Raw genomic sequence first — 229,626 nt, 5'->3', positions numbered from 1 at the left:
TAGTTGATGAACTGCTGGTAGACGAAGGCGACGGACCTCTTGCGCACCGGGACGGAGGTGACGTCGGTCCCGTTGACCGTGACCCGGCCGGCGTCGGGCGGGAGCAGCCCGGCGACGACCCGCATGAGTGTCGTCTTTCCCGCTGCCATGGGCCCGACGAGCATGGTCATTCCGCTCGATAATTCGAGGGAGATGTCGTCGAGCCAAATCTCTCCGCGCCGCCGGAGGCGGACCCCGTCGAGAATCAGCGCCATGTACCCGGTCCTCTCCGCCGGAGCATGATCAACCGTGCGCCGACAGCGAATGCGAGGTCAGCGCGGTGATCGCGACAGTCGAGACGCCCTGCAACCCCATCTAACATGCTCCGCTTCTACCTGCAAAGGGCAAAGTTGATGTTGAATTCCGTACGCCGGGGCATGGCGCATTAACCGGGAAAGGGAAAGCCCACGTCATACGGCCCGCGCCGGAAAGGACGCGGGCCGTACGGATGCCGTCATGGACGGATTCGGGTGGACGGGTTCGGGTGGACGGGTTCGGGTGGACGGGTTCGGGGGACCGATCGCGTTACCGGCTGATGCGCACCGCGTCCGCGATGACGTAACCGGTGCCGGCGGTCCACCGGCTGACGCCCACGACGTTCTGCGTGCCCGCGTTGAGCGAGAACGAGCCGATGGTGCGCCAGGCTCCGCCGCCCGATCTCTGGTCGACGTAGACGGTCTGGTTGCCGCCGGACGCCGCCACGATGTACGGCGCCGAGCTGTTGTATCCGGCGTCCGCCGGATACCAGACCTCGATCTTGTAGGTGCCGGCGCTCGGGATGTCGGCCTGGAACCAGGCCCCGTCACTGCTGGTCACCGGGGTGGCGAAGCGGTAGTCCGCGCCGTTGCGCTGGCTGGAGTAGGAGGAGGTGCCCCAGTTGGCGCTGGCGGTGAACTGGCCCGCCGTGGCGTTGTCGATCGTGGTCGTCCACGTCGGCGGCGTGGTGCCGCCACCGGTCACGTAGTTCATGTACGTGGTCCAGTTCCAGTGCGAGCCCGGGTCGGTGTGCGTGGCTCCGGGCACCTGGTTGTGGCCGATGATGTGGGTGCGGTCCTTCGGGATGCCGTACTTGTCGCACATGTAGCGGGTCAGCGCGGCCGAGGCCCGGTACATCGCGTCGGTGAACCAGGAAGCGTCGCTGACGAAGCCCTCGTGCTCGATGCCGATGGACCGGGTGTTGTAGTTCCAGTTGCCGGCGTGCCAGGCGACGTCCTTGTCGCGCACCATCTGGGTGACGGCGCCGTTGGACGACTTGATCACGTAGTGCGCCGACACCTGGGCGCTCGGGTTCTGGAACCAGGAGATGGTGCCCGCGTACGAGCCCTGGGTGACGTGGATGACCACCCGGTCGATGGCGTAGCTCGACTCGCGGCTGGACACGGTGTAGTTGCTGGAGCTGGCCGCGACCCAGGCCGCGGGCGGATAGTCGGTGCTCTGCACCTCGGCCTGCGCGTTCAGGTCGCGGGCCTTGGCGTAGGCGCCCCGGTCGGCGGTGACCTCCTGCGCCTTGACCGTCACGCCGCGCGCCTCCAGGCCGAGGCCCAGCAGCTCGTAGACGGCGTCGGCGTACAGGCGGGCGAGTTCGGGGGAGGAGGCGTTGCCGTACTTGGCGACGGCCTGGTACCAGCGGCCGGCGTCCTTCCTGGCGGCCTCGTCGAGGCCCAGCTCGTCGGCGTAGGCGCGCAGGACCGCGGCGCCGCCGAGGATGTTGGCCTCGTCGTCGGAGCGCAGCTCGGCCACCGGCAGCTTGGTGAGCTCGGCGGCCTTCTCGAGCGTGTGCGAGGTGGGGTTGCTGACCAGGTGCATGAGGCCGTAGCCGTTGCTGGCGCTGGGCTTGCCCTCGTGGCCGTCGAGGTGGGTCTCGGCGTAGCCGAGCGCGACGAGCAGGTCGCGCGGAACGTCATGTTCGGCGGCGGCCCGGTCGAAGGCGGCGGGCAGGGGCGCCTCCTTGGCGGCCAGGGCGGGCGGGGCGCCGGTGACCAGGAGGGCCGTGAGGGCGGTGGCGACGAGAGCTGCTAATCGCGTGCGGGCGAATGCCATGGGGAGCTCCTCGTTGGGGGGCAACGGCTTGCACATTAGGTGAGTTCGCTGACAAATGTCGATAATTGACATTACTGGGGAGTTGGAAGAAACTTTTCGCCCGCGCGGACAGACTGTGAAGGCGGGTGTAGGAGTCACGGGTGTCCGGTGTGTCCCGGAAGTGAAGTTGGGCCCCCGGATCGCGTGAAAACTATTGCGCCGCGAAGGGTCGGTAGTGAAACTTCTCTTCGTGACCATGCATCGCGGGAGCCGGTCAAGGCGGCTCGTCGAGACCATCGCGGGCGCCGTCCCGCGCGTCGTCCTGGCGGCCCTCACCGCCGCACTCCTCTGCGCCGTCGCGCCCGCCCCCTCGGCCGCGGCCACCCTGACCACCCCCGCCGCCCTGTCGGCGGCCTGCGCCACCGACCCCGCGAAGCCGAAACGGCAGCTCCGCGCGATGTGGATCTCCTCCGTCGCCAACATCGACTGGCCGAGCCGCACCGGCCTCAGCGTGGCGGCCCAGCAGGCGGAGTTCCGCTCCTGGCTCGATCTTGCCGTGCAGAAGCGGATGAACGCCGTCATGGTGCAGGTCAGGCCGACGGCCGACGCGTTCTGGCCGTCCTCGTACGAGCCGTGGTCGCAGTGGCTGACCGGCACCCAGGGCGGCAACCCCGGCTACGACCCGCTCGCCTTCATGGTCAGCGAGGCCCACGCCCGCAACCTCGAACTCCACGCGTGGTTCAACCCGTACCGGATCGCCAACCACGACGACCCCAGCAAGCTGGTGGCGAGCCACCCCGCCCGGCAGCGCCCCGAATGGCGCTTCGCCTACGGCGGCAAGCTCTTCTACAACCCCGGCATCCCCGCCGTCCGCGACTTCATCGAGGACGCCATCATGGACGCCGTCACCAGGTACGACCTTGACGGCGTGCACCTCGACGACTACTTCTACCCCTATCCGGTGAGCGGTCAGGCCATCCCCGACTCCGCCACCTACGCCCAGTACGGGAGCGGCTTCGCCAACATCGGCGACTGGCGGCGCGAGAACGTCAACCTGCTCATCAAGGAGCTGGACCAGCGTATCCACGCCGCCAAGTCCTGGGTCTCCTTCGGCATCAGCCCGTTCGGCATCTGGCGCAACGCCTCCACCGACCCGCTCGGCTCGGCCACCTCGGGGCTGCAGTCCTACGACGCGATCTACGCCGACAGCAGGCGCTGGGTGAAGCAGGGCTGGGTCGACTACCTCGCGCCGCAGCTCTACTGGCACATCGGGTTCGGCACGGCCGACTACGCGGTGCTCACCGCCTGGTGGTCCGAAGTGGTGCGCGGCACCGGGGTCCAGCTGATCATCGGCCAGGCCGCCTACCGGGCGGGCGCCTCCGGGCAGGACGCCGCCTGGCAGGACCCCGCCGAGCTCAGCGACCACCTGACCGTCAACCGGGGGCATCCCGAAGTGTCCGGCGACGTCTACTTCAGCGCCAAGGACGTCAGGGCCGACCGGATCAGCTCGTTCACCACCCTGGCGAACGCCCACTACACCCGGCGGTCCCTGCTTCCGGCCCGCGGCTCGGCCGCCGCGCCGGCCGCGCCCTCGATCACCTCGGCCACCCGCGGGTCGAGCGGCGTCGCGCTCGCCTGGCAGGGCTCGGCCACCTCCTACGCGGTCTACCGCGTGGACGGCACCCCCGGCGCGGCCGATCCCTGCTTCTTCGCCGACGCCCGCAACCTCGTCGGCACCACGCGGCAGACCACCTTCACCGACACCACCGCCTCGGCCACCGCGCCCTACACCTACTACGTGACCGCGCTCAACCGGACTCACCAGGAGAGCGCGGCGAGCGCCGGCAAGGCTCCGACCGGCTCCGGCACCGGGTTCAGCGTGATCGTGGACAACGCCGGCACCGGCTTCACCGCCGGCTCGGCGTGGGGCACCTCCACCTACTCCACGCAGTTGTACGGCTCCGACTACCGCTTCGCCGACCCCGTCGCGGCCAGCGACCCCGCCTGGTTCAGGACGGCCATCCCCAGCGCGGGCAGCTACCGGGTGGAGATCTGGCATCCGGCCAACGCCGGCTACAACAGCGCCGCGCCGTACATCGTGGCGGCCAGTGGCGGCAACCAGACGATCAACGTCGACCAGCGCGCAGGCGGCGGCCAGTGGCGCTCCCTCGGCACCTTCACCCTCGCCGCGGGCACCTACGACGTGGTCGGAGTCAGCCGCTGGACCTCGGCCACCGGCTACGTCATCGCCGACGCCGTCCGCATCACCCGGCTCTGACCTCGGCCTACCTCGGCCATGAACGGCCGCCCGCCGCCGCGACTACCTCGGCAGCGAGCGGCCGTTCGCGTCGAGGTAGTCGCGCCACGAGCGTTTCGGACGCCAGCCGAGCAGGCGCGCCGCCTTCGCGCAGGAGATGCCGGAGGCGTCGGGGCGGGCGAGGGGGCGCAGCTCGATCCGGTCGCCGTACCGCTGCCGCAGCACCGTGGCGAAGTCGTGCCCGCCGGCGTTGTCCGGCGAGGCGATGTAGAGCACCTCGTGGCCCGGCAGGTCGGACTCCGCCGCCAGCACGATGGCGTCGGCCAGGTCATGGACGTCGATGTAGCTCCACAGCCCGGCGGCCTGCTCGGACGCGTCGCGGACCAGCGGGCCGAGGTTGCGCTCGTAGTTGCCCTCGTGCTGCACCCAGCTCGGCCGCAGGGACAGGCACCGGATGTCGGCGCGGCGCACGGCCGCGTCCATGAGCTGCTCGCCGAAGTGCTTCGCGATGGCGTACGGGTCCTGCGGCCGGATCGGGTGGTCCTCGTCCACCGGCGCGTAGTCGGGGAGACAGGGCCGGTCGGCGAAGAAGAAGCCCGGTACGGCCTCGCTGGAGATGTTCACGAAGCGGGGGACGCCGAACCTGTCGCGCTGTCCAACCGGAGAATGCCCGGTCGGTCAGGAAATCACCAGTCATGTCCGGTCGCTCCTGATGCGCCGCAGAGCCCGTACGGGATCGTGGATCACCCGGGGACGTAGAGGTACATCACCACCGTCCGGGGACCGCCCATCGTGAACGCGCAGGACTTCGACTGCCCGCCGCAGGGGCCCTGGCGCCATTCGGCCAGGTCGTCCGCCGCCCGCAGCGTGACCTCGGCGCCCTCGGCCACCTGCCACGAGCAGTCGTGATCGGTGTTGCCCGGCTGCTCGCAGATGCCGAGACTCTTGCCGTCGGCGGTCGCCTTCAGGTGGGCGCCGTAGCCGGTGAGCCGCACGGTCAGAGTGTGGAGGGGCGTCGCGGGCACGGGTTGCGGCTGCACCGGCTGCACGACGACGGGATGCTGCTGCTGGTCGGCCGGGGTCTGCGCTTGCTGCTGCTCCGAGGTCGCGCCCTGCTCGGAACCGGACTCCTGCCCGGAGGCTGAGTCCTGCTCGGGTGCCGTCTCCGCCTCGGGGGCCTTGGGGCCCTTTTCCTCCTCAGGCTCCGCCTCGGAATCGGTCTCGGCCTCCGGGCCCGCCTCCTGCCCGGGGGGCGTCCCCTGGTCCGGCTGGGTGAGCCGAGGGGTGTCGGTGGTGTCCTGGCCGTCCCCGTGCCGGTCGGCGCCGGCCGTCGCCTGTCGGCCGGAGGCATGGTCCTGCCGCCCGGTGCGGTCACCGCCTTCCTCGCCGCCTCCGGCGTCGTCGTCGCGCCGGGTCCGGCCCTCCTGCTGGGAGTCGTTGCCCCCCGAGGGGCCCGCCGCCCCGACGTACGGGTCGCGTGCCAGCGCGGGAACCAGTTCGGAGGCCAGCTCCAGGGTCTGCGGCCGGACCGCGAACAGGAGAGCGCCGAGCAGGAGCACCAGCGTCCACGCCGTGAGCGCCTGCCCCGTATGGGCAGGCCCACGCGGCGGCCGGGGCCCACGGGACCTCGGCACCCGGGCAGGGCGGGTGCCCGTCTCGGCGCTGACCAGTTCGAGGGCGTCGCGGATCTGGTCGACGATCTCGGGACCGAGCAGGAACGGAGCGCCGCGGAGGGTTCGGGCGAGCGGGTCCCATTCCGCCTTCGCGCAGACCGGGCAGGTGCCGAGATGCGTGACGACCGCGTTCAGGTGCGTGCGACTGATGCGGCCCGCGCGCCGGCCTTCGTGCGCGGTCTGGACGGCACTCTCCAGGCCGGGACAGGCGGACGGCTGCGCGCCGGGCCGCCCGCGCATGACGACGTGGGCGGACGCTCTGATGCGGGGCCGACCCCTGGAACGTTCCTTCCGCTCCTTGTCGGTCAGGGGCGCGAGCGGCCCGAGGACGTCGTACTCGATCACGGAACGGGCGGCCTGCTCGAACGGCTCGGGAAGCGCGGCCAGTGCCTCGTCCAGCGTCCTGGTGAAGTCGGTGTCCAGGAACGTCTCCAGCGGGTCGTCCGGAGCCGGGCGGTCGAGGACGGACAGGTCGTCTTCGCGGTATTCGGCGACCGACTTGCGATGTCGCGATTCGCGGTACTTGAGGCTGGCGTTTTTAGCAGCCTTCGCGATATATGCTGTGATGTCCTGGATTTTGTCTAGTTCGCCCGGTGTGCGGAAATGCTGGAAAAGCGTGACCATCGTTTGCTGGATGGCCTCGTCGGCGTCGTGGCGATCGACGAGGATCTCGTTGCAGATCTTGGCGATGTACGGCCGGTGGCGGCGCAGTAGTTCCTCGACCGGCCGGCCGTTCCTTTCGATGTCAGACATGCCGTCGCTCCTCCTCCTTGTCCAGGATGCTGCGAAAACGCCGCGTACGCGCACGGAAGCGAGAACCTCGCAACATTCGTTTCGCGTAAAACCAGAGAGTTGCTGTTGATATGTCGGAAATAATCGCAACGAGAATCGCGTCGATCAATGTCCCGTCGTTCATGGATTTACCTCCGGGGGCTCGGCCGAGTGGTCTTCGCCCGGCTTTCTTTGCTCCTCTAGAGGCCGGCGGCGCCATGATCGTGACGGTTTCCGGCAGGGAATTTCTCGCCGTTACGCGCGAGCGGTCGCGCCCCCGTCGGCTCGGCCGGACCGGTGCCCCCGGGCGGGCCACAGGATGTGGCGCTAGCCTTCGGTCATGTCGACGCACGAACGGGAGATAACAACCCGTACCGACCTATGTCTGCCCAACGGGCGGCTCAACCCGGACGCGGTCGGGTGGACGCGGCGCCCGCTGCACCGGGGCAACCTGCGCGGCTGGGGCCGGGCCAAGCGCTGGGAGTACTGGGGGATCGTCACCCCCTCACACGTGATCGGGCTCGTGGCGTCGTCACTCGACTACGCGGGCGTCCACGGCGTCTACGTCCTCGACCGCGCCACCGGCGTTGAGCTCTCGAAGGACGCCGTGGTGCCGCTGGCCCGAGGGGCCGTCTTCCCCGACCGCAGCGGCGAGGGCACGGCCCGTGTCAGCGGCGGCGGCGTGACCATCGACATCGTCCAGTCGCCCGGCGGCACCTCGCTGCGCGCCCTGGCGTCCGGCATCGAGCTGGACGTCGAGATCCCGTCGCCGGAGGGCCACGAGTCGCTCGGCGTGGTGGTGCCCTGGGGGCCGACCCGGTTCCAGTACACGGTCAAGGACCTCGGCCGGCCCGTACGCGGCGTGCTGCGGCTGGCGTCGGGAGAGCACCGGCTGACCGAGGCCGACTCGTTCGCGGTGCTCGACCACGGGCGCGGCAAGTGGCCCTACTCCATGACCTGGAACTGGGCCGCCGGCTGCGCGCCCGGCCTGGCGATCCAGCTCGGCGGCAAGTGGACCGACGGCACCGGCATGACCGAGAACGCGCTGTTCGTGGACGGCCGGCTGCACAAGATCGGCGAAGAGCTGACCTGGACCTACGACCGCGGCGACTGGCTGCGCCCGTGGCGGATCACCGGTGAGCGGGTCGAGGTGGAGTTCACCCCCTTCCACGACAAGATCTCGCGGACCGAGCTGGGCGTGGTGGGCAGCCAGACGCACCAGTGCTTCGGCCACTTCACCGGCCGGGCGCGCGCCGACGACGGCGGCTGGGTCGAGTTCGACGGCCTGACCGGCTGGGCCGAGGAGGCGCGCCAGCGCTGGTGATCACCTCGCCCGACCGGCCGTGCGTCAGCCGATGCCGGCCGGGTCATCCCAGGTCGGCCGCCAGTGTCCGGGCGAGGCGGAGGATTCTGCCGGTGCCTCTGCGGGCCGCGAAGGCGGTCAGGGCCGGGAGCTCGCCGCGCGCCTCCGACCAGCGGGCCACCCGGATGGCCAGGACGACCAGGTCGAGGTGCGCCTTGGTCGGGTGGGCGGTGTTCTCGGGAAGCAGAGGCGGCATCGCCGTGGTGAGGATCCGCCACACCTCGTGGTGCATGCCGTGGCGGGCCTCCGCGTCCAGCCTGTCGACGAGTGCGCGCAGGGTGATCTCATCGCTGAGCACCCTCTGGGCGAGCACGACGCCCAGGTGCTCGGCGGGAAGGTCGCCGGCGGCGGCCAGCCGGCGCAGGGCGCGCAGCGCGGGCGCCGTGTCGTTCTCGGCGTAAGGCCGGGGAAAGATCCGGTACGCCAGCAGGAGGGCGAGGGCCGATCCGGTGGGCCCGGCGGTCTCGGCCAGGTCGCGCAGGACACCGGACGGCATCCGCGCCTGCGGCGGGAGCAACTGGTGCCCGATCAGGTGGGCCGCCACGACCTCCCGGTGCGACGGCAGGACCCCGGGCCAGCGGTCCATCATGTCGCCGAGGTGCCCGTCGCAGACGTAGTTGACGTGGCGGGGCTGGTCGGCGAGCAGCTCGTCCACCAGTGGCAGGCCCGTGGGCGCGGCCTCGACCGTGGTGACCATCCAGATCCGGCTACCCAGGCCGTCGTCCGCTCCCGACGGGGTGATCCGCACGACGGGGTCGGGCAGGCCGTCGCCCGCCAGCCAGCGGGCCGCCCGGCGACCCGCGTCCGACGTGAGGCGCGCGGCGCGTGCGGCCACGGCCGGGTCGATCTCGCGGGGCAGCCTGAGCAACGCCTGCTGGAAGTCGGCGGGCAGCGGCTCGGCCCCCGCCGCCTCCAGGGTCTCCAGCCCGGCCACCAGCTCGTCCGGATCGACGTGACCGGTCGACAGGGCGGGCCGGGCGAGCAGCAGCGGCGGCAGGGTCCCGGAACGGGCGGCGGCGCGGACCTCCGCGTACCTGTGCAGGATGAACCGGTGCAGCGGCGAGGCCCGCCTGGCCCCCGGAAGCCGGTCGGGCTCGTCGTGCATGGTCGCCGGGAGCCCGCTGTCGCGGCGCAGCTGGTACATGAACGCGGCGCTCTCGGTCGGGTACGCCCGCCCCGGGTCCACCAGGTCGCCGGCGAGAACGCGCATCCAGGTGCCGTGCTCGCGCCACTCGTCGCGGAGAAGGCGCCAGTCCTCCGTCTTGGCGATCGGCGCCAGCGCCGATCGCAGCGCCTCCAGGTCGCGGGTGGCAAGGTGGACGAAGGTCGCCAGCGTTCGCTCGGCCGCCTGGGGCGCCTCGTCCAGGCACAGCTCGGCCAGCTCCCTGGCGGTGCGCGGCGGGGCGACGGCCGGGACCGGCCCGCGTGGCGCGGGCAGCCGCTGGGGGACGAACGCCTCCTCGGGGTCGGGCACGGGCTCCGGCTGCTCGACCGGCTCGCCGCCGATGGCGGCGGCCAGCCGGTTGTGCAGGTCGGGCGGCAGCGTGCCGGTGCCCTCCCGCAGGGTCTCCAGGCCGGCCTCCGTGAAGTGCCGGGCGTGCCGGACCGCGAGCCGCACCGCCTGCTCCTGTACGCTCCACGACTCGTGGCCGAAGGCCATGGCCAGGGCGGGCGACAGGTCGTCGGCCCGTTCCGGCGCGTGCCGCAACGACTCCCGCAGCCAGCTCAGCCCGGCCCGGACCAGCCCGGCCTCCGCCCGGAACAGCAGCCCCTCCAGCGCCTCCACCACGTCGGCCGGGTCGAGCGCGGGCAGCTTGCGCAGGTGCCGCAGTGACAGCTCGGCCACCGGTCCCGGCGCGGTGGGCAGCAGCCGCGCGTAGTCGATGGCGTGTGGCGCGAGCTCGGCGGGCGTGGGTTGGAGCTGCTCGTGCAGGCGGGCGAAGAACCGCAGGTCGGGGCCGTCTCCGCCGCGCAGGAAGCGGCGTCGGCAGCCGTCGAGCAGCAGGTCGCGGCTCACCCCGCCCTTGGCGGCGAGGCCGCACAGGAAGGAGAGCCACGTGCGGTCGTCGCGGAGTCGCCGCCCGACGCCCTCGGCCTCGAAGATCCGCGGCAGCAGGTGCTCGCGCAGCGGATCGTCCCGCCTCGGCTCCTCTGACACCCATCCGACGACCAGCGGGTCGTGCTCGGGCGGCGTCGCGCCCGTACGGCGGAACAGGGCCAGGGCCAGCGGGAGGTTCAGATTCCGAGGGGCGCGGCGGCGCACGGGACGCAGGCGCAGCGCCAGCCGCGTGGCCAGCTCGGCCTGCCAGGCGGCGGGACGCGCGGCGATCACCTCGATCAGCGGGTCGAACGCGGCCGTGGGATCGCCGGCGACCTCCCAGCGGTCGAAGTCGCGCCGGTTGATCCAGGTCACCACGGCCTTGGCGGAGCTGATGGTGCCCGCGCCGGCGACCCGCATCGGCTCTATCCACCCGTTGGTGTCGGGCAGGCCGTAGTCGGGCTTCGGAGCGTGATAGGTCCAGATCATGCGCCATGACTGCTCGAACTCGTGCTGGGAGATCTCGCCGCGTTCCTGCCGCCCCAGCAACTCCTCCTGCGTGGCCAGGAGCGCGCGCTCGCGTGCCGCCGCGTGGTTCGCGCGGGGCTGATGGGCCCGCTGCCGGGCCACGGCGATGTGGCCGGGCAGCTCGGCGGCCACCTCGCGCCGGGCGGGTTCGTCCAGCGCCGTCACGGTCTCGACGAGCTTGGCCAGGTCGCCGGTGTCGATGACCTCGCTCACCACGGTCCAGGTGGTGGGGTTGGATGGCATGGCTCGGTCTCCTCCGGTCGGCGCGGGAAGTCGTGATCTTGTCAGACCGCGCCGACATTTCCGGCCACCGTCCTCCCCCGCGCATACGTCAAGCCATGGCGTTTACGACGCGCACTTCGCGGCTTCGGTCTTGGCCTGCGTCTCGGACGCGCCGAAGGCCTGAATTTTGTCGAGTTTGTCCTTGCCGTCGACGTAAGCCTGGATCCCGGTCTCGTCGCCGTATTTCAGGAAGACGCCGGCCAGACAATCCAGGGCAGAGTCTGGCACGCCCTCGTAATCGGGCTCGGCCTTCAGCTTGCTGATCAGGGCCGCTTTGTCAACGCCCCCGCCCTGAGCGGCCTCCGTGGCGCCGTCGCCACTTCCGCAGGCAGAGACTCCCGAAGCCAGGGCCAGGGCGGCGAGAGTCAGCGCGGACCGACGGACAATTCTTGATAACTGCATGGCTGAACCTTCTGTAGAGACGTAAGAAAATGAACCGAGGTGCAGGCGTCAGTGACATACCGCGCATGCGGAATCGCTTATGGTGCGACAGGGATAGCCGTGACTCGACGATCGACCTATTTGTCCTCGGGGCGAAGCTCGCTGAAGATCATAGCTGGGGATCGCGAACAGTGAAGTGAATTGCCCAAATTCGGCGTCAGCTCGAATAGTAAGCATTCATGCCAGCGCATTCCGGCGCTGGATGATCGCGAAGAGTGATCGTTTCGAGGCCGGTGCCCGCGCCGACGATCCACATCTCGCGTGATCTTGCCAGGAGCCGCCGAGGTCACGGGCTTGTCAGGAACAAAAGTCGATCAGCATCGCACAAACCGACGAGACCGGGTATGTGCGGGTATGTGCGACAACGGGTTCGGCTCATTCTCTGGTTGGTCGTGATCTTCGCGGCGGGCGCGGCCGTGGTGCCGGACGCCGGCTCCGCCGGCGAGGCCGAGTGCCCGCCGAGGGACACCCGCGTCACGGCCCCGTACGCGATCAGCGGCTACTGGGTGGTGCCCCGCGCCGACCCGTGCCTGACCCGGCGCACCGTGGAGGCGATGCACGCGGTGGGCGGCGACACGATCATCACGTTCGGCCCCCGGTTCGCGCTGAGCACCGTCGACGCGGGCGGCCGGGTGCGCGCCAAGGGCGAGCCCGTTCCGGGCTTCGCCGACTGCCTGGAGAACGGGAAGCCCTGCTACCTGGCCGCCCGCGACGCGATCCCCGGCAAGACGATCCGCCGCGTCTTCACGTACGTGACCAGCGAGCGTTTCGGGTCCGGCGTGCTGCGCTGCGAGGGGTTGGACCGGCGGATCGAGAGCCGCGGACGCGTCTACTACCGGCTGCTGCTCGGCCGCTCCTGCGACGCCGGCGAGTACGACCTCGTCCTGGTCGCGACCGACGGCGACGGCCTGGGCAACCTGCTGACCGAGGCCGCGGGCTACGGCATGAAGGTTTACCCGGGGCTGCCCGCCGCCCCGCAGGACCCGGACAAGCCATGGCTGCCCGACCTCGCGCACCTGGACGTGCTCAACGCCTTCACCGGGCGGGTGCTGGCCGACTACCGGGAGAGGTACGGCACGTGGCCGTCGCTGGGCGGGGTGTACCAGTCGTTCGAGCTGGCCATGCGGGACCGGGCGCCCCGCGACGAGGTCCTCACCCTGTACGCCGCCCAGCACGCGGTGGTCGCCGCCACGCTGCCCGGCCGGACGATCACGGTCAGCCCCTACTGGGACGCGCGCAGGTTACGGGGATTCCCGCCGGACTCGGTGGGCCGGGGCTTCGCGGAGATAGCGGCCACCCGGGCCGGGGCGTCCATGGCCATCGCCATCCAGGACGGTCGCGGCGTGGGCAAGGTGCCCGTCCACGGCCCCCACGAGGCCGACAGCCAGGTGGCCGAGCGGCTGGTGCCGGTCGTGGGCAGGCTGACGAACCGGCAGGCCTACCACGGTTCCACCCGTGACTACGTCGAGGCGGCGGCCCGGCACGTGACGCCGGGGGTGGAGCTCTGGGTGAACGTGGAGGTGTTCGAGCCCACCCCGGTGGCCGGCGAGTGCGGCAGGTCCGATCCGCTGCCGTTGCGCGGCCGGGCCGCGAAGAGCCGGGTCGACCGCCAGATCATGGCGGTGGGCCGGCATGCCACCAAGATCATCGCCTACGGCTGGGACCCGTTCCTGACCTGCCGGCTCAACTGGGACACCCCCTCGCTGAGCGACGACCTCGCGGCCGGCTGGCAGGAGCCGATCATCGTGCACGCCGCCCTGGACGGAGGCGACCTCGCGGTCGAAGGCCACAACCTGCGCGGCGGCACGCTGCAGATCGCCTACCGGCAGGCGGGGGCGGGCGAGGTGCGCGTGGACGTTCCGCAGGCGGCGCACACCGCACGCGGCGGGTTGGAGTCGGCCCGCGTGCCCTTCGCTCCCGACCGGCTGGATCCCGCTCACCCCTGGATCACGGTCAAGGCGGTGAACGGCGCGGGCCGGACCAGCACGAGCGGTCACACCTTTCGCGGCTGACAGGCACGCGACCCAGCCGGTCGGGCCGGGCCCTTTCGCCCGGCCCGGCCCGACGGCGCACGCGATCCGTGCGGAGTTCGGTCAGTTCAAGGTGGATGCGTGTGGGTTCCAGTCAGGGGGCAGCGGCTCGGGGATCGGGCACGTGGACGCGACCGGGCGGAACTCTCCTCGCTCGGCCGACTCCTCGATGGTCGTCATGAGTTCCAGGACGTGCAGTGCGAGCGCCCCCGACGCCCGGTGCGGGGTCCCGGCGCGGAGCGACCGCGCCAGGTCGAGCACCCCGATGCCGCGCCCGGCCGTCGTGCCCGCGAGGGGCAGCTCACGCCAGTCGAAGTCGCGCGGGCCACGGGCCAGCAACGGGCCCTCGAAGGTGTTGGGATCGGGCAGCGACAGGGCGCCTTCGGTGCCGATGACCTCGATCATTCTGCGGTTGACCGGAGAGTCGAAGCTGAAGGTGGTGGCCGCCATCGCGGTGCCGGGGAAGTCGATCAGGGCGTTGACGTGGGTGGGCACCTCCACCGGGAAGACCGTGCCCGCCTTCGGGCCGGAGCCGACGACGCGCTCCGGGCGGGCCCGGCGGGCGCCGGCGGCCACCCGCGCGGCCGGTCCGAGCAGGGCGACCAGCGTGGTCAGGTAGTAGGGGCCCAGGTCGAACAGCGGCCCGGCGCCGCGCTGGTAGAGGAACTCCGGGCTGGGATGCCAGGACTCCGGGCCGAGCCCCTGGGTGGCGGCGGTGACCGCGACCGGGACGCCGATCAGGCCCGAGCGCACCGCGTGGATCGTCGACTGGATCCCGGCGCCGAGGAACGTGTCGGGCGCGTTGCCCACGCGCAGGCCCAGCCTGTCGGCCTCCGCCAGCACCTGGGCCGCCTCACCCAGGTCGAGCGCCAGCGGCTTCTCGCCGTACACGTGCTTGCCCGCGCGTAACGCCCGGAGCGCGACGGACGCGTGCGCGGCCGGGATCGTCAGGTTGACCACGATCTCCACCTCGGGGATCGCGAGCACGGTCTCCACCGTGCCGGACACGGGCACGCCGTGCTCCTCGGCCACCTCCGCCGCCCGCGCCGGCTCGAGGTCGGCCACACCCAGCACCCGGACGTCGGGGAACGCGCCGAGGTGACGGAGGTACTGGCCGCTGATCACACCGGCGCCGACGATGGCGACGCCCACGGGTCCGCCGCTCAAGAGACCTCCAGCGAGGCGAGGTAGGCCCGGCTGGCGGCGAGGGCGTCGAAGACGTCACCCGCGCAGCTGTCCAGCTCGACGATCCGCCAGGCGCCGGGGGCGGCGGCGAGGATCTCGGGCACCGGCATGACACCCTGCCCGACGGCCGTGTGCGGCTCCTCCTTGACGCCGGGCCCGTCCTTGACGTGCAGCGCGAGCACCCGATCGGCTAACCGGCCGAGCAGGCTGGGCACGTCCGCGCCGCCCACCGCGGCCCAGTACGTGTCGATCTCCAGGAACACCTCCGGCGCCAGCAGGTCGGCGAGGGCCTCCAGCGCGTGGCGGCCGTCGATCCTCGGCTCGATCTCCCACCAGTGGTTGTGGTAGCCGAGCCGCATCCCGTGGGCGGCGGCCTGCCCGGCCAGGCCGTTCAGCAGGTCGGCGGTCCGGGCCAGGCCGTCGCGTGAGGTGAACTCCTCGTGCGCGATGCCGCCGGGGATGATGACCAGGTCGGTGCCGATCGTGGCGATCGCGTCGAACACCGCCGCCGGCTCCTCGCCGAGTAACGCGTACGCGTGCGTGCTGGAGACGGTCAGCCCCAGGTCGTCCACCACCTGGCGGAAGCCCTTGGGGTCACTGGTCGGATCGTACGGCTCGACGGCGCCGTACCCGAGACCGGCGATCCGGCTCAGCACGCCGTCCCGGTCGGCCGCGAGCCGGTCTCTGACGGTGTAGAGCTGCACGCTCAGCGGCCTGGTCACCGGTCCACCCCGCCCCGCACGCCCAGCAGGTGCTCCAGCGCGAGCTGGTTGAGGTGGCTGAAGTGGTAGCCCCGCTCGGCCGCCGCGTCCGGGTCGAAGTCGTCGGCCGCGAGATCGGCGAGCGTCTCGCCCTCGGCCAGCGTGGGCACGGCCAGCTGGTCGACGCGCGAGGCCCGCAACGCGTCCTGAACCTCCGGGTCCGCCCGGAAGGCGCGCGCCTTCTCGCGCAGGATGAGGTAGGTGCGCATGTTCGCCGCGGCCGACACCCACACGTCGGCGGGGTCCTCGGTGCGCAGCGGTTTGTAGTCGAAGTGCCTGGGCCCGTCGTAGCCGCCGTGCTCCAGCAGGTCGACCAGGAAGAACGCGCTCTTCACGTCGCCGTGGCCGAACACCAGGTCCTGGTCGTACTTCGGGCCGTGCTGCCCGTTGAGGTCGATGTGGAACAGCTTGCCGTGCCACAGCGCCTGCGCGATGCCGTGCACGAAGTTCAGCCCGGCCATCTGCTCGTGTCCCACCTCGGGGTTGAGCCCTACCATTTCCGGGTGTTCCAGCTCGTTGATGAAGGCCAGCGCGTGCCCGATCGTGGGCAGCAGGATGTCGCCGCGCGGCTCGTTCGGCTTGGGCTCGATCGCGAACCTGATCTCGTACCCCTGGTCGAGCACGTAGCCGCTGAGCAGGTCGAGCGCCTCCTTGTACCTGGCCAGCGCCGAGCGCACGTCCTTGGCCGCGTCCGACTCGGCGCCCTCGCGCCCGCCCCAGCACACGTACGTCCGCGCGCCCAGCGACGCGGCCAGATCCAGGTTGCGCATGACCTTGCGGATCGCGTACCGCCGCACGTCGCGGTCGTTGCTGGTGAACGCGCCGTCGCGGAAGACGGGGTGGGTGAAGAGGTTCGTGGTGGCCATGGGCACCTTCAGCCCGGTCTCGCCGATCGCCTTGCGGAACACCGCGACGGCCTTCTCCCGGTCGGGCTCGACGGCGAGCAGGTCGTCGTCGTGGAACGTGACTCCGTACGCGCCGAGCTCGGCGAGGCGGTGGACGCTCTCCACCGGGTCGAGCGGCGGACGACTGGCGTCGCCGAACGGGTCGCGCGCCTGCCAGCCGACGGTCCACAGTCCGAAGGTGAAGCGGTCGTCGGGGATTGGCACGAACGCGGTCATGGTGGGACCTCCCGCAGCTTTACCATTAAGTCCACAATCTGCACATAATCCTCGGAGGCGGATGTGGCATCGTCAAGAGGCGTGCGGCACGATTCCATGCGTGCCCGCAATCTCGCCGTGGTGCTCGGCGAGATCCGCGACGCGGGCCCGCTCACGAGGGCGGCGCTCGCGGAGCGGACCGGGCTGACCAAGACCACCGTGTCCAAGCTCGTGTCCGACCTGCTCGACGCGGGCGTGGTGGCCGAGAACGGCGCCGTGCGCGACGGCGAACGCGGCCGTCCGGGCGTCGCGGTGCGCCTCAGCGGCCACCGGGTGGCCACGCTGGGCCTGGAGATCAACGTCGACTACCTCGCCGTCTGCGTCGTGGACCTCACCCTCTCGGTACGGCTGCGCCGTACGAAAGCGGCCGGCAACCGCGACTCGCGACCGGAACACATCCTCGCCGAGCTGCGCTCGCTGGCCGAGTCGGCCCTGATGGAGGCGGAGGCCGCCGGGCTGCGGGTCGCCGGCGCGGCGCTGGCGGTGCCGGGTCCGGTCGAACACGGGCTGCTGCGCAACGCCCCGCATCTCGGCTGGCGCGACGTCCGGGTGGCGGACCTGCTCGACCTGCCGTTCGAGGCGGGCAACTTCGAGGCGGACAACGAGGCCAATCTGGCGGCCCTGGGCGAGCTCTGGTTCGGCTCCGGGGTCAGGGATTTCCTCTACGTCTCGGGGGAGATCGGCATCGGCGCCGGGCTGGTGGTGGACGGCTCGGTCTTCCGCGGCACGTACGGGCTGGCCGGGGAGCTCGGCCACGTCGTCGTGGCGCCCGACGGCCCCGCCTGCCGGTGCGGCGGGCGGGGCTGCCTGGAGGTCTACGCGGGACAGGACGCGCTGCTCGGAGAGGTGGGCTCGATCCCCGAACTGGTCGCGCGGCTGGAGGCGGGCGATCCGGCGGCGCTGGCGGCCTGCGACACGGCGGGGCGGGCGCTCGGGCTGGCCCTCACCTCGGCCGTGCACCTGCTGGACCCCGGCATGGTCGTCCTGGGCGGCGTCTTCGCGCCGCTGTTTCCCTGGCTGGAGGGGCCCGCCCGGGACACCCTGTCCGCCCGGCTCGGTCAGATGCGCCGCACCCCGACCCGCCTCGCCGTCTCGGCGATCGGCGCGGACGCCGCCATTCTGGGCGCGGCGGGCCTGGTCATCCAGCGGGTCTTCGCCGACCCGGCCCGAGCGCTCGGCCTCTGACCCGACCCAGCCAAGGACGATCACCGTCTGAAGGGCGTGCACGGTCGCGGGGTGGCGGGGCGCGGACGGCTGGGGGCGGCTGGGGGCGGCTGGGGGCCACGTCAAACGCTGTGGTTCGGACGACGACAGCCCTGTCACTTCTTGCCAAGGATCACCCGTTGTGGCGAGCACCTTGATCTCGTAGCGTGGGTCAAGTCATCAAAAAAGCTCACTTTTTGGGGAAAAGTGCTCATGAAGATCCGCTCAGCCCGTGTGTTAGCCATCCTGGCCACAGCCGCCCTTTCCTCGGCCGTACTGGGGTCATCGTCCGCGGCCCAGGCCATCCCGTCATCGTGCAGCTACGGCTTCTACAACACCAACGCGGCGAGTTACGCCTCGTGCAGCGTGGGCACCGGGCAGTTCCGGGCCAAGCTCAGGTGCGACATCCCGTGGGGCATCGACACGGTCGCGCGCGGGCACTGGCTGAACGTCACAGTGCCGCCCAGCAACAGCATCGCGACCTGCCCGCCGGACGCGCGCAAAGGTTACGAGCCGGGCATCGAACGGCAGTAACGCCTGATCAGGCTCCGACCTGAGCGTCCTGCCGGGTCGGAGCCCAACCCTGGGACGGGGTGCGGGTGACGGCCGGCGGCAGAGGTCAGTCGGCGAGGGCTTCGGCCAGGATGTCCACCAGCAGGGCGGCCTGGGTCCCGTCCTCGTCCAGGTCGGGATCGTAGATGGTGATCTGCAGCCCGGCCGCTCCGGGCAGGCCGAGCAGCCCTCGGAGCAGGCTCACCAGGCCGGCGGCGTCGAGCCCGCCGGGGGTGGGCGAGTCGACGGCCGTCAGCACCGACGAGTCCAGCACGTCGGCGTCGACGTGGATCCAGAAACCGTCCAGGTCATCACGGACCAGCACCTTCCTGGCCGCCTCCAGGCCACCCAGCTCCGGGTCGGTCACGTGGGCGATGCCGGTGTCCACGAAGTCCCGTAGATCCTCCTCGTCCCGCACGCCCAGCACGATCACGTCCTCGTCGCGGACGTACGGCCGCAACCCGTCGAGGTCCGTCAGGTAGTCGTCGCCGCGCCCGGTCGCCAGTGCCAGATCCTCCCCGGCCGCCGAACCCACGTGCGGGGAGTTGCCCAGGTGCCGGAAGTCGGAGTGCGCGTCCAGGTACGCCAGGCCGTAGCGGCCCGCCCTGCGCAGCGCCAGCGCCGAGCCCAGCAGGATCGAGCAGTCACCGCCCAGCACGACCGGGAACCGTCCCGCCTCCCTGATCTCCGCGACCCGCTCCGCCAGCTTCCGCGTGTAGCGGGCGATGGCCGGGCCGTTCCTGACGCCGTCGCCCGGCCGCCAGGTGGCCACGTACCGGGGCGGCACCACGGCTCCCGCGTCGCTCGCCCCGATCCGTTCCAGCAGGCCGGCGTCCCTGAGCGCCCACGGCGCCTTGTAGCACCCGGGGGCCGCTCCCTCGGCCGGAGGCCGGAGCCCCAGGTTCGACGGTGCATCGAGTACGGCCAGTCGTCTGTCAGTGGTTACAATGCTCATAGTCCTGACGCTAGCAAGGGGGGGGCCCGATGCGCCAGCTGGCCGAAACGGGATGGGTGGCATTGGACCTGGCCAACACCTGGGACGAATACCTCGACTCGCCGGAACGCCTGCCGGACGTCGCCGCCCTCCGCCGCTTCTGTCACGAACTGATCGCGGACCAGGTGACAGGGCGGCCGAGCGGGCCGGACGCGCCCGCGCAGGATCCGGCCATGTCGGATGCGCCGGCCGGGTCCGAGACGGACGGGTCCGAGACGGACGGGTCCGAGATGGACGGGGAGGTGGGAGAGGGCGACCTGGTCGCGGTGCGGGCGGTGCGTGACCGGTTGCGAGCCGTGCTGGCGGCCGAGCCGCGCGAGCGGGCGCGCGCCCTGGCGTCGTGGGTCGCCGAGCTGCCCATACGCGCGACCGTCGAGGAGCTGGACGGCATGCCCGAGCTGCGCCTCGCTCCCGCCCGCGACGCCGGTCTCGCCGAACGGTTCGCCGTCCGCGCGATCCGCGAGCTGCTGGACCTAGCCGCCAAGGGCGACTGGGCACGGGTACGGCTCTGCGCGGCCACGCCCTGCCGCGACGCCTTCGTCGACCGCAGCCGGCCGGGGCGACGCCAGTTCTGCTCCACCCGCTGCGCCAACCGCGCCCACGCCGCCGCCTCCCGTGCCCGTCGCAGCCCCTGAAGGATCCCCCGGGGGGCAGCCCCTCCAGGCGGCGCCGTGGTCACCCGAAGCACGGCATCGTGACCTGTCCCTCGAACGCTCGCGAGGGCCACGACCCGGGCATCGAGCGAAACCGGGCTCCGACCTGCTTCGCGTCGGGTCGGAGCCCCCTGATCGCGGACCTCGCGTCACCTGTCGCCGCGGGCGGCCCGGGACAACACCTCAGTCGTGTCGATCCAGCCCACGCCGCGCGCGACCCTGACGCGCACCACGTCTCCCTCCGACAGCAGCGCCCACTGCTCCCCGGCCATCCCGTACGCCCTGAGCTCGCGGCTGGTGCCCTCGTCGATGGCGCACCAGTGGACGTACTTCGGCTGGTTCTCGTTGCCCCCGGAGCGCTGTCGGCGCAGCCGTACGATCTGGCCTTCGGCCCAGCCGTGGCCGCCGAAGAGCGCGCGGACGGCCGGGACGGCGGCCACCGCGAGACCCACGGCGAGCGCGCCGGGCCGCACCAGCCCGCTCGGCCACAGGTCGAACGCCGAGAGGACCAGCAGCCCGATCCACGTCCAGAAACCCAGGAAGAACCCCGCGATCAGGCTCCTGCCGACGACGTGCAGCGGTTTGCGGCCCCAGATGAGGCGGGCCGGGTAGCGCACGTCGACGGCGTGCCACATGCCGCCGTAGTCGGACCAGGCGCGCCGGTCGTCGGCGGGCACGCTCACCGGCAGGCTGCGCACCGCGTGCGGCGCGAGCCCGAGCGCGGCGGCGTAGGCGAGCGGGCGGCCCCAGATGGCGACGGCCGCGGCGGGCTGCTCGGCGAACCGACCGGCGGACAGATGGGCGCGGACCCCCAGCCAGTGGGCCGCCGCCTGGGCTCCCAGCTCGGTGCCGCGCTCGCGGTTGAGCCGCCGGGTCAGGGCCATCAGCCCGAGGAAGGCGACCACGCCGGCCCCGATCCCGCCCTCGTGCTCGGCGTCGGCCAGGGTGACGGCGACGGCGATGACCACGGCGGGCACGGCGGCGCCGGCCGTCAGCAGCGCGAGCTGGGCCCGGCTCCAGCGGGCCCGCGACAGACCCCGCTGCCGCGCGTCGGCGATGACCTGCTTGCGGAAGCGCTTCCACCAGCTCCCGAGGTCGCGCGCGCCTTCGGCCAGCGCGCCGGTGGCGACGACGCCGTCGCGTGAGAGCGATCGGACGTGGTCGTGGACGAGCCGCTCGTACGGGTTCAGCCCGTCGGCCTGGCGCAGCCGTACCAGGGACAGCTCGGGACCGATCTCCTCGATCTGGACGGCGCCCCTGGCCGCGAGGTCGAGCAGCGTGGCCGCCGCGGCCTCCTCGCACAGCCGCCAGCCGCCGGTGAGGAGGTCGACCACGGCGGGCGGCTCGGCGGCGAAGACGCTGGTCGGCGGCACCGGGTCGGCGTCCGGAGTGCGGGTGGCGAGCGTCAGGGCGAGCAGCAGCAGCGCCCACAGGGCCAGGGCCGCGGCGACGGCCGGCCAGAGCACCATCAGAACCGCACCCGCGCCGGCCCGCGCTCCTCACCCGGTGCCTGGAAGTACTCGCGGCTCGCGAACCCGCCGAGGCTCGCGACGAGGTTGGCCGGGACGGTCTGGATCGCGTTGTTGTAGGTGAGGACGGCGTCGTTGTAGTACTGCCGGGAGTAGGCGATCCGGTTCTCGGTGGTGGCCAGCTCCTCCTGCAGCTCGGCGAAGTTACGGCTGGCCTTGAGGTCGGGGTAGGCCTCGACGACGGCGAGCAGGCCGCGCAGCGCGCCGGTCAGCATGTGCTCAGCGTTCGCCTGCTCGGCGGGGGTGCTCGCGCTGACAGCCTGGGTACGGGCGGCGGTGACGGCGGACAGCGTCTGACGCTCGTGCCCCGCGTAGCCGCGTACGGTCTCCACCAGGTTGGGCACCAGGTCATGACGGCGCTTGAGCTGCACGTCGACCTGAGCCCAGGCGTTGTCGACGGCGTTGCGCCTGCGCACGAGGCCGTTGTAGACGGCGATGACGCCGACGAGGGCGAGCAACACGAGAGCGCTGATGACTACGACCATGATCACGACGGCCTCCACTGGGGGGTGAATGGGCCCATCTGAACAGGTCCGGCTTGCAGCCCGCTGTACGGCCCGCGCCCGGGCGGCTCGCTAGGCGACGGAGCCGTACAAGGGCTTGCCCGCCCACTCGTAGGTGACGTACACGACGCCGGCGCCGGTCATGGTCGACCCGGTGGCCTTCAGCCCGGCCGGCGTGGTGCCCTCGGCGAAGAGCCGCTTACCCTGACCGAGGACGACCGGGAAGATCAGCAGGCGATACTCGTCGACCAGCTCGGCGTCCTGCAGCGTGCGGATGAGGCCGCTGCTGCCCTGGACGAGGATCTCGCCGTCGGTGCTCCGCTTGAGCTCGGCGACCGTCTCGGCGGCCTCGCCCACCAGGACCCGCGTGTTGCGCCACTCGGCGTTCATCGGCGTCCGCGTGGTGACGTACTTGGGCATGCCGTTGATCTCGGCGCCGCCCTCCTCGTCGGGCACGCCGGGCCAGTGCGCGGCGAGGATGTCGTACGACCTGCGGCCCAGCAGCATGCCGTCGGCCCGCTCCAACTGCTCGCCCATGATCTCGCCGAACCCCTCGTCGACGTGCGGGGCCAGCCATCCGCTGTGCGGGAAGCCGTTGGAGTCGTCCTCGCCGGGGCCGCCGGGGGCCTGCATGACTCCGTCCAGCGACACGAAGGTGGAGACCACCAGTCTGCTCGCCATCTGACACTCCTTCTCTCGGTGTGACAGCGGGGTCCCGGTGATCCCGCCGCTCTCGGGTGGCTTCAGCCTGGTGGAGTCACCCTACGGAATCCTTAAGGTTTCCCTCGGCCGGTCTTTCAGCCGGACAACGGGTGTCCCCAGCCGTGGCCAGGGACGGTCTATGGGGCCCTATTTCACCGCGCATATCAGGTAAAGGCGGGCGGTGCGACGTTCCCCCCAGGCAGGGAGAGAAAGGAAGGTGTCGCCAGGAGTCCACACAGCAGGAGTCCACACAAGGGGAGCACCATGGACTATCGGGTGGGTGAGGTCTTCGGCGTGCGGGTGGCGGGACTACCGGTCGGCGAGCTGGACGCGCTGAGGTTCGCGCGCACCTGGGAACTGGTCGACCGGCTCGTCGCCGAGGGAGAGGAGCCCGGCACCGAGCTGTCACGGGTGCTGGCCGCCGAGACGGCCGGCCGCACCGAGGCGCTGCGTCTCCTGGCCTGCGACGAGGACTTCCGGCGCGGGCTGGCCGCCGCGAACCCCGCGCTCTCCGCCGAGCTGGAGGGCTGGCTCGCCCGGCCCGACGAGCCGCCCGAGCGGGCCGTGCTCGCCCGCCTGGCCAGGTACGCCGCCCGCCTCGCCACCAGGACCAGCCCGTACGCCCCCTCCACGATCAGCGGCCTCGGCCGGTGGGACGACGACGGCGACGCCCCGGTCGCGACCGCGCCCGCCGAGCTGCGCCATTGCGTCGTCCCCGAGTCCGATCTCGCCACGGTGGGACGCATCTGGGACGCGCTCGCGACGCGCCCCGGCCTGCGCGAGGCCGTGCGGGTGCGGGTCAACCCGAGCCTGCGGCAGGAGGACGGCTGGCTCTGGTTCCTGGGCAGCGGTCCCGAGGAGACGCCGGTCCGCATGCCGGCCGAGCCCATGCTGGCCGGGTTGCTGTCCTGGGTGCGCAACACGTCCGATCCCACGGTCGGCGGGCTCGAACGGGCCGCCGCCTCGCCCGGCCTGGTGGCCCGGCTCCTGGCGGCCGGGCTGCTGGAGCGGCGGCGGCCGTTCGCCGACCAGTCCCTCGATCCGCTCGCCGACCTGGCCGCCTGGGTCGAGGAGGTGCTGCCCGGCGACTCGTCGGACCGGCCCTGGCTGCCCACCGCGCTCCGCGAGGTGGAGCAGGCGCCGCACGACCGGATCGGAGACGTGACCGGCTGGCTGCTCGCCCGGCTCGGCGACCCGGCCGAGCTCGCGGTCAGGAACGTGCGGCTGGAGACCGCCGTGTCGCCCGAGCCGGTGGCCGTCTGCGGGCGTGCCGCCTGGGAGCCGGTGCTGCGCGACCTCGACACCGTGCGCCGGCTGGCCGCCGTGTTCGACCCCGACCTGCCGGTCAAGCTCGCGCTGGCCGAGCACTTCGTACGCTGCCACGGCGAACGGGCCACCGTCCCGTTCGTCCGCTTCTATCACGACGCGCACCTCGTCGACCGCGACTCCGCGCCGGCCGGTCCGGCGGTGCGCGAGCTCGCCCGGCTGCGCCGGGAGACCTGCGAGATCCTGTACGGCGGGTCGCCCGACGAGCGGGGCGCGATCGTCGCCGACCCCGACCTGGTGGACAAGATGGCGGCCGCCTGGCCCAAGCACCTCCGGCCACCCGGCTCCATCGCTTGCCACGGCCACCTTCTGCCGGGACCGGAGTTCGTGCTCGACTCCGTCACCGCCGGCTACGGCCGGGGCATCGGCCGGATCCGCCACCTGCTCGCCCTGGCCGGCGCCGACACGCCCGCCGTGCGGCCGCGGCCGGTGGCCGAGTGCCTGGGCGGCTTCGGTGCCCACCTCAACCTGCGGCCCTCCTCGGGCGTCACCGTCGACTACCCGTTCACCGTCACCGGCTGGCCGGGCCCGTCGGTGGCCGACCTGCGCGTCTCCTACGATCCGAGCAGCCTGCGCCTGCTGCTGTCCGACGGTGACGGCAATCCGGTGCGGCCCGCCCACCTGGGGCTGGCGCCCGAGGCGACGCTGCCGCCGGCCTGGTCGTTCCTGGTCCGTGTCTTCGGCGAGCCGTGCGTCGCCCTGCCCGAGCCGTGGGAGATCGGCGGGAGCGCGGAGGAGCCGCACGCCTGGCCGCGGCTGCGGGTCGGGCGGGTCGTGCTGGTCCGCGCCGGCTGGCGGATGAGCGCGGCCGACCTGCCCGTCCCGGTCGCCGGCGAGCCGGACGCCGCCTACCTGACGCGGACGGCCCGGTGGCTGGACCGGCACCGGATTCCGCGCCGTTTCTTCGCCCGCCTGGCCGGTGCCCGCCCCGGCTCATTCCGCAGGCCGTTCTACGTGGACGTGACCGACCACTTCCTGCTGCTGTCGCTGGCCAGGGCCGCCACCCGCCGGGGCGGGCCGGTCGTCCTGGAGGAGGCCCTGCCGGACCCGGCCGTCGCGCCCTCCTACGGCCCGCAGGGGCAGCGGGTGACCGAGTACACGCTGGACGTCTCGGCCCGGGACTTCTGAACCTCCGGTCGAAAGATTTCGCGAAACCACCGACAATTTCGTTGCCAGGAGCACAGGTAACCGGGGTGTTACGGGTGCGTCGCAGGAGTGAGAGGGAGTCCAAGCCGAAAGTTTCGGTACACTCCCGACCATGCCAGCGAAGAGGCGGGTGACGATCGCCCTGATAGCCGAGGAGGCCGGGGTCTCGATCCCCACGGTTTCCAAGGTCGTCAACGGCCGCCCCGAGGTCGCGCCCGCGACCCGGCACCGGATCGAGCGGCTGCTGCGCGAGCACGGTTACCAGCGGCGGGCCAGCCAGGGCGACGCCCCGGCCGGGCTGGTCGACCTGGTCTTCGCCGAGGTCGAGTCGCCCTGGGCGATGGAGATCGTGCGCGGCGCCGAGACCGTGGCGTACGAGGCGGGGGCCAGCCTGGTGATCTCCGTGCTGCACACGCACGCGGGCCCTGGCCGCGACTGGCTGGAGCGCCTGGCCGCGCGCCGCACCGACGGTGTGGTGATCGTCGCCTCACGCCTGTCGGCGGGAGTGCAGTCGCAGCTCAGCGCCCGGTCGCTGCCGTTCGTCGTGGTCGATCCGGAGGGCGAGCCGGCGGCCGGCGTCGTCTCGGTGGGCGCCACCAACTGGAACGGCGGGCTGGCCGCGACCCGCCACCTGATCGAGCTGGGCCACCGGCGGATCGGGATGATCAGCGGCCCCGCCGACATGCTCTGCGGCCAGGCCCGGATCGACGGCTACCGGGCGGCCCTGGAGACCGCCGGGATGCCGCTCGCGCCCGAGCTGATCCGGCGCGGCACCTTCCTGGTCGACTCCGGTCACGACGAGGGGCACGCGCTGCTCTCGCTCGACGACCCGCCCACGGCCATCTTCGCGGGCAGCGACCTGCAGGCGTTCGGCGTCTTCGAGGCGGCGCGGCAGCGTGGCCTGCGGGTGCCCGAGGACCTCAGCGTGGTGGGGTTCGACGATCTGCCCCTGGCCAAGTCGGCCTGGCCGCCGCTGACCACGGTGCGCCAGCCGCTACAGGAGATGGCCGCCCTCGCCACCCGTACGGTGCTGGGCATGGGACGTGGTGAGGTGCCGGAGAGCCGCCGGGTGGAGCTGGCCACGGAGCTGATCGTCCGTGAGAGCACGGCCCCACCCGGGTGAGCGGCTCAGGCGGGGGTGGAGACGCCGTCGCCGGCGGGCTTGCGGCCGAGATCCTCGGTCGGCACGTGGGCGGTCTCCTTGGCCGTCAGGACCGCGATGGCGCTGATCGCGCAGAGGATGCCGGTGAAGATCGCCACCCCGGTCCAGCCCTGCAGGCCGAGCCAGCCTGACGGCGAGACGATCCCGGCGGCCGAGGCCACCGCGAAGCCCGCGATGGCGAAGCCGATCTGGGTGCCGATCGCCATGCCCGACAGGCGCACCTTGGTGGTGAACATCTCGCCGTACAACGACGGCCAGATGCCGTTGGAGGCGCTGTAGACGACGCCGAGCGTCAGGATGCCGACCAGGAAGATCAGCGGGTAGCTCTTCGAGTTGATCGCCGCCAGGTAGACGAAGATCATGATCGGGCTGCCCACGGCGCCGATCAGGAAGACGGGCCGGCGGCCGATCCGGTCCGACAGCCGCGCCCACAGCGGGATCGTCACGAGGGCCACGCCGTTGGCGGCGACGCCGACCCAGAGCATGGTGGCCTTGTCGAGCCCGATCGCGTCGCTGGTGGCGTAGTTGAGCGCCCAGACGGTGAAGATCGTGCTGACCGTGGCGATCAGGGCCGCGCAGACGACGCGCAGCACGCTCGCCCAGTGGTCGCGGAAGAGCAGGGAGAGCGGCATCTTCGGCACGGTGCCCTCGGCCACCTCACGCTCGAAGGCGGGGGTCTCGTCCAGCTTGCGGCGGATGATCCAGCCGGCGACCGCGACGGCCACGCTGAGCCAGAACGGCACCCGCCAGCCCCAGCTGAGCAGCTGCTCCTCCGGCAGAGCCGCGACCGGGATGAACGCGAAGGTGGCCAGGATCTGGCCGAACTGCGTGCCGTTGAGCGTGAAGCTGGTGTAGTAGCCGCGCCGGTCGGCGGGGGAGTGCTCCAGCGTCATGGAGTTGGCGCTGGCCTGCTCGCCGGCCGCCGACAGGCCCTGCAGCACGCGCAGGAACACCAGCAGCGCCGGAGCCAGGCCGCCGATCTGGTCGCGGGTCGGCAGGCAGCCGATGAGGAAGGTCGAGACGCCCATCAGGACCAGCGTGAAGACCATGATCTTCTTGCGGCCGAACCTGTCGCCGACGTGCCCGAGGATGAACGCGCCGACCGGCCTGGCCGCGTAGGCCACACCGAAGCTGGCCAGCGACTGGAGGGTGGCGGTGGCGGGGTCCGACTCGTCGAAGAACACCTTCGAGAAGATCAGGGCCGCCGCGCTGCCGTAGATGAAGAAGTCGTAGTACTCCAGCGCGCTGCCGATCCAGGCGGCGAGTGCCGCCTTGCGCGGCGTGCCCTGCTGGTCGCCGGGTGATCGATCGGTCACGAGTGCTCCTTGCGGCTTCGATGGAGGTGGTCGGCTGCCCCCCGGCGCGCGTCGTGAGAGGCCGGGGCTCCCGCCACGCGAGTCCGCCTTCCAGAGATTTCCGGCGAGTTACGAACTAGATAGTTAATTGCAGATGCTGCAGTGACTCATTTCACCTGTCAAGAGCCGGACGGAGAACCGAGTGAGAACGGGGCGCGAGGTCGCCCCTTTCCTCCTGGCCCGGGATGAGATATGACTAACTCACTAGTTCGTACATTGAGGCGAGGGTGGATGACCTCCTATCTGATCGGGCTGATCGGTGCCGGCATCGGCGCCTCCCTCAGCCCTGCCCTGCACGAGCGCGAGGCACGCTTCCACGGCCTGCACTACACCTACCGGCTGATCGACCTCGCCGTCCTCGGGCTCACCGCCGACGACGTGGGAGACCTGGTCCGTACGGCCAGGCGGCTCGGCTACGACGGGCTGAACATCACCCATCCCGGCAAGCAGACCGTCATCCCGCACCTCGACGACCTGTCGGAGGACGCGGCGGTCCTCGGCGCCGTCAACACCGTCGTCTTCGACGGCGACCGGGCCATCGGGCACAACACCGACTGGACCGGCTTCGCCGAGTCCTTCGCCCGCGACCTGCCCGGCGCGCCCACCGGGGAGATCGTGCAGCTCGGCGCGGGAGGCGCGGGCGCCGCGGTGGCCCACGCCCTGCTCACACACGGAGCCGGCCGGTTGACCGTCGTCGACGCCGACCCCGGCCGGGCCGGCTCGCTGGCCGCCGAGCTGGAACGCCGGTTCGGCGCCGGCCGCGCCCGCGCCGCCGACCGCGCCGACCAGGCCGGCCTGGCCACGGCCGACGGCCTGGTGCACGCCACCCCCACCGGCATGGCCCACCACCCCGGGCTCGCGCTGCCCGCCGAGCTGCTGCACCCCGGGCTCTGGGTGGCCGACATCGTCTACCTGCCACTGGAGACCGAGCTGCTGCGGACGGCGCGGGCGATCGGCTGCCGGACCCTGAACGGCGGCGGGATGGCCATGTCCCAGGCGGCCCACTCCTTTCGCCTCTTCACCGGCAAGGAGCCCGACGCCGCCCGGATGCTGACCCACCTGACCGACCTCGTCACCACCTGACAGGAGCACGGATGCGCAAGTCCATCGCCACGGTCTCGGTGAGCGGCACGCTGGCCGAGAAACTGGACGCGATCGCGGCCGCCGGCTTCGACGGTGTGGAGATCTTCGAGAACGATCTCATCGCCAGCCCGCTGTCACCCGAGGAGGTGCGCGCGCGGGCCGCCGACCTGGGCCTGGGCATAGACCTCTACCAGCCGCTGCGTGACTTCGAGGCGGTGCCCGCCGAGGTGCTGGCCGGCAACCTGCGCCGGGCCGAGCGCAAGTTCGACCTCATGCGGCGACTCGGCGCCGACCTGCTGCTCGTCTGCTCCAGCGTCTCGCCCGACGGCATCGGCGACGACGACCTGGCCGCCGAGCACCTGCACCTGCTCGCCGACCGGGCCGCCCGGCACGGCATCCGGATCGCGTACGAGGCCCTGGCGTGGGGCCGGCACGTCAGCGACTACCTGCACGCCTGGCGCGTCGTCCAGCTCGCCGGCCACCCCAACCTCGGCACCTGCCTCGACAGCTTCCACATCCTGTCGCGGGGGTCCGACCCGATCGGCATCGAGGCGATCCCCGGCGACAAGATCTTCTTCCTCCAGCTCGCCGACGCGCCCCGGCTGGCGATGGACGTGCTGCAGTGGAGCCGCCACTACCGCTGCTTCCCCGGCCAGGGCGGCTTCGACGTGGCCGGGCTGGTGACCCACGTGCTCAAGGCCGGCTACCAGGGGCCGCTCTCGCTGGAGGTGTTCAACGACGTCTTCCGCCAGGCCGACACCGGCCGTACGGCCAAGGACGCGATGCGCTCGCTGCTCGCCCTGGAGGAGGCGGTCGGCCTGGCCCCCCAGATCCCTCCTCCTGTGATCCCCACCGGCTTCGCCTTCGCCGAGCTGACCGTCTCCGAGCCCGAGCTGACCGTCTCCGAGCCCGAGCTGACCGTCTCCGAGCCCGAGCTGACCGTCTCCGAGCCCGAGCTGACCGGCTCCGAGTCCGGGCCGGGTGACTCCGACGGCGACCGGCTGCGTGACCTGCTCGCCGCGCTCGGCTTCGCGCGCACCGGCCGGCACGCCGTCAAGCCGGTGGAGCTGTGGGAACAACGCGACGCCCGGATCCTCCTCAACGCCACCGGCACGGAGTCCGCGCCGGAGCGCGCGGCTTCGGTCCCGCCGTCCCCGCAGGAGTGCGCGGCTTCCGTCCCGCGGTCCGCGCCGGGGCCTGCGGCTGCTGCGCCGGAGTCCACGCGGGTGGTGCCCGCGCTGGCGGCCCTCGGGTTGGAGAGTCCCGATCCGGCGGGCTCGGCCGCGCGCGCCTGGTCGCTGCTCGCACCCGTGCTGCCGCGCGAGCGCGGACCGGACGAGGCGGCGCTCGACGCGATCGCCGCGCCCGACGGCAGCCGGCTCTTCTTCTGCCGCACCGATCATCCCGGCCTGCCGGACCGACCCGGCCTGTCGGACCATCCGGGGGAACGCGACCAAGCCGGTCCGCCGGGCGACGTCAGGCGCACGAGCTGGGTGGAGGACTTCGGCCCGCGTGAGCCGGTCGCCGGGCCCGTCTCGCACATCGACCACGTGGCGCTCACCCAGCCGTTGCACCACTTCGACGAGGCCGCGTTGTTCTACCGCGGCGTGCTGGGGCTGCGCCCGCTGCCGAGCCTCGAACTACCCGACCCGTACGGCCTGCTGCGCAGCAAGGCGATGGCCAGCGACGACGGCGCGGTGCGGATGGTGCTGAACATCGCGCGGGTCGGCGGGGAGCACGTGCCGTGGCAGCACATCGCGCTGGCCTGCGACGACCTCGTGACCACGGCGCGTGGGCTGCGCGACGCCCGGCCGGACCTGCTGCTGCCGATCCCGGCCAACTACTACGACGACCTGGAGGCCCGGCACGACGTGCCGCCGGAGCTGAGGGAGCTCGGGTTGTTGTACGACCGGGACGAGCACGGGGAGTTCCTGCACCTCTACACGATCACGGTGGGGCGGGTCTTCTTCGAACTGGTCCAGCGGCTGGGCGGCTACCGGGGCTACGGCGCCGGCAACGCGCCCGTGCGGCTGGCCGTACAGCATGCCGGAACTCGTGGGTGAGCCCGCGACCTTAGGATGAGGCGGACCGGTCCGACAGCTTCGTGGAGCCTCATGACCTCGCAGCCCGCCAGCCCAGCCGCGGCAGAGCGCCGGCGCGACGCCGACCGCACCAGGGCCGAGATCCTCGAGGTGGCGCAGCGGGAGTTCGCCCGGGCGGGCTACGCCGGAGCGAGGGTGGACGAGATCGCGGAGCTGACGCGCACCACCAAGCGCATGATCTACTACTACTTCGGCAGCAAGGAGCGGCTCTACATCGCGGCTCTGGAGAACGCCTACTCCGAGGTGCGCGAGGTCGAGCGGACCCTCGACGTGGAGCATCTGGCGCCCGTCGAGGCGATCCGCACGCTGGCGGAGCTGACCTTCGACCACCACGAGGCCCATCCCGACTTCATCAAGCTCGTCGCGATCGAGAACATCCACGAGGCCGAGCACATCCGCAAGTCCGAGGCGCTGGCCAACCTGGGCACCCCGGTGCTCGACGTCATCTCGCGCATCCTGGAGGCGGGCCGCCGGAGCGGCGACTTCGTCACCGAAGCCGACGCGGTCGACGTACACATCATGATCAGCGCTTTCTGCTACTTCCGGGTCGCCAACCAGCACACGTTCGGGGCGCTGTTCGGGCGCGACATGACGGCGCCCGAGCACCGGGCGCGGCTGCGCGCCATGGTCGGTGAGATGGTCGTGGCCTACCTGCGCGGCGCCGGCGCGCCCTGACGCGAGCGCGGCCTCCGGGATCCGCCGTCGCCCTGAACATCGGCCCGCTGATCTGCGGTTTCCCGTCCGGTCCGGAGGGCAGCCGATCCACCATGATGCGAAATCTTGTCAAAGGGGCCGCGAGCGGGGCGCTGGCCACGGCGATGATGAGCGCTGTGATGGTCGCCGGTGAGCGCGCCGGGCTCATGGCCGGCCAGCCGCCCAAGCACATCGTCCGGTCCTTGCTGCCGGGCAGCGAACGCAAGCGCAAACCGGGCGAGGGGGCGCTGGCCGCCGTCGCCCACTTCGGTTTCGGGATCGGCTCGGGCGCGCTGTTCGGGCTGATGGCCCGCCGTCGCCGCGCCCGGGTGCCGGCGGGCATCGCCTATGGCCTGATGATCTGGCTCGTGAGCTACGCGGGCTGGGTGCCCAAGATGACCGTCCTGCCGCCGATTCACCGCGACCGGCCCGGCCGCCCGGTCGTGATGGCCGCCGGTCACGTCGTGTACGGCACCGCCCTCGCCTGCGCGCTCAACCGCCTGGACAAGCCCGGGGAGTGACCGGTGGGCTCAGCGGGCCCACCGGCCGAGGGCGTCGTCGAGGTAGTAGGCCAGGCCGAAGTAGCCAGGGAGGCACCGACCCCGTGGCTGCGCAGTTCGGTGGCGTTCGCGGACATGTCAGTAGCGGTCGAGGCCGGGGGAGTAGGGACGGATGCCGCGAGCCTGCGGCACTTCCTGGGACAGACCCGGGTGGCCGGAGAGCAGCGTCTCCGCGGCCTCCTGGACGTTCGTGCCCTGTGCCATGGCGACGGCCACCATCGCGCCGGCCGCGTACGCGGCGGCCGCGGACGTGCCCGGCCAGTTGGCGCCGCCGCCGAAGTCCACCGGCTTGCGCTCGACGTTGGCGACCAGCGCGCCGTGCGCGTCGCGGGTGAGGAGGGAGGCCCGCTCCAGGAACAGGCCGTCGTGCGCGCCCGGCGCCATCAGGCCGATCCACGGCCCCGACTGGGAGTAGCCCGCGCGCCTGCCGTCGTCGGCCAGGGCGCCCACGGCGATCACGCCGGGCAGCGCGGCGGGGAAGATCGCGCTGTCACGCGTCGGGCTGGGGTAGGACCCGGGCCGCAGGACGTTCCCCCAGTTGCCGGCGCTGGCGACGTGCACGCAGCCCAGCCGCGACTCGGCCCGCTCCAGCACGAACGGCGGCCTGTCGTCCCAGGTCGCCCCGCCGAGCGAGGTGAGCAGGAGATCCACCTCACCGCTGAACCGGACCATCGCCTTGGCCAGCGTCCAGGAGTCGACCTCGTTGGACGCGTTGAGCGCCTGGCGGATCACCAGATCGGCGCCGGGCGCCTGCCGGGCCACGATGCCGGCCAGGTGGACGGCGTGTCCCAGTGTGGCGGGCGGGTCGGTGTGGTCGGCCGCCCCGAACAGGGAGGAGTCGGCGAGATAGTGCCCGGCGAGCTTCGGGTGGCGGTAGAGCGCGCCGTCCAGGATGCCGATCGTGAACCGGCGTCCCCGGTAGGACTCGCGCGGCTCGATGACCACCTCGGCCCTGGCGGCCAGCTGCTCCGGGTCGCCCTGGCCGCCGCCCGTGTAGGGCGTGCCCTCGGCGTACATGCGGATCTTGGCCATCCGGGGCACCCACTGCTTCGTCGCCTTGAACCTCTCACGCAGGTGGTACAGCACCCGGTCGAGGTCGCTCGGCGCCGCGCCGCGCGCGGCGGCGCCCGCCTCGGCCCGCATCCGGGCGTCGAGGTCGGGGTCGTACGGGAAGCGGTCGAGGGCGTCGAGCCTGATCCGGGTCAGCCCGAGCACGAGGTCGCCGTCGGGCTCTCCGCTGACGAACCCGTCGAGCTCGGCCAGCAGCAGCCTCTCGTCCCGGGACTCCACCACGATCTCGTGGGACAGGTATCGGTCGGTAGGGGTGGTCGCGTCCGAGTACGGCATGGGTCTCTCCTTCGATGGCTCCGTACCTGACGGAGGGCTCGGAGAGCCGCCTGATACAGACCTGACCTGAAGCGGACACGTCTAGAGGGTGATCCAGGTCGTCACCACGCTGACGCCGTCGGAGGTGCGGCACCGCAGGTGGAACGGGTGATCGGGGATCGGCCTGATGGCGAACCCGCCGACCTCGTCGGTGCGGACCGTGGTGGTCACGCCGGACAGGACCCGCACGTGGATGTCGGCCACCTGGCTCGGCACCACCTGGCCGATCAGGGCGTCGCCGGCCACTTCGAGCTCGATGGTCAGCGACCGGCAGACGAAGGTCATGGCCCGCAACGGGGCGGACTCCGACCGGGTGAGCGCCCCGGCGGGCTCGCCGTCCACCTCGGAGTCGAAGGCGAGCCGGGCGAGCTCGTCGTCGATGTCGCGCCAGGCGAACGCCGCCCGCGCCGCCTCGACGACCTCGCGGGGGACCTCCTCGGCCGCGCGCCTCGCCGCGGCGAGCTCGTCCAGGAGCCTGTCGTCGCTCCATCGGCGTTCAGACATCGCCGCCGCCTTCTCCCGGCAGGTAGCCGTTCAGGTAGGGGCTCTGGCGCAGCTTGGCCAGGCATCGGGCACGCGTGGGGCCGATCCCGCCGACCGGGGTGCCGAGCCGGTCGCCGATCTCGGCGTACGAAGGGGGCGGGTCGCGCATGAGCAGCGTGAGCAGCTTGCGGCACAGGGCCGGCAACTGGGCGAAGGCCGCGCGCAGCGCCGCCTGCCGCTCCGCCCGCTCCAGCTCGTGTTCGATCATCGTGGTGACCTCGTCGTCGGCTGCCAGGTCGACGGTCATGGGTTGCTCGGCGACCTCGCGCCTGCGTACTGCCCGCAGAACGCGGACGCATTCGCGCTGGGTGGTGACGGCGATCCAGCCGGGCAGCGCGGCGGGGGTGCGCAGCACGGCGAGGTGCTCGACCAGGCGCAGGCAGACGGTCTGGGCCACGTCGTCGGCGTCGGGGCGGCTCAGCCGGTGCCGGAGACAGATCGACCAGATCAGCGGCAGGTAGCGCTCCACGAGCTCGTTCCAGGCGTTCTGGTCGCCCTTGCGCGCGCGGGCGACCAGCGCGATGACGGTCGGATCATCACGCATCGGGCGCCTCCCATGCCTAGAGCTCGTATTGTCGGGACTTCCGGCGCGGACGGCAACAGCGCGCCCGGTCCGGCCAAGGACGGGTTGTCTCCCGGCTGATACATCACAGACGTGGGGTCGTCCGCCACACTGCGAGAGGTGAGCCGGACTCCAACCGACTCGGCCGAGGCCATGCTGCGCCTCGCCGAGGCCGACCCCGCCCAGCTGACGTCCGTCGCGGCCGGCGCGGCCCGCCGGGCCCGCGCGCGGGGGGACACCGCGCTGGAGTCGGTCGCGGAGCGGGCCATGGGGGTGGCGGCGACCCACCTGCTCGACCTGGCCACCGCGACGCGCCACCTGCGCGCCGCGATGCGGCTCGGCGAGCGGGCGGGCTCGCCGGAACTGGCCGCCGAGGCCCGGATCAGGCTCGCCTTCGTGGCCAGCCTGCGCGGCCGGCCCCACCACGCGCTGGACGAGATCGAGAGCGTGCTGCCCACCGTGCACGGCGTCCTGCGCGCCCGGGCCGAGGCCCAGCGGGCCGCGATCTTCAACCACCTCGGCCGGGGTGACGACGCGCTGGCCGGCTACCGCCTGGCCGTTCCGGGGCTGCGCCGCGCCGGGGACCGCCTCTGGCTGCAGCGGGTGCTGTCCAACCGGGGCATCGTGCACGGTTACCGGCACGAGTTCACCGCCGCCGAGACCGACCTGCGCGAGGCCGAGGAGCTGTGCACCGAGCTCGGCCTGGACCTCTCGCTGGCCATCGTCAGGCTGAACCTGGGGTGGGTCACCGCCCTGCGCGGCGACGTGCCGTCCGCCCTCGCCTATCTCGACGGGGCCGAGGAGCGCTTCCGGGCGCTCGGCACGCACCAGCTCGGCTGGCTGCTCGCCGACCGGGGTGAGCTGCTGCTCTCGGTGGGCCTGGTGTCGGAGGCCCGGCTCGCCGCGCGGGAGGCGGTCGAGCAGCTGAGGCGCAACCGCCGCGCGATCGGGCTGCCGGAGGTGCGGCTGCTCCTCGCCCGTACGGCCGGCCTGGAAGGGGACCACGACGAGTCCGTACGGGAGGCGAGGCGGGCCGTCACCGAGTTCAACCGGCAGGGCAGGCCGGAATGGGCGGCGCTGGCCAGGTTCGCGGTGCTGCGCTCGCTGGCCATGGGCGGGACCCGCGCTCCGGCGGCCACGCTGCTGGAACGGGTCGCGGTCGACCTGACCGCCGCGGGCTGGCCCGGCGCGGCCGTGGAGGCCCGGATCCTCGCGGCCCAGCTCTCCCTGCGGCGCGGCCGGCCGGAACAGGCCCGCAAGCAGCTGGAACAGGCGGCCAGGCCACGCTTTCGCGGCCCCGCCCTGCTGCGCGCCAGGGCCTGGCACGCCACCGCGCTGCTGCGGTTGAGCAGGGACAACCAGCGGGGCGCGGTGACGGCGGCCAGGGCCGGGTTGCGGGTGCTCGACGAGCACCGCGCCACCCTGGGCGCGACCGACCTGCGCGCCTACAGCGCCCAGTACCGGTTGGACCTGGCCGCGCTCGGCCTGGGCATGGCCCTGCGCGCCGGCCGGGCCGAGGCGGTGCTCGCCTGGGCCGAGGAGGGCCGGGCCAGCCACCTGCTGATGCCGCCGGTCCACCCGCCGGACGACCCCTACCTGGCCGGGGCGATGGCCGAGCTGCGCGCGGTGATGAGCGAGATCAACGAGCGGCGGCGGGCGGGGCAGGGCACCGGGCGGCTGGGTCAGCGTCAGCTCGCTCTGGAACGTGACATCCGCGACCACCGCCGCCGCCAGCCCGCGGTCGGCTCGCCGATGGGCGCCCGCCCGGTCGGGGTGTCCACGTTGGCCGGCGCGCTCGCGGACGCGGCGCTCGTCGAGTTCGCGCTGCTCGACGGTGAGCTGCACGCCGTCACGGTCGCGCGCGGCCGGCCGGCGCTGCACCGGCTCGGAGCCGCCGCGCCGGTCAGGGATCTGGTCGACCGCATCCCCTTCGCGCTGCGCCGCCTGGCCGGCCGTGCCGACGGGGTCAACCGGGTCGCGGCCGGCAGGATGCTGCGGCACGCCGCCGAGCACCTGGACCGGATGCTGTTCGGCCCGCTGTCGGGGGTCATCGGCGACCGGCCGCTCGTGGTGATCCCCACCGGTTTCCTGCAGGCGCTGCCGTGGTCGATCCTGCCCTCCTGCGCCGGGCGGCCCGTCACCGTCTCGCCCTCGGCGACGCTGTGGCACGCCGCCGCCGACGCGCCCGGCGAGAGCGGGCACGTGCTGGCCGTGGCGGGGCCGGGACTGCCGGGGGCACGGGCGGAGGCCGAGGCCGTCGCCGGCATCCACGAGGCGGCCGTGCTGGTCGGCGCCGAAGCCACCGCCGAGGCCGTGCTCACCGGCCTGGACGGCGCCCGACTGGCCCACCTGGCCGCGCACGGGCGGCTGCACGCCACCAACCCGCTGTTCTCCTCGCTGCACCTGTCGGACGGCCCGCTCACCCTCTACGACCTCGAACGGCTCCGCCGCTCGCCGCAGATCGTGGTCCTCGCGGCGTGCGACAGCGGGCGCTCCATCGTGCGCGCCGGCGACGAACTGCTCGGGCTCAGCGCCACGTTCCTCGCCCATGGCGCGCGTACGATCATCGGCTCGGTGGTCTCCGTCCCCGACGCCGAGACCGCCGAGCCCATGATCACCCTGCACCGCCTGCTGGCCGCCGGTCACTCCGCGGCGACCGCGCTGGCCGAGGCGCAGCGGGCCACCTCCGGTGAACTGCTGGCCGCTTCTGCCGGTTTCGTGTGCATCGGGGCTGACGTGCTCCTTCAGGATGACCTGGCCTCCGACGGCGCCACAGGGACCGCTGATGCGGTGGCCCTTCTGTCGGGGAGTTCGCGCCGTCACCCATCTCGGAGGGCGGCGCGCGGCGTCTGATACCTGTCCGCGGCGTGCGCCCGGTAGGGTCGCCTGGCGTGAGCACCGAGTTGGAACGGCTGGCCGCGCGGTTGAGCGAGTTCGCCCGAGTCAGAGACTGGGAGAGGTTCCACACGCCGAAGAACCTGGCGATGGCCCTGTCCGGTGAGGTCGGCGAGCTGGTGGCCGAGCTGCAGTGGCTCACCCCCGACGAGTCCGGCGACCTCGACCCCGCCACCCTGGCCAGGGTGCGCGCCGAGCTCGGCGACGTCACCGCCTACCTGGTCCGCCTGGCCGACGTGCTCGGCGTCGACCTCGTGGCGGAGGCCAACACCAGGCTCGACGTCAACGACCGCCGCTACGACCCCGAGCTCTACCACGGGTCGATGCGCAAGGCGCCCCCGCTCGACCCCTGACCATCTGGCCGAGGTGCGCCGGCGGACCGGGTGCCGCTCAGCCCGGTGCGCGCCTCGTCCGTTCACGTGGTGACCCGCTCCTCCATGGTGTGCCGCCTGAGCAACGCGACCGTGAGCACCGCGAGACCGGCGAAGATCAGCGCCCCGGTCAGCGCCACGGCGTTGAGACCCGTCGTGAAGGCGGCACGGGCGACGTCCAGCACCTCGGGCACGCCCAGGGCGGCGGTGATGCTCTCGCGGACACTCTCCGAGGGCAGCGTCTCCGGCAGGGACGCGCGGTAGACGGCGGTGCCCAGGCTGCCCAGCACGGCCACGCCCACGGCCACCCCGAACTCGCCGCCGGTCTCCGACAGCGCCGCCGCCGAACCCGCCTTCTCCGGCGGGGCCGCCGTCATGATCACGCTGTTACCCACGCTCATCGGCAGCGCGATGCCGGCCGAGGCCAGAGCCAGGCCGATCACCAGCAACCCGGTGCCGCCCGAACTGGGCACCTGGGTGTGCACGACCAGCCCGAGCGTCGCCACCACGAGCCCGATGCCCATCACGTACGCGGGACGCATCCAGCGGGTCAGCGCCGGGCCGAGCGCCAGAGCGACGATCATGGCGAAATTCTGCGGCAGCAGCCAGAGCCCCGCCCGCAGGGGTGAGAGCCCTTCCACCATCTGCAGGTACATCGTGGACATCAACGTGGTGCCCGCCATGACGATGCCGCCGAGCAGCAGGAGCGACAGCGTGGTCGCGAAGGCACGGTTGTCGAACAACCGCAGGTCCAGCAGCGGGTTCGCCAGGTTGCGCTGCCGTCGTACGAACACCACGCCGAGCACCAGGCCGACCACGACGGCGCCGAGGGGCAGCGGCTGCCAGCCGCCCCTGGCCACCTCCTTCAGCCCGTAGATGATTGGCAGGATGGTCCCCAGCGACAGGGCGACGCTGACCAGGTCGAGCCGGCCCGCCTCCGGGTCGCGATACTCGGGCAGCAACGTCCGGCCGGTGAGCAGCAGCACGACCATGAACGGCACGCCGAGCAGGAATGCCGAGCCCCACCAGAAGTGTTCCAGCAGCAGCCCGCCGACCAGCGGCCCGAGCGCCATGCCCACCATGAAGCAGCCGAACCACAGCCCGATGGCCGCGCCCATCTGCTTGGTGTCGGTGAACATGTTGCGGATCAACGCCATCGACGACGGCATCAACGTCGCCCCGGCGATCCCCAGCAGCGCCCGGGTCACGATCAGCATCTCGGCGGTCGTGGAATACGCGGCGGCCACGGAGGCCACGCCGAACGCCGCCGCCCCGATCAGCAGCAATTTCCGGCGGCCGATCCGGTCGCCCAGCGTGCCCATCGTGACCAGGAAACCGGCCAGCAGGAACGAGTAGATGTCCATGATCCACAATTGCTGCGGCGCGGTGGCCCCGAGATCTCCGCTGAGATGTGGCAGTGCCAGGTAGAGCACGCTGACGTCGAGTGAGAGCAACAGGGCGACCGAGGCCAGCACGGCCAGTCCGATCCACTCCCGTCGTCCCGCGAGGGTTGCGGTGTCCATCAAGCCTTCCCTTTTCCTTGCGGCATACGGTTGTGGGGAAACAGTGTGCGAAAGCGCTTAAGGACTTCTTCTCGTGGGCTTAAGGCGGCGCATAAAATATCGAACGTGCGTTTTGGTGTGCTCGGGCCGCTGGCCGTCTGGACCGACGCCGGGGACACCGTCACGGTCCCGGGTCTCAAGGTGCGCGCGCTCCTCGCCGACCTGCTCGTCCACGAGGGACAGGTCGTGTCCGCCGACCGGCTGGTCGACGACCTGTGGGGCGGCGAGCCGCCGGGCAACCCCGCCGCGGCGCTCCAGGTGCGCGTCTCGCAGCTACGCCGCACGCTGGAGGAGGCCGAGCCGGGCGGCAGACGCCTGGTGGTCTCCCGCGCCCCCGGCTACCTGCTCGACACCGGCGCGGTCGACGCCACCCGGTTCGCCGCGCTGCTGGCCCGCGCCGAGACCGCCGAGAGTCCGCGCGCCAGGGCCGATCTGCTGGCCGAGGCGCTCGGGCTGTGGCGAGGTCCGGCCTACGCCGACTTCGCCGACGAGGAGTTCACCCGCACCGCCATCGCCCGGTTGACCGAGCAGCGGCTGTCGGCTCTGGAACAGTACGCCGACACCCGTCTCGACCTCGGAGAGCACGGCCTGCTGGTGGGCGAGTTGGGCGATCTGGTGGCCCGCCACCCGCTCAGGGAACGCCTGCGCGCCGCGCACATGCGCGCCCTCTACCGCACCGGCCGGCAGGCCGAGGCGCTCGCCGGCTACGGCGAGCTGCGCGACCTGCTCGCCGGCGAGCTCGGCCTCGACCCCGGGCCCGAGCTCGTCGGCCTGCACCAGGCGATCCTCACGCAGGACCCCGCGCTGGGCGGCGGCGCCGAGCGGCCCGCCACCAACCTGCCCGCCGCGCTCAGCGAGCTGATCGGGCGGGATGGCGCGGTGGCCGAGGTGCGCTCGCTGCTGCGCGCCCACCGGCTCGTGACCCTCACCGGCACCGGCGGCGTGGGCAAGACGCGGCTGGCGGTGGAGGTCTCCGCCCGGTCGCTCGGCGACTTCCCGGACGGAGTGTGGCTGGTCGAGCTGGGCCCGCTCGACCCGGGCACCGGCTCCGCGGCCGAGGTCGTCATGGCGGCGCTCGACATCCGCGACGGCACAGAGCGGGCGGACCCGGCCGACTGGCTGGCCGAGGCGCTGCGGGCCCGGCGGCTGCTGCTCGTCCTGGACAACTGCGAGCACCTGGTCGAGGAGGTCGCGGCCCTGGCGGAGAGGCTCCTGCGCGCGGCTCCCGGCCTTCGCGTCGTGGCCACGAGCCGCGAGCCGCTGGCCGTGCCCGGCGAGGCTCTGTGGAGCGTTCCGCCCCTCAGCCTCCCCACGCCTTCCGAGCCCGGCCCGTCCTCCGGCGCGGAGTCCCGTACGGAGACCGGGGTGGAGTCTCGTACGGAAATCGAACGGGTGGGGCGGGCCGACGCGGTGCGGTTGTTCGTGGCACGAGCCGCCGCCTCCGCGCCCGGGTTCACGCTGGACGAGGCGAACACCGGCGCGGTCGCCGAGCTGTGCCGCCGGCTCGACGGGATCCCGCTGGCGCTGGAGCTGGCGGCGACCCGGGTGCGGGCGCTCGGCGTGCGCGGCGTGCTCGACCGGCTCGACGACCGGTTCCGGCTGCTCGCCTCCGGCCGGCGCGGCGCGCCCGAGCGCCAGCGGACACTCACGGCGGTGATCGACTGGAGCTGGCGGCTGCTGACCGAGCCCGAACGCGTGGTGCTGCGCCGCCTGGCCGTCCACGCGGGCGGCTGCACGCTGGAGGCGGCCGAGCAGGTCTGCGGCGGTGACGGGCTCGACGTGCTCGACCTGATCGCCCGGCTGGTCGACCGCTCGCTGGTGGTCGTCACCGAGAGCCCGGCGGGTGTCCGCTACCGGCTGCTGGAGTCGGTGGCCGCCTACTGCCTCGACCGCCTGTCCGACGCGGGCGAGCTGGAGCCGGTACGACACGCGCACGCCCGCCACCACCTGGCGCTGGCCCTGCGGGCGGAGCCCGCCCTCTACGGCCCCGAGCAGGGCACCTGGCTGCGGCGGCTCGACGCGGAGGCGGCCAACCTGCGAGCGGCGCTCGACACCCTGGCCCGCACACGCGACGCCGGCGACGCGCTCCGGCTGGCGAACGCGCTGAGCTGGTACTGGTTCCTGCGCGGCAGACCGGCCGACGCCCGGCGGTCGCTGGAGGCGGCGCTGGCCGTCGAAGGCGAGGCGCCCGGCCGGGCCAGGGCCGCCGCGTGGCACGCGGGGTTCGCGCTGATGCTCGACCAGAACGTCACCTGGGACACGAGCGCGGTGCGCGATCCTCGCGAGCGGGCCCGCGCCGAGCTGTTCCTGGCGCTGTCCGCCGCGGAGATGTCCGTCGAGCAGGACCTGGTGACCTCCGCGCTGACCACCTGCCGCGCCATCGGCGACGAGTGGGGCATCGCGACGGCGCTGAGCAGGCGAGCGCGCAACGCCTACACGCAGCGCGACCTGAGCGCCCTCGAACGCGACGGCGAGGAGAGCCTGCGTCTGTTCAGGAAGCTCGGCGACCGCTGGGGACAACTCCAGGCCATGGAGTGGCTGGCCGGAGAGGCCGAGATCGCGGGTGACACCGAACGAGCCGCCCGGCTGTTCACCGAGAGCCTGCGCCTGGCCGAGGAGCTGGGCCTGTGGCCCGAGGTCGCCCGGCGCACCTCCTGGCTGGGCTGGGTCGCGCTGCGGAGTGGGGCGTACGAGCGGGCGATGGAGCTGTGCGGACGCGCGCTGCGCCTTTCGATCGAGCAGGGCTACCGGGAGGGGCGGCTCATGTCCGCGATGGGGCTGGGCTGCGCCGCGCGCCGCGCCGGACGGCTCGACCTGGCCGAGACCCACCTGACGGGGCTGCTCGACGGAGTGTCGCGCGATCCGGCGGACCGGCCCGCCCTGCAGCTCCCCACGGCCCTGATCGAGCTGGGCTTCATCCGGGCGACGCGGGGCGACCCGCAGGGGGCCAGGGAGCTGCACCTGGAGGCGTACGCCGCCTCGCGGAAGATCGGTGATCCGCGTTCGATCGTGCGAGCCGTGGAGGGGCTGGCCGCCGCGCTGGCCGCGACCGGCCGCCACGACGGGGCCGCCCGGCTGCTCGGCCTGGCCGCCGAGGCCAGGCGGGCCAACCAGACTCCCGCCGGGCCGCCCGACCACACCGAGATCGACCACGCCACCGCCCTGGCCCGCGAGGCGCTGGGCGAGCAGGCGTTCGCCGAGGCGTACGAACAGGGCGGCCGCCTCAAGCTCGACGACGCCGAGGATCTGGCCTGAACCGCCCGGCGGGCCGGCGCGCGGGCACGGGTCAGGCCGCCTACACGCGGGCGCGGGCGCGGCGGCCTGGGTGGGTGGTCAGGCCGCCTACACGCGGGCGCGGCGGCCTGGGTGGGTGGTCAGGCGGCCTCGACCAGCGGGTCCGCGGCGAGGTAGCCGATGTAGTCGGGGTCATCGGGACGGGCCAGCACGTGCCGCACCCAGGCCCGCCGCTCGTGGTCGATGGCCAGCAGCTCCCACACGCACGCGGCCGGCCCGTCGGCCGGCGCCCGCACCAGCTCGGTGGTGCCGAGGCCGGCCCGCCACACCCGGTGATAGAGGATGTCGGCCTGCCACCAGCAGATGTTCACGCACAGTGCCTCGGTGCCGCGGTGCACCACGACGAACGCGATGCCGGCCCGCTCGGGGAGCTCCCGTTCGGGGAGCTCCCGCTCGGCCGCCAGCATCGCGGCCTCCACCTCGAAGTCGCCGGGCAGGTCCTGGCCGGCCGTGATGCCGATGACCTTCACGTTCCATCCGCGTGTCTCGGTCACCCCGAGGGAGCGGGTCCGGCGTGGGCGATAGGGGGTCAAATCACTGCTCCAGTACGGTCACAGGTTCAGACGGCAACCCCGCACGAGACGGAGTCGGAAAGCATTCACCTTGTTTGACGCAGGTTGTCGCGCTGAAGGTCGGTCACGAAGCATCGTCATTTTCTCAAGTCGATCTTTCTCGGGCCGATCGATCGCCGCCGCTGCCGGGAACGCGGCGTCACTCCACGTTCCTGCGGCTGGAATCCGCGTGCCGCTCGTCCCCGTCCTCGCCTAGCATCGCGTCATGCAGAATGCTCAGACCGACGCCGCCGAGATTCAGGGCTTCGCGGTGAAAGGCGGTGAGATCGAACGCAGCGCCCTCGCGCAGCCGGACCGCCTCCCGCAACCGCAGCCAACTCCGCTCGCCGATCTTGTACGAAGAGGCCTGCGCCGGCAGGCCGAGGTAGCGGTCGATCTCGAAGCGGGCCCGCTCCTCGCTCTTCGTGGAGTAGGCGCGCAGCAGGCGGTACGCCTTGTCGTAGGTCCATGAACCGCCCCCCGCCTCGCCGGGGGCCGGCAAGCCGCAGTGCATGCCGATGTCGATGACGACGCGCACAGCCCGGAAGGCCTGGCTGGCGAGCATGCCCAAACGATCTCCCGGATCGTCGAGAAAGCCCAACTCGGCCATCAGGCGCTCGGCGTACAGCGCCCATCCCTCACCATGACCGTCGACCCAGGCCAGCCGACGCCAGCGGTTGAGGTCGTGGTGCCGGTGAGCGGTCTGAGCCACCTGGAGATGATGGCCCGGCACACCCTCGTGATAGACGGTGCTCAGCTCTCGCCAGGTCGTGAATTCCGTCGCGGTCGGCGACACCCCCCACCACACGCGTCCAGGGCGGGACAGATTCTCGCTGGGCCCGGTGTAGTAGATCCCCCCGCCGGTCGGCACCACGATGCACTCCACCGCTCGAATCGGCGAGGGAATGTCGAAGTGCCCAGCCCCCAGCACGCCGACGGCCTCGTCACAGGTGTGCTGCATCCAGGCCCGCAGGGCCTCGGTGCCGTGCAGTTGGCGTGCCGGATCGGCGTCCAGAACACGCATCGCCTCCTGGATCGAACCTCCCGGCGTGATCCGCTCGGCCAACTTCTTCATCTGCTCGTCGATGCGGCGTAGTTCCCCTCGTGCCCAGGCATAGGTGTCGTCGATGTCGATGGACATGCCGAGACTTGAGCGAGCGAATCGGATATATCGCTCCTGTCCGACGCCATCCCTGTCGACGGCCTTGTCCTGCAGGTCCCCGGCCAGGGCATCGGCTACGCGGGCGTACGCGCTCCTCGCGACGCGGGCGCCTCGCTCGACCTCCTTCAGCAGGGCGGGCGTCAGCCCCTGCGTGCGCCCGGCCTGTGCCGCCAGGTCGGCGAAGAACCCGTCGTCGGCGAAGACGGCCGAGCACTGAGCGATGCCGACGTTGAGCTGACGCCGCGCGATCCCGTCACCCCGCCAGACGGCGTGGCGCAGTGAGGCGATATAGCCGTCCATCGTCACCGGCACCCGCATCAACCGGTCCGCGACAGCCACCCAATCCTGCGCCGTCTCCTTCGGCATCAGGTCGAAGACCAGCCGGATCTTCTGCAGAGGGCTGTTCACGTTGTTGAGCTGCGACTCCTCGGCGCCCGTCTCTCTCAGCTCCTCGGCTGCCCGCAGCCGCTCCCGCAGCGCCGCCACCGTGATCCGATCGACACTGTCCTTGGGGACGACGCCCTGCAGGGCTGCCAGTGTCCGGCGCCGCAATCTGGACACGTCAGCTAATCCGTCGGGCGAAAGATCCGGTAGCTCCGTCCTGTGCTCGGCCATCCCCAGCTCGGTGGCCATGATGGGATCCAGCGCAGCGTGTTGCGCGAGATAGGTCTCCGCCAGATCATCGACGGCGGTCCTCGCTCGTGCGCCGTTATCCGTCATCGCCGGCCCTTCTCTCATCCCTGGTCAGGCAGTCCATGTCAGCCGCCGTGCGGTGACGGCGTCACGCTAGGCCACCCACAGGCTCTAAGGAAGTGGGCAAACTGTTGGAAGGGCCATAATGATTCGTTATGGCCAAAGATCTGGATGTCATGTTGCTGAGGGCGTTCGTCACCACGGTCAAAGCCGGGAGCATCAGCCGTGCGGCGAGTGCCCTGAAGCACACACAGCCTGGTGTGAGCCAGCAGTTGCGCCGGCTGGAGCAGGCGATCGGCCAGCCACTGCTGCACCGCGCCTCCACCGGAGTTTCGCTGACCCGAGCCGGGGAGACCCTGCTGCCCTACGCCGAGCGCATCATCGCACTGTCCGCACAGGCCCTGCGCAGCACGAGTGAAGCCCTGACCGGCCACTGCGGCATCGGGATCCTGGAGGACCTGGCCGTCGCGCGGGTGCCGCAGCTGCTTGCGGACTTCGCTCGCCTGCATCCCGAGGTCACGCTCGAAGTCATGATCCTTTCAGGGCCTCGCATGCATGAGGCGATGACGGAAGGACGCATCGTGCTTGCCCTGACCGACGTCGGCTATCTTTCCCAGCCGCCACGATGGCTGGCACGGCACCCCCTGGTCTGGGTCAGTGGCCCGGGAATGGACCTGCACGCCGACCCGCTGCCCCTGGTGCTGTTCTCCCAGCCCTGCCGCTGGCGTTCCTCGCTCCTCCAGGCGCTGGACCAGGCGGGCCGCGCGTGGCGGGTGGCCTTCGAGAGCACCGGACTCGCCGGCGTCCAGGCGGCGGTGCGGGCCGGGCTCGGCGTCAGCGCCTTCTTGTCGGCCAACGTCGGCCCCGACCTGACGATCGTGTCGGCGCCCCACCTCCTGCCGCCGTTGCCGGACATCGAGATCGGTCTCGTACGCCGACCCGGCACACAGGGAGACCTGCTGGTCGACGCTGTGGAGACAGCGCTGCAGGCGATGATGCGCTGACCACGAGACCACGCGCCGACGATCGCACCGCCACCGACTTCGGCCGCGCACCCCGCGGTGATGGGCCGGCGGGCACAGCGCGATCAACCGGGCTGTTCCGCCGGACGGGCACGGTGCGGCGGCAGCCGGAACAGCCGAGTCAGCCGGCTCAGTTGCTCGCGGTCGCCGCTCACGTCGGCGGCTCCGCTGGCGACCGCCTCCGCCAGCGGCAACGTCAGACCGATGACCTCGACGAAAGCGTCTTCGCCGATGGTGATGACCGCATCGGGATGTTGGGCCGGACCGTTCAGTGCCTCGATCGTCCCGTCGTCGACGCGCGTGTGAAAGACCTCGTCATCGATGCGGAACTCACACACCAGGCGCACCCCGGCCGCGGCGTCGGCGTCGAAACAGGCCCGCAGGCCCAGCACGGCCCAGCCGGGGTGAAATGTCTCATCTTCCCGTCTCTCGCCCATCGCCCACTTCAGGCCCCAGCGGGCCAGTTCCAGAACCGCCGGGGCGAGCTCCTCGCCTGCCTCCGTCAGCGCGTAGGCGGAGGTGCGGGCGGGTGGCGGGAGAGTGATCTTGCGGGCGAGCCCTTCGTGTTCCAGGTGCTTGAGACGAGCTGCCAAGAGCCCGGTTCCCAGGCCGCGCAGGCTCGCCTGCAGATCACTGAACCTCTTGGGGCCGGTCAGCAGCTCGCGGATGAGAAGCAGCGTCCAGCGCTCGCCGACGAGGTCGAGGGTGCGGGCGGTCGCGCAGTACTGTCTATACGTTCGCTGCTCCACCTCTTCATTCTAAACTTCGGGCTTCCTGCTTCCGAACTGAGTCGTCTCCATGAGCAGGCGGGCGAGCTGGTAGGGGTGGGTGAGCATGACGTCGTGGGGGGCCTCCATGGCAAGCGTCCGATAGCCGACCTCCTTGCCGAAACGGTCGAAGGGATAGGTCTGCGGAGTGCAGTAAATGGCGGTCCCGGGAATCCGGTCGACCGCTCCGCTCAGGTGGGTCGTCTCGGTGAAGGTGCGCAGCGGCTGGGGCAGCAGGCGTTGCGCCAGCCACGCCACGTCGTCAGGATCGACAACGCCGAAGAGCTCAGGAGGCGGGGCCGGGATGCGGCGCCCGTCACCATGAGCTTCCGCGGCCGTGAGCACCGCGACGGTGAATTCCGTCGGCGCCAGAGTGAGCATGCCGGCCCCGTCGGCGCCCGCCCATCCGTCCACCAGGACGATGTGGTCGACGGCCTGGGGGCGCAGGTCGGCGGCCTCGCGCACGACCAGTCCCGCGTAGCTGTGCCCGACCAAGATGAGCTCGTCCCTGTCATCGGCCGCGTCGATTTCGGCGACGACGGCTTCGGCGTGATCATGTAGGCCGTGGTCGCCCGGGTCGCTGAGATCCGGGGTCAGGGTGCGAGCTCCCGCGGCGTGCAGCACCGGGACAACACGGTCCCAGGACGATGGGCCATGCCAGGCGCCGTGAACGAGAACGAACGTGGTCACTGGTATTCCTCCGTGCGTAGCAGGGGTAGAACGCGGTCGGCGAGTTCTTCCAAACCCGTCTCCTGGTCGTCGGCGGCCAGGCGGATCACGAGGTGGCGGGCTCCGGCTGCCACGTATCCCGCCAGCCATCCGGCGGCGTCGCGCGCGGTGCCGGCGAATAGGGCCTGGACCTGTTCGACCAGTTCGAGGGGTGTGTCGTAGTAGCGTTCGATGCTGGCGCGCAGGCTTTGACGTGCGCGTTCGGCATCCTCGTCGAGAGTCAAGGTGGCGTAGAAGGCGGGGGTGATCGGACGAGCCGCACTCTGCTCGACGATTTCGCGTTCCGTCGCGTACGTCGTCGGACTGGGCGAGTAGGGGAGCCACCCATCAGCAAGGCGGGACACCCGGCTCAGCGCGGGGCGACCGCTGCCGGCCAGCCAGATTTCGGGGCCGGACGGGCGAAGGGGCGCGGGCACCAGCCGGACGTCGTCAAAGCCGAAGTGCCGGCCTTCGTGGGACACCGACTCTCCGGACCAGAGCCGTCGCATGACGGTGATCGATTCCTCCATGCGGCTGATGCGCCGGGCATGGTCGACCCCGATGGCCGCGCATTGGGCCGCGGTGTCCGCGCGTGGGAAGCCGCCGCCCATGCCCGCGATCAACCGCTCTCCTGACAGCCGGTCGAGGGTGGCGAGTTGATGAGCGAGCAGAATCGGATGCCGCAACGCCGGTAGGAGAACCGCCGTTCCGAGTGCGATCCGTTCGGTGGCCGCACTCACGGCGGCCAGCAGCATCAGTGGATCGGCTCGAGGTCTGGCCAGCGGACTGTCGCCCGCCCACACCGAATCCAGGCCGAGCCGCTCGGCCCGTTGCGCCTGTCTGACGAGGGGAGCCGGATCATGCTCGCCCAGGACGGCCCGCTCGCGCGTCGGCAGCACGTAGCCGATCTTCACTGTCGCCACCTTGATCCCGATTTTCTCGATGAAGTAGCTACTTGTTTCCTGAATCTTAAGTTAGCACTTCAAAAAAAGGTAGTGAGGAGGAGTGCTCGATGCGCGTTAGCCCGTCTCGCTCGGCGAGGGACACGACCGACGCCTGTCCATCAGGTGGTCTTGGGCCGCCACCCGGCCTGGCCCGCGGCCGGACGGGTCGCGTCATTTTCTCGGCGGCTTGATGTCACAAACGGTCGTGCTGCCTCGTCTCCTATCACAGCGGACTTCAAAAACAGGTAGGTGATGAGGATGCGGGTCTTCGTGGCAGGAGGGTCCGGTGTCGTGGGACGGCGACTGGTGCCCCAGCTCGTGGCACGAGGTCACCACGTGACGGCGACCGCGACGAGTCCGGCCAAGATGGACATGCTGGAAAAGTTGGGTGCCGAGGCAGTCGTGATGGACGGACTGGACGCGGCCTCGGTGGGCGAGGCGGTGGCCATGGCAAGCCCAGACGTGATCGTGCACCAGATGACCGCCATCTCGCCGGCGCACGCCGGCAAGCCGGACATGAAGCACTTCGACCGCTGGTTCGCCCTCACCGACAGGTTGCGCGTCGAGGGCACGAATCACCTGCTGGCAGCCGCCGATGCCGCAGGTGTGGGCCACATCGTGGCGCAAAGTTACGCCAGCTGGAACGGCCTGCGTCAGGGCGGATGGGTGAAGACCGAGGAGGACCCGCTGGACCTGGGGGTGGGCACGATCATGCACCAGGGGGCGCTCGCCATCCGCCACCTGGAGGAGGCCGTCCTCAAGGCGGATGGCGCCGTGTTGCGCTACGGCGGACTGTACGGGCCGGGCGCCATCGACGATCAGGTCGAGCTTGTGCGCAAGTGGCAGTACCCCGTGGTGGGAGGCGGTGCCGGCCACAGCTCGTGGGTGCATGTGGAGGATGCCGCGAGCGCGACTGTCCTGGCTGTGGAGCAGAGGGCGAAGGGCGTGTACAACATCGTCGACGATGAGCCGGCCCCGGCCAATCAATGGCTGCCGCATCTGGCCGCGTGCGCGGGGGCCAGGCCGCCGCTGCGGATTCCCAGCTGGCTGGCTCGGCTGCTGGCCGGAGAGGCGGCCGTGACGATGATGACCGCGGGACGCGGCTTCTCCAACGCCAAGGCCAAGCGGGAGCTCGGCTGGCAGCCGCGCTACCCCTCCTGGCGGCAGGGCTTCAAGGAGGCACTGACTTGAATCGCCTGGAGGAGTTCGAACCGCTGCGATCCCTGCTGTTCTCGATCTCCTACCGGATCCTCGGCAGCGTGAGCGAGGCCGAGGACGCCGTCCAGGAGACCTGGCTGCGCTACGAGACGTCGACGACCGAACCCGTTTCGGCCAAGGCGTTCCTGTCGGCCGCGGTGACCCGGATCTCGATCGACGTGCTGCGCTCAGCCCGGGTCCGGCGGGAGGAATACGTCGGACTGTGGTTCCCCGAGCCGCTGCTCGCCGACCCCTACCAGAATCCGGAACGGGCGGCGGAGCTGGCCGACTCGATGTCCATGGCGGCGCTGCTGCTGCTGGAGCGCCTGTCTCCGCTGGAGCGGGCGGTGTTCGTGCTCCGCGAGGTGTTCGACTTCGGCTTTCCCGAGATCGCCGCGGCGATCGGCCGCTCGGAGGCGGCCTGCCGCCAGCTCGCAGTGCGTGCACGACGGCACATGGAGGCGGGCCGGTCCCGGTTCGAGGTCGACCACGAGGAACGTGAGCGACTTGCCGAGCGTTTCTTCGTCGCCTTCCGGGAAGGCGACGTCGACGGCCTGCGCGAGCTCTTGTCCGCCGATGTGTACATGGTCGGTGACAGTGGCGGCAAGGCTCCGCAGTGGAATCCCATCATCGGCCCCGAGCCCGTCGCACGCGTACTGGTCGCGATCACCTCGGCTTTCGTGGACATCGGCGGTGTCGTGCAGCCGCGCCAGATCAACGGCCAGCCAGGCGTGATTCTTCGTGACCGGGATGGAAAGATCTTCGTCACGCTCGCCGTCGAGATCCTCGACGGGCAGGTCCAGGCGATCCGGTCGATGATCAATCCGGACAAACTCCGACATCTAGGGCCAGTGGCGGATGCTTGGGCGATCGTGCGTGAAGCGAGTAGGGCGCGTCGTCTGTCCGGTGACCGGGGGAACTGACGGCGCTTGCCGACCGCACCGTTCGGAGCCGAGCGCGTCGGCCTTTCCTTTCACTGGTCACTGGCCCGGCTCGCTGGTCACTGGCCCGGCGCCTCTGTTCGCCAACCAGATTCCGCTAACCAGATTCCGCCATTCAGTTTCGCCCGTCAGTTTCGCCATTCAGGAGACCCATGAACCTGCTCGACACCGATCCGGTCGCCACGGCGTTGAAGGCCGAGCATCTGTGTGACTTCGCCATCACGTTCGCGTCGGTGCGGACCATCGCCACGCCGGCGGCGACACGGATCATCGCGGTCATCGATCACGGCACTGTCGAGGGCCCTCGGTTCCGTGGCGGGTTTCTCGCCGGAGGCGGTGACTGGATCACCTTGGGCACCGACGGAATCGCCCGGATGGACGTCCGGGCCACGATCCTCACCCACGACGGCGAACTGGTGTATGTCACCTCGACGGGCAGGGCCGGCCTGTCGGATGTCGCGATCAACCGGCTGATGGCCGGCGAGACCATCGCCTGGGATCAGATGCATGCCAGGTCGGCGCCACTCTTCGAGACCGGCGCCGATCGTTACGCATGGCTGAACGGCACCATCACGATGGCCATCAATGAGCTGTCACTGAACCACGTCAACTACCGGATCTACGCCATCCGTTGACCAAGTCCGCTGCCCGTGTGTGCTGTCCCGGAGGGGCGGTCAACTCACTACGACCCCACTCAGAGATCATCCAGTAGTGGACCACGCCAGTGATCCACTACTGGAACAGCCTCCGGCGTGAAGGTCGACCAAGGTCGACTTTCACGCCGGAGGCTGTTCTGCCGCACCGGACGCTACCAGGGCACCGGTCCGTCGTCGCTGAAGAACCCGCCGGTGGGCCCGTCCGGGCCGAGTGTGGCCAGGCTGACCACGACCGCGGCGCCCTGCGCTGGGGTGAGGTACCCGCTGTGGTCGTTGATGTCCGTGGCGACGTAACCGGGTGATACCGCGTTCACCAGAATGCCGTCCTTACGCAGTTCGTTGGCGTACTGCACGGTCAGCGCGTTCAGCGCGGACTTGGACGGCGCGTACGCCGCCGACGGCGGCAGTCCCGTCAGCGGCCCGTAGGGATTGCTGGTGATGTTCAGTGACGCGGCTCCGCTGCTGAGGTTGACGATACGCGCCGCTGACGAGCGCCGCAGCAGCGGGAGCATGGCGTTGGTCACCGCAATGACTCCGAAGACGTTGGTCTCGAACACCTGACGAACCATGTCCAGGTCGACCCCACTGGGGATCTGGTCGACGGCGTCCTGCGGTGAGACCTGCCCGGAGCCGGTGATACCGGCGTTGTTGACCAGCACGTCCAGATGGTTGAAGCGCTGCTCGATCCACGCCGCGGCGTCCTTGATGGTGACAGGGTCGGTGACGTCCAAGGTGACGGCGTGTGCGGCCCCGCCCGCCTCGCGCACCGCGTCTGCCGCATCCTCGCCACGCTGCCTGTTTCTCGCCCCGATGAGAACCGTCATGCCCAGCGCGGCAAACTGCTCGGCTGTCGCGAGCCCGATTCCCTTGTTCGCTCCGGTGATCAGGACAACTTGATGGGGGGCGGTGTGCTCGTTCACGTCCACACTCCTGTCGCTAAAGGCCCTTCCTTCTCAAGACGAGATAGCCCGGTCAATGTGTGACATCAGGGCGAAGGCACTGGGCCGTGGCCGAGGGGCTGCGCCAGGAGCCTGTTCAGGACGGCTGAGGCGAGTGCGGCGTCGAGTGCCCCGACACCGGTCAGGTCGGCGATGGTGATGGCCGTGTCGGTCCGGTGGGGAGGGGCCGCGAGCAGCTTGCCGGCGTCGATGTCGCTGTCGGGAGCGCAGGCTCCGGCGCGGACGGCGTGGGCGAAATCGCCGTGGTCGAGGCATTGGGCGTGGTCGTCGGTGGCGATGAGCTGTGCGCGGCCGAAGAGTGCCGGCGGTAGCTCGTTCTTGTGCGGCATGTCGGTGCCGATGCCGGTGACATGGGCGCCGGTGCGGACATGAGCGGCGTCCAGGACCGGGGTCGTCGCCGCCGTCGTGGTGATGATCATGTCAGCGGTGGCGGCCTCGGGCGCTGAGGCCGGCCGGGCCTTCAGGCCGTGCTCGTCGAGCTCGTCACACAAAGCTTGGGCTCTGAGAGGGTTGCGGCCGTGTACGAGGACCGTGTCGAGCGGGCGGAGGTCGGCCAGCCACGTCGCCTGGAGGCGTGCCTGGTCTCCGGTGCCGAAGACGGCGAGGGTGGTAGCGCTGGGCCGGGCCATCGCGTCGGTGATGAGCGCGCCCGCCGCGGCAGTGCGCCAGGCGGTCAGCAGACCGTGGTCGTCGAGGAGGGCGCGGATCTGTCCGGTGTGGGCGTCGAGGACGCAGACCATGCCGTGGTTGGAGGGCAGACCGCGGTCGGGATTACCGTAGAAACCAGTAGCGATCTTGATGGTGAAGTCGGGAGCGCCGGTGATCGAGCCGGCTTTGACGTGGCAGTCTCCACCGGCGTCGGGAAAGGCCATGTGCAGCGGTGGTGGCACGGTGGTGCGGCCCTCGGCGTGCGCGATCAGCGCGTCTCGGATGGTGGCGAAGACCAGTGGCGCCGTGGCGACCTGGGTGATGGCGGCGGTGTCGAAGACGGGCAGGCTCATCGGCTGGTTCGCATCCACTGGGCGAAGGCGGTCAGGCACTCCTCGGCGTCGCGCCGGCCGACGCCGATGCGGAACCGGTCGGCAGGGGTGGCAGTGAGCTCGGAGCGGTAGATGCTCGCGGGCAGCAGCAGGACGCCGGCCTCCCGCACCAGGCGGGTGCAGAATGCTTCCACGCCGTCGGCCCCGCGGTAGCGGGGATAGGCGACGCATCCGCCGTCGGGTGCGCGCCAGTCGAAGTCGTCGGCGAATTCGGCGAAGAAGGCGTCGAAGGCCGGCAGGTTGGCCGTGATGAGGTCGCGGTTACGGTCCAAGATCGAGTTGCGGGCCTTCAACGCGATGCGGGCCAGAATTTCGCTGGGTGCGGAGTTGCATATCGTGGTGTAGTGCTTCGCTCGCTCCAGGCGGGCACGCAGGTCGCGGTCGCGGCAGGTGATCCAGCCGATGCGCAGCCCGGGCAGGCCCAGGGCCTTGGAGGTGACGTTCAGGGACAGCGCGTGCTCGGACAGGTCAGCCGCCTGCGGCAGGGTGCGGGCGGGGTCACGTTCGAGGCCGCGGTAGACCTCGTCGCTGAACAGGTGGATGCCGCGCTCGTCGCACAGACGTGCCAGTGCGGCGAAGTCGGCCTCGTCGATGACCTTGCCGGTGGGATTGTTGGGAAAGTTGACCGAAATGAGGCGGGTGTTGGGGCGGATCTCCGCCACCACCTTGTCGAGGTCCAGCGCCCAGTCGCGATCGGCATCCAGAGCCACTCCGGTGACCTCGCACAGAGCGAGGGGAACGGTCTCGGCGGACTGGTAGTTCGGCGTCAGCACCACGGCATGTTCGCCGGGACCGAGCAAGACCTTCATCGCCAGGTAGAGAGCCTCTTGGGCGCCTGCGAAGCAGATGACGTCGTCGGCGTCGGCATGGTCATACGTGTCGGCGATCACGTCGCGCAGGGCCGGGTCGCCGAAGGTCTCGGTATAGCCCAGGGACAGGTGGTGGAAGGCGCTGCGGTCGGCGTCGTCGGCGAAGGTGAGCAACTCGGCGAGCGTCATGGTCTGGGCGTCGGAGGCCGTCAAGTGGTAGCGGGCGGTGAATTCCCACTGGGAGAAGTAGGTTTCGAGACGGAAGTCGGGAAGTGCGGTCATGGTGGTCACTCCTTCGCGCGTGATGCTCGCAGCTCTGCCAGCAGGCCGTAGAGGGTGGAGCGGGAAATCTTGAGGGCGCCGGCGACGACCGGTGCGGCCCGGCGCACGGCGAAGACCCGGTCCTGCTCCAGCCGGCGGAGGATGGTCAGGCGGTCCTCGCGACTCAGGCGTTCGACGGGACGGCCGGTGACGCGGACGTGGCTGCCGATCACATGCTGGATGCGCTCGAACCAGTCCTGCTCGAACAGCGGCTGAGGCCGCTGCACGGTCGGCGCGGCGAAGGTCGACAGGACGGCGGCGGCCTGTTCCAGTGGCGTGCGGTCGAGGTTGACGCACAGCACCGCCGACGGCTCGCCCTGGGCGTCGCGCAGGATCGCGCTGACCGAGGACAGCCGGCGGCCGTCAGCGAGCAGCTTCTCGTACGGTCCGTACACGTCCTTTCCCGATGGGTCGAGGTCGTCGAGTTCGCCCAACAGGGATGGATCTCCCTGGCCACGCGAGGTCATCGGATTCCAGATCGCCAGCACTCGATCTGTGCCGGGGTCATGCAGCACGACTTCGGCGTAGGGGCTGAGGAGGGCGGCGATGGCCTGGCAGACCGGGGTCCAGAGCGGCACGCGCGGGTCGTGACCCTCATTCTCGACAGCACCCATCACTGGATCATATGTCCATAATGGACAAACAGTCCAGATGGTCGATGGGTGGCCGAGCCACCCTCGCCCACCCGTCCGCGGGCGCCGTGCTTCCTGATCGACCCAGCCGTCAACGAGATCCGCCGAAGCGGCGCGCCTCGTCGTCCAGGCCACGAACGCCCCCGACCGTGTCCAGAACCGGTCTCGCTTCCGGCGCGCCCACCGAGCCAGTGCTCTACCGCGTCCGCGGCCATGCCATCCCGCGAGTCGACGAATGTATGGCGGCTTCGCCGGCCGCATGTTGTCCCGCCGAATCGGCGTGGTTTGACAGGACGCCAGGCCGATGTGATGGCCGTCCTGTCGAATATTCCTGCGCTCGGGTCACAGGTGCCGCTGCGTGTCGCACGTTTAAGAACGGTTATTTATGATCGAAAGATAAAATACAGGATCACACTCAAGGGGATGAGCCAGATAATGCCGCCTATCACGCACATGACCAGGCATCCGGTCACGACCGTGCGCCTTCTTCCGCGATCGTCCCATTCGTGGGGGCGGCCTGGATCCATGGCCTTAAGGGTACGTCAGCAGAAAATAGGGATGCGCGGCAATTGTTGGCTGAAGGTCGATAGGGAATTGCCGGATCTGAGGGGCGAATGTCGGCGATTGCGACATGAGGTGCGCGCCCCTTTGTCTGGCTGATCTCTTCTCTCCGGGCCGTCTGCCGCGTGGACCCTGCCCGGTGTCCGATGAGTTCCTCGCGCCCGCCTCGTCTGTACACCTGACGAGGAGGTGGACATGGGGGAGTTGCGCACCTGTCCGGGCGCCGCCGCGCGCCCTGCTGGCAGGCGGCCCGGTTCGGTGAACGAGAGCATCGGCCATGAGGCCACGACGACCGGAGTCGTCAACCTGGAGTTCCGGCCCTTCGGGGTGACGCCGTGACGGCCGACCCGCTGCTCGACGGGGTGAGCCTGCTCGAACGTGCCATCGGCTACGCGCTGGGGATCCTGAGCGTCATCAACCGGGACGACCTGCACCGCGCCACGCCCTGCCATGACTGGGACGTGGCGAATCTGCTGGCCCACCTGGACGACTCACTCACGACCCTGAACGAGGCTGCCACCTTCGCCCAGATCACCCTCGGTAATGGGGCCCGGACCGCCCTCCGCGCCCAGGGGAGTGGAGAACCCGGCGGTGGGGTCGGTGCCGAGCCCGGCGGCGGGACGAGCGCCGACTGGGGCGGTGAGGCCAGTGGCGAACAAGATGGTCGGCGGGCTGGTGAGGTGGGTGGCGAACGAGATGGCGGGTCCAGTGACGAACGGGGTGGTCGGTGGGGCGGTGAGGCCAGTGGGCACTCTGGTGGCCGTGGGAGCCGGGAGGGCAGCAGGAGAGGGGATCCGGTGTTGGTGCTGCGGGATCGGGCGGCCGAACTGCTCGGTGCATGGGCTCATCAGGTGCGCGATCACGTCGTGACCATCGAGGGCTGCCCGATGGCGGCGAGGACGGTGACGGAGGTCGGTGCCGTCGAGGTGGCCGTGCACGCATGGGATCTCGCCCGCGCCTGCGGACGCTCCCGCCCCATGCCGGCTCTGATGGCGGCCGCGTTGCTCGGCCGCGCCCACGCCCTTGTCACGGACGCCGACCGCCCGGAGCGCTTCGCCGAGCCGATCAACCAGCCGTGGCGAGCGTCCGCCGAAGACCGACTGCTGGCCTTCCTGGGCCGAGACCCCGGCTGGAGCCCGCCCTGCCGCTTCTGACCCCGCCCCCGCCCGCGTCCGCGACCGCCCGCGTCCGCGACCCCGCCCGCGTCCGCGACCCCGACGGCGTCCGCGACTCTGACCGCGCCGCCGAGCTCGGCGGCGACGGCCGGCCCATTGACGAAAAGGGAACACGCCGCTCATATGGACAGAAGTGCAGGATGCGCGCTTGGTCCGGCTAATGTGGAATGGAGCTGATCGCCGAAGTGGCGAGCAGCGCGGTGGCGACGACCGTTCTTCGTGCGGCCGTCGCCACCCTTCAGAGCTCCGCGAAGCCCCAAAAAGCGCCTTCACAGTGCCTTTGAAGGCGCGAGCCACCTGCAAGGGCCTCCCTCGGTGTCGCCTCCAGCCGCTCTCCGGAGCCCATTTCAGAGGCCACCCCGCAGCCGCCCACTATCGGGTCGCCGGAGGTCAGGAAGACGTGAGCGTCTCCAGCACCTGCTCCCCATATTTGGCCAGTTTGTTCTCGCCGACGCCGCTGATCCGGCCCAGGTCGGCCAGTGACGCGGGCGAGGCCGTGGCGATCTCGCGCAGCGTGGCATCGTGGAAGATCACGTAGGCGGGCACGCCCTGCTCCTTGGCCGTGGCGGCCCGCCAGGCGCGGAGCCGTTCGAACACCGGCGCCGCCTCCTCGGGCAACTCCACCACGGGCCGGGCACCGGCGCCGCTGGAGGACTTGGCGCGGGCCGGCCGCTGGGCGTCGCGGCGCAACCGCACCTGGCGCTCGCCGCGCAGCACGTCGGCGCTGGCGTCGGTGAGCACCAGCGCGCCGTAGTCGGACTCGACGGCCAGCAGCCCCTGCGCCAGCAACTGGCGCGCCACTCCGTGCCACTCGGTGTTGGTCAGCTCGGTGCCCACGCCGAACACGGTCAGCGACTCGTGGCCGAACTGGAGCACCTTGGCGGTCTTCTTACCGAGCAGGATGTCGACGATCTGGCCGACCCCGAACTTCTGCCGCCGCTCGCGGGCCAGCCGCAGCACGGTCGAGAGCACCTTCTGGGCGGCGACCGTGCCGTCCCAGGACTCGGGCGGCGACTGGCAGGTGTCGCAGTTGCCGCAGGGCTCGGAGCGTTGCTGGCCGAAGTAGTCGAGCAGCATCACCCGGCGGCACGCGACGGTCTCGCACAGGGCCAGCATCGCGTCGAGGTGGAGCACCTGCCGCCGCCGGTGGGCCTCGTCACCCTCCATGGCCAGCCGCCGGTGCTGCACGACGTCCTGCAGGCCGTAGGCCAGCCAGGCGGTGGCGGGCAGGCCGTCGCGCCCGGCCCGACCGGTCTCCTGGTAGTAGCCCTCGACCGACTTGGGCAGGTCGAGATGGGCCACGAAACGCACGTCGGGCTTGTCGATGCCCATGCCGAACGCGATCGTCGCGACCACGATCATCCCGTCCTCACGCAGGAACCTGGCCTGGTGGGCGGCGCGGGTGCGGGCGTCGAGACCGGCGTGGTAGGGGACGGCGGCGATGCCGTTGTCGACCAGGAAATCGGCGATCTTGTCGACCGAGGACCGGGACAGGCAGTAGACGATGCCCGCCTCGCCGGGGTGTTCGGTGCGCAGGAACTCCAGCAACTGCCGCTTGGGCTCGTTCTTGGACGAGATGCGGTAGTGGATGTTGGGCCGGTCGAAGCTCGCCACGAAGTGGCGGGCCTGCTCCAGGCCGAGTCGAGAGGAGATCTCGGCGTGCGTGGCCGGCGTGGCGGTCGCGGTCAGCGCGATGCGCGGCACCTCGGGCCAGCGCTCGTGCAGCTCGGACAGCGCCAGGTAGTCGGGCCGGAAGTCGTGCCCCCACGAGGAGACGCAGTGCGCCTCGTCGATGGCGAACAGCGAGATCTCGCCCTTGGCCAGCAGCCGCAGCGTCGAGTCGACCCGCAGCCGCTCGGGCGCGAGGTAGAGCAGGTCGAGCTCGCCCGCCAGGAACGCCGCCTCGACCCGCTGCCGCTCGTCGAACTCCTGGGTCGAGTTGAGGAACCCCGCCCGGACGCCAAGCGCCGTCAGCGCGTCGACCTGGTCCTGCATGAGCGCGATCAGCGGCGAGACGACCACCCCGATCCCGGGGCGCACCAGCGCCGGGATCTGGTAGCACAGCGACTTGCCGCCACCGGTCGGCATGAGCACGAGCGCGTCGCCGCCCGCCACGACGTGCTCGATGATCTCCTGCTGGCCGGCCCGGAACGAGTCGTAACCGAACACGCGCCGCAGGACCTCGATGGGGGTATCCATACGGCTACCTTACGTGTTCGCCCGCGGGCGACGGCCCTGTTCGCCCACGGCGATCGTAGGCCACCAGCGACACCGCGCCGAGCGCGCACGCCGCCGCCACCGCGCCCATCACCGCCGGATATCCGGCCACCTGGGCCAGCCCGGCCGCGAGCAGCGGGGCCAGCGCCTTGGCGACCGTGATGGGCAGAGCCAGCGCCCCGCTCAGCGACCCGTACGCGGCGGTTCCGTACCTCTCGGTGAGCAGTGCCGGGCGGGCGATCGTGCCCACGCCGAACCCCAGCCCGAACAGCACGACGGAGCCGATCGCGCCCGGCACGCCCCGCCCGGTCAGCGGCAGCAGGACCGCGGCGACGCCCTGCAGCCCGAACACCACCGCGGTGATCCGCGAGACCGGCCAGCGGGCCTGCAGGCCGGTGGTGAGCACCCGGCCCGTCACCGACAGCACGCCGAGCAGTCCCGCGACGGCGGCCGCGAAGACGGGCGGGTGACCGAGCGCGATCAGGTACGTGACGAGCAGCACCCCCATGACCGCCACGGCGCCGGTCTGCGTCAGGAACGCGGCGGCCAGCAGCCAGAACGGGCGTTCGCGCACCGCCGAGCCGACGATCTCGCCCCGGTGGGCGGAGACCGGGACCGGTCGCCCGCGTACGGCCAGGCCGTGCAGGGGGATGGTGGTCACCGCGTAGCCGACGGCCAGCACCACCAGGGCGTGCCGCCAGCCGTACCTGTCGACGAGGAAGCCGGTGAGGGGCAGGAAGATGCTGGAGGCGAAGCCCGCGACGACGGTCACCGCGAGCAGCGCTCGGGCCCGGCGGGCCGCGTCGAACCAGGCGACGATCACCGCGAACGCGGCCTCGTACAGAACCATGGCCGAGGCGACGCCGAGGGCCGCGCAGACCAGGTAGAGCTGCGCGACCGTGTGGACCTGCGACCAGGCGAGCACGGCGGCGGTGCCGAGCACCGAGCCGGCCGTCATCAGCCCGCGCCCACCATGACGGTCGAGCCACCGGCCGACGAGCGGCGCCACCAGCCCCGAGATCAGCACGGCCAGCGTGATCGCGCCGGTGAGCTGGGCCACCCCCGCGTCGAGGTCGCGGGCCATCGGGCTGATGAACACCGAGAACGCGTAATAGAGCACGCCGTATCCAGCGGTCTGGGTGATCGCGAGTGCGCCGACCAGGCGGAGGGACGCTCGCCGGCCGCTGATCACACCTGGACCACTTCCCCGCCCGTCGCCCGGGAATGCGGTGATACATGTCACGTCAGGTGGATAACGTATTGATCATGAGTTTTTCGTATGTCGTGACCGGTGGAGGACGCGGGATCGGCCGGGCGATCGTCGAGCGGCTGTCAGGCAGGGGGACGGTGGTGGCCGTCGAGCGCGACGCCGGCGCGCCGGCGTGGACCGGGCCCGGTGTCATCACGGTCGTCGGAGACGCCTCGGACGAGGCGGTCGTCGAACGCGCGGCCGACCTCGCGCAGGAGGCGGGCACGCTGGCCGGCTGGGTCAACAACGCCGCCGTCTTCCGCGACGCCTCGGTCCACACCGCCTCCACGGCCGAGATCCGCGCGCTGATCACCGCCAACCTCGACCTCGCCGTCGCCGGCTGCGCCACCGCCGTGCGCCGATTCCTGGCGGCAGGCACGCCGGGCGCGATCGTGAACGTCACCTCCCACCAGGCGCGCCGCCCGGTGCCGGGCAGCCTGCCCTACTCCACGGCCAAGGCCGCCGTCGAGGGGCTGACCAGGGCGCTCGCGGTCGAGTACGGCAAGCGGGGGATCCGGGTCAACGCCGTCGCCCCGGGTTCGGTGGCCACGGAGAGGTACGAGGAGTTCCTGGCGGCGGCGACTCCCGAGGCGGCCGGGGAGATTTCGCGGGATATGGCACGGCTGCACCCGCTCGGCCGGGTGGCGCGGGCGGAGGAGATCGCCGCGGCCGTGGCCTACCTCTTGTCGGAGGACGCCGCCTTCGTCAACGGCGTGACCCTGGCCGTGGACGGCGGCCGGTCGGTTCTCGGCCTGGATCCCGAGGCGAAGGACTGAGCAACGCGGTCATCCAGGGCTGACGCGCCGCAGGCGAGAGCCGAGCGATTTCGTGCCGACTGCCGCCCATGTTTCCGCTTTGGGCTGTTACTTGTGGGTATGAGGTTTTAACGGGTCTCTGGGCAATGGTGATCGCGATGAGTCTCTCCGAGCGGGAACGCCGCATCCTCGCTGAGATCGAGCATGCCCTTCTCGAGGACGACCCCGCACTGGCCAAGCGAGTCGCGAAGATCAACCGCGCCGGGGCGGGCGGGCACCCCGTACCGCGTCTGCGACTTTGGGTGACGGGGCGAGTCTGGCTGATCGTGGTGTGCTCACTCGCCGTCGTGGTGCTCCTGGTCGTGGCCGTGCTGGTCGCGTAACCGGCCTGACTCCCGCGAGCCGTGACCGTACGGGGTCGTGGATCGCCTCTATGAGCCGTGGCCCTCCCGGTCGCGTGAGCGGCGGTGCCTGATCACGGCCAGGTCCACGGCGGCGATGACGGTGACGACGGCCGCGATCACGGCCTCCCAGACCCAGACGTCCGCGCCGGTGATCATGGCGCGCGTGACGAAGAAGACCGTCGCCAGCACGCCGATCAACAGCGCCACCAGAGACAGTGTCCGCCGGGCGCCCAGCGGGCTGCGGGCGGTCAGCGGTTCGGTGCCCTGGCGGTCGCGTAGCCACATGTCGTCTCCCCTCAGGCCAGGCACCTCAGCCTGGCGACGAGTCGCGGGTCAAGCCCATGCCCGGCGGGCAGCCGCCCGACCGTCGCCTCGACGAACTCCGGGAAGGGCAGCGACGCGCTCTCTCCGTCGGCGTGCACCCACATCTGCTCGCCGGTCGGCTCCACCTGGACGTCGGCCCCCTGCTCCGACAGCACGAACCGGCCGACCTCGGCCCGCCAGCGCCACCTGTCATCGGCCTCCTGCGCGGAGACCGGCGCGCCGACGTCGTCGGCGTGGGTGGCGTACTCGGAGTCGTAGTGGAAGGCCTGCAGCCCGGCCGGGTAGGGCCCGGCCATCGTGTCGAGCAGGCCGTCGCGGCCGAGCAGCCGCATGCGGTGGCGCGTCTCGCCGTTCTCGGCGCGCCACTCCTCCAGCACGTCCGCCACGGGTACGGCGCGGCGCTGCCGTACAGACCACTCGTTGAAGTCGTGGAAGCCGTCGATCCCCTCACGCGCCAGCCGGGCGAGCAGGATCTGGACGTTGCCGTCGAGGCAGGCGTGGTTGTAGAGCTCCTCGCCCGCCAGGTGACCGAGGACGTCGCGGACCGACCAGCCCTCGCAGCGGGACGGCCGCCCCCAGCCCTCGTCGTCGAGACCGGAGAAGAACCGGTCGAGCCTGGCCGCCTCGGCGTCGAAGATGTCGAACGGATCGAACTCCTGCAGCGGATCCTCAGCCATAATTCGACGCTACCCCCAGAACGGCCGCTCAAGACGGCCGGGGAAACGAACGGGCCCGGCCCCCGCGAAGGGGACCGGGCCGCGCTCAGATGTGGTTACCGGTGGTGGTGCCACCGGCTGCCGTAGACCCGCACGTAGTCAGTGCGGCTCTCGGCGCTCTGGAGCTTCCGGTTGCCGGAGTAGACGGCCTTGAAGGTGCCGCTCTTGTAGGCACGCGACTTGGCCGTGAACTTGCCGCCCCACGTGGACTTGGTGGAGGCGACCCACTTCCAGCCGCTGGAGCCGTTGGCGCGGTAGAGGACCTTGACCGGCTGGCCGCGCAGGCCCTCCCAGCCGTGGTCGTCGACCTGCAGACGGCCGGAGAAGTAGATCGACTTGCCCTTGCGGACCTTGTACGGGTCAGCGCTGAAGCGCGTGATCCGCGTGTCGGCCTTGCCCCTGCGGACGTCGACGTAGAAGTACGCCGAGTCGCTCACGACGACTTTGCCGTCCTTGTCGAACCCGTTGGCCGTGGCCTTCCACTTGCCCTCGGGGTCGTACTTGTTGAACGGGACGGTGAAGCGCCAGCTCTCCAGCGCCTTGACGTCCTTGGCGCGCAGGGTGTGGAAGCCCTGCGGCTCGACGCTGAGCGTGACCTTCTCGACGTCGGAGCTGGCCGCGACCTTGAAGAAGGCCTCGGTCTCGTTGTTGCCCCTGACGACGACCGGGTTGGGCGAGATGTTCTGGATCTCGACCGTCGGCGCCTTCGTCTGCGCGGACGCGGCGGCACCTCCGGACACGAGCATGGTCCCGCCCACCAGGGCGGAGACGATTCCTAATGCGATTTTTCTCATGAGGGTGCTGATTCCTCTCCCCGTATCGCTGGAGCCGGCTCGGGATCGCGCGGCTCCTCTACTACTTTGAGGGACAAATTGAGGGAAAGGTTCGCTAAAGGTACGGCAAAAATTTTGATCACAGCACTCACCTGCGCCATTGGCAGGAAAATTTTTTGAGCCGGAGCCGACCCGCTAGAGTCTCGCCATGGCTGACGTCTACACCCTCGGCGAGGCACTGGGAGTCGTGTCCAGCGGCCGCGTCCGCCACGACGACGACGCCAGACTCGACGTCGGAGGGCCGGAGTTCACCCTGGTGATCGGCCTGGCGAGACTCGGGCACCAGGTGTGCTTCCTGGGCAAGGTCGGCGCCGACGAGCTCGGCGCCAGAGCGCTCACCGCGCTCCGAGGCGAGGGCGTCGACGTGGCGGACACCCGGGTCGTCGAGGGCGCGCGCACCGGGATGCTGCTGCGGGAGTCGCGCGTGGGCCGAGAGCCGTGCGTCAACCACTACCGCGCCGGCTCGGCCGGCTCCGCCCTGTCGCCGGGCAACGTGCCCATCGACCGGATCGCCGCCGCGAAGATCCTCCATGTGACGGGGGTCACCGCCGGGCTGGGCCGGGACACGCTCGACGCGGTCCGCGCCGCCATGAGCGCCGCGCGGAACGCCGAGGTGCTGATCTCGTTCGCCGTCCGGTACGTTCCCGAGCTCTGGCCGTCGGTACGCGAGGCCGAGGACGTGCTGAGTGAGCTGGCCTGCGACTCCCACCTGCTGTTCCTCGGCCAGGACGAGCTCGACCTGGTCAAGGCCGCGCTCACGCCCGAGCGCGAGGTCGTGGTGGACCGCGGGCCGAAGGGCGCGAGCGTGCGGGCTGACCGGATGCGTTACGACGCACCGGCCCCGCAGGTGCCCGTGGTGGATCCGGCGGGTTCGGCCGACGCGTTCGTGGCCGGCTATCTCAGCGCGATCCTCGACGGGTTGACCCCGCAGGAGCGCCTGCACCGGGGGGCACTGCTCGGCGCCGCCGCGGCGACCAGCGCGAGCGACTGGCAGGGGCTGCCCACCCGGGCCGAGCTGTGACACCCCCCGCCCGGCCCGCAGCTGTGACGCCGCCAGAGGTCAGTCCGACCAGTGGGCCAGGAGGTCGTCGAACCCGTCCCGCGTGACGGTGTGCGAGCGCAGCGGGGTGGCCGGGGCGCTCTGCCCGCCCCGCAGGCGCCGCAGCACCTCGGCCGGGGCGGGGAGCAGGCCGCCGCCGAGGTGGCGGACGTGGGTCAGCGTGGTGCGGACGCCGGGCTGGCCCGTGACGAACCGTCCGTCTCGCCATCCGGTGTCCTCGTCCCAGACCAGGGCCATGAGCTCGCCGCCGTGGGCGGCGTGACGATACAGGATGGTGGCGTCACGAGGGGCCGCGGGATCGAGCCAGCACCTCTCCAGTGTGAGGTCGCGATGGGCTCCGACTTCCGTGGCGGTCTTGCCCAGGTAGCCGTGGGGGAGATCCACCCACGGAACGACATGGTGCTCGGGGACTCTGCTGTCGCTCACCTTTGATTCCCTTCGGGTGATTCACGTGCAGTATGCACCCAAAAATGGCATAGCGACATTATTGTGGGAGCCTAATATCGAATATGGACAGCAGGAGCAATTTGTCCGATTCGCTCCGCGCTTTGTGTGCGGTCCGACAGGCGTTTTCTCCCTTCTTCGGGCGGTTTTCGTGGTGGGGGACAGCATGTGGTCATCAGGGAAAGTCGAAGGTGCCGGTGAGTCGGTCGATCGCGACGTGGGGCGGTGGGCGGCACCCGCCCCTTCGGCGACCGTCCTCACCCGGCGCCGGGCCGGTCATTCGCGGCGATGCCCGCCGGTCGAATAGCGCGCCGCGGCGGCCATATGGCTGGGGGGAGCCCCCCGGAGCCCGTCCTTGCGGCTCCCGAAGGCGGTGAGGATGACTGAGGTGAAGAAGCTTCCGACGATTAATCCTGCTAGGAGGAACATCAACATGGCGGTCATGGTGTTTTCCGGCCTTCTGGAGAGAAATGCGGTCGCAGCTTTCCTGTTATTAAAGCCCTCCTTTAATGAGTAACGCGGGGTTAGGCGCCTCGTCCCGGCTGTAGGTCCGGTAGGTTCCATCCCAACAAAAGTTTCTCCGAGGAAAGAGTCCGATAAACTCAAAATCTTGGAACAGGCCCTACCTGTTGGGTGGGGCCGCATCTAATCTCAAACTACTGTGACAAGTCCAACCTGTTGGTACAAGCCGAGGGGATCCCGATGGCCGCCCGTCCGCGCTGGCGTGAGATCGCCGAAGACCTGCACACTCGCATAACCCGAGACCACGAATGGCAGTCGGGCCAGCAATTGCCGCCGGAGATCGAATTGCGGGCGATGTACGGTGACGTCTCACGCAACACGGTGCGAGACGCCATCAAATGGTTGGTGACCCGCGGAGTCGTCGCCTCCACGCCGGGCAAGGGCACCTTCGTCGTGGATCGCATCGACCGGCTCGTCGTCACGATGTCGCCCAGCGGACCGCATACCAGCGGTGGCGAGGGCGCGGCCTACGTGGTGGACGTCAAGCTGCAGAACCGTGAGCCGACGCGCACCGACCCCGTGGTGATGACCAGAAGGGCCGCCGAGAAGGAGGCCACCGCCCTGGACCTGCCGATCGGCGCGCCCGTGGTGCTGAGGCACCAGGAAGTGAACGTCGACGGCAAACCCTGGGCGCTGCAGACGTCGTTCTATCCCAAGAGGTTCGTCGCCGAGGGCGCCGTCGACCTCGACTTCGCCGAGGACATCCCGCAGGGCGTCGTGCAGTATCTCGCTGAGACCCTCGGCCTGCGGCAGACGCGCTACGAAGACCTCATCACCGCCCGTCCGCCCGACGCCGGAGAGGTCGGTTTCTTCAACTTCACCAGCGACGCGTCGGTCTCCATCATCGAGACCAGCCGCATCGGCTTCGACCAGAACAACAAACCCATGCGTTTCACCGTCACGGTCTTCGCCGCCGACCGGAACGCACTGAAGTATCACTTCGGCACGGCTCCCGAGACCCAAGTCCCGCCCGCGCTCGAGCCCGAAATCCAACAGCAGCAGCCCGCCGTCGGCTGATTCTGAATTCCGTCACTTCGACCAGTACACAGCCCGGGCTTTCACCCCCCATTTTTTCGCCGCGGGCGTTCAGCGCATGCACTCCGGAGCCATGAACACCATCTTCTGCGTACGGCCGGCCAGACCCAGCGACGTCGCCGGCCTCATCGACCTCATCGACCAGGCAGCGGAATGGCTGCGTACCAAGGACACCACGCAGTGGGCCGAGCCCTACCCCGACCTGCTGAGCCGCAACAGACGGGTCGAGGAGGGCGTGGCCCGAGGCCACACCTGGGTCGTTTGGGACACCACCAGCCAGAGCATCGCCGCGACCGTCACCCTCGCGAAGGACGCGAGCGGCATGGTGCGTGACCTCTGGGACGGTGTGGGATGCGACGAGGGCGGACGAGCCGTCTTCGTCCACCGCCTCGTCGTCGACCGCCGCCACGCCGGCACAGGGCTGGGGGCCGAGCTCCTCGACTGGGCGGGCAACCACGCGGCGCGCCGGTGGAAGGCGAAGCGGATCCGCATAGACGTCTGGACCGACAACACCGCGCTGCACGCCTACTACAAGAGCCACCACTTCGCTTCGCTCGGAGAGTCGGAGGAGGCGAAGCGACGGGGGTATCCGTCCGCGGCCCTGTTCGAAAGGCCGATCGAGCGCGTGCCGACCCCCCGCCTCAGCCTGCCGCGCCCACTGCCTCAGCCGACTCAGCCGCCCATGCCATCCATGCCGTCCAGGTCTTCGAGTCCGTCGAGTCCGTCGAGCCCTTCGCCGGTTTCGGCCGGGTCGCCGACCAGCGCCGGCGCCTCGTCTCCGGTGGCCTCGTCCGGGCCCGCGTCGTCGTCCGGGACGGGCACCACCGGCCGGCAGTTCTGGGCGCAGCCGCCGAACCGGGCCGAGTCGATCGGGGTGAACGACGACGGCTCGACCTTGCTCAGCGCCGCCAGCATCGTGTCCTTCCAGATCGGCCCGGGGATGCTGGCGCCGACCACCGAGCCGTAGTAGCGGCCGCCGATCGTGACGCCGATCAGCTTGTGGTCCTGCGAGCCGCCCGGGTCGCCGATGCTCACCGCCCCGGCCAGATCGGGGGTGAACCCGGCGAACCACGCGGAGGCGTAGCTGTCGGTGGTGCCGGTCTTGCCCGCCGCGTCGCGGCCGATGCCCCCGACGCCACTCATCGTGCCCTGGGTGAACACGCCGGAGAGCACGTCGGCCGCCGCGTCGGCGACCGCGGGCTCGATCGCCTGCCGGCAGCTGGGCTTGATCTTGGTCGTCCTGCCGTCGCGGTCGGTGATCCGGCTGATCGCCATCGGCTCGCAGTAGGTGCCCCGGGCGGCGATCGCGGCATAGGCGTTGGCCACCGTCACCGGGTCCATCTCGTTGATGCCGAGGGTGAACGTCTCGTACTCCTGGAGCTTCTGCCCGTCGGAGCGGCGGATGCCCAGCGACTTGGCCAGGGTGACCGTCTCGCAGAGCCCGACCTGCTGCTCCAGCGTCATGAAGAAGGTGTTGACCGAGCCCCAGGTGCCGGTGCGCAGCGTCTTCCAGCCGGGCGTGCCCTCGTCGTTGGTGACCGTGTGGGTCGGGTCGCCGATGTTCTCGCCCTTGCAGTTCTTGAACGCCGAGTAGCCCGACGCGCGGTAGCCGGCGCCGACGGTGAAGCCGTCATCGACCTTCATGCCCTTCTGCAGCGCGGCGAGCAGGGTGAACGTCTTGAAGGTCGATCCGGCCTGGAAGCCCACGCCCCCACCGTGGGCGGCGTCGGCGACGAGGTTGTAGGAGATCTCGTTCTTGTTCTTGTCGGAGCCGTACTTCCTGCTGGCCGCCATCGCCTTGATGGCTCCGGTGCCCGGCTCGACCAGGGCCTCGGAGGCGACCGGCGCGTCGCTCGGGTGCACCCACTTCCGGATCGCCCTGTCCGCCGCGCTCTGCATGGCCCGGTCGAGCGTGGTCCTGATCGTCAGCCCGCCTCGGTTGAGCAGGGCGAGCCGGTCCTTGGCGGTCGGGCCGAAGTCGGGGTTGTTGAGGATCTCGTTGCGCACATAAATGCAGAAGTACGGATATTTGCTGGATTCGCAGCCACCGGGGAGCTTTGTGCCCTTATAGCCGAGCCCGGTGGCCTTCGCCTTGGCCGCCTCGGCCTGGGTGATCTTGCCCAGCTCCGCCATCCGTCCCAGCACGACGTCACGCCGGCTCCGGAGCCGTTCGCGCTGCTTGCGGCCAAGGTTGGGGTCGGTCGCGTTGGGATCCTGCACGGCGCCGGCCAGGGTCGCCGCCTGCGGCAGGGTGAGCTCGGCCGCCGTCACGCCGAAGAACCGCTTGGCCGCCGCCTCCACCCCGTAGGCGCCCGCGCCGAAGTAGGCGATGTTCAGATATTTCTCCAGGATCTCGTCCTTGGAGTACTTCTCCTCCACGGCCATCGCATGCCGCAGTTCCTTGAGCTTGCGCGCGTAGCTCGCCTCCAGCGCCTTGTTCCGCTCCTGGTCGGTGCCCGCGGAGTTGAGCAGCACCTGCTTGACGTACTGCTGGGTGATGCTCGACCCGCCCTGGCTCACCCCGCCCGCCTGGAGGTTCTTGGCGAACGCGCGGATCGTCCCCTCGATGTCGATCGCGCCGTGCTCGTAGAATCGGTAGTCCTCGATCGAGATGATCGCCGTCTTCATGACGTCGGCCACCTGGTCGAGGCCGACGACCACGCGGTACTCCTCGTAGAAGCGGGCGATCTCGGCCCCCTTGGCGTCCTGCACGATCGTGACCTCGGCCGGCGGCGGCTCGACGAGGTCGGTCGGCGTAAGGTCGACCGCGTCGGTCGCCGACTTGAGCCCGAAGCCCACACCCCCTACGGCGGGCAGCGAGATCCCCGCCACCAGCACTCCCGCCGCCACTCCCACGCCGGCCAACCGCATGATCTTGGACACGGCGCCTGATCTGTCCTCACCCCGATCTCGCATGAGCGTGAGCCAAGCAGATGTGATCGGTCGATGTCCAATATCGGTATCCATGACAGACCGATATCTACGGAAAGATGATCGCAGGTCAGGCGGTGTCCCCGGTCAGGATCGGGTGACCGAGCGCCGCCGCAGGAGCAGCCCGCCGGCTCCGGCGGCCATGATCAGCGCCGACCCGGTGAGCACGAACGCCCGCCCGTCGGGCCCCGCCTCGCCGCCGGCGCCGGTGTCGACCCCGTCCTTGGGCGTCGCGGACCTCTTGCTCGTCGGCTCGGGCGACTCCGACGTGGGCGTGGTGGTCGGCGTGGGTGAGGGCGAGTCGGAGGGAGTCGATCCGCCGCCCGCGCCGATGGTCAGCGGGTAGGTGACGAGGGTGGTCGCGTTCTTCACCTCGCACTCGATGAGGGGCGAGGTGGGCAGGTTGCCGATGTTGATGGCGGCGGGCTTCACCTGCGCGGTGCCGGCCTTCTGCGAGGTCGTCTTCATGCTCACGGCGGTCGTCGGCAGGGTGATCGTCTGGCCGGCGGTGATCGTGCCCAGCGTGCCGACGCCGGTCGCCGAGGTCAGGCCCGTCAGCCCGGAGATCGAGGCGTAGGCGTAGAGCTTGACGCCTGCCGGAAGCCCGTCCGCCGGTGCCTTGAGTTCGGCCCCCGTCTCGTACTCGCCGGACCAGCCGATCGAGAACTGCTCGCCGGCCCGGGGAGCGGTGGCCGGCAGCGTGAGCGTGACCTTGATCGTGACGTCCTGGACCGTGCCGGAGTCGCTGGTGCACGTGTAGTCGACGACTTGCGTCCCGGTGCCCGCGCCGCCCCCGTCCTCGCCGCCCTGGCCGACCGTGACCACCACGCTCTCGGTGCCGGTGGTCGTGCACGAGGTCACCGCGGAGGGGTCGCTGACCAGGCCCAGCTTCAGGCTGCCCGCCTCGGTGGACGGTTTGACCGTCACCTGGCCGCCGGTGGCGGCGGTCACCGTCACGGTGCTGGTCACCTTGGCTGCGGGCGCGCTCGTGGATCCGGCCGTGACGCTCGCGCCCGGCCCGCTGAGGTCCGCGTGCGTCCCGCCGGTCACGACCAGCTTGCCGGCCGCCAGGACCTGCGTGGCCGTGGTGGGCGCGGTCCGCAACGTCAGCGTCGGCAGGCTCCACTCGACGTCGAACGTGCCGCTCGCCGTGTCCGGCACGACGATCGGCACGGTCATCGAGGTGGTGCTGAACGGCCCGCCCGTACAGGTGAAGCTCACGCTGAGCGTCCTGTTCGCCGCCCGCGCGGGCGACGGCAGGGACAGGAACGAGCCGGCGAGGACGGCCAGCAGGCCTGCTAAGGCGGATGCCCACCCGAGGGTGGCCCGGGGCTTCGGCACTGTCCATCTCCCTACGGAGGCTGATTTGACAGAGCGCACAGACTTTCAGCCTTGGGTCACGGTTGGGTGGAGTTCGTTGGAAAACGCGGGTAAATCAGGGGGATAAAGCGCTTGTTGCGGCTGAAGGGTGCGGATACCACACCTGGGCATGAAGGGGATGAGTGGGGAGGGTGCGCGCGTGAAGGAGATCATCGAACTGATCGGTGAGGCGCTGGACTTCGTCGGCGTGCTCGTGATCGCGGTCGGCACCCTCATCGCCGGTGTCACGTTCGCCCTCCGGTACGCGCGCACCCGCCGGGCCACCGGCTTCTACCCGGCGTTCCGGCAGGGCGTGGGCCGGGCCATCCTCCTCGGGCTGGAGCTCCTCGTCGCGGCCGACATCATCCGAACCGTGGCGGTCTCGCCCACCTTCCAGAGCGTGGGCGTCCTGGCCGTCATCGTGGCGGTGCGGACGTTCCTCAGCTTCTCCCTCCAGGTCGAGCTGGAGGGCCGCCTGCCCTGGCAACCGCGCCCGGCCGCCGGGCCGCCACCCTCCGGCGGCTAGGAAAGCGGACCCGAATCGATCACCATGAAGAGGTGGCCGACATTCGCGTGGAGGTGCCCTCGTGGCCGATTTCGCCTTCGACCCGCTGACTCCCGCCTCGTTCCTGGCCAGGTCGTCGGTCGTGTTCCGGGACCGGATCGCGGTGGTCGACGGCGAGCGGGAGCTGAGCTACGCGGAGTTCGGCCGGCGGTCCGGAGCCGTCACGGGCCTGCTGGCGGGCCTCGGCGTCGCGCCGGGGGACCGGGTCGCCACCCTGTGCGCCAACAGCCACGTACAGCTCGAACTCCACCACGGCGTGCCGCTGAGCGGGGCGGTCCTCGTGGCGCTCAACTTCCGGCTGTCCGCCCAGGAGCTGACCTACATCGTCCGGCACTCCGGGGCCGGCGTCCTCGTCGCCACCACCGAGTACACCGGCAAGGCGCACGAGATCGCCCAGGCCACCGGCGTACGCCTCGTCCTGGCCGGCCAGGACGGCGACGACGAGTACGAGACGCTGCTGGCGGCCGCCGAGCCGGCGCCCGCCGAGCGGATCGACGAGCGCGGCCTGCTGGCGATCAACTACACGAGCGGCACCACCGGCCCGCCCAAGGGGGTCATGTACCACCACCGCGGCGCGTTCCTCCAGGCCCTGGCCATGGCCTTCCACGCCCGGCTCGACTCCGCGACGCGCTACCTGTGGACGCTGCCGATGTTCCACTGCAACGGCTGGTGCTTCACCTGGGCCGTGACGGCGGCGGGCGGCACCCACGTGTGCCTGCGGGCGGTCGAACCCGAGCGCATCTGGCGGCTCCTGCACGAGCAGGGCATCACCCACCTCAGCGGCGCGCCGACCGTGCTGTCCATGATCGCCAACCATCCGGGCGCCGAAGAGAAGCCGCTCGACTCGACCGTGCGGATCAGCACCGGCGGCGCCCCGCCCACCCCGACGCTGCTGGCCAGGCTGCGCGAGCTGCGCATGGACGTGACCCACCTGTACGGGCTCACGGAGACCTTCGGCCCCATCGCCGTCAACGAATGGCAGGCCCCCTGGGACGAGCGCCCCCCGGACGAGCAGGCCGCCCTCCGCGCCCGGCAGGGCGTGGCCAACGTCATCGCCGCCCCGCTGCGCGTCATCGACGACCACGGCGCCGACGTGCCCGCCGACGGGGCCACGCTCGGTGAGATCGCCGCCCGCGGCAACGACGTCATGCTCGGCTACTACCGCGACGAGGCCGCGACCGAGGCCGTGACGACGGACGGTTGGTTCCGCACCGGCGACCTGGCCGTCATGCACCCCGACGGCTACGTCGAGATCCGCGACCGCCGCAAGGACATCATCATCTCCGGCGGAGAGAACATCAGCTCCGTCGAGGTCGAGCAGGTCCTTGCCCGCCACCCCGCGGTGCTGGAGAGCGCCGTGGTCGCCACGCCCGACGATCACTGGGGCGAGGTGCCGGTCGCCTTCGTCACCCTGCGCCCCGGAGCAGCCGCCACCGCCCAGGACCTGATCGACCACGTACGCTCCGAGCTCGCCGGCTTCAAGGCCCCCAAGCGCGTCGTCTTCTCCGACCTCCCCAAGACGTCCACCGGCAAGATCCAGAAGAACGTCCTCCGGGAGCGGGCCGCCACCTGAGGCTCAGGCGGACTCGCGGACGATCAGCTCGGTGGGCAGGATGACCGGGTCGGACGGGCCACCGGTGAACAGGCCGAGGAGGAGACGCACCAGGGCGGCCGTCTGCTCCATGACCGGATGACGCATCGTGGTCAGCGGCGGCTCGGTGTACTTCGCCGCGTCGATGTCGTCGAAGCCCACCACCGCCACGTCGTCGGGCACCCGGCGCCCCGCCTGCCGGAGCGACTGGAGGGCGCCGACGGCCATCAGGTCGTTGGCCACGAAGACGGCGTCCAGAGCGGGGTCGTCGCGCAGGAGCTGGCGCATGGCGGCGGAGCCCGACTCGCGGGTGAAGTCGCCGACCGCGACGATCGAGCGGTGATCGGAGTCGCGCAGCACGTTGCGGTAGCCCGTCAGGCGGTCCTGGCCGGCGATCATGTCGAGCGGCCCGGCGATCGTGGCGATGCGGCGCCGGCCCGAGGACAGCAGGTGGCGCACCGCCGCCTCGGCGCCGCCCACGTTGTCGTTGTCGACGAACGGGATGTCGACGGGAACGGCCGGCCTGCCGTACGAGACGACGGGGACGCGCAGCCGGGACAGCGCGGTCGGGAGCGGGTCGGCGCCGTGCATCGAGATGAGCATGACGCCGTCGACGTGGCCGCCCGCGATGTAACGCTCCAGCCGCGCGTGGCTCTTGGCCGAAGACGCCAGCATCAGCACGACCTGCTTGTTGACCGCCTCCAGCTCCACGCTGGCAGAGCGGATCACCGTGGAGAACAGGGGATCCTCGGAGAACACCCGGGTCGGCGACTCGGACACGACCAGGGCGATCGAGTCGGTGCGCTGGGTGACCAGGCTGCGCGCCGCCGAGTTGGGCACGTAGCCCAGCTCGTCGATCGCGCGTTCCACGGCGTCGCGGATGTGCGGCGCGACCGTCGTCTGACCGTTGACGACCCGGGACGCCGTGGCGCGGGAGACGCCCGCCCGGGCGGCGACCGCCTCCAGGGTCGGGCGTCTCATCTCATCTCCTTGAGCACGAATGGAATCTACAGCCCGTTCCTGACGATCACCTCGCGATACCACAGCGCGCTGTCCTTGAGCACCCGCTCCTGAGTGGAGTAGTCGACGTGCACGATGCCGAACCTGCGCCGGTAGCCCTCGGCCCACTCGAAGTTGTCCAGCAGCGACCACACCAGGTAGCCGCGCAGGTCGGCGCCCGCCTCGATGGCACGGTGCACCTCACGCAGGTGACGGTCGAGGTAGGACACGCGGTCCGCGTCGTGCACCCGGCCGTTCTCGACGACGTCGTCGAAGGCCGCGCCGTTCTCGGTGACCATGAGGCCGACCTGGGGATAGTCCTGAGAGAGCCGGACCAGCAGCCTGGACAGGCCGTCCGGCACGATCGGCCAGCCCATCGCGGTGGTGGGGGCGTCGGCGGCGGCGAACCTGACGCCCTCGGAGCCCGGCCAGGCGGCGTCGGCGGGCTCGCCCGGTCCGGCCTCGACCACGCAGGGGTTGTAGTAGTTGATGCCGATCTGATCGATCGGCGCGGCGATCGTCTCCAGGTCGCCGTCCTTGATGTGGCCGGTGCCGCCGTTGCGCTCGGCGGTGCCGAGCACCTCCTCCGGGTAGCGGCCGTAGAGGGCGGGGTCCAGGAACTGCCTGGTCAGCAGCGCGTGGATGAGGTGCGTAGCTGCGGCGTCGGCCGGGGTCGCGACCGCGTCCGGGTCGTTGACCTGGGCCGGGGTGAGCACCGGCGCCGAGTTGATCACCAGCATGAGCTCCTCCGCGCCCAGCTCGCGCAGCCGCCTGGCGGCCAGGCCGTGGCCGAGGAGCAGGTGGTGGGCGGCGCGCAGGGCGCTCGCCGGGTCGCGGCGTCCCGGCGCGTGCACGCCGTTGCCGTAGCCGAGGAAGGCCGCGACCCACGGTTCGTTGAGCGTGGCCCAGTGGCCGACCCGGTCGCCGAGCCGGTCGTGCACGGCCTCCGCGTACTCGGCGAACCGGTAGGCGGTGTCGCGGTCGGTCCACCCGCCGCGCTCTTCCAGAGCTTGCGGCAGGTCCCAGTGATAAAGCGTGACGTACGGCGAGATCTCGGCTTCCAGCAGCTTGTCGACCAGCCTGTCGTAGAAGGCGAGGCCCTCGGGGTTGGCCGGGCCGGTGCCGTTCGGCTGGACGCGCGGCCAGGCGACGGAGAACCGGTAGGCCGCCAGGCGCAGCTCACGCATCAGCGCGACGTCGTCGGCGTAGCGGTGGTAGTGGTCGCAGGCCACGTCCCCGGTGTCGCCGTCCGCCACGTTCCCGGGGGAGTGGGAGAAGGTGTCCCAGATCGACTGGCCTCGCCCGTCCTCCTTGACCGCCCCCTCGATCTGGTAGGAGGCCGTTGCGGCGCCCCAGACGAAGCTCTCCGGGAAAATCATCCTTTTACCGCTCCTTGCATGATTCCACCAATGATCTGTTTGCCGAACAGGACGAAGGCGACGACGAGCGGCAGGGTGCCCACCGCCGTGCCCGCCAGGCCCAGCACGTAGTCGTTGACGTAACCGCTGGCCAGGCTCGACAGGGCCACCTGCACCGTGGGGCTGTCCGGGTTGAGCACGACCAGCGGCCAGAAGTAGTCGTTCCAGGCCGACATGAACGTGAGCATGCCGAGCACCGCCGCCGCCGGCCGGGCGGCCGGCAGCACGACGTGCCAGAACAGTCCCCAGGTCGTGCATCCGTCGACCCGGCCCGCCTCCAGCAGCTCGGTCGGCAGCGCCCGCGTCAGGTACTGCGTCATGAAGAACACGCCGAACGCGTTGACCAGGGCGGGCACGATCAGCGCGTAGTTGGTGCCGGTCCACTCCAGCTTCACCATGAGCAGGTAGAGCGGGATGATGCCGAGCTGGACCGGGACCATCATGGTCGCGACCGTGATCAGCAGCATGATGTTGCGGCCTCTGAACCTCAGCTTGGCGAACGCGAAACCGGCCAGCGTCGAGAAGAACATGACCGCGATCGAGATCGAGCCCGCCACGATGACCGAGTTGAGCAGCGCCAGCCCGAACGGCACGGTGTCGAAGACCCTCGCCACGTTGGCGAAGAAGTTGCCGCCCGGCAGGAGCGGTGGCGGCACCTCCGCCAGCGCCGAGTTGTGCCGGGAGGCCACCACCACGCTGTAGTAGAGCGGGAACGCGGAGAAGAAGGCCACCGCGGTCAGCGTCAGATACCTCAGTCTCATACCAGGCCGCCCTTCACCCGGCGCGTGATCAGGAAGTTGACGCCCGCGACGATCACCACGGCCAGGAACATCAGCCAGGACGCCGCCGAGGCGTAGCCGAAGTCGAACTTGGTGAACCCCTGCTCGTAGACGAACAGCGCCAGCGTCTGGAACTGCCGGTCGGGCCCGCCGTTGGCCGCGCCGCCCTGGGCGACGCCGGTGCTGGCGCCGAACAGCAGGGGCTCGGCGATGATCTGCATGGCGCCGATCGTCGAGACGATGACGACGAAGATCATTGTGGGCCGGATCATCGGCACGGTGATCTTGCGGAGCTGCGTGAAGTTGCTCGCCCCGTCGATCGTGGCCGCCTCGTACAGCTCCCGGGGTACGGCCTGCATGGCGGCGAGGAAGATCAGCGCGTTGTATCCGGTCCAGCGCCACATGATCATCGTTGAGAGCGCGATGTGCGAGGTCGCGGTGCCCGCCGCCCAGTCGATGGCCCCCGCGCCGAACCAGGAGAGCACCCAGTTGATCATGCCGAAGTCGCGGCCGTACAGCTGGCTGAAGATCACCACCACGGCCACCACGCTCGTCACGTTGGGCAGCAGCAGCGAGACCCGGAACAACGTCTGGAAGCGCAGCCTGCGGTTCAGCAGGTGTGCCAGCCAGATGGCCAGCACCAGCTGCGGCACGGTCGACAGCACCCCGATGGACAGCGTGTTGAACGTCGCGTTCCAGAAGTAGCCGTCGGCGAGCAGCGTGCCGAAGTTGTCCATCCCGACGAACGTGTGCTCGTCGGACAGCAGCGTCCACTCGTGCAGGCTCACCCACGCCGTGTAGACCAGCGGGAACAGCCCGAAGGCGCAGAACAGCAGGAAGAAGGGCGCGACGTAGGCGTACGGCGACACCCTCACGTCGAGGGTGTGCCGTATGCCCCGCCTGCGCCGCCGCCCGGGGACGGCGAGCGGGAGAGAACTCATTTGATCTTCTTGACGTCCTCGAGCACCTGCGCCCAGGCCTGGTCGGGGGTCTGCTTGCCCTGCTCGACCCGGCCCAGGCCGTCACCGATCACGACGCGGACCTCGGCCTCCTTGGGCCCGAGGTGCTGCGGCTTGAGCGCCTTGGCGGCCTCGGAGTAGATCTTGCCGATGGGGGCGTCACCGAAGAACGGCTTGGTGAAGTTCTGGATCGACGGGTCGTCGTAGAGCGACGGGATCGACGGGAACGTGCCCTCCTCCTTGAAGACCTTGGCCTGGTTCTCCTTGGAGGTGAGGAAGTCGATCAGCTCGGCGGCCTCCTTGGGATGCTTGCTCTGCTTGGGGATCATCAGGTGCGAGCCGCCGCTGTTGCCCGACCCACCGGGAACGGTTGCGATGTCCCACTTGCCGGACGCGTCCTTCGCCTGCTCCTGGATGAACCCGGTCATCCAGGCCGGGCAGATGATCGTGGCGAACGAGCCCTTGGCGAAGCCGGTGTTCCACGGCGGCGAGAAGGCAGCCAGCTTGGCGGTCAGCTTCTCGGAGGTGAGCTGGTTGGACAGGTCCCACGCCTTCTTCACGTCGGGGTTGGAGTCCACGATGATCTGGTCCTGGGCGTCGTACAGGCCGGTCGGCGCCTGGTTGACCATGGCCCGGAAGATCTCACCGGGGCTGTCCACGAACTTCGCCCCGGCCACGTCGGCGGCGGCGAACTTCTTGCCGGTCTCGATGTACTGCTCCCACGTCGGCCAGAGCGCTGCCACCTCGGTCCGGTCGGTCGGCAGCCCCGCCTTCTCGAACAGGTCCTTGCGGTAGCACATGGCCAGGCCCCCCACGTCGGTGCCGAGGCCCAGCACCTGACCGCCCTGCTTGCTCAGCCCCTGCTGCCACTTCCAGTCGAGGTAGTCGCCCTGCCGCTTGTCCAGCCCGTACTGCTTGAGGTCCTGGAACTTGCCGGGCTGCGCGGTGAACGTGCTGATGTAGCCCACCTCGACGGCCTCGATGTCCCCCGCACCGGCGTTGGTGGCCAGCCGCTTCACCAGGTTGTTGTGATGGTCGTTGAACTGCGTGACGTTCTCGACGATTTCGACGTTCGGGTGCGTCTTCTTGTACTCCTCGTACAGCGGCTTGAAGCCGAAGTCGCCGAAGAGGCCGATCGTGAGCTTGACCTTCTCCTGAGGCTTGGCGGCGCTGCCCGCGGTGTCGCTCCCGCCGCTTCCGCAGGCGGCCGATGCGAGGACGAGCAGGGACGCGGTGAGCAGGGGCACGGCGAGCCGGCGAATACGAGGGGTCATGGAAACCCTCCAGAGTTCAGGCTAGGGGGATGTGGAGAGAGCGCTCTCTCACGAGATTCGTAGCCCTCACGCTGCTCTGTCAACCGAAGTTGGATAACGATAGGGTCGCCGGAGAGAGCGCGTTCAGAAATCTGGCGGGCATGGGGAAGGGGCTGCGGGCGGCCGGTCCCATGGGTGCCGACGCAGATCATCGGCCTGGAGTGAAAGCCTCCACGCTGGACCGGCGCGCTCTCGCCGTCAACCGCGGACGGGTCGACCGGGGAGGGGGCGGAGTCCTGCGGAGCGGTGTGGCTTCTCGCCACTCAGCCATGTCACCAAGGCAGGCGATGTATGGCGAGCTCGTCGATCCACCATTCGGCGGACGTCCGTGACGCCTTCGCCGCCGCGTCGTAGGCTCGCTCGTAGAGCTGGTCGATCCGATCGTGGATCGATCGTGGGCGGCTGGCCCGACAGCCGGTGGCATGTCCCGTCCCTGGCCGACAGGGTCGTTCAAGAAGCGCATCACGGGACACTCAAGGACCTTCGCCCATTGAGCGCGGACGTTGAGCTTTGATGATCAGGTTGGGAGCTTGGGATGAGATTCCCAGACGATCCGACCAATCTGATGGCACTCAAGTCGTGCGCGAGTTGACGACCGGCCGGGACCGGAGTCGAACCACTATGAACCGTCCTGCGCGCCGGTACGTGGATCCGCTGCCGAATCAACGTCAGCTGATCCGCCACCTGCCTTCCTTGTTTCATCTCGTTCGTTGACGCCCAAGGCAACGGCGCCGACCATGGACCCCAGTCCTGCCAGTGCGAGGACCAGGCAGACCGCAAGGTCGCGCGGGTTGGAGGTGACGTTGAGCGCGCTGAAGCCGCTTAACGCAAAAAAACCCCACCCAGCGACCAGAGAGATTTCCCGCCCTGTCATAACGCTCCTAACAAGTCACACTAGCGGAGGCTGTGATGGCCGCCCACATAAAGCGTGGGCGGCCACGGCACACTTTACCTGAAGTTGGCTCGCACAGCTAATCCCGAGGGTTATTCCAGCCGCTGTCACAGCGTAGCGGGATCCTGCCATCCGGCTTCTTCGGATCCGCGTACGGAAGCTTCAGTTCGGCGTCGAATCCGAACTTGAAAGTCCCGATGTCGCATGTCGGAAAGCCTCCATGGCATTCCAGGAGCCCATTATCGTGTCCATCCGTCGGATAGTTGTGAGCCTCCTTGCCAGGGCGAGATTCGTCCTTTTTTTCGTGACACTGTGAGGATTCCGATGGAGAGAATCCTGGCGGATAGGAGACCGTCAATTGGCCTGCCTTGATCTTTCCGCAGAGTGTCGTGGTGAGTGAGATTGTCATTTTTTTGACGAACTGGTACGTGCCGTATTTTCGACGGAAGGAGTCGGTCATATAGACCTGAGTCCATATGCGCATCTTGGCGATGTTGAGCTCGGTCGTTCTCACTGCATGGTTCGGCTTCCAGCCGACGACACCGGACGCCCGGAAGGTCATGCCCTTGTGTGGCCTTCCCGGCATGGCGGAAAAGTGTCTACATCGGTTTCCCGCCGCCCTGATGGTCTCGCAGATTCTCGGATTCAGCGCGTAATCGGGCATGCAGTCACTCGCAGCTCCTGTCATGGCCGACGAACGCTCGCTGGAATTACAGTCCGGACCTTCCGAACCGAAGTCCGTCGAATCCTCGTGCTGGGGAAGCGGAACGATGATGATCGTCATGTTTCCGCAGCGATCAAAGACGTGTATCGAGATCGTCGGGTCGCTCGGTTCGACCTGGCCGAGGGGAGTGATCGTCGATGTGGTCGCTTTCGCTTCCGAGGATCCGGCTTCCTCGAAACGCCACGTACGGCTCACCGTGGCGGTCACGTGGACGGTGCCATTCGCGTCACCTTGCACGACAGGGTGGTCGAGCGCAACAGTGGAATCGGTTCGACTGAGGCCGATCCGCTCCAGGCTTTCACGTTCGCTGATGAGCGCTGCATTGAGCAGGGACAATTTGGCCGTGCTGGGCGCGTCCGCAGTCACTCCGGGGGCATCCCAAATTGATGTCGCCCGGCTCTCCAGGACCGCATCCTGAGCCTGGTAATAGTGCTTGACCTGGTCGATGTAGGCTTGCCTGCCAGATTCCTCGTTCGTGGCCTTCCTTTGCTGTGGGTAAGGCTCCAGGACGCAACTCGATCCGCCGTTGGGCGCAGGTGGTGGCACGGCCTTGGTGGTGAAGGTCTTGGCCTCCCACTCGCCGGACCCGTGGGCGGTCCTGGCCCGCACCTTGACGGTGTAGGTGATGTCGTTGGCTAGGCCGCTGATGCCCGCCCACGAATCTTTCACCTCCAGGTTCTCGACGACGTTGCCGCCGCTGTCGATGACCTCTACGTCGTAGCCTTCGAGCAGCGCGACGCTGCCATTGGACTCTGGCAGCCCCCAACTGGCCGTCGCGCTGGCGTCGCCGCCGGTGGCGGTGAGGTTCAGCACCTTGCCGGGTGGCCCGGCCGGCAGGTAGGCGAGCCCAACCAACGGCTGCTCGTCTGCGGCAGCGTCGCTGAAATTGACTACATCGTCCTTGTCGGAGGTGAGAAGCAGCCATTGATACTCGCTGCCGGCGATGTCCGCCTGTGGCGCGCTCAGCGGCAGTGTGTACGGCGTGGTGCTGGTGTCGGCGTCGCCGGTCAGATCGGAGCCCTTGCTGTCACCGGTTACCGTGCTTTTCAACGGAGTGGCGGTGATGATCGCGTCCGCCGGGCAGGGACCCGCCGGGCAGGTTGGGGTACCGAGTTTCAGAAGCGCTTCGGAGACAGCCGCGCCGTCGGGCAACTCGGTGAGGCGCAATCCGATGACCGCGGCGGTCTTGTCGATGCCGGTGCCGCCGATCCGCATGACGGTGTCGTCGGTGACGGTGCACGGCGAACCGGCGCATGCCGCAGGGTCGGTCTTGGCGGTCTTGACGACGATGTTGTCCTTGCCCAGTGTCAGATGCCGGATGCCCTCTGCGGGGTCATCCGGAGGTGTGCCAGGTGTGGTGAAGTGGACCGGAGCCGTCTTAGAGGTACAGACCTCGGGTTCGGAGCCGTCCGAGGAAGCGGCTCCAGTCGTGGTCGAGGCCCCAGGCTTACCGGAGGTGGTCGTGGCGAGCGAGGGGGCCGCACCACCGAGCGGGGTGTTCATGTCGGTGGTGATTTCGGCGGCGGTTTGGGCGCGGTTGTAGATGCGGACTTCGTCGATGATGCCCTTGAAGTATTCGCCGTAGGCGGTGTCGCCGCCGATGTGGAGGGCGCCGCCGTCGTCGAGGATGGGGCCGGTGACGGGTTCCTGGCCGATCTCGGCGCCGTTGAGGTAGAGCCGGGCGGTGCCGCCGTTGTAGGTGACGGCGAGGTGGCTCCAAGTGTTGTTGGTGAGCGGTGAGGTTCCGGCCACCGCGCCTGGGTCGTCGTCCTCGGTTATCAGCCAGCCGACAGGAGTCACGCCGTTGGAGGCGTACAGGCCGTAGGAGAGGTCGTCGTAGTCGGTGTGGTCCTTGGCGATGACCGCGCGCCAGCCGTCAAGGGCTGAGGGCTTCACCCAGGCCGACAAGGTCAGTGCGGTGGTCATCCGCAGGGAGGGGGAATGGTTGACGGTCACCCAACTGGAGGTGCCGTTGAACGACAGGCCCTTGCCGTTCTTGCCGTTCACCCAGGTGGTGCTGCTGGCGGTGCCGGTGTTGGTCCCTGTGGCGTCGGTGATCGTGGTGCCGGTGCCTTCGTCCATGCCGTAGGCGGCGACCAGGCCAGTCGGGGTCGGTGTGGGAGTAGGCGTCGGGGTCGGTGTTGGGGTGGGAGTAGGCGTGGGGTCCGGATCTGGATCGGGATCCGGGTCCTGCGGGGTGGTGGCGCAGGCGATCATCTGCCATTTGTAGGTGGTGCCGGGTTGCACGGTGTCGGCGGGGATCTGGAAGGAGGCCCGTTCGCCGCCGTTGACCGTGCGGGTGCCGAGTGGCGAGGATGCCACCGGTGCGGCGGTGTTGTCGTAGAGGTAGTACTTGGCGGTGACGGGTCCGCCGGAGGGGCGGTTGACCATGCCGGACAGGATGGGCTGGGCGGGGTCGGCCATGCCCGTTTCGGTGTCCGACGGGAGCACGGGGGCGTCGGAGGTGATCCGGTAGGCCGGGCTCTCGTTGCAGGAGGGCGGGTTGATGCCGGTGCGGCAGGCCTTGACCACGAACTTGAAGCTGGCCGGGTTGTCGAGGGTGAAGACCTTGTCGAGCACCTGGCCGGACGGGATGTTGTTGTGGGTGGTGGTGGTCGGCACGCCGACCATCGTGCGGATCTCCGCCGTGGTCAGCACCCGCTGGTAGACGTGGATGTCGTCCACGGCGCCGTCGAAGGTGGCGTCTTCGCCGTCGGCCAGGCCCTTGCCGATGTGGAAGGGGCCGCGGGCGTTCCAACTGACCGTGTGGTCCCGCTCGGCGGACAGTTCTCCGTCCACGTACAGCCGGATCTTGTGCTCTTCCGCGTCGTACTGGGCGGCCAGGTGGGTCCACTGGCCGATCTTGGCCAGGTTGGCGGACTGGACGACGGTCTCGTGGATCTGGTCCGGTACGTCCTGGTTGATCATGGACAGGAGCCAGCGCTGGTCGTACTCGGGGGCGTCGGAGGTGGTGTAGGACAGGGTGAAGCCGGGCCAGTTGACGCCCATCTGCGACAGGACCGCCTGGGAGGTGGTGCTGCTGTCCAGTCGCACCCAGCCGGCCGCGGTGAAGCTCTGGTTGGTGTTGAGCACCGGCTGGGCGGTGGCGGCGTGCGCGCCGCCGGTCAGCTTTACAGCCTGTCCCAGCTGGCCCGCGATGCGGCTGTGGCTGCCGGTCAGAGTGGCGTTGCGGTTGTTGCCGGAGGAGTCGGCCGCGCTGGCGCCCGAGGTCTCGTCGAACTTCCAGTGCGCGGCTTCCCCTGTCGGCGGTTGGGGCGCGGGCGCGGCCATCGTGGAGTCGTTGACCGTCACGGTGTAGTCCAGGCCCGTCGTCTCAGGCACGCGTGAGCTGTAGGACACCTTGACGTTGGTGCTGCGGGCGATCGCGTCGTTGCCGTCCATCGAGTCGATCGACTCGGCGCTCACCGTGGGGATCTCAGGGGGGAGGACCCAGTCCACGCTCAGCTTCGGGGCCGTGCTTCCGCCGAAGAACGCCGGCCAGAACGCGTAGCTCTCCGACACCCCCGAGGGTACGGGCAGTTCTTGGGTCAGTCGCAGCAGTAGGCCGTGGTTGGGCGTGCCGGAGGCCCAGGCGCGGGTCATGTCGGTGAGGTTCCAGCTCCACACCGATCCTGCGGTGTCCGGCTGCGCGCACGGATCGATCGAGGCCCGGCCCTCACCGGTGCTTTCCGGCTGATTGGTCCAGACGGTGTCTTCTTCGTCCCAGGCTTCGGTGACGCGTTGCGCGGCGACGCCCTGGAACTCCTCGCAGCCGAACACCTCGTCCCATAGTTGCAGTTGCATGGTGGCCCGGACCACCTGCTTGCCCGTGATCGGCGTCGTGTCGAAGGTCATCAACGATCGAGCGGCGTAATCGGCTTGGACCGAGTTCGGTGTGCCACAGTTGGCCACGCACTCTCGCCAGCGCTCGGCCGCGGTCACCGTGGTCTGCTGGCCCCTGGTATTGAAGGCGAGTTCTTTGGTCACTCCCAGTGTCGTGGTCGGGTCCACGGTGACGGGATACTGCGTGGCCGCGTCGGCGAGCCACTTCGAGTCCGGCTTCAGCACCAGGACCGTCGCGCCGTCCTTGGCCTCAACCGACGTGCTGATCTTGGCTTGGCGGCCACGCTGGTCAGCGGTGGGCTGATCGGCCGCCGCGTCCCACATCAACGGCGCCGGAGCCGACGCCACCTCCTTGCCCTTGCCCTTCACGGAGGACAGCGACAGGCCGCCGGACTTGGTCTTGCTCAGTTTCAGGCCGGGCGCCTGGACCGGGATGCGGAACTCCACTGGCCCAGTGGGCCGCTCGCGCAACACGATGTCGTGCCGGAAGCCCGTGGGCAGCGCCGTCACGACCAGGTCAGCCGACGGTCCCGCCGCGCCCACGTAGGTCGCCACGTTGCCCTTGATCTGAGGGCGGGGCAGTGCGGTCGGCCAGGAGAGGCCGAAGGAGCGGTTTCGGTCGAAGGTCATGGTCGCGAACGGCCCGGAGCCGCCCGCCGACACTCGTACGTTGGCCTTGGCCAGCTTGGGCTTCAACACCCCGTTCTGCTCGACCAGAGACGTGTCGATCCACGCCCACGAGCCGTCACCCTGCTTGAGCTGGGCGGGGCCGCCGTAGGACTCGGTGGTCAGATGCGCGTCCGGATAGGCCCAGGTCCGCGAGGTCTCGGTGAACGCGGCCTCGACCGCTACCGGCTTGTTGGTCCGCGCCGCTTCAGCGACTGCCGCGCGTAACGGAGCGTCGGGATCGGACGGACGAGGAAAGGTGGTTACCGCAGGAACGTTGACGCCCCTGGCGGCCTTGGGATCGGGATCGGCCACGGCCTGTGTGATCGAGCCCGCTACCAGCAGCGATGCTGTCACCGTGAGCACCGTTGCGGCAGCGAGTCCGTGCCGGGGCCTCCATCTGGAGCCCGGCTTGCTTCCTAACTCCTTCGCAGACACCTTCAATCGCGGTGAGTCGGATTGTCGGCTTGATCTTGAATCGGTTACCGTCAGTGAGCAATATGAGAAAGATCACTATAAGCCCCATGTAAATCGGCGTAACGTTTCCTGTGCGGTTTGCGATGTAAATGCCAAAATGACCGAATCTGGTAATGGTGAACACCTGATGGTTGAGGCGTCGTCGTGCATGCCCGCCGACGTCACAGGCCACCGGTCTCCGCGCTGAACATCCGGCCCACCACGCGGGCGTACTTGCGTTCCGGGCTCGGCGTCTGGGTGAGAAAGCCGGGCAGCATCCGCAGCTCCACCGCGAACGGCTCCCGCCGAGCCACATCGGCTGGGCATGGCCGCGAGGTCTTGCGCGCGGCTGATCGGGTTACTTCTTCGTGCCGTCCATGGCGGTCATCGAACGCAGGGCGCATCAATCAGCGGTTGGCTTGGAGACCAGATCCACCTGCTGCTTGACGGCGAGAACGAGTCCCCGCCGTCCATGATGTCGACGTTGCGCAGCGTGCGATGTGTCCGCCCGTCCTTCTGCACACCCGGACGTCTCGCGCCACGCGGGGTGGGTTGTGCTGAGCGGTTTGCGTACCGCACGGATGCGTTTGACCTTGCCCTCGTCGTTGCAGATCACGACAGAATCGAACGCCCTGGCGAGGAGTAGGGCACGCCCGTGACATGCCGCCGCCGGCGGCGGCACCAGCGCGTCGTACCTTCTGCCTGAAGGAGAACCCGTCCGCGGAACGGAGGCATGTGGCGCGGTGCGACGCCTCGGCGGCAGGCGTCTGACGTCCGTTTACATCAGTGGCGCTGATCTCCCGATCTGTCGAAGAGGTCATCCACCGTCTGGGTGGTGACCGCACGAGTGACCCAGGTTTCTAGTTGGGTCAGGTCGGTGCAGGCGGTAATGCGGGCCCGAACGTCGTCGGGGAGCATGAATCCACGGGTTTCCAGAAGGAGCAGCACTAGCCGGGCGGCCTCTTCTGCTTTCCCTTCGGCCTTGCCTTGGGCTTGCCCCTCTTCGAGACCGCGGCCGTAGTGTTCGCGCGCGAAGGGGCTGTAGACGGGCCAGGCGGTGGACTTCATGATCTCCTCCATGAGTCGCCGGATGTCGGGCGCGGCCATGCTGTAAGCGTATTCATAGTACTTCGGAGCGTGTTCGTCGCGGAGTTCGGTCAGTGCCATGGCGAACGCTTCGATGACCTTGCGATCACGGCCGTGGACCATGACCGACATGGCCGACAGCCCTGGCTGCTCCGCGGCCTGGTGAGGGTCGGTGATGGCGGGGATGTCGTCCGGCCCCAGCACCTGGCACTGGAGGCGGTAGCCGGTCAGGCCGGAGTCGATCGGCTGTGCGTAGTGGGCGGCAGTTGCCCGGTCGGGTGTGATGACCAGGACCGTGACGTCGCAGCCCAGCAGCAGCCATAGCGCGGCGGCGTAGCGGGTGAGCTGCCGGGGATCCTTGGCCTTGTCCTGCTGGATCTCCACGACGATGGCGTGCGCGGGCGACTGGGGTGGCCCCATGACGAGGATCAGGTCGGTCTCGATGTCGTCCGAGTGGCGGGTGTTGAACGTGCTGTCCTCCACCCGGATCAGGGGAGTGGCAGGTAGTTCCACCCCCATGAGGTCACGCAGGATCTCCACCGCCAGCTGCGGGCGGTCGCTGATCATCTGGATCAGGGCATCATGTCGGGGGGACGGCATGCCACTTATTGTGGCACGGCAATTACGTTGAGTGATGCATGGTCGATGGTCACGTTCCGGAGCCGGCCTTGATGTGTGGGACGGTTGCGGCCCGGATGTCGCTAACCGCTGAGCACTCGGCCCACCATGCGGGCGTACATCCGGCCCGGGCTGGGCGACTTGGCCAGGAAGCCGGGCAGCATCGGCAGCCCCACCGCGAACGGCTCCAGCCGCTCGTACAGCGCCTCGGCGCCCGCCGGCCGGTCGTCCGGCTTCTTCTCCAGCAGCTCGGCCAGCAGTACGCCCAACTCGCCGGGCAGCCCCGGGATGCGGGGCGGGCGCTGCTTGACCTGCTTCTCGAACACCACGTAGTCCGTGGGGCCGGTGAACAGCTGACGCCCGGTCAGCATCTCGTGCAGCACGCAACCCAGTGAATAGAGGTCGCTGCGCGGCTCGGCGACGCCGTGCTGGATCTGCTCGGGCGCCATGTACGCGGGCGTGCCGAGGATCTGGCCGATCCGGGTGAACGTGGTGACGTCGGCGTCGCGCAGCATGGCCAGGCCGAAGTCGAGCACCTTGACGCTGCCGTCGGGGCAGAGCATGAGGTTGGTCGGCTTGAGGTCGCGATGGCAGATGGACAGCGCGTGCGCGGCGGACAGCACGGCGCACGCCTGGGCGGCGATGGCGGCGGCCCACGAGACCGGCAGCGGCCCGTGCTCGCTCACCACGTCGGCCACCGTGACACCCTCGATGAACTGCATCACCTGGTAGAGCCGCTGCTCGTGGGTGCCGAAGTCGTACAGCACGGGAGCGCCCGGATGCTCCAGCCGGGCCAGGATGCGCGCCTCGCGGATGAACCGGCGCTCCAGCTCCTCGTCGGGCCCGCTGGGCAGCCGGAGGAGCTTCACCGCCACCCGGCGGTCGAGATGGCGGTCGTGGCCCGCGTAGACGGCTCCCATGCCGCCCTGCCCCAGAGGGAGGTCGTCGAGCACATAGCGGTCGCCGATGACCATGAGCCCCCTCCCGCCCCTATCGCGAAAAACCTACACCGTCAGGACTGGGGCTGCAGGTGGCCGTCGGTCAGCCCGTCGAGGCCGAGCCGGATCAGCGTCTGGCCGAGCGCGGAGGTCTCGCGAAGGGCGTCCTCCAGCACGGCCAACTGCCGGAACGCCTCGCCGTAGGCGGTCTGGTCGGCGAGCGAGAGCCGGGGCAGGCGGGTGCGCCGCGCGTCGAAGCGGCTGGAGCCGGTGGTCGCCCGCCCGCCGGCGGCGCGCAGGAAACCGGCCAGGAAGTCGGGGTCGAGCCGGCGCGCGTCGACCCGGTAGAGGGTCAGGTGCGGACCGAGCACGAAGCCGCCCTCGGTCATCACCCGCACGCTGGAGTAGGACGCCACCACGTCGCCCGGCCGGACCTCGACGAGCCCGCGCTGCGGGCCCGCGCGGCCCGACGGGGCGGTGCCGTGGGCGATGTCGTCGGCCGTCAGCACCGCGACGTCGCCGCCGTCGGCCGCCATCTTGGGCGGCGCCTGCACCGTGGTCACCAGGCCCTCCTTGATCAGGTCGCCGACCGTGGTGACCGGCTGGTCGAGCGGCTGGTCGAGCACCTTGAGGTCGGGCGGCGTGGCGGCGGCGGCCAGGAAGCGGTCGCGGGTCTCGGTGAAGGCCCGGCCCAGGTCGTCGCGGCGCTGGTGGCGGGCCGGGGTCATGTCGACCTCGTCGGCCAGCAGGTCGATGATGCGTACGGTCTGGTCGGAACGGTCCTCCAGATAGGCCCGCCAGGCCGGCTCGACCGCCGACTGGTCGGTGGTCGCGTCGAGGATGAGCACGTCGGACGGCGGCCGCTCGCCGGCGGCCGGGCGGCGCAGCAGCCACAGGTCGCTGCCCGGCAGCGCGACCACGGCGCGCAGGGCGCCGGCTCGCAGCAGGTTGGCCCGGATGCGCCTGCCCGCCTTGCGGCTCGCGGCGGCGGGCGGCATGAGCACCGCGACCAGGCCGCGCGGCCTGACGTGGGTGAGGCAGTGCTGGACCCAGGCCAGCTCGGGCTCGCCCCGGGGCGGCAGGCCGTACTCCCAGCGCGGGTCGCCGGTCAGCTCCTCGTAGCCCCAGGACCGTTCGTTGAACGGCGGGTCGCACACGACGGCGTCGGCCTTCTCGCCGGCGAAGGCGTCGTGGCGGATCGAGTCGCCCGCCTCCACCCGGGCCCTGACGCCGCGCAGCCGCAGCCGGGCGGCGGTGATGCGGGCGGAGGTGCCGCTGAGGTCCTGGCCGAGGACACTGGATGCCCGGGGCGCCAGCAGCAGCGTGCCGACGCCGCAGGCGGGGTCGAGCACCGTGCCGCCGTCTGCGTGGACCAGCCTGACCATGAGGGCGGCGGTCTCCTCGCGGGTGACCGAGAGCTGCCGGGAGTGGGCCTCCAGGTAGCGCTCGATGAGGAACTCGTACGCGGTGAGCGGGTCGTGCCGCTCGGCCAGCTCGAAGACCAGCGCGGCGAGCTCGGGGTCGAGCTCGCTGTGCCCCTCGGTCAGCAGCACTCCGACCTGGGCCACCAGCTCGCCCAGCCGCAAATCACCGGCGGCTCTCAGGCGTTGCCATACCCGATCACCCAGGGAGACCTGGTAGGACTTCCCATAGCGTCGCAGCCAGGACTCGACCTGGGGCAGCGAGAAGAGGGGTTGGTTGGCGGTGCCGCCGACGGGCAGTGGGAAGTCGTCGTGGCGGCGGCGCCAGTTGCTGACCGCGGCTCGCCCGACCCCTGCGAGCCGGGCGATGTCCCCGGCGTTCACAGTCGGGTCATGGCTCATGAAGGCCACAGTAGTTCACAAGAGTCTTCAGCGCATCTGCTTGTGAAGTCTTTCAACCAATGATTTACTGCAGGGTATGAAGCAGAACATCCGCTATGCCGCCGGATCAGATGTGGGCCGCCGCAGGGAGCAGAACGAGGATTCCGGTTATGCGAGCAGCCGGCTGCTCGTGGTGGCCGATGGGATGGGCGGGCACGCGGCCGGTGAGCTGGCGAGCTCGGCGGCCATCGCGGTCATGCGCGAGCTGGATGCCACGCTTCCCGAGGCGGGGGTCGACCTTGAGGCCGCGATCGAGGGCGCCGTGCACGAGGCGGCGCGCCGGCTGGTCGAGTTGGCCGACATCGACCCGGCGCGCAGGGGGATGGGGACCACGGTGACCGCCATGCTGTGGGACGGCTACCGGTTCGCCCTGGCTCATCTCGGTGACTCCCGCGGATACCTGCTTCGCGATGGTGCGCTTTACCAGATGACCAAGGATCACACACTTGTGCAGTCGATGGTGGACGAAGGACGGATAACAGAGGATCAGGCCGCCGTGCACCCCCGGCGGTCGATGGTGCTCCGGGTGCTGGGCAGCGAGGGCCGTGCCGAGCCCGACCTGGCGCTACGCGAGGCCGAGCCCGACGACCGCTATCTCCTGTGCTCCGACGGGCTGACGACCGTCCTCGGGCCCGAGGTCCTGCACGAGGTGCTGACCACGTTCGCCGACCCCGGAGCGGCCGTACGGCGGCTGATCGACCTGGCCAACGAGGGCGGCTCGCCCGACAACGTGACCGTGATCGTGGCCGACGTGGTGGCGCCGGGCGGGGGCGATCAGCAGGTCTACCGCGTAGGGGCCGGCGCGTAGGCAGGCGGGTGATCAGCGGCTCCGCCTGAGGTGGCGCCGGCTGCCGTCACCTCTGTCACTTCTGCCGCACAGCCGCTGTTTTCTCTCATGGTTAGCCACTTTCTGGGTGTTCGGCGCGCGATCGTAGGTCGGCTATTACAGTCCAACGTGATCTGCCGGATTTTCTGGGAGGAGTCGCCCTGGACCCGATCGCGGAAGATCTGCTGAAAGTGGTACGCCAGGAGATCGGCTACCGGGAGAAGGGCGGCCAGCACACCAAGTTCGGCAACTGGTACGCCGACCGTGTCCAGGATTCCCAGTACCGCAACGCCCCCTGGTGCGACATGTTCATCGCCTGGGCTGCGGACAAGGCCGGGGTCACCGACTACGTCGGCCAGTTCGCATGGACTCCTTCCCATGCCGCCTGGTTCATCCAGAAGGGCGCCTGGACCGCCAAACCGGAGCCGGGTGCCCTGGTCTTCTTCGACTGGAAGGGCGGCAAGAGCTACAAGGGCATCGACCACGTGGGCATCGTGGAGCGCGTCTCCGGTAACAGGATCCACACGATCGAGGCGAACGTCGACCGCGTCTGGCTCAAGCGCAAGACCCGCGAGACGGACAAAGTCGTCGGCTACGGGTTACCCCGGGTGGTCAAGGAGCGCCTCACCCAGAGTGAGATCCGGGCCACCGACCAGCCATTCGTCCCCGTGCCGCGCGTGGCGGCGCCGCAGGGGTCGCCGTTCGACATCCTGGGCACGCCGCAGGCGCTGCTGGCCGTGATGGTGCTGACCACCGTCGTGCTCTCCTTACGCCGCGCGGGTCACCGCCGTGGCACCCGCAGGGTCGCCCACCGCCGCTTCCGCTGGCCATGGAACGCGCCAGACACGCCAGACGTGCCACCGGCCAGGCGCCCCACTCCGGCCAGACCCGCCGCCCCGTTCCCGACGGCCAGGCCCGCCGCCCCGTTCCCGAGCGCCGGGCGGGGCGAGCCCGCCGGCCCGTCTCCGTCCGCCGCGCCGGTACGCCATCCCGATCCGGCGCTCTCCGGCCGCCCGGAGAGTGGCCGGAGCCGGGTCCCCGCGGGCGTGGGTCACGGGGGTGAGCGCCGTCCGACGGTGACGAGACGCCGGCCGTACGAGCCGAAGGGCTGACCGCCGCACGGGTGTTTCCCTCGCGAAGAGCAGGGGGCTTGGGAAATAGTAGGACGTCCTAGTATCTTCGAAGTGAGGCCCCTCACCAAGGAGTGATCAGGCGTGCACGTTCCGGCCCACCCTGTCCGTTTCGTGACGGCAGCGGCCCTGTTCGACGGTCATGACGCGGCGATCAACATCATGCGCCGCATCCTCCAGTCGCAGGGCGCCGAGGTCATCCACCTCGGGCACAACAGATCGGTGGACGAGATCGTCACCGCGGCCGTCCAGGAGGACGTCCAGGGCGTGGCGATCAGCTCCTACCAGGGCGGTCACGTGGAGTTCTTCTCCTACCTGGTCGAACTGCTGCGCGAACGCGGCGCGGGCCACATCAAGGTGTACGGCGGTGGCGGCGGCGTCATCGTGCGTGAGGAGATCGACCTGCTCCACTCCCGCGGCGTCACGCGCGTCTTCTCCCCTGAGGACGGCCAGCGGCTCGGCCTGCCCGGGATGATCAACAAGCTGATCGAGGAGTGCGACGTCGAGCTGAACGGCGCCCCCTCGGCCGAGGCCGTGCTCTCGGGCGACCAGGCGGCGCTGGCCAGGGCGATCACCCTGATCGAGGCCGGCCGCGCGCCGGACGGGCTGGTCGAGGGCCTGCGCTCGGCGGGGCGCCAGGCGCCCGTGCTCGGCATCACGGGCACCGGCGGGTCGGGCAAGTCGTCCCTCACCGACGAGCTGGTCCGCCGGCTGCGGATGGACAACGACGACAAGCTGCGCATCGCGATCATCGCCATCGATCCGACCCGCAGGCGCGGCGGCGGCGCGCTGCTCGGTGACCGCATCCGGATGAACAGCCTGGGCCCGCAGACCTACTTCCGCTCCCTGGCCACCAGGGGCGCCCCCAACGAGGTGCCCGCCTGCCTCGACGACGTGATCGCCGCCTGCCGCGCCGCCGGCCACGACCTGGTCGTGGTCGAGACTCCCGGCATCGGCCAGGGCGACGCCGGGATCGTGCCGCACGTCGACGTGCCCATCTACGTCATGACCCCCGAGTTCGGCGCGGCCTCCCAGCTGGAGAAGATTGACATGCTCGACTTCGCCGAGGCCGTGGTGATCAACAAGTTCGAGCGGCGCGGCGCCGAGGACGCCCTGCGCGACGTGAGCCGCCAGCTGGTGCGCAACCGCGAGGCCTTCGGCGTCTCGCCGGACGAGATGCCGGTGTTCGGCACGATCGCCTCCCGCTACAGCGACGCCGGGGTCACGGCGCTCTACCACCACCTCAAGGGCCTGCTCGTGGACAAGGGCATGCCGGCCGGTTCGGGCCTGCTCGCGCCGGTGCGCGGACGCACCTCCCTGGCGTCCGCCGCGACCGTGCCGCCCGCCCGCGCCCGCTACCTGGCAGAGATCGCCGACACGGTGCGCGGCTACCACGCCGAGACGGACGCCCAGGCCGAGGTGGCCCGCCGCCGCCGGCAGCTCACCGCCGTCCGCGACCTCCTCGCCACCGGCACACCCGGCACACCCGGCAAAGCCGCCGGAGCCGCCGAGGCCGGAGCGGTGGACGCGACGGCGGCCAGGCTGGCGGAGCTCCTGGAGCAGGCCGAGGGCGAGCTGAGCGACGAGAGCCGGGCGCTGCTCGACTCCTGGCCCGCCACCCGCGCCGCGTACACCGCCGACGAGCTGGTCGTACGGGTACGCGACCGCGAGCTGCACACGCCGCTCTGGCGGGAGACGCTGTCCGGCAACCGCGTCCCCCGAGTGGCCCTGCCCCGCTACACCGACGACGGTGAGCTGCTCAGGTTCCTGCGCCGCGAGAACCTGCCGGGCAGGTTCCCGTTCACGGCGGGCGTCTTCCCGTTCAAGCGCGACGACGAGGACCCGACCCGGATGTTCGCCGGCGAGGGCGACCCGTTCCGCACCAACCGGCGCTTCAAGCTGCTCTCCGAGGGCCAGCCCGCGACCCGGCTGTCCACGGCGTTCGACTCGGTGACGCTCTACGGGCACGATCCCGACCCGCGGCCCGACATCTACGGCAAGGTCGGCACGTCGGGGGTCTCCATCGCCACGCTCGACGACATGAAGGTGCTCTACGACGGGTTCGACCTGTCCGCGCCCAACACGTCCGTCTCGATGACGATCAACGGCCCGGCGCCGACGATCCTGGCCTTCTTCCTCAACGCCGCCCTCGACCAGGCGCGCGACGCCTTCCGGGCGGAGCACGGGCGGGAGCCGTACGAGCAGGAGGAGCGTGAGCTGCGGGTGCGGACGCTCGCCACCGTCAGGGGCACGGTGCAGGCGGACATCCTCAAGGAGGACCAGGGCCAGAACACCTGCATCTTCTCCACGGAGTTCTCGCTGCGGATGATGGCTGACATCCAGGAGTGGTTCATCGCCAACGGCGTGCGCAACTTCTACTCGGTCTCGATCTCCGGCTATCACATCGCCGAGGCCGGGGCCAACCCCATCAGCCAGCTCGCGTTCACGCTCGCCAACGGCTTCACCTACGTCGAGGCGTACCTGGCACGCGGCATGCGGATCGACGACTTCGCGCCCAACCTGTCGTTCTTCTTCTCCAACGGCATGGACCCCGAATACAGCGTGCTCGGGCGGGTGGCCCGCCGCATCTGGGCGGTCGCGATGCGCGAGAGGTACGGCGCCGCCGAGCGCTCGCAGAAGCTCAAGTACCACATCCAGACCTCGGGCCGCTCCCTGCACGCCCAGGAGATGGACTTCAACGACATCCGCACCACCCTGCAGGCCCTGATCGCCGTCTACGACAACTGCAACAGCCTGCACACCAACGCGTTCGACGAGGCGGTGACCACGCCGTCGGCCGAGTCGGTGCGCAGGGCGATGGCCATCCAGCTGATCATCAACCGCGAGTGGGGCCTGGCGCGCAACGAGAACCCGCTGCAGGGCTCGTTCATCATCGACGAGCTGACCGACCTGGTGGAGGAGGCGGTGCTGCGGGAGTTCGAGCGGCTGTCTGACCGGGGCGGCGTGCTGGGCGCCATGGAGACGGGCTACCAGCGCGGCCGGATCCAGGACGAGTCGATGCTGTACGAGACCCGCAAGCACGACGGCTCGTTGCCGATCATCGGAGTCAACACGTTCCACAACCCGCGCGGCGACGAGCCGCACCCGCGGAAGCTGGAGCTGGCCCGGGGCACCGAGGAGGAGAAGCAGTCGCAGCTCGACCGGCTGCATGCCTTCCACGAGCGCAACCGGGCCGAGGCGCCCGCCGCGCTGGCCCGGCTGCGCGAGGCGGCGATGTCCGACGGCAACGCCTTCGAGGTGCTGATGGACGCCGCCCGGTTCTGCTCGCTCGGCCAGATCACCGACGCCCTGTTCGAGGCGGGCGGCCAGTACCGCCGCAACGTCTGACGTGGGTCGGCCGGTACCGGCGCAACGTCTGACGCCGGTCGGCCGGCGACGGCGCGCGACGTGCGCCGGTCGGCCCGCGTCGGCCGCTGTGGTGCCCGCCGATAGGATCAAGATCGGGGGTATCACTGCAATCAGGAGGTTTCATGTCCGACGTCACGTTCAAGGGCAGCCCGATCACCGTGGGCGGCACCTTCCCGCAGCCTGGCGCCGCGGCGCCCGACTTCCGTCTGGTGGGCGGTGACCTCGGCGAGGTCTCGCTGGCCGACTACGGCACCTCCACCAAGGTGCTGAACATCTTCCCGAGCGTCGACACCGGTGTCTGCGCCGCGTCGGTCCGCCGCTTCAACGAGGTGGCCGCCGACCACCCCGACGCCGTGGTGCTGTGCGTCTCGGCAGACCTGCCGTTCGCGCAGAAGCGCTTCTGCGGCGCCGAGGGGCTCGACAGCGTGGTCATGCTCTCGATGATGCGCGGGCGCGAGTTCCTCACCGACTACGGCGTGGCGCAGGAGTCGGGGCCGCTGGCCGGGCTCGCCGCCCGCGCGGTCGTGGTGCTCGACGGCGACAACAAGGTGATCTACTCGGAGCTGGTGCCGGAGATCACCCAGGAGCCCGACTACGATGGCGCGCTCGCCGCGCTCAAGTAGTCACCGGGAGCCGTACGGCGGGGGCCGGGATCCGTCACGGACCCCGGCCTCCGGTGCTCGGGCGTCAGGGCTTGCGGCCCATCCCGCACAGGAGCAGCGACGACTCGGGAGAGTCGGCGAAGCCGATCGTGTCGGCCGGAGCGGGCCGCCACTGCGGCAGCCACACCAGGCCCGGCTCGGCCAGGTCCCACCCGTCGAACAGGGCCGCGACGCGCTCACGGCCGCGCGGGCTCAGCGGAGAGGTCGTACGCCGGAAGACCTCGACGATCTTCGCGGCGCCGGCGGCGCGCGCGTCGCCGGCCAGGTGGGAGATGACCAGCGCGCTGCCGGGGGCCACCGCCTCGCGGAGCGTCGCGAGGATCCGGCCGGGGTCGTCGGCGTCGCTGACGAAGTGCATGACCGCGGTGAGCAGCACCGCGACGGGCCTGCTGAAGTCAAGGGTGCGCGACACCTCGGGGCTGCGCAGGATGTCGAGCGGTTTGCACAGGTCGCCGTAGACGACGGCGGTGCCCTCACCGGCCGGCATCGCCCGGGCGTGCACCAGGACGACCGGATCGTGGTCGACGTAGACCACGCGCGCTCCGGGGGTGACCTCTCGGGCCAGCTCGTGCACGCTGCGTCGCGTGGGCAGACCGGTGCCGAGATCGAGAAACTGCGTCACACCGGCCCTGGCCAGCTCGTGAACGGCACGTTCCAGAAACGCGCGATTGGCCCGCGCGGCGGCGCGGAGCTCAGGCGCCACCCGGAGGATCTGCTCCGCGGCCTCACGGTCGGCGGGGAAGTGGTCCTTGCCTCCGAGGAGGTAGTCGTAGAGCCGGGCGACGTTGGGAGTGTGCGGATCGAAGCCCAGCGGTTCGCGCTCCAACCAGTGGCCCCCGATCAGAAGTCCACGACCTTTATCTGGGAGTCTACTGACGCGTCAGGTCAGCTGTGGAGGTGCTTCGGCACACTGGAATCGTTCCAGTCGGGTCGCCGACGACGGCCGCGGCGCGGGGGGCAGGTGTGAAGGACGACACGGGAGCCGAGGTGCGGGTGCCCGCCGAGGTGCGCCGGATCGTGTCGCTGGTGCCCTCGCTGACCGAGTCGGTGGCGGCGACCGCCCCGGAGACGCTCGTCGGCGCCACCGACTGGTGCGCCCATCCGGCGGGCCTCGACGTCACCCGGGTGCGGGGCACCAAGAACCCCGACCTGGAGACGATCAGGGCGCTGCGCCCCGACCTGGTCCTCGCCAACGCCGAGGAGAACCGCGAACCCGACATCTCGGCGCTCCGCCAGGCCGGTCTGGCCGTCTGGGTGACCCGGATCGAGACGCTGGACCAGGCGTTCACCTCGCTCGACCGGATGTTCCGCCTCGCCTGCCGCGCCGACCGTCCCGGCTGGCTCGACCTGGCCGAGGAGGCGTGGCGGGAGCCGCCGAGCGGGCCGCGGCGCACGGCGATCATCCCGATCTGGCGGCGCCCGTGGATGGTGGTGGGGCGTGACACGTTCACCGGCGACGTGCTGAGACGGCTCGGCGTGGACAACCTCTATGCGGATCACCCGGAGCGCTATCCCAAGGTGCCGCTGCCCGAGCTGGTCGGGCGGGCTCCCGACCTGGTGGTGCTGCCGGACGAGCCGTACGCCTTCGCCGCCGGCGACGGGCCCGAGGCGTTTCCCGGACTCGGGTGCGTCCTGGTCAGCGGGCGCGACCTGACCTGGTACGGGCCGTCGCTCGTCGCCGCCCGCGACCGGCTCGCGGCCTGCCTCACGCCTGGTTAGTCATGGCTCCGCCGCGCGCGTTCGGCTGAGATCCGTGGCCGGATTCAGCCGAACGCGCCGCACCGGTGAGGTCGTCCATCGATCAACGCCCACCGCGCGGGGGAGTCATGGTCGCAGAACCGTCTTTCCGGTGGTGGCGCGCGACTGCAGGGCGAGATGCGCGGCGGCGGCGTCCGCCAGGGCGAACCGCTGGCCGATGACGGGGATGAGTCGCTTGCTGGTCAGCGCTTCCATGGCGCTGAGCTCCAACTCCCTGACGCCTCCTGGGCGCTGCAGGATTCGGGCACCGACGGCGGAGGCGGCGCTGATCCCTCGAGCGAACAGGTCCTCGGCCGACAACTCAGTCAGAGAGCCCGCAGCGGAACCGAACATCACCAGGCGTCCGGCCGCCCCGAGCAGTTCCAGCGCGTCCCGGCCGATCCGGCCCCCGACTCCGTCGAGGACCAGCGTCACCGGCCTGCCCGCCAACGCCTCGCGCACAGCGCCGGGCCAGCCGGGCCGGGTGTAGTCGATGGCGTGGTCGGCGCCCAGCCCGTGGACGAGCGCCACCTTGCCGGGGCCGCCCGCGACGCCGACGACCGTCGCGCCCACGGCCGACACCGCCTGGAGCAGCAGGGTTCCGATCCCGCCGGCGGCCGCGGTGACCAGGACGACGTCGCCGGCGACCGGGCTCGCGAGTTCGAGGACGGCCATGGTCGTCCGGCCGGTGCCGACCATGGCCACGGCGGAGTCGGCGTCGACGTCGTCAGGCAGGATGTGGAGGGCCGTCGACGGGGCCAGCGCGAGCTCGGCGTACCCGCCGCCGGCCAGGCCGAGGTCGGCGACGACGCGTCGGCCGACGAGGTGGGCGTCGGCGTCGGAGCCGGTCGCGTCCACGAGTCCGGCGACCTCCCGGCCCGGGGTCATGGGCAGTCGGGGGGCGACCCGCGGCCCGCCCCCTCCTTGGCGAATCACCGTGTCCAGGAGGTGAACACCGGCCGACTCGACCCGGATCCGCACCTCGCCGTGGGCGGGATGGGGATCGGGCACCTCCTCCGGACGGAGCACCTCGGGGCCGCCGAACGCGTGTTGCCTGATCGCTCGCATCGCGCTCATCCCTCGCCGTTCAGGTTGTGCTCGGCCAGCCAGGCGAGCAGCGAAGCGGCGATGGCCCCGGGCTGATCTTCGGGGGTGTGATGGCCGGCGGGCCCGTGCGTCACGATCTCCAGGGCGGACACGTGGGCGACGCACCAGTCGATGGTCTTCTCATCCGTCATCGCGCCTGGGCCGGGTTCGAAGGCGAGCAGGAGCTTGGGCACGTCCGGGCTGTCGGCCAGCCACTCGTCGTAGGCGACGATCCTGGCCACGACGTCGGCCGGCTCTCCTTCCAGGGGCATCGCCCGCGGCCACTGCAGGAGCGGCAGCCGGCTCTGCCTGGTCGGGTAGGGGCGGCGATAGACCTCGTGATCCTCCTTGCTCAGCCCGCCGGTGATGGTGGCGGGAAGCGCCTTTTCGATGAACGAGTTCTCGTCCAGGACCATGGCCTCGCCCACGCCGGGAGAACGCATGGCCTCGAACAGCGGGCGGGCGCCGGTGGGGAAGTCCTCCCAGGACATCGGCCTGATGATGGTCTCAGTGAACGCGATGCCCCGGACCCGTCCGGGATTGCGTGCGGCCCAGTCGAAGGCCAGGGCGCCGCCCCAGTCGTGACCGACCAGCACGACCTGGTCGAGACCGAGCACGTCGAACCACGCGTCGAGGTAGCGAGCGTGATCGTGGAAGGTGTAGGCGATGTCAGGCTTGCCCGACTCGCCCATGCCGATGAGGTCGGGCGCCAGGCACCGGCCGGACTCGCTGACGGCGGGCAGGACGTGCCGCCACAGGTAGGACGAGGTGGGGTTGCCGTGAAGGAAGACCACCGGCGTCCCCGCGCCGGCCTCCCGGTAGAAGATCGTGGAATCAAGAACATGGGCGGTGGGCATGGCGGACCTCTCTGCGAAGATGGCAGACTAGACAGGTACCTGACCATATTAAAACTAGACAGGTGGCTGTCAATATGAGCCGAGATCCGTCCGCCAAGCGCCTGCGGCTCGCCCTTCTCCTGCGCCTGCTCCACCGCGAATACACCCGTGACATCGAGGTGTCCCTAGCGAAGGCGGGCTTCGGCGACATTCGATCGGGGGACGCCAAAGTGTTCCCGTTCGTCCCGCCCGAGGGGATCGCGGTGCGTGAGCTCGCCGTCCGGGCCGGCGTGCGCAAGCAGACCATGGCGCAGTCGGTCGACCAGCTCGAACGGGCCGGTTATCTGGAACGCCGCCCGAATCCGCGCGATGGCCGGTCGCGGTTGATCGTCCTCACGGAACGGGGTAGGGCGGTACGGCCGGTGGTCGCGGGCATGGGAGACAGGATCGAGCGGCGGTGGGCCGAGCTGACCAGTCCCGAGGAGTTCGAGACCCTCCACGACCTTCTGCACCGCCTGCTGGACCGCATCGGCCAGGCGGACCCCGACGCGGCCGCCCGCCTGACGTCGCTCGACGACGGTCAGCTCGACTGAACCCGACCGTGCACGGTGCGGCGAGCGTCGTGCGAACGCAGGGTGCGCGGTGGAGGGGGCGGCGCACTGGCGAGCTCCGCCAGGGCGGCGTCGACGGTGGCCGGGCTGAGCACGTGCTCCATGACGATCACCGCGGTGCCCACGATCCCGGCGCGGTCGCCCAGCGAGCTGGTCGCGATCTCCAGGTTGCGCGTGGTGTACGGCAGGCTGCGCCGGTAGACGCTCTCCCGGATGCCCGTCAGGTAGTGCTCACCGGTCTCGGCCATGTCGCCGGCGAGCACCAGGACACCGGGGTTGAGCAGGCTGACCGCGGTGGCCAGCACGATGCCCAGCGTGCGGCCGGCCTCCTGGGTGCGGGCGATGGCCGTGGGATCGCCGGCCTGGACGAGGCGCACCACGTCGCGGCTGGTCTGACCGCCCACGTCGACGGCCACCGCGTGGCCGCTGGCCAGGGAGGCGACGCAGCCGCGCGAGCCGCAGGTGCAGACCCGGTCGTCGGTCTCGCGCAGCCGTACGTGGCCGATGCTGCCCGCGGCGCCCTCCACCCCCCGGTAGATCTCGCCGTCGAGGATGACGCCCGTGCCGATGCCGGTGGAGACCTTGACCAGGACCAGCGCCCGGGTCTCGCGCCAGGTCGACCACCACTCGCCGAGCGCCATCGCGTTGGCGTCGTTCTCGACCAGGATCGGCACCTCGAAGTCGGCGCCCAGGGCCTCACGGATCGGGTAGTCGTCCCAGCCGGGCATCAGGAACGATCTGACCACCCGGCCGGAGGTGTGGTCGACCGAGCCGGGCAGGTCGACGCCGATGCCGCACACCCGGTCGTGGGGGTGTCCGGTGCGGTCGAGCAGCCGCTGGAACGCCTCGCGCACCCAGGACAGGACCGCCTTGGGGCCGCGGTCGATGCGCATCTCGGTGTGCTCCTCGGCCAGTGGCCGGGCGGCGAGGTCGGTCAGCGCGACGTGGGCGTGGCCCGCCCCCAGGTCGGCCACGAGCACCAGGCGGCCGGCGGCGTCGATGTCGAGCACCGAGGGCGGCCGTCCGCCCCCGGAGCTCGCCACGCCCGACTCGTGGATGTAGCCGGCCTCGATCAGCCGGTCGACCCGGTCGGTGATCGTCGATCGGGACAGTCCGGTGAACTCGATGAGTTCCTTGCGGGTGCGGCAGGAGCCGTCGCGGATCAACTGGAGGATCTGCCCTGCCGTCAGCATGGTCTATCCCTTCTCCGCTCCAGCGGTGAGGCCCTCCGTCAGCAGGCGTTCGCCGGCGAAGAACACGATCACGATGGGCAGTGTCAGAACCACCGATCCTGCCATGAGAACCGTGGTGGGGATCTCGATACTGCCCGCCAGCTGGGAGAGCCCCAGGGAGACCGTCCAGCTCTCCCGCCTCTCGACGAGGAAGAGCAGGGCGAACAGGAACTCGTTCCAGGCGATCATGAACGCGTAGAGGCCGGTGGCCATGAGCGCGGGCTTGGACAGCGGCAGCACGACCCGCCAGATGGTGGACAGCCGCGTGCAGCCGTCGATCGCGGCGGCCTCCTCCACGCTCTGCGGCACGGTCTCAAAGTAGTTGCGCAGCATGTATACCGTGACAGGCACCGTCTGTGCGATATAAACCAGGATCAATCCCACCAGAGAGCCACGAAGGCCCATCATCGTGAAGAGCACGAACAGGGGGATGGCCAGCACGATCGCCGGGAACAGGTAGACGGCCAGGAACAGGAAGTGCACCTGCCGCCGCCCGAAGAACCGCAGCCTGGCCACCGCGTACGCGCCGGGAATGGAGATCAGCAACGTGGCCGCCACGGTCGCGACCGCGACGATCGCGCTGTTGCGCATGAAGGTCAGGAAGCCCTGCTCGCCGAGCACGTTCGCGTACGTGTCGAGGGTGAAGGACCGCGGCCACAGCGAGCCGGGATCCAGGATGAGCTCCTGGATGTCACGGACCGACAGCATCACCATGTAGAGGAACGGGAACGCGGTGATCGCGAAAAGGAAGGCGATCACCAGCGGCTTCAGCCCGCGCAGCAGCGCCCGTTCGAACCTGTCCCGGCTCATGCCCCTAGTCACGTTCGCCTCCCCCGAAGAACCTGAGATAGACGATCAGGAAGCCCACCAGCACGACCGCGAGCACGATGGCCTGCGCGGCCGAGGCGCCGATGTCGTCGCGCGCGGTGAGGAACTCGTAGACGCGCACGCTGATCACCTCGGTGCCCGCCCCGCCGCCGGTCAGCAGGTAGACGTCGTCGAACTTGGTGAACGTGAAGACGAACCTGAGCACCGACAGCAGCGCGATGATTCGCCAGAGCTGCGGCATGATCACGTACCTGAACCGCTGCGTCGGCGTCGCCCCGTCCACCACCGCGGCCTCGTCCAGCTCGGCGGGCAGCGCCTGCAACCGGGCCAGGATGAACAGGAACGCGAACGGGAAGTAGCGCCACGCCTCGAACGCGATCACGGTGAGCAGCGCCACCGGCACCTCGACGCCGAGGAACGTGCCCTTGGCCTGGCTGAGGAAGGCGATCGGCTGGCTGAGCCAGGTGTTCACGATGCCGTACTGCGGGTTCAGCATCGTCTCCCACAGGAACGTCACGGCCACCACCGGCGCCACGTACGGGATCAGGATCGAGGCCCTGACCAGGGTCCGGCCCCTGAACCTGTCGCGCAGCGCCAGCGCGGTCACCAGCCCGATCACGATCGACAGCGCCGTGCCCGCCACCGTGTAGACCAGTGTGTTGACCAGGGCCGGCCAGAACCCCGGCTCGGACATCACGTACGAGAAGTTCTCCAGGGTGTAGTTGCCGAAGACGCCTGTCCGGCGAATGTTGATCAGCCGGGCGTCCTGGAAGGCCAGCATGATCGCCCAGGCCAGCGGCAGCACCACGACGACCAGCGTGATGACCAGGGTCGGCGAGATCAGCGCCAGCCCGGCCCGTCCCTCCTGCTCCCGGAGCGTCCGTCCCCGGGGGACCGGCGCCTGGGAGCGAGGGCGTGCGTCGAGGTCCGCCGTCACTGCCGGATCCCGCGCTTGATGGTCTCCACGTCCGTCTTGGCCTGCGCGGCGGCCGCCTGCGGGGTGAGGGAGCCGTCGACGATCGCGCTCAGCGCCTTGGGCACCGGCAGCTCGCCCATCGTGGCGCCGACCAGCTTGCCCTGCCCCTGCGGGATGCCCCAGCGGCCGAGCGTGTCGGGGCTGGCGCGCAGCGCGTCGAGGACGTCGGCCGGGTAGACGTCGGCCAGCGGCTTCTTGGTGTCGACGCCCGCGGGCAGCTCGTTCCACTTGGTCGCGAAGCCCTTACGCGTCGGGAACTTGCCCTCGGGGGCCATCCCGATCCACCGCTCGTAGCCCTCGTTCATCGCGTACGCGATGAACTTGGCGGCCGAGTCCTTGGCCGCGTCGCGGGTCACGGCCCAGGAGACGACCTCTCCGTACTGGGCGGGCGCGCTCCCGTCGGGGCCCTTCAGTGCCGTGACGACGCCGGTGTTCTTGGCCAGCCACTGCGGGTCCTCCCGGCACTGCGGGCAGCTGGGCGTCGCGTCCTTACGCAGCCCCGCCAGCTCGTCCAGGATGAACGACGACCAGATCGTCATCGCGGCCTGGCCGGAGAAGTAGGTGGCGCGGGTGGAGTCGACGTCCTGCTTGCCCTTGACCGAGTAGTCCTTCGCCAGCTTCGAGTAGAACTCGAACGCTTTCACGCACTGTGGCGAGTCGATGGCGACATTTCCAGAATCGTCGACGAGCTGGCAGCCGTTCGCCAGCGCCACGTGCTCGAAGCTCTGTGCGGTGAACGAGTCCTTGGGCGCGATGGCCAGCGTGATGCCCGCGACCCCGCCCGTGTTGAGCTTGCTCGCCGCCGCCTCCAGCGCCTCGTACGTGTCCGGTGGCTGGAGCCCCGCCTTCTCGAACAGGTCCTTGCGGTAGAGCACGAGCTGCGCCCACCCGTCGCTCGGCACGGCCAGCAACCTGCCGTCGGAGGTGTCGAGTTCGAGGGCCCGCTGGGAGAACGAGCTCCTGCCGAGCTGGTCGACGACCTTGCCGGGGGTCTCGGTGTCGAGCAGGTCGTTGGCCTCCATCTCACGCACGGCCGACAACGGCAGCGCCCCGATCACGTCGGGGAGCTCACCGGCCGCCGCGGCGGTGGTGAGAACCTGACTGAACTGGTCTTCGGCCACTCCGGTCAGCTTGACCTTGATCCCGGTCTTCTGGGTGAACTCGTCGGCGATCTGTCTCTGCACGCTCATCCGGTCGGGGAGGTTCTCCTCGGTCCAGACGGTGATCTCGTCAGCGGCGGTCTCGCTGTCGTCGCCGCACGCGGCCAGGGTGGCCGTCGCCAGGATCGCGGCGGAGAGGACGGCGGTTAACCTCTGCGGCATGTACACGCTCCTATGAACGGGAATATGCCGCCCCTTTACCCCCGCACGAGATGACGCAACGTGCGATACGCGATGCCGAGACCGGTCCGCACTTTCTCCGGGTCGCCGCTCCACACGGGATCCTCGTGCTCCACCGACACGACCCCGTCATAACCGCCGTCACGCAGAGCGCCGATCACCTGCTGCCAGGCGATCTGCCCCAGACCCGGCACGCGGAAGCGGTACCAGCCCTTCTCGCCGCTGATCGGGCCGTAGAAGCCGAAACGGTTGATCTTCTCCGGCAGGATCTCCGTATCTTTCGCCTGAACATGCGAAATTTCCGATACATACGGCATAGCAGCCGAAACCGGGTCAATTCCCAGGGCCACGAGGTGCGAGGGGTCGTAGTTGAGCTTCAGCCCGAGGGTGAACATCCACTCCCACAGCTCGGGGGAGTAGGCCAGGTTGCCCGGATAGCCGTCGGGGTGCCAGCTCTTCATCGGGCAGTTCTCGATGACCAGCTCCACGCCGTGGTCCTCGGCGTACGCGACCAGGGGCTTGAACACCCCGGCGGCGCGCTCCAGGTTGTCGCGCACGGGCAGGCCGGGGTCGCGCCCGACGAACGTGCCGACGGTGGGGCAGCCGAGCGCCGCCGCCGCGTCGACGCAACGCCGCAGGTGGGCGTTCACCTGATCCCCCTGGTGAGGGTGCAGATTGTTCTCGTAGTAGGCGATCGAGGAAAGGGTGAGTCCGGTCTCCGCGAAGATTCGCCCGACGCGATCACGTTCGGCCTCATCGAAACGATCTACTCTGATGTGATTTCGGGGGTCGGGCGAGGGCCATCCGGCCACCTCGAGTGCGTCGAAGCCTTGCTCCACAGCCCATCGCGCGATTTCGGCCAGGTCGTCATCGGGAAGACATGCTGTCAGAAACCCCAATTGCATCGGTTATCTCCTACGGAAGTCCTAGACTTACGAGCGTTCTTGGCGCGACTATAGTTTGCAAACTCGCCTTAAACCCTTGTCTTTTACTTGATCACTAAGCATAAGTGTGGGCAATGCACGTCATCAGCTTCGAAGAGCCAGGCCGTGTCCGCGTCGGCCTGGAGCCCCCCGCCGACCTCCAACCGGGCTGCGTACGGGTCCGGACGATCTATTCCGGAGTGTCGGCGGGCACCGAACTCACCGCCTACCGCGGCACCAACCCCTACCTTGATCGCAAGTGGGACACCGAGCGACGCCTGTTCGTCGACGGCCAGACCCTTGCCTACCCGCTGACCGGCTGGGGCTACCAGGAGGTCGGCGAGGTCGTCGAGGCGGCGCCCGACGTCATCGCCCCGCCCGTCGGCAGCCTCGTCTGGGGCATCTGGGGCCACCGCGCCGAGGCCGTCGTCCCGGCCGAGCGGCTGGCGGGCCACCTGCTGCCGCCCGGCGCCGACCCGCTGACCGGGGTCTTCGCCCGCGTCGGCGCCATCGCGCTCAACGCCGTCCACGCCGCCGACCCGCACCTGGGTGACCAGATCGCGATCTTCGGACAGGGCGTCATCGGCCTGCTGGCCACCCGCATGGCGGTCCTCAGCGGCGCGCGGGTGGTCGCCGCCGACGCCATCCCGGCCCGGCTGGAGCTGGCCAGGCAGTACGGCGCCGCCGAGACGTTCGACGTGGGCTCGGGATCGGTGGCCGAGTTCGTCCGCAAGCGGATCGAGGGCGCCGACACCGCCATCGAGCTGAGCGGCAGCCACCAGGGCCTGCACGAGGCGATCAGGACCGTGCGCAGAGGCGGCCGGGTGGTCGCCGCCGGCTTCTACCAGGGCGACGGCATCGGGCTCCGCCTCGGCGAGGAGTTCCACCACAACCAGGTGCAGCTCGTCTCCTCCCAGATCGGCGGCGTCGCCTCGTGGCTGGCGCATCGCTGGGACGTCGAACGCCTCCAGCGCACCTTCATGGAGCTCGTGCATCGGGGTGAGATCGAGGTTCGCGACCTGGTCAGCCACGTCGTCCCCGTCGAAGGGGCCGCCGAGGCCTTCGACCTGATCGACCGGCACCCCTCAGAGGTGCTCCAGCTCGTCTTCCGATTCGAGGAGCAACAGTGAAGCTCGCCGCCCAGGAACAACTCCTTCCCGGCCGGACGCTGCAGGAGAAGTTCGCCTTCGCCGTCGAGGCCGGCTTCGACGCCATCGAGCTGCGCGGCAAGGGCGACTTCCACTTCGCCGGCCGCCTCACCGAGCTCAAGCGGGCGCGGGCCGACGGCGTGGTCATGCCGACCGTCTGCGTGGACATGCCGCACTTCATCGGCGACTTCGACGCCGCCCGGCGCACCGACGCCATCCAGCAGCTCAGATCGCAGCTCACGGTCATCGCGGAGCTCGGCGGCATCGGCGTGATGACCCCGGCCTCGTGGGGTCAGTTCTCGCGCAGGCTCCCGCCGTTCGAACCGCCCCGCGGCCCCGAGCAGGACCGCGAGGTGCTGACCGAGGCCCTCGGCGTCCTCGGTGAGCACGCCCAGCGCAACGGCGTGCTGATCATGCTGGAGCCGCTCAACCGGTACGAGAACCACATGGTCAACACGCTCGCCGACGCGGTGTCCTACTGCTCCATGGACTCGATCCGGATCGTCGGCGACACCTACCACATGAACATCGAGGAGGACGACCCCTGCCGCTCGCTGCTGGACGCCGCCCCCTACCTCGCGCACATGCAGATCAGCGAGTCCAACCGCAACCAGCCCGGCACCGGCCACCTCGACTGGGGCGCGCAGCTGGCCGCCCTCGACGCCGCCGGCTACGACGGCTATCTGGCGCTCGAGTGCCGCCTGCGCGGTGAGCCCGAGTCCGTCCTGCCCGAGACGGCGTCCTTCATCAGGAAGTTCCTGTGATCCTGCGCGATGCCGTACGCATCCTGGTCGGCAACTGGGACGGCAGCTACACGGTTCCCTCGCGCCGGCTCTACCCGCACCAGTGGAGCTGGGACTCCGCCTTCATCGCGATCGGCAACGCCCGCTGGGCCCCGCGCCGGGCCCGCTCCGAGCTGTTGACGCTGTTCGGGGCCCAGTGGCGCGACGGCAGGGTGCCGCACATCGTGTTCAACCCCAAGGTGCCGCTGGGCGCCTACTTCCCCGGCCCGGAGTTCTGGGACGTGCGGGCGCCGTCCGGCTCGGCGACCTCCGGCATCGTGCAGCCGCCGGTGCACGCGCTGGCCGCCTGGCGGGTGCACCAGGCCGAGCCCGACCCGGCGTTCCTGCGCCGGATCTATCCCCGGCTGGTGGCGCAGCAGCAGTTCCTGCGCACCGCCAGGCGGTCGGCCGACGGGCTGATCTCGATCGTGCACCCCTGGGAGTCGGGCATGGACAACAGCCCCGCCTGGGACGCGCCGCTCGCCGCCGTGGAGGCCGAGCCGTCCGGTGTCACGCGCAGGGACCTCGACCACGTCAGCGCCCACGAGCGGCCCACCGACCGCGACTACGAGCGCTACACCGCGCTCGCCCGCGCCTACCGCGACTCCGGCTACCGCCGCCCCGGCGCGTTCTGCGTCGAGGACCCGCTGTTCAACGCCGCGTACGGAGTGGCGGAGGCGACGCTCGCCAAGATCGCGAAAGTGTGCGGCGGGGATCCCGAGCCGCACCTGCGTGAGGCCGCCGCGGTCACCGAGGCGATGGTCGAGCACCTCTACGACGACGGCCTCTTCCAGGCCCGCGACGTGCTCACCGGCTGCCCGATCCGCTCCAACAGCGCCGCCGGCCTGGTGCCGCTCATGCTGCCCGGCCTGCCACGCGAGATCGTCAACGGGCTGATCGGCACCGCGCTCGACCGCTTCGGGCTCAAGGACGGCGTGCTGCCCAGCTTCGCCCCGGCCGCGCCCGAGTTCGACGCCGCGCGCTACTGGCGCGGCCCGAGCTGGATCAACCTCACCTGGCTGGTCTGGCAGGGTCTCCGGCACCGCCGCCCCGACCTGGCCGGCCCGCTGGCCGACAGCGTGATCAGGGCCATCAGGCAGGCGGGGTTCCGCGAGTACTTCGACCCGTTCAGCCTGCTGGGCCACGGTTGCCACGACTTCAGCTGGTCAGCGGCGCTGCTCCTCGACGTGGTCGCAGAGCACGGCCTGGACGGCGTGCCGCCTGCGGGCCGCAAGGTCGGACAGCAGCCCGGGAGCCTCGGCGAAGCCGACGACATCGGTGACCACGTGCTCGCGTAGCAACGGGCCGCGCTGCCTGAGCAGGGCGATCGTCTCGTGCGAGAGCCGCTCGCGGTCCCACAGATGGGCCAGGCCGCGCGGCACCCTGCCGATCTGGGCGCAGCGCAACGTCAGCCCGTTGTGGTGGAACTCCTCGCCGAGCCGCACCTCGTCCGCGCCCTGCGTGTAGAAGGCCAGGTCGATGACCGTGCCCTGCGGCCGGAGCACCTTGAGCGCCAGGGCCAGCGCCCGCGACTGGCCCCGGCACTGGAACACCACGTCGGCGCCTCGGTCCTGCGGCCCGTGCCGCCAGCGCCGCTTCAGCTCGACCGCCGGCTCGGCGTCGAACTCCAGCACGTTCGCGCCCAGGGACTCCGCGACGCGCAGCCTGGCCGGGGTCTCGTCCACGACCACCACCTCGGCGGCGCCGGACGCGAGGGCGAACGACGCCGTCAGCAGGCCGACGACGCCCGCGCCGACCACCACGACCCGCCGCCCCCGCACGCCGTCGCCCAGCTCGCGGACGGCCGGCCCGTGCAGGTCGGCGGCGGCGTGCAGCAGGCCGTTGGCGCAGATCGGGCCCATGTGCGCGACGTAGATGCCGAGCACCGGGTCGAGGTCCTCGGGCAGCTCAACGAACCGGTCGGCCATCGGGTCGGCCACGTAGCCGGTGCGGTGCCCGTAGGCCATCGCGACCAGCGCGCCCTCCCGCACCGACCGGGTACGGGCCTCGACGACCCTGCCCACCTGCATGTAGCCGATGCCGCGCACCGGGTAGGCGATCGACGGCGTGCCGGTCATGAACAGCCCGAGCGCCGGGTCCCACGACGAGACCAGGTAGGGGTTGCTCCCCTTGACGTAGGTGAGCTCTGTGCCCGCCGAGATGCCGCTGTGCGTGGTGGCCACCCGGAACCCGCCCTCGGGCACGGTGGCCAGCCTCTCCTCGACGAGCTCGATCTCGCCGGGCGCCTCGATGCTCAGCACCTCACCCATCGAGCATCACCGGCCTCCGTTCCTTCGCCGACCGCGCCAGCGCGAGCGCGAGCCGGTGCGTCCGCAACGCCTCCCGGTACGGCACGCGCACGTCCGACTCCCTGCCCTGGACGGCGTCGACGAACGCCCGGTCCACCCGCGTCTTGGCCTGCCCGTCGTCCTGGACGTGCGTCTCACCGTCGACCATCAGCCCGGTCTCGCTGAGGTCGAGCGCGATGCCCTCGGCGTGCACCTCCAGGCCCACCCGGTGCTTGTGCCGCAGCAGGCTCGTGGTGGCCAGCAGCCCGGTCGCCCCGCCGGCGAACCGCAGCACCGCGGCCGTGGCCCGGTCCACCTGGCCGTCCACCTGGCCGCCCGCCTGCCCGTCCGCTTGGTCCTCGGCCGGTACGGCATGCACCATCGTCGCCTCGCCCACCAGCACCCGGGCCAGGTCGAGCACGTGCACCGCCTGCTCGACGATCTGGCCGCCGGACCTGCCGGGGTCCAGCCACCAGCCGACCGGGGGCACCTTGTCGAGCCAGTGACCGAGGGCGAGCCGTACCGGACGGCCGGCGAGCAGCTCCCGCGCCCGTTCGACGATGTCCAGATAGCGCCAGTGATGACCGACTGCGGACGGCAGGCCGCGGCGGTCGAGCTCGGCGGCGACGGCCTCGGCCGTGGCCAGGTCAAGTGAAAGCGGCTTCTCCACAAAAATCGGGAGATCACACGACAAAGCGTCAAATTCCGGGTTACCGTGCGCGAAGGGAGGGACGCAGACGTACACCGCGTCCAGGCCGCCCGCTTCGAGCAGCGCGGCGTGCCCGCCGTAGGCGGGACAGTCGTACCGCGAGGCCAGGGCCTTGGCCCTGAGGGGATCCGTGTCGGCGATGCCGGCGATCGTCACGTCGGCGAAGCCGGACAGGACGTCCGCATGGCGAGCGGCCACATTTCCGGCACCGATGATGCCGATACGCGTGATAGGGGACACATCCCGGCATATCCCACATAGGCGGGCAATCAAACAACATGTTCGAACCCGCAGCAAAAGGGCAGATGTCGCCGACCGTGGACAGACGAGATCGGGGCTGAGTGCATGAAAGCAGACCTGCGGAGCTTGGCCAGAGTCCAGGAATGGTATGGCCCCCATACGAGCACGGCCGCGGAGTGGCCGCTGGACGCTCTCCTCCTGGCCAAGGGCACGACGACGGTGAGCGTCGTGCTGCCGGCGCGCGACGAGGAGCGGACGGTCGGCGACATCGTCCGCGTGATCCGCCGTGACCTCGTCGAGCGAACCCCCCTGGTGAACGAGATCCTGGTCGTCGACTCCAACTCCACCGACGCGACCGCGGCGCGCGCGGCCGCCGCCGGCGCCCGGGTGGTCGCGCAGGACGCCGTGCTCTCCCAACTTCCCCCGCTCACCGGCAAGGGCGAGGCGCTGTGGAAGGGCCTGGCCGCCACCAGCGGCGACATCGTCGTCTTCGTCGACGCCGATCTGCGCGACTTCGGCGCGCACTTCGTCACCGGGCTCCTCGGCCCGCTGCTCGTGGACCCCGACATCCAGTTCGTCAAGGGCGCCTACGAGCGTCCCTTCACCGGCGCGGACGGCGTGCCGCGGCGCGGCGGCGGCGGCCGGGTCACCGAGCTGGTGGCCCGCCCCCTCCTCAACATGTTCTGGCCCGAACTGGCCGGGTTCGCGCAGCCACTCGGCGGCGAGTACGCGGGCCGCCGGGCGATCCTCGAACAGGTCCCCTTCGTCACCGAGTACGGGGTGGAGTTCGGGCTGCTCGTGGACCTGCTGGAGCTGGCCGGGCTGGACGCGCTGGCCCAGGTTGACCTCGGCACCCGCGCGCACACCCACCAGTCGACGACCGCGCTCGGCCGGATGGCCGGGCAGATCCTGCAGACCGCCTGGTCGCGGCTGGAGCGGCAGGGACGCCTCTTCGCCGCCGAGCCGCCCGCCCACACCCTGCTGCAGTTCGGGCTCGACGGGCAGGCCGACCTGGTGGACGTGGCCGTGGCCGAGCGACCTCCGCTCGCCTCGCTCGTACACGAGGAGGACGTCGCTTGACCTCCTCCCCCTCGTGAACGAAGGGGATTCCCACGGTCACCCGTGAGGGTTCCTGTTTCACCGCCGGTCGCCCGCCCGAGAGGACTCTCGTTGAGGTCTTACACCAGCTCCACAGGCGTTTCAGCTCTCCGCCGGCCCGGCGGCGAGGATGTTCTTGGCCGCGTTGACGTCCCGGTCATGGGTGGCGCCGCAGGCGCACACCCAGGTCCGTACGTGCAGCGGCATGGACGGCTGGAGTGTCCCGCAAGCCGAGCACAGCCTGGAGGAGGGGAACCAGCGGTCCACCACGACGAGCCGCCGGCCGTATCAGCGGCTCTTGTACTCCAGCATGCCGCGCAGTTCTCGCCAGGACGCGTCCGAGATGGCGCGCGCCAGCCGGTGATTCTTGACCATGTTGCGGACGGTCAGGTCTTCCACGGCGATCGTTTGGTTCTCGCGAACAAGCCGGGTGCTGACCTTGTGCAGGAAGTCGCGTCTGCGGTCGGCGATCCGCGCGTGCACGCGGGCCACCTGCAGCCGGGCCTTGGCACGGTTATTCGATCCCTTCTGTTTACGGGCCAGCGCCCGCTGAGCACGGGCCAGCCTGCGCCGGTCGGCCCGCTCATACCTTGGGTTGACGATCTTCTCCCCGGTCGACAACGCGACCAGGGCGGTGATCCCCGCATCCACACCCACCACCCGTGCGACCGGGGGCAGCGAGGACATCTTCTCCTCCACCAGGATGGACACGAACCAGCGTCCGGCCGCGTCCTTCGACACGGTCACCATGGACGGCTCCGCACCCTCCGGGAGTGGGCGCGACCACACGATGTCCAGCGGCGCGCCCATCTTCGCCAGCGTCAACCGGCCCTCACGCCAGCGGAAAGCCGAACGGGTGTACTCCGCGCTCAGACGCGACTTCTTACGGGACTTGAACACCGGATACCTGGCCCGCTTGGCGAAGAAGCCGGCGAACGCCGCCTGCAAATGGCGCAACGCCTGCTGCAACGGAACACACGACACCTCGGCGAGAAACCGCAACTCCTCAGAGCGCTTCCACGCCGTCAGCAGCGCCGACGACTCCGCATAGGAGACGCCGCGGCCCTCCAGCCGATAGGCCCGGGTCCGCTCCTCCAACGCCCTGTTGTAGACCAGGCGCACACAGCCGAACGTCCGGGCAAGCTCGGACGCCTGCTCGGCAGTCGGATAGAAGCGGTACCTGTAGGCCCGCTTCACGATCTGCGCCACGCCGCACAACCTATCGCAAGATCAGCCAAATCTCGTACATGTGTTCGATTTGATGCCATTGTTCCGGCTTTCCTCCCCGCCCTGAAGGACGGGGTCTCCAGCCTTGAGGAGATTCGATGAACGTGCTGGTGAACGCGGGACCGTGGCTTCAGGTCCCGCCGCCCGGATACGGCGGGATCGAGAACGTCGTGGCCACCCTCGTGCCTCCGCTGCGCGAACGCGGGGTGAGGGTGATCCTGGCCTCGGTCGGGTCGAGCACCCTCGAGGTGGACGAGCTGATCAGCGTCTATGACGAGGGCCGGTTCTCCGAGCTGCAGAAACCGTACAACCAGGTCATGGGGATCGCCCACGCGCACCAGGCGATGGTGGCGCGCGAGCTGGCCCGCCGCGACGACGTCGACCTGGTGCACGACCACCTCGAGGTGGTCGGCCCGGCCGTACTGGCCGCGCTGGGCGGCCCGCCCGTGCTGCACACCCTGCACTGGGACCTGCGCAAGCACGCCGCCTTCTACGAGGCGTTCCCGTCGTCGATCGCGGTCAACGGCGTCTCCGAGTCACAGCTTCGGCGCGCGCCCGACGCCCTGCGCGGGGCGTCGCTGGGCGCGATCCACCTGGCCACCCCGATGGCCGGCCGTGAGCCGCACGGGCCGCGCGGCGAGCGCTTCGTGGTGATGGGCCGGGTCTGCGGGCTCAAGGGCCAGCACGTGGCCGCCCGCATCTGCCAGAAGCTCGGCCTGCCGCTCGTCCTCGCCGGCCCGGTCAGCGGCCTCGGCAGCCAGGCCGAGCTGGAGATCGTGGCCCAGAATCCCGATCATCCGCTGCACGGCCATCCCGACGTGCGCTACCACCTGGACGTGGTGTCCGCCTATCTCGACGGCGACCTGGTGCGGTGGGTCGGCGCGGTGGAAGGCGCGGAGCGCGACGAGCTCTACGCCTCCGCGCGCGCCGCGCTGTTCCCGATCCAGTGGGACGAGCCCGGCGGCACCGCCGTCGTCGAGGCGCTGGCCCTCGGGGTGCCGCCGGTCGGGCTGCGCCGCGGCTGCCTCCCCGAGATCATCGACCACGGCCGCACCGGGTTCCTCGCCGACACCGAGGAGGAACTGGCCGAGTGGCTGCAGCGGGTGGACGAGATCGACCCCGAGGAGTGCCGCCGCGAGGCCGCCCGCCGCTTCTCGCCCTCGGTGATGGCCGAGCGCTACCTCGAGATGTACGAGACGGTCGTCGCCAGGAGCCGGCGCTAGGCGTAGCCGCGGGGCAGCACCGTGACCGGACGAGGTGAGGCCCGCAGCACCTTCATGGCCAGCTCGCCGAGGAACACCCGGTGCGGCTGCGCGTCCTCGCTGGCCGCGCACACCAGCAGCTCACCGGGCAGCCACTCCACCGTCTCCAGCGCGGCGGCCACGTCGTGCGCCTCGGCGACCTCCGTCTCCGCCTCGATGCCGGTGCTCTCCCAGGCGAGCCGTACGGCCAGGGCCAGGTCGTCGCGGAGCCGGTCGGGATCGTCGGTGCGCAGGTCGAGGGTGATGAGCCGGAGCGGGACGCCGAGCCGCAGAGCCGCCTGGGCCACCCGTTCGACCGCCTCGTCACACTGCGGCCGGTGCACGTAGGCGAGCGTGAGCCGCGAGGGCGCCCCGACCGGCTGGTAGCCGGCGGGCGCCAGCAGGACCGCCTCGGACGACAGGTGCAGCAGCCGGTCGGCGGTGCCGCCGAGCGCGATGCGCCCGTGCTGCCCGCCGCCCGCCGAGCCGACCACGATCAGGTCGGCCCTGATCCGGCTGGCCAGCACCGACAGCCCGCGCCCCGCCCCCCGGCTCTCGAACGTGAGGAAGTCGGCGGGCAGGTCGCCCAGCTCGGCCGCCGCCTGTGTGAGGCCTGCCTGCGCCTCGACCGCCTGCCCCGGGCTGCCCGGAGGGTAGATCGTCGCCACGGTGAGCTCGCCACCGGTGACCCCCGAGATGGCGGCGCCGAGCGCCAGGGCGTCGTGTCCCCCAGCGCCGGTGGTGTAGCCGACGATCACGTGCTCTCCGATCACGCCTGCCTCCCTACCCGCTCTCACCTGGGAATACGCGAACCTCCTGGCGAGTTGTAAACCTATGGAGGCGCAAGAAGTTGAAGATCACTCTTGACACTCGATTCAATGGATCTCTGGGCCCGATCACGTTGCGTGAGGCCGTCCAGCAGCTCAAGGCACACGAGCTCGCATGTACCGTAGCCCCCGATCATCTCGACGAGAAGGTCACCGTCTTCTCCTCCTGCGTGGAGCGCGGGTTCACGCCGCTCCGCAGCGAGATCATGGCGGCCTACTATGTCGCGGAGCTCGACGCGACGACCGAGGCCTTCAACCGCGGGCTCATCACCGAGGGCGAGCTCAACCAGAAGCGGCTCGACCTGGCCCGACAGGTTCTTCGCTGATCGGTCGAATGGCCGATGGCTTTCGGCCGTGAGATCGAGGCGAGTGGTGCTGATCATCCGTAAGGTCGTATTCATCGACCGTTCACGGATGGGATCCCTGTGTACCGCGACATCGCCGACTACGCTCTCAGCACGCCCGGATGGCTGCACACGCTCGCCGAGGTGGGCACCGACGCCGGGCTGTTCGTCTTCATGGCCCTTTTCGGGCTGTGCTGGTGGCGGGCGCGGCGCGCGGACGCGCGCGTTCTGGCGATCGCCATCGCCGGGCCCGCGGGCGTGGTGGGCGCGTACATCGTCAGCGAGATCCTGAAGCTCCTGATCAAGGAGGACCGGCCGTGCCGGGGCGGAGTCGCGACGATCGCGCCGTGCCCGCCCCCGACCGACTGGTCGTTCCCCAGCAACCACGCGGTGATCGCCGCCGGGGCCGCCGGCACGCTCATCCTGGCCTGGCGGGCGCTGGCCTGGGTGGTGTTGCCGCTGGCGGCCGTGATGGCGTTCTCGCGGGTCTTCGTCGGCGTGCACTACCCGCACGACGTGGCCGCCGGCTTCCTGCTCGGCCTGGTGCTCGCGCCGCTCTTCGCGCTGCTGCTCGTCGGCGCCGTCACCCCGGTGGTACGGCTCGTGCGAAGCCGTCTGTCGCCCGGATGAGCCGGTCCACGATGCCCGGCTCGGTGGCGGAGTGCCCGGCGTCGTCCACGACCTGCAGCTCCGCCTCGGGCCAGGCTCTGTGCAGGTCCCAGGCGGTGGCCATCGGCGTGCACACGTCGTAGCGGCCCTGCACGATCACCGCCGGGATGTGCCGGATCCGGTCGACGCCGCGGATGAGCTGGTCGGGTTCGAACCAGCCCAGGTGCCGGAAGTAGTGGTTCTCGATCCGGGCGAACGCCACCGCCATCCGCTCCTCACCGAACGTCTTGACCAGCTCGGGATCCGGCAGCAGCGTGACCGTGGCCCCCTCCCAGCGCGCCCAGGCCCGGGCCGCGGCCAGCCGCGCGACGGGATCCTTCCCTTCGAGCCGGGAGGCGAAGGCGGCGATGAGGTCATCGCGCTCCTCGGCCGGGATCGGTTCGACGAACGACTCCCACAGGTCGGGGAACAGGTGGGACGCCCCCTCCTGGTAGAACCACCGCAGCTCACGCGGCCGCAGCGTGAAGATCCCGCGCAGCACCAGCTCCGTCGTCCTGTCCGGATGCGCCTGCGCGTAGGCCAGCGCCAGCGCGCTGCCCCACGAGCCCCCGAACACCTGCCAGCGGCCGATCCCGAGGTGCTCGCGCAGCAGCTCCATGTCGGCGACCAGGTGCCAGGTGGTGTTGGCGGCGAGGGACGTGTCCGGGTCGCTGGCGTGGGGCAGGCTGCGCCCGCAGTTGCGCTGGTCGAACAGGACCACGTCATAGAGCTCGGGATCCCACTGCCGGCGGTGCGTGGCGGTGCACCCGCCGCCCGGCCCGCCGTGGAGCATGACGGCCGGCTTGCCGTCGGGGTTGCCGCAACGTTCCCAGTAGATCTGGTTGCCGTCGCCCACGTCCAGCAGGCCGGAGGCGTAGGGCTCGATCGGCGGATAGTGCGTTCTCATGCGCAGATCCTGCCACGCCGCGCCGCCCGCGTTGATCGGGAACGTAGGGTGGGCGGCATGCGACTGGTGGAGATCGCCGACGTCCGAGCCGCCGCCGACCGGATCACCCCGGTCGTCGTCCACACCCCGCTGGTGCCCGTGGACGGGCTCTGGATCAAGGCCGAGAGCCTGCAACGGGTGGGCTCGTTCAAGATCCGCGGCGCCTACAACGCCGTGGCCTCGCTGCGCCCCTCCGGTGTCGTCACCCACTCCTCAGGCAACCACGGCCAGGCCCTCGCCTACGCGGCCCGTGAGTTCGGGGTGCCGTGCGTGGTCGTGGTGCCCGAGGGCACACCGCGGGTCAAGGCGTCGGCCATCGAGCGCCACGGCGCCGAGCTGATCGTCGTGCCGCCCGAGCAGCGGCTCTCCGCCGCCGAGAAGCTGGTCGAGGAGCGCGGGCTGACCATGATCCCGCCGTACGACCATCCGGCCGTCATCGCCGGGCAGGGGACGATCGGGCTGGAGATCGCGACCGAGCTGCCGGACGTCGAGCTGGTGCTGGTGCCGGTCAGCGGGGGCGGGCTGGCCTCCGGCATCGCGGCCGCGATCAAGGCGTCGAGCCCCGGCGTCCAGGTGCTCGGCGTCGAGCCGGAGCTGGCCGCCGACGCCGCGGAGAGCCTGGCGGCCGGACGGCCGATCGCCTGGCAGCCGGCCAGGACGTTCCGCACGATCGCCGACGGCCTGCGGGCCGACCTGTCGCCGCTCACCTTCGCCCACCTGCGCCGGCACCTCGACGGCATCGTCACGGTCGCCGAGGACGAGATCCGGCAGGCGATGCGCCACCTCTTCGGCTCGGCCCGTCTCGTGGCCGAGCCGAGCGGCGCCGTCGCGACCGCGGCCGCCCTGTCGGGGAAGGTCCCCGCCGGGCGGCGCACCGTGGTCATCCTGTCGGGCGGCAACGTCGACGCCGACCTCTATCGCCAGGTGATCTAGACCCACTCGTGCCGGTCGAGGAACGCCCGGTCGCCGATGGCGTACTCGTGGAAGGCCCGCTGCACGTCGGCCAGGTCGCCGACCACGGCCCGCGACAGGGTGCCCTCCTTGTACTCCAGCTCGTAGCCGGGTGACACCTGGATGAAGTGCTGCCCGAAGGTGACCAGGGCGACGAACGGATTCTGCGCCGACAACGTGGCCAGCACGTCGTGCACCAACCCCAGGTCGGGATCGTGCACGATCATGCCGTCGCCAGTGTGCAGCTGCATGCCCTGGTAGACGCCGAGCGGCGCCACGTTGTGCAGCAGATCGCGCTGAGGGTCGTAGCAGACGAGCCCGTGCGCCCGGGCCACCGTGAACACCTGACCGGACATCTCATCCATGGTGTCCAGGTCCATCGTGACCAGCACGTGCCCGGGATAGACGGTGACGACTCCCGGCAACTCCTTGGCCACCGCCGGTGCCTCGCCTGCGGCCGGCTCGCTCTTCTTGACCGCCAGATACGTGGCCCGCGCCTGGTCCCTGGAGATCGGGGTGGGTTCGTCCCAGACCATCAACTCAACGCTCACCCCGCCCATCTTGCCCAACCGAAGGCAGCCTTGAAGCCCACAACCAGCCAAATCCCCCACCGCATTCGCCCTCGCCGATGAGGGCTACCTGGGCTTCTCCGAGGCGGGCACCAACTCCACCGTGCAGTGGGCGCACCGTCGTGCCTCGACCGGGACCTCGCTGAGGCACTCGGGGCATTCCTTGGTCGTGGCCGCCTTGTTCCGGTCGAACCTGCTGATCAGCCGCGTCATCGGCATCACGATCAGCCAGTAGACCACCGCCGCGATGATCAGGAACGTGATCAGGTGGTTGAGGAAGTCGCCGTACTTGAACTCACTGCCGTTGACCGTGAACGAGTAGTCGGCGAAGTCCGGCTGCCGGCCCCCGGTGACCGCCCCGATCAGCGGCGTGACCAGATCCTCGACCAGCGCCTGCACCAGCCCGCTGAACGTCGCTCCGACGATCACCGCGACGGCCAGCTCGACGATGTTCCCGCGTAATAGAAATCCCTTGAATCCGCCCATGGCGGGGGCACATAGCCGGGGTGAACTGTTCGAAACCTGAAGCAGGTGTGCAGGCTGGACGGGGCTCGTCAGACGCGGGGGGCGAGCCGTTCGAGATCGAAGAGACCTTGCTTGACGCCTTCGGTGAAGGTCTGCCATTCCTCGAAGGTGAACGTGAGGGCGGTGCTGCTCGTGTCCTCGCTACTCCGCACCCAAACCTGGCCGTCCAGCGCGGCGACTTCGACGCAACTGCCGTTGTTGCACGAGTGCCAGATCGCTGAGGTGTGGGAACTCATGCGGCATCACCCTGAAAGATCGCCATGGAGTTGTCGTCAAGCAATCCTAAACCGGCTTTTCCGGCGTGCTTGACTATTGGGATGAATGGGCCAAAAGGGGCGATACTTAGTTTGTGGTCAGTAGCCCTGGTCGTCCGCGCCTTTTATGGGACCGATGAATTTCGTCCACCCTTCGGGGGAGAAGGTCAAGGTGCCGCCGTCGATGTTCTTGGAGTCGCGCAGCCCGATGGATCCGTCGGGCAATAGCGCTACTTCAACGCAGTTGTTGAGGTCACAGCGCGAAGGCTTCTTCCAGATGATCTCAGGCAGGGGACGCGAGGTCATGGTTGCTCCATGCGGAATGATGGCCCGACGTGTCTCGAACAATGTTCGGGCGCCAGTGATCCTTTGACGTCGGTGACGTCCCAGGCACGCACATGGTACTTGACGGTGGCAATTGCCAGCGGTGCTTTTGGGGGATTCAACCCACTTGAGAAGCGAACTGTCCTTGTTGATGGGAAATGAGCGCTGATGACGCCTGCGGGTTGAGCGCTACCGCGCGAAGATGATCGACTATCTCGCGGAAGCGAGCCAGGTGCTTGGCCTTCTCCTCGAAGATGTGACCGGCGATCGTCTCCATGAACACGGTGTCGGAAAGGTGGGTGTCCTCGTCGAACTCCAGGAGCATGAACGCGCTGTCAAAGCCCATATGGGCACCCACGGTGTAGGGGATCACCTGGATCGTGACATGGGGCAGCTCGGCCATCTGGAGCAGTCGTTCCAGTTGGTCCTTCATGACGCCGGCGCCACCGATGTGGCGATGCAACGCCGACTCGTCGAGCAGCACCCAGTAGTGGGGTGGCCCGGCGCGATGGAGCAACTCCTGGCGTTTCATCCGGATCTCGATCTTCCGGGACAGCAGCGTCTCGTCGATACGGGGAACGAATCCGCGGGTCACGGCTCGGGCGTACTCCTCGGTCTGGAGGAGCCCCGGGATCGTCGTGGTCTCGTACTCGGTGATGGTCGAAGCCTCGTTCTCCAGCCCGATGAGCGGGCCGATGTCAACGCCTTCGCCCTGCTGCCACCAGCTCTGCTCGCGTGCGTCCTTGGCGAGCGCCATGAGCTGGGTCGCGTCGTCGATGCCATAGAGCTTGCACAGGTCGCGCACGTCTCGCAGACTGACCCGGCGCTGCGCTGTCTCGATGCGGCTGATCTTGGCCGGGGAACAGAGAATGTGCTCGCTCACCTCGGCGATGCTCAGGCCGGCTTCCAGGCGTAGCTCGCGTAGGCGCTTTGCCAGCTGTCGCTGCCGGAGAGTGGGATTCGCCATGATCCTCCGTTCAGCTGCCCAGCTCGGAGCTGATGTCGGCGACGCGGGCTGACCAAGATCCTACCGCGCGGCGGGCTTGCTGGAGGCATATGAGTTATGCAAACGTCACCGGCAAGCTTCATAGGCAATTGCCATTGGCATGCGGCAAAGTTGGGAATATAGGCAAATAGAGGTGTGCGAAGCGGCCTCGGCTGACCGGTGAAAGAGCCGTCCAGGGCCCGTGAGCAGGCCCTCCTCAAAGGAGGTCGGAAAGACACGAAGCTGGGCCGATGTGGCCGCATCGACCCAGCCGACGATCATCCACAGCTGTCAGAGCAAAAAGGACGATCCACGATGGATGCTAGCAACTTAGTAATCAGGCGGGAGCCTGGTGTACCTGTCCGTCGCCTGCTGGTCACGGTCCTGCGGATCCTCGACGAGTGGGCCTTCCGCGACCTCGACGCGAGAGCCCGGGCGCGGGGCTGGGAGGTGCACCGACCGGCGCCGTTGACGCGGGTCTATCGCAGCCCTCGGCTGGGGATCTGCCCCGCCTGCGCCGGGGAGGGGTTCACCTGGCAGGGGATCTGTCACACCTGTCTGGGCTCGGGAAGAGCGCGGCCGTGACGAGGTGGGCGCTGCTCGAAGAACTGCACCGGGCCACCACGCCCATCACGCGGCCGAACCCGGTGGTCGTGGGGTGGCGGTGGCGGTACGAGATCGGTGCCGCCGTCGCCCTCCCACTGGTCGGGTACGTGTTCGTGGACGGGCTGGGGCCGATGTCGCCGATCGCGGGGGTCCTCATCGGTCTGATCCTGCTCTGGCCGCCGGCCCGGTCGGAGGTGTGGGGCCGGATCCGGTGCGTGGTCACCGCGCACCGGATTCGGCACGGCTTCGTCGAGGCGTACATTGTCAGCAGGCGAGGAAGGATCCCGGTCATCCTCTGGTGCGCGCCGGCGCCGTCCGGCGAGCGCGTCTGGGTGTGGTGCCGGGCGGGCACCACAGCCACGCACATCGAGCAGGGCCGCGAGATCATCGCGGCCGCCTGCTGGGCCGCAGACGTGACGGTCCGGCCGCGCGACGGCAGCCCGCACTGGGTGTTGCTGGAAGTGACACGGCGAGGCCGCGCCGGAGCGGCCCAGCCGCCTGAGCCCAGGCCCGTACGCGGCCTGCGGTGAACGTGAGCCGCCTTCGACACCGCGCCGTCGGAGGCGGCTCACCATGTGCCGATCCATGTGCCGATCCGTGAGGCGATCCAATGGGGCGATCCAACGGGCCTGTCCAATGGTGTGCGCCGGGTGTGGCTAAGGAGCCGATCGCGGGGAAGGACCCTGAGCGGTCTGCTGGGGGAGGGGGAGCGAGTGCGGTGACGGGTCACGTCCCGACGTGCGGAAACCTTCATCCGCGTACACGGCCGAACACGCCGGGCTTGTCGGGTGCGGCGGGGGAACGGAACATGGGGAAGAAGCGCAAGGAGCCTCGATGATCGAAATCTGGCCCGGAGACCCTTATCCCCTCGGGGCGACCTATGACGGCGCGGGCACCAACTTCTCCCTCTACACGGAGGTCGCGGACCAGGTCGAGCTCTGCCTGTTCGACGAGGCCAACAGGGAGTCGCGGGTGCCGCTGACCGAGGTCGACGGCTTCATCTGGCACGGCTATCTGCCCGGCGTCGGGCCGGGGCAGAGGTACGGTTACCGGGTCCACGGGCCCTACGACCCGGCGCACGGGCTGCGGTGCAACCCGGCCAAGCTGCTGCTCGACCCGTACGCCAGGGCGATCGAGGGCGGCGTCGCCTGGAACGAGGCGGTCTACGGCTACCGGTTCGGCCAGCCCGACTCGCGCAACGACCTCGACTCGGCGCCCTTCATGCCGCGCTCCATCGTGGTCAACCCGTTCTTCGGGTGGGGGCACGACAGGCCGCCGTCCACGCCGTACCACGACACGGTGATCTACGAGGCGCATGTGCGGGGGCTGACCATCAGCCATCCCAAGATCCCGGAGCGGATCAGGGGCACCTACGCGGCACTCGGGCATCCGGAGATCGTCGACCACCTGACCAAGCTGGGGGTGACGGCGCTCGAACTGATGCCGGTGCACCAGTTCGTCACCGACGACATCCTGGAGCAGCGCGGGCTGTCCAACTACTGGGGCTACAACTCGATCGGGTTCTTCGCTCCGCACAACCGTTATTCCAGCCAGGGGCAGCGGGGCGGTCAGGTGCTGGAGTTCAAGGCGATGGTGCGCGCCCTGCACGAGGCCAACATCGAGGTCATCCTCGACGTCGTCTACAACCACACCGCCGAGGGCAACCATCTCGGCCCCACGCTGAGCTTCCGGGGCATCGACAACCCCGACTACTACCGTCTGGTCGACGACGACCCGCGCTACTACATGGACACCACGGGCACGGGCAACAGCCTGCTGATGCGTTCGCCGCACGTGCTCCAAATGATCATGGACTCGTTGCGCTACTGGGTCACCGAGATGCACGTCGACGGGTTCCGCTTCGACCTGGCCTCCACCCTGGCCCGTGAGCTGCACGAGGTCGACCGGCTGAGCGCGTTCTTCGACCTGGTGCAGCAGGACCCGGTGTTGTCCCAGGTCAAGCTGATCGCCGAGCCGTGGGACGTGGGGCCCGGCGGCTACCAGGTGGGCAACTTCCCGTCGCGGTGGACCGAGTGGAACGGGCGCTACCGCGACACGATCCGCGACCTGTGGCGGGGACAGCCGGCCACGCTGCCCGAGTTCGGCTCCCGGATCACCGGGTCGAGCGACCTCTACCAGGACGACAGCCGCCGTCCCGCGGCCTCGATCAACTTCGTCACCTGCCATGACGGTTTCACCCTGCAGGACCTGGTCTCCTACAACGACAAGCACAACGAGGCCAACAAGGAGGGCAACCGCGACGGCACCGACGACAACCGCTCCTGGAACTGCGGCGTGGAGGGGCCGGCGGACCTGCCCATCGAGTCACTGCGCGAGCAGCAGAAGCGCAACTTCCTGACCACGCTCTTCCTGTCGCAGGGTGTTCCGATGCTCTCCCACGGCGACGAGCTCGGGCGCACGCAGCGCGGTAACAACAACGGCTACTGCCAGGACAACGAGCTGACCTGGGTCGACTGGTCCGACGTCAGGGAGAACTGGCTGCTGCTGGAGTTCACCCAGAGCCTGGCCGCGTTGCGCAAGAAGCACCCGGTGTTCCGGCGCAGGAGGTTCTTCTACGGCAAACCGGTGCGCGGTCTGAGCGACATCGCCTGGCTCACCCCCTCAGGTGAGGAGATGACCGACGGCGACTGGAACGTCGGATACGCCAAGTCGCTGGCCGTGTTCCTCAACGGCGATGCCATCACCGAACCCGACAGGCGCGGCCGGCCGATCCGGGACGACTCGTTCCTGCTGCTGTTCAACGCCCACCACGACACGATCAGGTTCACCATCCCCAAGGACTACGGCGAGATGTGGCTGACAGAGATTGACACGGCGATGCCGATCAGCGTGGACATCCGGATGTGCCGGGCCGGCGAGGGAGTGGCGGTCCCGGGCCGCAGTGTGCGGGTGCTGCGTCGTGTCTAGGCCAACCTCGACCTACCGGGTCCAGCTGACGCCCGACTTCGGCTTCGCGCAGGTGGCGGAGATCGCCGGCTACCTGCGCGAACTCGGGGTCAGCCACGTCTACCTGTCGCCGATCCTGCAGGCCACGCCCGGCTCGCGGCACGGGTACGACGTGACGGACCACTCCCGGATCCGTGAGGAGTTCGGCGGCGCCGGGGGCCTCCGGGAGATGGCCGAGACGTTGGCCGCTCACGACCTGGGCATCATCGTCGACATCGTGCCCAACCACATGAACACCACCAACGCCGCGTTCTGGTCGGTGCTGAAGGACGGCCCGGCCTCGCCGTACGCCGACTGGTTCGACATCGAGTGGATCGACGGGAAGGTGGCGCTGCCGGTGCTGGGCGACAGCACCGAGCCGGTCGTCGACGGCGACGTGCTGCGCTACCACGAGCACACCTTTCCGCATCCCGGGCACTACCGGCTGGTCGACTGGCGCGAGGGGCCGGGCTACCGGCGGTTCTTCGACGTGTCGACGCTGATCGGGCTGCGGGTGGAGGACCCGGCCGTGTTCTTCGCCACCCATGAGGTGATCTTCTGGCTGCTCGACGAGGGGCTGGTCGACGGGCTGCGGATCGACCACCCCGACGGGCTGGCCGAGCCGCGCGGCTATCTGGAACGGCTGCGCGACAGGTCCGGCGGCGTCTGGACGGTCGTGGAGAAGATCCTGATCGGTGACGAGCGGCTGCCCGATGACTGGGCCTGCGACGGCACCACCGGCTACGAGGTGCTCAACCGGGTCAACGGCCTGTTCGTCGACCCGGCGGGCGAGCGGCCGCTGATCGACCTGTTCACCCGGCTGACCGGCGGGCCCGACCGCTACGCGCCGGTGATGGCCCAGGCCAAGCGCGAGGTGCTCGACCTGTTCTTCGGCGCCGAGGTGGGCCGGCTGGCCCGGGCGACCTCCGGTGACCCCGCCGCCGTCGCCGAACTGCTCGCCGCGATGCCGGTCTACCGCGCGTACGTCGTGCCCGGAGAGCCGCCGCCGCCCGAGTCGGTCGAGATCGTCGAGCGCGCCGCCGCCACGTGCTCGCCCGCCGTCCGGCCGCTCGTCCAGCAGGTCCTGTACGGTTCGCCGGAGGCCATCACCCGGTTCCAGCAGACCTGTGGGCCGGTCATGGCCAAGGGGGTCGAGGACACCGCGCTGTACCGGTGGTTCCCGCTGTCCTGCCTGAACGAGGTGGGCGGCGAGCCGGACGTGTTCGGCACCTCGGTGGCCGACTTCCACGCCTACTGCGCCGACCTGCGGCCGTACACCATGACCACGCTGTCCACGCACGACACCAAGCGGTCGGAGGATGTCCGGGCCCGGCTGTCGGTGCTGTCCGAGCTGCCGGAGGAGTGGGCGGCGGCGGTCACGGAATGGTCCGAGTCCGTACGCCTCGACCCCGACCTCGACTACCTGGCCTGGCAGAACCTGATGGCGGCGTGGCCGATCTCCGCGGAACGGTTCACCGACTACCTGCTGAAGGCGGCCCGCGAGGCCAAGACCGCCATTTCGTGGATAAATCCGGATACGTCGTACGAACAGCGGCTCCGCGACTTCGCCGAGGCGGCCGTGAAGCTCCCGATCGGTGAGTTCACCGCGCGAATCGACCGCTACGCGATGTCCAACTCGCTCGGGGCCAAGCTCGTGCAGCTGATGATGCCCGGGGTGCCCGATGTCTACCAGGGCAACGAGACGACCGACTTCTCCCTGGTCGATCCGGACAACCGGCGTCCGGTGACGTTCCCGGCGACGCCGGCGACTCGGTGGGACGAGGCCAAGCTGCTGGTCACGACCCAGGCGCTGCGGCTGCGACGCCGCCTGGACGCCGCCGCCCCGTACCTTCCGATGGAGGCGGACGGGGAGGCGGCGGAGCACGTGATCGCCTTCGCCCGCGGCGAGGACGCCGTCGCGGTCGCCACCCGGCTCCCCGTCGGTCTCGCCCGCCGCTCGGGCTGGGGCGACACCACGCTGACGCTGCCCGCCGGCTCCTGGCGCGACCTGCTCACCGGTGAGCTCCACGCCGGACAGGTCGCGCTGTCCTACCTGCTCGACCGCCACCCCGTCGCACTCCTGGAGAGACATGATCTTTGAGGTCTGGGCACCCAAGGCCACGGCTGTCGAAGTCGACGTCCTCGATGGGCGCCGGCCGATGTCCCCCCGGGAAGGCGGGTGGTGGGCGGTCGAGGTGCCCGAGGCGACCCACGGCACCCGCTACGGGTACGTGCTCGACGGGGACGGGCCGTACCCCGACCCGCGGACGAGGCGGCAGCCCGAAGGCATCTTCGGCCCCAGCGCCGTCTACGAGGACGCCCGCTTCACCTGGGCCGACGACGAGTGGACCGGCCGCGACCTGCGCGGCTCGGTGATCTACGAGATGCACGTCGGCACGTTCACCCCGGAGGGCACCTTCGAGGCGGCGATCGACCGGATCGAGCACCTCGTGGAGCTCTGCGTCGACTTCGTGGAGGTCATGCCCGTCGCGCCGGTGCCCGGCGGGCGCAACTGGGGTTACGACGGGGTCGACCTGTACGCGGTCAACGAGACGTACGGCGGGCCCGACGGGCTCAAGTCGTTCGTCGACGCCTGCCACCGCAACGGCATCGGCGTCATCCTCGACGTCGTCTACAACCACCTCGGGCCGTCGGGCAACTTCCTGCACCCGTTCGGGCCGTACTTCACCGGGTTCAGCGGGAGCTACTGGGGCGAGGCGGTCAACCTCGACGGTCCCGGCTCCGACGAGGTGCGCCGCTACTTCATCGACAACGCGCTGCAGTGGCTGCGCGACTATCACATCGACGGCCTGCGGCTCGACGCCGTCCACGCGCTGCACGACAAGCGGGCCACCCACCTGCTGGCCGAGCTGTCGGCGGAGGTCGACGCGCTGGCCTGCACGCTCGGCCGGCCGCTGTCGCTGATCGCCGAGTCCGACCTGAACGATCCGCGCATGGTCCGCTCGCTGGACGCGGGCGGCCTCGGCATGACCGCCCAGTGGAACGACGACGTGCACCACGCGCTGCACACCGCCGTGAGCGGCGAGAGCCACGGCTACTACGAGGACTTCACCGGCCTGCGGGCGCTGGCCAAGGTGCTCACCCGAGGCGTGCTGCACGACGGCGGCCACTCGACCTTCCGCGGCCGTCGCCACGGCGCGTCCTACGAGGGAGTCGCCGGGCACCGGCTGGTCGCCTGCCTGCAGAACCACGACCAGATCGGCAACCGCCCCATGGGTGACCGGCTGCCGATGACCGCGCTCAAGCTGGGCGCCGGGCTGCTGCTGACCTCGCCGTTCACGCCGATGCTGTTCATGGGCGAGGAGTGGGGGGCCGCCACGCCGTTCCTGTTCTTCTCCGATCACGTCGAGCCGCAACTGCGCGAGAGCGAGGACGAACGCCGGCGGATCGAGTTCGAGGGGTTCGGCTACACCTGGGATGCGCCCCACCCTTCGGACGAGAAGACCTTCCAGAAGTCGAAGCTCGACTGGGGCGAGCTCAAGGACGAGGACCACTGGTCGCTGCTCTGCTGGTATCGCGATCTGATCGCGCTGCGCAAGGCCCTGCCGGAGCTGTCGGACCCGCGGCTGGACCGGGTCCGGGCGGAGGTCGACCCCGACGGGAAGTGGCTGGTGATGTGGCGGGGGACGCTGGCCGTGGCGGTCAACTTCGGGACCGAGTCGGTGACCTTACCGCTTGAGGTGGGCAGCGTACTGCTGGCGTCGGACGAGCCGGTCTCGGTGAGCGCCGAGGGGCTGTGGCTGCCCGGCCAGGCGCTGGCGATCTGCCGCCCGTAGTTCTGACGCCACGTCCGGAGTCGTTCTGACGGTGCGCGCTCGCAGTCGTCCTGACGCGCTCGCGGTCGGTCTGGCACCGTGCCCGGCGTCGTGCCGAATGCCCGCGTCCGCCGTCGTCACGCCGTGGGCCACGGCCCTGGCGGGTGCGGTCCTTGAACGGTCGCGGCCATCCACAGGAGTGGCCGGGCAGCATGGCGTTGTCCACAGAACGTGGTTCGCCTTGATGAACATGCCGGGGACTTGCCGATCCTGGATGCCTCACCGAGCCCCGGAGGCGTCCATGAAGATCACACTTACCCTGCCCGGCACGCTGACCTCTGCCTTCGTCGTAGCGATGGAGGGCATGCCCGTCGCGGTCGAGTCACTGGTGCCATGGCATGTCGCCGGACACCACCGGAAGGCCGCGGTGAGCGCCTTCGGCGGGCCGGGACTGATCGTCACGCACGTCAGATCCCCGTGGAAGCCGGAGGGAGTCGACCTGACCGGCGACGAGCGTCATCTGCTGCGCCGCGCCGGGCAACACCTCCTTGTCTCGACCACCGCGCCGCCGCACACGTTCCCGACGAGTGTCCAGGTGGCCAGGGCCACGGCTCGCACCCTCGCCCGTGCGTACGACGGCCTGATCATCGACCCGCTGACCGGCATGACGGTGGCGAACTGCCCGACGTGTCCCGACGAGCCCGCCGAATTCCGGCTCGCCGACGGCTGGGTCGGCTGGGACGTCCATCCGTACGCCGCCGCCGGCACCACACCTCACCCACCCGGCGACCTGGCCGACCGCGAGGCGTATGCGCACGGTGATCAGGCCGATCGCGAGGCCAATGTGTACGGCGATCCGGCCGGTCGCGAGGCATGCTCTTCCTGTGGTCCGGATGACCTCGCGGCCGGTACGTCTTGCGATCCGGGCCGGCCTTGGGGGTGCCCTTCCGGTGAAGCGGTCCGTGGAGGCGCGTGCGGTGGTCTGCGGGTCACCTCCCGAGGCCTGAGGCGCTTCGGGCTGCCCGAGATCACACTCGACGGGGTGGCCTGCGCGCACCGGCTGTGCGCCGGCAACGTGCTCCGCATGGTCGCTCATCGCCTCGTCACCGACCACTTGGCATTCATCGCGGCGCACCCGGACGCCGCGAGGCGGGTGATCGACGACCATCTTCAGGTCGAGAGGGCTGAGGAGGTCTCCGGCGACGGCGGTCCGTCCTTCGGAGTCCGGCTCACACCCTGCGACGCCGACGCTCCCGGCCCCGGATCTGCGGGGAGTGTCAAAAGGCTCAAGGTGGGCCCCATCCACGGCACAGGCCAGATCGCCTTCCTCAGGGTGGGGCCGCCGTCGGGATCCACCGGGTCGTCTGACGACTGGCTGTGCGTCACGCGGGAGGGGGTGCATGATGCTCGGGCCTCAGTGAGACGGCCGGGCCTGACACCATCCCGGGCCTTGGCCGCCTGATGCTCCGGTGACACCGGGCAGCCGACCGAGACCTTGCCACGTGGAAGCAGGTCTCCATCCGTCGCGGGCCTCGCCTACCTGTCGACCCACGATGATCGTCACTTCGGACCTGGTGAAAGCCACGATGACGGCGCTTCCGTTTCTGCGGCGCTATGGCCGGACCGACAGAACCCCGTATCCGTAGCTGGCCGGCCACGCGGCGATGTGGCCGGGGGCAGCCAGGCACGGGGGCCGGGCTATGGCGCGGGAAGTCCGGGCCGGGGTCCGGGTCGGGGTCCGGGCTATGGCGCGGAGGTCGGGTCGGGGTCCGGGCTATGGCGCGGGGGTCCGGCTTATGGCGCGGGGGTCCGGGCTATGGTGCGGGCGACTTCGAGGGACTCGGCGACGGCCTCGGGGATGTCGAGCACCGGGAAGATGACATGGCGCACGGTGCGGGCGCGGTCGGCGATCAGGATCATCCGCTTGAGGCGGAGAGCCTGCCCGGCCCTGAACGTGGGCAGCCGCAGTGCCGCCGCCAGCCGCAGGTCCACGTCGGAGAGCAGGGCGAACGGGAGGTCCTCGGCGGCGGCGAAGGCGGCCTGCTCGTCGGGGCGCTGGGTGCTGACGCCGTGGATGGCGATGTCGTGGGCGGCGAACTCCGGCTCCCGGTCACGGAAGAGGCGGTTCTCCAGCGTGCAGCCCGCCGCACCCGGCACCTGGCCCCAGTAGGGCGGCAGGGGAGCGGGCATGCCCGGCGCCGGGAAGCCGAACAGCACGGTCGCGGCCGCGTCCGCCACCACGTCGGCATCTCCCGGCGAGGGGCCGCCAGGCAGTGGATCCGATCCGGTGGAGGACGGCGCCGGTCCGGGAACGCGGCGGGATTCCGGTCCGCGGGCGACGGCGGGCGACGGGGGTCGGTTCTCGGCTGACGAGGACGTGGCGGGGGAGGACGTGGCTGACGTGGCGGGGGAGGACGTGGCGGGGAGTGTGCCGGGAAGTGTGGCGGGGAGCAGGAAGGGGGCGGGGATGCGGGTGCCGAGCAGGGCGTGCAGGCGGGCGGCGGTCGAGCTCCGTGGTGCGGCGACCCCGGTGAGGGTGCCGTCGCCGAGGAGCCAGCGGTCCGCCCAGTCCTGCATGGTGATCAACATGGGGGCGAGCGCCCAGCCCGCGTCCGTCAGCACGTACTCGTGCCGCACCGGCCCCGTCTGGTAGGGCTCCCGCGCCAGCACCCCGTGCTCCACCAGGTGTTTGAGGCGTTCGGTGAGCACCTTGCGCGAGATGCCCAGCTCGCCGAGCAGGTCGTCGAACCGGTGGTGACCCCGCGTCACCTCCCGGAGGATGAGCAGGCTCCACCAGTCGCCGATCACGGCCGCTGCCTGGGCGATCGAGCACTGGGCGTCCTGCGCGCGTAGCTCCCTGGCCATGAAGGGACTTTACCTGATTGTCAGTCTCTGATAAAAACTGAGTCAGTTCCCAAAGGAGACTTATGGCAGTGGCATGGGCGACCCTCAGACGGTCGTGGCTGGTGACCAGGCGGGCCTACCCCTGGTCCTACTTCATCAGCACCCTCTTGCTGGGTGTCTTCACCATCGGTCTGGGCTACCTCGGCTTACGGGCCATCGCGGGCGACCAGGTGTCGGCAGAGTTCACCGGCAAGGCGGGCACCGGCGACTACCTCGGTTACATCGCGGTGGGGGCCGCGGCCTACATGTTCGTCGTGCACGGCATTCTGTGGGCCGGCAAGGCCATGCTCCAGGAGCAGCGCGAGGGCACGATGGGCGCGCTGATCGTCGCGCCGGCGCGACGCCTGCCGTACCTGCTGGGGTTCTCCGCGTTCGCGGGCACCGCCGTCGCGATCGAGGTGGCGGTCCTGCTCGGCTTCGCGGCGCTGTTCGGGGTGCGGCCGGCGACCACGGGAGCGGTGGACGCCGTGCTCGCCGTCGTAGGGCTGGCCCTGGCCGTGTTCGGGATGTCGGTGGTGCTGAGCAACGTGATGATCGTCGCGGGCGAGGCGCACATCACGCAGAACACTGTCTTCTACTCGATCGCCTTGCTGTCCGGGTTCACCTTTCCGAGGGACTACCTGCCCGAGGTGTTCCAGTGGCTGGGTGAGCTGGTGCCGGTCACGGCGGCCATGGACGTGATCCGCGGTGTCTTCACCGGTGGCACCGGCCTGCCGCTCGACCGCCTGGGCGTCGCCGTACTGATCAGTCTGCTCTACGCCGCCGCCGGGCTGCTCTCGATGCCCTGGGCGGAGCGCAGGGCCATGGAAAGGAGTTACTGATGATCGAGACCATCGGCCTGCGCAAGGAGTTCGGCGCGAAGGTCGCCGTGGACGGGCTGAACCTGACCGTCCCCGGCGGCCGGGTCACCGGACTGCTCGGCCTCAACGGCGCGGGCAAGACCACCACGATCAAGATCCTGGCCACGCTGCTCCGGCAGACGTCCGGCACGGTTACCGTGGGCGGACTCGATCCCGTCAAAGATCCACATGCCGTACGGAAGAGGATCAATCTGATCGCGGGCGGCGAGCGCATGGTCTACGCACGGATGACCGGCCGCGAGAACCTGTGGTACTTCGGCCAGCTCTACGACGTCCCCTCCAAGGTGCTCAAGACACGCATCGAGCAACTCCTCGAACTCGTCGGGCTGACGAGCGCCGCCGACATGCGGGTCGAGCGATACTCGCGGGGCATGACCCAGCGCCTGTCCATCGCTCGCGGTCTGATCAACGACCCCGACTACCTGCTGCTCGACGAACCGACGCTGGGCCTTGACGCGCCCATCGCCCGCGACCTGCGCAAGGTCGTGGCCGGACTGGCCGAGTGCGGCAAGGGAGTGCTGCTCACCAGCCACTACCTGGCTGAGGTGGAGCAGCTCTGCGCGCACGTGTACGTGATCGGCGACGGCCGCCACCTGGCTCAGGGCGCGCCCGCCGAGCTGATGGCCCAGACCGGATGCCACCGCACGGTGCGCGTCACGGTCACCGACCTCACGCCACGGATCCGGGCGGCCGCGCTGGCCTTCGACGACGCCGTACGGTTCGCGCCCGGAGGGGTCGTCGAGCTCAACCGGCCCGGTGAGGTCGCGGGAGCGCTGACCACGACGATCATGGAAGCGGGCGGTACCCTCGGCGGGCTGGAGATCGTCGAGCCGTCGCTGGAGGACGCCATCCTGGCGCTCAACGACCGGTCACCGGCGGTGGTCGCGTGATCCGGCCATCGAGGAGCGTGATGTGCGCGACCTGCGAGCTCAATCCGGCCAGCCTGTGCCCGTGCCTGATCATGCCCTGGCAGCTGACTCGATGAGGCACGCGGTGAAGATCCTGCGGGCCGAGGCGCTCAAGCAGCACCGCCGGATCTTCGGCAGCAAGCTGGTCGTCTGCTCGATGCTGCTCTGGCCGTTGCTGACGCTCGCGGGCGCTTACTACACGCTTCAGCCGCTGGCGGCCACCCCCGGCATCGCCGGCCGCTGGCCACTGGCCGCCGACCCGGAGCGGTTGCTCGCCTTCCTCGCCACCGGGGCGCTCGGGTTCACGTTCTTCTTCTCGATGGTCCAGTCGGCCTGGCACTTCTCCTTCGAGCGCCAGACCGGCACGCTGGAGCTGCTCTTCCTGTCGCCGGCCAACCGGCTGGTGCTGGTGATCGGCAACGGATTCGGCGCGCTGGTGCAGAACGCCTGGCTGTTCGCCTGTTTCGTCGCGGCCATGTTCACCTTGCTCGACGTGATCGACGTGGCTCATCCGGGGATGTACGCGGTCGTCTTCCTGGCCGTGCTGGTGCCCGCTGTCGCATGGGGGGCGTTCCTCAACAGCTTGTTGATCTTCTCCAGGGACTCGGCGTTCCTCTATACGCTGCTGGACGATCCGATGTGGTTCGCCAGCGGTGTCCGGTTACCGACGTTCGCGCTGCCGGGCTGGCTTCAGGCCGTCGGTTCGGTGCTGCCGCTCACCGGAAGTCTGATGGTCGTGCGCGGTGCGCTGCTCGACGGGCAAGGTGTGGGCGATCTCGCCGGTGAGCTGGCGGGGCTGGCCGTACTGTCTGCGGTCTTGCTGCTCGGAGCAGTCGTCGCGCTCAAAGCGGGCGAGGCGCGGGCACGACGGACCGGGCAGCTCCGACTCTTCTGACCGGTCGCCAGCCGACGCACCGGCTCCTCTGACCGGAAGGCCGGCCGACGCACCCGCTTCTCTGACCGGAAGGCCGGCCGACGCACCCGCTCCTTTGACCGGAAGGCCGGCCGAAGCCTGCGCTCTTCGGAGCGATCGCCTGCGGTCAGCGGCTGAGCACCTGACGGAGCACCCGTTCCAGGGTGGCGGCTGGATCGGGGTCTTCGCCCCGCGAGCGCCAGGCGACATATCCGTCGGGACGGACCAGCACGGCGCCGCCCTCGCCCACGCCGTACCTCTCCTGCCAGCGCCCTTCCACGTCCACGAACTCCTCGTCGATCAGGACGCGGGTGAGCTGGATGCCCAGCCGTTCCCGGGCCAGGCGCCCGGCCTCCATCCATGCCCTGCCCTGTCGCTCTGCCATCAGCACGAACCCCGACGCGAACAGGTCGACGGTCGAGATCCGCTGCCCCTCCCAGTCGAGCACCACGTGCGGGGCCCGGTTGCCGGGCCGCCCGACCGGCACGCGGGCGTCGTCCAGGATCGACCCGTCGTCATCGGGGTCGTCCAGGATGGCCGTCGAGTGATAGCGGCAGCCGAAGATGGCCCGGAGGGGATCGTCGAGTGGCTCGGGATAGTCGGCGCGCTGGGCGGGCGGCATCCGTACGCCCAGGTTGGCCAGTTGCGCGTTGGCGGTCAGCGCGCCGACCGGGCGCCGCTCGGCGTCGTAGGCGTCGAGGAAGCCGGGACCCGCCTGGCCGGAGAGCACCAGCCAGAGCCGCCAGGCGAGGTCGCACCCGTCCTGGATCGCGGTGGTGCCACCCTGCCCGCCGGTGGGCGGCATGGTGTGCGCCGCGTCGCCGGCCAGGAAGACCCGCCCCTCGCGGTAGCGGTCGGCCAGCAGGTGGGCCAGGGCGAAGGTCGTCCGATCGAGGATCCGGACCTTCAGATCGGGCACGCCGGTGGCCGTCCGGACCAGCTCGACGCAGCGTTCCATGGTGAAGTCGTCTTCGCTCTCGCCCAGGGAGGTGTCGTAGTTGACGCCCAGCACATGCGCGCCGACGCCCGTCCCGGTAAGGATCACGCCGGTGAGGACGTCGTTCCGCAGGTACCAGACCGTGACCTCGCGCTGCCGCACCAGGCCCGTCAGGTCGGCGTCGAACATGATCGAGCACATGTTGCCCAGTTCGCCCCGCCCTGTCGTGGGAATGCCCAGCTTCTGACGGATCGGGCTCCGGTAGCCGTCGGCGGCCACCACGTAGTCGGCTCGTACGGTGGTCTCGACGCCATCCGCGCTGATCACCGCGGTCACGCCGTCGGCATCCTGGTCGAGCGAGAGCAACTCGGTGCTGAACCGCACGTCGGCGCCCAGCTCCTCGGCCTTGGCCCGGAGCACCCGCTCCACCTCGGCCTGTGGCGCTCCCGACTGCTGGGCGGGCGTCGCCTCGGTGAGGAAGGCGAAGTCCGCGTCTGATTCGTCGATGATCACCTGCGGGTCGGGGTCGCTCAGGCTGGAGGCGATGGCGATGCGCGTGTTGTCGCCGATGCCCGCCCAGATCCCCCTGAGCGTCTGTTCGAGGCCGGGCACCGGCCGCAGCAGCTCGACGGCCCGGGGGCCGACGCCGAACGCCTTGGGCTGGATCGACGTGCTGGGATGCCGCTCGACCAGCATGACGGGGACTTGCCGCCAGGCCAGCAGCGCGGCCGCGCTCAGCCCCGCGTAGCCGCCGCCGACCACGAGTACGGGAACTCGCTCCTGCTTCACGTCCACCTCCAAATACGCGTAATATCGCGTTGTCGATGGACACGATATGTCGCGTTGTGGAGATGGTCAAGACATATCGCGAACGACCAGAGAGCGTGCACAGCAGGTGGTGCACACCAGGCTCGCCAGAAGCCGTTGGGGTGGATTTATAGAAAAGCTGAAGACAGTCAGATGATCTTGATGAAGTGGCGTCCGAAGAAGAGGCCGGTCCAAAGCGTTGGCGCTGCTCTGTATTTCTCTGCGGAGGTGCGAGACCTGGGAGCGAGCAGAACCCTCCGGCGGTGTGGTCTCTGACAAGACCACACCGCCGGAGGGGTTCGTACTGCTCGACGCCGAGGTGCCTTGGCGAATCAGGCGTCAGAAGATGGTGTCGAAGGCGGACCAGTTGTTGCTGAAGGCTTCGCCGGTGCCGGATTGGAAGCTGCCGGTGCCGTTGCCTCGGTAGAGGTGCAGGTCTTTGGTGGTGGTGTTGCGGGCGATGATGTCGGCTTTGCCGTCGCCGGTGAAGTCGCCGGGGCTGAAGATGGTGTCGAAGGCGGACCAGTTGTGGCCGAACGCCTCGCCGGTGCCGGATTGGAAGCTGCCGGTTCCGTTGCCTCGGTAGAGGTGCAGGTCTTTGGTGGTGGTGTTGCGGGCGATGATGTCGGCTTTGCCGTCGCCGGTGAAGTCGCCGGGGCTGAAGATGGTGTCGAAGGCGGACCAGTTGTGGCCGAACGCCTCGCCGGTGCCGGATTGGAAGCTGCCGGTTCCGTTGCCTCGGTAGAGGTGCAGGTCTTTGGTGGTGGTGTTGCGGGCGATGATGTCGGCCTTGCCGTCGCCGGAGAAGTCGCCGGGGCTGAAGATGATGTCGAAGGCGGACCAGTTGTGGCCGAACGCCTCGCCGGTTCCCGATTGGAAGCCGCCGGTTCCGTTGCCACGGTAGAGGTGCAGGTCCTTGGTCGTGGCATTACGGGCGATCACATCGGCCTTGCCGTCACCGGAGAAGTCGCCGGGGCTGAAGATGATGTCGAAGGCGGACCAGTTGTGGCCGAACGCCTCGCCGGTTCCCGATTGGAAGCCGCCGGTTCCGTTGCCACGGTAGAGGTGCAGATCCTTGGTCGTGGCATTACGGGCGATCACATCGGCTTTGCCGTCACCGCTGAAGTCACGACCCCCGCCGCCCGCAACGTACGGCCAGATGGTGTTGACGATGATCTGGGCGTCACCCGCCTGCGGCTGATAACGCTCGGGATATGCCGACACCTGTACGGCCTGACATATCTGGCCGATCTGCGCCGTCATCCAGGTGTTGTTCGGATACTTCGACAGCATCTTGTTGAGGAAGGCGTTCGTCGCCCAGGTGGGATTGAGCCGCTGCGCCACGGTGCCCCACGACGCACGCTGCTGGAACAGGCCGAGGCTGTCGTGATCGAGTTCCTCGGCGATGTTGTCGATGCTCGACTCGACGATCGTCGTCGCGATGGCGATGACCGCGGCCCGCGAGTGCAACCCCCGGTCGTGCACCGCCTCGATCACCTTTCGCGCGCAGGAGACCCGGTACGCCGACATGTATCCCCGCATCTTGGCCGTCAGCTTGCCGTTGAGCTGCGTCGCGAGCGCGGAATCGGTCGGTGTCGTGCCCGAGGAGTCACAGGCCGCGAGGGCACGGGCCGTGGAGACGTCGCCGGCCCTCCTGGTGCCATCCGGATCGGGGTCCGCCATGGCGGCGGTCGGTGCGATCAGGGAGGTGACCGCCGTGACGGCCAAGGCCAGACCGGCGAGCCGCACGGCACCCGCCCGTGAGCCAGGTTGAACAACGCGCATCGGAGTTCCTTGTCTCGAGACCATTACGGCTGAGACAGGACACTGCTGGATGGCGGTACAAAACGCCTTCAGAAACTCTGTAACGGCACTTCGTTCACCGATGCTCGGCCGCCGGCGAAGGCGAAGGCGAAGGCGAAGGCGCCGGGGAAGGCGACGGGGATGGTCAGGGCAGGTGGCGTTCCAGCGACTCGAGCTTGCTCGTCATCCCGTCGGTGACCCCCTCGCGCAGGTCGGCCTTGAGCACCAGGCTGACTCGGGGCGCCACCTCCGCCACCGCGTCGACGGCCCGCTTGACGACCGCCATCACCTCGTCCCACTCGCCTTCGACGGTGGTGAACATGGCGTCGGTCCGGTTGGGCAGACCGCTGTCGCGCACGACCTGGACGGCGCGGGCCACCGGCTCGGCGACCCCTTCGCCGACGCCCAGCGGAGTGATGGAGAATGCGACGATCATGGGTGCCCCCCTCGCGGCTCGGGGCACGGCCCATCCGCGCCCGCGGACTCGGCCGGGCGCCGCTCGCTGCCCGAGCTCGGCGGAGAGGGCGGCGCTCACCGGCGTGAATGATCCTAGCGAGCGCCCAGGAAGCGAAAAGCCACGGCACCCGCAGTGCCGTGGCTAGCGCGGAAAGTCAGACGTGCTCATGCTCCTCTTCGTCCTCGTCACTCGGGCCGTCGGAGGGCTCGACACCCAGCACGGCCTCACGTGGCTCGATCTCGTCGATGTGGTCCACCAACTGCAGCACGTGGTCGGGCTCGATCAGCCACTGCAGCGCGGACGCGCCGGTCTCGTCGGAGGTGACGAGCTCGGCCTGCTCGGCTCGCTCCTCCTCTGTGAGCTCGGCATCGGGATGCCGGATCTCGGCCAGCGCGGCGGCCTGCAGCGCATCGACATCGAGCACCTCGACGGTCAGTTCGACCGTCAGGCGTAGGAATTTCTCGTTATCGCTCATGGCGACGATGCTAGGGCAGCTTCCACTCGACAGGAGCCGCGCCCTGCTGAACGAGCAGCTCATTTGCCCTGCTGAACGGCCGGGAGCCGAAGAAGCCGTTGCGCGCCGAGAGGGGGGAGGGGTGCGCCGACTCGATGCGCGGCACCCGGCCCAGCATCGGGGCGAGGTTGCGGGCGTCGCGGCCCCACAGGATGGCGACCATCGGCTTGTCACGGGCCACCAGCGCGCGGATGGCCTGCTCGGTGACCTCTTCCCAGCCCTTGCCGCGGTGTGAGGCGGGCTTGCCGGGCATGACGGTCAGCACCCTGTTGAGCAGCAGCACGCCCTGGTCGGCCCACGGAGTCAGGTCGCCGTTGGCGGGCCGCGGCAGGCCGAGGTCGGTCTCCATCTCCTTGTAGATGTTGACCAGGCTGCCGGGCAGCGGCCGCACGTCGGCGGCGACCGAGAAGGACAGCCCGATGGGGTGCCCGGGCGTCGGGTAGGGGTCCTGCCCGACGATCAGCACCTTGACGTCGTCGAAGGGCTGGTTGAAGGCGCGCAGCACGTGAGCTCCCGCCGGGAGGTACTGCCTGCCTTCGGTGATCTCCTTGCGGAGGAACTCACCCATCTGGGAGATCCGCTCGGCGACGGGCTCCAGCGCGTGGGCCCATCCGGCTTCGACGACTTCGTTCAGGGGACGACCGGCCATGACTGTTGAGCCTATCCAGGTCTGGTACGGCCCGTGCCCGAAACCTGGACGCTGGGCCGTACCAGAATGATCACGACGGGCGCCCGTGCCCCCGCGGGTGTACGGGCGCCCGCCATCGGCGGAGCTACTTCACGGAGCCGGCCATCATGCCCTGCACGAAGTAGCGCTGGAAGGCGAAGAAGAGGACCAGCGGGATGATCAGCGACATGAAGGCGCCGGAGGACAGGATGTCCACGTTGGAGCCGAACTGCCGCATCTGAGACTGGAGCGCCTTGGTCATCGGCTGGCTGCCGGGGTTGGCGAAGACCAGCGCGATGAGCATGTCGTTCCACACCCAGAGGAACTGGAAGATGCCGAGCGACGCGATCGCCGGCTTGCCCAGCGGGAACACCACGGAGGCGAAGATCTTCCACTCCGAGGCGCCGTCCATCCGCGCGGCCTCCAGCAGCGAGGCCGGGATGCCGACGAAGAAGTTACGGAGCAGGAAGATCGCGAAGGGCAGTCCGAACGCCACGTGGAACAGGACCACGCCGGGAATCGAGCCGAAGATTCCGATGCCGCCGTAGAAGCTGGCGATCGGGATCAGCGCGATCTGGATCGGCACGATCAGCAGCCCGACCACGACGAGGAAGAGCGTGTCACGGCCCGGGAACTCCATCCACGCGAACGCGTAGGCGGCCATGGCGGCGATGCCGATCACCAGGATGGTGGTGGGCACCGTGATGGCCACGGTGTTCCAGAAGGACGCCGTGAAGCCGCTGGCCAGCAGGTTGGAGTAGTTCTCGAGGGTGAGCTCGGCCGGCTTGGTGAAGATCGTCCACCAGCCCTCGGCGCTGTTGACCTGCACGCTGCGCATCGACACGACCAGCAGGCCGAGCGTCGGCACCAGCCAGAACAACCCGAGCAGCACCATCACGACCTGGACCACGCCGCTGCCGAGGCGGTCGACGATCCGGCCGGCCAGACTTCTGGGCGGAGCCCCCGCCTCCAGGCCGACGGGCGCCGGGGCGCTTACGGTCGTCATGCGTTCTCCCTCCTGAACCGGCGGATGTTCATGATCATGAAGGGGAGCACCAGGATCAGCAGGAAGATCGCCAGGGCGCTGCCCAGGCCCTGGTTGTTCCCGCCGCCGAACGACACCCGCCACATCTCCAGCGCGACCACGTTCGCCTCTGGCTGGACGGACGACGGCGCGATGATGAAGACCAGGTCGAAGACCTTCAAGGTATTGATGATCATTGTCACGAAGACGACGAGCAGCACCGGTGACAGCAGGGGCACGGTGATCCGCCTGAACACCTGCCACTCCGTGGCACCGTCGATGCGGGCGGCCTCCAGGGCGTCACGCGGGATGGCCGCGAGCCCCGCCGCGATCAGCACCATGGCGAACCCGGCCCACACCCAGACGAACGCGCCGATGATCGCCGGTGTGATCAGTGTCGGGCCGAGCCAGGTCAGGCCGTTGTAGGAGGCCTGGAAGTTCGACGCCGGCAGTTGTACGACGTAGGACCCGGCAGGCAGCCCGGCGAAGCGGAAAAAGCCGTCTTCGGCCGTCGTGGTGCTGGCGGCCACCTTGCCGTCCTTGACCGCCTCCACGGTCATGCGGGGCAGGCCCTTCTCGCCGCCGTCGATGGCGTTGCTGGTGCCGCCGCCTCCCGCGGTGAAGTCGAACCACACCGTTCCGGACAGCGTGTCGCCGCCGGCCGGGGGCTTGGCGGGCTGGGCGTCGCTCGGCATGATCCCCGGCTTGACGCCGACGATGGGGATCAGCACGGGCTGGCCCGGCTGCGCGGCCTGCTTGGTGATGGCCCCGCCGCCCTGGGCCGTGACGGGCGATTCGTCGCCCTCACGGGGACGGGCCTCCGGGTAACCCTGGGAGGAGGAGAACGTGTCGTGCACAGTGGTCAGGACGGCGTTCGCGATGCCCTTGTCCGGGTCCTCCTCGTAGACGAGGCGGAAGATCACGCCGGCGGCCATCAGCGAGACGGCCATCGGCATGAACACGATCAGCTTGAACGCGGTCGACCACCTGATGCGCTCGGTCAGCACCGCGAAGATCAGGCCCAGCGTGGTGACCACGATGGGCGCCGCGACCACCCAGATCAGGTTGTTGCGGATCGTGGTGAGCATGCCTTCGTCGGAGAAGATGGTGGCGTAGTTGCCGAGTCCGACGAATCCGGTGCCGGTGGAGTCGAAGAGGCTCCGGTAGATCGAGTAAACGATCGGGTAGACCACCCAGACTCCCAGCAACACCGCCGCCGGGAGAAGGAAGGCGATGGCGAGCGCCGGGGAGGGGCCGAGGCGTCGTAGTTGTTTCTTGCTGCTGCGGGGGGTGTCAGCCGGTCCGGCGGGGGGCCCGCCCGAGACTCGCTCGGACGGGTCCTGCGGGCCGTTGAACCGTTCGGTCACGGCCATCCCTCTTACTTCCAGGCCTTCTTGGCTTCGGCCTCAAGCGCGGCCTGCGCGCCCTTGATGTCGCTCGGGTCGCGCAGGAAGTCCTGCAGGACCTTCCACTCGCCCTTGCCGTCGGTGCCGCCGAAGGCGCTCGGCGCGAGGTCGGACATGTCATAGCGGACGGCGTCGCCGGCCGAGACGATGGTCTGGCCGAGCGCCTTGGTCAGCGGGTCGGGGTAGTTGTCGGGGGAGACGTTCTTGTTCGGGGACAGGTAGCCGGGGAGCTTGGCCCAGATCTCGCCGCCCTCCTTGGAGGCGAGGAACTGCAGCAGCTCCATGGCGCCGGGGGAGTCCTTCATCGCCACCGCGACGTCGCCGCCGAGCACGACCGGGGAGGTGTCACCGGCCTTCGGGAACGGGAAGTACTTGGCCTCCTCGCCGACCTTGGCGCCTTCCTGGACGGCGGTGACCGCCACGAAGTCGGCCTCGATGACCATGGCCGCCTTCTTCTGGCCGTAGACCTTGCTCACGCAGGTCGGGAAGTCCGTCTGCAGCGCGCCGTCGGCGACGAACTCCTTCTTGCCCGCGATCTGCGCGATCTTCTCCAGGGCGGTGGCCACGCTGGGGTCCGTCCACGGGATCTCGTGCTTGGAGAGCTGGTCGTACTTCTCCGGGCCGGCCGTCGAGAGGTAGACGTTCTCGAACAGGTCGGTCAGGGTCCAGCCGGAGGCGCCACAGAAGGAGAAGGGCGGGGTGCCGGAGTCGGCGACGGTCTGAGCGGCCTTGAGCAGCTCGTCCCAGTTGGTCGGCGGCTGCACGCCGGCGTCCTCGAACGCCTGCGAGCGGTACCAGACCAGCGACTTGTGCGCCGCCTTGATGAGCACGCCGTACACCTCGCCGCCCGCGGAGCCGAGCTCCTTCCAGTAGGGGGTGTAGTTGGTGTCGATCTCCTTGGTGACGCCCTCGGTCAGCGGCTTGAGCGCCTTCTGGTCGGCGTACTGCTGGACCAGGCCGGGCTGGGGCAGGATCGCCACGTCGGGCGGGCTGCCGGCCTGGATGCGCGGGCCGAGGTAGGCGCCGGTGTCCTCACCGGTGGAGGCGTAGGTCACCTGCGCGCCGGTCTTGTCGGAGAAGGCCTTGAGCACCTGCTCGAAGTTGGCCTGCTCGTCACCGGTCCACTTGGCCGCCACTTCGAGCTTGACACCCTCCAACGTCTTGGCGCCACCCGCGGGGGCGGCGCTCGACGCGGTGGGCTCGCTCGTCGTCGGCGCGTTGCCGCACGCGGCGACGGCTACCGCGAGCCCGGCAAGGATGGCTGCTGCTCTGGCGTTTCGCATTACTGCCTCACTGGGTTCTGATGATCTCTTCGAGTTCGGATTTCAGCGAGACCGCCATGTCGTCGGCGGACTCGCTGTAGGGAGGGCTGAGCGCCTTGGTGACCGAGCTGGCGATGACCAGGCTCAGTTGGTTGTAGTTGGCGCTCGCCGGCCGCGGCTTGGCGGCGAGGATGCTCTCCTTGAGCACGGGCAGGTAGGGGAAGCGCTTGATCAGCTCTGGATCGTCGTAGAGCTCGGACCACACCGGAGGGAAGGAACCTTCGGTGAGGACCCGGCGCTCGTTCTCCAGGCCCGTGAAGTAACGGATGAACTCCTGTGCGGTGTGCTGGTGCTTGGAGGAGGCGCTGACGGCCAGGTTGATCCCGCCCAGCGAGCTGGAGCCGGGACCGTCGAGGCCGGGCAGTCTCGTGACCGCGAACTTGTCGCCGAGCTTGGCCTTGGCCGGGCCGTACGCGTGCGGCCAGTTGCGGACGAACGCCAGCCGGCCCTCCTGGAAGGCCAGGCGTGACTCCTCCTCCTTGTAGCTCAGGGACTCCTTGGGAATCCAGCCCTCGCGCAGCCCCTGCTGCAGGAAGGCCAGTGCCGTCGCCGCCTTGGCGGGGTCGAGGGTCACTCGCGTGCCGTCGGGGCTGACGACCTGCCCGCCCGCTGACTGCACGGCTTCGGAGAAGTTGACCGTCAACCCCTCGTAGGCGAGGAACTGTCCGGCGTACCCGTCAATATCGTGCTTTTTTCTTACTTCTTGTGCTGCCTTGCGAAGTTCCGCCCAGGTGCGAGGCGGCTTCTTGATCAGGTCGGTGCGGTAGTACAACAGGCCCGCGTTGCTCGTGTACGGCACCGCCCACAACTTGCCCTTGTAGACCGCGGTGTCCACGACGGGCGGCAGGAACCTGTCGAGCGGGAAGAGCCCGCGCTCCAGGGGGATGATCCAGCCGTTCTCCGCGAACTCCGCCGTCTGCACCACGTCAAGCCCGAGCACGTCGTAGCGACTGCTTCGAGCCTGGAGATTGGCCACCATCTGCGCGCGCTGCTCGTCGGCGGCCTCGGGCAGTTCCAGGAGCGTCACCTTCTCGGCCGGGTGGGCCTGGTTCCAGCGGTCCAGCAGGGGTTGCAGGTACGCCGTGGTGTCGCGCCCGGTGGCGAACGTGATCGGGCCTGTTCCGCCCGTCCCGGTGTCGTCACCGCCCTCGTCGCCCGTACCCGCGCAACTGGCCGCCAGTAGGACGGTCAGCACGATCGGCAGCGAGCGACGCACGCTGTTACCTCCATGTTTCAGCGATTACATACGTGTTAGGTAGATGCATTCATGTTATGCACAGAGGTAATCTGGTGGTCAACGGATTGCTTCGTAACGCTCACGTAACAGAACAGGGAGGTGAGGCGGTGCGGCCGCACCTGCTGGCGCTCCTGGCAAAAGAGCCTGCCCATGGATACGAGCTGAAACAGGCGCTCGAGCAGACCTTCGGCAGTGCCTATCCCTCTCCCAACATCGGTCAGATCTATGTGACGCTCGGCAGGCTGGAGAAGGATGGACTGGTCAGAGCCGTCGACGTCGAGCAGTCCAACCGGCCCAACAAGAAGGTCTACTACCTGACCGCCAAGGGGCGCGACGCGCTCACCGCGTGGGTCGACGAGCCCACCGAGGGCCCGAGGGTCCGCGATGAGTTCTTCATGAAGCTCGTGCTGGCCCCGCTCACCGGCATCGCCGACCGCATGGCGTTGATCAGCAGGCAGCGCCGACACTATCTTTCGCTCATGCGCGACCTCAATGACCTCCTGGTTCACATCGAGCCCGGCGATCGGGTGGCGATTCTGCTCATCGAAGGTGCCATGCTGCATCTGCAAGCCGATCTCGACTGGCTGGAGCGGTGTCAGGAGGATCTCGCATGAACCCGGTAGTGAAGACGGTCAGCCTGGTCAAGATCTACTCCGGCGGAGCCGTCCCCGTGCCGGCCGTGCGGGGGGTGGATCTGCAGGTGGAGCCGGGAGAGTTCGTCGCGATCATGGGGCCGTCGGGGTCGGGCAAGTCGACCCTCGTGCACATGCTCGGCGGTCTCGACGCCCGCACCAGCGGCGAGATCTGGCTCGACGACCAGCGCGTCGACACGCTCTCCGAGAGCGCTTGGGCGCTGCTGCGGCGCAAGAAGATCGGATTCATGTTCCAGTTCTTCAACCTGGTCGCCAACATGACGGTGGCCGACAACGTGGAGTTACCCGCGCTGCTGGCCGGCGTCTCACCCAAGGACGCCCGCGAGCGCCGCGAGCACCTGCTGGGCGCGCTCAACCTCTCCGAACGCGCGGACGCCGCTCCCGGCCAGTTGTCGGGCGGCGAGCAGCAGCGAGTCGCGCTGGCCCGCGCGCTGGCCAACCAGCCGAGCGTGCTGCTGGCCGACGAGCCCACGGGCAACCTCGACAGCCGCAACACCCGCGACGTGCTCCGCCTGCTCAGCGACGTGCACAAGGAAGGCCAGACGATCATCATGGTCACCCACGACGCCCGGGTGGCGAGCCTGGCCGACCGCCTGGTGTCCCTGTTCGACGGCGAGATCGTCGACGACGGCCGCATCGCGCGCCGGCGCACGGGCACGGCCGGCGCGGTGATCGACCTCAGATGAGCGTGGCGAGATGAGCCCTGGCGAGATGAACGGGTGAGATGAGCTGTGGCGACATGAGCACAGCGCTGGCCGGTGGCCGGTGGATCAGAGCCGACCTGCGGGCCAGGAAGGGCCAGGCGACCCTCACTGTGCTCGCCGTGGCCGGGATCGTGGCCGCCCTCATCACCGCCGTCACCCTGCTCGAAGACGGCACCAATCCATGGCGTAACCTGTCGGCGCAGACCGACGGCGCCCACGTGTGGCTCTACACCAAGGACAGTCCCCGTGCCGCGGTGGGCGAGATCGACGGCGTGGCCGACACCGCGGGGCCCTACCGCTCGGCGCCCGTCACCGTCGCTCAGGACGGCAAGAAGGAGCCCGCGGCGCTGCGCGCGATGTCCGCGGCGCGCCCGCTGGTGGCCCACCCGGTGGTGGTCGAGGGGCGCTGGCTCGACTCAGCCCAGCTCGACGGCGTGGTGGTCGAGCGGTCGTTCGCCACCTCGTTGCGGCTGAGGGTCGGTGCGCCGTTCACGATCATCGCGCTGAGCGGAGAGCGCCACACGCTGTACGTGCGCGGCATCGCCGACTCCGCCGAGCAGGGTTTCTATCCCGAGTGGACGCCCGGCCTGGCCTGGGTGCTGCCCACCATGCTGGAGCGGATCGAGCCCATGCTCGGCCGCAGTGAGTGGGTGACCGGCCTGCGCCTGGCCGACCCCGACTCGGCGCAGCTCGTCTCGCAGCGCGTGGTCGTCATGCTGGAGGACCAACTGCAGCGGGTCTACACCTGGCGCGAGGTCCGAGCCGCGATGGAGCTGGACAACCGGCTGCTCGGCACGCTGCTGGCGCTGTTCGGCGTGGTCGGCATGGTGGCCGCCGCGCTCGCGCTGGCCAACGCCGCCGGCGGGCGGGTGCTCGGTCAGTTACGCGACCTGGCCACGCTCAAGTCACTGGGATTCACCAGGGGCCAGGTCGCCCTGCTGCTCCTGGTCGAGCACGGCGCGCTCGGCCTGCTCGGCGTCGGGATCGGCACGCTGGCCGGCTGGGGGGTGACGGTGGCCTTCCTGGGCGTCTCGGCCCCGCCGATGCCCATGCTCGCCATCGTCGCCGGCACCGCGCTGGTCGTGCTGGCCGCGGTGGGCGTGCCCGCGTGGCACGGCGGACGCACCCCGCCCATCCCGGACGCCCCCACGGCGCCGCCCCGGGGCCACCTGTCCAGGATGGCCCGGCTCGCCCTCCTCGTACGCCTCCCACCCGCGCTGATCCTCGGCACCCGCGACGCCTTCACCAGGCGGTTGCCCGCGTTCCTGACCGTGTTCGGGCTGGCTGTGCCGATGATGATGATCACGATCGGCTTGGGCGTCTGGTCCACGCTCGACGGCTTCCTCAGCCATCCCGAGCAGGTCGGCCAGCACGCGTCGCTCTACGTCAAGCCAGGCAAGCTGGATCCGGCCGAGGCGAGGCGCATCGCCGTGGAGGATCCCGACGTGCGCGCCGTCTACCCGGGCACCGACGTCAACGCGCTGGCTCCCGGAGAGGCTCGTTCGGTACGGGTGCGGGCGCTCGGCACCACGGGCGAGCCCTACCCGTTCCCGGTGGTCGAGGGCCGGATGTACGGCCGGCCAGGCGAGGCGGTCGCCGGGCAGGGGCTGCTCGACCTGCTCGGCCTGAAGATCGGCGACCGGGTACGGCTGACCGTGGGCGGCTCGCCGCTGATCGTGCGCATCGTCGGCCGGACCGTCGAGCCCGACCTCGACGGCGAGGTGCTGTCCGTGGGCCTCGACAGCCTGGCGGCCAAGGACTCGGTGCCGCCCGAGCACTACGCGCTGGCGCTGCGCCCCGGAGCCGACCCCGGTGAGGTGCGGGCCAGGTTGCTGGCCGAGTCGGCCGAGAGCCTGGAGGTGCAGCGGGTGGTCAACCCCGCCGACCGGCTGGCGGTGATCCGGGTGGTGATCGTGGCACTGATCGCGGTGCTGGCGCTGATCGGCCTGGCCAACCTGCTCACGGCCAGCGCCCTGGGGCTGCGTGACCACGCGCTGGACCTGGCGGTGCTCAAGGCGATGGGGCTGACGCCGCGGCAGGTGATGGCGACGCTCGTGACCGGCACCGGGCTGCTCGTCGTGCTGGGTGTCGCGGCGGGCACGGCCGCCGGGGTCTCCATGGTGACCGGCCTGATCGACCTGCAGGGGCACACGAGCGGGGTGGGCGCCGGCATCGGCCGGGCACCCTCGGCGCTGACGCTGACGCTCGCCGTGCTGGCGGCGGTGGGCGCGGCACTGGCGGTGGCGCTCCTCCCGGCCCGCCGCGCCGCCCGCGCCCAGGTGCCTGTCACGGCCCGCTGAACCGGCCGAGGGCACCACATGCCGAAAGCGTCCGGCACGGTTTCGCCGTGCCGGACGCGCGGACGCTCAGGGCCTGAGCGCGAACCAGTAGAAGCCGTGACCCGGCAGCGTGAGCAGGTAGGGCAGCTCACCGATCACCGGGAACCGCACCCCGCCCCGCGCCTCGACCGGCGTCATGCCGGTGAACCGGCGCAGGTCGAGCTCCACCGGCTGGGGATACGTCGACAGGTTGTTGACGCAGAGCATCACGTCGTCGCCCTCCTCACGGATGTAGGTGAGGACCGCGGAGTTGGACGACCACATCTCGGTGTAGGCGCCGGTGCCGAACACCGGGTGGTTGCGGCGGATCTCCAGCATGCGGCGGGTGAAGTGGAGCAGTGAGCCGCTGTTGCGCTGCTGGGCCTCGACGTTGACCGCCTGGTAGCCGTAGATCGGGTCCATGACGGCGGGCAGGTAGAGGCGGCCGGGGTCGGCGGCCGAGAAGCCGGCGTTGCGGTCGGGGCTCCACTGCATCGGCGTGCGCACCGCGTCGCGGTCCTCGAGCCAGATGTTGTCGCCCATGCCGATCTCGTCGCCGTAGTACATGACCGGCGATCCGGGCAGGCTCAGCAGCAGGGCGGTGAACAGCTCGATCCGGTCGCGGTCGTTTTCGAGCAGGGGCGCGAGGCGGCGGCGGATGCCCAGGTAGGCGCGCATCCGGGGGTCCTTGGCGTACTCGTTGTGCATGTAGTCGCGCTCTTCCTCGGTCACCGTCTCGAGCGTGAGCTCGTCGTGGTTGCGGAGGAAGATGCCCCACTGAGCCGTGTCGGGCAGCTTGGGAGTGCGCGACATGATCTCCGAGATGGGCTCGCGCGTCTCCTTCTTGACCGCCATGTAGATGCGCGGCATCAGCGGGAAGTGGAAGGCCATGTGGCACTCGTCGCCGCCCACGGTGGGGTCGCCGAAGTACTCGACCACGTCCTCGGGCCACCCGTTGGCCTCGGCCAGGAGCACCCGGTCGGGGTAGAGCCGGTCGACCTCGGCGCGGATCTTCTTCAGGTAGGCGTGCGTCTCGGGCAGGCCGGAGCAGGCCGTGCCCTCCCGCTCGAACAGGTAGGGCACCGCGTCCAGCCGGAACCCGTCGATGCCGAGGTCGAGCCAGAACCTCAGGACCTCCAGCATCGCCTCCTGCACGGCCGGGTTGTCGTAGTTGAGGTCGGGCTGGTGGTGGAAGAAGCGATGCCAGTAGTACTGCTTGCGCACCGGGTCGTAGGTCCAGTTGGACTCCTCCGCCCCGATGAAGATGATCGGCGCGTCAGGGTAGCCGGTGGGCTCGTCGGCCCACACGTAGAAGTCGCCGTACGGCCCCTCGGGGTCGTGACGGGAGGCCTGGAACCAGGGATGCCGGTCGCTTGTGTGGTTCATCACCAGGTCGGTGATGATCCGCAGGCCCCGCTCGTGGGCGGCTTCGATCAGCTGAATGAAGTCCGCGAGATCTCCGAAGTCAGGAAGGATCTTCATGTAGTCGGAGATGTCATAGCCACCGTCGCGCAGCGGCGACTCGTACAACGGGAGCAGCCACAGGCAGTCGACGCCGAGCCACTCCAGGTAGCCCAGCTTCTCGATGAGACCGCGAAGGTCTCCGGTGCCGTCGCCGTTGGAGTCCTTGAACCCGCGGACGAGAACCTCGTAGAACACCGCCCGCTTGTACCAAGAGGGATCCTCCGAGACGAACGCCTCGGAAATCGGCTCCGGCGATGGGGATGCGTTGATCATATGTCGCTCACAGAAGGAGATGTGGGCAGGACGAAGTCACCGGTTCCCCGGCGTTTGCTATCTGGTGACCGCGCCGCCTGAGGTCGTCATCCCTGCGAACCTCATGCCCTTGACGAGACCGGATTTGTGATCCAGTGCCCGCTTGTGCGGCGCTTACGGGCCGAACACTACCAGCCCGTCGGCTTTCCGGAACCGCTATTGCTGTGCAGCCCTTAATACCCAGGAGATCACTGCGTAACCGCGTTGTTACCCGCAGTTCATTTCAGAACGGTGGAGACAGCTCATCCAGGTCGTTCTCAAAGTCATTCAGCCACAACCCGAACAACACCAACCCACGCACCCAGAAACGGTCGTTCCAGCCACGGAAACGGGTAAGCGCGTCGGGGCCGCCGCCGATCACCTCGTGCAGCTCCTCCGACAGCAGCGACGGCACCCGTTCGGCCACGGTGCTCAGCATGCGGTGCGAGTAGGCGCGCGCGGGAGCGGCGGCCGAGCGCAGCGGGACCCGCCGCAGCGGCTGCTTGACGACGTTCGTGGACGGCAGCGCGGCCACCCGTGGGTTGGCCGCGTGGAGCAGCTCACGGTAGAAGCGGCCCTGGTCCTTACGGCTCACGCCCACCGACAGCGCCGCGTCGAAGAAGTCGGGGTGGATGAACGGCGCCGCGAACGACGCCTCGGGGCCGACCAGGTTGACCGCCGAGCGGGCGATGCCGCGCACGGTGCGGGTGTGCAGGACCGACAGCGGCAGCTCGGCCCGGTGGCCGTGGAGCATCGAGGTGGCGGCGCCGAACTGCTCCCTGACGGCCTCCTCGATCCAGGCCGCCGCCCGGGGCGACAGGAACGGCCGCGACGGGGCGCCGAGGCTCAGCGAGCCGAGCACGGCCGCCGACCGCTCGGCCTGCGACGTGGCCTCCAGCGCGGCGCCGCTGACCATGAAGTTCTTCAGCAGCGGCCCGCCCGCGAGCCCGTCGACCAGCATCCGCCCCGAGCCGTGCACCTCCTGGGCGAACGGTGCGTACCAGGCGTGGTGCGGCGTCAGGTATTCGAGCCTGCGCGCCACCTCCATCGCGTCGCCGGGATAGGCGGCCGGGTCCTGCGTGATCACCCGGTGCTCGACGCCCAGCTCGCGGGTGATCGCCCTGGCGAACGCGATGTCGGTGTCGGTGCCGTCGTCGGGGCTGGTGGTCCACGACTCGACGTCGGCGCCCCTGGCCACGGCGACCGAGCAGAGCAGCCGGGAGTCGTAGCCGCCGCTGACCGGCACGAGCAGCCGCCGCCCGTCGTAGTCTTTGTAGACGTCGTGCAGGATCTCCAGCAGCTCGCCGGCCGGGGTCCACGCCTCGTAGGGCTCGCGCCGCAGCCACCGCGGCAGCCTGCGCTCCGTGGCCAGCGCCCCCCGCTCGTACGTCAGCGCGCTCGACCCCGGCAGCCGCTTGACCTGGGAGTAGGGGGTGGCGTCGCCGAGCGGGAAGGTCACCTGGATGATCGAGGCCCAGGCGGCCCAGTCGAGCTCGATCGGGACCAGCGACAGCAGCGGCTGGATCAGGGACGAGAAGTAGACCGCGTCGCCCAGGCGTACGTAATAGACGTCGACCAGGCCGAGCGCGCCGGCGTGCAGCGTGACGCGCTCGCCGTCGCCGATCAGCCCCGGTGTCTCGTAGGTCTCGGCGACCGACATCCAGTCGCCGAGCGCCGGCGGCCGGCGCTCGCCCCAGGAGAACGCGAACGCGCCGTCGGCGCGGTGGTAGGGCGGCAGCGGCGCCGAGCTGAACAGCGCGGCCTCGGCCGTCTGCAGGGCGGGACGGACCCGAGGCCCGGCTCCCGTCAGCTTGCCGAGGACGACGGAGTCGACCCGGCCGAAAGCGCCGCAGACGTAGGGCCGCACGTTGAACTGCACCGGAATCTCATCCCTTCGAGACGCTTCCTGCAGAAGAGTATCCTTTGCCGGGCTAGGAATCGGAGGTCTCGGTGAGCACTGAGCTGGAGAGCACGAGGCGCGCGCTGCGTGATGCGATCGCCCAGGCGGAGCACGCGGCCGAGCTGGCCAGGTTGCTGGAGGCCGCGCAGTCGCGGCTGGCCGGCGCCGAGAGCGACGCCGAGGAGGCCAGGGCGCTCGCCGAGCGGCTGGCCGAGACCGAGGAGCGCCTGGAGGCCGAGCGGGCCGCCGCCGAGAAGCTCCGCAAGGAGCTGGCCGAGCAGCGCTACCAGGCCGAGGTGGCCAACTGGAAGCTCTCCTCGATCAAGGTGGCCCGCTGGAACCGTCTCGGCGACGCCATCAAGAGCGGCAAGAACAACCCGGTGCGCCTGGCCAAGGGGCTCAAGGGCGCGGCCAAGCCGGTCAAGCGGCCCTCGGCGCCCAAGCGCGCTCCGGTCGCGGGCGGCCGGCGGGCCAAGGACGAGCGGCCCGGCGCCGCCTTCCAGGCCACCACCTCGATCAGGAAGCTCGACGGCGCGTCCTTTCGGCTGAAGCCGTTCCGGGTGCCCACCGGGCCCAACACGCGCCCGCACCTGACGGCCGCGGTGATCGCCGATCCGCACGCCGAGGCGCTGCTGCGCTACGAGTGGCGGCAGACGACCGGGTTCACGCCGCGCGACTTCGCCCGCGTGCTGCCCCTGGAGGTGCCCCACCTGCTCGTGGTCGAGTCGGTCACGCGGGGGCCGTGGGCCGAGGAGATCGTCGGTGAGCCGGGCGACGGGCTCAGGGCGCTGCTCGCCTGGTGCGCCGAGCGCGGCATCCGCACGGTGTTCTGGCACACGCAGGGCGACATCGCCGACTACGCCGCCGCCGCCGAGCTGTTCGAGCACCGCTTCAGCACCCATGCCGCCGAGGGCTGGCGGCGCCTGTCGTTCGGCGTCCAGCCCCGGGTGCACAACCCGCTGCCGCTGGCCGGCGGCCGGGTCGACCGGGTGCTCACGCTGGACCAGCTGCTGCCCGGCCACCTCACCTATCCCGACGTGCTGACCTCCTACCGCTGGCCCGCCGCCGTCGACTGCCCGCCCGGCACCCCGCAGTGGCGGCTGGCCGAGATCGCGGCCTGTGGCACCCCCATCGGCGACGAGCCCGACTCCCGCAGGGCGCACGCCGCCCTGCGCCGCGCCTACGCCACCGGCACGATGACCGAACGGGTCGACGACCTGCTGGAGGCGATCGGCCTGCCCAGCCACCGGGCCACGCTCGATATCTCGGTGATGCTGCCGGTGCTCGACCGGTCGCTGCTGGAGCACGCGCTGGCCCAGGTGGCGCGCCAGTCCGCGACGGTGTCGCAGCTGGTCGTGTTCGGCCCGCCGGAGTCCGAGTTGCGCGCCCGCGACGTGCTGCCCGGCGTGGACGTGGTCTTCCGCGACCTCGACCCGGGGCTGTCGGCCGGGGCGATGCTCGACCGGGGTCTCGACCTGTGCGAGTCCGACCTGGTCTCGGTGATGGACCCGCGCGACGTCTACGGCCCCCACTACCTGTCCGATCTCAGCCGGGCCTTCCTGTTCAGCACGGCCGACATCGTCGGCAAGGCCGCCTTCTACGCCCACCTGCGCAAGCCGCAGGCCACGCTGCTCAAGCAGCCCGACGCCGAATACTCCTACCTGCCGGAGGTCGCCGGGGCCACGCTGCTGGCCCGCCGGGGCGTGCTGCGCGAGCTCGGGTTCGCCGACCTGACCGAGGGGTGGGACGCCGTGCTCATGCGCCAGTGCCGCGCCGACGGGGTCAAGGTGTTCTCGGCCGACCGGTTCGGCTACGTCCGGGTCCGCGACGAGGACCGCTGGCTGCTGGGCGCGGCCCACCTGGTCGAGTACGGCTCCGCCGAGCCGCACGCGCTGATCTGACCGGTGGCCCCCGCGTCGTACACCGGGGCGGCCGGATGCCCGTAGGGTCGTCGCCATGACGGCGCGGCGGCTCGCCGGGGTGCTGGGCGAGCCCCCGGCGCCGGACGGGACATGGGAGCGGGAGGCGGTCTACGTCTCGGCCGCCGCCCTGCGCCGCCGCGTGCCGCCCGAGGCGCTGGCCGCCCGGGTCCGCGAGGTGCCCGGGGTGTCCGGGGTGGAGGCGCTGTCCAACGGGTTCCTGCGGATCGTCGTGGCGGTGCCGGGTGCGCTGGTCGAGGAGGTGGAGCCGGTCGCCGGCCTGCCTGATCCGTGGCCCGACCTCCCGCGCACCTGGGACAACCCGGGGTTCGTGGTCCGCTACGCCCGCGCCCGCGCGACGGCCGTGCGGCGCTGGGCCCGCGAGCTGGGGGTGCCGCGCGAGGGCTTCCGCCCGGACCTGCTCGACGACCCGCGCGACCGGGCCGTGCTGCGCGTCCTGGCCGAGCTCCCGAGCAGGCGCGCGAGCGTCTCGCCGGGCTGGGAGTCCTTCCTGGTACGGCTCGCGCTCGCCTACCATGACGCCCACGAGCTGGCTCCGGCCGTGCCGGCGGGGGACGAGCCGCCCGGTCCGGTGCACACGGCCCGCGTGCGGCTGGCGGGTGTGGTGCGCGAGGTGCTCGTCGGCCCGGACCGCTTGTGAATCCTCGTAAAATATCTGGTAAAACGGTTAAAAACCGTAAAAATATCCCTGCTCAGGCCGGATTCCGTCTCGATACGTGGGCAGCCGGTCCAGGAGGAACAAGGGTTCCGATAGCCTCGTTCGGGTGAGTCGATTCGCCCATCCCGCCGGAGACCGCCACGCCGAGCCGCCGGCCCACGAGCGCCCCCCGCTGGCGCCCGCCGACCTCAACCGGATCAATCCCACGATCTGGCCCCGAACGTCCGGCCGCGTCGATGGCGCGCTCGCGATCGGCGACGTCGACGTCCGCGAGCTGGTCCGCGAGCACGGCACCCCGCTGTACGTGCTCGACGAGCACGACGTGCGCTCGCGCATGCGCGACTACGCCACGGCGTTCGCCGGCTCCGAGGTCCACTACGCGGGCAAGGCGTTCCTCTGCAAGGAGGTCGTCCGCTGGCTGCACGACGAGGGCCTCGGCCTCGACGTGGCCAGCGGCGGTGAGCTGGCCGTCGCGCTCAGCGTCGGATTCCCGCCCGAGCGCATCACCCTGCACGGCAACAACAAGTCCGTCGCCGAGCTGACCAGGGCCCTGGAGGCCGGCATCGGCCACATCGTGGTCGACTCCTACGAGGAGATCGCCCGCCTCGGCTTCCTCGCCGACCGCCACGGCAAGCGGCCCAAGGTGATGGTCCGGGTCACCACCGGGGTCGAGGCGCACACCCACGAGTTCATCGCCACGGCCCACGACGACCAGAAGTTCGGCCTGTCGCTCAGCTCCGGCGCCGCCGCCGAGGCGGTCCGCCGGATCCTCGCCCTGCCGTCGCTGGAGCTCGTCGGCCTCCACTCGCACATCGGCTCGCAGATCGTCGACACGGCCGGGTTCGAGGTGGCCGCGCGCCGCCTGGCCACGCTGCTCGTGCAGATCAAGGCCGAGCACGACGTGCTGCTGCCCGAGCTCGACCTCGGCGGCGGCTACGGCATCGCCTACATCGAGGGCGACGAGGCCCCCGACATCAAGCGGATCGCCGACGGCCTGCGCGAGATCGTCGCCAAGGTCTGCACCGACGCCGGGCTGCCGGTGCCGAGGCTGACCGTCGAGCCGGGCCGCACCATCGTCGGGCCCGGCGGGGTCACCCTCTACGAGGTCGGCACCGTCAAGGACGTCGAAGGGCTGCGCACCTACGTGAGCGTCGACGGCGGCATGAGCGACAACCTGCGCACCGCCCTCTACGGCGCCGACTACACCGCCGTGCTGGCCAGCCGGGAGAGCTCGGCCGAGCCCATGCTCAGCCGCGTCGTCGGCAAGCACTGCGAGAGCGGCGACATCGTGGTCCGCGACTGCTTCCTGCCCGCCGACCTCGCTCCCGGCGACCTGATCGCCGTGGCCGCCACCGGCGCCTACTGCCGCTCGATGGCGCACAACTACAACTACCTGCCCAAGCCCGCCGTGGTCGCCGTCGCCGACGGCGAGGCTCGCGTGATCGTGCGGGGCGAGACCGAGGACGACCTGTTGAGGGGGCAGCTGTGAAACCGCTGAAGGTTGCGTTGCTGGGCTGCGGGGTCGTCGGCTCCCAGGTCATCCGCCTGATCCGCGAGCAGGGCGACGACCTGGCCGCGCGCATTGGCGCGCCGCTGGAGCTGGCCGGCGTCGCGGTGCGCCGCCTGGGCCGCAAACGCGACGTCGAGATCGACCCCGAGCTGCTGACCACCGACGCCGAGTCGCTGGTCGCCCGCGACGACGTCGACATCGTGATCGAGGTCATCGGCGGCATCGAGCCGGCCCGGTCGCTGATCGTGGCCGCCCTGTCGCGGGGCAAGTCGGTCGTCACCGCCAACAAGGCACTGCTGGCCGAGGACGGCGCGACGCTGCACGAGGCGGCCCGCGCCGGCAAGGGCGACCTCTACTTCGAGGCCAGCGTCGCCGGGGCCATCCCGCTGCTGCGGCCGCTGCGCGAGTCGCTGGCCGGAGACCACGTCCAGCGGGTGCTGGGCATCGTCAACGGCACCACCAACTACATCCTCGACAAGATGGACTCCACCGGCGCGTCGTTCACCGACGCCCTGGAGGAGGCGCAGACCCTCGGCTACGCCGAGGCCGACCCCACGGCCGACGTCGAGGGCTTCGACGCCGCCGCCAAGGCCGCGATCGTGGCCGGGCTGGCCTTCCACAGCCGGGTGACCGCCGCCGAGGTGCACCGCGAGGGCATCACCGACATCACCGCCACCGACGTGGCCTCGGCCAAGGCCATGGGCTACGTGATCAAACTGCTGGCCATCTGCGCCCGGTCCGACGACGGCCGGTCGATCGGGGTGCGCGTGCATCCGGCGATGATCCCGCGCTCCCATCCGCTGGCCGGCGTGCGCGAGGCGTACAACGCGGTGTTCGTGGAGGCGGAGTCGGCGGGGCAGCTGATGTTCTACGGCAAGGGCGCGGGCGGCGCGCCGACCGCGTCCGCCGTGCTGGGCGACCTGGTGGCGGTGGGCCGCAACCGGCTCGCGGGCACCCGCGGTCCCGAGGAGTCCACCTACGCGTCGCTGGCCGTGCACCCGATGGGCGAGACGGTCACCCGCTGCCACGTGGCGCTCGACGTGGCCGACAAGCCCGGCGTGCTGGCCACGGTGGCCGATCTGTTCGCCAAGCACGACGTCTCGATCCAGACCGTCCGCCAGGAGGGGCGCGGTGACGACGCGCAGCTCGTCATCGTCACCCACCGGGCGACCGACGCGGCGCTCACGGCCACCATGGAAGGACTGCGCGACCTCGACATCGTCCGCGCCGTGGCGAGTGTGATGCGCGTCGAGGGCGACGAGTAACCGAGCCTTCCCGGAGCCGTTCCCCGGAACCCGTACGTTCCGCCCGGGAGACGCCTTTCGCGCAGGCGTCAGGAGTGCGGGAAGGCCAAGGCGCGGATCCGGCGGACGGCCTTCCTGAGCACCGTACGTTCCTGGACGCGTGACAGCCGGACCGCCTCCCGGCGCCAGGTCTCGGCCTTGTCGCGCCACCGGGCGGTGTCCCGTTCCCTCTTGCCCACCTCCCTGCGGAGCCGGGCCAGCTCGGCGCGCAGGTCCGCCGTACGGTCGCGGAGCTGCGCGAGCTCCTTCTCCCGCCGCATGGCCAGCCGCTCGGCCTCCGGGACGGGCCGCCGGCGCGGCGGGTAGACGAGCGGTCTGCGGGTGATGTCCCACGCCGGCCCGTCCAGCCATTCGAGGCCGAACACCTCGTCGAGGACGTCGTCCAGGCGCTCTCCGGGCTCGGCCACCAGGGCGGCGCGCGCCAGGGCCGACACGCGCTCCAGCCGGGCCACCACCACCCCTTCGCCCGTCTCGTCCAGCGCCAGGCACAGGACGCCGCCGTCGTGCTCCTCCAGGTGGCCGACGAGCCGTTCCACGGAGTCACGGGCCGGGACCCAGCCAGGAGGGATCAGCAGCCGGAAGGGAGGCACGACCTCCCGCCCCGGACCGGCCGCGCGCCCGGCGTCCGGCCAGGCGGAGTCGCCCGCCAGGCGGACCCTCGGGTCGTGCTCGAACGTGGCGTGGACGAGCCTCAGGTCCAGGTCGGGGTCGCGCAGCGGGGAACGGCGGCCGGTGCCCAGAGCCGCCCACGGACCCGTGACGGTGACCCGGATGTCCGGAAGGCTGCTCGCCAGGAGGGCGTCGACCGTGGCGCGCACGTCCTCGTAGGCCCCGGCCGGGACGTAGGCGTCCACGTACGGCACGAGCCACTGGCGGCCGGGATCCGTACGAAGATAACGGCGGTACGGCACCCGGTCCGCCACGTACGGGTCGTTGTGGCGCTTGAGGGCGGCGAAGTCCCGCATGGCGGTGGGCAGCCCGAGATGCCAGGCCCGCGCCTCGGGGTCGGGCACGAAGACCACGCCCGCCTGGGTCAGCCGATAGCCCAGCTCGGTGTCCTCGGCCAGCACCAGCGAGGTGTCCAGGCCGCCGATCGAGCGCAGCAGCGCGGCGGGGTAGGACGCGCTGGCGCCCACGTGGATCCTGGTGGCCAGCGAGCTGGGCGCGGTGCGCAGGCCGTCGTGCTCGGCGATGATCTGCTCGGCCCAGTCGTGGCGGTGCGACGACAGCGGGAACAGGCCCTCCTCCGTGCCCGTCCGCACGGCCGCGCGGACCCGCTCCGGCGTGGGCCGCCGCTCGGCCGAGGTGAAGTCGATCCAGCCCAGCACCACCAGGTACGGGGCGAGGTGGTGCCAGCGGAGCTGCGCCTCGACGTGTTCGCGGTGGGGGACCATGTCGGCGTCCAGGACGAGGACGACGTCGCCGGTGGCCGCGTCGAGGCCGGTCTGGACGGCCCAGGCGCGGCCCCAGCCGCCGGGCGGGGCGGGGATCAGCCGGGTTCCGGGCGGGACGATCTCCGGCAGGCGCAGGGGAGGGGTGCTGCCGTCGTCCACGACGACGATCTCCGTGAGCTCCGCGGGGTAGCTCTGCGCCGAGAGCGCCGCCAGCGTGAGGTCCAGCGTCTCCTGCCGGTCGTGGGCCGGGATGACGACCGTCACGGTCAGGGTGGGCTGCCAGTCGCCGAGGCGGGGCGGGGTCAGCACGCCGAAGTCCTGGCGCCGGATTCGCGGCATGGACGCGGGCTGGTCGAGGGTCACGGCAGGTCGCTCCCGTCCAGCTCCATCAGCGCGCTGGGGCGGAAGCCGCGCCACTGGTCCCTGTTGCGACGCAGGAACGTACCGATCGGCTCCTGCCAGGTGTGGTTGGCGGCGGGGCCACGGCGCAGGATGTAACCGAGGCCGTGGGTGCGGTAGATCTGGCCGCCCGCGGCCTGCATGGCCTCCTGGAACTGGGTGTCGACCGAGCGGCGCAGCGGCCGGAACCCCCCGACCGCCTGGAACGCCGACCGCTCGGCCAGGATCGTGCCGCCCGCGACGAAACTGGTGATCTGCTCGGTGATCTGGCTGCGGTGCACGGTGACGTCGATCGACGACAGGTAGACGAACTCGGGCACGGTCCCCACCACCTGCGCGCCGGAGTAGGAGTGGGCGAGCAGCAGGTCGGACAGGAAGTCGGGCCCGTACCAGTCGTCGTCGTCCATCTTGAGCAGGAACGAGCCCGAGGCGCGGGCGGCCGCGTTGTTCAGCACCTGGCCGAAGATCTCGTCGTGGCCGGCCTCGTAGACGGTCAGCGGCCCGTCGAAGGCGGCGATCGCCCGGGCCACGTCGGGGTGTCCCCGGGGCAGGCCGTGCAGGGCGAGGACGACCTCGACCCGCGCTCCGCGCTGGCGGGCGACCTGGTCGAGGGCGAAGCCCACCATGTCGGTCCGGCGGGTGGCGAGCAGCACGGAGGTCAGCGGTGGCGCCTGGGCGGGCGCGCCGAGCTGCTCCCAGCGGGCGGACACGCCGTGCGTGCGCAGCGCCGCGCGGCGCAGCCGGACGCTGTGCTCCTCCCGCCGGAGATCATCGGAGAGGTCGGGATCTGTCGTCACCAACGTGATCAGTTCGGCTCCGAGAGCGCCCGCCCAGCGCGGCACGCTCTCCGCGACCAGCGGGATCCCCGCCGCGGCCAGCCCCGCGAGCACCCGCACGGCGGCCAGCGGCCCGCTGTGCGCGTGCCGCCAGTCGACCGTGAGGCCCCGGATCTGCCTCAGCCTGGACACGTCCGCGTCGGTCACCCCGCCCGACTCGGCGAACGCCGTCACCAGGCGCCCGTCCAGCACCACCGACCAGCGCCCGTCGCGCTCCTCCAGCGACGCCATGCCCCGGGACGGCGTGGTGACGAACCCCTGCGGGTTCACCAGGCGCTCGTCGACCGGCGGAACCATCGACGGGTCGCCCAGCACGTCCGGATCGGCCAGCGGCAGCGCGCCGCCGCCTGGCCGGCCCAGCCGCTCCCAACTGGCGGCGCGCGACGTCGGCCGCTCGACGGGCGTCTCGTCACCGGTCCACGCGACGGGGTCCCGCGCTTCGTACGGGCCGGTCGGGACGGGGGCGCGGGCTTCGTCCAAACCGGCCGCGACGGGGTCCCGCGCTTCGTGCGGGTCGGCCGGGACGGGGGTGCGCGGGGCCGGCTCGCCGGCTTCCAGCGTGCGCAGCACCACGTCACCGCCCGGCGCGCCGACCCGCTCGGGCACCGGTCCGCCGATCTCGGCGGGGGTCGCGTTGGGGTCGCCGGGCCGCCAGTCGGCCGAGCCGACGCCCGCGATCGCCGCCGCCGGCGCCGCGATCACGTCCAGCCGGTGCCCCGCGAAGGCGCGCGCCGTCGCCGCCACGGTACGGCCCGCCGGCGTGGGGGCCGAGAAGCGGGCGTCCACCACCCACACCCGGTCCTTGGGCCGGTGCACCCGCAGATCCGTCAGGGAGCGCCACCGGTGCGCGGGAGTCGGCGTCGGCACCGGAGCCGGATGCGAGGCCGGGGTGTCGAGCACGGCCACGACCACGCGCCGCGCCTCCGGCAGCAGCTTGTGCAGGGTGGCCGCGCGCCGCAGGTCGGCGGGCGTGCCGGCGATCACGAGGACCTCGTGCACCCGCTCCGTCACCGGCGGCGGCTCCAGCAGATCCCGATCCAGATCGACCGCGCCGAGCCCACCGACCCCGCCGAGCCCGCCGGCCGCGCCGCCCCCGCCGGGCAGCGTCTCCGCGCCGACCCCGGTCAGGAACACCCGAGCCTTCGGCAGGTCGGCCAGCAACTCGCGGATCACTCCGAACTCCTCAGGTGCCGCATCGGTTCGCGGATCACTCCGGACTCCTCAGGTGCCGCATCGGCTCGCGAGTCAACCCGTGCTCCTCAGGTGCCGCAGGAGTGAGCTGAGCCGCCGCCCCTCGGTGACAGGCTCGGCGGACAGCCGTTCCACCTCCGCCGACAGCCGCTCGACCTCCGCCCGCAACGCCTTCACCTCGTCCCGCCGCTGTGCGGCCACCGCGCGCCACTTGACCGCGTCGCCCGACGCGGTCTCGGTCTCGGCCGCGGGAACGATCCCGTACTCCTCGCCGCTCACCCAGATCGAGCCGAACATCTCGTCCACCAGGTCGTCGGCCGCTCCGGGGAAGAACGCGGCCCGGGAGAACGCCGCGGTGCGTTCCAGCCGGGCCGTCACCACGCCGTCGGCCGACTCGGCCAGGACGGCGCAGACGAGGCCCAGCAGGCCGGGCTCGGCGAGCCGTACGAGCCGGGAGAGCGTGTCGGCGCCCGGCGCCCAGCCGGGCGGGAGCGTGAGCAGGAACGGGGAGGGGGCCGCGGAGACGGGCGCGGTCTCGGCGAAGGTGACGCGCGGCTCGTGACGGTAGAGGTTGTGGATGAGGCGCAGGTCGAGCAGGGGCTCGTCGAGGCTGGCGCGGCGCCCGCCGGTCAGCCGCCCCCAGGGCCCGGCGACCGTGACGCCGATGTCGTCGAGGGTGCCCGCGAGCGCCGCGTCCACGCAGGCGCGCGTCTCCTCGTAGCCGGTGGCCGTCACGACGACCCGCACGTAGGGCACGAGCCAGTGCCGTCGTGGGTGTTTGCGCAGCCAGCGCAGGTCGGGGACGAGGTCGCCGAGGAACGACCAGTTGTGCCGGTGGACGTCCTTCTCCCGGCGCATGACCGTGGACGGGCCGAGGTGCCGGCCCCGGGCCTGGGGGTCGGGGATGAACACCGCTCCGGCCTGCGCCAGCCGGTAGCCCAGCTCGGTGTCCTCGGCCATGTCCAGGCGCGGGTCGACGCCGCCCGCCGCGCGCAGCAGGCCGGCCCGGACCGAAGTGGAGGCCCCGGTGTGCAGGAGGTACGCACTCGCGCCGGCGTCCTTGAGCATCCGGGTCGTTTCGAGCGTTCGGCGGGTGTACTCGGTCTGGACGCCCTGTTCGTCCAGGGTTTCGACGAAGCGGGTCTCACCGATCACGACCGCGTGGTCGATCAGGTGGTGCCAGCGCATGTGGGCTTCGAGGTGGTCGTCGTCCAGGATCATGTCCGCGTCGAGCCAGTGGATCACGTCACCGGTGGCGGCGAGCTGTCCGGTCTGACGGGCGGCGCCGCGGCCCCAGCCGTCCCGCACCCGTACGATCCGTGCGCCGGGCACGTCGCGGGGCTCGATCGGCGGCTCGCTGCCGTCGTCGGCCACGACCACCTCGGTCAGCTCGGCGGGGTAGGTCTGACGCGCCAGCGCGGCCATGGTGCGGCCGAGCTCCGCCTGACAGTCGTAGGCGGGGATGACCACAGAAAGGGTCAAGATCGGATTCCAGCTCCCGATCGCGGGCGGCCGGAGCGAACCATAATCGTTGTGCCTGATCTTGGTCATACCCCGCCCTTGGCCAGGGCACGGACCTCCTGGCGCAGTTCCTCCACCTCTCGCGCGCGGGTGATGGCGTTCACCCGGTCCTCGCCGAGAGAGGCGAGGATCGCGCCCAGGTCGTCGTCGCGCCGCGTGGCCGACTGCTCGACGGCGGCGGCCAGACGGTCCAGCCTCGACTCGATCCGGCCGAGCGCGGTGGTGACCTTGGCGAGCCCGGCTTCGTGCTTTTTGATCCGCTGATCCATGCGCTGCGCCTTTCCGTCGAGGCGGCGCACGATGAGCACGAGCACGGAGAGGGCGGCCAGAGCGATCAGGGACGCCGCGATGGCTCCCGCGGCGGCCCAGGTGATCAGGTCTCCGAGCAGCAGCACCACGAGAGCGGCCACGACCACGACACCGAGGATCGCGGCGACCGCTGCCAGTCGGCGGGGCGAGAGCATCCGCGCATACCTTCCATAGACATGACTAAACCGGCGTCAGGGGATATTGACACCCTAAGCAACATTCGCCACTACCGTGCCATAAGTTCCTGTGTGATAACTGGGAATTGCTTCCGCCCCGACCTGCAGCGCTTTCCGGCATGAAGGTGGACTCGCGGCCTACGTGCCAGTAAACCGGCGTAAGGTAGGCGCCGACTGAGTCCCTGCCGGTCGAGGAGCACCACACCTATGTCCGTCACCCCTTGCGGCTTCACACGCACGCCGGAGAAGGGGCTCGCCCGCCTGCACTGGAGCGAGGCCGGCTGGCAGGTCGACGGGCAGCCGCCCGACCCCGGCGCGCTCCGCCCGCTGCGCGGCCTCGAGATCGAGTGGCCCGGCGACGCGGTGCCCCTCGACGGGCTCACCCGGCTCGCCGCCGCCGGCGTGCCCCTGACCACCCCCACCGCGCCCGGCTGGGTGCCCGCCGACCTGGCCGATCTGCTCACCGACCGTTCCTGGCTCGACCACGCCGCCGACGGCACCGTGCGCTCGCTGGCCGACCTGCGGCGCGAGGAGCACAGCGTGCGCCTGCGCCGCCTCGCCCATCGTTCCGGCCACATCCCCTCGATCAGCGTCGTCATGTCGACCAGACGTCCCGAGCTGGTCGGCGCCGCCCTGACCCAGATGGCCCGCCAGCGCGACGTCGAGATCGAGGTCCTGCTCGGGCTGCACGGGGTGCCCTTCGAACGGGTACGCCAGGCCGTCGAGGACTGCCCGCTGCCCGTGGCCTGGATCGAGGCCCCCGCCGAGGTGCCGTTCGGCCAGGTGCTCAACCAGGCGGCCGCCCTGGCCAGCGGCGACTACCTGGCCAAGTGGGACGACGACGACTGGTACGGCCCCCGCCACCTCGCCGACCTGGTCATGGCGGCCGGCTACTCGGGGGCCGACATCGTGGGCACCGCCGGCGAGTTCTTCTACCTGGAGCCGCTGCACGCCACGATCAGGCGCACCAGGTTCGCCAGCGGCGCCGCCTACCCGAGCGAGGTCTGGTCCGACCACGTGGCGGGCGGCACGATCCTGCTCTCCCGGGCCAGATTCGGCGACACCGGCGGATTCCCGGCCCAGCCCCGGGCGGTCGACCGCGACTTCCTGAAGGCCGCCTCCGAGGCCGGCGCCCGCGTCTACCGCACCCACGGCCTCGGCTACGTGCTGCGGCGCACGCTCAGCGACGAGCACACCTGGCGGCTCCCGCTCGCCCACTTCCTCAAGGTGGCCACCAACCAGTGGCGGGGCTTCCGCCCGAGCCGCCTGCTGGAAGCCGCATGAGGGTCCGCGGCAACGACTACCGCGTCCTGCGGCCTCCCGAGGGGTACGACCCCACGCTGCGCGTCAGCGTGATCGTGCCCGCCTACGGTGGCCAGGACAAGCTCGACCTGGTGCTGGCCGCACTCGCCCGGCAGACCTACCCGGAGGACCTGACCGAGGTCATCGTCGTGGACAACGGCAGCGCGCCGCCGCTGCGGCTGCCCCGCGAGCGCCCGGCCGGCACCCGGCTGATCGTCTGCGAGACCCCCGGCCGGGCCGCCGCCCGCAACGCGGGCCTGGCCGCGGCCACCGGCGACGTCATCCACTGGCTCGACTCCGACGTGCTGCTCACCCCGGGCGCGGTCGAGGCGCACATGCGCTGGCACCACACCGCCCCCTACCTGGTCGTGACCGGCTACATCAGGTTCACCGAGGCCCCCGTGCCCGACGAGCTGCCCGACGACCTGGAGCGGGCCTTCGAGCCGGCCGAGCCGCACGCCTGGATCATCGACCTGGTGGAGCGGACCAACGGCCTCACCGACAACCCGCAGCGGCCGTTCAGCCTGCACGTCGGCGGCGCCACCTCGGTCAACGCCCGGCTGGTCGAGGCCGCGGGGCCGATGGACGACGAGCTCATCCTCGGCCAGGACACCGAGATGGGCTACCGGCTGGCGCAGGCCGGAGCGGTGTTCGTGCCCGAGCCCGAGGCCCGCGCCTACCATCTCGGCCCCACCATGCGGATGCGCGACAAGCAGCCCATCGACCGCGTGAGCCACGCCTTCGTGGCCGACCGCATCCCCTCCTACCGGTGGCTGCGCGCCAACCCCGGACGCCAGTGGAAGGTCCCGTACGTCACCGTCCTGCTCGACGGCACCGCCGGCTACGAGACCGTACGCGCCACGGTCGACGCCCTGCTGGCCGGGACCGTGCCGGACCTCTCGATCGTTCTGGTCGGCCCGTGGGACTCGGCCGGCCACGAGCGCCGTGCCCCGCTGACCGACCCCGGCCTCGACCTGGCGCTGATCCACGGCCACTACCGCTACGAAGGCCGGGTGCGGTTCGCGTCCACCGACGAGGCCGACCCGGCCGTCCCCTTCGTGCTGCGCCTGCCCTCCGGCTGGGTGCCCGGTGAGGACACCCTGGCCAGGCTCCTCGACCTGGCCCGCGACGAGGGCCTCGGCCTGGTCAACGTGTTGCTGCGGGAGTCGGCCGACGGCCTGCTGACGGCCCGGCTGGAGCGCGCCTCCGCCTTCGCCAGGGCCCGGATCGTGCTCCGGCCGGGGGAGTGTCTCGACGACGCGGTCGACGACGTGTCGGGCGTGTCGTGGGTGGAGGCCGAGAGCTACCCCTTCACCACCGAGCCCGCCGTCGTCCTCGGCCGTCGCGGCGCCCTGCGCGCCAGGACGGAGGCTCAGGAAGAGGCCGCGCGGCTGGCCAAGGAGGTCGAACGGCTGCGCGGCCAGGTCGCCAAGTGGCGCGACGAGGCGGCCAAGTGGCGCAAGAGCGCCGTCGAACTCCGCCGCGAGGTCGGCTCCCTGCGCCGCCAGCTCGCCGCTGCCAAGCGCGCCCAGCAGGGGTTGCGCGTCGTCCTGTCCACCACGGTGAAACGCGCGCTCGGCAAGGGGCGCCGCTGAGCCGTCAGCCGGTGCGCAGCGCCGACTTCAGCCGGCCCAGGAGGGTCCGCTCGACCGGCTCCTCCGGTGCGGCCGCCACCGGGACCGTCACGGCCGGCGTCGCCGTGGTGGCGGCGGCCGGGGCCGCCGGGGGCCAGTAGCGCTCCGGCGGCACGTGCCGTACCCCGTGGGTGGTGGCGATGACGGCGTCGAGGTCGTCGTCCGGTGCGGCGAGCAGGTGCGCGCGCCCCAGGGCGGAGGTGCGTTCGAGACGGGCGGTGCGGCCGTCGGGCAAATCCACGACGAGCACGCCCGTCAGGTCCTTCTGCACGGTCTCCACCATGCGTTCGAGCGTCACGCGGTGCAGCGGCACGTCCACCGGCCCCCGATAGCGGAACGGCGTCGGCGCGGGCGTGGGCGCGGCCTCGTCGATCAGCCTGATCCGCTCGTCGTGCGCGAACAGGTCGCGCATCAGCCGCAGCTCGAAGCACGGGTCGCCGAGCACCGAGCGCCGCCCCTCACGCAACCGCGACCACGGCCCCACCAGCGTCACCGCGACGTCCTGCAGCTTGCCGTCGAGCGCCGCCGCCACCGCCCGCCGCACGACCGCCTCGGAGGTGTCGGTCACGTCCAGCACGATCTCCACGTACGGGACCAGCCACCGCCGCCCGCGATCCTTGCGCAGGTCGCGCCGGAGCGGCACGCGGTGCGCGAGGTAGGGCTCCACGACCCGCACGGCCCGCTCCCGGTCGCGGTGCTGCGCCGGCAACCCGAGGTGTACGGCCTGCGCCTCCAGGTCGGGGACGAACACCACCCCGTGCATGGCCAGCCGGTAGGCGAACTCGGTGTCCTCGCCCCGGGCCACCGTCGGGTCGAGACCTCCCACGGCGTGGAAGACCTCCCGGGGCAGGGCGAACGTCGGCCCCGTGCACACGTGGTAGGGATTGCGGCTCCGGCGCAGCCCGTCGGTCTTGGCGATCGTCGCCTCGGTGGAGCTCGCCACCGCCCGGTCCAGGTCGAACAGCTCATCCAGCCGCCGCGCCCGGAACACCTCGTTCGCCGTGAGCGACGGCGCCTCGACGAACTTCTTCATCCCGATCGTGACCAGGTAGTCGGTCAGGTGGTGCCACCGGGCGAGCGCCTCGATGTGCTCCCGGCAGGCCACCATGTCGGCGTCGAGCCGCTGGATGATCTCGCCGTCGGCCGCTTTGGCGCCGGTGTTGACGGCGTTGGAGATGCCCCACCCGCTCTCGGTCCTGACGACGCGGGTGTTGTCGGGCCTGATCTCCGGCAGCCGGATCGGCGGCTCGCTGCCGTCGTCGACGACCAGCACCTCCAGCAGGTGGCTCGGATACGTCTGGGCGGCCAGCGCGGCCAGCGTCAGCTCCAGGTGCGGCCCGCCGTGCGCCGGAATGACCACGCTCACCGACAGGGCGGGCGACCAGGCGCCGAGCTCGGGCGGCTGCAGTGGAGAAAAGTCGTTCTGCGTCATCGCGGGACGCGCGCTCATGATGGTGACCCCCTGGCGCGACCTTATCGACAGTTGCTGAGAATTTCCTCAATTGCGGCATGTCCGACCATGGCCACGCCGCCCCGGCGGTCCGGGGCCCTCCGGCCGACCGTCCCCTCCCGGGCACCCCGTACACTTTGTGCCTGACAACGCAGGTAGGGAGTCATCATGAGCAGGTCGTGGCGTGGCCTCATCGAGGAGTACCGTGAGCGGCTTCCGGTCACCACGAAGACGCCCGTCATCACGCTGCTCGAGGGCGGCACCCCGCTGGTGCCCGCGCACCGTGTCTCGGCCCTCACCGGATGTGACGTCCACCTCAAGGTCGAGGGCGCCAACCCGACGGGCAGCTTCAAGGACCGTGGCATGACCATGGCCATCAGCAAGGCCGTCGAAGAGGGCGCCAAGGCGGTCATCTGCGCCTCCACCGGCAACACCTCGGCCTCGGCCGCCGCCTACGCGGTGCGCGCCGGGCTCACCTGCGCGGTCCTGGTGCCGCGGGGCAAGATCGCGATGGGCAAGCTGGCCCAGGCGCTCGTCCACGGAGCCACCCTGCTGCAGGTCGAGGGGTCGTTCGACGACTGCCTGGAGATGACCCGCAAGCTGTCCTCCAGCTACCCGATCGCGCTGGTCAACTCGGTCAACCCGTTCCGGCTCCAGGGCCAGAAGACCGCCGCCTTCGAGATCGTCGACACGCTGGGCGACGCGCCCGACATCCACTGCATCCCCGTGGGCAACGCGGGCAACATCTCCGCCTACTGGATGGGCTACCGCGAATACCTCACCGACGGGGTGTCGTCGAAGGCGCCCCGGATGTTCGGCTTCCAGGCCAGCGGGTCCGCGCCCATCGTCAACGGCGCCCCGGTCGCCCATCCCCACACGATCGCCACCGCCATCCGCATCGGCAACCCGGCCTCCTGGCAGCTCGCCATCGCGGCGCGTGACGAGTCGGGCGGCGACATCCAGTCGGTGACCGACCGCCAGATCGCCGCCGCGTACAAATTGCTGGCCCAGGAGGAGGGCGTGTTCGTCGAGCTCGCCTCGGCGGCCAGCGTGGCCGGTCTGCTGCAGGCGCACGCGCGGGGGCTGATCGAGCCCGGCCAGCGCATCGTCTGCACGGTCACCGGCAACGGTCTCAAGGACCCCGACTGGGCCATCGCGGGCGCCCCGGCCCCGATCACGATCCCGGTCGACGTCCAGGCCGCGGCGGGCGCGCTCAACCTCGCCTGACGCCGCGTACGTGCGCGGCGACACTCGTCCGGACAGTCATCCGGACGTTCATCCGCACGACCTGTCCGCACGACCTGTCCGCACGACCCATCCGCACGACCCATCCGCACGACCATCTGCACGACCTCGGCGTGGTTCGGCCGCGCGCGGGATCGCGGACCGAGAGGGAAGTCTGACCGATGAGCACCGTGGTGATCCACGTGCCGGCGACGTCGGCCAATCTGGGGCCCGGGTTCGACTCCCTGGGCCTGGCGCTGGGGCTGCACGACGAGGTCGAGGCGACGCTCACCGGTGAGCCGGGCGTCCGCGTGACCGTCGAGGGTGAGGGCGCCGGCGAGCTCGATCTCGGCGAGGGCCATCTGGTCGTCAAGGCCATGCGCAAGGCGTTCGACCGGATGGCAATGGCGCAGCCCGCCGGGATCCGCCTGCACTGCCGCAACCGGATCCCCCACGCCAGGGGGCTCGGCTCGTCGTCCGCGGCGATCTGCGCGGGCCTGCTCGCCGCGCGCGCCCTGGCCGGCGAGGGCGAGCTGTCGGACGACGAGGTGTTCGCGCTCGCCACCGAGATGGAGGGCCACCCCGACAACGTGGCTCCGTGCCTGGCCGGAGGGCTGACCGTCGCCTGGACCGAGCACTCGGGCGCACCGCGTATGGTGAAACTAATCCCCGATGCGCGCATCCGGCCCGTCGTGATCGTTCCGGCGACGCGACTGGCCACCGAGACCGCTCGGGGGCTTCTTCCGAAGGACGTGCCCCACAAGGACGCCTCCTTCAACGCCGGCCGGACCGCGCTGCTGATCGCGGCGTTGCTCCAGATGCCGGATCGCGAGCTACTGCTGGCCGCGACGGAAGATCGGCTCCACCAGGAATACCGCGCGCCTGCGATGCCGCGGAGTGCGGATCTGGTAGAACGTCTCCGTGCAGTGGGCGTGCCCGCGGTCGTCTCGGGGGCGGGTCCCACCGTTCTTGCGTTTTCGACACCGGATTCGCAGGATTTGATCGCGCCAGAAGTGGGTAATGACTGGCACATCCAGCAAATGGACGTCGACCCGGTTGGTGCGAACGTTCAGTTCCCCGAGACACGCTGATGACACTTAGACCTTCAGGGAATAGTCGTGTGCGCTGGTGATGTTAGGCTGATAGCCGCACCAGATGCCCCCTTGGTGGGTGCGTGCTTGTCAGCCATGCATTGCTGCATTGTGCTTCACGCCGTGAGGCGTGGGCGGCGCGGCTGTCTCCCCGGAATCCGTTACCTCCGGTTGGCCCACACCCGGTTGGCCCAAAGTGAGGCGGCGACGACGGGGGCTTGCGCGTTCGAATCACCTCGACATCTGGCTGGCGACAGCAATCTGGGGGGTGTCTTCCACGCGTCACCGTCCTGTGACGGCCTGGACGAGCCCCTCCCCAAGAGTGGCGGCCGTCCCCAGCGACGGCCGAAGATCGCAAAGTGCACCCCGACCCGGTCTGCGCCGGATCGCAAGCACCTCCGGGACGCCCGGCGGAACAAAACCGGGGCCCGACCCCTGGGAAGGACCTTTTAGTTGAGCGACACCACCGAACTCCTCTCCGACGCACCAGGCTCGCCCGCGCAGCCGGCGTCCGGCGACACCCCCACCCGCGCCGTGGCCAAGCCCCGTGCGCGTCGCTCCGGCACCGGCCTCTCCGCCAAGGTGCTGCCCGAGCTGCAGAAGATGGCCGCCGAGCTGGGCATCAGCGGCACCGGACGGATGCGGAAGAGCCAGCTCATCGCGGCCATCCAGGAGAAGCAGGGCGTCGGTTCCGGAGACAGCGCACCTGCTCCCGTGGCCGAGGCGCCGGCAGTGGCCGCGGCCACCGCCGAGGCGGCGCCCGTGACCGAGCGTCCGGCTCGTGCCCGCAGGGAACGCTCCCGCGCCAAGACCGTCGAGGAGCCCGCTGCGCAGGCCGCCGAGCCGGTCGTCACCGCGCCTGAGCCCGTGGCCGCACCGGCCGAGCCGGTCGTCGAGCAGACCTCTCAGCCCGCCGACACCGGTCACGGTGACCCGCGCGGCGACCGTGGCGAGAGCCGGCGTGAGCGCCGCAGCCGCGGCGAGCGCCGCGACCGGGGCGACCGTTCCGGCAACGACCGTGGTGAGAGCGGCCGCGATGGCGGGCGTGACAGTGCTCGTGACAGTGGCCGCGACAGCGGTCGTGACGGCGGTCGCGATGGCGGTCGTGACGGTGGCCGTGACGGTGGCCGTGACGGCTCCCGCGGCGAGGGCGGACGCTCCGACCAGCGGGTCGACTCCGGCAGCCGCTCCGACCAGCGGGGCGACCAGCGCAATGACCAGCGGGGCGACCAGCGGGGCGACGACGACGACCGCGGCGGCCGTGGTCGCCGGGGCCGCTTCAGGGAGCGCAACCGTGGCCGTGGCCGCGACCGCTTCGACAGCAGCGAGCCCGTGATCGGCGAGGACGACGTTCTCATCCCGATCGCCGGCATCCTCGACATCCTCGACAACTACGCGTTCGTCAGGACGAGCGGCTACCTGCCGGGCAGCAACGACGTCTACGTCTCGCTCGCCCAGATCCGCCGCAACGGCCTGCGCAAGGGCGACGTCATCACCGGCGCCGTCCGCCAGCCGCGCGACGGTGAGCGCCGCGAGAAGTTCAACGCCCTGGTCCGCCTCGACACCGTCAACGGCATGGACCCGGAGCAGGCCCGCAACCGGCCCGACTTCAACAAGCTCACCCCGCTCTACCCGCAGGAGCGCCTGCGCCTCGAGACCGAGCCGAACATCCTCACCACGCGGATCATCGACCTCGTCTCGCCGATCGGCAAGGGCCAGCGCGGTCTCATCGTCTCGCCGCCCAAGGCCGGCAAGACGATGGTGCTCCAGTCGATCGCCAACGCGATCACCCGCAACAACCCCGAGTGCCACCTGATGGTCGTGCTCGTGGACGAGCGGCCCGAAGAGGTCACCGACATGCAGCGGTCGGTCAAGGGCGAGGTCATCCACTCGACCTTCGACCGTCCGGCCGAGGACCACACCACGGTCGCCGAGCTCGCCATCGAGCGGGCCAAGCGCCTGGTGGAGCTGGGCCACGACGTGGTCGTCCTGCTCGACTCGATCACCCGTCTCGGCCGCGCCTACAACCTGGCGGCCCCGGCGTCCGGTCGCATCCTGTCGGGTGGTGTCGACTCCACGGCCCTCTACCCGCCCAAGCGCTTCTTCGGCGCCGCTCGCAACATCGAGAACGGCGGCTCGCTGACGATCCTCGCCACGGCCCTGGTCGAGACCGGGTCCAAGATGGACGAGGTCATCTTCGAGGAGTTCAAGGGCACCGGCAACATGGAGCTCAAGCTCAACCGCTCCCTGGCCGACAAGCGCATCTTCCCCGCGGTGGACGTCGACGCGTCCGGCACCCGTAAGGAAGAGATCCTGATGGCCAAGGACGAGCTTCAGATCGTCTGGAAGCTCCGCAGGGTCCTCCACGCGCTGGACATGCAGCAGGCTCTGGAGCTTCTCCTGGAGAAGATGAAGGAGACCAAGTCCAACGCCGAGTTCCTCCTGCAGGTCCAGAAGACCACGGTGAGCAACGACCGCGACTGACGCACCACCCGAAAGGGGCGGCCCGGGATCACCGGCCGCCCCTTTCGCATGACTCGACCCGCGAGGGAATGCATCGTGGCCTGGGATGGTTTCAGTGTCTGGCACACTGGTAGCTGACCCGTAGCGGTTCCGGTTCCCGCCCCACGCGAGAGCGTCACATGGCGACCCGGCGACCGCACCCCGAAAGGACAGCGATGAAGCGCGACATTCACCCTGACTACAACGTGACCCAGGTCACCTGCACCTGTGGCAACACGTTCACCACCCGCAGCACTGCCAAGAACGGCAGCATCCACGCCGACGTCTGCTCGGCCTGCCACCCGTTCTACACCGGCAAGCAGAAGATCCTCGACACCGGCGGCCGGGTGGCCCGCTTCGAGAAGCGCTTCGGCAAGAAGTCCGCGGGCAAGTAGCTTCACCGACGCCGGCTCGGACGCACCACGGTGCGCCGGGTCGGCGTTGTTGGTGAACGGCCCGCCCACATCCAGACAGAAGGACCCACGGTGAACCTCGACGAGTTGCTCAAGGAGTATTCCGAGCTGGAGCTGCAGCTTGCCGACCCCGCCGTGCACGCCGACCAGAACAAGGCACGCACCCTCGGCAGGCGCTACTCCCAGCTCACCCCGATCATTCACACCTACCGCGAGCTCGAGTCCGTCCGCGACGACCTGAGCGCCGCCAAGGAGCTGAGCGGCGAGGACGAGGCGTTCGCGGCCGAGGCGATCGAGCTGGAGGAGCGCGTCCCGCAGCTGGAGGAGCGCCTCAAACACCTGCTGATCCCGCGCGACCCCAATGATGACAAGGACATCATCATGGAGATCAAGGCGGGCGAGGGCGGTGAGGAGTCCGCGCTGTTCTCGGGAGATCTGCTGCGCATGTATCTCCGCTACGCCGAGCGGCTCGGCTGGAAGGCCGAGATCATCGACAGCCAGCCGTCCGACCTCGGCGGATTCAAGGACGTCACGGTCGCGATCAAGGCCAAGGGCGACGAGGGCGTGTGGTCCAGGCTCAAGTTCGAGGGCGGCGTCCACCGCGTGCAGCGGGTGCCCGTCACCGAGTCGCAGGGCCGCATCCACACCAGCGCCGCCGGCGTGCTCGTCTATCCGGAGGCCGAGGAGGTCGACGTCCAGGTCGACCCCAACGACCTGCGCATCGACGTCTACCGCTCCAGTGGCCCCGGCGGGCAGAGCGTCAACACCACCGACTCGGCGGTCCGCATCACCCACATGCCCACGGGCACCGTGGTCTCCTGCCAGAACGAGAAGAGCCAGCTGCAGAACAAGGAGTCGGCGCTGCGCATCCTGCGTGCCCGGCTGCTGGCCATCGCCCAGGAGCAGGCCGACGCCGCGGCGCAGGCCGAGCGCAAGTCGCAGGTCCGCACCGTCGACCGTTCCGAGCGGGTCCGCACGTACAACTTCCCCGAAAACCGCATCTCCGACCACCGGGTCGGCTTCAAGGCGTATAACCTCGACCAGGTCCTCGACGGTGAGCTCAACGCCGTCACCCAGGCACTCATCGACGCCGAGATGGCGGAGAAGCTCGCACAACACTCATGACATTTCTGCTGGACGAGATCGTCCTCGCCACCGCTCGGCTCGCCGAGGCAGGTGTGCCGTCGCCGCGCACCGACGCCGAGGAGATCGCGGCCTTCGTCCACGGCGTGCGCAGGGGCGAGCTCCACACGGTCAAGGATGCCGACTTCGACGCGCTGTTCTGGGAGGGCGTCGCCAGGCGCGCGGCCCGCGAACCTCTGCAGCACATCACCGGCCACGCCTACTTCCGCTATCTGGAGCTGAAGGTGGGGCCGGGCGTGTTCGTGCCGCGCCCCGAGACCGAGGTCATGGCGGGCTGGGCCATCGAGACGCTGCGCGAGATGGACGTCGCCGCCCCGCTGGTCGTCGACCTCGGCACCGGCTCCGGGGCGATCGCGCTCTCGATCGCCCAGGAGGTCGCCCTCGCCGAGGTGCACGCCGTCGAGGTCGACCCCGACGCCTACGGATGGGCCAAGCGCAACATCACGGAGCACGGCCAGGGGCGCGTCCACCTGCACCCCGAAGACCTGGCAGAGGCGTTGCCCGAGCTCAACGGCAAGGTCGACCTGGTCATCTCCAACCCGCCCTACATCCCGCCCGGCGCGATCCCCCGCGATCCCGAGGTGCGCGACTACGACCCGTCCCGGGCGCTCTACGGCACCGGCGACGACGGGCTCGGCGAGGTGCGCGCGGTCGAGCGCACCGCCCGGCGCCTGCTGCGCCCCGGCGGCTGGGTCGCCGTCGAGCACGCCGACGAACAGGGCCGGTCGGTCTACCTCACGTTCCCCGAGGACAACGGCTGGCGAGACGTACGCCTGCGCCAGGATCTGACCCGCAGGGACCGCTTCGTCACCGCACGGCTCGGCCAGGACTAGGATGCACGGCGTGGGCAAACGCTATGACTGCACCGACCTCGAGCAGCGCGCCGAGGGCCTGACCGAGGCCGCCGCCGCGGCGCGCCGCGGTGAGCTGGTCGTGCTGCCGACCGACACCGTCTACGGCATCGGCGCCGACGCCTTCACCCCCGCGGCGGTCACCGCGCTGCTCGCCGCCAAGGGGCGCGGCCGTGACATGCCGCCGCCCGTCCTCGTCGGCACCGTGCGCGCGGCCGGCGCCCTCGTCGAAGACCTGGGCCCCTACGGTCAGGACCTCATCGACGCGTTCTGGCCTGGCCCGCTCACGCTGGTGTGGAAGGCCAACCGGGCGCTCTCCTGGGACCTGGGCGACACCAAGGGCACCGTGGCCATCCGCATGCCGCTCCACCCGGTCGCCCTTGACCTGCTCAAGGAGACCGGGCCGATGGCCGTCTCCAGCGCCAACCGTTCCGGCGCGCCCGCGGCCGTCACCGCCGACGAGGCCCATGAGCAGCTGGGCGACGCGGTCGCCGTCTACCTCGACGGCGGCAAGACCACCGACCACACCCCGTCGACGATCCTCGACCTGACCTCGGCCGTGCCGCGGCTGTTGAGGCGCGGGACGATCCCCGTCGAGAAGCTGCGCGGCATCATCGGCTACGTCGCGACCGACGACTGACCGATACCGTCTGCTTATCCCGGCTGCGGTGGTGCCCGCCGGATGCCTACGGTGATTCCCGGAGCGGCCACGACGTCCGGGAGTAGCCCATGGGCAAGTTCGACGGCATGGATCCCCAACTGGTCCGCGAACTGCTGGCCGAGGTGAAGCAGGCGGCCACCCAGCTGCGCGCCACCGAGGCCCGGGTCGCGCAGGTCATGACCCGGGCGGGCCTGGCCACGCAGACCACACACCGCCCCGTCCAGGTCGCCGAGGCCGCCGACACCATGGTCAAGGACGTCAACGACCGGCTGGGGCTGCTGGAGAAGAAGGCCGACCGGCCCCGGGGCGACTCCGCCCCCACGGTGGGGGGCGACGGCAAGCCCGCCGACGAGCCCAAGGAACCACGCGACGACCGCTCCCGCGACGACAACCCCCGCACCGACCCCACCAAACCGGCTGAGGACGCTTCGAAGACCAGGGACGACGGGAAGCCGTCCGAGGATGCGAAGACGGGTGATCAGGCCAGGCGGTCGGATGACGTGCCGAAGTCCGGGGATGATGCGAAGCCGGACAAGCCGTCCGAGGACGCGAGGACGGGCGATGAGGCCAGGCGGTCGGACGATGTGCCGAAGACCGGGGATGATGCGAAGCCGGACAAGCCGTCTGAGGATGCGAAGACGGGTGATCAGGCCAGGCGGTCGGATGACGTGCCGAAGTCCGGGGATGATGCGAAGCCGGACAAGCCGTCCGAGGACGCGAGGACGGGCGATGAGGCCAGGCGGTCGGACGATGTGCCGAAGACCGGGGATGATGCGAAGCCGGACAAGCCGTCTGAGGATGCGAAGACGGGTGATCAGGCCAGGCGGTCGGATGACGTGCCGAAGACCGGGGATGATGCGAAGCCGGACAAGCCGTCTGAGGATGCGAAGACGGGTGATCAGGCCAGGCGGTCGGACGATGCGCCGAAGACCGGGGACGACGGGAAGCCGTCAGAGGACGGTTCTAAGGCGTGTGACGACGCGAAGCCGGACAAGCCGTCTGAGGACGCGAGGACGGGCGATGAGGCCAGGCGGTCGGACGATGTGCCGAAGACCGGGGACGATACGGCGGTTGGTGACGAGCCGAAGGATGACGATCGGGACAGCAGGCGGGACCGTGGCGCCGAGGCCGACGGGCAGCGCGTGGACACCCCGGCCAAGGATCATCCGGACGACTCCGACCCGCACAGACCGCAGGTCATTGAGGTCGACGGGGTCAAGGTGCTCCAGGTTCCCATCGATCCGCCCACGGCCGAGCAACTGCGCGAGCTGCTGGAGAACATCGACAACGTCCAGCCGATCGACATGCCGTCCCCGGGCGGCGACGGCCAGCCTGCTGACGCCACCAACGGCACCGGCACGCCGGACGTCGGCAAGTGGGCCAACGACGGCGACGACGTGGTCTCCGCCGAGGTTCGCCCCCTGGACATGGACGGGCTGAGGACGGTCGTCGACCACGCTCGTGACATCCAGCCGCTCGACCTGCCCGGCGTGGAGGTTCCGCCAGGGGAGTACGGCAGGGGCGAGTGGGCCGCCAGGGAAATCCGGCCGGACGGCCCAGCCGGCACGATCGCACCTGGGACCCCGGTGGACACTTCACCGGCTTCTCTCACGGACACGCCCACTGGCGTCACCGCAGCCACAGATCCGTCCGGTGGCACCACCGCAACAGCCGATCCGGGTGGCTCAGCCGGCAACGGCTGCTCGCCAGCCGACCCCGCGCCCGACCGCGATCCCGCCCCCGACGGGCGGGAGGATCGTGAGACGGGTGTTCAGCCGGATCGGGGTTCCGGCGCGGACGGCGATGGTGTGCCTGACGGGCGGGCGGATCGGGATTCCGGTGTTCAACCTGACCGGGGTTCCGATGCGAATGGCGATGGTGTGCCGGACGCGCGGGGGGATCGCGAGACGGGTGGCCAGCCCGATCGGGGGTCCGGCGCGGACGGCGATGGGGTGCCGGAGCGCGGTGGTGATGGTGGGGGAGGGACCGAGCAGGGGGAGCCGGTGGTGATCGATCCGACTCCGCCCGCCGGAACCGGGGACACGCCGGTCGCCGGGGGCGAGAGGTCAGGGCAGGGCGACGGGGACGGGCGGGGAGCCGGGGTGGAGAGCGATGCCACGAGGTGGGCGGACGACGGGAGCGATGTGGTGTCCGCCGAGGCGACGCCGCTCGATCTCGACGGGCTGAGGACGCTGATGGCCCACGCCAGGGACGTCGAGCCGCTGGACCTGCCCGGAGTCGAGGTCCCGGCCGGTGAGTACGGCAGGGGCGAGTGGGCACCCAGGCATGTCGCGCCGGATGGTCCGCCCGGCGCGGTCGATCCGGGCCCGCGCGAGAGGAGCGAGTGATGTACGTGGACCCGCCCGCGCCCCAGCCGATGCGACCGGGGGAGAGACCTCCCGCGACGGCCGGCACCGATCCGCTCAGCGTGCAGCCCAGGGCCTGGGAGTTCAATCCCGAGTACCAACGCCTGGTCAACGCCTGGCAGGCCGCTCTGCCCCTGCTGGAGGGCCTCACGACTGCCCTCGACAAGGCGTACGGGCTGGCCAGGAGTCCGCAGACGTGGGACGCGCCGGTGGGGAGCCGCTACGTCGAGGACATCGGCGAGTGGCGCAAGCGGCTCGCCCTCTACCGCCAGGCGGTGCTGACGTCGATCAGTGACGAGGCCGCCGACACCCCCCGCTGGATCCCCAGCGCCGCGGGCGCGCCTCACGCCTTCTCCTGAACGCGCTCTCCTGAACGCCTACTCCTGAACGCCTCCTGAAGACCTCCTCCTGACCGAGACGTATCAGGAATGTGACGCCGGGCGAACGATGCGTCGTCATGGACCTGTGGGAAAATCGGACACTCGGTCGTACAGTGGAGAAATGGGTGGACAACCCTACTACGGCCCGGACTTCGGCCTGCTCCAGCGGGAGGACCCCGAACTGGCCCAGGTGCTGCTCGACGAGCTCGAGCGCGAACGCGACGGGCTGCAGCTGATCGCGAGCGAGAACTTCACCTCGCCCGCCGTTCTCGCGGCGCTCGGCTCCACCCTCACCAACAAGTACGCGGAGGGCTACCCGGGCAGGCGTTACTACGGCGGCTGCGAGGTCGTCGACCGGGCCGAGCGGCTGGCGATCGACCGGGCCCGGCGGCTGTTCGGCGCCGACCACGCCAACGTGCAGCCGCACTCCGGAGCCTCCGCCAACCTGGCGGCGTACGCGGCGTTGCTGCAGCCGGGCGACACGATGCTGGCGATGGCGCTGCCGCACGGCGGTCACCTCACCCACGGCTCCAGGGTGAACTTCTCGGGACGATGGTTCAACGTGGTGTCGTACGGCGTCCGTCGCGACACCGAACGCATCGACTACGACGAGGTCCAGGACCTGGCGGTGCGTCACCAGCCGAAACTGATCGTGTGCGGCGCGACCGCCTATCCGCGGCTGATCGACTTCTCCGCCTTCCGCGGCATCGCCGACGAGGTGGGCTCCTGGTTGCTGGCCGACGTGGCGCACCCGATCGGGCTGATGGCCGGGGGTGCGATCCCGTCCGCTGTGCCGTACGCGGACGTCGTGACGTTCACCACGCACAAAGCGCTGCGCGGACCGCGCGGCGGGGGCATCCTGTGCACGGCGGAGCTGGCCGCGCGGATCGACCGGGCGGTGTTCCCGTTCATCCAGGGCGGCCCGCTGATGCATGTCATCGCGGCGAAGGCGGTGGCGTTCGGCGAGGCGATGCGGCCGGAGTTCGCCGGCTACGCGCGCAGGGTGGTCGCCAACGCGCGGGCGCTGTGCGACGCGCTGGCGGCGGAGGGCATGCGCCCGGTCAGCGGCGGCACCGACACCCACCTGGCGCTGATCGACCTGCGCGGGCTGGGCGTGTCCGGAGCCGAGGCCGAGCGGCGCTGCGCAGCGGCGGGAATCACGCTGAACCGCAACGCCATCCCGTATGATCCGGAGCCTCCGGCCGTCACCTCGGGGATCCGCGTGGGCACTCCGTGCGTCTCAACCCAGGGGATGGGGCCCCAGGAGCTGAAGGAGGTGGGGACGTTGGTGGCACAGGCGGTGCTCCGGCCCGGCTCGGCGGCCGACGTCAGGGAGAGGGTGTCGGCGCTGCTGGCCATCCATCAGCCATATCTCAGCGAATATTAAGCTGGTCTGTGTCGTTTTCCGGTCACAGCTGGCCGGAGCATCCGGGAAACTAGGTCCGTGCGCGAATACCTGTTCATGGCGCTCGTCGCGGCGGCGGTGACGTATCTCCTCGTTCCGCTGGTGCGCCGCTTCGCGATCCGCATCGGGGCCGCTCCGGAGATCCGCGAGCGTGACGTGCACACCACACCCACGCCTCGGCTGGGCGGGCTGGCGATGTACGGCGGGCTGGTGGCGGGCCTGCTGGTGGCGAGCGAACTGGCGCATACCGGTAAGGCGCTCAGTGCCGACGGCGACCCGGTGATGGCGCTGCTCATCGCCGGCGGCATCATCACCGTGACCGGCTTCCTCGACGACTGGTGGGGCATGGACCCCTTCATCAAGCTGGCCGGTCAGGTCGCGGCGGCCGGGGTGCTGGTCTACTACGACCTCCGGCTGGTCTATCTCCCGTTGCCCCAGGACTGGGGCGGCTCCACCAGCCTCGACTACACGCTCAGCACCATCATCACCATCCTGGTCGTGGTCGTCACCATCAACGCCGTCAACTTCGTCGACGGGCTCGACGGGCTGGCGGCCGGGATCGTGTGCATCGCGGCCATGTCGACCTGGGCCTACTCGATCCTGCTGTCGCAGAGCATCAGCGGCAACAACATCACCACCACGGCGGGCATCGCGGCCGTTCTCATCGGCACCTGCCTGGGCTTCCTGCCGCACAACTTCCATCCGGCCAAGATCTTCATGGGTGACACGGGCGCGATGCTGATCGGCCTGGTCCTCGCCTCCTCGATCGTCACCGTCACGCCGCTCGACCCGGCGGTCATCGAGGACATGAACAAGTTCGCGGTCCTGCTCCCGCTGCTGCTGCCCGCGGCCGTGCTGGTGCTGCCGCTGGTCGACCTCATCACCGCCGTCGTACGGCGCACGTCCTACGGCATGTCGCCGTTCGCGCCCGACCGCGGCCACCTGCACCACCGGCTGATGGACATCGGGCACTCGCACCGGCGCTCGGTCCTCATCATGTACGCCTGGGCGTTCCTGTTCGCGTTCGGGATCGTCGCGATGTCCTGGCGGGGAGTGCCGGTCCTGCTGTTCCCCGTGGTCATCCTGCTCGCGATCGGCGTGCTGGTGCTGATGGCCGCCCCTCGCTGGCGCGGTCGCGGCGGGGCGCCCACGCGTGGCAAGGAGCCGACCGACGACGACGGTCCGCCCACCGGTCCGATGCCGCCCATCCTGCCGGCGTCCGACGTCACGCGGCCGGTACGCCGGGCGGACGATCCTCCCCAGGAGCGCGCGAGCGCCGAGGCGAAACCGGTCATTCCTGCCTTTCCTGGTGGTTCATGATCGTGAACTAGAAACGGCAGGTAAAAGCGGTCTTCTGTGAGCTTGTGATATCTTTCACGAGCAGGGGCTCCCATTGCATACACTCTGGGAGTAGCAAACGCTCGCTTGACAATCGTTTCTGGAGCATCGATGCAGGCCAACGACGTGCGCGTCCTCAAGAGCGCCGCGATCCCCACCCTCGCGGCGGGAGTGGTCGCCGTGGTCGTGGCCCTCCTGCTCGCCGGAGGCAAGGGAGCGCTCGGCGCGGCGCTGGGCACGCTGCTCGTCGGAGTCTTCTTCAGTATCAGCGTGGTGGTCATCAGCTACGCCGCACGGGTGTCCCCCCAGATCATGGCCATGGCGGCGATGGGGAGTTATCTCGTCAAGGTGATCGTCATCATGGTGATGTTGGTCACTTTCCGTGACACCACGGCGTGGAACACGAAGGCTTTCGCCTGGTCCGTCGTCGTCTGCACGATCATCTGGACTGCCTTCGAGGTCCGCGCCTTCATGAAAACGAAGATGCTGTACGTCGACCCCGAAGCCAAGGTCCCCGGAAAGAGCGACTGATGTCGCTGGTAAAAGGCTGGGGTCCGATATGACTAGTCCTCCTCGCTCCTGCTATCGTCAGGCCCGCGATGAGCGAACAGGAACGCCGACCGGAAGACGACGGTCAGGACTTCGCCAACGCCGCTTGGTCGATCCCCAGCTCCCTGCTCGCCGGGATGGCGATCTATGGCGGTGGCGGCTGGTTGCTGGACCGTTGGCTCGACACGTCCGCGTTCTTCCCCATAGGCGTCGTCCTGGGGGTCGTGCTATCCGTCTATCTGGTCTACCGGAAGTACGGTCGCTAGTCCCACGTAGCGATCGCTTCGCTGAGGAAACCCTTGTGATCCACTACGACGTTGAAGGGAACGCCGCGTGACTGCGCTGACGGTCCTCGCCGACGATCAGTTCGGGGCGCCGATGCCCGACGAGCTGTTCAACTTGCCCCCCATCATTGCCGGGGTCGACTGGTTCACCAAGCCGGTTCTGCTCGCACTCCTCAGCTCGGTCCTCGTGATCGGTTTCTGCTGGGCGGCCTTCGCCAGTCCGAAGATCGTCCCCAGGGGCGTGCAGAACGTCGCCGAATACGGCTACATGTTCGTCCGCGACCAGGTCGCCCGGCCCTTCCTGGGCAAGGACGCCGACCGGTGGATGGGCCTGCTGCTGAGCGTTTTCTTCCTGGTGCTGATCTGGAACGTCATGGGCGTCATCCCGCTCGCGCAGTTCCCGGTGGCCTCGCACATCGCCTTCCCGGCCGTGCTCGCCCTCTCGATCTACGTGCTCAAGGTCTACCTGGGCGTCAAGCACCAGGGGGCGGGCGGCTACTTCAAGAACATGATGTTCCCCCCGGGGCTGCCCAAGCCGATCTACCTGCTGCTCGCTCCGATCGAGTTCCTGTCGAACATGATCATCGCGCCGTTCACCCACGCCGTGCGACTGTTCGCCAACATGTTCGCGGGTCACATGCTCCTCGCGTTCTTCAGCATGGTGGGCTTCTGGTTCCTGTTCGAGAAGCTGACCCCCCTGGGTGCCAGTGTCGGCGTCATCGGCGTCGTCATGACGATCATCCTGACCGGGTTCGAGATGTTCATCCAGTTCCTGCAGGCATTCCTGTTCGCGATGCTGGCCGCGATGTACATCGGCGGCTCGCTGCATCCCGAGCACTGATACCCACAGACCGGAACAGTCCAGACCGGTGGAGACTCCGCTTCACCGGCCGTCCAGTAAAGGAAAACAGCAATGAGCGTTCTCGCTGAGGTCTCCGGCAACGTCACCGCCATCGGTTACGGTCTCGCCGCCATCGGCCCCGGCATCGGCGTCGGCATCATCTTCGGTCAGGGCGTGCAGGCCATCGCGCGCCAGCCGGAGGCGTACGGCCTGATCCGGCAGAACATGCTCCTCGGCTTCGTCCTCACCGAGGCCCTCGCCCTGATCGGTCTGGTCGCGCCGTTCATCTTCCAGGCCATCTGACGACCAGAAGAATCCCCTGACGAAAGGCTGCATCCATGACTATGGCAGCTACGCTCCTCGCGGCGGAGGAGGGCGCCAACCCTCTCATCCCGCACGTCTACGAGCTCGTCGTCGGTATTTTCGCGTTCTTCGTCGTCGTCCTCGTCGTCGGCAGGATGCTCGTCCCGCGGATCCAGAAGACGCTGGCCGAGCGGACCGACGCCATCGAGGGTGGCATCAAGAGGGCGGAAGAGGCCCAGGCCGAGGCGCAGGCCCTGCAGCAGCAGTACCGCGACCAACTCGCTGAGGCGCGGCACGAGGCCGCACGTCTTCGCGAGGAGGCTCGCGAGCAGGCCGCGCAGATCAAGGCGGAGCTCCGCGAGGAGGCGCAGGCCGAGGCCCGGCGCCTCGTCGAGGCCGCGCACGCCCAGATCGAGGCCGACCGTCAGCAGGCGTTCGCCCAGCTCCGCACGGAGATCGGCCGCCTGTCGACCGACCTGGCCAGCCGCATCGTCGGCGAGTCCCTTGAGGACGAGGCGAGGCAGCGCCGCACCGTCGACCGGTTCCTCGACGAGCTTGAAGGCTCCGGCGCGCAGGCGGTGCGTTAATGAGAGGCCTGAGCAGAAGCTCGCTGGCTGAGGTCGAGGAGCGCTTCAACGCGGTCGCCGGCAGTGCCGACCTCGGCACGCTCTCCGACGAGCTGTTCGCGATCGCCGATCTGCTCGACCGTGAGCACGGCCTGCGCCGTGCGCTGTCCGACCCGGCCAGGGCCGCGGAGCAGAAGGCGCGGACCGTGCGCGCGCTGCTCGACGGCAAGGTCGGCGAGGCCGCCCTCGCCACCACCGAGGCCGCGGTGTCGGCCAGGTGGTCGCGCGCCGGTGACCTGGGCGACGTCCTGGAGCGGCTCGGAGTCGTGGCCGCGGCCGCCGAGGCCGAGGGCCAGGGCACGCTCGACGAGGTCGAGGACGAGATTTTCCGCTTCGGCCGCGTTGTCGCCGCCAACCCCGACCTCCGTCGCGCGCTCACCGACGCGGCGGCCCCCGAGGAGGGCAAGCGGCAGCTGCTGCGCGACCTGCTCGGCGGCAAGGTCGCGCCGACCAGCCTGCGCCTCATCGCGCAGCTGGCAGTGCACCCAAGAGGACGTAGCCTGGAGACAGGACTGCAGGAGGTCGGCCAGTTGGTGGCGCAGCAGCGCCAGCGCCTTGTCGCGGTGGTGCGCAGCGCCGTCGACCTGACCCAGGAGCAGAAGCTACGCCTGGCGGCGTGGCTGCGGTCCTCCTACGGTCGCGACGTGCACCTGAACGTCGAGGTGGATCCGCGAGTGCTCGGTGGCTTCTCGGTCCGCATCGGCGACGAGATCATCGACACCACCATTGTGGGACGAATCGAAGAAGTCCGCCGCCGGTTGGCCGGCTAGGCGAATAGGGAGACAGAGTAGAGATGGCGGAGCTTACGATCCGGCCGGACGAGATCCGGGACGCGCTTGAGCGCTTCGTCCAGGCGTACGAACCGGAAGGCGCCGCGCGCGAGGAGATCGGGACCGTCGTCGACTGTGGCGACGGCATCGCCCATGTCTCCGGCCTTCCCTCGGCGATGGCGAACGAACTGCTCGAGTTCGAGGACGGCACGCGCGGCCTGGCACTGAACCTCGACACCCGCGAGATCGGTGTCGTCATCCTGGGTGACTTCAGCCACATTGAGGAGGGCCAGACGGTCCGGCGGACGGGCGAGGTCCTGTCCGTGCCCGTCGGCGACGCCTTCCTCGGCCGCGTGGTCGACCCCCTCGGCAAGCCGCTCGACGGCAAGGGCGCCATCGAGTCCGAGGGCCTGCGCGCCCTTGAGCTCCAGGCCCCCTCGGTCGTCCAGCGCCAGCCGGTGAAGCAGCCGCTGCAGACCGGCATCAAGGCGATCGACGCCATGACGCCGATCGGCCGCGGCCAGCGCCAGCTGATCATCGGTGACCGTGGCACCGGCAAGACCGCGATCGCCGTGGACACCATCCTCAACCAGCGCGACAACTGGGCCTCCGGTGACCCGGAGAAGCAGGTGCGCTGCGTCTACGTCGCGGTCGGCCAGAAGGGCTCGACGATCGCGCAGGTGCGGGCTCGCCTGGAAGAGGCGGGCGCGCTCGAATACACCACGATCGTGGCCGCCCCGGCCTCCGACTCGGCTGGTTACAAGTACATCGCCCCCTACACCGGTTCGGCCATCGGCCAGCACTGGATGTACCAGGGCAAGCACGTCCTCATCGTCTTCGACGACCTGACCAAGCAGGCCGACGCCTACCGCGCCGTGTCGCTGCTGCTACGCCGCCCGCCGGGCCGTGAGGCCTTCCCGGGTGACGTGTTCTATCTCCACTCCCGTCTGCTGGAGCGCTGCGCCAAGCTCTCCGACGACATGGGCGCCGGCTCGATGACCGGTCTGCCGATCATCGAGACCAAGGGCAACGACGTCTCGGCCTTCATCCCGACCAACGTCATCTCCATCACCGACGGCCAGTGCTTCCTGGAGACCGACTACTTCAACGCCGGTATCCGCCCTGCCATCAACGTCGGTATCTCGGTCTCCCGAGTCGGTGGCTCGGCGCAGATCAAGGCGATGCGCAAGGTCGCGGGCACGCTGCGCCTGTCGCTGTCGCAGTATCGCGACCTGGAGGCCTTCGCGGCCTTCGCCTCCGACCTGGACGCGGCGTCCAAGGCCCAGCTGGAGCGCGGTCAGCGCCTGACCGAGCTGCTCAAGCAGGCCCAGTACTCCCCGTTCTCGGTGGAGCGTGAGGTCGTGTCGGTCTGGGCCGGCACCACCGGCGAGCTCGACGAGGTGCCGGTGGAGGACGTCCGCCGCTTCGAGTCGGAGTTCCTCGACTACCTGCAGACGAGCCACAAGGGCATCTTCGACGCCATCCGGGAGACCAACGATCTGTCGGACGACACGGTGACCGCCCTCAAGGACGCCGTCACGGAGTTCAAGAAGGGCTTCACCACCTCGTCCGGCGAGCTGCTGGTCAAGGACGAGCCGGTCGCGCCGCTCGAAGCCGAAGAGGTCGGCCAGGAGAAGATCCGCAAGGTCGTCCGCTCGGCGGAGAAGAAGTAGGCCATGGGTGCCCAGCTAAGGCTGCTGCGGCGGCGGATCAGGTCGGTCAAGTCGACGGCCAAGATCACGCGTGCCCAGGAGCTCATCGCCTCCTCGCGGATCGTGAAGGCGCAGATGCGGATGCAGGCGGCGCTGCCGTACGAGCGTGAGATCACTCGCGCCGTCACCGGCGTCGTCAGCAACGCGGCCAGCGTCGACCATCCGCTGACCGTGGCGAAGGAGAACCCGAGCAAGGCGGGCGTCCTCGTCGTCACCAGCGACAGCGGCTTCTGCGGCGGCTTCAACGCCAACGTGTTGCGTGAGGCCGAGGCCCTGCGCGGGCTGCTGGAGAGCCGCGGCCTTTCCGTGGTGCCGTTCGTCACCGGGCGCAAGGGTGTCACCTGGCACTCCTTCCGCAACCGGGAGATGGGCGGGCAGTGGGTCGGGTTCTCCCGGGCGCCCTCCTACCGCAACGCCAAGGAGATCGCCGAGACGCTGATCGAGTCGTTCAAGGACGACAACGGGATCGACGAGATTCACATCGTCTCGACCGAGTTCGTCTCGATGCTCACGCAGAACGTCGTGGTCAAGCGCATCCTGCCGCTGGAGGTCGAGGAGACCGAGGCGTCCGAGACCGACGCGATCCCGCCGTACTTCGAGTTCGAGCCGACCGCGGCGGACGTGCTGGAGTCGCTGCTGCCGCGTTACGTGGAGTCCCGCATCTTCACGGCACTGCTCGAGTCGGCGGCTTCCGAGGAGGCCGCCCGCCGTCGCGCGATGAAGTCCGCCACGGACAACGCCAACGAGCTGATCCGCGTGTTCACCATGCAGATGAACCAGGCTCGCCAGGCCGAGATCACCCAGGAAATCAGCGAGATCGTCGGTGGGGCCAGCGCGCTCGCTGACGCCGCAGCGGGGAAAGAGTGAAATGACTGCAGAGGCTGTTGAGACTGTTGAGACCCAGGCGGCCGGTGTCGGCCGCGTGGCTCGCGTCACAGGGGCCGTCGTCGACGTGGAGTTCCCCGTCGAGGCGATGCCCGAAATCTACAACGCGCTGAACGTCGAGGTGACGCTCGGCGGAGACAGCAAGGTACTGACCCTCGAGGTCGCCCAGCACCTGGGCGACAACCTCGTCCGGGCCATCTCCATGCAGCCGACCGACGGACTGGTCCGCGGCGCGGCCGTCACCGACTCCGGCGCGCCGATCTCGGTGCCCGTCGGTGACGTGGTCAAGGGCCACGTGTGGAACACGCTGGGCGAGTCGCTCGACGTTCCCACCGCTTCCCTCAAGATCGAGGAGAAGTGGGGCATCCACCGGCCGTCGCCGCCGTTCGACCAGCTCGAGTCGCGCACCGAGCTGCTCGTCACGGGCATCAAGGTCATCGACCTGCTCACGCCGTACGTACAGGGTGGCAAGATCGGCCTGTTCGGCGGCGCGGGTGTGGGCAAGACCGTCCTCATCCAGGAGATGATCCGTCGAGTCGCCCGCAACTTCGGTGGCACCTCGGTGTTCGCCGGCGTCGGCGAGCGCACCCGTGAGGGCAACGACCTCTGGCTGGAGATGGAGGAGGCCGACGTCCTCAAGGACACGGCGCTCGTCTTCGGTCAGATGGACGAGCCGCCGGGCACCCGTCTGCGGGTCGCCCTGTCCGCCCTGACGATGGCGGAGTACTTCCGCGACGTGCAGAAGCAGGACGTGCTGCTCTTCATCGACAACATCTTCCGCTTCACCCAGGCCGGTTCCGAGGTGTCCACGCTCCTCGGCCGGATGCCGTCCGCCGTGGGTTACCAGCCCACGCTGGCCGACGAGATGGGTGTGCTCCAGGAGCGCATCACGTCGACGCGTGGTCACTCGATCACCTCGATGCAGGCGATCTACGTGCCCGCCGACGACATCACCGACCCGGCGCCGCACAACGCGTTCGCGCACCTCGACGCGCAGACCGTGCTCTCGCGGCCGATCTCGGAGAAGGGCATCTACCCCGCGGTGGACCCGCTCGACTCCACGTCCCGGATCCTCGACCCGCAGATCGTCGGCGAGGAGCACTACCGGGTGGCCCAGGAGACCAAGCGGATCCTGCAGAAGTACCGCGAGCTCCAGGACATCATCGCGATCCTCGGCATCGACGAGCTCTCCGAAGAGGACAAGGTCACCGTCCAGCGCGCGCGCCGGATCGAGCGGTTCCTGTCCCACCCGATGTACGCCGCCGAGGCGTTCACCGGTCAGCCCGGCGAGAACGTGCCGCTGGACGAGACGATCGCCTCCTTCAAGGGCCTCTGCGCGGGCGAGTACGACCACCTGCCTGAGCAGGCGTTCTTCATGGTCGGTGGCATCGACCAGGCCATCGCCAAGGCCAAGGAACTCGAGCGGCACTAGATCGCCCAGCCAGAGGGCGTCGCGAGCCCGGAGCTACGGTGGTGGTGCGGCCATGGTCGCGCCACCACCTGATCGGAAAGGAACCTACACAAGTGGCGAAGCTACGCGTAGGGGTTGTCTCACCCGAGCGTGAGATCTGGTCGGGCGAGGCCGACATGGTGATTGCCAAGACCGTGGACGGCGAGATCGGTATTATGCCGCAACACGCACCTGTGCTCGGCGTCCTGGTCGAGGGCGGCGTGCTGCGTGTGAAGCGGGAGGGCGAGGGCGATCTGGTCGCGGCCGTGCACGGGGGGTTCATCTCCGTGGCCGACGACGAGGTGTCCGTGCTCGCCGAGGTGGCCGAGCTCGGTTCCGAGGTCGATGTCGCCGCTGCCCGTGACGCTCTCGACCGGGCCCAGGCCTCGATCGAGGCCAACCAGGAGGACGCCGACGCGGCGATCGAGGCCAAGCGGGCGAAGGCCCGGTTGCGCGCGGCGGGCGAAGAGGTCTGATTTTCATCGAGCCTAGGGGGCGGCTTTGGTAGCGACGGTTCTGATCTGTGTGCTGCTGGCCGCCGTCCTGGTGGCCCTTCGGGGTCTGACGCTGGCCCGTTCGCGGGGCAGTGTGCCGTGTCGCCTGCAAAAGGCCGGCGACGGCTGGCGGAGCGGGGTAGCCCGCTATGCCGACGGGGAGCTCCATTGGATTCCCCTCATGGGTCTGCGACTGAGGCCGCGCCACGCTATCGCGAGGCGCGGCCTCGTCGTTTCGGGCCGGCGCGTGCTGGACAACGGCCTCTACGCGATCGACTGCGGCGGCACGACGCGCGGCATCTCCCTCGCCATGAGCGCCGACGCCCTGACGGGCTTCCTGGCCTGGCTTGAGTCCGCTCCTCCGAGCGCTTATCTCGACGTCGCCTGAGCCGCCCCTCAGCGGTCGTTCAGCGGGTGCCGCCGGGCTTCCAGAGGATCTCGTCGCCGCCGTGCGCCACCCGGCAGAGGATGAAAAGCAGGTCTGACAGGCGGTTGAGATAGGTGGCCGTCAGCGGGTTCATGTCGTCGTGCGCCTGCAGGGCCGCCCAGGTCGTCCGTTCGGCGCGGCGGACCGTGACCCTGGCCAGGTGCAGCGCGGCCGTCGCGGGATCGCCGCCGGGCAGGATGAAGCTGCGCAGCGGCTTGAGCGGCTCGTTGAAGCGGTCGCACTGGGCTTCGAGCCACTCGACGTAGGACGGTTCCACACGCAGGGGCGGGAATTCCGGCTCCGCCACCACCGGTGTCGCCAGGTCGGCGCCCAGGTCGAACAGCTCGTTCTGGACGCGGATGAGCACGGCGACGAGGTCGGCGGGGAGCGTGCCGTGGGACAGGGCGATGCCGAGGTGGGCGTTGGCCTCCTCGACGTCGGCGTAGGCGGCCAGCCGCGGGTCGGTCTTGGAGGTGCGGCTCAGGTCGCTCAGCGCGGTGGTGCCGTCGTCGCCGGTGCGGGTGTAGATCCGGGAGAGCACAACCGGCTTGTCCTTGTCTGCGCGCGTCATGGAGCCAGCGTAATGACAAATGTCATCCGAAGCGGACGCGGGATGCACCTCTGGATCGTGACTTCTCCGACTACCTGGACGAATGCCGTACAGGCCACGATGTTATCCATGACGAAGGAGATGACCTGATGTTGGAGATCAGCGAACTGCGTAAGCGCTTCGCGGGCGGGCCTGACGCGCCCGAGGGCAAGGTGGCGCTGGACGGGATCGGGTTCGCGGTGCGGCCGGGTGAGATGTTCGGCTTCGTGGGCGCGAACGGCGCCGGCAAGACCACGACGATGCGCATCGTGATGGGTGTCCTGCAGGCCGACTCCGGCTCGGTGAGCTGGCAGGGCAGGCCGCTGACGTACGCCGACCGGCGCGGGTTCGGGTACATGCCGGAGGAGCGTGGGCTCTACCAGAAGATGCGGGTGGCCGAGCAGATCGAGTACTTCGGCCGGCTGCGCGGGATGAGCCCGGCGGCGGCGGGCAAGGCCACCGGTGACCTGATCGAGCGGCTCGGGCTGGGCGAGCGCAAGGGAGACGCGGTCGAGTCGCTGTCCCTGGGCAACCAGCAGCGGGTGCAGCTCGCGGTGGCGCTGGTGCACGACCCCGAGGTGCTCGTGCTGGACGAGCCGTTCTCCGGACTGGACCCGCTGGCGGTCGACACCCTGGCCACGGCGTTGCAGGAGCGGTGCAGGGGCGGCGTACCGGTGATCTTCTCCAGCCATCAGCTGGACCTGGTCGAGCGGCTGTGCGACTCGGTCGGCATCGTCTCCGCCGGCCGGATGGTGGCCACCGGGACGGTCGAGGAGCTGCGGGCCGCCGAAGGCGGCACGCTTCGCGTGGTGGTGCGCGATCCCGAGCCCGGCTGGGCCGACGGCCTGCCGGGAGAGGTGACCGTCAACGGCGACCGGCACGTGCTGCGCGCACAGGACGGCGACGGCCAGGAGATCCTGCGCCGCGCCGCGAAGGCCGGCCACGTCGAGCACTTCGGCATGGAGCAGCCGTCCCTGACCCAGATCTTCAAGGAGGCCGTGGCGTGAACGGGTTGTTGCTGGTGGCGCGACGGGAGATCGCCACACATATCCGGACCAAGGCGTTCGTCATCAGCCTGCTCATCACGGCGGCGCTGGTGGGCGCCGCCGCGTTCGCGCCGAAGGTCTTCGGCGGCCCCGACACCTACACGCTGGGGACCGTCAACTCCCAGCAGCTGCCGCTGCAGGCGGTCGCGCCGGACGCGGAGATCGAATGGCGGGCGTTCCCCGACGAGGCGGCCGCCAAGCGAGCGGTGCTGGACGGCGACGTGGACGCGGTGCTCGTCGACGGCGTCAAGGTGATCAGCGACGGCGAGATCGACTCGGAGCTCGGCATCCTGCTGCAGAGCACGAACAGGGAGATGAAGCTCGGCGCCGCGGGCGTGAACATCCCGCCGCTGCGGATGGAGTCGGTGGGCGCCGACACCCGCTACCAGGCGGCGCGCACCGGGATCGCCGTGGTGCTGGTCCTCGTGCTCTTCATGCTCGTCATCGGCCAGACGATGACGGTGGCCATGGGCGTGGTGGAGGAGAAGGGCAGCCGGATCGTGGAGATCCTGCTCACCTCGATCCGGCCGTGGCAGCTGCTCGGCGGCAAGATCCTCGGCCTGGGCGCGCTCGGGATGATCAACCTGGTCACGATCCTCGGAGTGGGGGTCGCCGCCGCGCTGGCCTCGGGTCTCGCGATGGACTTCCCACCCGGGATGCCGGGCATCGTGGCGGGGGTGCTGATCTGGTTCGTGCTGGGTTACGCCTTCTTCGCGACGCTGGCGGCCGCGCTGGGCTCGCTGGTCTCGCGCCAGGAGGAGGTCGGCAACGTGATGTCTCCACTGACGATGCTGATCATGGCGGCCTACTTCGTCGCCTTCTACGCCACCGCCGAGCCGACCAGCTCGGTGGCCAGCGTCATGGCGTTGATCCCGCCGTTCTCCTCGATGGTGATGCCAGTGCGGATGGCCGCCACCGAGGTGCCGATCTGGCAGGTGGGGCTGTCCATGGCGCTCATGGTGCTGGCCGTGCTGGTCGTGCTCTCCTTCGCCGCGAAGGTCTACGAGCGGGCGGTGCTGCGCACCGGCGCCAGGGTCAGGCTCGGCGAGGTCCTGCGCGGCAAGTAGACGGAAGCGGTGTGGATGGACGCGATCAAGCGGGCGCGCCTGCTCAGCAAGTGGGTGCTGCTCTCGTTGCTGGGGATGATGTGGTTCTGCCTCGTCGTGGCGCTCGTCGCCGAGGTCGCCATGGGCGCGGAGCAGTGGTTTCGCGTCGCGCCCGCCCTGGTCGCCACCGTCTGTTTCTCCCTGCTCTACCTGCGCATCGTGGACGTGTTGCTCGACTCCCGGTACGCCTCCAGGCAGATCATGGTGGCCGGGGCGCTGGCCCTGTTCGCGACGGTCGTGGGCGGGGGCAATCCGTTCGGCTGGGGCTTCCCGCTGATGGTCTGGCTGTCGGTCGCGGTGGTGGGGATCAGCGGGCGGCGGGCCATCGCGCTGTCGGTGGCGACGTACGCCGTGGCGGTCCTGGTGGCTGTGGCGAACGTCGTGGCCCGCCGGGGCCTGACGGCTCTGGAAACCGGTGAGGTGGGCCCGAACATCATCATCATCGTCGTCAGCTACGCGCTGATGGCCGTGAGCTTTCCGGCCTCCAACCGGCTGTGGATCTGGATCTATGAGCTGGCCAGGCAGGCCCACGAGGGCCGGGAGGCGCACGCCCGGCTGGCGGTGGCCGAGGAACGGCTGCGCTTCGCCCGGGACCTGCACGATCTCGTCGGACACCAGTTGTCCCTCATCGCGGTCAAGTCCGGACTGGCCGTGCGCCTGTCCGGCGCCGAGGAAAGCCCTGCCAGGACCGAGATGACCGAGGTCCACACGCTGACCAGGAAGGCGCTGCGCGAGCTGAGGCAGGCGGTGCGCGGCTACCGCGAGCTCGACCTGCCCGCCGAGTTGGAGAGCGTGAAGAGCGTGCTGGAGGCGGCGGGTGTCCGCTGCGAGCTTCACCTGCCCTATCGCGAGCTGCCCGACGGTGTGGCCCCGGTGTTCGCCTACGCCGTGCGTGAGGCGGTGACGAATGTCCTGAAGCACAGCTCGGCCACCTTCTGTGACATCACGCTGAGTTTCACCGCTGAGCGGGCGGAGCTCCGGGTGCGCAACGACGGAGTGGTCCGGCAGCACGTCGCCGACCTGGGCAGCGGGCTGAGCGGCATGGGTGAGCGCATCGCCGCCGTGGGCGGGGAACTGACCGCCCGTCCGACGGGCGACGGGGAGTTCACCTTGACCGCGGTCGTGTCGCTCCCGATTCGTGGGTAGGGGGCAAGTGTCGGAGACGACCCTTGCCGACACCCTGTGACAGGGTATGGCTACGCCGCGTGAACCGACGTGCGGTGTGACTGAGGAGGTGGCATGCGGGTCCGGGGTAATCCGAAGGCCCAGGTGGTGCGGATCGGTGCTCGGCTCGACGCCGGTACGTCCGCCGGCGTGCGGTCCCACCTGCACGACGCGGTCGACCGCGGCGAGGGCGACCTGATCCTCGACGTCTCCGAGCTGGAGATGATCGATGCCACCGGGCTGGGGGTTCTCGTAGGCACGCATCGGCGCGCGCTCAGCGTGCAACGCCGTCTCGTACTTCGGGGAGTGCCCCCGCGGATCATGCGGATCCTCGCGGTGACCCGGCTGAATCGGGTCCTTCGCGTCGAGGTGCCCGCGGCCGCGGTGGCCTGACGGGGTGGCGGCGGGCCGCGGAGCCCGCCGGAGACCGCGCCATATCGGAGCGGGCAACGATCAGCCGTTGCCCGCTCTCGTATGTCCGGGGTGGTCAAAGTCTTTTCCCGAACGTGATTCGATGGGGCGGGAACGGAAGCCGTTAACACGCACTTCCATCGGCGATAGTGGTAAAAATCCGCCCGATATGTGAATAACGGGCGGATTATTGACGTGTCATTCCCTCAGAAAATCACTATGTGTGATCGCCATCTCACGGTGGCCCGAGCGACCGCCCGAAGATGTGCACGGCCACGCCGACCAGATCCTCGATCTCCGGCGGGTCGTCCGCCAGCAGCCATTCGATGAGCAACTCCTGAAGTGCCCCAATTGCCCCGAGAGCTACCAGCCGCAGGTTCACCGTGCCTGCGGGTGGGAAATCGGCTGAGGCGTTCTCCATGAGTTGGGCGAAGGACTTGATCGCGCGCTGTCGTGAGTGCGTCAGGACGTCACCCGACCTGCGCACCTCCAGGTGCATGATGCGGGCGCGACGCCAGTCGGCCGTCGCGAATCCGATATAGGCTCGGATGCCCGCCTCGACGCGCCCGGCCAGGGTGCCGGGCGCCTCCTCCAATGCCTTGGCGACCACGGAGAGACTTTCCTCGATGCACCGCTCGTGCAGTGCCTGAAGGAGTTCCTCCCGGCCGCCGAAACATTCGTAGAAGGCGCGGTTGGAGATCCGCGCCTCGGAGCACAACCTTTCGATCGTCGTAGCCGCGAAACCTGGCTTCGCGTATAGCGTGTAGGCGGCTGTCATCAGCCGCTCCCGTCTGTCTGCCAGCCTTTGCTCGGCCGACATTCCCCGGTAAGACCGGTTCACATTCCACCCGTCCAACATGATCGTGGCCCCCAGAGCACACAATTATGGACGGATGATCCGTTTTGGGAAAGAGCGTGTGGTTTACCTCTTGCGTCGTCCATGCAAGAAGGTGATGAGGCTGATCAGTCGCTCAATCTCATCGGCCCCCCGGGCGAACGAAGTGAGATTCATTCCCGGCATCGGGAAGCGTTGGCGGGAGATGGCCTTGGGCCTGGCGAACTCCCTGAGACCGTCGGCTCCGTGGATGCGCCCGAAGCCCGAGTCGCCGACGCCGCCGAACGGCAGTGAGGGCACCCCGGCGAATGAGATGACCGAATTGATGGCCGTCATCCCTGACCGCATCATGCGGGCCAGCTCCATCGCCCGGCGCGGGGTGCCGGAGAAGATGGTGCCCGCCAGCCCGTAGGCCGAGGCGTTGGCCAGCTCCAGCGCCTCGTGGACGTCGCTGGTGCGCCGCACGGTGATGGTCGGGCCGAACGTCTCCTCGCGCACCGCGGGGGAGTCCTCGGGCACGTCCTCGACGATCACCGGGTCGACATACGGGGGCCGGACCGAGTCGGGGCCGCCGGTCACCACTTTTCCGGCCTTGGTGGCGTCGTCGATGTGCCGCTTGATGATGTCCAGCTGCCCCGGCATGGTGATCGGACCGTACTGGTCGCCGGCCTTGATCGTGGACACCCGGTCGGACAACTCGCGCATGAAGCCGTCGTAGACCGCGTCGACCACGTAGACCCGCTCCACGCCCACACAGGTCTGCCCGGCGTTGGACATCGCGCCCCACAGGCAGGCGTCGGCGGCGGCCCGCAGGTCGGCGTCGGCGTCGACGATGAACGCGTCCTTGCCGCCGCACTCGGCCACGATCGGGGTGAGATTCTCGGCGCAGGCCGCCATCACCCGCTTGGCCGTCGCGGTCGACCCGGTGAACGCCACCTTCTTGACGCGGGGATCGGCGGCGAGCGCCGCGCCCGTCTCGCCGAGTCCGGTCACCGTCTGGAACACCGGCTGCTCCGGCACCGCCTCGCCGAACAGCTCCGCCAGCCGTACGCCGACCCCGGGTGTGAGCTCGGACGGCTTGAACACGACCGCGTTGCCCGCGGCGAGCGCGTAGGCGATCGAGCCCATCGGCGTGAAGACGGGGTAGTTCCACGGCCCGATCACACCGACGACGCCCAGCGGCAGGTACTCGAGCGTGGCCGACAGGTTGAGGCCGATCATGCCGGTCGACACCTTGCGCCGGCCCAGAACCTTCTGCGCGTTGCGGGCGGCCCAGTCGATGTGCGTGATCGCCAGCACGATCTCGAGCGTGGCGTCGCCCACCGGCTTGCCCGTCTCCTTGTGCACCAGGGCGGCCAGCTCCCTGATGTGCTGGGCGATGATCGCCTTGTAGTCGAGCAGCCGCCGCCTGCGCTCGGCCGGGGACAGCCCCGACCACCAGGTGGCGGCCTGCTCGGCCCGCCCGACCGCCTCGTGCACCGCGTCGGCCGTCTGCTTCGGATGGCTGCCGACGATCTCGCCGGTCGCCGGATTGAGTGAGTCGAAGGTCAGCGTCGTCATGGCGTCACGATAGACCTGTAAGCTGACGCTTACTAGGGGGCGGTCTGGTCCTCGAACCACGATCCGTGGAAGCCTGCCGGGACACGGCGCGGCAGCCGTACCGAGGCCACCTCCGAAAGGTCGCTCGCGTCGAGCACCAGCAGCCGGGAGGCGTCGCCGGAGGTGACCACGGACAGCAGCCAGCCGTCGTCCTCGCCCTCGGCGCCGGGCGCCGGCGCGAAGACCGCCTCGCCCGTGTGGCCGCCGGTCGGGTGCGTGAGGCAGGCGCCGGAGCGCTGGTCGTACTTGACCACTGCCTGGTCGCTCACCATGTAGAGGTAGCGGCTGATGCGGCCCAGCAGGCCGTCGTTGAACGTGGGGAACTCGACCGGCCGGTCGTCCAGCGACTCGTCCACGACCTTGCCCGTCGCCGGGTCGAGCGTCCAGCGGTGCAGCACGCTGTCGAACATGGTGGCCGCCTGTCCGGCGGGGTCCTGCGCGCCGCTGATGCGATCCCACAGCGTGCCGAAGTTCTGGCCGGCGTAGCGGGCGGCGTTCAGCACGATCCGTCCCTCCGCGTCCTCCCACGCGTTGCCGACGTGGAAGACGTAGCACGGGTCGATCTCGAACCAGCGCGTCGGCCCGCCCGCCCTCGGCGTCACACCGATGCGCGCACCGTAGGACTCCCGCCAGGCGTAGGGCATCGCGCCGCGCTTGAGGTCGAAGACCACGGGCAGGTCCAGCCAGATCAGGTATTGCTCGGTGACCGCGAAGTCGTGCATCATCGTCGACTCGGCGACCTCGATCTCCCGGCTCTCCACCAGCTCACCGCCCGCGGACACGCGGTGGTAGGTGACGAACGGCGGGAAGAAGCCGTAGCCGAAGAAGTGCAGCTCACCGGTGACCGGATCCTGCTTGGGGTGCGCGGTCATGGCCGTGGTCAGCCGTCCGCCGAAGTCGCACGGGCCCACCGTGGCGAGCTCCGGCGTCACCTCGTACGGCAGGCCGTTCTCGACCAGGGCGAGGATGCGCTCGCCGTGCCTGATGACGTGGGTGTTGGCCGTGACGGCCGCCAGGTCGAGCCCCTGGTCGCCGAGGAACGGGGCGTTGTCGGTGAACTTCTTGGTGCGGATCCAGCGGTTGCGATACCACTCGGCGCGGCCCTCGTTGAGCCGGATCCCGTGGATCATGCCGTGACCGGCGAACCAGTGACCGGGATTCTCGCCCGGCCGTGGGTTGGGCCCGTTGCGGAAGTAGCGGCCGGCCAGCTCGGGCGGTAGCGCGCCGGTGACGGGCAGGTCGTGGGCCTCGGTCTCGTCGGGGACGGGCGCCAGGGTGCCGCTCAGGTAGTAGGGGGTGGTCATGGCAACACTCCAATCGTGATATGTCGAACGTAGAACTTCTACGTAAGACCTGTCAATGTTGGAATATCGGACATGACCGCGGGAGCGGCCGTACGGACGGGACGTCAGAAGAGCGTGGGGTTCTCCGGCTCGATGCCGCGCAGCGCGGCGTAGTCGAGGGTGACGCAGTCGATGCCGCGGTCGGCGGCCAGCACCCGGGCCTGCGGCTTGATCTCCTGGGCGGCGAACACCCCGCGCACCGGGGAGAGCAGCGGATCGCGGTTGAGCAGCTCCAGATAGCGGGTGAGCTGCTCGACCCCGTCGATCTCGCCGCGCCGCTTGATCTCGACCGCCACGGTCGCGCCGCCCGCGTCGCGGCACAGGATGTCGACCGGGCCGATCGCCGTCATGAACTCGCGGCGGATCAGGGAGTAGCCGGGACCCAGCGTGGTGATGTGCTCGGCGAGCAGCTCCTGCAGGTGGGCCTCGACGCCGTCCTTGATCAGGCCGGGGTCGACGCCCAGCTCGTGGCTGGAGTCGTGCAGGATCTCGTCCATGGTCAGCACGAGCTTCTCGCCCGTCTTGCCATGGGTGACCGTCCAGGTCGCGCCGTCCTCCTTGAGCTTGCACGGAGGATTCATCCAGTTGAGCGGTTTGAAGGCGCGGTCGTCGGCGTGGATCGACACGCTGCCGTCGGCCTTGATGAGGACCAGCCTTGGCGCCATCGGCAGATGTGCCGTGAGCCGTCCGATGTAATCCACGCTGCATCGCGCAATGACCAGCCGCATGACGGTCCACCCTACCGGCTCTGGAAAACTGGACACATGGTGTTTGAAATGGTGGGAGTGGTCGGGCTCGGCACGATGGGCGCCGGCATCGCGGAGGTCTTCGCGCGGGCGGGGTTGCGGGTGATCGGTGTGGAGGCCGATCCCGAGGCGCTGGCCAGAGGGCGCGGCCATCTCGAACGCTCCACCGGCCGCGCGGTCGACCGGGGCAAGCTGACCGGCGGCGAGCGCGACGAGATCCTCGGCCGCATCACGCTCACCACCTCGCGCGACGACCTGCGCGACGCCGACCTCGTGGTGGAGGCGATCCCCGAGATCCTCGACTACAAGGTGTCGCTGCTGGAGGATCTCGACCGCATCTGCAAGCCGGAGACCGTGCTGGCCACCAACACCTCCTCGCTGTCGGTCACCGCCGTCGCCGCCGCGACGGGGCGTCCCGGCCGGGTGGTCGGCATGCACTTCTTCAACCCGGCGCCCGTGATGAGGCTGGTCGAGGTCGTGGGCACCGTGGTGACCGAGCCCTCGGTGGTCGCCGGCATCACCGAGCTGTCCGTACGGCTCGGCAAGACCCCCGTGACGGTGGGCGACCGGGCCGGGTTCGTGGTCAACCGGCTGCTCCTGCCCTACCTCAACCACGCCGCCGTGCTGCTCGACCTGGGCCTGGCCGGGCGCGACGAGATCGACACGGCCATGCGACTCGGCGTGGGCCTGCCCATGGGGCCGTTCGCGCTGCTCGACCTGATCGGGCTGGACACCGCCTACGAGATCATGGGCGTGCTGTTCGACGAGACCCGCGACCGTCGCCACGCGCCGGCGCCGGTGCTGCGCGAGCTGGTCACCGCCGGGCTGCTCGGCCGCAAGACCGGCCGCGGCTTCCACGGCTTGCACGGCGACGAGACCGCGCCGCGCGAGCCGGAGCGGGTCGCCGGCGTCACCTTCGGCGTCGCCGGCGACGACACCTCCTCGATCGCCGAGGCGCTGGCCAAGGCGGGGTTCGCCGAGTCGGACGATCCCGACGTGCTGCTCCGGCTCTCCGACCGGCCGGTGGTCGAGCACGCCGTACGCGTGCGCCGCCCCTCCTCGCTGGTGGGCGTCCACCCCGTCGGCGACCAGGTGGCCGAGCTGGCCGCCACGGTGCTCACCTCGCCCGAGGCCGCCCGTGCCGCCGCCGGCCTGATGGCGGCCATCGGACGCACCCCGGTGCCGTGCAAGGACCGGGCCGGGTTCGTCGTCGACGCGCTGCTCTACCCCTACCTGAACGACGCGGTCCGGATGTACGACTCGGGCTACGCCTCGATCGCGGACATCGATGCCGCCATGCGTCTTGGCTGCGGTTACCCGGCGGGGCCGTTCGAGATGATCGAGTCACTGGGCCTGGCCCGGGTCCGCGACGGGCTGCGCGCGCTCTACGCCGAGCACCGCGAGCCCGCCTACGCCCCGGCTCCGCTGCTCGACCAGCTGGTCACCGCCGGCATGACGGCCTTCCCCCGGCCATGAGCCCTCGTCGCGCCCGTCGCAGGGAGTCCTCACGCCCTGTCGCCTTCCCCCGGAGCACCGACCAGGTCGAGGAATGGCCGGACGGCGAGTGGAAGGTGCGCATGCTTACGGGCGCGACCTCGGGCAAGAGCTACCGATGTCCTGGCTGCGACCAGGAGATCGCGGCCAGCCAGCCACATCTGGTCTGCTGGCCCAACTGGGCCGGCGGCGACGAGGAGCGCCGCCACTGGCACCGGGCCTGCTGGCACAAGAGGCTTGACCGCGGCCCCGGCCGCAGCCGTTACTGACGACCGAAAGGACCCCCCGTGGAGATTCGCGCGGCGACGGTGCTGCCCGCCCATCGCGAGCCGATCGAGCTGCACACCGGCGACGGCCTGACCCTGGTCGGCGAGCTGGCTCGACCCCTCGACCGGCCGCCGGTGGCCACGCTGGTCACCCTGCACCCGCTGCCCACCCACGGCGGCTTCATGGACAGCCACGTCTACAAGAAGGCCGCCAACCGGCTGCCCGCCCTCGCGGACCTGGCGGTGCTCCGCTTCAACACCCGCGGCACGTCGTCCGACCGGGGCACGTCGCAGGGCGAGTTCGACAAGGGGGAGGGCGAGCGCTTCGACGTGGCGGCCGCCCTGGAGTACGCCGAGTTCCACGACCTGCCGCACATCTGGGTGGTGGGCTGGTCCTTCGGCACCGAGCTGGCCCTGAAGTGGGCGCACGACCCGGTGGTGCAGGGCGCCATCCTGCTGTCGCCGCCGTTGCACCGGGCCACCGACGACGACCTCGACGCCTGGGCGCGCTTCGGCCGGCCGCTGGTGGCGCTGGTGCCGGAGCTCGACGACTACCTGCGGCCCGAGGAGGCCCGGCGGCGGTTCGCGCGGGTGCCGCAGGCCGAGGTCATCGGGGTCGACGGGGCCAAGCACCTGTGGGTGGGGGAGCCGTCAGTGCGCGTGGTCCTGAACGAGATCGTCAAGCGGGTCAACCCGGGCGCGTACCCGCTGCCGACCGAGGTCTGACCTTCCGGCGAAGATCTTCTCTCGCCTCGTACGTGATCACTGGCGTTTTTCTCCAGGGTGGTTAGGTTTCTGGTGAAATCTGCCGTTTGGATATGGACGGATGGCTTTGCCAGAGTCACAATCCGAGTGTCAAGTGAAGATCGTGGAGACGCCGGAGTGGCCGCTGAGTCTGGCATCCATGTCTACGGGGACTTCTCACCATCACGTGGAACGCGGCCGGCCCCTCGCGGGCGGGCCGCTTCGAGCATGCGGGCGCCTTCACCGGCCACCGGCCAGGGACCGTTGACGCCGCCCGCGCCCACGGCGGCGTGATCAGCGCCGCGCAGATCCTCCAGCCAGCCGCCCGGTTACCCCCCTCCACTGATCCGTGAGGTTCGCATGGATGTGCCGACCGAGTTAGACCTGCCGGAATCCCACTGGAATCGTTTTCAGGAGCAGCCGCTGCGCAAGTCGCCGTGGCCCCGATGGCTGACCACGCTGCTCGCCGTCGTCGTCGTCCTCCCCCTGGCCCCCGCCGTGCCCGCGAGTGCCGCGCCGGCCGCCGCTCCGGCCGTGCAGAAGGAGACGCCGGTCCGCGGCAAGCCGGTCCCGGTGCTGCCCCGGGAGGCCGATCCGGCCCGGGAACAGGCGTGGAAGGCTCCACCGGGCGTCGGCTGGCCGAAGCCGCAGACGGTCGAGCTCTCGACGAGCGGCGACGCCCGTACCCTGGCGGCCGGCTTCCCGGTCCGCGTCGCCGAGGCGAAGGCGTCGGCGAAGAAGCCGGCGGGCGAGTCCGCTGAGGCGCCGGCATCCGCGCCCGAGCGGGTCCGCGTCGAGCTGCTCGACGCCGCGCCGACCGGCCGGCTGGGCCTCGCCCTGCGGCTGACCCCCGGCCAGGGAATCACGGCCACCAGCGGCAGGACCCGCGTCCAGATCGACTACTCCAGCTTCCGGCACGCCTTCGGCGGCGACTACGGCGCCCGGCTCCGGCTGGTACGGCTCGACGAGTGCGCCCTGAACGCCGCCGCGGCGGCCCCGGGCACCGCCTGCCCGCTGCCCGTGCCGGTGCCCGGTGAGAACGACGCCAAGGCCGGCACCCTGACCGCCGACGTCGAGTTGCCCGCGCTGTACGCGCTGGCCGCCGCGCCCTCGGGACCGTCGGGCGACCACGCGGCCACCTCGCTCAGCCCCTCCGCCGACTGGAGCGTCGGCACCCAGTCGGGCGACTTCAGCTGGTCGTACGGCCTGCGCTCGCCGCCCGCACTGGGCGACGACGCGCCGGAGATGTCGCTCGCCTACTCCTCCCAGAGCGTGGACGGCCGTACCGCGTCCACCAACAACCAGTCGTCCTGGGCCGGAGAGGGCTTCGAGCTGAGCCCCGGCGGCTACATCGAGCGCCGCTACAAGTCGTGCATGCTCGACGGCAAGAAGACCGGCGACCTGTGCTGGGACCAGGAGAACGCGACCCTGGCCCTCGGCAACTCGTCCGTCGAACTGGTCAAGGACGCCACGACCAAGCAGTGGCGGCCCAAGCGTGACGACGGCACCCGGGTCGAATACCTCAAGGGAGCCGTCAACGGCGACAACGACGGCGAGTACTGGCGGGTCACCGACGAGGAGGGCGTCCAGTACACCTTCGGCCTGGGCCGTCTGCCCGGCTGGGCCACCGGCAAGCCGGAGACCAAGTCGGTCTGGACGGTGCCGGTGTTCGGCAACAACAGCGGTGAGCCCTGCTACAAGAGCGACCGGACCGCCGCCTGGTGCCAGCAGGCCTACCGGTGGAACCTCGACCTCGCGGTCGACACCCACGGCAACGCCACCACCTACTGGTACGCGACCGAGACCAACCACTACGGCCGCGACATGAAGCCCGAGCAGGGCACCGAGTACGTCCGCGGCGGCTACCTGGCCCGGATCGACTACGGCTACCTGCAGGGTGAGCTGTTCACCAGGTCGCCCGCGGCCCGTGTCCTGTTCGACACGGCCGAGCGGTGCGTCCCGAGCGGAACCGTCACCTGCGCGCCCGACCAGCTCAAGAAGGAGACCGCGAGCCACTGGCCGGATGTCCCCTTTGACCAGATCTGCAACTCCGGGGAGAAGTGCACCGACCGGCTGTCGCCGACGTTCTTCACCCGCAAGCGGCTGGCCAAGGTCACCACCCAGGTGCTCAACGCCTCCGGCCAGCACTACGCGGTGGACTCCTGGACGCTGACGCACTCGTTCCCCGCGACGGGCGACGGGCTCAGCCCCTCGCTGTGGCTGGCGTCCATCCAGCAGACCGGCCACGTGGGCGGCACCATCTCGTTGCCCGCCATCACGTTCGCCGGGGTTCAGCTGCCCAACCGGGTCGACTCGGACGAGGGCCGCGCGCCGCTGATCAAGTGGCGGGTCCAGGCGGTGAACAACGAGAGCGGCGGGCAGCTCCGGGTCAACTACGCCCCCGCCGAGTGCCGGCCGGGGCAGCTGCCGGCCGCCGACCGCAACACGCGGCGCTGCTTCCCGCAACGGTGGGCGCCGGCGGACGAGCCCGAGGTCACGGACTGGTTCCACAAGTACGTGGTGGCCCAGACGCTGGAGATCGACCGGGTCGCCGGGTCGCCGACGGTGGTCACCGACTACGAGTATCTCGACGGCGCGGCCTGGCACTACGCCGACAACATCCTGGTCAAGCCCGAGCACCGCACCTGGGCTGACTGGCGTGGCTTCGGCCGGGTCCGGGTCCGCGAGGGCGACGGGCAGGACGGCAGGCGCCAGCTCACGGAGTTCAGGTACTTCCGGGGCATGCACGGCGACCGCCTGGCCGACGGCACCAAACGCAGCGCCCAGGTCGAGGACAGCGAGGGCCGCAAGCTCGACGACCACGACCAGCTGAGCGGCTTCGAACGGGAGGAGATTCTCTACGACGGAGACGGCGGCGCGATCGCGACCGCGACGACCGAGGAGCCGTGGTCGCTCAAGACCGCCGAGTCCACGCAGGGCGGCGTCACCAAGGCCGCGCACATCGTCCAGGCCAAGTCCATGGTGACCCGCACCGCGCTGAACGGCGGCACCTGGCGGCGCACCGGGGAGGAGCGGGCCTTCGACCAGTACGGCCTCCTCACCCAGGTCGACGACAAGGGTGACCTGGCGACCGCCGCCGACGACCAGTGCACGCGCTACACCTACGCCCGCGACGCGGCGAACTGGCTGCTCGACTACACCAGCAGGATCCACAAGGTCGCCGCCGGATGCGGCACCGGCGTGGCCACGCTGGCCGCCGACGACGTGCTGTCCGACGAGCGGGTGCACTACGACGGCCGGGCGTACGGGCAGGCGCCGGTCAAGGGCGACGTCACCACCGTCCAGGAGGTCGTGTCCGGAGACGGCGCGACCGTCAACGACGCCGTTCGCACGTACGACGCGTACGGGCGGATGACCAGCGAGACCGACTCGGTCGGCACCAAGGTCACCATCGCCTACACGCCGGCGTCCGGCGCCCCGGTGACCGAGGTCAAGGAGACCAACCCCCTCGGCCACGAGGAGCGTACGTTCGTCGAGCCGGCCTGGGGCGAGCCCGTGGCCGAGATCGACGCCAACAACCGGCGCACCGACATGGAGCACGACGCGCTCGGCCGCCTGGTCAAGGTGTGGCAGAGCGACCGCAGCAAGGCGGCCGGTCAGTCGCCCAACACGGAATACTCCTACCTGACCCGCGACAACGGCCCGAGCGTCGTCACCACCAAGACCCTGGGGACGGATGGCACCTACACGACCAGCCACGAGCTGTACGACGGCCTGCTGCGCCCCCGCCAGACCCAGGAGCCCGCGCCCCGAGACGACCAGGCACAGGATCCGGCGCTGCGCGACGGGCGCACGATCACCGACACCTTCTACAACTCCTTCGGGGCGGTGACCAAGGCCAACGGCGGCTACTTCAGCACCGGCGTGCCGGGCACCGATCTGCTCGGGGTGGCCGACACCGACGTCCCGAGCCAGCTCGCCTCGGTCTACGACGGGACCGGCGAGCTGTCCGCCCAGGTGCTGCTGGCCAAGGGCGTGGAGAAGTGGCGCGCCTCGGCCACCCACAAGGGCGACCGGATCGACGTGACGCCCCCGCCCGGAGGCACGGCCACCACCAGCATCGGCGACGCCGAGGACCGGCTGGTCGAGCTGCGCCAGTACAAGGGGGCCACCCCGACCGGCGAGTACGAGGCGACCAAGTACGCCTACGACGCGGCGGGCCGGCTGGCCAGCGTGACCGACCACGCGGGCAACGTGTGGCGCTACCACTACGACCTGCGCGGCCGGGAGATCAGGACCGAGGACCCGGACAAGGGCGTCACGACCTTCACCTACAACGACGCCGACGAGATCGCCACCACCACCGACGCCAGGGGCAAGACCCTGGCCTACGTCTACGACGAGCTGGGCCGCAAGCGGGAGCTGCGCGAGGGCTCCACGACCGGCCCGCTGCTGGCGGAATGGAAGTACGACGCGCTGGCCAAGGGGCACCAGAACGCCAGCATCCGCTACGTGGACGGCCAGGCGTACAAGGCGGAGATCAACGCGATCGACGTCGAGTACCGCACCCTGCGGCAGACCGTCACCGTGCCGGCGCGCGAGGGCAAGCTGGCCGGCTCGTACGTGCTCAACACCCGCTACACCACCGACGACCAGGTCCAGTCCATCAGCTTCCCGGCCGCGGGCGGGCTGGAGGCGGAGTCGGTCGTCTACTCCTATGACGGGCTCAGCCAGCCGACCAAGGTGACGGGCCTGTCGTCGTACGTCACGGCGACCCGCTACTCCAAGATGGGCGAGACGCTCCAGCACGAGCTGAGCACCGGCGGCAAGAAGGCCTGGCTCACCTACACCCACGACGAGACCACCCGCAGGCTGACCCGGAGCAGGCTGGACCGCGACGGCGCCGCGTCGAGCGACCTGGATCTCAACTACACCTACGACCCGGTGGGCAACATCAGCAAGATCAGGGACCTGGCCGGCGGGCAGTCCAGGGACACCCAGTGCTTCACCTATGACCATCTGCGCCGCCTGACCTCGGCGTGGACGGCCACCGACGACTGCGCGAGCGGCACGCCGCGGTCGGACAAGATCGGCGGTGTCGCGCCGTACGCGACGAGCTACGCCTACGACTCCACCGGCAACCGGACGAAGGAGACCAAGCACGCGTTCGGCGGCAACGCGGAGTCGGTCCGCTCCTACACCTATCCCGCGGCCGGGGCCAAGCAGCCGCACGCCGTGCGGTCGGCGGGCACCGACACCTTCGCCTACGACGAGGCCGGCAACACCATCAGGCGCAAGGTCGGCAGCACCGACCAGACCCTGGTCTGGGACGCCGAGGGCAACCTCCAGTCGGTGACCGAGGCGGGCAAGGTCACCTCCTTCCTGTACGACGCCGACGGCGACCGGCTGCTCCGCAGGACACCGACGGACGCCACGCTCTACATCGACGACATGGAGCTGCGCCTCGACCTGGCCAAGAACGTCGTCGAGGGCACCCGCTACTACACCATCGGCGGCCAGCCGGTGGCGGTGCGCACGTCGGACAACCAGGTGTACTTCCTGGCCGCCGACCACCTGGGCACCGCGCAGGCCGCGGTCAAGGCCGCCAGCGGAGAGGTGGCCCTGCGCCGGACGACGCCGTTCGGCGAGGATCGAGGAGCGCCACCACCGTGGTGGCCCGGGCAGCGCGGGTTCGTCGGAGGCGGGCAGGACCCGTCGACCGGGCTCGTCCACCTCGGCGCCCGCGAGTACGACACGAAGAACGGGCGGTTCCTGTCCGTCGACCCCGTGATCGCCGAGAACGATCCGCAGCAGCTCAACGGCTACGCCTACGCCAACAACAGCCCGGTCACGATGAGCGACGCCGATGGGCAGCTCGTCTGGTTCGTCGTCGGCATCGCGGCCAGGATCGCGGCGCAGGCCATCGCCAGAAGGATCGCCCTGGCCGCGGCCAGGCGCGCCGCCATCGCGCTGGCCAGGAAGCGCGCCGCCGAGCTGGCCAGGAGGCAGGCCGCGGAGCTGGCCAAGAGAAGGGCCGCGGCGGCGGCCAAGAAGAAGGCGCTGGAGAAGGCCAAGAAGAAGGCAGCCGAGCTGGCCAGGCGGAAGAAGGCGGCGGAGGCGAAGAAGGCGGCGGAGGCCAAGCGCAGGAAGGCCGCAGCCGAGGCGGCCAAGCGCAGGGCGGCCAAGACGCGTCGCCAGATACAGAAGGCCAGCAAGCGGCAGAGGAAGGCCGCCGAGAGGTCTCGCAGCAGACGCGCGAGCAGCGCTCCGGCCAGGGGCGCCCGGCAGCGGCCGGCCCAGCGGCCGACCAGCCAGCGGGCGACCCAGCGGGAGTCCCCGCCCAAGGCCGGTCGCGCACCCGTCAGGGAAGGACAGGTCTACAGCATCAACGGCCAGGTCCAGCAGACCAGGTCCGTCACCATCTACCGCGACGGCCGGTTGTACCCGGAGGGCCGGCCACCTGATTTCCTGCGCGGCTCGGGGCGTCCCAACGGCACGGGCCAGGGCCCGAGAATGGAGTCGAGACAGGGCGAGGTGGAACCTCCAATGACGAGAACGGGCGCCAAGGCCGAGGTAGGAGTGCGCGTCACCCGCTGGATCGACCAGAGCGGACTGGACGACCTCATCCACATCTTCTTCTGACCGCCAGAGGCTTCTGACCGTAGCGGCGCGGGGCCGGTGTGCCCCGCGCCGTTCGTCGGTGCGGGGCATGGCGTCGAGGGCGCACAAGTCCATAGAATCTCGTTCGGTTCTAGCTGGAGGAGGCACCGTGGGCGCGTTCGATCTCAGCGGGAAGAAGGCCTTGGTCACCGGGGCGTCGAGGGGGATCGGGCGGGCCATCGCGCTCGCCTACGCCGAGGCGGGAGCCGATGTGGCGCTCGTGTCGCGCTCGGCCGCGACACTGGCCGAGGTGGCCAAGGAGGTCGAGGCCCACGGGCGGGAGGCCGTGGTGATCCCGGCGGACCTCACCGACCGCGACGAGGCCGCCGGCGCCGTCCACGGGGCGATCGACGCGCTGGGCCGGCTCGACATCGTGGTCAACAACGCCGGCGGGTCCAACTTCCTGGTCGAGTTCAAGGACCTGCGCCTGTCGGGGTGGGACAAGCTGATGCGGCTCAACCTCGACTCCGCCATGGCCGTGTGCCACGCGGTCGCCCCGCACCTGCTCGAAAGGGGGTCCGGGTCCGTGATCAACGTCGCTTCGGCGGCGGCGCTGGGCGCGCCGTTCCTGGCCCCCTACGCGGCGGCCAAGGCGGGCGTGGTCGCGCTGACCAAATCGCTGGCCGTGGAGTGGGCGCGATCTGGTGTCCGGGTCAACGCGCTGTGCCCCGGCTGGACGGCCACCGATCTCAACCGCAACCTCTGGGAGGACGAGACGGCCGGCGCGGCGACCATCGCCGGGGTGCCCATGCACCGGTGGGGCACGGCCGAGGAGATGGCCCATCCGGCCGTCTTCCTGGCCGCGCCCGCGTCGGCGTACATGACCGGGCAGGTGCTCTTCGTCGACGGAGGGATGACGGCCACCGCCCAATGACCTCGGACGGGAGGCGTTCTCCGGAAAACCGGTCGCCGCTATGGGGGTATATCGGCATACGTCGTGGAGTGATTGTCACGAGGATCAGGGCTACCGTGTGGTCGTGCAGCTTTACACGAGATCAGCCGGGACCGGACTCCCGGTCGTACTGCTCCACGCGTTCCCGCTCTCCTCGGCCATGTGGCTGGCGCAACGAGAGGGGCTGGCCGGATCGTGCCGGGTGATCACTCCTGACCTGCGCGGCTTCGGAGGGTCGCGGCTGGGTGATGACGAGCCGTCCGTCGACCTGATGGCGGACGACGTCGCCAGGCTGCTCGACGCCGAGGGCATCGACAGGGCCGTGGTCGGCGGGCTGTCGATGGGCGGCTACGTCACGATGGCGTTCTGCCGCCGCCACCCCGAGCGCCTGCTGGGCGTGATCCTGGCCGACACCAAGGCCGGGCCCGACCCGCAGCCCGCCCGCGACAACCGCGAGCGCATCGCGCGGGCCGTTCTGTCCGACGGCAGCGACGTGCTGCTCGCCGAGGTGCTGCCGGCGCTCATCGGGCCGACCACCAAGGAGCGCCGGGCGATGGTGTTCGGGCGGGTCAAGGGCCTCGTGCAGTCGGCGCCGCCGGGCGCCGTCGCCTGGGCGCAGCGGGCCATGGCGGGCCGCCCCGACTCCTTCGACACGCTGGCCGCGCTGGAGGTGCCGCTGCTGGTCGTCGTGGGCGAGGAGGACGAGCTGGCGACACCGGCCGACGCCGAGGCGATGGCGCGGGCCGCGTCCGACGGCAGGCTGGAGATCATCCCGAAGGCCGGTCACCTGAGCGCGGTCGAGCAGCCCGAGGCGTTCAACGCGGCGGTGGCGGAGTTTCTCAGCACCGGGCTTGCCGAGGAAGCACGATCTCCCGGATGACCAGCGCGATGGCGGCCGCCACCGGGATGGCGACCAGAGCGCCCACGATGCCGAGCAGAGCCCCGCCGAAGAGCGCGGCGATGACCGTCACCGCCGGTGTCACGTCCACCGAGCGCTTCATCACCCGCGGGTAGATCAGGTAGTTCTCGATCTGCTGGTAGATCAGGAAGAAGACCGCACAGGCCACGCCCACCTGCCACGACTCCAGCAACGCCACGCCCGTGACGAGCACGGCCCCGATGGTCGCGCCCACCAGCGGGATCAGGTCCGTCAGGGCGACCACCAGGGCCAGCGCCAGCGCGTACTTCACCCCGATGAGCGACAGGAAGATCCAGGCCAGCACGCCCGCGATGACCGAGATGAGCACGCTGCCGGCGACGTAGCCGCCGATGCCGTTGAGCACCTCCTCGGCGATCGCGCCGGTCCGCCCGCGCCGCGAGGCCGGGACCAGCCTGAGCAGATAGTCCTTGATCGTGTGCAGCGAGCCGAGGAAGTACAGCATGAGCACCAGCAGCGTCACCGTGGTGAAGGCGCCGTCGAGCACCACCAGCCCGGCGCCCACGACGCCCGAGGCCAGCGCCGGCCCCAGCGTGCCGGTGACGAACGCGGCCACCTTCGGCAGGATCTGATACTCGGCGTCCAGCCGGCGGAGCGTCGGATGGTTGCTCAGCTCGGTGACGTAGCCGGGCACGGCGGCCACGAACTCAGCCAGCTGCTGGCTCACCGGCGGCACCACGGCCAGCCCGAACAGCACGAACGCCAGGATGACCCCGGCGAACACGATCGAGATCGCGCCGCGCCTGCCCAGCCGGCGCCGCTGCAGCGCCTCCACGGCCGGGTTCAACCCGACGGCCAGGAACATCGCCACCACGACCAGGATGATCACGTGCAGCGAGGCGACGACCATCTGCGCGATCGCGATCGCGGTCAGCACCCCGAGCCCGCCGACCAGCCCGAACAGGAACGGGCCGCGTGCCAGCGGCTTGCCGGGCAGTCCGTACGGCGCGGCGTCGGCGCTGCCACCCAGAGGAACGGCATCGGTGGTGTCACCCGGAGAGGCGGCGCCCGGCGCCGGAGCCTGCTCCGGCACCGGGGGCCGGTCCTGAGCGGGCACGGGGTCGGCTTCTGCGGACACGGGGGACTCCTGATGACTCGGGGGGTGGAAACCGCGGCGGAGCCGCGACGGTAGCCGGAGGCAAGGGCCGAAGTGGGGGCAGGAACCCCGACGAGAACGCCCTGAGCCGCCGCAACAGAAGGAGAGCCTAGCGACCATCAAGGTCACCAGGCTCTCCTCAGCCGTCTGTCAGCCCCCGTGTAGTGGCCTCCTGACTACTCCTGCCACCATTCGGCGTCGTCCTCGGCCTTGGTCTCAGGCTTGGCGGCGGGCGCCGGCGCGATCGGCTTGTCGTTGGCGGGTGCGGCGATCGCCGGCTTCGGCGGGGCCGCGGCCACGGCGGGCTCGGGCTCCATGCCCGGCAGCGCGGCGCCACCGAGCAGCTGGCGCAGCTGCGCGAGGTGGCTGGTGATGCTGTCGCGCTGGCGGGTGAGCTCGTCGACCTGGCGCTGCATCGAGGAGCGGGTGCGCTCCGCGTCGTTCTTCGCCTCGGTCACTATGGTCTCGGCGCTCGACTTGGCCTCGGCCACGATCTGCTCGGAGTTCTTGCGTGCGTTGGCGACCAGCTGCTTGGCGTGCAGATCGGCCTCGCGGCGGGTCTGGTCGGCCTGCTGGGTGGCCTTCGTGGCCCGCGACTCGGCGGTCGCGGCGCGCTGCTCGGCCTCGGCGACCAGCTTCTGGGTCGCGGCCTGCGCGCTGGCGTGGCGATCGGCCTCCTGGCGCTCCGCCTCCTCGCGCCGGGACGCCAGCTGGATCTCGAACTCGGCCTCGTCCTGCGCCCGCTTGGCCTCGGACTCCTCCAGCACCCGCTGAGCCTGCGCCCGCATCTCGTCGGCCTGGCGCTTGGCGGTGGTCAGCACCTCGTCGCGCTCGCGCTTGGTCGAGGCCCGTAGCTGGGCGACCTCGCGCTCGGTCGTCGTGCGCAGCTTGGCGATCTCGCGCTCGGCGTCGGCCCGCTTCTCGGCCACCTCGTGGTCGGCGGTGGCGCGGAGCTTGGCCACCTCGCGCTCGGTGGTGTTGGTCAGCTCGTCGGCCTCGCGGCGCGCCGTGGAGCGGATCTCCTCGGCGTCACGCTCGGCGCTGGTGCGCATCTCGTCGCTCTCGCGCGTGGCCTGCGCCCGCTTGTCGGCCGCCTCGGCCTCGGCCGCCGCCCGCAGGTCCGCCGCCTCGACCTTGGCCGCGGCCTTGATCTCGTTGGCCTCTGACCTGGCGGCCTGGACGAGCTCGGTGGCCTGCTCCTCGGCGAGCCGCAGCAGTTGCTCGATGCGGGCGCCCAGACCGGAGTAGGTGGGGCGCTCCTGCTCCTGGAGCTGGCGCTGCGAGTCGGACAGGTCGCGCTGCAGGCCGGTGACCTGCTCGCGAGCCGTTCGTAGCTCGCCGTCGAGCTGCTTCAAATGATCATGGACCTGGTGGCGGTCATAACCACGGAGCACCACGTCGAACTCGCGTGCGGGGGCGTCCTCGAAGAAGTTGTTGAGTTGGGCGTCGATGTCGGACTGCATGGAGGCTCGATCCTGGGTTGTCGAGACGGCTACACGGGCCGGACGGGGGGTTCGGGGCATCCGAGCCAGGAGCCTGTGCCTCGCGGCAGGCCCCTTGTCCGGTGGAAAGCCAGCGTACTCCGCTGATGCCGACTCCGAGGCCCCGTCCAACTTTCTGCGTGACTAGTTACATATGAACGATTTTTAGGTTTGTGCGGGCCGGGCCGCCTGGACCAGCTCCGTAAGCATTCCTCCCACGTCCTTGGGGTGCAGAAACGCGATCTCCGACCCCATCGACCCGTGTCGCGGGCGCTCGTCGAGGAGCCTCACGCCCTTTGCCCCGATCTGATCCATCGCCGCGGCGACGTCGGGCACTCCGAAGGCCACGTGGTGCACGCCCTCGCCCCGCTTGGCGAGGAACTTGCCCACCGGGGAGTCCTCCGACAGGGGTTCGAGCAACTGGATGTAGGAGCCGCCGCCCTCGCCGTCGGCGATGTGCAGCATGGCCTCCTTGACGCCCTGCTCCTCGTTCACCTCGCGGGCCACCACGGTCAGATCGAACGTTCCAGAGAACAGTTCGATCTTCTCCTCCAGGTCGTGACAGGCGATTCCGATGTGGTCGATACGCATGAACATGGGTGGCCTACCTCCACTGCTAACGTCCTTTTACACGTAGGTATGGTGTCAAAGAATCCCTCGTGGGCACAGGAGGCCGCCATGTCTGGTTCCGTCATCGTCGCAGGGGCACGCACCCCGATCGGCAAACTGCTCGGCGCCCTGTCCGGGCTGCAGGCCGTCGACCTGGGCGGCATCGCCATCAAGGCGGCCCTGGACCGTGCCGGGGTCGCGCCCGAGGCCGTCGAGTACGTGATCATGGGCCAGGTGCTGCAGGCGGGGGCGGGCCAGATCCCCTCGCGCCAGGCGGCGGTCAAGGCCGGCATCCCGATGACGGTCCCCTCGATCACCATCAACAAGGTGTGCCTGTCCGGTCTCGACGCCATCGCCCTGGCCGACCAGCTCATCCGCGCCGGCGAGTTCGACATCGTGGTGGCCGGCGGCATGGAGTCGATGACCAACGCGCCGCACCTGCTGCCCGGCCTGCGCAAGGGCGTCAAGTACGGCGGCAGCGACGTGGTCGACTCGATGGCCCACGATGGCCTGTTCTGCGCCTTCGACCAGTGCGCGATGGGCGAGTCGACCGAGAGCCACAACGCCCGCCTCGGCATCGGCCGCGAGGAGCAGGACGCCGTGTCGGCCCGCTCCCACCAGCTGGCCGCGGCGGCCATCAAGAACGGCGCCTTCGAGGACGAGATCGTGCCGGTGGAGATCCCGCAGCGGCGCGGCGAGCCGCTGGTCGTCAAGGAGGACGAGGGCGTGCGGGGCGACACCACCGTGGAGACCCTCGCCAGGCTGCGGCCCGCGTTCGCGGCCGACGGCACCATCACGGCCGGGTCCGCCTCGCAGATCTCCGACGGCGCCTGCGCGGTCGTCGTCATGTCCAAGGCCAAGGCTGAGGAACTGGGCCTGTCCTGGCTGGCGGAGATCGGCAGGCACGGCAACGTCGCCGGCCCCGACGCCTCGCTGCAGTCGCAGCCGGCCAACGCCATCAAGCACGCCCTGGGCAAGCAGGGGCTCGCGGCCGGCGACCTCGACCTGGTCGAGATCAACGAGGCGTTCGCCAGCGTGGTGGTCCAGTCGGCCAAGGAGCTCGGCCTGCCGCTCGACAAGGTGAACGTCAACGGCGGCGGCATCGCGCTCGGCCACCCGATCGGCGCCTCCGGCGCGCGGATCGTCCTCACGCTGGCGTACGAGCTGAAGCGCAGGGGCGGCGGCCTGGGCGCGGCCGCCCTGTGCGGCGGCGGCGGCCAGGGAGACGCCCTGATCATCTCCGTCCCGGCCTGAGCCGACGCCCGGCACCCCGGGCACCTCCGGGACCCGGGGACCTCGGGGGACCTCGGGCGTCAGGGCTCGTCGGTGAACTTCACCGTCACCTTGTCGAACCCGAGCGACTTGAGCAGCCCTTCGAGCATGGCCTTGGTGTTGGCGTCGGCCCTCGCCCGCAGGTCGCTGGCGGCGGCCGCCTCGGCGATCTTCTTCTCCGCCAGCACGTACAGCTCCCGCTGGTCACCGGGGGAGGACGACAGGAAGCCCTCCACCCGGTCGAGCAGCCCGCGCTGCTGCGCGAAGACGTAGGAGCGCCGGTTGTCCAGGTTGGGCTTCTCGAGCTGCGCGCGGGGGAGCCGGACCGTGGCCTCGGTGCGCTCGGCGTTGACCGTCACCGCGCCGGCCGCCAGCGTCGAGAAGTCGACATAGGCGTCCACGCCGCCCGCGCCCACGAAGAGGGTGCGGGTGCCCTTGACCGCGTCGGGCAGGAAGGTGGCGTCCTTCTCCAGGTCCACCACGACCTGGAAGTTGCCGGTGGCCGCCTCGAACCGGCTCAGGTCCTTGATCGACTGCAGGAGCACCGGCTGGCTCCGGTCGACCGTCTCCTCACCGAAGGGATCGAGCCAGCTCCAGGCCAGGCGTCCGCCCACCACCAGCAGGATCGCCACGACGAGGAACCCGGCCAGATATCGCCACGCACGGCGCCGTCGGGGAGTCTCCGCCGCCGGCTCCGTCTGGAATGTCTTCATGCGGTGTTGACTACCCGAGCATGGATCATCATTGCCAGCCATTTGGTGACATCTGTGGGCCCCAGGCCGGCGAGGGATTGGCGCTGGGGGCGGGATAGACGGGATAGACCGGTGAGGAGCCGACCGCTGACGCGGGCGTGGGCGTCTGGGCCGGGCCGCCGCCGAAGTGGGTGCTCGACAGCTTGCATGACTGGAAGTCGCTGTAGAACATGCGCAGCCACTCGCGCCTCTGGTGCTCGCTCAGCCCCGAGAACCAGGCGGCGGCGTACTGGTGCTCGGCCAGCGGACCGCCCGGCAGCGGCTCGCCGCGCAGCCAGGCCATCACGATCTCGCGGTAGCCGTCGGCCGGGGTGCCGGGGCAGCGGGTGGCCAGCGACTCGACGTACTCGTAGGACGCCTGGTCGGCGAAGCCGGCAGACAGGTCGGGCACGTGGATCGGCGCCAGACCGGCGGACGGCCTGAGGCTCTCCTCCAGGGGCCGCTGCTCCACCCGGGTGAACGCGGCGGGGGTGCCCGCCAGCCGGGAGGCGATCTTGGTGAAGGTGGCGCCCAGCTCGGTGAGGCCGCTGCGCATCCCCGGGTGCAGGCAGACCGTGATCGGCCAGTCCTGGCAGCTGTAGGCGATCTCCTGCGCGGCCGCCGGCTTGGGCTCGCCCAGCAGCCGCGCCACACCCGTGCCCGCCGCCAGCACGGCCAGCAGCGCGCAGGCCAGCACCAGTGGCCGCCTGGTCACCAGCGCCGTCCAGCCGAGCAGCAGCGCCGCCGTGACGCCGAGCAGCCAGATCGTCTGGTTGAGGAACGCGGCGCCGCTCAGCCCCTGGAAAAGGTCGTACGGCTCACCCGTGCCCGGAGCCAGCCGGTCGGCCCAGCCGCGTCCATCGGCGAACCAGGTGAACAGGGCGTAGCAGCCCAGCCCGGCGAGCGGCGGCGTGACGGCCCGGGGCGCCAGCCAGCCGGCGACCCACCCGATCACCGAGTAGAGCGCCAGCCCCGCCATGCCGACGCCCAGCCCCGACAGGCTGAGCCGGCCCGACTGGTCGGTGAGCACGGTCTTGACGGCCAGCACCAGCACCGTCGCGGCGAACGAGCCGAGCACCACCAGCACGATGGCCAGCGGCGCCTTGAGCGCGCGCCACGCCGTCAGGCAGCGGTCTCCCAGCGCCCTGCGCTTGCGCAGGGCCACCCATGCGGCGAAGGCGGCCGCCACGGGCCCGGTCAGCCGGAGCGATCCGATCACCGCGGCCACGATGTTCTCCCAGGCGTCGACGCCCGGTATCAGGACACTCCACGCCGCGACCAGGCCGAGAGCCAGGAGCACGGCGACCGTGACGGCCGCGCTCTGCTTCAGTTCCTCGCGAGAGACACTCACGTGTTCAGGCACGCGTTACCCCGTTGACGTTCATCAAGCACCCCCGTGCCCTGTTGGTAAAGCGGAAACGATCAGTCCGGGCAGGTCCCCACCGCCGGTGAACTTGGCTTCCGCGTCACCTTTCGATGCGAGAACCATAACTGAGCGTGATGTTTCACGTCCGCATTCTTGGTCAAGCGGCGAATCCGATCGCATAGAGTAACCAGTCCAAACGGGACGAGCAGCGCGCTACGGTAGCGCTGTGTCGACGCCGAAGCCTCTCAACCTGCCGTTCGATCCCATCGACCGCGCTGCTCAGACCTGGCGTGCCCGCTTCGGACCCGCTTCCGCGATGGCCGCCGTCACCTCGATCATGAGAGCGCATCAGATCCTGCTGTCGCAACTTGACTCGCTCCTGAAGCCGTACGACTTGACCTTCGCCAGGTACGAGGCTCTCGTGTTGTTGACCTTCAGCAGAACCGGAGCGCTCCCGCTGTCGAAGATCGGGGAGCGGCTCATGGTGCATCCGACGAGCGTCACCAACACGGTCGACCGGCTCGAACGCTCGGGGCTGGTGCGCCGGCTGCCCAATCCGCGCGACGGACGCGGCGTGCTCGCCGAGATCACCGACGCCGGTCGCGACGCCGTACGGCAGGCGACGGACGACCTGATGGCCGCCGATTTCGGGCTCACCATGTACGACGAGGACGAGCTGCGGCGGATGTTCGACCAGTTGCGCACACTACGGGTGGCGGCGGGCGACTTCACGATGCGGCAAGATGAGGAGCATGGCGGACTTCTCTAGGCCCGGATCGCTCTACGGAGCGATCGATCTGGGCGCCCGTAAGCAGGCACTGGAGGCGCAGGCCCGGCGTGAGAGCGGAGGGCCGCAGGCGGCCTCCTCGGCCTCGGTCGTCGACGTGACCGAGGAGACCTTCACGACCGATGTCATCGACCGGTCGATGACCGTGCCCGTCGTGCTCGACCTGTGGTCGCCGCGGGCGCCGGGCAGTGCCCAGCTCAGCCCCGTGCTCGAGAAGGTGCTCGGCGAGACCGGCGGCAGGGCCGTCCTCGCGAAGGTCAACGTCGACGCCAGCCCGCAGATCGCGCAGGCCCTGCGCGTGCAGGCGGTGCCGACCGTCCTGGCGATCTTCCAGGGGCAGGCCGTCACCGGCTTCCAGCAGGTGCTCCCCGAGCAGGAGGTGCGCCGCTGGCTCGACGAGCTGATGGCCGCGGTCGAGCAGTTCTACCAGGCCAACCCCGACGCCAGGCCTGCTCCGCAGGCCGGCGAGGAGGCGCCGCCCGAGGCTCCTCCGGCCGATCCCGACCTGGTGGCCGCCGAGCAGGCGATCGACCAGGGCGACCTCGACGCGGCCCAGGCCGCCTACGAGCGGCTGCTGGTCCGGGCGCCGGGCAACGAGGACGCCAAGATGGGCCTCGCGGGCGTCGGCCTGATCAAGCGCACCGCCGACGCCGACCCTGACGACGTGCAGAGGCGCCTCGCCGACCCGGCCGACCTCGACGCCCAGCTGCTCGCGGCCGACCTCGAGATGCTGTCCGGGGCCGTCGACGAGGCGTTCGACCGGATCGTGGCCGTGGTCAAGCGCACCTCGGGCGACGAGCGTGACAAGGCCAGGCGCCATCTGCTCGGCCTGTTCGACGCGCTTCCCGCCGAAGACCCGTCCTTGGCCAGAGCACGTAGAGCTTTGTCGAGCGCGCTGTTCTAACCTGGGAGCATGCGGGTCGTCACGATCTCCGCGACCTACGGCACGGCGGGCAGCCTCATCGGCCCCGCGGTCGCCGAGCGGCTCGGTGTGCCCTTTGTTGACCGGGCCATCCCGAGCGCGGTGGCCGAGGAGCTCGGCTGCTCGCTGGAGGAGGCGCTGGCCCATGACGACCGGGCCGAGCATGGCCTCGGCAGGCTGTTGTCCGGTGCGGTGCGGCTGCCGACGGTCACCTTCGGCGGCATCGACATGTACGTTCCGGGCGTGTTGCCGCACGCGCCCGAGGACTTCGTCCACCGCACCGAGCGCGTCCTCCGCGAGACCGCCCGCGTGCGGGGCGGTGTCTTCCTGGGCCGGGCCGGGGCCATCGTGCTGGCCGGCCATCCCGGCGCGCTGCATGTGAGACTCGACGCACCGCTGAAGCGCCGGGTGCTGCAGACGGCCACCCTGGGAGACCTCGGCGAGCGTGAGGCCCGCCGGCTCATCGAGGACAACGACCGCGCCCGCGCGGCCTACATGCGCCACTTCTACCGGGCCGACCCGACCGACTCGTGCCTCTATCACCTGGTCATCGACAGCACCTGCATTCCCGTCCCCACGTGCGTCGAGCTCATCACGACGGCGGCGGAGGCGCTGGGCTGACCGGATTCCCCCCTACGATAGGAGGACTTCTTGGTCAGGCCCGAAGGAGCGATTGACGTGGCGACCGTCCCGAGTGTGTCGTACTCCATCACCGTGCGGCTGGAGGTGTCGGCAGGCGGCAAGGCCGTCAGCCAGCTCACCCACGCCGTAGAGTCGGCAGGCGGCGTGGTGACCGCCCTCGACGTCACCAACGCGGGTCACGAGCGGCTGCGCATCGACGTCACCTGCGCGGCCCGGGACACCGACCACGCTCAGGCGATCGTCGACCAGCTGGAGGGCGTCGACGGCGTCGTCATCCACAAGGTCTCCGACCGCACCTTCCTCATGCACCTCGGCGGCAAGATCGAGATGGTGTCGAAGGTGCCGCTGCGCAACCGCGACGAGCTCTCGATGGCCTACACGCCGGGCGTGGCGCGGGTGTCGATGGCGATCGCCCGCAACAAGGAGGACGCCCGGCGGCTGACCATCAAGCGCAACACGGTCGCCGTCGTCACCGACGGCTCGGCGGTGCTGGGCCTCGGCAACATCGGTCCCGAGGCGGCGCTGCCGGTGATGGAAGGCAAGGCGGCGCTGTTCAAACGCTTCGCGGGCATCGACGCCTGGCCCATCTGCCTCGACTCGCAGGACGTCGACGAGATCGTCCGCACGGTCCAGCTCATCGCGCCCGGCTTCGGCGGCATCAACCTGGAGGACATCTCCGCGCCCCGCTGCTTCGAGGTCGAACGGCGGCTGCGCGAGCTGCTCGACATCCCGGTCTTCCACGACGACCAGCACGGCACCGCCATCTGCGTGGTCGCCGCGCTCACCAACGCGCTGCGGGTGGTCGACAAGTCGCTGGCCGACGTCCGCATCACCATGGCGGGAGCGGGCGCGGCGGGCACGGCGGTGCTGCGGCTGCTGCTCGCGGCCGGCGCGCGCGACGTGATCGTCTGCGACTATCTCGGCGCCGTCCACAAGGGCCGCGACGACCTCGACGACTCGCTGCGGTGGATCGCCGACCACACCAACTCCGAGGGCTACGCCGGTGACCTGCGCGGTGCGGTCAAGGACGCCGACGTGTTCGTGGGCGTCTCGGCGCCGGGCATCCTGACCGGCGACGACATCGCCACGATGGCCCCCGACGCGGTGGTGTTCGCGCTGGCCAACCCGGAGCCCGAGGTGTCTCCCGACGACGCCCGTGAGCACGCCGCCGTCGTGGCCACGGGGCGCTCCGACTACCCCAACCAGATCAACAACGTGCTGGCGTTCCCCGGGGTCTTCCGCGGCCTCCTCGACGCGCAGGCCACGGAGGTCACCTCGGAGATGCTGCTGGCCGCCGCCGGGGCCCTGGCCGCCGTGGTGACGGCCGAGGAGCTCGGCCCCAACTACATCATCCCGAGCGTCTTCCACCCCGACGTGGCCACCGCGGTCGCCGCGGCCGTCCGCGAGTCGGCCGGTGGCCGTGCCCGCGGCTTCACCGAGGCATGATCCTCGCCCGGTGATCCGCGCTGCCGGACGGGCACGAGCCGGGCCAGATGGAGCCGTACCACCACAGGATCCCGCCGGTGAGCAGCAGAGCCACCGCGGTCGCGAGCTTGGCGATGAGGGCGAGCGGCGGGCCGGTGTGGGGCAGTGACTGGCGGCGCCACCCCTGCGGACAGTCGTTCTTCGCGCGGGCCGAGCCGATCAGGTCGCGCGAGCCCTCCACCGAGTACGCCCTGATCCGCACGGTGTCGCCTTGGTCGACGGTGATGTCCTGCCGGACGGTGTCGTGGCCGTCGACGGTCCCGCTGATCACGGTCGACGAGCCGGCCCGCAGGTCGAACCTGGCCGGGTGCCGGGTGCGGTTGCGCAGCGCGACCGAGACCTGTCCGCTGCGGCAGCTGATCCGGTCGACCGACATCGTGAGGGGGTCGTCGGAGTCCGGCCACGCCCCCGCCTTGGTGGGCAGGAGGAGCATCGCGGCCAGAGGAAGGACGGCCACGATCAGGACGGCCAGGCTGAGACGGGTTGCGGTGCGCATGAACGGGCTCCACGACGATGCAGGGCTTTGCTCCGTATAGTGCCCATTTGACTGCATAGCGTAACGCGTGTCGAGTGGGGGAGCGGGACCGGCGGTTGACCCTTCATGATGGATGTATGGCGGAAGCGATCTACGTTGGCGGGTTGTTGGTGGCCACGCCGCTTCTCGACGACCCCAACTTCCGGCGTAGCGTCGTACTGATCCTCGAACACGACCTCGACGGCGGAACCCTCGGGGTGGTGCTCAACCGGCCGAGCGAGATCTCGGTGACCCAGGTGCTGCCGGTGTGGGATCCGCTGGTGACCGGCCCTCCGGTGCTGTTCGAGGGCGGCCCGGTGCAGACCGACAGCGCGCTGGCGCTGGCGGCGGTGCCGAGCGGGGCGGAGCCGCTCGGCTGGCGCCGGCTGCACGCGGGCACGCCCGCCGTCTCGCGGCTCGGCACGGTCGATCTCGACGCGCCGCCCGAGATCCTGCAGGGGGAGATCGCGCAGATGCGCATCTTCGCCGGCTATGCCGGCTGGACCTCCGGGCAGTTGCAGAGCGAGATCGCCGAAGGCGCGTGGTACGTCGTCGACTCCGAGGTGGGTGACACCTTCCACACCGATCCCGGCTCGCTGTGGCGCCACGTGCTGCGGCGGCAGGCCGGAGAGCTGGCCTTCGTGGCGACCTGTCCCGACGACCCGACGCTCAACTAGGCGTCCCTGTGTGAGCCGTCCCGATCCACCGTGTCCCTTTCCGCGGTGTCCCTTTCCGCGGTGTTCGAGTCAGGGGTGTTCGGGTCCGTGGGGTTCCAGTCCGCGGGGTTCAAGTCCGGACGCATGAGGCCCTCGGCGAGCTCGATGGTCTCCCGCATCCGCCGGACGATCTCGTTCAGGTCGGCGACGTCGTGCAGGGGGCACTCGAAGCCGACGCGCATGGTCGACATGGCGAACGCCACGATGAGGTGGGAGAGCCGGTCCGAGTCGGGATCGACGCCCCTGCGGGCGGCGATCTCGCGGACCAGGGCGTGTTCGGTCTCCGCGACCTTGGCCACCGAGAGCCCCACGAGGCGGGGATTGTCGTCGAAGATCCGGCGCAACTTCAGGAATCGGGCGGCGTCTTCGGGTGTTGAGTCCTCCATGTCACTAGTCACCGCGCGCAGTGCGTGTGACAGCGACGTGAAGGGAGGCTCGTCCGTGGGACGGCCGCGCAGGGTGTCCATCATGATCTCCACGCCCTGGTCGTGGAATCCGAGCACCAGGTGGTCCTTGCCGGTGAAGTAACGGAAGAACGTGCGGGGGGAGATCTCGACGGACCCCGCTATCTGGTCGACCGTGGTCGAGTCGTACCCTTGTTCGAGGAACAGGTCGAGCGCCGCGTCGAGGATCGCCAGACGCGTCCTGGCCTTCTTGCGCTCCCGGAGCCCCATGGTCGTCACTCCCTCGAAATCTGTCTGTCACAGTGTGCCATAAGTCATGAAACGACGAATAAAATCGAGTTGTAATATGTCACCGACTGACATAGATTACCCGGCGGTTACGTGACTTTTGCCCCACTGTGGGGCGTGTGTGTTGAGGGGGATATTTCATGGCTCACGCGACGGTTGACGCGCCGTCGTCGCCGGGCCCCGGTAGAACGGGGACCGGCGGCAACCCATGGCTGGTGCTGCTCGCGGTCAGCCTCGGCGTCATCATGGTGATGCTCGACGGCACCGTGGTCGGCATCGCCAATCCGGTCATCCAGAAGGATCTGGGCGCCTCCTTGGCCGACCTCCAGTGGGTCACCAGCGGCTATCTGCTGGCCCTGGCGGTGTTCCTGATCACGGCGGGCAAGCTGGGTGACCTGTTCGGCCACAAGCGCGTCTTCCTGATCGGCGTGGCCGGCTTCGCGCTCACCTCGGTCGGCATCGGTTTCAGCGCCGAGCTGGCCGAGATCGTCCCCGGCGTCACGCCGGTGGGCGCGCTGATCGGCCTGCGGGTGCTCCAGGGCCTGTTCGGCGCGCTGCTCCAGCCCGCCGCCCTGGCGTTGCTGCGCGGCGCGTTCCCCGGCGAGAAGCTCAACCAGGCCATGGGCGCGTGGGGGGCCATCATCGGCCTGTCCAGCGCGGCCGGCCCGATCGTCGGCGGCGTGCTGGTCGAGAAGGTGAGCTGGGAGTCCGTCTTCTTCATCAACGCGCCGGTGGGCATCATCGCCCTGGTCATGGGCTTCCTCCTGATCAAGGAGCCCCGTGTGCAGACGCTGGCGCGCATCGACTGGGCGGGCGTGGTCCTGCTGTCCGGCGCGATGTTCGCGCTGGTCTGGTCGATCATCAAGGCGCCGGAGTGGGGCTGGGGCGACAGCACCACGATCGGCTTCCTGGCCGCGTTCGCGGTGCTCATCGGGCTGTTCATCTTCTGGCAGAGCCGGGCCAAGCAGCCGCTGGTGCCGCTCTCGCTGTTCAAGAACGCGTCCATCTCGATCGGCGTCGTGCTGATGACGATGGTGACGTTCGCCATGTTCGGCGCGATGTTCTTCCTCGGCTTCTTCTTCCAGGGCGTCCACGGGCTGAGCCCGCTCGACGCCGGCCTGCGCATGCTGCCGATGAGCGCGGGCATGATCGTCGCCTCGCCGCTGGCCGGCATCCTGCTCGGCCGGCTCGGCCCGAAGATCACGATGACCGCGGGCCTGCTGATCACGGCTGTCTCGATGTTCCTCATGTCGCAGCTCAGCATCGACGCGACCTTCGTGGAGACCTCCATCCCGTTCGTGCTGCTGGCGTTCGGCCTGTCGCCGGTCTTCGTCGGCGCCACCGAGATCATCGTGGGCAACGCCCCGATCGAGCTCAGCGGCGTCGCGGGTGGCGTGCAGCAGTCGGCCATGCAGGTCGGCGGCGCCCTCGGCACCGCGATCCTGGGCGCCGTGATGGCGGCCGAGATCTCCACCAAGCTGCCCGGCTACCTCGGCCCGGCGGCCCAGGCGATCCCGCCGGACCAGATGACGCTGCTGGAGAAGGCCGCCGCCTTCGGCGGGCTCCCCGAGGGCACGCCCGAACAGCTCGTGCAGCTGGTCGGCCCGGCGGTCAACAACGCCTTCATGGACGGCATGCACCTGGCGTTCCTGGTGAGCACGGCGGTCGCGCTGCTGACCGCCGGTCTGGCCCTGTTCGTCAAGTCCGGCCGCAAGACGGAGGGCCAGCCGGTCCACCTCGGCTGACCCGCCTTCCCGTACGGCTCTCGCCCTGGTGGCGGGAGCCGTACCCCTGTTCGGGGGAGGGCGCGCCAGCGGGAGCGGTCGCCGGCGGGCATAAAATCGGTGAGGTGAGCACGAAGATCCTCCCTCAGCAGGAGACCACGCCGCAGACGTCACACGGTGACGGCGATCACGAGCGGTTCTCCCACTACGCCGACAAGCACAAGATCACCGAGAGCATGGTGACCGGCACACCCATCCGCGCCCTGTGCGGCAAGATCTGGGTGCCCAGCCGCGACCCGAAGAAATACCCGGTCTGCCCCGAATGCAAGGAGATCTACGAGGGCCTCCCTCCGGGCGGCGGCGAGGGCGACGACCAGAAGCAGTGAGTGTTGGTGCCTGGCGATCATCCCAGATATGACTACGGTCAGTAATCAGACCTGCTCATATCGTTACGGGGGATCGTATGACCAGGCGCGCGACCGCTGTCTATCTGGCATGCCTGTTCACGGCCACGCTCACGCCGCCGCTCCGCGCGGACTCACCGGCGTTCGCCGCGTCCGGCTGCGTGACACCGGGCACGGCCCACCGGCATCGTGACGATCCGCGCGGGCCTGAGCCGGGGGCGCCACAGTCCAGCGACGTGGCCGCGGTGCTCACCGACATCGACGCGCGGCTCGGCGGGGCGCCGCCGCCGGCCACGGTGACGGTGCCGCTCTGGGTGCACATCCTCACCGACGGCGTCACCCGGGTCCCCGACCGCTCCATCAAGGCGCAGCTCCAGGCCCTCGCCGCCGCCTACTCCGGGCGCCTGGGCGGAGCCGCCACCGGCGTCGCCTTCCGGCTGGACGGCACCGACGTCACCGAGAACGCCGCCTGGTTCACCGATCCGGTGACCAACGAGACGCAGATGAAAACGGCCCTGCGCAGGGGCGGGCCCGAGACCCTCAACCTCTACATCGTCCAGCTCGACTACCGGGTGCTCGGCTTCTCCACCTACCCCTACTGGTACCCGAGCAGCCCCGTCAGCGACGGCGTGGTCATCGACTGGCGCACGATGCCCGGCGGCCCGCTGACCGACTACAGCCTCGGCTACACCGGAGTCCACGAGATCGGCCACTGGCTGGGCCTGTTCCACACCTTCGAGAACGGCTGCGTCGAACCGGGCGACGGGGTCGACGACACGGCGTCGCAGGCGGGTCCCACCAAGGGCTGCCCGCAGTTCAAGGACACCTGCGAGGGCGGCGGCACCGACCCGATCCACAACTTCATGGACTACGCCCACGACCGGTGCATGCGGGAGTTCACCCGGGGCCAGGCGGTCCGGATGCGCCAGATGTGGGCGGTCTACCGCGACCAGGCGGCACGCGCGGCGGTGTGAGCGGGGACCGCGTCTAGGATGTCGGCGTGACAGCAGCGAAGCCAGTCGACACTCCATACAAACCCTCTGGCATCTTCGGCCCCGCGTACCGCACGGCGACACTCGGCATCCTGCTCGTCATGACGCTGGTCGCCTTCGAAGGCATGTCCGTCGGCGTCGTCATGCCGGAGATCTCCGAGCAGCTCGACGCGCTCAACCTGTACGGCGTGAGCTTCTCCGCCTTCCTCATCGCCAGCCTGTTCGCCAACGTGGTGTCCGGTCTCTGGGCCGACCGCCACGGCTACGCGATGCCGTTCCTGATCGGGATGGCGCTCTTCGTGGCCGGCATGGCGCTGGCCGGCGCGGCCACCGGCAGGGAGATGTTCCTGGTGGCGCGGGCCGTCCAGGGGCTGGGGGCCGGATGCACGATCGTGGCGATCTACGTCATGATCGCCCGGGTCTACCCGCCGGACGTCCGGCCCAAGGTCTTCGCGGCGACGTCGGCCGCGTGGGTGGTGCCCGCGATGGTCGGCCCGGCCGTCGCCGGGTTCGTCGCCGACGAGTGGGGCTGGCGCTGGGTGTTCTACGGCATCGTCCCGCTCGTGGTGCCCGCTCTGGTGATGCTGCTCCCGTCGCTCGGGAAGCGGCCGGACGAGGAGGACCGGACCCGCTCGTCGGGCCCGCGTTCCCGGCCGCTGCTGATGACGCTGGCCGCCACCTCGGCCGCCGGGGGAGCGGGCGTGCTGCTCTACGGCGTCGACGAGTTGCGCTCCTCACCCCTGAAGAGCGCCATCATGGTGATCGTGGCCGCGGCCTTCCTCGTGTACGGGCTGATCAGGCTGCTTCCGCCGGGCGCGCTCCGGTTCGGCCGGGGCCTGCCCACCACGATCATGATGCGCGGCCTGTTCTCGGCGGCCTTCTTCGGCGTCAACTCGTTCATCCCGCTGGCCCTGCAGTCGGTCAAGGGGTTCGGCCCCACGGCCGCCGGCATCGCCCTCACCACCGGCGCCCTCGGCTGGTCGACCGGGTCCTACCTGCAGAGCAGGCGCGAGGTGGAGCCGTACAAACGGATGCGACTGGGCGCGGCCTGCGTCGTGGCCGGCGTGCTGCTGACGATCCTGTCCGTGGTGCCCGGGGTCACGGGGTGGGTCGCGGTGCCCGCCTGGATCGTGGCGGGCCTGGGGATGGGCCTGGGCATGGCCACGGTCAGCGTCACCGCGCTCAAGCAGTCGCCGGTCAACGAGCAGGGGGCCAACAGCGCGGCGCTGTCCGTGACCGACATGCTCGGGTCGGCGCTGGCGCTCGGCATCGGCGGCGCGCTGATCAACGTGATCGGTCACACCTCGGCGGAGATCGCCGTCGGGTTCGTCGTGATCTGCTGCCTCATGGCCGCGGTGGCCCTGGCGGCCACGCTCCTCGCGTCCCGCGCCCGCTGAGTCCCGCCCCCGCAGGGTCCCCGCTGCGTCCCGTGCCTCCGAGTCGCTCGTACGCCGAGTCCTCGTACGTCGAGCGTGATTCCGTACCTCCTGTCACAACGATCACGGATTCCCTGATCGCAGCCCGAAGGAGTGATAGGACAGCGGGACAGGGAGGTGTCATGGAGGATGATCGCCGCGTCTGGCCCGTGGGTCCCGGCCCCAGGCGTCGCCGTCCTCCGAAGGCGCCCAACCCGGTGTGGGACGAAGAGGAGCCCGACGCCGACTGGCTGAGCCGCCTCCCGGACGATGACGACGAGGCATGGAACCCTCAGATCAGGCGGACGGCCGCCCTCGGCATCGAGCGCGACGACGCGCGCCCGTCCTGGAAGTCGCTGCCGCCCTCCGCCCGCCTCTACGGAGCGCCCGCCGACCCCGGCCTGCCGAGACGGGCCAGGGGGCGGGTCTGGCGCCGCCGCCTGGCCGTGTTGCTCGCCCTGCTGGCCGCTTCCGCCCTGGTCACCGCCGTGGTCGTGATGGTCCAGCGGCTCGCCGAGCCCCGGCCCGAGACCGGGCGGCTGCTGCACGACTCGCTGGCCGGGGTGTCGATCCCGCTGCCCGCCGGATGGCGCCAGGACGCGGTGCCGCCGGTGACGGGGTTCACCTCGGTCGCCAGGGACGAGGTCGGCTCCCTGGTGATGGCCAGGCCGGTGGCCCTCGACGACGCCCGGCAGGACACGGTGGAGGCCGCCGAGCTCTACTCACGCCTGCTGCTCAAGGGCGACCGGGTCAGCGTCGTGGAGGACAGGGAACTCGCCCAGGGTCACACCCGGGCGCTGCGCGCCGAGTATCAGGATGTGGTCAACCGGCCGGCGTACCTCCGGGTGATCCTGCTCACGCGCGGCGAGCGGGCGGTGCTGCTGGTCGGCCTGCTCCAGCCCGAGGAAAGCGCCCGCAGGCAGGTGCTCGACGGCCTGATGGCGAGCGTGCGATGAGCCATGTACGGTCATTAGCACGCGACGGTGACCTTGGCCAGGATTCGCGGTGCACGGCACGTCTTGTCGGTGGCCCCGATTACTCTTGGGTCACTGTGAGAAAGCGAAGCACACCAACCCCAGAGGTGATGCGGTGAGCACCTTCGCCGCGTCCCACCTGTCGCCTTCCTATCCCGACCGTGCCGCGTGGGGCACCGCCCCCAAGTTGCGGGCCTGGCAGCAGGAGGCGTTCGACCTCTACTTCAGCCGTGAGCCGCGTGACTTCCTCACCGTGGCGACGCCCGGCGCGGGCAAGACCACCTACGCGCTGCGCATCGCGAGCGAGCTGATCGCCAATGGGGTGATCCGGGCGATCACCATCGTCACCCCGACCGAGCACCTCAAGCGTCAGTGGGCCGACGCGGCGGGCAAGGTCGGCATCAGCATCGACCCCGAGTTCAAGAACAGTCAGGGGGCCACCTCCCGCGACTACATCGGGGTCGCGGTGACCTATGCCCAGGTCGCCATGCACCCCGCCCTCCACCGGGCGCGCACCGAGGCGCGCAAGACGCTGGTCATCTTCGACGAGATCCACCACGCGGGCGACGCCAAGTCGTGGGGCGACGGCATCCGCGAGGCGTTCGAGCCCGCCGCCCGCCGGCTCCAGCTCACCGGCACGCCGTTCAGGTCCGACGACAACCCGATCCCGTTCGTCGGCTACGAGGAGGACGTCGAGGGCCTCAAACGCAGCGTCGCCGACTACTCCTACGGCTACGGCCCGGCGCTCGACGACGGCGTGGTCCGGCCGGTCATCTTCCTGGCCTACTCCGGTGAGATGCGGTGGCGCACCCGCGCCGGCGACGAGATCGCCGCCACGCTCGGCACCCCGCTCACCAAGGACCAGCTCTCCCAGGCCTGGCGCGCCGCGCTCGACCCCAAGGGCGACTGGATCCGCCAGGTCATGCAGGCGGCCGACCGGCGGCTCACCGAGGTCCGGCGGGGGGTGCCCGACGCGGGCGGCCTGGTCATCGCGACCGACCACGAGACGGCCCGCGCCTACGCCCGACACCTGCGGGCCATCAGCGGCGAGGGCGCCACGGTGGTCCTGTCGGACGACCCGGGGGCGTCCAAGAAGATCAAGGCTTTCGCGGCGTCCCAGGATCGCTGGCTGGTGGCGGTCCGCATGGTGTCGGAGGGCGTCGACATCCCACGCCTGTGCGTCGGGGTCTACGCCACCTCGACCTCCACCCCGCTGTTCTTCGCCCAGGCCGTCGGCCGCTTCGTCCGGGCTCGCAAGCGGGGCGAGATGGCCTCGGTCTTCCTGCCCTCGGTGCCGACCCTGATGGGGCTGGCCAACGAGATGGAGGTCGAGCGCGACCACGTCCTCAACCGCAGGCCGCCCGAGGACGGGCTGGACGACAGCCTGCTGGAGCAGGCCAACCGCAAGCAGGACAACCCCGACGTCCTGGGCGACGAGCTGCCGTTCGAGACCATGGAGACGTCGGCGACGTTCGACCGGGTGCTGTTCGACGGCGGCGAGTTCGGCACCGGGGCCGAGGTGGGCTCGGCCGAGGAGGAGGACTTCCTCGGGCTGCCGGGCCTGCTGGAGCCCGACCAGGTGGCGACCCTGCTCCGCAAGCGCCAGTCCGATCAGCAGGCGGCCAAGCGCAGGCAGCCGGAGGCCCCGGCCACCACGCTGGCGCCGCACGAGCAGATCGCCGAGCTGCGGCGCGAGCTCAACGGCCTGGTCGGCGCGTGGAACCATCGCACGGGCCAGCCGCACGGCGTCATCCACTCGGAGCTCCGGCGGGCGTGCGGCGGCCCGCCGATCGCCCAGGCCACCGCCGAGCAGATCCAGGAACGGATCGACAAGATCCGCCAGTGGGCCACCCAGCGGCGCTGACGATCGCACCGGCCGCGGGGGACGGCGGCGGGCACGCCGTCCCCCGATCTCGCGGCGGTTCATACGCGTTCGGTCACACCATCGTGACGATTTGATTGGGACGGGCGGGAAGCGGTAACAACCACTTTGGCTGTTGCTGAGCGGAAGGGCGTTGCCTATGTCGATTGGGGCCACGGGCAAACCGACGTTAGTCGTCACCTCCGGTCTCGTCCCCAACGCATCGGTCCTCCGTCTCGAAGGCGAGCTCGACGTGTACGTGCTGCCGCTGCTGCGCGAGCACCTGCGCCGGATCTGGGAGCTCCCCGCGACCCCTTTCATGATCGTCGACCTGGGCAAGGTCGGCTTCTGCGACTCCATGGGGGTCAACGCGCTGGTCGAGGCGATGCAGGAGTGCGAGGCCCGGGGCACCCGGCTGCTGCTGGGCGGAGTGCGCGGGGTCATGGCGCGGGTGCTGTCGATCACCGGCCTGCGCAACGCGTTCGAGGTGTACGACGACGTCGACGAGGCGCTGGGCCTGGCGATGACGAGCTAGCGACCCGGCCCGGGCCCCTGACGGACGGCTGCCGAGGACGTCTCGTGACGGGCCGCGACGCCGGGGATGCGCCGCCCGGTGCGGCCGTCGACCGGCACGTACCGGCCCTGGTCGTCGAGCGGCACCAGCAGTGAGGCGGCGCCGCGCTCGACGCGTACGGGCAGGGTGCGGGGCCGGCCGGCCGGCAGGGGCGTCCCGCGGCCGATGTTGTGCTCTCTGCGGCGCTCGCCCTCCTCGGGGCCCTCGCGCACCCAGACGCGCAGCTTCCTGCCCTCGGGACGCACCATGACCCTGGCCGTCGCGCACTCACCAGGGGCGGCGGCCCAGGACAGGGTCAGGCCGTCGTGCCGGCCGTCCAGGCGGGCGGTCTCGGGCACCGGCCGGCGCTCCGCGCACACCACCCGTTCGGGCACGTGGGGCATGTCGTGCGCCACGACCTCCAGCGGCGAGGGGGTGTTGACCGCGATCGTCGCGGCCTCCAGCGCCGCCAACGTCAGGAGAGCGCCGAGCCGGGCCGCATGGCGGCCCCGGACGAGAACCCAGAGGCTGAGCGGGCCGAGCACCAGCCAGGCCAGACCGAGGGAGGCCAGGCCGAGGGAGTAGGCGGGCATGACACCTCACACGAGGACGAGGACAGGTGAGACTCCGTCCTACTCCGGCGGCGTGGCGGCCCGGCGACTCCTTGGTCATCATCTGACCGCGCGCCCGCCAGGCGTTTACGCGTCAGCCGACGATGGGCGCCCCGTGCAACGTGACACCGGCGGTGTCGAACTCGGCCACGGCCGCGTCCGTGGTCGCCCGTGACACCCCGGCCGTGAGGTCGAGCAGCACGCGCACGGCCAGCCCGTTCTTGACGGCGTCGAGCGCGGTGGCCCTGACGCAGTGGTCGGTGGCGATGCCGACCACGTCGACCTCGTGCACCTTGCGCTCGTAGAGCCAGATGCCGAGGCTCACCCCCTCACCGGAGGATCCCTCGAAGCCGCTGTAGGCCGCCGAGTGGGCGCCCTTGCTGAACACCTCCTCCACCGCGCCGAGGTCGAGCGCCGGGTGGAAGTCGGCGCCCGGGGTGCCGACGACGCAGTGCGGGGGCCAGCTGGCCACGTAGTCGGGCCGGCCGGAGAAGTGGTGGCCGGGATCGACGTGGTAGTCGCGGGTCGCCACCACGTGGTCGTAGCCGTGCGCCGCCACGTGCCGGGTGATCGCGGCCGCCACCTCCGATCCGCCCGTCACCGCGAGGCTGCCGCCCTCGCAGAAGTCGTTCTGAACGTCAACGATGATCAGCGCGGTGCCCATCAGCGTCTCCCGAGGGGGCCGTCGCCTTGAGGCGACGGGGGAATCGGGCACGGGAGGGCCGTCAGGGCCCGAGCGTGCGGTGACCCGCATGGTCTGCGCATCAGAGATCTCCGTTCGTCGCATGTTAGATGGGCGGCGCTGTTATAAAAGATCGTGTGATTCGTAAGGTACGCACTTCTCCTGGTGCGGCCTATGACCTCGGGTACCACGTGGTGTGGTGCCCGAAGTATCGCCGCCCGGTCCTTGGCGGCCGTGTGAAGGACCGCCTTGAGGAGTTGATCCGTGCCAAGGCCGATGAGCACGGTTGGGAGATCGTGGCGCTTGAGGTGACGGCCGGCGCGGTGTCGGCCGAGACGGTGCAGCGCTATATCGAGACGCGCCTGTGACGCTGTGCCCGCCGAGCCGCTGCCCCCACGGGCGCGGTGGCCGGGATCGACATGGGCGTCGCCTCGCTTGTCACCACCAGCGACGGCGCACACGTGGCC

Annotated in this window: 195 protein-coding genes and 5 pseudogenes (1 of these 200 only partly in view); 105 read left to right on the top strand and 95 right to left on the bottom strand. The window is 70.2% G+C overall.

What is annotated here, in order from left to right; translation table 11 throughout:
- On the bottom strand, positions 1-254 hold the beginning of the coding sequence (locus tag AC5L3X_RS09755; RefSeq protein ID WP_494856462.1) for an ABC transporter ATP-binding protein. Its footprint begins 886 nt before the window's first position; 254 of the gene's 1,140 nt are visible here — the first part of the coding sequence; its start codon is at positions 252-254; its stop codon lies beyond the left edge, outside the window.
- A gap of 310 nt (positions 255-564) precedes the next feature.
- Positions 565-2,079, bottom strand: coding sequence for a golvesin C-terminal-like domain-containing protein (locus AC5L3X_RS09750; protein WP_189124655.1), 1,515 nt, complete (start codon positions 2,077-2,079; stop codon positions 565-567).
- 235 nt (positions 2,080-2,314) lie between these two features.
- Between AC5L3X_RS09750 and AC5L3X_RS09745 the strand changes: the two genes are divergently transcribed.
- Positions 2,315-4,336 (top strand): family 10 glycosylhydrolase, encoded by a 2,022-nt coding sequence (locus tag AC5L3X_RS09745; protein WP_494856816.1) that lies wholly within the window; start codon positions 2,315-2,317, stop codon positions 4,334-4,336.
- 42 nt (positions 4,337-4,378) lie between these two features.
- Here AC5L3X_RS09745 and AC5L3X_RS09740 read toward each other — a convergent pair.
- Positions 4,379-4,948: pseudogene (locus AC5L3X_RS09740) on the bottom strand (NAD-dependent epimerase/dehydratase family protein); the annotation flags it as partial.
- Positions 4,949-5,058: 110 nt separating this feature from the next.
- Positions 5,059-6,741: an RNA polymerase sigma factor gene (locus AC5L3X_RS09735; protein ID WP_494856460.1), complete on the bottom strand. Its 1,683-nt coding sequence runs from the start codon at positions 6,739-6,741 to the stop codon at positions 5,059-5,061.
- A 358-nt stretch (positions 6,742-7,099) separates the two neighbouring features.
- On the opposite strand from AC5L3X_RS09735, the gene AC5L3X_RS09730 reads away from it, so the two are divergent.
- The gene (locus AC5L3X_RS09730) at positions 7,100-8,083 is read left to right on the top strand and encodes a DUF2804 domain-containing protein (protein WP_494856458.1); all 984 of its coding nucleotides are present in this window, start codon (positions 7,100-7,102) and stop codon (positions 8,081-8,083) included.
- A gap of 43 nt (positions 8,084-8,126) precedes the next feature.
- On the opposite strand, the gene AC5L3X_RS09725 is transcribed toward AC5L3X_RS09730, so the two are convergent.
- Both AC5L3X_RS09725 and AC5L3X_RS09720 read right to left on the bottom strand, forming a co-directional pair.
- Positions 8,127-10,931, bottom strand: a complete 2,805-nt coding sequence (locus AC5L3X_RS09725) for a hypothetical protein (protein WP_494856456.1) — start codon at positions 10,929-10,931, stop codon at positions 8,127-8,129.
- 102 nt (positions 10,932-11,033) lie between these two features.
- Positions 11,034-11,372 carry a hypothetical protein gene (locus AC5L3X_RS09720; protein ID WP_494856455.1) on the bottom strand — a complete coding sequence of 113 codons (339 nt, stop codon included), beginning with the start codon at positions 11,370-11,372 and terminating at the stop codon, positions 11,034-11,036.
- Between the two features lie 431 nt (positions 11,373-11,803).
- Here AC5L3X_RS09720 and AC5L3X_RS09715 point away from each other — a divergent pair, with 431 nt between their 5' ends.
- The gene (locus AC5L3X_RS09715; RefSeq protein WP_494856453.1) at positions 11,804-13,423 is read left to right on the top strand and encodes a DUF4434 domain-containing protein; all 1,620 of its coding nucleotides are present in this window, start codon (positions 11,804-11,806) and stop codon (positions 13,421-13,423) included.
- 81 nt (positions 13,424-13,504) lie between these two features.
- Here the strand turns inward: AC5L3X_RS09715 and AC5L3X_RS09710 are convergent, their stop codons facing one another.
- Genes AC5L3X_RS09710 through xylA form a run of 3 tightly spaced genes read right to left on the bottom strand, consistent with a single transcriptional unit; the run spans position 13,505 to position 16,508 of the window.
- Positions 13,505-14,608: a Gfo/Idh/MocA family protein gene (locus AC5L3X_RS09710; RefSeq protein ID WP_494856452.1), complete on the bottom strand. Its 1,104-nt coding sequence runs from the start codon at positions 14,606-14,608 to the stop codon at positions 13,505-13,507.
- Positions 14,605-15,348 carry a sugar phosphate isomerase/epimerase family protein gene (locus tag AC5L3X_RS09705; protein WP_494856451.1) on the bottom strand — a complete coding sequence of 248 codons (744 nt, stop codon included), beginning with the start codon at positions 15,346-15,348 and terminating at the stop codon, positions 14,605-14,607. The genes AC5L3X_RS09710 and AC5L3X_RS09705 overlap by 4 nt, the downstream gene beginning before the upstream one ends.
- The gene (gene xylA, locus AC5L3X_RS09700; protein WP_494856450.1) at positions 15,345-16,508 is read right to left on the bottom strand and encodes a xylose isomerase; all 1,164 of its coding nucleotides are present in this window, start codon (positions 16,506-16,508) and stop codon (positions 15,345-15,347) included. The genes AC5L3X_RS09705 and xylA overlap by 4 nt, the downstream gene beginning before the upstream one ends.
- 81 nt (positions 16,509-16,589) lie before the next feature.
- Here xylA and AC5L3X_RS09695 point away from each other — a divergent pair, with 81 nt between their 5' ends.
- On the top strand, positions 16,590-17,732 hold the full coding sequence (locus tag AC5L3X_RS09695; protein ID WP_494856449.1) for an ROK family protein: 1,143 nt from the start codon (positions 16,590-16,592) through the stop codon (positions 17,730-17,732).
- Between the two features lie 252 nt (positions 17,733-17,984).
- On the top strand, positions 17,985-18,284 hold the full coding sequence (locus AC5L3X_RS09690; RefSeq protein WP_494856448.1) for a hypothetical protein: 300 nt from the start codon (positions 17,985-17,987) through the stop codon (positions 18,282-18,284).
- Between the two features lie 85 nt (positions 18,285-18,369).
- Here the strand turns inward: AC5L3X_RS09690 and AC5L3X_RS09685 are convergent, their stop codons facing one another.
- Positions 18,370-19,257: an arginase family protein gene (locus AC5L3X_RS09685; RefSeq protein WP_494856447.1), complete on the bottom strand. Its 888-nt coding sequence runs from the start codon at positions 19,255-19,257 to the stop codon at positions 18,370-18,372.
- Between the two features lie 29 nt (positions 19,258-19,286).
- Here AC5L3X_RS09685 and AC5L3X_RS09680 point away from each other — a divergent pair, with 29 nt between their 5' ends.
- Positions 19,287-19,931: a CGNR zinc finger domain-containing protein gene (locus AC5L3X_RS09680; protein WP_494856446.1), complete on the top strand. Its 645-nt coding sequence runs from the start codon at positions 19,287-19,289 to the stop codon at positions 19,929-19,931.
- A 167-nt stretch (positions 19,932-20,098) separates the two neighbouring features.
- On the opposite strand, the gene AC5L3X_RS09675 is transcribed toward AC5L3X_RS09680, so the two are convergent.
- From AC5L3X_RS09675 to AC5L3X_RS09665, 3 genes are all read right to left on the bottom strand, one after another.
- Complete coding sequence (locus tag AC5L3X_RS09675; RefSeq protein WP_494856445.1) at positions 20,099-21,418, bottom strand: DUF2207 family protein; 1,320 nt, start codon at positions 21,416-21,418, stop codon at positions 20,099-20,101.
- Positions 21,418-21,963, bottom strand: coding sequence for a LemA family protein (locus AC5L3X_RS09670; RefSeq protein ID WP_494856814.1), 546 nt, complete (start codon positions 21,961-21,963; stop codon positions 21,418-21,420). Before AC5L3X_RS09670 ends, AC5L3X_RS09675 begins: the two co-directional genes overlap by 1 nt.
- Before the next feature lie 90 nt (positions 21,964-22,053).
- Complete coding sequence (locus AC5L3X_RS09665) at positions 22,054-22,662, bottom strand: dihydrofolate reductase family protein (protein WP_494856444.1); 609 nt, start codon at positions 22,660-22,662, stop codon at positions 22,054-22,056.
- 285 nt (positions 22,663-22,947) lie between these two features.
- Here AC5L3X_RS09665 and AC5L3X_RS09660 point away from each other — a divergent pair, with 285 nt between their 5' ends.
- Both AC5L3X_RS09660 and AC5L3X_RS09655 read left to right on the top strand, forming a co-directional pair.
- Complete coding sequence (locus AC5L3X_RS09660; protein ID WP_494856443.1) at positions 22,948-25,137, top strand: lantibiotic dehydratase; 2,190 nt, start codon at positions 22,948-22,950, stop codon at positions 25,135-25,137.
- Positions 25,138-25,267: 130 nt separating this feature from the next.
- The gene (locus AC5L3X_RS09655) at positions 25,268-26,278 is read left to right on the top strand and encodes a LacI family DNA-binding transcriptional regulator (RefSeq protein ID WP_189124639.1); all 1,011 of its coding nucleotides are present in this window, start codon (positions 25,268-25,270) and stop codon (positions 26,276-26,278) included.
- A gap of 5 nt (positions 26,279-26,283) precedes the next feature.
- Here the strand turns inward: AC5L3X_RS09655 and AC5L3X_RS09650 are convergent, their stop codons facing one another.
- Complete coding sequence (locus AC5L3X_RS09650; protein WP_494856442.1) at positions 26,284-27,633, bottom strand: MFS transporter; 1,350 nt, start codon at positions 27,631-27,633, stop codon at positions 26,284-26,286.
- Between the two features lie 270 nt (positions 27,634-27,903).
- Here AC5L3X_RS09650 and AC5L3X_RS09645 point away from each other — a divergent pair, with 270 nt between their 5' ends.
- The 4 genes from AC5L3X_RS09645 (at position 27,904) to AC5L3X_RS09630 (ending at position 32,071) form a co-directional block, all read left to right on the top strand.
- Positions 27,904-28,755 (top strand): shikimate dehydrogenase, encoded by an 852-nt coding sequence (locus tag AC5L3X_RS09645; protein ID WP_189124637.1) that lies wholly within the window; start codon positions 27,904-27,906, stop codon positions 28,753-28,755.
- 11 nt (positions 28,756-28,766) lie between these two features.
- Entirely contained in the window at positions 28,767-30,818 is a 2,052-nt protein-coding gene (locus tag AC5L3X_RS09640) for a bifunctional sugar phosphate isomerase/epimerase/4-hydroxyphenylpyruvate dioxygenase family protein (protein WP_494856440.1), read from the top strand.
- A gap of 51 nt (positions 30,819-30,869) precedes the next feature.
- Entirely contained in the window at positions 30,870-31,532 is a 663-nt protein-coding gene (locus AC5L3X_RS09635) for a TetR/AcrR family transcriptional regulator (protein ID WP_189124635.1), read from the top strand.
- 92 nt (positions 31,533-31,624) lie between these two features.
- A complete protein-coding gene (locus AC5L3X_RS09630; protein ID WP_494856438.1) occupies positions 31,625-32,071 on the top strand; it encodes a DUF6789 family protein in 447 nt (148 codons plus the stop codon).
- A gap of 117 nt (positions 32,072-32,188) precedes the next feature.
- Here the strand turns inward: AC5L3X_RS09630 and AC5L3X_RS09625 are convergent, their stop codons facing one another.
- The 3 genes from AC5L3X_RS09625 to AC5L3X_RS09615 all read right to left on the bottom strand — a co-directional run bounded on the left by AC5L3X_RS09625 (position 32,189) and on the right by AC5L3X_RS09615 (position 34,583).
- Positions 32,189-33,457, bottom strand: a complete 1,269-nt coding sequence (locus AC5L3X_RS09625; protein WP_494856437.1) for a S8 family peptidase — start codon at positions 33,455-33,457, stop codon at positions 32,189-32,191.
- A gap of 81 nt (positions 33,458-33,538) precedes the next feature.
- A complete protein-coding gene (locus AC5L3X_RS09620; protein ID WP_494856435.1) occupies positions 33,539-34,000 on the bottom strand; it encodes a hypothetical protein in 462 nt (153 codons plus the stop codon).
- A complete protein-coding gene (locus AC5L3X_RS09615; RefSeq protein ID WP_189124631.1) occupies positions 33,993-34,583 on the bottom strand; it encodes an RNA polymerase sigma factor in 591 nt (196 codons plus the stop codon). Before AC5L3X_RS09615 ends, AC5L3X_RS09620 begins: the two co-directional genes overlap by 8 nt.
- A 138-nt stretch (positions 34,584-34,721) precedes the next feature.
- On the opposite strand from AC5L3X_RS09615, the gene AC5L3X_RS09610 reads away from it, so the two are divergent.
- Together AC5L3X_RS09610 and AC5L3X_RS09605 are read left to right on the top strand one after the other, a co-directional pair.
- Positions 34,722-37,454 carry a CHAT domain-containing protein gene (locus AC5L3X_RS09610; protein ID WP_494856434.1) on the top strand — a complete coding sequence of 911 codons (2,733 nt, stop codon included), beginning with the start codon at positions 34,722-34,724 and terminating at the stop codon, positions 37,452-37,454.
- Between the two features lie 38 nt (positions 37,455-37,492).
- Positions 37,493-37,849 (top strand): nucleotide pyrophosphohydrolase, encoded by a 357-nt coding sequence (locus tag AC5L3X_RS09605; protein ID WP_189124629.1) that lies wholly within the window; start codon positions 37,493-37,495, stop codon positions 37,847-37,849.
- Between the two features lie 62 nt (positions 37,850-37,911).
- On the opposite strand, the gene AC5L3X_RS09600 is transcribed toward AC5L3X_RS09605, so the two are convergent.
- Positions 37,912-39,390: an MFS transporter gene (locus AC5L3X_RS09600; RefSeq protein ID WP_494856433.1), complete on the bottom strand. Its 1,479-nt coding sequence runs from the start codon at positions 39,388-39,390 to the stop codon at positions 37,912-37,914.
- 105 nt (positions 39,391-39,495) lie between these two features.
- Between AC5L3X_RS09600 and AC5L3X_RS09595 the strand changes: the two genes are divergently transcribed.
- Entirely contained in the window at positions 39,496-42,684 is a 3,189-nt protein-coding gene (locus AC5L3X_RS09595) for an AfsR/SARP family transcriptional regulator (RefSeq protein ID WP_494856431.1), read from the top strand.
- 119 nt (positions 42,685-42,803) lie between these two features.
- On the opposite strand, the gene AC5L3X_RS09590 is transcribed toward AC5L3X_RS09595, so the two are convergent.
- Complete coding sequence (locus tag AC5L3X_RS09590) at positions 42,804-43,193, bottom strand: hypothetical protein (RefSeq protein WP_494856430.1); 390 nt, start codon at positions 43,191-43,193, stop codon at positions 42,804-42,806.
- 241 nt (positions 43,194-43,434) lie between these two features.
- Entirely contained in the window at positions 43,435-45,156 is a 1,722-nt protein-coding gene (locus AC5L3X_RS09585) for a DUF885 domain-containing protein (protein WP_494856428.1), read from the bottom strand.
- 128 nt (positions 45,157-45,284) lie between these two features.
- Between AC5L3X_RS09585 and AC5L3X_RS09580 the strand changes: the two genes are divergently transcribed.
- The gene (locus tag AC5L3X_RS09580; RefSeq protein WP_494856427.1) at positions 45,285-46,133 is read left to right on the top strand and encodes a LysR substrate-binding domain-containing protein; all 849 of its coding nucleotides are present in this window, start codon (positions 45,285-45,287) and stop codon (positions 46,131-46,133) included.
- An 83-nt stretch (positions 46,134-46,216) separates the two neighbouring features.
- Here the strand turns inward: AC5L3X_RS09580 and AC5L3X_RS09575 are convergent, their stop codons facing one another.
- From AC5L3X_RS09575 to AC5L3X_RS09565, 3 genes are read right to left on the bottom strand one after another with little or no spacing between them, the layout of a single operon-like run.
- Positions 46,217-46,900: a winged helix-turn-helix transcriptional regulator gene (locus tag AC5L3X_RS09575; RefSeq protein ID WP_494856426.1), complete on the bottom strand. Its 684-nt coding sequence runs from the start codon at positions 46,898-46,900 to the stop codon at positions 46,217-46,219.
- A gap of 9 nt (positions 46,901-46,909) precedes the next feature.
- Positions 46,910-47,608 carry an alpha/beta fold hydrolase gene (locus AC5L3X_RS09570; protein ID WP_494856425.1) on the bottom strand — a complete coding sequence of 233 codons (699 nt, stop codon included), beginning with the start codon at positions 47,606-47,608 and terminating at the stop codon, positions 46,910-46,912.
- On the bottom strand, positions 47,605-48,540 hold the full coding sequence (locus AC5L3X_RS09565) for an LLM class flavin-dependent oxidoreductase (protein ID WP_494856423.1): 936 nt from the start codon (positions 48,538-48,540) through the stop codon (positions 47,605-47,607). Before AC5L3X_RS09565 ends, AC5L3X_RS09570 begins: the two co-directional genes overlap by 4 nt.
- Before the next feature lie 282 nt (positions 48,541-48,822).
- Between AC5L3X_RS09565 and AC5L3X_RS09560 the strand changes: the two genes are divergently transcribed.
- From AC5L3X_RS09560 to AC5L3X_RS09550, 3 genes are all read left to right on the top strand, one after another.
- A complete protein-coding gene (locus tag AC5L3X_RS09560) occupies positions 48,823-49,761 on the top strand; it encodes an NAD-dependent epimerase/dehydratase family protein (RefSeq protein ID WP_494856422.1) in 939 nt (312 codons plus the stop codon).
- Complete coding sequence (locus tag AC5L3X_RS09555) at positions 49,758-50,690, top strand: RNA polymerase sigma-70 factor (protein ID WP_494856421.1); 933 nt, start codon at positions 49,758-49,760, stop codon at positions 50,688-50,690. Before AC5L3X_RS09560 ends, AC5L3X_RS09555 begins: the two co-directional genes overlap by 4 nt.
- A gap of 170 nt (positions 50,691-50,860) precedes the next feature.
- Positions 50,861-51,343: a DUF3237 domain-containing protein gene (locus AC5L3X_RS09550; RefSeq protein ID WP_494856420.1), complete on the top strand. Its 483-nt coding sequence runs from the start codon at positions 50,861-50,863 to the stop codon at positions 51,341-51,343.
- 173 nt (positions 51,344-51,516) lie between these two features.
- On the opposite strand, the gene AC5L3X_RS09545 is transcribed toward AC5L3X_RS09550, so the two are convergent.
- From AC5L3X_RS09545 to AC5L3X_RS09530, 4 genes are all read right to left on the bottom strand, one after another.
- The gene (locus AC5L3X_RS09545) at positions 51,517-52,284 is read right to left on the bottom strand and encodes an SDR family oxidoreductase (protein ID WP_494856419.1); all 768 of its coding nucleotides are present in this window, start codon (positions 52,282-52,284) and stop codon (positions 51,517-51,519) included.
- Positions 52,285-52,349: 65 nt separating this feature from the next.
- On the bottom strand, positions 52,350-53,342 hold the full coding sequence (locus AC5L3X_RS09540; RefSeq protein ID WP_494856418.1) for an ornithine cyclodeaminase family protein: 993 nt from the start codon (positions 53,340-53,342) through the stop codon (positions 52,350-52,352).
- Positions 53,321-54,454 carry an aminotransferase class I/II-fold pyridoxal phosphate-dependent enzyme gene (locus tag AC5L3X_RS09535; RefSeq protein WP_494856417.1) on the bottom strand — a complete coding sequence of 378 codons (1,134 nt, stop codon included), beginning with the start codon at positions 54,452-54,454 and terminating at the stop codon, positions 53,321-53,323. Before AC5L3X_RS09535 ends, AC5L3X_RS09540 begins: the two co-directional genes overlap by 22 nt.
- Before the next feature lie 5 nt (positions 54,455-54,459).
- Complete coding sequence (locus tag AC5L3X_RS09530) at positions 54,460-55,107, bottom strand: helix-turn-helix transcriptional regulator (protein ID WP_494856416.1); 648 nt, start codon at positions 55,105-55,107, stop codon at positions 54,460-54,462.
- A gap of 774 nt (positions 55,108-55,881) precedes the next feature.
- Here AC5L3X_RS09530 and AC5L3X_RS09525 point away from each other — a divergent pair.
- Positions 55,882-56,025 carry a hypothetical protein gene (locus tag AC5L3X_RS09525; protein ID WP_494856415.1) on the top strand — a complete coding sequence of 48 codons (144 nt, stop codon included), beginning with the start codon at positions 55,882-55,884 and terminating at the stop codon, positions 56,023-56,025.
- Positions 56,022-56,840 carry a DinB family protein gene (locus AC5L3X_RS09520; RefSeq protein ID WP_494856413.1) on the top strand — a complete coding sequence of 273 codons (819 nt, stop codon included), beginning with the start codon at positions 56,022-56,024 and terminating at the stop codon, positions 56,838-56,840. The genes AC5L3X_RS09525 and AC5L3X_RS09520 overlap by 4 nt, the downstream gene beginning before the upstream one ends.
- A 411-nt stretch (positions 56,841-57,251) precedes the next feature.
- Here the strand turns inward: AC5L3X_RS09520 and recQ are convergent, their stop codons facing one another.
- Together recQ and AC5L3X_RS09510 are read right to left on the bottom strand one after the other, a co-directional pair.
- Positions 57,252-59,060 carry a DNA helicase RecQ gene (recQ, locus tag AC5L3X_RS09515; RefSeq protein WP_494856412.1) on the bottom strand — a complete coding sequence of 603 codons (1,809 nt, stop codon included), beginning with the start codon at positions 59,058-59,060 and terminating at the stop codon, positions 57,252-57,254.
- Positions 59,061-59,064: 4 nt separating this feature from the next.
- Positions 59,065-60,270: an MFS transporter gene (locus tag AC5L3X_RS09510; RefSeq protein ID WP_494856410.1), complete on the bottom strand. Its 1,206-nt coding sequence runs from the start codon at positions 60,268-60,270 to the stop codon at positions 59,065-59,067.
- Positions 60,271-60,344: 74 nt separating this feature from the next.
- On the opposite strand from AC5L3X_RS09510, the gene AC5L3X_RS09505 reads away from it, so the two are divergent.
- Positions 60,345-61,103 (top strand): SDR family NAD(P)-dependent oxidoreductase, encoded by a 759-nt coding sequence (locus AC5L3X_RS09505; RefSeq protein WP_494856409.1) that lies wholly within the window; start codon positions 60,345-60,347, stop codon positions 61,101-61,103.
- A 137-nt stretch (positions 61,104-61,240) separates the two neighbouring features.
- Complete coding sequence (locus AC5L3X_RS09500; protein WP_494856408.1) at positions 61,241-61,465, top strand: DUF3040 domain-containing protein; 225 nt, start codon at positions 61,241-61,243, stop codon at positions 61,463-61,465.
- A 48-nt stretch (positions 61,466-61,513) separates the two neighbouring features.
- Here AC5L3X_RS09500 and AC5L3X_RS09495 read toward each other — a convergent pair whose 3' ends face one another.
- The 3 genes from AC5L3X_RS09495 to AC5L3X_RS09485 all read right to left on the bottom strand — a co-directional run bounded on the left by AC5L3X_RS09495 (position 61,514) and on the right by AC5L3X_RS09485 (position 63,320).
- Positions 61,514-61,771, bottom strand: coding sequence for a DUF6343 family protein (locus AC5L3X_RS09495; RefSeq protein ID WP_494856407.1), 258 nt, complete (start codon positions 61,769-61,771; stop codon positions 61,514-61,516).
- An 11-nt stretch (positions 61,772-61,782) separates the two neighbouring features.
- Positions 61,783-62,487, bottom strand: coding sequence for a maleylpyruvate isomerase family mycothiol-dependent enzyme (locus AC5L3X_RS09490; protein ID WP_494856405.1), 705 nt, complete (start codon positions 62,485-62,487; stop codon positions 61,783-61,785).
- A gap of 95 nt (positions 62,488-62,582) precedes the next feature.
- Positions 62,583-63,320, bottom strand: coding sequence for a hypothetical protein (locus tag AC5L3X_RS09485; protein ID WP_494856403.1), 738 nt, complete (start codon positions 63,318-63,320; stop codon positions 62,583-62,585).
- 187 nt (positions 63,321-63,507) lie between these two features.
- On the opposite strand from AC5L3X_RS09485, the gene AC5L3X_RS09480 reads away from it, so the two are divergent.
- Positions 63,508-64,380 carry a sugar kinase gene (locus AC5L3X_RS09480; RefSeq protein WP_494856401.1) on the top strand — a complete coding sequence of 291 codons (873 nt, stop codon included), beginning with the start codon at positions 63,508-63,510 and terminating at the stop codon, positions 64,378-64,380.
- Between the two features lie 39 nt (positions 64,381-64,419).
- Here AC5L3X_RS09480 and AC5L3X_RS09475 read toward each other — a convergent pair whose 3' ends face one another.
- Positions 64,420-64,845 (bottom strand): DUF6292 family protein, encoded by a 426-nt coding sequence (locus AC5L3X_RS09475; RefSeq protein ID WP_494856400.1) that lies wholly within the window; start codon positions 64,843-64,845, stop codon positions 64,420-64,422.
- 294 nt (positions 64,846-65,139) lie between these two features.
- Complete coding sequence (locus AC5L3X_RS09470) at positions 65,140-65,298, bottom strand: hypothetical protein (protein WP_494856399.1); 159 nt, start codon at positions 65,296-65,298, stop codon at positions 65,140-65,142.
- 267 nt (positions 65,299-65,565) lie between these two features.
- On the opposite strand from AC5L3X_RS09470, the gene AC5L3X_RS09465 reads away from it, so the two are divergent.
- Together AC5L3X_RS09465 and AC5L3X_RS09460 are read left to right on the top strand one after the other, a co-directional pair.
- Positions 65,566-66,402, top strand: coding sequence for a GntR family transcriptional regulator (locus AC5L3X_RS09465; RefSeq protein WP_494856398.1), 837 nt, complete (start codon positions 65,566-65,568; stop codon positions 66,400-66,402).
- A gap of 76 nt (positions 66,403-66,478) precedes the next feature.
- A pseudogene (locus AC5L3X_RS09460) lies at positions 66,479-66,955 on the top strand (GNAT family N-acetyltransferase); the annotation flags it as partial.
- A gap of 137 nt (positions 66,956-67,092) precedes the next feature.
- Here the strand turns inward: AC5L3X_RS09460 and AC5L3X_RS09455 are convergent.
- Positions 67,093-69,336, bottom strand: a complete 2,244-nt coding sequence (locus AC5L3X_RS09455; protein ID WP_494856396.1) for a transglycosylase domain-containing protein — start codon at positions 69,334-69,336, stop codon at positions 67,093-67,095.
- 102 nt (positions 69,337-69,438) lie between these two features.
- Positions 69,439-70,692 (bottom strand): GVDTG sorting domain-containing protein, encoded by a 1,254-nt coding sequence (locus AC5L3X_RS09450; protein ID WP_494856395.1) that lies wholly within the window; start codon positions 70,690-70,692, stop codon positions 69,439-69,441.
- Positions 70,693-70,870: 178 nt separating this feature from the next.
- Here AC5L3X_RS09450 and AC5L3X_RS09445 point away from each other — a divergent pair, with 178 nt between their 5' ends.
- Both AC5L3X_RS09445 and AC5L3X_RS09440 read left to right on the top strand, forming a co-directional pair.
- Entirely contained in the window at positions 70,871-71,236 is a 366-nt protein-coding gene (locus AC5L3X_RS09445) for a DUF1622 domain-containing protein (RefSeq protein ID WP_494856393.1), read from the top strand.
- Between the two features lie 61 nt (positions 71,237-71,297).
- Positions 71,298-72,848: an acyl--CoA ligase family protein gene (locus AC5L3X_RS09440; protein WP_494856391.1), complete on the top strand. Its 1,551-nt coding sequence runs from the start codon at positions 71,298-71,300 to the stop codon at positions 72,846-72,848.
- Positions 72,849-72,851: 3 nt separating this feature from the next.
- On the opposite strand, the gene AC5L3X_RS09435 is transcribed toward AC5L3X_RS09440, so the two are convergent.
- The 10 genes from AC5L3X_RS09435 to AC5L3X_RS09390 all read right to left on the bottom strand — a co-directional run bounded on the left by AC5L3X_RS09435 (position 72,852) and on the right by AC5L3X_RS09390 (position 89,380).
- Positions 72,852-73,847, bottom strand: a complete 996-nt coding sequence (locus tag AC5L3X_RS09435) for a LacI family DNA-binding transcriptional regulator (RefSeq protein ID WP_494856389.1) — start codon at positions 73,845-73,847, stop codon at positions 72,852-72,854.
- A 26-nt stretch (positions 73,848-73,873) separates the two neighbouring features.
- Complete coding sequence (locus tag AC5L3X_RS09430) at positions 73,874-75,244, bottom strand: GH1 family beta-glucosidase (protein WP_494856388.1); 1,371 nt, start codon at positions 75,242-75,244, stop codon at positions 73,874-73,876.
- Positions 75,241-76,044: a carbohydrate ABC transporter permease gene (locus AC5L3X_RS09425; RefSeq protein WP_494856387.1), complete on the bottom strand. Its 804-nt coding sequence runs from the start codon at positions 76,042-76,044 to the stop codon at positions 75,241-75,243. The genes AC5L3X_RS09430 and AC5L3X_RS09425 overlap by 4 nt, the downstream gene beginning before the upstream one ends.
- Positions 76,041-77,003 carry a carbohydrate ABC transporter permease gene (locus AC5L3X_RS09420; RefSeq protein WP_189124599.1) on the bottom strand — a complete coding sequence of 321 codons (963 nt, stop codon included), beginning with the start codon at positions 77,001-77,003 and terminating at the stop codon, positions 76,041-76,043. Before AC5L3X_RS09420 ends, AC5L3X_RS09425 begins: the two co-directional genes overlap by 4 nt.
- Positions 77,000-78,295: an ABC transporter substrate-binding protein gene (locus tag AC5L3X_RS09415; protein ID WP_494856384.1), complete on the bottom strand. Its 1,296-nt coding sequence runs from the start codon at positions 78,293-78,295 to the stop codon at positions 77,000-77,002. The genes AC5L3X_RS09420 and AC5L3X_RS09415 overlap by 4 nt, the downstream gene beginning before the upstream one ends.
- A 1,010-nt stretch (positions 78,296-79,305) precedes the next feature.
- Complete coding sequence (locus AC5L3X_RS09410) at positions 79,306-84,816, bottom strand: LamG-like jellyroll fold domain-containing protein (protein ID WP_494856382.1); 5,511 nt, start codon at positions 84,814-84,816, stop codon at positions 79,306-79,308.
- A gap of 281 nt (positions 84,817-85,097) precedes the next feature.
- The gene (locus AC5L3X_RS09405) at positions 85,098-85,229 is read right to left on the bottom strand and encodes a hypothetical protein (RefSeq protein WP_494856381.1); all 132 of its coding nucleotides are present in this window, start codon (positions 85,227-85,229) and stop codon (positions 85,098-85,100) included.
- Between the two features lie 469 nt (positions 85,230-85,698).
- Complete coding sequence (locus AC5L3X_RS09400; RefSeq protein ID WP_494856379.1) at positions 85,699-86,601, bottom strand: RpnC/YadD family protein; 903 nt, start codon at positions 86,599-86,601, stop codon at positions 85,699-85,701.
- A 101-nt stretch (positions 86,602-86,702) separates the two neighbouring features.
- Positions 86,703-87,593: a serine/threonine-protein kinase gene (locus tag AC5L3X_RS09395; protein WP_494856378.1), complete on the bottom strand. Its 891-nt coding sequence runs from the start codon at positions 87,591-87,593 to the stop codon at positions 86,703-86,705.
- Positions 87,594-87,631: 38 nt separating this feature from the next.
- Positions 87,632-89,380, bottom strand: coding sequence for an HsdM family class I SAM-dependent methyltransferase (locus tag AC5L3X_RS09390; RefSeq protein WP_494856377.1), 1,749 nt, complete (start codon positions 89,378-89,380; stop codon positions 87,632-87,634).
- A gap of 76 nt (positions 89,381-89,456) precedes the next feature.
- Between AC5L3X_RS09390 and AC5L3X_RS09385 the strand changes: the two genes are divergently transcribed.
- The 4 genes from AC5L3X_RS09385 to tpx all read left to right on the top strand — a co-directional run bounded on the left by AC5L3X_RS09385 (position 89,457) and on the right by tpx (position 95,367).
- On the top strand, positions 89,457-90,227 hold the full coding sequence (locus tag AC5L3X_RS09385; protein ID WP_189124594.1) for a PP2C family protein-serine/threonine phosphatase: 771 nt from the start codon (positions 89,457-89,459) through the stop codon (positions 90,225-90,227).
- Between the two features lie 209 nt (positions 90,228-90,436).
- Positions 90,437-91,357, top strand: coding sequence for a CHAP domain-containing protein (locus tag AC5L3X_RS09380; protein WP_494856376.1), 921 nt, complete (start codon positions 90,437-90,439; stop codon positions 91,355-91,357).
- A 102-nt stretch (positions 91,358-91,459) separates the two neighbouring features.
- Positions 91,460-94,723 carry a fused isobutyryl-CoA mutase/GTPase IcmF gene (gene icmF / locus AC5L3X_RS09375; protein ID WP_494856375.1) on the top strand — a complete coding sequence of 1,088 codons (3,264 nt, stop codon included), beginning with the start codon at positions 91,460-91,462 and terminating at the stop codon, positions 94,721-94,723.
- A 143-nt stretch (positions 94,724-94,866) separates the two neighbouring features.
- A complete protein-coding gene (gene tpx / locus AC5L3X_RS09370; RefSeq protein ID WP_189124592.1) occupies positions 94,867-95,367 on the top strand; it encodes a thiol peroxidase in 501 nt (166 codons plus the stop codon).
- 64 nt (positions 95,368-95,431) lie between these two features.
- Here the strand turns inward: tpx and AC5L3X_RS09365 are convergent, their stop codons facing one another.
- Positions 95,432-96,232 (bottom strand): SAM-dependent methyltransferase, encoded by an 801-nt coding sequence (locus AC5L3X_RS09365; RefSeq protein WP_494856374.1) that lies wholly within the window; start codon positions 96,230-96,232, stop codon positions 95,432-95,434.
- 137 nt (positions 96,233-96,369) lie between these two features.
- On the opposite strand from AC5L3X_RS09365, the gene AC5L3X_RS09360 reads away from it, so the two are divergent.
- A complete protein-coding gene (locus AC5L3X_RS09360; protein ID WP_494856372.1) occupies positions 96,370-97,125 on the top strand; it encodes a helical backbone metal receptor in 756 nt (251 codons plus the stop codon).
- Between the two features lie 105 nt (positions 97,126-97,230).
- Here AC5L3X_RS09360 and AC5L3X_RS09355 read toward each other — a convergent pair whose 3' ends face one another.
- Both AC5L3X_RS09355 and AC5L3X_RS09350 read right to left on the bottom strand, forming a co-directional pair.
- Positions 97,231-98,211, bottom strand: a complete 981-nt coding sequence (locus AC5L3X_RS09355; RefSeq protein ID WP_494856370.1) for a zinc-binding dehydrogenase — start codon at positions 98,209-98,211, stop codon at positions 97,231-97,233.
- A gap of 5 nt (positions 98,212-98,216) precedes the next feature.
- The gene (locus AC5L3X_RS09350; RefSeq protein ID WP_494856368.1) at positions 98,217-99,086 is read right to left on the bottom strand and encodes a haloalkane dehalogenase; all 870 of its coding nucleotides are present in this window, start codon (positions 99,084-99,086) and stop codon (positions 98,217-98,219) included.
- Between the two features lie 74 nt (positions 99,087-99,160).
- Here AC5L3X_RS09350 and AC5L3X_RS09345 point away from each other — a divergent pair, with 74 nt between their 5' ends.
- Complete coding sequence (locus AC5L3X_RS09345) at positions 99,161-99,658, top strand: MarR family winged helix-turn-helix transcriptional regulator (protein WP_494856366.1); 498 nt, start codon at positions 99,161-99,163, stop codon at positions 99,656-99,658.
- Here the strand turns inward: AC5L3X_RS09345 and AC5L3X_RS09340 are convergent.
- The 5 genes from AC5L3X_RS09340 to AC5L3X_RS09320 are packed head-to-tail and all read right to left on the bottom strand — an operon-like array spanning position 99,646 to position 104,957.
- A complete protein-coding gene (locus AC5L3X_RS09340) occupies positions 99,646-100,869 on the bottom strand; it encodes an ROK family transcriptional regulator (RefSeq protein WP_494856365.1) in 1,224 nt (407 codons plus the stop codon). The two genes, AC5L3X_RS09345 and AC5L3X_RS09340, sit on opposite strands and share 13 nt — an antisense overlap.
- Positions 100,870-100,872: 3 nt before the next feature.
- Entirely contained in the window at positions 100,873-101,730 is an 858-nt protein-coding gene (locus AC5L3X_RS09335) for a carbohydrate ABC transporter permease (protein ID WP_494856363.1), read from the bottom strand.
- Positions 101,723-102,673, bottom strand: coding sequence for a carbohydrate ABC transporter permease (locus AC5L3X_RS09330; RefSeq protein WP_494856362.1), 951 nt, complete (start codon positions 102,671-102,673; stop codon positions 101,723-101,725). The genes AC5L3X_RS09335 and AC5L3X_RS09330 overlap by 8 nt, the downstream gene beginning before the upstream one ends.
- Positions 102,670-104,034: an ABC transporter substrate-binding protein gene (locus AC5L3X_RS09325; RefSeq protein ID WP_494856360.1), complete on the bottom strand. Its 1,365-nt coding sequence runs from the start codon at positions 104,032-104,034 to the stop codon at positions 102,670-102,672. The genes AC5L3X_RS09330 and AC5L3X_RS09325 overlap by 4 nt, the downstream gene beginning before the upstream one ends.
- Positions 104,035-104,069: 35 nt before the next feature.
- Positions 104,070-104,957, bottom strand: coding sequence for a sugar phosphate isomerase/epimerase family protein (locus AC5L3X_RS09320; protein WP_494856359.1), 888 nt, complete (start codon positions 104,955-104,957; stop codon positions 104,070-104,072).
- A 113-nt stretch (positions 104,958-105,070) separates the two neighbouring features.
- Here AC5L3X_RS09320 and AC5L3X_RS09315 point away from each other — a divergent pair, with 113 nt between their 5' ends.
- The 3 genes and pseudogenes from AC5L3X_RS09315 to AC5L3X_RS09305 all read left to right on the top strand — a co-directional run.
- Positions 105,071-106,105, top strand: a complete 1,035-nt coding sequence (locus AC5L3X_RS09315; protein ID WP_494856358.1) for a zinc-binding dehydrogenase — start codon at positions 105,071-105,073, stop codon at positions 106,103-106,105.
- Positions 106,102-106,887: a sugar phosphate isomerase/epimerase family protein gene (locus tag AC5L3X_RS09310; protein ID WP_494856357.1), complete on the top strand. Its 786-nt coding sequence runs from the start codon at positions 106,102-106,104 to the stop codon at positions 106,885-106,887. The genes AC5L3X_RS09315 and AC5L3X_RS09310 overlap by 4 nt, the downstream gene beginning before the upstream one ends.
- Positions 106,884-108,062, top strand: a pseudogene (locus tag AC5L3X_RS09305) (MGH1-like glycoside hydrolase domain-containing protein); the annotation flags it as partial. The gene AC5L3X_RS09310 and the pseudogene AC5L3X_RS09305, both read left to right, overlap by 4 nt.
- A 9-nt stretch (positions 108,063-108,071) precedes the next feature.
- Here AC5L3X_RS09305 and AC5L3X_RS09300 read toward each other — a convergent pair.
- Together AC5L3X_RS09300 and AC5L3X_RS09295 are read right to left on the bottom strand one after the other, a co-directional pair.
- Positions 108,072-109,175 carry a zinc-dependent alcohol dehydrogenase gene (locus tag AC5L3X_RS09300; RefSeq protein WP_494856356.1) on the bottom strand — a complete coding sequence of 368 codons (1,104 nt, stop codon included), beginning with the start codon at positions 109,173-109,175 and terminating at the stop codon, positions 108,072-108,074.
- Complete coding sequence (locus AC5L3X_RS09295; protein WP_494856355.1) at positions 109,168-110,301, bottom strand: Gfo/Idh/MocA family protein; 1,134 nt, start codon at positions 110,299-110,301, stop codon at positions 109,168-109,170. The genes AC5L3X_RS09300 and AC5L3X_RS09295 overlap by 8 nt, the downstream gene beginning before the upstream one ends.
- Between AC5L3X_RS09295 and AC5L3X_RS09290 the strand changes: the two genes are divergently transcribed.
- Positions 110,248-111,222, top strand: a complete 975-nt coding sequence (locus tag AC5L3X_RS09290; RefSeq protein WP_494856354.1) for a glucosyl-3-phosphoglycerate synthase — start codon at positions 110,248-110,250, stop codon at positions 111,220-111,222. The two genes, AC5L3X_RS09295 and AC5L3X_RS09290, sit on opposite strands and share 54 nt — an antisense overlap.
- Before the next feature lie 34 nt (positions 111,223-111,256).
- On the opposite strand, the pseudogene AC5L3X_RS09285 reads toward AC5L3X_RS09290, so the two are convergent.
- Positions 111,257-112,449 (bottom strand): annotated as a pseudogene (locus tag AC5L3X_RS09285) (RNA-guided endonuclease InsQ/TnpB family protein); the annotation flags it as partial.
- A 116-nt stretch (positions 112,450-112,565) separates the two neighbouring features.
- On the opposite strand from AC5L3X_RS09285, the gene AC5L3X_RS09280 reads away from it, so the two are divergent.
- Complete coding sequence (locus tag AC5L3X_RS09280; RefSeq protein WP_189124580.1) at positions 112,566-113,690, top strand: glycosyltransferase; 1,125 nt, start codon at positions 112,566-112,568, stop codon at positions 113,688-113,690.
- Here AC5L3X_RS09280 and AC5L3X_RS09275 read toward each other — a convergent pair.
- Positions 113,687-114,481, bottom strand: a complete 795-nt coding sequence (locus AC5L3X_RS09275) for a universal stress protein (protein WP_494856353.1) — start codon at positions 114,479-114,481, stop codon at positions 113,687-113,689. The two genes, AC5L3X_RS09280 and AC5L3X_RS09275, sit on opposite strands and share 4 nt — an antisense overlap.
- Before the next feature lie 77 nt (positions 114,482-114,558).
- Here AC5L3X_RS09275 and AC5L3X_RS09270 point away from each other — a divergent pair, with 77 nt between their 5' ends.
- Positions 114,559-114,861 carry a hypothetical protein gene (locus tag AC5L3X_RS09270; protein WP_189124579.1) on the top strand — a complete coding sequence of 101 codons (303 nt, stop codon included), beginning with the start codon at positions 114,559-114,561 and terminating at the stop codon, positions 114,859-114,861.
- Positions 114,862-114,960: 99 nt separating this feature from the next.
- Positions 114,961-115,509, top strand: a complete 549-nt coding sequence (locus tag AC5L3X_RS09265) for a phosphatase PAP2 family protein (RefSeq protein WP_494856351.1) — start codon at positions 114,961-114,963, stop codon at positions 115,507-115,509.
- On the opposite strand, the gene pip is transcribed toward AC5L3X_RS09265, so the two are convergent.
- A complete protein-coding gene (gene pip / locus AC5L3X_RS09260) occupies positions 115,463-116,434 on the bottom strand; it encodes a prolyl aminopeptidase (protein ID WP_494856349.1) in 972 nt (323 codons plus the stop codon). The genes AC5L3X_RS09265 and pip overlap by 47 nt on opposite strands.
- 57 nt (positions 116,435-116,491) lie before the next feature.
- On the opposite strand from pip, the gene AC5L3X_RS09255 reads away from it, so the two are divergent.
- Complete coding sequence (locus AC5L3X_RS09255; protein WP_494856347.1) at positions 116,492-117,406, top strand: threonine ammonia-lyase; 915 nt, start codon at positions 116,492-116,494, stop codon at positions 117,404-117,406.
- On the opposite strand, the gene AC5L3X_RS09250 is transcribed toward AC5L3X_RS09255, so the two are convergent.
- The 5 genes from AC5L3X_RS09250 to AC5L3X_RS09230 form a co-directional block, all read right to left on the bottom strand.
- The gene (locus AC5L3X_RS09250) at positions 117,403-117,975 is read right to left on the bottom strand and encodes a hypothetical protein (protein WP_494856345.1); all 573 of its coding nucleotides are present in this window, start codon (positions 117,973-117,975) and stop codon (positions 117,403-117,405) included. The two genes, AC5L3X_RS09255 and AC5L3X_RS09250, sit on opposite strands and share 4 nt — an antisense overlap.
- 84 nt (positions 117,976-118,059) lie before the next feature.
- On the bottom strand, positions 118,060-118,479 hold the full coding sequence (gene mscL / locus AC5L3X_RS09245) for a large conductance mechanosensitive channel protein MscL (protein WP_189129213.1): 420 nt from the start codon (positions 118,477-118,479) through the stop codon (positions 118,060-118,062).
- Positions 118,480-118,547: 68 nt separating this feature from the next.
- Positions 118,548-118,754 (bottom strand): DUF397 domain-containing protein, encoded by a 207-nt coding sequence (locus AC5L3X_RS09240; RefSeq protein WP_494856343.1) that lies wholly within the window; start codon positions 118,752-118,754, stop codon positions 118,548-118,550.
- Between the two features lie 117 nt (positions 118,755-118,871).
- The gene (locus tag AC5L3X_RS09235) at positions 118,872-119,078 is read right to left on the bottom strand and encodes a DUF397 domain-containing protein (protein WP_494856341.1); all 207 of its coding nucleotides are present in this window, start codon (positions 119,076-119,078) and stop codon (positions 118,872-118,874) included.
- Between the two features lie 136 nt (positions 119,079-119,214).
- On the bottom strand, positions 119,215-120,063 hold the full coding sequence (locus AC5L3X_RS09230) for a helix-turn-helix domain-containing protein (protein ID WP_494856340.1): 849 nt from the start codon (positions 120,061-120,063) through the stop codon (positions 119,215-119,217).
- Positions 120,064-120,662: 599 nt separating this feature from the next.
- Here AC5L3X_RS09230 and AC5L3X_RS09225 point away from each other — a divergent pair.
- The 5 genes from AC5L3X_RS09225 (at position 120,663) to AC5L3X_RS09205 (ending at position 128,871) form a co-directional block, all read left to right on the top strand.
- Positions 120,663-121,217 carry a hypothetical protein gene (locus AC5L3X_RS09225; RefSeq protein ID WP_494856339.1) on the top strand — a complete coding sequence of 185 codons (555 nt, stop codon included), beginning with the start codon at positions 120,663-120,665 and terminating at the stop codon, positions 121,215-121,217.
- Positions 121,218-121,521: 304 nt separating this feature from the next.
- Positions 121,522-123,615, top strand: a complete 2,094-nt coding sequence (gene glgX / locus AC5L3X_RS09220; protein WP_189129218.1) for a glycogen debranching protein GlgX — start codon at positions 121,522-121,524, stop codon at positions 123,613-123,615.
- Positions 123,608-125,734, top strand: a complete 2,127-nt coding sequence (treY, locus tag AC5L3X_RS09215) for a malto-oligosyltrehalose synthase (RefSeq protein WP_494856337.1) — start codon at positions 123,608-123,610, stop codon at positions 125,732-125,734. Before glgX ends, treY begins: the two co-directional genes overlap by 8 nt.
- Positions 125,724-127,430, top strand: coding sequence for a malto-oligosyltrehalose trehalohydrolase (treZ, locus tag AC5L3X_RS09210; RefSeq protein WP_494856336.1), 1,707 nt, complete (start codon positions 125,724-125,726; stop codon positions 127,428-127,430). Before treY ends, treZ begins: the two co-directional genes overlap by 11 nt.
- Positions 127,431-127,710: 280 nt before the next feature.
- Positions 127,711-128,871 (top strand): hypothetical protein, encoded by a 1,161-nt coding sequence (locus tag AC5L3X_RS09205; protein ID WP_494856335.1) that lies wholly within the window; start codon positions 127,711-127,713, stop codon positions 128,869-128,871.
- Positions 128,872-129,203: 332 nt separating this feature from the next.
- On the opposite strand, the gene AC5L3X_RS09200 is transcribed toward AC5L3X_RS09205, so the two are convergent.
- On the bottom strand, positions 129,204-130,274 hold the full coding sequence (locus tag AC5L3X_RS09200; RefSeq protein ID WP_494856334.1) for a winged helix-turn-helix transcriptional regulator: 1,071 nt from the start codon (positions 130,272-130,274) through the stop codon (positions 129,204-129,206).
- Positions 130,275-130,336: 62 nt separating this feature from the next.
- Between AC5L3X_RS09200 and AC5L3X_RS09195 the strand changes: the two genes are divergently transcribed.
- The 3 genes from AC5L3X_RS09195 (at position 130,337) to AC5L3X_RS09185 (ending at position 132,976) form a co-directional block, all read left to right on the top strand.
- Positions 130,337-131,134, top strand: coding sequence for an ABC transporter permease (locus AC5L3X_RS09195; protein ID WP_494856332.1), 798 nt, complete (start codon positions 130,337-130,339; stop codon positions 131,132-131,134).
- The gene (locus tag AC5L3X_RS09190; RefSeq protein ID WP_494856330.1) at positions 131,134-132,063 is read left to right on the top strand and encodes an ABC transporter ATP-binding protein; all 930 of its coding nucleotides are present in this window, start codon (positions 131,134-131,136) and stop codon (positions 132,061-132,063) included. Before AC5L3X_RS09195 ends, AC5L3X_RS09190 begins: the two co-directional genes overlap by 1 nt.
- Before the next feature lie 61 nt (positions 132,064-132,124).
- On the top strand, positions 132,125-132,976 hold the full coding sequence (locus AC5L3X_RS09185) for an ABC transporter permease (RefSeq protein ID WP_494856328.1): 852 nt from the start codon (positions 132,125-132,127) through the stop codon (positions 132,974-132,976).
- A gap of 145 nt (positions 132,977-133,121) precedes the next feature.
- Here the strand turns inward: AC5L3X_RS09185 and AC5L3X_RS09180 are convergent, their stop codons facing one another.
- The 9 genes from AC5L3X_RS09180 to AC5L3X_RS09140 all read right to left on the bottom strand — a co-directional run bounded on the left by AC5L3X_RS09180 (position 133,122) and on the right by AC5L3X_RS09140 (position 143,147).
- Positions 133,122-134,720 (bottom strand): FAD-dependent monooxygenase, encoded by a 1,599-nt coding sequence (locus tag AC5L3X_RS09180; RefSeq protein WP_494856326.1) that lies wholly within the window; start codon positions 134,718-134,720, stop codon positions 133,122-133,124.
- A 357-nt stretch (positions 134,721-135,077) separates the two neighbouring features.
- Positions 135,078-136,523, bottom strand: a complete 1,446-nt coding sequence (locus AC5L3X_RS09175; RefSeq protein ID WP_494856325.1) for an FG-GAP repeat domain-containing protein — start codon at positions 136,521-136,523, stop codon at positions 135,078-135,080.
- Between the two features lie 163 nt (positions 136,524-136,686).
- Positions 136,687-136,977, bottom strand: coding sequence for an MTH1187 family thiamine-binding protein (locus AC5L3X_RS09170; protein ID WP_494856323.1), 291 nt, complete (start codon positions 136,975-136,977; stop codon positions 136,687-136,689).
- A gap of 175 nt (positions 136,978-137,152) precedes the next feature.
- A complete protein-coding gene (locus tag AC5L3X_RS09165) occupies positions 137,153-137,473 on the bottom strand; it encodes a hypothetical protein (RefSeq protein WP_189126074.1) in 321 nt (106 codons plus the stop codon).
- Positions 137,474-137,483: 10 nt separating this feature from the next.
- Positions 137,484-138,161 carry a uracil-DNA glycosylase gene (locus AC5L3X_RS09160; protein WP_494856322.1) on the bottom strand — a complete coding sequence of 226 codons (678 nt, stop codon included), beginning with the start codon at positions 138,159-138,161 and terminating at the stop codon, positions 137,484-137,486.
- A 124-nt stretch (positions 138,162-138,285) separates the two neighbouring features.
- Entirely contained in the window at positions 138,286-139,185 is a 900-nt protein-coding gene (locus AC5L3X_RS09155) for a carbohydrate ABC transporter permease (RefSeq protein ID WP_494856321.1), read from the bottom strand.
- On the bottom strand, positions 139,182-140,576 hold the full coding sequence (locus AC5L3X_RS09150) for an ABC transporter permease (RefSeq protein WP_494856319.1): 1,395 nt from the start codon (positions 140,574-140,576) through the stop codon (positions 139,182-139,184). The genes AC5L3X_RS09155 and AC5L3X_RS09150 overlap by 4 nt, the downstream gene beginning before the upstream one ends.
- A gap of 5 nt (positions 140,577-140,581) precedes the next feature.
- Complete coding sequence (locus tag AC5L3X_RS09145) at positions 140,582-141,892, bottom strand: ABC transporter substrate-binding protein (RefSeq protein ID WP_494856318.1); 1,311 nt, start codon at positions 141,890-141,892, stop codon at positions 140,582-140,584.
- Positions 141,893-141,899: 7 nt separating this feature from the next.
- On the bottom strand, positions 141,900-143,147 hold the full coding sequence (locus AC5L3X_RS09140) for an ABC transporter substrate-binding protein (protein ID WP_494856317.1): 1,248 nt from the start codon (positions 143,145-143,147) through the stop codon (positions 141,900-141,902).
- A gap of 128 nt (positions 143,148-143,275) precedes the next feature.
- Here AC5L3X_RS09140 and AC5L3X_RS09135 point away from each other — a divergent pair, with 128 nt between their 5' ends.
- Genes AC5L3X_RS09135 through AC5L3X_RS09125 form a run of 3 tightly spaced genes read left to right on the top strand, consistent with a single transcriptional unit; the run spans position 143,276 to position 146,825 of the window.
- Positions 143,276-143,782, top strand: coding sequence for a PadR family transcriptional regulator (locus tag AC5L3X_RS09135; RefSeq protein WP_494856316.1), 507 nt, complete (start codon positions 143,276-143,278; stop codon positions 143,780-143,782).
- Complete coding sequence (locus AC5L3X_RS09130; RefSeq protein ID WP_494856315.1) at positions 143,779-144,507, top strand: ABC transporter ATP-binding protein; 729 nt, start codon at positions 143,779-143,781, stop codon at positions 144,505-144,507. The genes AC5L3X_RS09135 and AC5L3X_RS09130 overlap by 4 nt, the downstream gene beginning before the upstream one ends.
- A gap of 53 nt (positions 144,508-144,560) precedes the next feature.
- Positions 144,561-146,825, top strand: coding sequence for an ABC transporter permease (locus AC5L3X_RS09125; protein ID WP_494856314.1), 2,265 nt, complete (start codon positions 144,561-144,563; stop codon positions 146,823-146,825).
- Positions 146,826-146,891: 66 nt separating this feature from the next.
- Here the strand turns inward: AC5L3X_RS09125 and treS are convergent, their stop codons facing one another.
- Entirely contained in the window at positions 146,892-148,580 is a 1,689-nt protein-coding gene (treS, locus tag AC5L3X_RS09120; protein ID WP_494856313.1) for a maltose alpha-D-glucosyltransferase, read from the bottom strand.
- A gap of 262 nt (positions 148,581-148,842) precedes the next feature.
- Positions 148,843-150,477 (bottom strand): asparagine synthetase B family protein, encoded by a 1,635-nt coding sequence (locus AC5L3X_RS09115; RefSeq protein WP_494856312.1) that lies wholly within the window; start codon positions 150,475-150,477, stop codon positions 148,843-148,845.
- Positions 150,478-150,548: 71 nt separating this feature from the next.
- Here AC5L3X_RS09115 and AC5L3X_RS09110 point away from each other — a divergent pair, with 71 nt between their 5' ends.
- The 4 genes from AC5L3X_RS09110 (at position 150,549) to AC5L3X_RS09095 (ending at position 155,871) form a co-directional block, all read left to right on the top strand.
- Positions 150,549-152,399: a hypothetical protein gene (locus AC5L3X_RS09110; protein WP_494856311.1), complete on the top strand. Its 1,851-nt coding sequence runs from the start codon at positions 150,549-150,551 to the stop codon at positions 152,397-152,399.
- 55 nt (positions 152,400-152,454) lie between these two features.
- The gene (locus AC5L3X_RS09105; protein WP_494856310.1) at positions 152,455-153,078 is read left to right on the top strand and encodes an anticodon-binding protein; all 624 of its coding nucleotides are present in this window, start codon (positions 152,455-152,457) and stop codon (positions 153,076-153,078) included.
- 124 nt (positions 153,079-153,202) lie between these two features.
- On the top strand, positions 153,203-154,585 hold the full coding sequence (gene lysA, locus AC5L3X_RS09100; protein ID WP_494856309.1) for a diaminopimelate decarboxylase: 1,383 nt from the start codon (positions 153,203-153,205) through the stop codon (positions 154,583-154,585).
- Positions 154,582-155,871 (top strand): homoserine dehydrogenase, encoded by a 1,290-nt coding sequence (locus tag AC5L3X_RS09095; protein ID WP_494856307.1) that lies wholly within the window; start codon positions 154,582-154,584, stop codon positions 155,869-155,871. The genes lysA and AC5L3X_RS09095 overlap by 4 nt, the downstream gene beginning before the upstream one ends.
- 68 nt (positions 155,872-155,939) lie before the next feature.
- On the opposite strand, the gene AC5L3X_RS09090 is transcribed toward AC5L3X_RS09095, so the two are convergent.
- The 4 genes from AC5L3X_RS09090 to AC5L3X_RS09075 form a co-directional block, all read right to left on the bottom strand.
- Positions 155,940-157,667 (bottom strand): glycosyltransferase, encoded by a 1,728-nt coding sequence (locus AC5L3X_RS09090; RefSeq protein WP_494856306.1) that lies wholly within the window; start codon positions 157,665-157,667, stop codon positions 155,940-155,942.
- Positions 157,664-159,712, bottom strand: a complete 2,049-nt coding sequence (locus AC5L3X_RS09085; protein ID WP_494856305.1) for a glycosyltransferase — start codon at positions 159,710-159,712, stop codon at positions 157,664-157,666. The genes AC5L3X_RS09090 and AC5L3X_RS09085 overlap by 4 nt, the downstream gene beginning before the upstream one ends.
- Before the next feature lie 72 nt (positions 159,713-159,784).
- Positions 159,785-161,212, bottom strand: a complete 1,428-nt coding sequence (locus AC5L3X_RS09080) for a glycosyltransferase family 2 protein (protein WP_494856304.1) — start codon at positions 161,210-161,212, stop codon at positions 159,785-159,787.
- Between the two features lie 65 nt (positions 161,213-161,277).
- Positions 161,278-161,715, bottom strand: a complete 438-nt coding sequence (locus tag AC5L3X_RS09075; RefSeq protein ID WP_494856303.1) for a hypothetical protein — start codon at positions 161,713-161,715, stop codon at positions 161,278-161,280.
- Between the two features lie 228 nt (positions 161,716-161,943).
- On the opposite strand from AC5L3X_RS09075, the gene AC5L3X_RS09070 reads away from it, so the two are divergent.
- Complete coding sequence (locus AC5L3X_RS09070) at positions 161,944-163,020, top strand: glycosyltransferase family 2 protein (RefSeq protein WP_494856302.1); 1,077 nt, start codon at positions 161,944-161,946, stop codon at positions 163,018-163,020.
- Complete coding sequence (locus AC5L3X_RS09065) at positions 163,017-164,633, top strand: glycosyltransferase (RefSeq protein ID WP_494856301.1); 1,617 nt, start codon at positions 163,017-163,019, stop codon at positions 164,631-164,633. Before AC5L3X_RS09070 ends, AC5L3X_RS09065 begins: the two co-directional genes overlap by 4 nt.
- 4 nt (positions 164,634-164,637) lie before the next feature.
- Here AC5L3X_RS09065 and AC5L3X_RS09060 read toward each other — a convergent pair whose 3' ends face one another.
- Positions 164,638-166,122: a glycosyltransferase family 2 protein gene (locus AC5L3X_RS09060; RefSeq protein WP_494856299.1), complete on the bottom strand. Its 1,485-nt coding sequence runs from the start codon at positions 166,120-166,122 to the stop codon at positions 164,638-164,640.
- Between the two features lie 168 nt (positions 166,123-166,290).
- On the opposite strand from AC5L3X_RS09060, the gene thrC reads away from it, so the two are divergent.
- The 22 genes from thrC (at position 166,291) to AC5L3X_RS08950 (ending at position 187,798) form a co-directional block, all read left to right on the top strand.
- A complete protein-coding gene (thrC, locus tag AC5L3X_RS09055; RefSeq protein ID WP_494856297.1) occupies positions 166,291-167,349 on the top strand; it encodes a threonine synthase in 1,059 nt (352 codons plus the stop codon).
- A 179-nt stretch (positions 167,350-167,528) separates the two neighbouring features.
- Positions 167,529-168,437: a homoserine kinase gene (gene thrB, locus AC5L3X_RS09050; protein WP_494856296.1), complete on the top strand. Its 909-nt coding sequence runs from the start codon at positions 167,529-167,531 to the stop codon at positions 168,435-168,437.
- Between the two features lie 453 nt (positions 168,438-168,890).
- The gene (gene rho, locus AC5L3X_RS09045; RefSeq protein ID WP_494856294.1) at positions 168,891-170,921 is read left to right on the top strand and encodes a transcription termination factor Rho; all 2,031 of its coding nucleotides are present in this window, start codon (positions 168,891-168,893) and stop codon (positions 170,919-170,921) included.
- A gap of 194 nt (positions 170,922-171,115) precedes the next feature.
- Positions 171,116-171,334: a 50S ribosomal protein L31 gene (rpmE, locus tag AC5L3X_RS09040; protein WP_189126096.1), complete on the top strand. Its 219-nt coding sequence runs from the start codon at positions 171,116-171,118 to the stop codon at positions 171,332-171,334.
- 90 nt (positions 171,335-171,424) lie between these two features.
- Entirely contained in the window at positions 171,425-172,477 is a 1,053-nt protein-coding gene (gene prfA, locus AC5L3X_RS09035; protein WP_189126097.1) for a peptide chain release factor 1, read from the top strand.
- Positions 172,474-173,328, top strand: a complete 855-nt coding sequence (prmC, locus tag AC5L3X_RS09030; RefSeq protein ID WP_494856292.1) for a peptide chain release factor N(5)-glutamine methyltransferase — start codon at positions 172,474-172,476, stop codon at positions 173,326-173,328. The genes prfA and prmC overlap by 4 nt, the downstream gene beginning before the upstream one ends.
- Before the next feature lie 10 nt (positions 173,329-173,338).
- Complete coding sequence (locus AC5L3X_RS09025) at positions 173,339-173,986, top strand: L-threonylcarbamoyladenylate synthase (protein WP_189126099.1); 648 nt, start codon at positions 173,339-173,341, stop codon at positions 173,984-173,986.
- Positions 173,987-174,075: 89 nt separating this feature from the next.
- Complete coding sequence (locus tag AC5L3X_RS09020) at positions 174,076-176,355, top strand: hypothetical protein (protein ID WP_494856289.1); 2,280 nt, start codon at positions 174,076-174,078, stop codon at positions 176,353-176,355.
- The gene (locus tag AC5L3X_RS09015) at positions 176,355-176,732 is read left to right on the top strand and encodes a hypothetical protein (protein WP_189126101.1); all 378 of its coding nucleotides are present in this window, start codon (positions 176,355-176,357) and stop codon (positions 176,730-176,732) included. The genes AC5L3X_RS09020 and AC5L3X_RS09015 overlap by 1 nt, the downstream gene beginning before the upstream one ends.
- A 142-nt stretch (positions 176,733-176,874) precedes the next feature.
- Complete coding sequence (gene glyA, locus AC5L3X_RS09010; protein WP_494856288.1) at positions 176,875-178,140, top strand: serine hydroxymethyltransferase; 1,266 nt, start codon at positions 176,875-176,877, stop codon at positions 178,138-178,140.
- 57 nt (positions 178,141-178,197) lie between these two features.
- Positions 178,198-179,478, top strand: coding sequence for a glycosyltransferase family 4 protein (locus AC5L3X_RS09005; protein ID WP_494856287.1), 1,281 nt, complete (start codon positions 178,198-178,200; stop codon positions 179,476-179,478).
- Between the two features lie 129 nt (positions 179,479-179,607).
- On the top strand, positions 179,608-180,027 hold the full coding sequence (locus tag AC5L3X_RS09000) for a Cg1360 family ATP-synthase-associated protein (RefSeq protein WP_494856285.1): 420 nt from the start codon (positions 179,608-179,610) through the stop codon (positions 180,025-180,027).
- Between the two features lie 68 nt (positions 180,028-180,095).
- Positions 180,096-180,311, top strand: coding sequence for an AtpZ/AtpI family protein (locus tag AC5L3X_RS08995; RefSeq protein WP_189126105.1), 216 nt, complete (start codon positions 180,096-180,098; stop codon positions 180,309-180,311).
- 67 nt (positions 180,312-180,378) lie between these two features.
- Positions 180,379-181,170, top strand: a complete 792-nt coding sequence (atpB, locus tag AC5L3X_RS08990) for a F0F1 ATP synthase subunit A (RefSeq protein WP_494856284.1) — start codon at positions 180,379-180,381, stop codon at positions 181,168-181,170.
- Positions 181,171-181,242: 72 nt separating this feature from the next.
- The gene (gene atpE, locus AC5L3X_RS08985; RefSeq protein ID WP_132595523.1) at positions 181,243-181,473 is read left to right on the top strand and encodes an ATP synthase F0 subunit C; all 231 of its coding nucleotides are present in this window, start codon (positions 181,243-181,245) and stop codon (positions 181,471-181,473) included.
- A gap of 35 nt (positions 181,474-181,508) precedes the next feature.
- Complete coding sequence (locus tag AC5L3X_RS08980; RefSeq protein WP_494856283.1) at positions 181,509-182,060, top strand: F0F1 ATP synthase subunit B; 552 nt, start codon at positions 181,509-181,511, stop codon at positions 182,058-182,060.
- Complete coding sequence (locus AC5L3X_RS08975; protein ID WP_494856282.1) at positions 182,060-182,869, top strand: F0F1 ATP synthase subunit delta; 810 nt, start codon at positions 182,060-182,062, stop codon at positions 182,867-182,869. Before AC5L3X_RS08980 ends, AC5L3X_RS08975 begins: the two co-directional genes overlap by 1 nt.
- 23 nt (positions 182,870-182,892) lie before the next feature.
- Positions 182,893-184,542 carry a F0F1 ATP synthase subunit alpha gene (atpA, locus tag AC5L3X_RS08970; protein ID WP_494856281.1) on the top strand — a complete coding sequence of 550 codons (1,650 nt, stop codon included), beginning with the start codon at positions 182,893-182,895 and terminating at the stop codon, positions 184,540-184,542.
- 3 nt (positions 184,543-184,545) lie between these two features.
- Positions 184,546-185,448, top strand: a complete 903-nt coding sequence (locus AC5L3X_RS08965) for a F0F1 ATP synthase subunit gamma (RefSeq protein WP_189126111.1) — start codon at positions 184,546-184,548, stop codon at positions 185,446-185,448.
- Position 185,449: 1 nt separating this feature from the next.
- Positions 185,450-186,898 carry a F0F1 ATP synthase subunit beta gene (atpD, locus tag AC5L3X_RS08960; RefSeq protein ID WP_189126112.1) on the top strand — a complete coding sequence of 483 codons (1,449 nt, stop codon included), beginning with the start codon at positions 185,450-185,452 and terminating at the stop codon, positions 186,896-186,898.
- 92 nt (positions 186,899-186,990) lie between these two features.
- Positions 186,991-187,392, top strand: coding sequence for a F0F1 ATP synthase subunit epsilon (locus tag AC5L3X_RS08955; protein WP_189126113.1), 402 nt, complete (start codon positions 186,991-186,993; stop codon positions 187,390-187,392).
- A 25-nt stretch (positions 187,393-187,417) separates the two neighbouring features.
- Entirely contained in the window at positions 187,418-187,798 is a 381-nt protein-coding gene (locus tag AC5L3X_RS08950) for a DUF2550 domain-containing protein (protein WP_494856280.1), read from the top strand.
- A 19-nt stretch (positions 187,799-187,817) separates the two neighbouring features.
- Here AC5L3X_RS08950 and AC5L3X_RS08945 read toward each other — a convergent pair whose 3' ends face one another.
- Complete coding sequence (locus AC5L3X_RS08945; protein WP_494856279.1) at positions 187,818-188,408, bottom strand: cob(I)yrinic acid a,c-diamide adenosyltransferase; 591 nt, start codon at positions 188,406-188,408, stop codon at positions 187,818-187,820.
- Positions 188,409-188,536: 128 nt separating this feature from the next.
- Between AC5L3X_RS08945 and AC5L3X_RS08940 the strand changes: the two genes are divergently transcribed.
- From AC5L3X_RS08940 to AC5L3X_RS08925, 4 genes are all read left to right on the top strand, one after another.
- A complete protein-coding gene (locus AC5L3X_RS08940; protein WP_494856278.1) occupies positions 188,537-189,433 on the top strand; it encodes an ABC transporter ATP-binding protein in 897 nt (298 codons plus the stop codon).
- Complete coding sequence (locus AC5L3X_RS08935; protein ID WP_189126117.1) at positions 189,430-190,539, top strand: ABC transporter permease; 1,110 nt, start codon at positions 189,430-189,432, stop codon at positions 190,537-190,539. The genes AC5L3X_RS08940 and AC5L3X_RS08935 overlap by 4 nt, the downstream gene beginning before the upstream one ends.
- 15 nt (positions 190,540-190,554) lie before the next feature.
- On the top strand, positions 190,555-191,724 hold the full coding sequence (locus tag AC5L3X_RS08930) for a sensor histidine kinase (RefSeq protein ID WP_494856277.1): 1,170 nt from the start codon (positions 190,555-190,557) through the stop codon (positions 191,722-191,724).
- A gap of 93 nt (positions 191,725-191,817) precedes the next feature.
- Positions 191,818-192,135, top strand: a complete 318-nt coding sequence (locus AC5L3X_RS08925; RefSeq protein WP_189126119.1) for an STAS domain-containing protein — start codon at positions 191,818-191,820, stop codon at positions 192,133-192,135.
- A 253-nt stretch (positions 192,136-192,388) separates the two neighbouring features.
- Here AC5L3X_RS08925 and AC5L3X_RS08920 read toward each other — a convergent pair whose 3' ends face one another.
- From AC5L3X_RS08920 to nucS, 4 genes are all read right to left on the bottom strand, one after another.
- Complete coding sequence (locus tag AC5L3X_RS08920; protein WP_494856276.1) at positions 192,389-192,931, bottom strand: TetR/AcrR family transcriptional regulator; 543 nt, start codon at positions 192,929-192,931, stop codon at positions 192,389-192,391.
- A 144-nt stretch (positions 192,932-193,075) separates the two neighbouring features.
- Positions 193,076-194,548 carry an aldehyde dehydrogenase family protein gene (locus AC5L3X_RS08915; RefSeq protein ID WP_494856275.1) on the bottom strand — a complete coding sequence of 491 codons (1,473 nt, stop codon included), beginning with the start codon at positions 194,546-194,548 and terminating at the stop codon, positions 193,076-193,078.
- Positions 194,549-194,580: 32 nt separating this feature from the next.
- Entirely contained in the window at positions 194,581-195,891 is a 1,311-nt protein-coding gene (locus AC5L3X_RS08910; protein WP_494856274.1) for a carotenoid oxygenase family protein, read from the bottom strand.
- Between the two features lie 104 nt (positions 195,892-195,995).
- Positions 195,996-196,658: an endonuclease NucS gene (nucS, locus tag AC5L3X_RS08905; protein WP_189126123.1), complete on the bottom strand. Its 663-nt coding sequence runs from the start codon at positions 196,656-196,658 to the stop codon at positions 195,996-195,998.
- Between the two features lie 36 nt (positions 196,659-196,694).
- Between nucS and AC5L3X_RS08900 the strand changes: the two genes are divergently transcribed.
- The 6 genes from AC5L3X_RS08900 (at position 196,695) to AC5L3X_RS08875 (ending at position 207,573) form a co-directional block, all read left to right on the top strand.
- Positions 196,695-198,152, top strand: a complete 1,458-nt coding sequence (locus AC5L3X_RS08900; RefSeq protein WP_494856272.1) for a 3-hydroxyacyl-CoA dehydrogenase — start codon at positions 196,695-196,697, stop codon at positions 198,150-198,152.
- Complete coding sequence (locus AC5L3X_RS08895) at positions 198,149-198,439, top strand: Rv1322 family protein (RefSeq protein WP_494856271.1); 291 nt, start codon at positions 198,149-198,151, stop codon at positions 198,437-198,439. The genes AC5L3X_RS08900 and AC5L3X_RS08895 overlap by 4 nt, the downstream gene beginning before the upstream one ends.
- An 18-nt stretch (positions 198,440-198,457) precedes the next feature.
- Positions 198,458-199,162, top strand: a complete 705-nt coding sequence (locus AC5L3X_RS08890) for an alpha/beta hydrolase (RefSeq protein WP_189126126.1) — start codon at positions 198,458-198,460, stop codon at positions 199,160-199,162.
- Positions 199,163-199,546: 384 nt separating this feature from the next.
- The gene (locus AC5L3X_RS08885; protein ID WP_494856270.1) at positions 199,547-205,783 is read left to right on the top strand and encodes an RHS repeat domain-containing protein; all 6,237 of its coding nucleotides are present in this window, start codon (positions 199,547-199,549) and stop codon (positions 205,781-205,783) included.
- 127 nt (positions 205,784-205,910) lie between these two features.
- Positions 205,911-206,675 (top strand): SDR family NAD(P)-dependent oxidoreductase, encoded by a 765-nt coding sequence (locus tag AC5L3X_RS08880; protein ID WP_494856268.1) that lies wholly within the window; start codon positions 205,911-205,913, stop codon positions 206,673-206,675.
- Positions 206,676-206,778: 103 nt separating this feature from the next.
- Positions 206,779-207,573 carry an alpha/beta fold hydrolase gene (locus tag AC5L3X_RS08875; RefSeq protein WP_225263510.1) on the top strand — a complete coding sequence of 265 codons (795 nt, stop codon included), beginning with the start codon at positions 206,779-206,781 and terminating at the stop codon, positions 207,571-207,573.
- Here the strand turns inward: AC5L3X_RS08875 and AC5L3X_RS08870 are convergent.
- The 3 genes from AC5L3X_RS08870 to mce form a co-directional block, all read right to left on the bottom strand.
- Positions 207,533-208,708 carry an AI-2E family transporter gene (locus AC5L3X_RS08870; RefSeq protein ID WP_494856267.1) on the bottom strand — a complete coding sequence of 392 codons (1,176 nt, stop codon included), beginning with the start codon at positions 208,706-208,708 and terminating at the stop codon, positions 207,533-207,535. The genes AC5L3X_RS08875 and AC5L3X_RS08870 overlap by 41 nt on opposite strands.
- Before the next feature lie 194 nt (positions 208,709-208,902).
- Complete coding sequence (locus tag AC5L3X_RS08865; protein ID WP_494856266.1) at positions 208,903-210,189, bottom strand: DivIVA domain-containing protein; 1,287 nt, start codon at positions 210,187-210,189, stop codon at positions 208,903-208,905.
- 183 nt (positions 210,190-210,372) lie between these two features.
- Entirely contained in the window at positions 210,373-210,804 is a 432-nt protein-coding gene (mce, locus tag AC5L3X_RS08860; RefSeq protein WP_189126131.1) for a methylmalonyl-CoA epimerase, read from the bottom strand.
- An 81-nt stretch (positions 210,805-210,885) separates the two neighbouring features.
- On the opposite strand from mce, the gene AC5L3X_RS08855 reads away from it, so the two are divergent.
- Positions 210,886-212,070 (top strand): acetyl-CoA C-acetyltransferase, encoded by a 1,185-nt coding sequence (locus AC5L3X_RS08855; RefSeq protein ID WP_189126132.1) that lies wholly within the window; start codon positions 210,886-210,888, stop codon positions 212,068-212,070.
- 59 nt (positions 212,071-212,129) lie between these two features.
- Here the strand turns inward: AC5L3X_RS08855 and AC5L3X_RS08850 are convergent, their stop codons facing one another.
- The gene (locus tag AC5L3X_RS08850; protein ID WP_189126133.1) at positions 212,130-212,801 is read right to left on the bottom strand and encodes a DUF4230 domain-containing protein; all 672 of its coding nucleotides are present in this window, start codon (positions 212,799-212,801) and stop codon (positions 212,130-212,132) included.
- Positions 212,802-212,829: 28 nt separating this feature from the next.
- Positions 212,830-214,170: a hypothetical protein gene (locus tag AC5L3X_RS08845; RefSeq protein WP_189126134.1), complete on the bottom strand. Its 1,341-nt coding sequence runs from the start codon at positions 214,168-214,170 to the stop codon at positions 212,830-212,832.
- 241 nt (positions 214,171-214,411) lie between these two features.
- On the opposite strand from AC5L3X_RS08845, the gene AC5L3X_RS08840 reads away from it, so the two are divergent.
- From AC5L3X_RS08840 to AC5L3X_RS08825, 4 genes are read left to right on the top strand one after another with little or no spacing between them, the layout of a single operon-like run.
- Positions 214,412-214,954 (top strand): MarR family winged helix-turn-helix transcriptional regulator, encoded by a 543-nt coding sequence (locus tag AC5L3X_RS08840; protein ID WP_189126135.1) that lies wholly within the window; start codon positions 214,412-214,414, stop codon positions 214,952-214,954.
- Positions 214,938-215,876, top strand: coding sequence for a tetratricopeptide repeat protein (locus AC5L3X_RS08835; RefSeq protein ID WP_494856265.1), 939 nt, complete (start codon positions 214,938-214,940; stop codon positions 215,874-215,876). Before AC5L3X_RS08840 ends, AC5L3X_RS08835 begins: the two co-directional genes overlap by 17 nt.
- A 9-nt stretch (positions 215,877-215,885) precedes the next feature.
- Complete coding sequence (locus AC5L3X_RS08830) at positions 215,886-216,515, top strand: cytidylate kinase-like family protein (RefSeq protein ID WP_494856264.1); 630 nt, start codon at positions 215,886-215,888, stop codon at positions 216,513-216,515.
- Positions 216,516-216,572: 57 nt separating this feature from the next.
- On the top strand, positions 216,573-217,982 hold the full coding sequence (locus AC5L3X_RS08825) for an NAD-dependent malic enzyme (protein ID WP_189126138.1): 1,410 nt from the start codon (positions 216,573-216,575) through the stop codon (positions 217,980-217,982).
- Here AC5L3X_RS08825 and AC5L3X_RS08820 read toward each other — a convergent pair.
- A complete protein-coding gene (locus AC5L3X_RS08820) occupies positions 217,969-218,517 on the bottom strand; it encodes a hypothetical protein (RefSeq protein WP_494856263.1) in 549 nt (182 codons plus the stop codon). The genes AC5L3X_RS08825 and AC5L3X_RS08820 overlap by 14 nt on opposite strands.
- A 116-nt stretch (positions 218,518-218,633) precedes the next feature.
- Here AC5L3X_RS08820 and AC5L3X_RS08815 point away from each other — a divergent pair, with 116 nt between their 5' ends.
- On the top strand, positions 218,634-219,212 hold the full coding sequence (locus tag AC5L3X_RS08815) for a YqgE/AlgH family protein (protein WP_189126140.1): 579 nt from the start codon (positions 218,634-218,636) through the stop codon (positions 219,210-219,212).
- Here the strand turns inward: AC5L3X_RS08815 and AC5L3X_RS08810 are convergent.
- Positions 219,209-219,925 (bottom strand): TetR/AcrR family transcriptional regulator, encoded by a 717-nt coding sequence (locus AC5L3X_RS08810; RefSeq protein WP_494856262.1) that lies wholly within the window; start codon positions 219,923-219,925, stop codon positions 219,209-219,211. The genes AC5L3X_RS08815 and AC5L3X_RS08810 overlap by 4 nt on opposite strands.
- Positions 219,926-220,083: 158 nt before the next feature.
- On the opposite strand from AC5L3X_RS08810, the gene AC5L3X_RS08805 reads away from it, so the two are divergent.
- The 7 genes from AC5L3X_RS08805 (at position 220,084) to AC5L3X_RS08775 (ending at position 227,848) form a co-directional block, all read left to right on the top strand.
- Complete coding sequence (locus AC5L3X_RS08805) at positions 220,084-221,688, top strand: DHA2 family efflux MFS transporter permease subunit (protein WP_189126142.1); 1,605 nt, start codon at positions 220,084-220,086, stop codon at positions 221,686-221,688.
- 104 nt (positions 221,689-221,792) lie between these two features.
- On the top strand, positions 221,793-222,053 hold the full coding sequence (locus tag AC5L3X_RS08800) for a DUF3039 domain-containing protein (RefSeq protein WP_189126143.1): 261 nt from the start codon (positions 221,793-221,795) through the stop codon (positions 222,051-222,053).
- 77 nt (positions 222,054-222,130) lie between these two features.
- A complete protein-coding gene (locus AC5L3X_RS08795; RefSeq protein ID WP_494856260.1) occupies positions 222,131-223,045 on the top strand; it encodes a zinc metalloprotease in 915 nt (304 codons plus the stop codon).
- A 26-nt stretch (positions 223,046-223,071) separates the two neighbouring features.
- Positions 223,072-224,460 carry an MFS transporter gene (locus AC5L3X_RS08790; protein WP_494856259.1) on the top strand — a complete coding sequence of 463 codons (1,389 nt, stop codon included), beginning with the start codon at positions 223,072-223,074 and terminating at the stop codon, positions 224,458-224,460.
- 161 nt (positions 224,461-224,621) lie between these two features.
- Complete coding sequence (locus AC5L3X_RS08785; RefSeq protein ID WP_494856258.1) at positions 224,622-225,434, top strand: hypothetical protein; 813 nt, start codon at positions 224,622-224,624, stop codon at positions 225,432-225,434.
- A 133-nt stretch (positions 225,435-225,567) separates the two neighbouring features.
- Positions 225,568-227,316 (top strand): DEAD/DEAH box helicase, encoded by a 1,749-nt coding sequence (locus AC5L3X_RS08780; protein ID WP_494856257.1) that lies wholly within the window; start codon positions 225,568-225,570, stop codon positions 227,314-227,316.
- Positions 227,317-227,473: 157 nt separating this feature from the next.
- Positions 227,474-227,848 carry an STAS domain-containing protein gene (locus AC5L3X_RS08775; RefSeq protein ID WP_494856256.1) on the top strand — a complete coding sequence of 125 codons (375 nt, stop codon included), beginning with the start codon at positions 227,474-227,476 and terminating at the stop codon, positions 227,846-227,848.
- Here the strand turns inward: AC5L3X_RS08775 and AC5L3X_RS08770 are convergent.
- Complete coding sequence (locus AC5L3X_RS08770; protein WP_494856255.1) at positions 227,845-228,459, bottom strand: hypothetical protein; 615 nt, start codon at positions 228,457-228,459, stop codon at positions 227,845-227,847. The two genes, AC5L3X_RS08775 and AC5L3X_RS08770, sit on opposite strands and share 4 nt — an antisense overlap.
- Positions 228,460-228,571: 112 nt before the next feature.
- Positions 228,572-229,141 carry an isochorismatase family protein gene (locus AC5L3X_RS08765; RefSeq protein ID WP_494856254.1) on the bottom strand — a complete coding sequence of 190 codons (570 nt, stop codon included), beginning with the start codon at positions 229,139-229,141 and terminating at the stop codon, positions 228,572-228,574.
- A 155-nt stretch (positions 229,142-229,296) separates the two neighbouring features.
- Here AC5L3X_RS08765 and AC5L3X_RS08760 point away from each other — a divergent pair.
- Positions 229,297-229,470, top strand: a pseudogene (locus AC5L3X_RS08760) (transposase); the annotation flags it as partial.
- Positions 229,471-229,626 lie beyond the last annotated feature (156 nt).

This window comes from Nonomuraea sp. CX421, assembly GCF_059358955.1.
This window is presented reverse-complemented; position numbering and strand designations above follow the sequence as displayed.

What these genes read in the sequence shown, in the direction of transcription:
- AC5L3X_RS09750 (WP_189124655.1), bottom strand. Translation starts at nt 2,079, where the DNA reads ATGGCATTCGCCCGCACGCGATTAGCAGCTCTCGTCGCCACCGCCCTC.
- AC5L3X_RS09745 (WP_494856816.1), top strand. Translation starts at nt 2,315, where the DNA reads ATGCATCGCGGGAGCCGGTCAAGGCGGCTCGTCGAGACCATCGCGGGC.
- AC5L3X_RS09735 (WP_494856460.1), bottom strand. Translation starts at nt 6,741, where the DNA reads ATGTCTGACATCGAAAGGAACGGCCGGCCGGTCGAGGAACTACTGCGC.
- AC5L3X_RS09730 (WP_494856458.1), top strand. Translation starts at nt 7,100, where the DNA reads ATGTCGACGCACGAACGGGAGATAACAACCCGTACCGACCTATGTCTG.
- AC5L3X_RS09725 (WP_494856456.1), bottom strand. Translation starts at nt 10,931, where the DNA reads ATGCCATCCAACCCCACCACCTGGACCGTGGTGAGCGAGGTCATCGAC.
- AC5L3X_RS09720 (WP_494856455.1), bottom strand. Translation starts at nt 11,372, where the DNA reads ATGCAGTTATCAAGAATTGTCCGTCGGTCCGCGCTGACTCTCGCCGCC.
- xylA (WP_494856450.1), bottom strand. Translation starts at nt 16,508, where the DNA reads ATGACCGCGTTCGTGCCAATCCCCGACGACCGCTTCACCTTCGGACTG.
- AC5L3X_RS09685 (WP_494856447.1), bottom strand. Translation starts at nt 19,257, where the DNA reads ATGAGCATTGTAACCACTGACAGACGACTGGCCGTACTCGATGCACCG.
- AC5L3X_RS09680 (WP_494856446.1), top strand. Translation starts at nt 19,287, where the DNA reads ATGCGCCAGCTGGCCGAAACGGGATGGGTGGCATTGGACCTGGCCAAC.
- AC5L3X_RS09675 (WP_494856445.1), bottom strand. Translation starts at nt 21,418, where the DNA reads ATGGTGCTCTGGCCGGCCGTCGCCGCGGCCCTGGCCCTGTGGGCGCTG.
- AC5L3X_RS09670 (WP_494856814.1), bottom strand. Translation starts at nt 21,963, where the DNA reads ATGGTCGTAGTCATCAGCGCTCTCGTGTTGCTCGCCCTCGTCGGCGTC.
- AC5L3X_RS09665 (WP_494856444.1), bottom strand. Translation starts at nt 22,662, where the DNA reads ATGGCGAGCAGACTGGTGGTCTCCACCTTCGTGTCGCTGGACGGAGTC.
- AC5L3X_RS09660 (WP_494856443.1), top strand. Translation starts at nt 22,948, where the DNA reads ATGGACTATCGGGTGGGTGAGGTCTTCGGCGTGCGGGTGGCGGGACTA.
- AC5L3X_RS09655 (WP_189124639.1), top strand. Translation starts at nt 25,268, where the DNA reads ATGCCAGCGAAGAGGCGGGTGACGATCGCCCTGATAGCCGAGGAGGCC.
- AC5L3X_RS09645 (WP_189124637.1), top strand. Translation starts at nt 27,904, where the DNA reads ATGACCTCCTATCTGATCGGGCTGATCGGTGCCGGCATCGGCGCCTCC.
- AC5L3X_RS09640 (WP_494856440.1), top strand. Translation starts at nt 28,767, where the DNA reads ATGCGCAAGTCCATCGCCACGGTCTCGGTGAGCGGCACGCTGGCCGAG.
- AC5L3X_RS09635 (WP_189124635.1), top strand. Translation starts at nt 30,870, where the DNA reads ATGACCTCGCAGCCCGCCAGCCCAGCCGCGGCAGAGCGCCGGCGCGAC.
- AC5L3X_RS09630 (WP_494856438.1), top strand. Translation starts at nt 31,625, where the DNA reads ATGATGCGAAATCTTGTCAAAGGGGCCGCGAGCGGGGCGCTGGCCACG.
- AC5L3X_RS09625 (WP_494856437.1), bottom strand. Translation starts at nt 33,457, where the DNA reads ATGCCGTACTCGGACGCGACCACCCCTACCGACCGATACCTGTCCCAC.
- AC5L3X_RS09620 (WP_494856435.1), bottom strand. Translation starts at nt 34,000, where the DNA reads ATGTCTGAACGCCGATGGAGCGACGACAGGCTCCTGGACGAGCTCGCC.
- AC5L3X_RS09615 (WP_189124631.1), bottom strand. Translation starts at nt 34,583, where the DNA reads ATGCGTGATGATCCGACCGTCATCGCGCTGGTCGCCCGCGCGCGCAAG.
- AC5L3X_RS09600 (WP_494856433.1), bottom strand. Translation starts at nt 39,390, where the DNA reads ATGGACACCGCAACCCTCGCGGGACGACGGGAGTGGATCGGACTGGCC.
- AC5L3X_RS09585 (WP_494856428.1), bottom strand. Translation starts at nt 45,156, where the DNA reads ATGACGGATAACGGCGCACGAGCGAGGACCGCCGTCGATGATCTGGCG.
- AC5L3X_RS09580 (WP_494856427.1), top strand. Translation starts at nt 45,285, where the DNA reads ATGGCCAAAGATCTGGATGTCATGTTGCTGAGGGCGTTCGTCACCACG.
- AC5L3X_RS09560 (WP_494856422.1), top strand. Translation starts at nt 48,823, where the DNA reads ATGAGGATGCGGGTCTTCGTGGCAGGAGGGTCCGGTGTCGTGGGACGG.
- AC5L3X_RS09550 (WP_494856420.1), top strand. Translation starts at nt 50,861, where the DNA reads ATGAACCTGCTCGACACCGATCCGGTCGCCACGGCGTTGAAGGCCGAG.
- AC5L3X_RS09535 (WP_494856417.1), bottom strand. Translation starts at nt 54,454, where the DNA reads ATGACCGCACTTCCCGACTTCCGTCTCGAAACCTACTTCTCCCAGTGG.
- AC5L3X_RS09530 (WP_494856416.1), bottom strand. Translation starts at nt 55,107, where the DNA reads ATGGGTGCTGTCGAGAATGAGGGTCACGACCCGCGCGTGCCGCTCTGG.
- AC5L3X_RS09525 (WP_494856415.1), top strand. Translation starts at nt 55,882, where the DNA reads ATGGGGGAGTTGCGCACCTGTCCGGGCGCCGCCGCGCGCCCTGCTGGC.
- recQ (WP_494856412.1), bottom strand. Translation starts at nt 59,060, where the DNA reads ATGGATACCCCCATCGAGGTCCTGCGGCGCGTGTTCGGTTACGACTCG.
- AC5L3X_RS09505 (WP_494856409.1), top strand. Translation starts at nt 60,345, where the DNA reads ATGAGTTTTTCGTATGTCGTGACCGGTGGAGGACGCGGGATCGGCCGG.
- AC5L3X_RS09500 (WP_494856408.1), top strand. Translation starts at nt 61,241, where the DNA reads ATGAGTCTCTCCGAGCGGGAACGCCGCATCCTCGCTGAGATCGAGCAT.
- AC5L3X_RS09495 (WP_494856407.1), bottom strand. Translation starts at nt 61,771, where the DNA reads ATGTGGCTACGCGACCGCCAGGGCACCGAACCGCTGACCGCCCGCAGC.
- AC5L3X_RS09490 (WP_494856405.1), bottom strand. Translation starts at nt 62,487, where the DNA reads ATGGCTGAGGATCCGCTGCAGGAGTTCGATCCGTTCGACATCTTCGAC.
- AC5L3X_RS09485 (WP_494856403.1), bottom strand. Translation starts at nt 63,320, where the DNA reads ATGAGAAAAATCGCATTAGGAATCGTCTCCGCCCTGGTGGGCGGGACC.
- AC5L3X_RS09480 (WP_494856401.1), top strand. Translation starts at nt 63,508, where the DNA reads ATGGCTGACGTCTACACCCTCGGCGAGGCACTGGGAGTCGTGTCCAGC.
- AC5L3X_RS09470 (WP_494856399.1), bottom strand. Translation starts at nt 65,298, where the DNA reads ATGTTGATGTTCCTCCTAGCAGGATTAATCGTCGGAAGCTTCTTCACC.
- AC5L3X_RS09465 (WP_494856398.1), top strand. Translation starts at nt 65,566, where the DNA reads ATGGCCGCCCGTCCGCGCTGGCGTGAGATCGCCGAAGACCTGCACACT.
- AC5L3X_RS09455 (WP_494856396.1), bottom strand. Translation starts at nt 69,336, where the DNA reads ATGCGAGATCGGGGTGAGGACAGATCAGGCGCCGTGTCCAAGATCATG.
- AC5L3X_RS09435 (WP_494856389.1), bottom strand. Translation starts at nt 73,847, where the DNA reads ATGAGACGCCCGACCCTGGAGGCGGTCGCCGCCCGGGCGGGCGTCTCC.
- AC5L3X_RS09430 (WP_494856388.1), bottom strand. Translation starts at nt 75,244, where the DNA reads ATGATTTTCCCGGAGAGCTTCGTCTGGGGCGCCGCAACGGCCTCCTAC.
- AC5L3X_RS09425 (WP_494856387.1), bottom strand. Translation starts at nt 76,044, where the DNA reads ATGAGACTGAGGTATCTGACGCTGACCGCGGTGGCCTTCTTCTCCGCG.
- AC5L3X_RS09420 (WP_189124599.1), bottom strand. Translation starts at nt 77,003, where the DNA reads ATGAGTTCTCTCCCGCTCGCCGTCCCCGGGCGGCGGCGCAGGCGGGGC.
- AC5L3X_RS09415 (WP_494856384.1), bottom strand. Translation starts at nt 78,295, where the DNA reads ATGACCCCTCGTATTCGCCGGCTCGCCGTGCCCCTGCTCACCGCGTCC.
- AC5L3X_RS09400 (WP_494856379.1), bottom strand. Translation starts at nt 86,601, where the DNA reads ATGCCGTCCCCCCGACATGATGCCCTGATCCAGATGATCAGCGACCGC.
- AC5L3X_RS09395 (WP_494856378.1), bottom strand. Translation starts at nt 87,593, where the DNA reads ATGGTCATCGGCGACCGCTATGTGCTCGACGACCTCCCTCTGGGGCAG.
- AC5L3X_RS09390 (WP_494856377.1), bottom strand. Translation starts at nt 89,380, where the DNA reads ATGAGCCATGACCCGACTGTGAACGCCGGGGACATCGCCCGGCTCGCA.
- AC5L3X_RS09385 (WP_189124594.1), top strand. Translation starts at nt 89,457, where the DNA reads ATGAAGCAGAACATCCGCTATGCCGCCGGATCAGATGTGGGCCGCCGC.
- tpx (WP_189124592.1), top strand. Translation starts at nt 94,867, where the DNA reads ATGTCCGACGTCACGTTCAAGGGCAGCCCGATCACCGTGGGCGGCACC.
- AC5L3X_RS09355 (WP_494856370.1), bottom strand. Translation starts at nt 98,211, where the DNA reads ATGCGAGCGATCAGGCAACACGCGTTCGGCGGCCCCGAGGTGCTCCGT.
- AC5L3X_RS09350 (WP_494856368.1), bottom strand. Translation starts at nt 99,086, where the DNA reads ATGCCCACCGCCCATGTTCTTGATTCCACGATCTTCTACCGGGAGGCC.
- AC5L3X_RS09345 (WP_494856366.1), top strand. Translation starts at nt 99,161, where the DNA reads ATGAGCCGAGATCCGTCCGCCAAGCGCCTGCGGCTCGCCCTTCTCCTG.
- AC5L3X_RS09340 (WP_494856365.1), bottom strand. Translation starts at nt 100,869, where the DNA reads ATGCTGACGGCAGGGCAGATCCTCCAGTTGATCCGCGACGGCTCCTGC.
- AC5L3X_RS09325 (WP_494856360.1), bottom strand. Translation starts at nt 104,034, where the DNA reads ATGCCGCAGAGGTTAACCGCCGTCCTCTCCGCCGCGATCCTGGCGACG.
- AC5L3X_RS09320 (WP_494856359.1), bottom strand. Translation starts at nt 104,957, where the DNA reads ATGCAATTGGGGTTTCTGACAGCATGTCTTCCCGATGACGACCTGGCC.
- AC5L3X_RS09315 (WP_494856358.1), top strand. Translation starts at nt 105,071, where the DNA reads ATGCACGTCATCAGCTTCGAAGAGCCAGGCCGTGTCCGCGTCGGCCTG.
- AC5L3X_RS09300 (WP_494856356.1), bottom strand. Translation starts at nt 109,175, where the DNA reads ATGGGTGAGGTGCTGAGCATCGAGGCGCCCGGCGAGATCGAGCTCGTC.
- AC5L3X_RS09290 (WP_494856354.1), top strand. Translation starts at nt 110,248, where the DNA reads ATGAAAGCAGACCTGCGGAGCTTGGCCAGAGTCCAGGAATGGTATGGC.
- AC5L3X_RS09295 (WP_494856355.1), bottom strand. Translation starts at nt 110,301, where the DNA reads ATGGGGGCCATACCATTCCTGGACTCTGGCCAAGCTCCGCAGGTCTGC.
- AC5L3X_RS09280 (WP_189124580.1), top strand. Translation starts at nt 112,566, where the DNA reads ATGAACGTGCTGGTGAACGCGGGACCGTGGCTTCAGGTCCCGCCGCCC.
- pip (WP_494856349.1), bottom strand. Translation starts at nt 116,434, where the DNA reads ATGAGAACGCACTATCCGCCGATCGAGCCCTACGCCTCCGGCCTGCTG.
- AC5L3X_RS09255 (WP_494856347.1), top strand. Translation starts at nt 116,492, where the DNA reads ATGCGACTGGTGGAGATCGCCGACGTCCGAGCCGCCGCCGACCGGATC.
- mscL (WP_189129213.1), bottom strand. Translation starts at nt 118,479, where the DNA reads ATGGGCGGATTCAAGGGATTTCTATTACGCGGGAACATCGTCGAGCTG.
- AC5L3X_RS09240 (WP_494856343.1), bottom strand. Translation starts at nt 118,754, where the DNA reads ATGAGTTCCCACACCTCAGCGATCTGGCACTCGTGCAACAACGGCAGT.
- AC5L3X_RS09235 (WP_494856341.1), bottom strand. Translation starts at nt 119,078, where the DNA reads ATGACCTCGCGTCCCCTGCCTGAGATCATCTGGAAGAAGCCTTCGCGC.
- AC5L3X_RS09230 (WP_494856340.1), bottom strand. Translation starts at nt 120,063, where the DNA reads ATGGCGAATCCCACTCTCCGGCAGCGACAGCTGGCAAAGCGCCTACGC.
- glgX (WP_189129218.1), top strand. Translation starts at nt 121,522, where the DNA reads ATGATCGAAATCTGGCCCGGAGACCCTTATCCCCTCGGGGCGACCTAT.
- treZ (WP_494856336.1), top strand. Translation starts at nt 125,724, where the DNA reads ATGATCTTTGAGGTCTGGGCACCCAAGGCCACGGCTGTCGAAGTCGAC.
- AC5L3X_RS09205 (WP_494856335.1), top strand. Translation starts at nt 127,711, where the DNA reads ATGAAGATCACACTTACCCTGCCCGGCACGCTGACCTCTGCCTTCGTC.
- AC5L3X_RS09200 (WP_494856334.1), bottom strand. Translation starts at nt 130,274, where the DNA reads ATGGCCAGGGAGCTACGCGCGCAGGACGCCCAGTGCTCGATCGCCCAG.
- AC5L3X_RS09195 (WP_494856332.1), top strand. Translation starts at nt 130,337, where the DNA reads ATGGCAGTGGCATGGGCGACCCTCAGACGGTCGTGGCTGGTGACCAGG.
- AC5L3X_RS09190 (WP_494856330.1), top strand. Translation starts at nt 131,134, where the DNA reads ATGATCGAGACCATCGGCCTGCGCAAGGAGTTCGGCGCGAAGGTCGCC.
- AC5L3X_RS09175 (WP_494856325.1), bottom strand. Translation starts at nt 136,523, where the DNA reads ATGCGCGTTGTTCAACCTGGCTCACGGGCGGGTGCCGTGCGGCTCGCC.
- AC5L3X_RS09170 (WP_494856323.1), bottom strand. Translation starts at nt 136,977, where the DNA reads ATGATCGTCGCATTCTCCATCACTCCGCTGGGCGTCGGCGAAGGGGTC.
- AC5L3X_RS09165 (WP_189126074.1), bottom strand. Translation starts at nt 137,473, where the DNA reads ATGAGCGATAACGAGAAATTCCTACGCCTGACGGTCGAACTGACCGTC.
- AC5L3X_RS09160 (WP_494856322.1), bottom strand. Translation starts at nt 138,161, where the DNA reads ATGGCCGGTCGTCCCCTGAACGAAGTCGTCGAAGCCGGATGGGCCCAC.
- AC5L3X_RS09155 (WP_494856321.1), bottom strand. Translation starts at nt 139,185, where the DNA reads ATGACGACCGTAAGCGCCCCGGCGCCCGTCGGCCTGGAGGCGGGGGCT.
- AC5L3X_RS09150 (WP_494856319.1), bottom strand. Translation starts at nt 140,576, where the DNA reads ATGGCCGTGACCGAACGGTTCAACGGCCCGCAGGACCCGTCCGAGCGA.
- AC5L3X_RS09145 (WP_494856318.1), bottom strand. Translation starts at nt 141,892, where the DNA reads ATGCGAAACGCCAGAGCAGCAGCCATCCTTGCCGGGCTCGCGGTAGCC.
- AC5L3X_RS09130 (WP_494856315.1), top strand. Translation starts at nt 143,779, where the DNA reads ATGAACCCGGTAGTGAAGACGGTCAGCCTGGTCAAGATCTACTCCGGC.
- AC5L3X_RS09125 (WP_494856314.1), top strand. Translation starts at nt 144,561, where the DNA reads ATGAGCACAGCGCTGGCCGGTGGCCGGTGGATCAGAGCCGACCTGCGG.
- treS (WP_494856313.1), bottom strand. Translation starts at nt 148,580, where the DNA reads ATGATCAACGCATCCCCATCGCCGGAGCCGATTTCCGAGGCGTTCGTC.
- AC5L3X_RS09105 (WP_494856310.1), top strand. Translation starts at nt 152,455, where the DNA reads ATGACGGCGCGGCGGCTCGCCGGGGTGCTGGGCGAGCCCCCGGCGCCG.
- AC5L3X_RS09075 (WP_494856303.1), bottom strand. Translation starts at nt 161,715, where the DNA reads ATGCTCTCGCCCCGCCGACTGGCAGCGGTCGCCGCGATCCTCGGTGTC.
- AC5L3X_RS09070 (WP_494856302.1), top strand. Translation starts at nt 161,944, where the DNA reads ATGTCCGTCACCCCTTGCGGCTTCACACGCACGCCGGAGAAGGGGCTC.
- AC5L3X_RS09065 (WP_494856301.1), top strand. Translation starts at nt 163,017, where the DNA reads ATGAGGGTCCGCGGCAACGACTACCGCGTCCTGCGGCCTCCCGAGGGG.
- AC5L3X_RS09060 (WP_494856299.1), bottom strand. Translation starts at nt 166,122, where the DNA reads ATGAGCGCGCGTCCCGCGATGACGCAGAACGACTTTTCTCCACTGCAG.
- thrC (WP_494856297.1), top strand. Translation starts at nt 166,291, where the DNA reads ATGAGCAGGTCGTGGCGTGGCCTCATCGAGGAGTACCGTGAGCGGCTT.
- thrB (WP_494856296.1), top strand. Translation starts at nt 167,529, where the DNA reads ATGAGCACCGTGGTGATCCACGTGCCGGCGACGTCGGCCAATCTGGGG.
- rpmE (WP_189126096.1), top strand. Translation starts at nt 171,116, where the DNA reads ATGAAGCGCGACATTCACCCTGACTACAACGTGACCCAGGTCACCTGC.
- prmC (WP_494856292.1), top strand. Translation starts at nt 172,474, where the DNA reads ATGACATTTCTGCTGGACGAGATCGTCCTCGCCACCGCTCGGCTCGCC.
- AC5L3X_RS09020 (WP_494856289.1), top strand. Translation starts at nt 174,076, where the DNA reads ATGGGCAAGTTCGACGGCATGGATCCCCAACTGGTCCGCGAACTGCTG.
- AC5L3X_RS09015 (WP_189126101.1), top strand. Translation starts at nt 176,355, where the DNA reads ATGTACGTGGACCCGCCCGCGCCCCAGCCGATGCGACCGGGGGAGAGA.
- glyA (WP_494856288.1), top strand. Translation starts at nt 176,875, where the DNA reads ATGGGTGGACAACCCTACTACGGCCCGGACTTCGGCCTGCTCCAGCGG.
- AC5L3X_RS09000 (WP_494856285.1), top strand. Translation starts at nt 179,608, where the DNA reads ATGCAGGCCAACGACGTGCGCGTCCTCAAGAGCGCCGCGATCCCCACC.
- AC5L3X_RS08995 (WP_189126105.1), top strand. Translation starts at nt 180,096, where the DNA reads ATGAGCGAACAGGAACGCCGACCGGAAGACGACGGTCAGGACTTCGCC.
- atpE (WP_132595523.1), top strand. Translation starts at nt 181,243, where the DNA reads ATGAGCGTTCTCGCTGAGGTCTCCGGCAACGTCACCGCCATCGGTTAC.
- AC5L3X_RS08980 (WP_494856283.1), top strand. Translation starts at nt 181,509, where the DNA reads ATGACTATGGCAGCTACGCTCCTCGCGGCGGAGGAGGGCGCCAACCCT.
- AC5L3X_RS08975 (WP_494856282.1), top strand. Translation starts at nt 182,060, where the DNA reads ATGAGAGGCCTGAGCAGAAGCTCGCTGGCTGAGGTCGAGGAGCGCTTC.
- atpA (WP_494856281.1), top strand. Translation starts at nt 182,893, where the DNA reads ATGGCGGAGCTTACGATCCGGCCGGACGAGATCCGGGACGCGCTTGAG.
- AC5L3X_RS08965 (WP_189126111.1), top strand. Translation starts at nt 184,546, where the DNA reads ATGGGTGCCCAGCTAAGGCTGCTGCGGCGGCGGATCAGGTCGGTCAAG.
- atpD (WP_189126112.1), top strand. Translation starts at nt 185,450, where the DNA reads ATGACTGCAGAGGCTGTTGAGACTGTTGAGACCCAGGCGGCCGGTGTC.
- AC5L3X_RS08945 (WP_494856279.1), bottom strand. Translation starts at nt 188,408, where the DNA reads ATGACGCGCGCAGACAAGGACAAGCCGGTTGTGCTCTCCCGGATCTAC.
- AC5L3X_RS08940 (WP_494856278.1), top strand. Translation starts at nt 188,537, where the DNA reads ATGTTGGAGATCAGCGAACTGCGTAAGCGCTTCGCGGGCGGGCCTGAC.
- AC5L3X_RS08930 (WP_494856277.1), top strand. Translation starts at nt 190,555, where the DNA reads ATGGACGCGATCAAGCGGGCGCGCCTGCTCAGCAAGTGGGTGCTGCTC.
- AC5L3X_RS08925 (WP_189126119.1), top strand. Translation starts at nt 191,818, where the DNA reads ATGCGGGTCCGGGGTAATCCGAAGGCCCAGGTGGTGCGGATCGGTGCT.
- AC5L3X_RS08920 (WP_494856276.1), bottom strand. Translation starts at nt 192,931, where the DNA reads ATGACAGCCGCCTACACGCTATACGCGAAGCCAGGTTTCGCGGCTACG.
- AC5L3X_RS08915 (WP_494856275.1), bottom strand. Translation starts at nt 194,548, where the DNA reads ATGACGACGCTGACCTTCGACTCACTCAATCCGGCGACCGGCGAGATC.
- AC5L3X_RS08910 (WP_494856274.1), bottom strand. Translation starts at nt 195,891, where the DNA reads ATGACCACCCCCTACTACCTGAGCGGCACCCTGGCGCCCGTCCCCGAC.
- nucS (WP_189126123.1), bottom strand. Translation starts at nt 196,658, where the DNA reads ATGCGGCTGGTCATTGCGCGATGCAGCGTGGATTACATCGGACGGCTC.
- AC5L3X_RS08900 (WP_494856272.1), top strand. Translation starts at nt 196,695, where the DNA reads ATGGTGTTTGAAATGGTGGGAGTGGTCGGGCTCGGCACGATGGGCGCC.
- AC5L3X_RS08895 (WP_494856271.1), top strand. Translation starts at nt 198,149, where the DNA reads ATGAGCCCTCGTCGCGCCCGTCGCAGGGAGTCCTCACGCCCTGTCGCC.
- AC5L3X_RS08865 (WP_494856266.1), bottom strand. Translation starts at nt 210,189, where the DNA reads ATGCAGTCCGACATCGACGCCCAACTCAACAACTTCTTCGAGGACGCC.
- mce (WP_189126131.1), bottom strand. Translation starts at nt 210,804, where the DNA reads ATGTTCATGCGTATCGACCACATCGGAATCGCCTGTCACGACCTGGAG.
- AC5L3X_RS08855 (WP_189126132.1), top strand. Translation starts at nt 210,886, where the DNA reads ATGTCTGGTTCCGTCATCGTCGCAGGGGCACGCACCCCGATCGGCAAA.
- AC5L3X_RS08850 (WP_189126133.1), bottom strand. Translation starts at nt 212,801, where the DNA reads ATGAAGACATTCCAGACGGAGCCGGCGGCGGAGACTCCCCGACGGCGC.
- AC5L3X_RS08835 (WP_494856265.1), top strand. Translation starts at nt 214,938, where the DNA reads ATGGCGGACTTCTCTAGGCCCGGATCGCTCTACGGAGCGATCGATCTG.
- AC5L3X_RS08830 (WP_494856264.1), top strand. Translation starts at nt 215,886, where the DNA reads ATGCGGGTCGTCACGATCTCCGCGACCTACGGCACGGCGGGCAGCCTC.
- AC5L3X_RS08820 (WP_494856263.1), bottom strand. Translation starts at nt 218,517, where the DNA reads ATGCGCACCGCAACCCGTCTCAGCCTGGCCGTCCTGATCGTGGCCGTC.
- AC5L3X_RS08815 (WP_189126140.1), top strand. Translation starts at nt 218,634, where the DNA reads ATGGCGGAAGCGATCTACGTTGGCGGGTTGTTGGTGGCCACGCCGCTT.
- AC5L3X_RS08810 (WP_494856262.1), bottom strand. Translation starts at nt 219,925, where the DNA reads ATGGGGCTCCGGGAGCGCAAGAAGGCCAGGACGCGTCTGGCGATCCTC.
- AC5L3X_RS08805 (WP_189126142.1), top strand. Translation starts at nt 220,084, where the DNA reads ATGGCTCACGCGACGGTTGACGCGCCGTCGTCGCCGGGCCCCGGTAGA.
- AC5L3X_RS08795 (WP_494856260.1), top strand. Translation starts at nt 222,131, where the DNA reads ATGACCAGGCGCGCGACCGCTGTCTATCTGGCATGCCTGTTCACGGCC.
- AC5L3X_RS08785 (WP_494856258.1), top strand. Translation starts at nt 224,622, where the DNA reads ATGGAGGATGATCGCCGCGTCTGGCCCGTGGGTCCCGGCCCCAGGCGT.
- AC5L3X_RS08775 (WP_494856256.1), top strand. Translation starts at nt 227,474, where the DNA reads ATGTCGATTGGGGCCACGGGCAAACCGACGTTAGTCGTCACCTCCGGT.
- AC5L3X_RS08770 (WP_494856255.1), bottom strand. Translation starts at nt 228,459, where the DNA reads ATGCCCGCCTACTCCCTCGGCCTGGCCTCCCTCGGTCTGGCCTGGCTG.
- AC5L3X_RS08765 (WP_494856254.1), bottom strand. Translation starts at nt 229,141, where the DNA reads ATGGGCACCGCGCTGATCATCGTTGACGTTCAGAACGACTTCTGCGAG.